General features: G+C 59.7%; 208 protein-coding genes, 8 tRNA genes, 2 pseudogenes and 1 riboswitch (2 of these 219 only partly in view). Of the genes and pseudogenes, 154 read left to right on the top strand and 64 right to left on the bottom strand.

Annotated elements, in window-relative coordinates; genetic code table 11:
* From ACA068_RS21930 to ACA068_RS21910, 5 genes are all read left to right on the top strand, one after another.
* Nucleotides 1-343, top strand: the end of a protein-coding gene (locus ACA068_RS21930) for an ABC transporter permease (protein ID WP_010457254.1). Its footprint begins 347 nt before the window's first position; the window shows 343 of its 690 coding nt (coding positions 348-690); its start codon lies off the left edge, out of view; its stop codon occupies nt 341-343.
* Nucleotides 340-1038: an ABC transporter permease gene (locus ACA068_RS21925; RefSeq protein WP_109634106.1), complete on the top strand. Its 699-nt coding sequence runs from the start codon at nt 340-342 to the stop codon at nt 1036-1038. The genes ACA068_RS21930 and ACA068_RS21925 overlap by 4 nt, the downstream gene beginning before the upstream one ends.
* Before the next feature lies 1 nt (nt 1039).
* The gene (locus ACA068_RS21920; protein ID WP_497304717.1) at nt 1040-2152 is read left to right on the top strand and encodes a M14 family metallopeptidase; all 1113 of its coding nucleotides are present in this window, start codon (nt 1040-1042) and stop codon (nt 2150-2152) included.
* A gap of 27 nt (nt 2153-2179) precedes the next feature.
* Complete coding sequence (locus ACA068_RS21915) at nt 2180-2944, top strand: ABC transporter ATP-binding protein (protein WP_008154324.1); 765 nt, start codon at nt 2180-2182, stop codon at nt 2942-2944.
* 248 nt (nt 2945-3192) lie between these two features.
* Entirely contained in the window at nt 3193-4173 is a 981-nt protein-coding gene (locus tag ACA068_RS21910) for a GlxA family transcriptional regulator (protein WP_010457247.1), read from the top strand.
* Between the two features lies 1 nt (nt 4174).
* On the opposite strand, the gene ACA068_RS21905 is transcribed toward ACA068_RS21910, so the two are convergent.
* On the bottom strand, nt 4175-9040 hold the full coding sequence (locus ACA068_RS21905; RefSeq protein WP_497304716.1) for a dermonecrotic toxin domain-containing protein: 4866 nt from the start codon (nt 9038-9040) through the stop codon (nt 4175-4177).
* A 286-nt stretch (nt 9041-9326) separates the two neighbouring features.
* Between ACA068_RS21905 and ACA068_RS21900 the strand changes: the two genes are divergently transcribed.
* From ACA068_RS21900 to astE, 7 genes are all read left to right on the top strand, one after another.
* Nucleotides 9327-10547: an aspartate aminotransferase family protein gene (locus ACA068_RS21900; protein WP_497304714.1), complete on the top strand. Its 1221-nt coding sequence runs from the start codon at nt 9327-9329 to the stop codon at nt 10545-10547.
* Nucleotides 10548-10751: 204 nt separating this feature from the next.
* Nucleotides 10752-11771, top strand: a complete 1020-nt coding sequence (gene aruF, locus ACA068_RS21895; protein WP_497304712.1) for an arginine/ornithine succinyltransferase subunit alpha — start codon at nt 10752-10754, stop codon at nt 11769-11771.
* 70 nt (nt 11772-11841) lie between these two features.
* Nucleotides 11842-12867, top strand: a complete 1026-nt coding sequence (gene astA / locus ACA068_RS21890; protein ID WP_497304710.1) for an arginine N-succinyltransferase — start codon at nt 11842-11844, stop codon at nt 12865-12867.
* A complete protein-coding gene (gene astD, locus ACA068_RS21885) occupies nt 12864-14333 on the top strand; it encodes a succinylglutamate-semialdehyde dehydrogenase (RefSeq protein WP_497310645.1) in 1470 nt (489 codons plus the stop codon). Before astA ends, astD begins: the two co-directional genes overlap by 4 nt.
* A 142-nt stretch (nt 14334-14475) precedes the next feature.
* Nucleotides 14476-15822: an N-succinylarginine dihydrolase gene (astB, locus tag ACA068_RS21880; protein ID WP_497304708.1), complete on the top strand. Its 1347-nt coding sequence runs from the start codon at nt 14476-14478 to the stop codon at nt 15820-15822.
* 20 nt (nt 15823-15842) lie between these two features.
* Complete coding sequence (locus tag ACA068_RS21875) at nt 15843-16130, top strand: hypothetical protein (protein ID WP_010457234.1); 288 nt, start codon at nt 15843-15845, stop codon at nt 16128-16130.
* A gap of 12 nt (nt 16131-16142) precedes the next feature.
* Nucleotides 16143-17153: a succinylglutamate desuccinylase gene (gene astE, locus ACA068_RS21870; RefSeq protein WP_497304706.1), complete on the top strand. Its 1011-nt coding sequence runs from the start codon at nt 16143-16145 to the stop codon at nt 17151-17153.
* Nucleotides 17154-17278: 125 nt separating this feature from the next.
* On the opposite strand, the gene ACA068_RS21865 is transcribed toward astE, so the two are convergent.
* The gene (locus ACA068_RS21865) at nt 17279-17788 is read right to left on the bottom strand and encodes a 6,7-dimethyl-8-ribityllumazine synthase (RefSeq protein WP_007943897.1); all 510 of its coding nucleotides are present in this window, start codon (nt 17786-17788) and stop codon (nt 17279-17281) included.
* A 102-nt stretch (nt 17789-17890) separates the two neighbouring features.
* A riboswitch (FMN riboswitch) is annotated at nt 17891-18062 on the bottom strand.
* Between the two features lie 196 nt (nt 18063-18258).
* Here ACA068_RS21865 and ltaE point away from each other — a divergent pair.
* The 7 genes from ltaE to ACA068_RS21830 all read left to right on the top strand — a co-directional run bounded on the left by ltaE (nt 18259) and on the right by ACA068_RS21830 (nt 24224).
* Entirely contained in the window at nt 18259-19263 is a 1005-nt protein-coding gene (gene ltaE / locus ACA068_RS21860) for a low-specificity L-threonine aldolase (protein WP_497304704.1), read from the top strand.
* Between the two features lie 146 nt (nt 19264-19409).
* Nucleotides 19410-22028 (top strand): alanine--tRNA ligase, encoded by a 2619-nt coding sequence (alaS, locus tag ACA068_RS21855; protein WP_497304703.1) that lies wholly within the window; start codon nt 19410-19412, stop codon nt 22026-22028.
* A 91-nt stretch (nt 22029-22119) separates the two neighbouring features.
* Nucleotides 22120-23361 carry an aspartate kinase gene (locus ACA068_RS21850; RefSeq protein WP_031319071.1) on the top strand — a complete coding sequence of 414 codons (1242 nt, stop codon included), beginning with the start codon at nt 22120-22122 and terminating at the stop codon, nt 23359-23361.
* A gap of 189 nt (nt 23362-23550) precedes the next feature.
* The gene (gene csrA, locus ACA068_RS21845; protein ID WP_003178872.1) at nt 23551-23739 is read left to right on the top strand and encodes a carbon storage regulator CsrA; all 189 of its coding nucleotides are present in this window, start codon (nt 23551-23553) and stop codon (nt 23737-23739) included.
* Between the two features lie 62 nt (nt 23740-23801).
* Nucleotides 23802-23892: transfer RNA gene (locus ACA068_RS21840), tRNA-Ser, on the top strand.
* A gap of 107 nt (nt 23893-23999) precedes the next feature.
* A tRNA-Arg gene (locus tag ACA068_RS21835) sits at nt 24000-24076 on the top strand.
* Between the two features lie 71 nt (nt 24077-24147).
* Nucleotides 24148-24224: transfer RNA gene (locus ACA068_RS21830), tRNA-Arg, on the top strand.
* Nucleotides 24225-24243: 19 nt separating this feature from the next.
* Here ACA068_RS21830 and ACA068_RS21825 read toward each other — a convergent pair.
* On the bottom strand, nt 24244-24762 hold the full coding sequence (locus ACA068_RS21825; protein ID WP_497304701.1) for a cell envelope protein SmpA: 519 nt from the start codon (nt 24760-24762) through the stop codon (nt 24244-24246).
* 319 nt (nt 24763-25081) lie between these two features.
* On the opposite strand from ACA068_RS21825, the gene mgtE reads away from it, so the two are divergent.
* Complete coding sequence (gene mgtE / locus ACA068_RS21820; RefSeq protein ID WP_010457218.1) at nt 25082-26524, top strand: magnesium transporter; 1443 nt, start codon at nt 25082-25084, stop codon at nt 26522-26524.
* Between the two features lie 102 nt (nt 26525-26626).
* Here mgtE and ACA068_RS21815 read toward each other — a convergent pair whose 3' ends face one another.
* Entirely contained in the window at nt 26627-26953 is a 327-nt protein-coding gene (locus ACA068_RS21815) for an Arc family DNA-binding protein (RefSeq protein WP_003178899.1), read from the bottom strand.
* 386 nt (nt 26954-27339) lie between these two features.
* Here ACA068_RS21815 and phnN point away from each other — a divergent pair, with 386 nt between their 5' ends.
* Nucleotides 27340-27912 (top strand): phosphonate metabolism protein/1,5-bisphosphokinase (PRPP-forming) PhnN, encoded by a 573-nt coding sequence (gene phnN, locus ACA068_RS21810; RefSeq protein ID WP_497304699.1) that lies wholly within the window; start codon nt 27340-27342, stop codon nt 27910-27912.
* Here the strand turns inward: phnN and ACA068_RS21805 are convergent.
* Both ACA068_RS21805 and ACA068_RS21800 read right to left on the bottom strand, forming a co-directional pair.
* Complete coding sequence (locus ACA068_RS21805) at nt 27887-28066, bottom strand: PA3371 family protein (RefSeq protein WP_497304697.1); 180 nt, start codon at nt 28064-28066, stop codon at nt 27887-27889. The genes phnN and ACA068_RS21805 overlap by 26 nt on opposite strands.
* Before the next feature lie 22 nt (nt 28067-28088).
* Nucleotides 28089-28322, bottom strand: a complete 234-nt coding sequence (locus ACA068_RS21800; protein ID WP_497304695.1) for a hypothetical protein — start codon at nt 28320-28322, stop codon at nt 28089-28091.
* Nucleotides 28323-28610: 288 nt separating this feature from the next.
* On the opposite strand from ACA068_RS21800, the gene ACA068_RS21795 reads away from it, so the two are divergent.
* Nucleotides 28611-28687, top strand: a tRNA-Arg gene (locus tag ACA068_RS21795).
* A gap of 144 nt (nt 28688-28831) precedes the next feature.
* A complete protein-coding gene (locus tag ACA068_RS21790) occupies nt 28832-29371 on the top strand; it encodes a hypothetical protein (protein WP_497304693.1) in 540 nt (179 codons plus the stop codon).
* A gap of 1 nt (nt 29372) precedes the next feature.
* Here ACA068_RS21790 and ACA068_RS21785 read toward each other — a convergent pair whose 3' ends face one another.
* Entirely contained in the window at nt 29373-33521 is a 4149-nt protein-coding gene (locus ACA068_RS21785; protein ID WP_497304691.1) for a CheR family methyltransferase, read from the bottom strand.
* Nucleotides 33522-33725: 204 nt separating this feature from the next.
* Between ACA068_RS21785 and ACA068_RS21780 the strand changes: the two genes are divergently transcribed.
* The 4 genes from ACA068_RS21780 to ACA068_RS21765 all read left to right on the top strand — a co-directional run bounded on the left by ACA068_RS21780 (nt 33726) and on the right by ACA068_RS21765 (nt 38915).
* On the top strand, nt 33726-35330 hold the full coding sequence (locus ACA068_RS21780; protein ID WP_497304689.1) for a response regulator: 1605 nt from the start codon (nt 33726-33728) through the stop codon (nt 35328-35330).
* Nucleotides 35327-36019: a sensor histidine kinase gene (locus ACA068_RS21775; protein ID WP_497304687.1), complete on the top strand. Its 693-nt coding sequence runs from the start codon at nt 35327-35329 to the stop codon at nt 36017-36019. The genes ACA068_RS21780 and ACA068_RS21775 overlap by 4 nt, the downstream gene beginning before the upstream one ends.
* Nucleotides 36020-36220: 201 nt before the next feature.
* Nucleotides 36221-37462, top strand: a complete 1242-nt coding sequence (locus tag ACA068_RS21770; protein ID WP_497310644.1) for a glutamine synthetase family protein — start codon at nt 36221-36223, stop codon at nt 37460-37462.
* 70 nt (nt 37463-37532) lie between these two features.
* Nucleotides 37533-38915, top strand: coding sequence for an MFS transporter (locus ACA068_RS21765; protein ID WP_497304686.1), 1383 nt, complete (start codon nt 37533-37535; stop codon nt 38913-38915).
* A 66-nt stretch (nt 38916-38981) separates the two neighbouring features.
* Here the strand turns inward: ACA068_RS21765 and ACA068_RS21760 are convergent, their stop codons facing one another.
* The 4 genes from ACA068_RS21760 to flgA form a co-directional block, all read right to left on the bottom strand.
* Nucleotides 38982-39728, bottom strand: coding sequence for a flagellar brake protein (locus ACA068_RS21760; protein WP_497304684.1), 747 nt, complete (start codon nt 39726-39728; stop codon nt 38982-38984).
* 92 nt (nt 39729-39820) lie between these two features.
* Nucleotides 39821-40288: a flagella synthesis protein FlgN gene (locus ACA068_RS21755; protein ID WP_497304682.1), complete on the bottom strand. Its 468-nt coding sequence runs from the start codon at nt 40286-40288 to the stop codon at nt 39821-39823.
* 48 nt (nt 40289-40336) lie between these two features.
* Nucleotides 40337-40663 (bottom strand): flagellar biosynthesis anti-sigma factor FlgM, encoded by a 327-nt coding sequence (gene flgM, locus ACA068_RS21750; protein ID WP_109633993.1) that lies wholly within the window; start codon nt 40661-40663, stop codon nt 40337-40339.
* Nucleotides 40664-40828: 165 nt separating this feature from the next.
* Entirely contained in the window at nt 40829-41590 is a 762-nt protein-coding gene (gene flgA / locus ACA068_RS21745) for a flagellar basal body P-ring formation chaperone FlgA (RefSeq protein WP_497304680.1), read from the bottom strand.
* Nucleotides 41591-41672: 82 nt separating this feature from the next.
* On the opposite strand from flgA, the gene ACA068_RS21740 reads away from it, so the two are divergent.
* The 6 genes from ACA068_RS21740 (at nt 41673) to flgE (ending at nt 46775) form a co-directional block, all read left to right on the top strand.
* Complete coding sequence (locus ACA068_RS21740) at nt 41673-42605, top strand: chemotaxis protein CheV (protein WP_497304679.1); 933 nt, start codon at nt 41673-41675, stop codon at nt 42603-42605.
* 46 nt (nt 42606-42651) lie between these two features.
* Complete coding sequence (cheR, locus tag ACA068_RS21735) at nt 42652-43479, top strand: protein-glutamate O-methyltransferase CheR (RefSeq protein ID WP_010457158.1); 828 nt, start codon at nt 42652-42654, stop codon at nt 43477-43479.
* 358 nt (nt 43480-43837) lie between these two features.
* The gene (gene flgB, locus ACA068_RS21730) at nt 43838-44245 is read left to right on the top strand and encodes a flagellar basal body rod protein FlgB (RefSeq protein ID WP_010457156.1); all 408 of its coding nucleotides are present in this window, start codon (nt 43838-43840) and stop codon (nt 44243-44245) included.
* A 3-nt stretch (nt 44246-44248) separates the two neighbouring features.
* Complete coding sequence (flgC, locus tag ACA068_RS21725; protein ID WP_010457154.1) at nt 44249-44692, top strand: flagellar basal body rod protein FlgC; 444 nt, start codon at nt 44249-44251, stop codon at nt 44690-44692.
* Between the two features lie 15 nt (nt 44693-44707).
* Entirely contained in the window at nt 44708-45430 is a 723-nt protein-coding gene (gene flgD / locus ACA068_RS21720; protein ID WP_497304677.1) for a flagellar hook assembly protein FlgD, read from the top strand.
* Between the two features lie 31 nt (nt 45431-45461).
* Nucleotides 45462-46775, top strand: a complete 1314-nt coding sequence (gene flgE, locus ACA068_RS21715) for a flagellar hook protein FlgE (protein ID WP_497304675.1) — start codon at nt 45462-45464, stop codon at nt 46773-46775.
* A gap of 319 nt (nt 46776-47094) precedes the next feature.
* Here the strand turns inward: flgE and ACA068_RS21710 are convergent, their stop codons facing one another.
* A complete protein-coding gene (locus tag ACA068_RS21710) occupies nt 47095-49989 on the bottom strand; it encodes a ribonucleoside-diphosphate reductase subunit alpha (protein ID WP_497304674.1) in 2895 nt (964 codons plus the stop codon).
* A 732-nt stretch (nt 49990-50721) separates the two neighbouring features.
* On the opposite strand from ACA068_RS21710, the gene ACA068_RS21705 reads away from it, so the two are divergent.
* Nucleotides 50722-51435, top strand: a complete 714-nt coding sequence (locus ACA068_RS21705; RefSeq protein ID WP_497304673.1) for a response regulator — start codon at nt 50722-50724, stop codon at nt 51433-51435.
* Nucleotides 51432-53042, top strand: coding sequence for an ATP-binding protein (locus ACA068_RS21700; RefSeq protein WP_497304671.1), 1611 nt, complete (start codon nt 51432-51434; stop codon nt 53040-53042). The genes ACA068_RS21705 and ACA068_RS21700 overlap by 4 nt, the downstream gene beginning before the upstream one ends.
* A 117-nt stretch (nt 53043-53159) precedes the next feature.
* Here ACA068_RS21700 and ACA068_RS21695 read toward each other — a convergent pair whose 3' ends face one another.
* Together ACA068_RS21695 and ACA068_RS21690 are read right to left on the bottom strand one after the other, a co-directional pair.
* On the bottom strand, nt 53160-53885 hold the full coding sequence (locus tag ACA068_RS21695; protein WP_497304669.1) for a 4'-phosphopantetheinyl transferase family protein: 726 nt from the start codon (nt 53883-53885) through the stop codon (nt 53160-53162).
* 177 nt (nt 53886-54062) lie between these two features.
* Nucleotides 54063-54854, bottom strand: coding sequence for a dienelactone hydrolase family protein (locus tag ACA068_RS21690; RefSeq protein WP_497304667.1), 792 nt, complete (start codon nt 54852-54854; stop codon nt 54063-54065).
* Nucleotides 54855-55001: 147 nt separating this feature from the next.
* On the opposite strand from ACA068_RS21690, the gene ACA068_RS21685 reads away from it, so the two are divergent.
* The 5 genes and pseudogenes from ACA068_RS21685 to ACA068_RS21665 all read left to right on the top strand — a co-directional run bounded on the left by ACA068_RS21685 (nt 55002) and on the right by ACA068_RS21665 (nt 61031).
* Nucleotides 55002-55604: a hypothetical protein gene (locus tag ACA068_RS21685; protein WP_497304665.1), complete on the top strand. Its 603-nt coding sequence runs from the start codon at nt 55002-55004 to the stop codon at nt 55602-55604.
* 182 nt (nt 55605-55786) lie between these two features.
* On the top strand, nt 55787-56464 hold the full coding sequence (locus ACA068_RS21680) for a response regulator (RefSeq protein ID WP_497304664.1): 678 nt from the start codon (nt 55787-55789) through the stop codon (nt 56462-56464).
* Complete coding sequence (locus tag ACA068_RS21675) at nt 56461-57807, top strand: ATP-binding protein (RefSeq protein WP_497304663.1); 1347 nt, start codon at nt 56461-56463, stop codon at nt 57805-57807. The genes ACA068_RS21680 and ACA068_RS21675 overlap by 4 nt, the downstream gene beginning before the upstream one ends.
* A 318-nt stretch (nt 57808-58125) precedes the next feature.
* A complete protein-coding gene (locus ACA068_RS21670; RefSeq protein ID WP_497304661.1) occupies nt 58126-60201 on the top strand; it encodes an immunoglobulin-like domain-containing protein in 2076 nt (691 codons plus the stop codon).
* Between the two features lie 474 nt (nt 60202-60675).
* Nucleotides 60676-61031, top strand: a pseudogene (locus ACA068_RS21665) (DUF6124 family protein).
* A 146-nt stretch (nt 61032-61177) separates the two neighbouring features.
* On the opposite strand, the gene ACA068_RS21660 reads toward ACA068_RS21665, so the two are convergent.
* The gene (locus ACA068_RS21660) at nt 61178-62176 is read right to left on the bottom strand and encodes an AraC family transcriptional regulator (protein ID WP_497310643.1); all 999 of its coding nucleotides are present in this window, start codon (nt 62174-62176) and stop codon (nt 61178-61180) included.
* A gap of 338 nt (nt 62177-62514) precedes the next feature.
* Here ACA068_RS21660 and ACA068_RS21655 point away from each other — a divergent pair, with 338 nt between their 5' ends.
* Together ACA068_RS21655 and ACA068_RS21650 are read left to right on the top strand one after the other, a co-directional pair.
* Complete coding sequence (locus ACA068_RS21655; RefSeq protein WP_497304659.1) at nt 62515-63849, top strand: dicarboxylate/amino acid:cation symporter; 1335 nt, start codon at nt 62515-62517, stop codon at nt 63847-63849.
* A gap of 144 nt (nt 63850-63993) precedes the next feature.
* Nucleotides 63994-65175, top strand: a complete 1182-nt coding sequence (locus ACA068_RS21650) for a CaiB/BaiF CoA transferase family protein (RefSeq protein WP_497304657.1) — start codon at nt 63994-63996, stop codon at nt 65173-65175.
* Nucleotides 65176-65309: 134 nt separating this feature from the next.
* On the opposite strand, the gene ACA068_RS21645 is transcribed toward ACA068_RS21650, so the two are convergent.
* A complete protein-coding gene (locus ACA068_RS21645; RefSeq protein WP_497304655.1) occupies nt 65310-65804 on the bottom strand; it encodes a SprT family zinc-dependent metalloprotease in 495 nt (164 codons plus the stop codon).
* 149 nt (nt 65805-65953) lie between these two features.
* The gene (locus ACA068_RS21640; RefSeq protein WP_010457124.1) at nt 65954-66556 is read right to left on the bottom strand and encodes a Yip1 family protein; all 603 of its coding nucleotides are present in this window, start codon (nt 66554-66556) and stop codon (nt 65954-65956) included.
* Nucleotides 66557-66994: 438 nt separating this feature from the next.
* On the opposite strand from ACA068_RS21640, the gene ttcA reads away from it, so the two are divergent.
* Entirely contained in the window at nt 66995-67819 is an 825-nt protein-coding gene (gene ttcA / locus ACA068_RS21635; RefSeq protein ID WP_497304653.1) for a tRNA 2-thiocytidine(32) synthetase TtcA, read from the top strand.
* 131 nt (nt 67820-67950) lie between these two features.
* Entirely contained in the window at nt 67951-68625 is a 675-nt protein-coding gene (locus ACA068_RS21630; protein WP_497304651.1) for a DNA-3-methyladenine glycosylase I, read from the top strand.
* A gap of 90 nt (nt 68626-68715) precedes the next feature.
* On the opposite strand, the gene ACA068_RS21625 is transcribed toward ACA068_RS21630, so the two are convergent.
* From ACA068_RS21625 to arsC, 3 genes are read right to left on the bottom strand one after another with little or no spacing between them, the layout of a single operon-like run.
* Entirely contained in the window at nt 68716-69141 is a 426-nt protein-coding gene (locus ACA068_RS21625; RefSeq protein WP_497304649.1) for a DUF2069 domain-containing protein, read from the bottom strand.
* Nucleotide 69142: 1 nt separating this feature from the next.
* The gene (gene wrbA, locus ACA068_RS21620) at nt 69143-69739 is read right to left on the bottom strand and encodes an NAD(P)H:quinone oxidoreductase (protein ID WP_219097163.1); all 597 of its coding nucleotides are present in this window, start codon (nt 69737-69739) and stop codon (nt 69143-69145) included.
* Nucleotides 69736-70089 carry an arsenate reductase (glutaredoxin) gene (gene arsC / locus ACA068_RS21615; RefSeq protein ID WP_497304647.1) on the bottom strand — a complete coding sequence of 118 codons (354 nt, stop codon included), beginning with the start codon at nt 70087-70089 and terminating at the stop codon, nt 69736-69738. The genes wrbA and arsC overlap by 4 nt, the downstream gene beginning before the upstream one ends.
* Before the next feature lie 114 nt (nt 70090-70203).
* On the opposite strand from arsC, the gene ACA068_RS21610 reads away from it, so the two are divergent.
* Nucleotides 70204-70671, top strand: a complete 468-nt coding sequence (locus ACA068_RS21610; protein WP_497304645.1) for a TlpA disulfide reductase family protein — start codon at nt 70204-70206, stop codon at nt 70669-70671.
* A 176-nt stretch (nt 70672-70847) separates the two neighbouring features.
* Here ACA068_RS21610 and ACA068_RS21605 read toward each other — a convergent pair whose 3' ends face one another.
* Both ACA068_RS21605 and ACA068_RS21600 read right to left on the bottom strand, forming a co-directional pair.
* The gene (locus tag ACA068_RS21605) at nt 70848-71252 is read right to left on the bottom strand and encodes an META domain-containing protein (RefSeq protein WP_010457111.1); all 405 of its coding nucleotides are present in this window, start codon (nt 71250-71252) and stop codon (nt 70848-70850) included.
* Nucleotides 71252-71686, bottom strand: coding sequence for a hypothetical protein (locus ACA068_RS21600; protein ID WP_497304643.1), 435 nt, complete (start codon nt 71684-71686; stop codon nt 71252-71254). Before ACA068_RS21600 ends, ACA068_RS21605 begins: the two co-directional genes overlap by 1 nt.
* Before the next feature lie 134 nt (nt 71687-71820).
* Here ACA068_RS21600 and ACA068_RS21595 point away from each other — a divergent pair, with 134 nt between their 5' ends.
* Nucleotides 71821-72225: a hypothetical protein gene (locus ACA068_RS21595; protein ID WP_497304641.1), complete on the top strand. Its 405-nt coding sequence runs from the start codon at nt 71821-71823 to the stop codon at nt 72223-72225.
* Nucleotides 72226-72230: 5 nt separating this feature from the next.
* On the opposite strand, the gene ACA068_RS21590 is transcribed toward ACA068_RS21595, so the two are convergent.
* Complete coding sequence (locus ACA068_RS21590) at nt 72231-73220, bottom strand: 2-hydroxyacid dehydrogenase (RefSeq protein WP_497304639.1); 990 nt, start codon at nt 73218-73220, stop codon at nt 72231-72233.
* Nucleotides 73221-73432: 212 nt separating this feature from the next.
* Complete coding sequence (locus ACA068_RS21585) at nt 73433-76186, bottom strand: response regulator (RefSeq protein WP_497304637.1); 2754 nt, start codon at nt 76184-76186, stop codon at nt 73433-73435.
* 214 nt (nt 76187-76400) lie between these two features.
* Here ACA068_RS21585 and ACA068_RS21580 point away from each other — a divergent pair, with 214 nt between their 5' ends.
* From ACA068_RS21580 to ACA068_RS21550, 7 genes are all read left to right on the top strand, one after another.
* Nucleotides 76401-77123: a response regulator transcription factor gene (locus ACA068_RS21580; RefSeq protein WP_497304635.1), complete on the top strand. Its 723-nt coding sequence runs from the start codon at nt 76401-76403 to the stop codon at nt 77121-77123.
* The gene (locus tag ACA068_RS21575) at nt 77110-78534 is read left to right on the top strand and encodes a sensor histidine kinase (protein WP_497304633.1); all 1425 of its coding nucleotides are present in this window, start codon (nt 77110-77112) and stop codon (nt 78532-78534) included. Before ACA068_RS21580 ends, ACA068_RS21575 begins: the two co-directional genes overlap by 14 nt.
* Before the next feature lie 469 nt (nt 78535-79003).
* Nucleotides 79004-79906, top strand: a complete 903-nt coding sequence (cysM, locus tag ACA068_RS21570; RefSeq protein WP_497304631.1) for a cysteine synthase CysM — start codon at nt 79004-79006, stop codon at nt 79904-79906.
* Entirely contained in the window at nt 79906-81258 is a 1353-nt protein-coding gene (gene rlmD / locus ACA068_RS21565; protein WP_497304630.1) for a 23S rRNA (uracil(1939)-C(5))-methyltransferase RlmD, read from the top strand. Before cysM ends, rlmD begins: the two co-directional genes overlap by 1 nt.
* Nucleotides 81259-81380: 122 nt before the next feature.
* Entirely contained in the window at nt 81381-83624 is a 2244-nt protein-coding gene (gene relA / locus ACA068_RS21560; protein WP_497304628.1) for a GTP diphosphokinase, read from the top strand.
* A gap of 133 nt (nt 83625-83757) precedes the next feature.
* Nucleotides 83758-84591 carry a nucleoside triphosphate pyrophosphohydrolase gene (gene mazG, locus ACA068_RS21555; protein WP_157711400.1) on the top strand — a complete coding sequence of 278 codons (834 nt, stop codon included), beginning with the start codon at nt 83758-83760 and terminating at the stop codon, nt 84589-84591.
* A gap of 28 nt (nt 84592-84619) precedes the next feature.
* Nucleotides 84620-85162, top strand: a complete 543-nt coding sequence (locus tag ACA068_RS21550; RefSeq protein WP_462004469.1) for a DUF2058 domain-containing protein — start codon at nt 84620-84622, stop codon at nt 85160-85162.
* Nucleotides 85163-85232: 70 nt separating this feature from the next.
* Here ACA068_RS21550 and ACA068_RS21545 read toward each other — a convergent pair whose 3' ends face one another.
* From ACA068_RS21545 to ACA068_RS21520, 6 genes are all read right to left on the bottom strand, one after another.
* Nucleotides 85233-85421, bottom strand: a complete 189-nt coding sequence (locus ACA068_RS21545; protein WP_497304627.1) for a hypothetical protein — start codon at nt 85419-85421, stop codon at nt 85233-85235.
* 379 nt (nt 85422-85800) lie between these two features.
* Nucleotides 85801-87021, bottom strand: coding sequence for a beta-ketoacyl-ACP synthase I (fabB, locus tag ACA068_RS21540; RefSeq protein WP_497304625.1), 1221 nt, complete (start codon nt 87019-87021; stop codon nt 85801-85803).
* 11 nt (nt 87022-87032) lie between these two features.
* Nucleotides 87033-87548 carry a 3-hydroxyacyl-[acyl-carrier-protein] dehydratase FabA gene (gene fabA / locus ACA068_RS21535; protein WP_008148022.1) on the bottom strand — a complete coding sequence of 172 codons (516 nt, stop codon included), beginning with the start codon at nt 87546-87548 and terminating at the stop codon, nt 87033-87035.
* A 248-nt stretch (nt 87549-87796) separates the two neighbouring features.
* Nucleotides 87797-89698, bottom strand: coding sequence for an ATP-binding protein (locus ACA068_RS21530; RefSeq protein WP_497304623.1), 1902 nt, complete (start codon nt 89696-89698; stop codon nt 87797-87799).
* Nucleotides 89695-90627 carry an ABC transporter substrate-binding protein gene (locus tag ACA068_RS21525; RefSeq protein ID WP_497304622.1) on the bottom strand — a complete coding sequence of 311 codons (933 nt, stop codon included), beginning with the start codon at nt 90625-90627 and terminating at the stop codon, nt 89695-89697. Before ACA068_RS21525 ends, ACA068_RS21530 begins: the two co-directional genes overlap by 4 nt.
* Complete coding sequence (locus ACA068_RS21520; protein WP_497304620.1) at nt 90628-92751, bottom strand: TonB-dependent receptor plug domain-containing protein; 2124 nt, start codon at nt 92749-92751, stop codon at nt 90628-90630.
* 196 nt (nt 92752-92947) lie between these two features.
* Between ACA068_RS21520 and ACA068_RS21515 the strand changes: the two genes are divergently transcribed.
* From ACA068_RS21515 to ACA068_RS21470, 10 genes are all read left to right on the top strand, one after another.
* Nucleotides 92948-93973: an NAD(P)H-dependent glycerol-3-phosphate dehydrogenase gene (locus tag ACA068_RS21515; protein WP_497304618.1), complete on the top strand. Its 1026-nt coding sequence runs from the start codon at nt 92948-92950 to the stop codon at nt 93971-93973.
* Between the two features lie 32 nt (nt 93974-94005).
* Complete coding sequence (locus ACA068_RS21510) at nt 94006-94353, top strand: DUF4389 domain-containing protein (RefSeq protein WP_497304616.1); 348 nt, start codon at nt 94006-94008, stop codon at nt 94351-94353.
* Complete coding sequence (gene sixA, locus ACA068_RS21505) at nt 94350-94802, top strand: phosphohistidine phosphatase SixA (protein ID WP_497304615.1); 453 nt, start codon at nt 94350-94352, stop codon at nt 94800-94802. Before ACA068_RS21510 ends, sixA begins: the two co-directional genes overlap by 4 nt.
* Before the next feature lie 193 nt (nt 94803-94995).
* The gene (locus tag ACA068_RS21500; RefSeq protein WP_497304613.1) at nt 94996-96663 is read left to right on the top strand and encodes an AMP-binding protein; all 1668 of its coding nucleotides are present in this window, start codon (nt 94996-94998) and stop codon (nt 96661-96663) included.
* 31 nt (nt 96664-96694) lie between these two features.
* Nucleotides 96695-97138 (top strand): hotdog fold thioesterase, encoded by a 444-nt coding sequence (locus ACA068_RS21495; RefSeq protein WP_497304611.1) that lies wholly within the window; start codon nt 96695-96697, stop codon nt 97136-97138.
* A 199-nt stretch (nt 97139-97337) separates the two neighbouring features.
* Nucleotides 97338-98144, top strand: coding sequence for an alpha/beta fold hydrolase (locus ACA068_RS21490; RefSeq protein ID WP_497304609.1), 807 nt, complete (start codon nt 97338-97340; stop codon nt 98142-98144).
* Nucleotides 98141-98995: an alpha/beta hydrolase gene (locus tag ACA068_RS21485; protein ID WP_497304607.1), complete on the top strand. Its 855-nt coding sequence runs from the start codon at nt 98141-98143 to the stop codon at nt 98993-98995. The genes ACA068_RS21490 and ACA068_RS21485 overlap by 4 nt, the downstream gene beginning before the upstream one ends.
* Before the next feature lie 50 nt (nt 98996-99045).
* Nucleotides 99046-99705 (top strand): glutathione S-transferase family protein, encoded by a 660-nt coding sequence (locus ACA068_RS21480; protein ID WP_497304606.1) that lies wholly within the window; start codon nt 99046-99048, stop codon nt 99703-99705.
* 8 nt (nt 99706-99713) lie between these two features.
* Nucleotides 99714-100520: a DUF4892 domain-containing protein gene (locus ACA068_RS21475; RefSeq protein WP_497304604.1), complete on the top strand. Its 807-nt coding sequence runs from the start codon at nt 99714-99716 to the stop codon at nt 100518-100520.
* Between the two features lie 68 nt (nt 100521-100588).
* Complete coding sequence (locus tag ACA068_RS21470; RefSeq protein WP_497304602.1) at nt 100589-101644, top strand: AI-2E family transporter; 1056 nt, start codon at nt 100589-100591, stop codon at nt 101642-101644.
* A gap of 127 nt (nt 101645-101771) precedes the next feature.
* Here ACA068_RS21470 and xopAW read toward each other — a convergent pair whose 3' ends face one another.
* The 3 genes from xopAW to ACA068_RS21455 form a co-directional block, all read right to left on the bottom strand.
* Complete coding sequence (xopAW, locus tag ACA068_RS21465) at nt 101772-102623, bottom strand: XopAW family type III secretion system calcium-binding effector (protein ID WP_497304600.1); 852 nt, start codon at nt 102621-102623, stop codon at nt 101772-101774.
* Nucleotides 102624-102858: 235 nt separating this feature from the next.
* On the bottom strand, nt 102859-103908 hold the full coding sequence (locus ACA068_RS21460; protein ID WP_497304598.1) for a sensor histidine kinase: 1050 nt from the start codon (nt 103906-103908) through the stop codon (nt 102859-102861).
* The gene (locus ACA068_RS21455) at nt 103908-104666 is read right to left on the bottom strand and encodes a response regulator (RefSeq protein ID WP_497295406.1); all 759 of its coding nucleotides are present in this window, start codon (nt 104664-104666) and stop codon (nt 103908-103910) included. Before ACA068_RS21455 ends, ACA068_RS21460 begins: the two co-directional genes overlap by 1 nt.
* A 293-nt stretch (nt 104667-104959) precedes the next feature.
* Between ACA068_RS21455 and pyrF the strand changes: the two genes are divergently transcribed.
* Nucleotides 104960-105658, top strand: a complete 699-nt coding sequence (gene pyrF, locus ACA068_RS21450) for an orotidine-5'-phosphate decarboxylase (RefSeq protein ID WP_497310642.1) — start codon at nt 104960-104962, stop codon at nt 105656-105658.
* 137 nt (nt 105659-105795) lie between these two features.
* On the opposite strand, the gene ACA068_RS21445 is transcribed toward pyrF, so the two are convergent.
* Nucleotides 105796-106800: an NADP-dependent oxidoreductase gene (locus tag ACA068_RS21445; RefSeq protein ID WP_497304596.1), complete on the bottom strand. Its 1005-nt coding sequence runs from the start codon at nt 106798-106800 to the stop codon at nt 105796-105798.
* 236 nt (nt 106801-107036) lie between these two features.
* On the opposite strand from ACA068_RS21445, the gene ACA068_RS21440 reads away from it, so the two are divergent.
* The 4 genes and pseudogenes from ACA068_RS21440 (at nt 107037) to ACA068_RS21425 (ending at nt 111449) form a co-directional block, all read left to right on the top strand.
* Nucleotides 107037-107798: an SDR family oxidoreductase gene (locus ACA068_RS21440; RefSeq protein WP_461991780.1), complete on the top strand. Its 762-nt coding sequence runs from the start codon at nt 107037-107039 to the stop codon at nt 107796-107798.
* Nucleotides 107799-107984: 186 nt separating this feature from the next.
* Nucleotides 107985-109376, top strand: a complete 1392-nt coding sequence (locus ACA068_RS21435) for an aminotransferase-like domain-containing protein (protein WP_497304594.1) — start codon at nt 107985-107987, stop codon at nt 109374-109376.
* A 108-nt stretch (nt 109377-109484) separates the two neighbouring features.
* Nucleotides 109485-110588, top strand: a pseudogene (locus ACA068_RS21430) (HAMP domain-containing protein); the annotation flags it as partial.
* Nucleotides 110568-111449 carry a methyl-accepting chemotaxis protein gene (locus ACA068_RS21425; RefSeq protein WP_370655173.1) on the top strand — a complete coding sequence of 294 codons (882 nt, stop codon included), beginning with the start codon at nt 110568-110570 and terminating at the stop codon, nt 111447-111449. The pseudogene ACA068_RS21430 and the gene ACA068_RS21425, both read left to right, overlap by 21 nt.
* Before the next feature lie 647 nt (nt 111450-112096).
* Here the strand turns inward: ACA068_RS21425 and ACA068_RS21420 are convergent.
* The gene (locus ACA068_RS21420; protein WP_497304592.1) at nt 112097-112867 is read right to left on the bottom strand and encodes a hypothetical protein; all 771 of its coding nucleotides are present in this window, start codon (nt 112865-112867) and stop codon (nt 112097-112099) included.
* A 378-nt stretch (nt 112868-113245) separates the two neighbouring features.
* Here ACA068_RS21420 and ACA068_RS21415 point away from each other — a divergent pair.
* The 4 genes from ACA068_RS21415 to ACA068_RS21400 all read left to right on the top strand — a co-directional run bounded on the left by ACA068_RS21415 (nt 113246) and on the right by ACA068_RS21400 (nt 113659).
* Nucleotides 113246-113321, top strand: a tRNA-Glu gene (locus ACA068_RS21415).
* A 2-nt stretch (nt 113322-113323) separates the two neighbouring features.
* A tRNA-Gly gene (locus ACA068_RS21410) sits at nt 113324-113399 on the top strand.
* Between the two features lie 105 nt (nt 113400-113504).
* A tRNA-Glu gene (locus ACA068_RS21405) sits at nt 113505-113580 on the top strand.
* A gap of 3 nt (nt 113581-113583) precedes the next feature.
* Nucleotides 113584-113659, top strand: a tRNA-Gly gene (locus ACA068_RS21400).
* Nucleotides 113660-113805: 146 nt separating this feature from the next.
* On the opposite strand, the gene ACA068_RS21395 is transcribed toward ACA068_RS21400, so the two are convergent.
* The 4 genes from ACA068_RS21395 to ACA068_RS21380 all read right to left on the bottom strand — a co-directional run bounded on the left by ACA068_RS21395 (nt 113806) and on the right by ACA068_RS21380 (nt 117854).
* On the bottom strand, nt 113806-115545 hold the full coding sequence (locus ACA068_RS21395; RefSeq protein WP_497304591.1) for a dipeptidase: 1740 nt from the start codon (nt 115543-115545) through the stop codon (nt 113806-113808).
* A gap of 178 nt (nt 115546-115723) precedes the next feature.
* Nucleotides 115724-116362 carry a LysE family translocator gene (locus tag ACA068_RS21390; RefSeq protein ID WP_497304589.1) on the bottom strand — a complete coding sequence of 213 codons (639 nt, stop codon included), beginning with the start codon at nt 116360-116362 and terminating at the stop codon, nt 115724-115726.
* Between the two features lies 1 nt (nt 116363).
* Entirely contained in the window at nt 116364-117134 is a 771-nt protein-coding gene (locus ACA068_RS21385; RefSeq protein ID WP_497304587.1) for a 2OG-Fe(II) oxygenase, read from the bottom strand.
* A 93-nt stretch (nt 117135-117227) separates the two neighbouring features.
* Nucleotides 117228-117854: an alanyl-tRNA editing protein gene (locus tag ACA068_RS21380; RefSeq protein WP_497304585.1), complete on the bottom strand. Its 627-nt coding sequence runs from the start codon at nt 117852-117854 to the stop codon at nt 117228-117230.
* A 90-nt stretch (nt 117855-117944) separates the two neighbouring features.
* Between ACA068_RS21380 and ACA068_RS21375 the strand changes: the two genes are divergently transcribed.
* The gene (locus tag ACA068_RS21375; protein ID WP_497304583.1) at nt 117945-118934 is read left to right on the top strand and encodes a LysR family transcriptional regulator; all 990 of its coding nucleotides are present in this window, start codon (nt 117945-117947) and stop codon (nt 118932-118934) included.
* A 75-nt stretch (nt 118935-119009) separates the two neighbouring features.
* On the opposite strand, the gene ACA068_RS21370 is transcribed toward ACA068_RS21375, so the two are convergent.
* Nucleotides 119010-119417 carry a PA2817 family protein gene (locus ACA068_RS21370; RefSeq protein ID WP_027924016.1) on the bottom strand — a complete coding sequence of 136 codons (408 nt, stop codon included), beginning with the start codon at nt 119415-119417 and terminating at the stop codon, nt 119010-119012.
* A 65-nt stretch (nt 119418-119482) separates the two neighbouring features.
* On the bottom strand, nt 119483-121930 hold the full coding sequence (locus ACA068_RS21365; protein ID WP_497304581.1) for an acyl-CoA dehydrogenase: 2448 nt from the start codon (nt 121928-121930) through the stop codon (nt 119483-119485).
* 248 nt (nt 121931-122178) lie between these two features.
* Here ACA068_RS21365 and ACA068_RS21360 point away from each other — a divergent pair, with 248 nt between their 5' ends.
* The 4 genes from ACA068_RS21360 (at nt 122179) to ACA068_RS21345 (ending at nt 125347) form a co-directional block, all read left to right on the top strand.
* Nucleotides 122179-122838, top strand: a complete 660-nt coding sequence (locus tag ACA068_RS21360; RefSeq protein WP_497304580.1) for a transglutaminase-like domain-containing protein — start codon at nt 122179-122181, stop codon at nt 122836-122838.
* A 43-nt stretch (nt 122839-122881) separates the two neighbouring features.
* A complete protein-coding gene (locus tag ACA068_RS21355) occupies nt 122882-123505 on the top strand; it encodes a glutathione S-transferase family protein (protein WP_497304578.1) in 624 nt (207 codons plus the stop codon).
* A gap of 133 nt (nt 123506-123638) precedes the next feature.
* Nucleotides 123639-124571 (top strand): ABC transporter ATP-binding protein, encoded by a 933-nt coding sequence (locus tag ACA068_RS21350; protein ID WP_162437993.1) that lies wholly within the window; start codon nt 123639-123641, stop codon nt 124569-124571.
* The gene (locus ACA068_RS21345; RefSeq protein ID WP_497304576.1) at nt 124568-125347 is read left to right on the top strand and encodes an ABC transporter permease; all 780 of its coding nucleotides are present in this window, start codon (nt 124568-124570) and stop codon (nt 125345-125347) included. Before ACA068_RS21350 ends, ACA068_RS21345 begins: the two co-directional genes overlap by 4 nt.
* Before the next feature lie 142 nt (nt 125348-125489).
* Here ACA068_RS21345 and ACA068_RS21340 read toward each other — a convergent pair whose 3' ends face one another.
* Nucleotides 125490-126008 carry a DUF2062 domain-containing protein gene (locus tag ACA068_RS21340; RefSeq protein WP_497304574.1) on the bottom strand — a complete coding sequence of 173 codons (519 nt, stop codon included), beginning with the start codon at nt 126006-126008 and terminating at the stop codon, nt 125490-125492.
* A 135-nt stretch (nt 126009-126143) separates the two neighbouring features.
* Here ACA068_RS21340 and ACA068_RS21335 point away from each other — a divergent pair, with 135 nt between their 5' ends.
* From ACA068_RS21335 to ACA068_RS21280, 12 genes are all read left to right on the top strand, one after another.
* Complete coding sequence (locus tag ACA068_RS21335; protein ID WP_497304573.1) at nt 126144-128378, top strand: DNA internalization-related competence protein ComEC/Rec2; 2235 nt, start codon at nt 126144-126146, stop codon at nt 128376-128378.
* Nucleotides 128379-128476: 98 nt separating this feature from the next.
* Nucleotides 128477-129112 (top strand): flagellar polar localization protein PocA, encoded by a 636-nt coding sequence (pocA, locus tag ACA068_RS21330; protein ID WP_162556235.1) that lies wholly within the window; start codon nt 128477-128479, stop codon nt 129110-129112.
* The gene (gene pocB, locus ACA068_RS21325) at nt 129109-129540 is read left to right on the top strand and encodes a flagellar polar localization protein PocB (protein WP_497295381.1); all 432 of its coding nucleotides are present in this window, start codon (nt 129109-129111) and stop codon (nt 129538-129540) included. The genes pocA and pocB overlap by 4 nt, the downstream gene beginning before the upstream one ends.
* Nucleotides 129540-130550, top strand: a complete 1011-nt coding sequence (gene lpxK, locus ACA068_RS21320) for a tetraacyldisaccharide 4'-kinase (RefSeq protein WP_497304571.1) — start codon at nt 129540-129542, stop codon at nt 130548-130550. The genes pocB and lpxK overlap by 1 nt, the downstream gene beginning before the upstream one ends.
* A gap of 25 nt (nt 130551-130575) precedes the next feature.
* The gene (locus ACA068_RS21315) at nt 130576-130761 is read left to right on the top strand and encodes a Trm112 family protein (protein WP_010461887.1); all 186 of its coding nucleotides are present in this window, start codon (nt 130576-130578) and stop codon (nt 130759-130761) included.
* Complete coding sequence (gene kdsB / locus ACA068_RS21310) at nt 130758-131522, top strand: 3-deoxy-manno-octulosonate cytidylyltransferase (RefSeq protein WP_497304569.1); 765 nt, start codon at nt 130758-130760, stop codon at nt 131520-131522. The genes ACA068_RS21315 and kdsB overlap by 4 nt, the downstream gene beginning before the upstream one ends.
* Nucleotides 131522-131986, top strand: a complete 465-nt coding sequence (locus ACA068_RS21305; RefSeq protein ID WP_497304567.1) for a low molecular weight protein-tyrosine-phosphatase — start codon at nt 131522-131524, stop codon at nt 131984-131986. The genes kdsB and ACA068_RS21305 overlap by 1 nt, the downstream gene beginning before the upstream one ends.
* Entirely contained in the window at nt 131983-133002 is a 1020-nt protein-coding gene (murB, locus tag ACA068_RS21300) for a UDP-N-acetylmuramate dehydrogenase (RefSeq protein WP_497304566.1), read from the top strand. Before ACA068_RS21305 ends, murB begins: the two co-directional genes overlap by 4 nt.
* 259 nt (nt 133003-133261) lie before the next feature.
* Nucleotides 133262-133732: a (2Fe-2S)-binding protein gene (locus tag ACA068_RS21295; RefSeq protein WP_497304565.1), complete on the top strand. Its 471-nt coding sequence runs from the start codon at nt 133262-133264 to the stop codon at nt 133730-133732.
* Nucleotides 133729-136050, top strand: coding sequence for a xanthine dehydrogenase family protein molybdopterin-binding subunit (locus tag ACA068_RS21290; RefSeq protein WP_497304563.1), 2322 nt, complete (start codon nt 133729-133731; stop codon nt 136048-136050). The genes ACA068_RS21295 and ACA068_RS21290 overlap by 4 nt, the downstream gene beginning before the upstream one ends.
* On the top strand, nt 136050-137033 hold the full coding sequence (locus tag ACA068_RS21285; RefSeq protein ID WP_497304561.1) for an XdhC family protein: 984 nt from the start codon (nt 136050-136052) through the stop codon (nt 137031-137033). Before ACA068_RS21290 ends, ACA068_RS21285 begins: the two co-directional genes overlap by 1 nt.
* Nucleotides 137030-137620 (top strand): nucleotidyltransferase family protein, encoded by a 591-nt coding sequence (locus ACA068_RS21280; RefSeq protein WP_497304559.1) that lies wholly within the window; start codon nt 137030-137032, stop codon nt 137618-137620. Before ACA068_RS21285 ends, ACA068_RS21280 begins: the two co-directional genes overlap by 4 nt.
* 96 nt (nt 137621-137716) lie before the next feature.
* Here the strand turns inward: ACA068_RS21280 and rne are convergent, their stop codons facing one another.
* Complete coding sequence (gene rne, locus ACA068_RS21275) at nt 137717-140953, bottom strand: ribonuclease E (RefSeq protein WP_497304557.1); 3237 nt, start codon at nt 140951-140953, stop codon at nt 137717-137719.
* A 699-nt stretch (nt 140954-141652) separates the two neighbouring features.
* Between rne and rluC the strand changes: the two genes are divergently transcribed.
* From rluC to ACA068_RS21260, 3 genes are read left to right on the top strand one after another with little or no spacing between them, the layout of a single operon-like run.
* Nucleotides 141653-142615, top strand: coding sequence for a 23S rRNA pseudouridine(955/2504/2580) synthase RluC (gene rluC / locus ACA068_RS21270; protein ID WP_497304555.1), 963 nt, complete (start codon nt 141653-141655; stop codon nt 142613-142615).
* Entirely contained in the window at nt 142602-143264 is a 663-nt protein-coding gene (locus ACA068_RS21265) for an HAD-IA family hydrolase (protein ID WP_497304553.1), read from the top strand. Before rluC ends, ACA068_RS21265 begins: the two co-directional genes overlap by 14 nt.
* 24 nt (nt 143265-143288) lie before the next feature.
* The gene (locus ACA068_RS21260; protein WP_497304551.1) at nt 143289-144278 is read left to right on the top strand and encodes a S49 family peptidase; all 990 of its coding nucleotides are present in this window, start codon (nt 143289-143291) and stop codon (nt 144276-144278) included.
* 102 nt (nt 144279-144380) lie between these two features.
* On the opposite strand, the gene ACA068_RS21255 is transcribed toward ACA068_RS21260, so the two are convergent.
* On the bottom strand, nt 144381-144959 hold the full coding sequence (locus tag ACA068_RS21255; RefSeq protein WP_497304549.1) for a Maf family protein: 579 nt from the start codon (nt 144957-144959) through the stop codon (nt 144381-144383).
* A gap of 105 nt (nt 144960-145064) precedes the next feature.
* Here ACA068_RS21255 and ACA068_RS21250 point away from each other — a divergent pair, with 105 nt between their 5' ends.
* The 17 genes from ACA068_RS21250 to ACA068_RS21170 all read left to right on the top strand — a co-directional run bounded on the left by ACA068_RS21250 (nt 145065) and on the right by ACA068_RS21170 (nt 158690).
* A complete protein-coding gene (locus ACA068_RS21250; RefSeq protein WP_497304547.1) occupies nt 145065-145592 on the top strand; it encodes a YceD family protein in 528 nt (175 codons plus the stop codon).
* 13 nt (nt 145593-145605) lie between these two features.
* Nucleotides 145606-145788 carry a 50S ribosomal protein L32 gene (rpmF, locus tag ACA068_RS21245; protein ID WP_008152339.1) on the top strand — a complete coding sequence of 61 codons (183 nt, stop codon included), beginning with the start codon at nt 145606-145608 and terminating at the stop codon, nt 145786-145788.
* A gap of 4 nt (nt 145789-145792) precedes the next feature.
* Nucleotides 145793-146803, top strand: coding sequence for a phosphate acyltransferase PlsX (gene plsX, locus ACA068_RS21240; protein ID WP_081757410.1), 1011 nt, complete (start codon nt 145793-145795; stop codon nt 146801-146803).
* Nucleotides 146804-146928: 125 nt separating this feature from the next.
* Entirely contained in the window at nt 146929-147867 is a 939-nt protein-coding gene (fabD, locus tag ACA068_RS21235) for an ACP S-malonyltransferase (protein ID WP_497304545.1), read from the top strand.
* A gap of 16 nt (nt 147868-147883) precedes the next feature.
* Nucleotides 147884-148627 carry a 3-oxoacyl-ACP reductase FabG gene (gene fabG / locus ACA068_RS21230; RefSeq protein WP_497304543.1) on the top strand — a complete coding sequence of 248 codons (744 nt, stop codon included), beginning with the start codon at nt 147884-147886 and terminating at the stop codon, nt 148625-148627.
* Between the two features lie 191 nt (nt 148628-148818).
* Nucleotides 148819-149055, top strand: coding sequence for an acyl carrier protein (gene acpP, locus ACA068_RS21225; protein WP_003442511.1), 237 nt, complete (start codon nt 148819-148821; stop codon nt 149053-149055).
* A gap of 108 nt (nt 149056-149163) precedes the next feature.
* The gene (gene fabF, locus ACA068_RS21220) at nt 149164-150408 is read left to right on the top strand and encodes a beta-ketoacyl-ACP synthase II (RefSeq protein ID WP_010461853.1); all 1245 of its coding nucleotides are present in this window, start codon (nt 149164-149166) and stop codon (nt 150406-150408) included.
* Complete coding sequence (gene pabC / locus ACA068_RS21215; RefSeq protein ID WP_497304541.1) at nt 150408-151223, top strand: aminodeoxychorismate lyase; 816 nt, start codon at nt 150408-150410, stop codon at nt 151221-151223. The genes fabF and pabC overlap by 1 nt, the downstream gene beginning before the upstream one ends.
* Nucleotides 151224-151226: 3 nt before the next feature.
* A complete protein-coding gene (gene mltG / locus ACA068_RS21210; RefSeq protein WP_497304539.1) occupies nt 151227-152462 on the top strand; it encodes an endolytic transglycosylase MltG in 1236 nt (411 codons plus the stop codon).
* A 19-nt stretch (nt 152463-152481) separates the two neighbouring features.
* The gene (gene tmk, locus ACA068_RS21205; RefSeq protein ID WP_497304538.1) at nt 152482-153114 is read left to right on the top strand and encodes a dTMP kinase; all 633 of its coding nucleotides are present in this window, start codon (nt 152482-152484) and stop codon (nt 153112-153114) included.
* On the top strand, nt 153107-154093 hold the full coding sequence (locus ACA068_RS21200; RefSeq protein ID WP_497304536.1) for a DNA polymerase III subunit delta': 987 nt from the start codon (nt 153107-153109) through the stop codon (nt 154091-154093). Before tmk ends, ACA068_RS21200 begins: the two co-directional genes overlap by 8 nt.
* A gap of 42 nt (nt 154094-154135) precedes the next feature.
* Nucleotides 154136-154492, top strand: coding sequence for a PilZ domain-containing protein (locus ACA068_RS21195; protein WP_497304534.1), 357 nt, complete (start codon nt 154136-154138; stop codon nt 154490-154492).
* Nucleotides 154493-154505: 13 nt separating this feature from the next.
* Entirely contained in the window at nt 154506-155291 is a 786-nt protein-coding gene (locus ACA068_RS21190) for a TatD family hydrolase (RefSeq protein ID WP_497304532.1), read from the top strand.
* Between the two features lie 342 nt (nt 155292-155633).
* Nucleotides 155634-156272, top strand: a complete 639-nt coding sequence (locus ACA068_RS21185; protein ID WP_008152317.1) for a TetR/AcrR family transcriptional regulator — start codon at nt 155634-155636, stop codon at nt 156270-156272.
* Nucleotides 156273-156410: 138 nt separating this feature from the next.
* Nucleotides 156411-157379: a GTP 3',8-cyclase MoaA gene (locus ACA068_RS21180; protein WP_497304531.1), complete on the top strand. Its 969-nt coding sequence runs from the start codon at nt 156411-156413 to the stop codon at nt 157377-157379.
* Between the two features lie 129 nt (nt 157380-157508).
* Entirely contained in the window at nt 157509-158114 is a 606-nt protein-coding gene (locus ACA068_RS21175) for a DUF4823 domain-containing protein (RefSeq protein WP_403108144.1), read from the top strand.
* Nucleotides 158115-158129: 15 nt separating this feature from the next.
* Nucleotides 158130-158690 carry a DUF1285 domain-containing protein gene (locus ACA068_RS21170; RefSeq protein WP_497304530.1) on the top strand — a complete coding sequence of 187 codons (561 nt, stop codon included), beginning with the start codon at nt 158130-158132 and terminating at the stop codon, nt 158688-158690.
* A gap of 54 nt (nt 158691-158744) precedes the next feature.
* Here ACA068_RS21170 and ACA068_RS21165 read toward each other — a convergent pair whose 3' ends face one another.
* Complete coding sequence (locus ACA068_RS21165; RefSeq protein WP_497304529.1) at nt 158745-159617, bottom strand: esterase/lipase family protein; 873 nt, start codon at nt 159615-159617, stop codon at nt 158745-158747.
* Between the two features lie 202 nt (nt 159618-159819).
* On the opposite strand from ACA068_RS21165, the gene ACA068_RS21160 reads away from it, so the two are divergent.
* The 10 genes from ACA068_RS21160 to ACA068_RS21115 all read left to right on the top strand — a co-directional run bounded on the left by ACA068_RS21160 (nt 159820) and on the right by ACA068_RS21115 (nt 170794).
* Nucleotides 159820-160536: a FadR/GntR family transcriptional regulator gene (locus ACA068_RS21160; RefSeq protein ID WP_497304527.1), complete on the top strand. Its 717-nt coding sequence runs from the start codon at nt 159820-159822 to the stop codon at nt 160534-160536.
* Nucleotides 160537-160662: 126 nt separating this feature from the next.
* Nucleotides 160663-161538 (top strand): SMP-30/gluconolactonase/LRE family protein, encoded by an 876-nt coding sequence (locus tag ACA068_RS21155; RefSeq protein WP_497304525.1) that lies wholly within the window; start codon nt 160663-160665, stop codon nt 161536-161538.
* A gap of 195 nt (nt 161539-161733) precedes the next feature.
* Entirely contained in the window at nt 161734-162552 is an 819-nt protein-coding gene (locus ACA068_RS21150; protein WP_497304523.1) for an SDR family oxidoreductase, read from the top strand.
* A 114-nt stretch (nt 162553-162666) separates the two neighbouring features.
* Nucleotides 162667-163671: a substrate-binding domain-containing protein gene (locus ACA068_RS21145; RefSeq protein WP_109633825.1), complete on the top strand. Its 1005-nt coding sequence runs from the start codon at nt 162667-162669 to the stop codon at nt 163669-163671.
* A 66-nt stretch (nt 163672-163737) separates the two neighbouring features.
* Nucleotides 163738-165282 carry an L-arabinose ABC transporter ATP-binding protein AraG gene (gene araG / locus ACA068_RS21140; RefSeq protein ID WP_497304521.1) on the top strand — a complete coding sequence of 515 codons (1545 nt, stop codon included), beginning with the start codon at nt 163738-163740 and terminating at the stop codon, nt 165280-165282.
* 9 nt (nt 165283-165291) lie between these two features.
* On the top strand, nt 165292-166260 hold the full coding sequence (gene araH, locus ACA068_RS21135) for an L-arabinose ABC transporter permease AraH (protein ID WP_497304519.1): 969 nt from the start codon (nt 165292-165294) through the stop codon (nt 166258-166260).
* A gap of 223 nt (nt 166261-166483) precedes the next feature.
* Nucleotides 166484-167197 (top strand): GntR family transcriptional regulator, encoded by a 714-nt coding sequence (locus ACA068_RS21130; protein ID WP_497304517.1) that lies wholly within the window; start codon nt 166484-166486, stop codon nt 167195-167197.
* Nucleotides 167194-168192 carry an ADP-ribosylglycohydrolase family protein gene (locus tag ACA068_RS21125; protein WP_497304515.1) on the top strand — a complete coding sequence of 333 codons (999 nt, stop codon included), beginning with the start codon at nt 167194-167196 and terminating at the stop codon, nt 168190-168192. The genes ACA068_RS21130 and ACA068_RS21125 overlap by 4 nt, the downstream gene beginning before the upstream one ends.
* Before the next feature lie 213 nt (nt 168193-168405).
* Complete coding sequence (locus ACA068_RS21120; protein ID WP_497304514.1) at nt 168406-169872, top strand: purine-cytosine permease family protein; 1467 nt, start codon at nt 168406-168408, stop codon at nt 169870-169872.
* Nucleotides 169865-170794: a PfkB family carbohydrate kinase gene (locus tag ACA068_RS21115; protein ID WP_497304513.1), complete on the top strand. Its 930-nt coding sequence runs from the start codon at nt 169865-169867 to the stop codon at nt 170792-170794. Before ACA068_RS21120 ends, ACA068_RS21115 begins: the two co-directional genes overlap by 8 nt.
* A gap of 244 nt (nt 170795-171038) precedes the next feature.
* Here ACA068_RS21115 and ACA068_RS21110 read toward each other — a convergent pair whose 3' ends face one another.
* The 4 genes from ACA068_RS21110 to ACA068_RS21095 form a co-directional block, all read right to left on the bottom strand.
* Nucleotides 171039-171293, bottom strand: coding sequence for a hypothetical protein (locus ACA068_RS21110; RefSeq protein WP_497295330.1), 255 nt, complete (start codon nt 171291-171293; stop codon nt 171039-171041).
* Between the two features lie 46 nt (nt 171294-171339).
* The gene (locus ACA068_RS21105; protein ID WP_497304512.1) at nt 171340-171678 is read right to left on the bottom strand and encodes a hypothetical protein; all 339 of its coding nucleotides are present in this window, start codon (nt 171676-171678) and stop codon (nt 171340-171342) included.
* An 84-nt stretch (nt 171679-171762) separates the two neighbouring features.
* Entirely contained in the window at nt 171763-172968 is a 1206-nt protein-coding gene (locus tag ACA068_RS21100; RefSeq protein WP_497304511.1) for an MFS transporter, read from the bottom strand.
* 112 nt (nt 172969-173080) lie between these two features.
* Entirely contained in the window at nt 173081-173734 is a 654-nt protein-coding gene (locus ACA068_RS21095) for an HD domain-containing protein (RefSeq protein ID WP_497304509.1), read from the bottom strand.
* 270 nt (nt 173735-174004) lie between these two features.
* On the opposite strand from ACA068_RS21095, the gene ACA068_RS21090 reads away from it, so the two are divergent.
* From ACA068_RS21090 to ACA068_RS21065, 6 genes are all read left to right on the top strand, one after another.
* Nucleotides 174005-174487, top strand: coding sequence for a GNAT family N-acetyltransferase (locus tag ACA068_RS21090; RefSeq protein ID WP_010461803.1), 483 nt, complete (start codon nt 174005-174007; stop codon nt 174485-174487).
* A gap of 192 nt (nt 174488-174679) precedes the next feature.
* Nucleotides 174680-175672, top strand: a complete 993-nt coding sequence (locus ACA068_RS21085) for a 2-dehydro-3-deoxygalactonokinase (protein ID WP_497304508.1) — start codon at nt 174680-174682, stop codon at nt 175670-175672.
* A 19-nt stretch (nt 175673-175691) separates the two neighbouring features.
* Complete coding sequence (locus ACA068_RS21080) at nt 175692-176312, top strand: 2-dehydro-3-deoxy-6-phosphogalactonate aldolase (protein WP_497304506.1); 621 nt, start codon at nt 175692-175694, stop codon at nt 176310-176312.
* A gap of 62 nt (nt 176313-176374) precedes the next feature.
* On the top strand, nt 176375-177523 hold the full coding sequence (gene dgoD / locus ACA068_RS21075; protein ID WP_008152275.1) for a galactonate dehydratase: 1149 nt from the start codon (nt 176375-176377) through the stop codon (nt 177521-177523).
* A gap of 439 nt (nt 177524-177962) precedes the next feature.
* Nucleotides 177963-179273: an MFS transporter gene (locus ACA068_RS21070; RefSeq protein WP_497304505.1), complete on the top strand. Its 1311-nt coding sequence runs from the start codon at nt 177963-177965 to the stop codon at nt 179271-179273.
* Between the two features lie 60 nt (nt 179274-179333).
* Complete coding sequence (locus ACA068_RS21065) at nt 179334-180137, top strand: IclR family transcriptional regulator (protein ID WP_497304503.1); 804 nt, start codon at nt 179334-179336, stop codon at nt 180135-180137.
* Here the strand turns inward: ACA068_RS21065 and ACA068_RS21060 are convergent.
* A complete protein-coding gene (locus ACA068_RS21060) occupies nt 180134-181186 on the bottom strand; it encodes an NAD(P)-dependent alcohol dehydrogenase (protein ID WP_497304501.1) in 1053 nt (350 codons plus the stop codon). The genes ACA068_RS21065 and ACA068_RS21060 overlap by 4 nt on opposite strands.
* A gap of 190 nt (nt 181187-181376) precedes the next feature.
* Here ACA068_RS21060 and ACA068_RS21055 point away from each other — a divergent pair, with 190 nt between their 5' ends.
* Entirely contained in the window at nt 181377-182267 is an 891-nt protein-coding gene (locus tag ACA068_RS21055) for an AraC family transcriptional regulator (protein WP_497304500.1), read from the top strand.
* A 183-nt stretch (nt 182268-182450) separates the two neighbouring features.
* Here ACA068_RS21055 and ACA068_RS21050 read toward each other — a convergent pair whose 3' ends face one another.
* Entirely contained in the window at nt 182451-184115 is a 1665-nt protein-coding gene (locus ACA068_RS21050; RefSeq protein WP_497304498.1) for an electron transfer flavoprotein-ubiquinone oxidoreductase, read from the bottom strand.
* Between the two features lie 548 nt (nt 184116-184663).
* Here ACA068_RS21050 and ACA068_RS21045 point away from each other — a divergent pair.
* The 10 genes from ACA068_RS21045 to ACA068_RS21000 all read left to right on the top strand — a co-directional run bounded on the left by ACA068_RS21045 (nt 184664) and on the right by ACA068_RS21000 (nt 194082).
* Nucleotides 184664-185413: an electron transfer flavoprotein subunit beta/FixA family protein gene (locus tag ACA068_RS21045; protein ID WP_497304496.1), complete on the top strand. Its 750-nt coding sequence runs from the start codon at nt 184664-184666 to the stop codon at nt 185411-185413.
* On the top strand, nt 185414-186343 hold the full coding sequence (locus ACA068_RS21040) for an electron transfer flavoprotein subunit alpha/FixB family protein (protein WP_497304494.1): 930 nt from the start codon (nt 185414-185416) through the stop codon (nt 186341-186343).
* A gap of 79 nt (nt 186344-186422) precedes the next feature.
* Nucleotides 186423-187259 (top strand): substrate-binding periplasmic protein, encoded by an 837-nt coding sequence (locus tag ACA068_RS21035; protein WP_497304492.1) that lies wholly within the window; start codon nt 186423-186425, stop codon nt 187257-187259.
* 9 nt (nt 187260-187268) lie between these two features.
* The gene (locus ACA068_RS21030) at nt 187269-187625 is read left to right on the top strand and encodes a DUF4398 domain-containing protein (protein ID WP_497304490.1); all 357 of its coding nucleotides are present in this window, start codon (nt 187269-187271) and stop codon (nt 187623-187625) included.
* Entirely contained in the window at nt 187622-188434 is an 813-nt protein-coding gene (locus ACA068_RS21025; protein ID WP_497304489.1) for an OmpA family protein, read from the top strand. The genes ACA068_RS21030 and ACA068_RS21025 overlap by 4 nt, the downstream gene beginning before the upstream one ends.
* Nucleotides 188435-188635: 201 nt before the next feature.
* Nucleotides 188636-190075: an aminotransferase-like domain-containing protein gene (locus ACA068_RS21020; RefSeq protein ID WP_109633782.1), complete on the top strand. Its 1440-nt coding sequence runs from the start codon at nt 188636-188638 to the stop codon at nt 190073-190075.
* Nucleotides 190076-190164: 89 nt separating this feature from the next.
* Nucleotides 190165-190653, top strand: coding sequence for a translation initiation factor 2 (locus tag ACA068_RS21015; protein WP_497304487.1), 489 nt, complete (start codon nt 190165-190167; stop codon nt 190651-190653).
* Nucleotides 190654-190819: 166 nt separating this feature from the next.
* Complete coding sequence (locus tag ACA068_RS21010; RefSeq protein WP_497304486.1) at nt 190820-191074, top strand: YkgJ family cysteine cluster protein; 255 nt, start codon at nt 190820-190822, stop codon at nt 191072-191074.
* A gap of 41 nt (nt 191075-191115) precedes the next feature.
* Entirely contained in the window at nt 191116-191721 is a 606-nt protein-coding gene (locus ACA068_RS21005; RefSeq protein WP_497304484.1) for an START domain-containing protein, read from the top strand.
* A gap of 267 nt (nt 191722-191988) precedes the next feature.
* Nucleotides 191989-194082: an LTA synthase family protein gene (locus ACA068_RS21000; RefSeq protein ID WP_497304482.1), complete on the top strand. Its 2094-nt coding sequence runs from the start codon at nt 191989-191991 to the stop codon at nt 194080-194082.
* Nucleotides 194083-194144: 62 nt separating this feature from the next.
* Here ACA068_RS21000 and ACA068_RS20995 read toward each other — a convergent pair whose 3' ends face one another.
* Nucleotides 194145-194303, bottom strand: a complete 159-nt coding sequence (locus tag ACA068_RS20995; protein WP_169858239.1) for a DUF3309 family protein — start codon at nt 194301-194303, stop codon at nt 194145-194147.
* 280 nt (nt 194304-194583) lie between these two features.
* On the opposite strand from ACA068_RS20995, the gene ACA068_RS20990 reads away from it, so the two are divergent.
* From ACA068_RS20990 to csrA (ACA068_RS20980), 3 genes are all read left to right on the top strand, one after another.
* Nucleotides 194584-195399 carry an SDR family oxidoreductase gene (locus ACA068_RS20990; RefSeq protein WP_497304480.1) on the top strand — a complete coding sequence of 272 codons (816 nt, stop codon included), beginning with the start codon at nt 194584-194586 and terminating at the stop codon, nt 195397-195399.
* A 64-nt stretch (nt 195400-195463) separates the two neighbouring features.
* Nucleotides 195464-195796, top strand: a complete 333-nt coding sequence (locus ACA068_RS20985) for a YnfA family protein (protein WP_497304478.1) — start codon at nt 195464-195466, stop codon at nt 195794-195796.
* Between the two features lie 145 nt (nt 195797-195941).
* Complete coding sequence (gene csrA / locus ACA068_RS20980) at nt 195942-196127, top strand: carbon storage regulator CsrA (protein WP_403107393.1); 186 nt, start codon at nt 195942-195944, stop codon at nt 196125-196127.
* A gap of 5 nt (nt 196128-196132) precedes the next feature.
* On the opposite strand, the gene ACA068_RS20975 is transcribed toward csrA (ACA068_RS20980), so the two are convergent.
* The 5 genes from ACA068_RS20975 to mnmC all read right to left on the bottom strand — a co-directional run bounded on the left by ACA068_RS20975 (nt 196133) and on the right by mnmC (nt 203630).
* Nucleotides 196133-196360 (bottom strand): YheU family protein, encoded by a 228-nt coding sequence (locus tag ACA068_RS20975; RefSeq protein ID WP_010461751.1) that lies wholly within the window; start codon nt 196358-196360, stop codon nt 196133-196135.
* Between the two features lie 194 nt (nt 196361-196554).
* A complete protein-coding gene (locus ACA068_RS20970) occupies nt 196555-197745 on the bottom strand; it encodes an osmoprotectant NAGGN system M42 family peptidase (protein WP_109633769.1) in 1191 nt (396 codons plus the stop codon).
* Between the two features lie 161 nt (nt 197746-197906).
* Nucleotides 197907-199655, bottom strand: coding sequence for an N-acetylglutaminylglutamine synthetase (gene ngg, locus ACA068_RS20965; protein ID WP_497304477.1), 1749 nt, complete (start codon nt 199653-199655; stop codon nt 197907-197909).
* 3 nt (nt 199656-199658) lie between these two features.
* Nucleotides 199659-201431 (bottom strand): N-acetylglutaminylglutamine amidotransferase, encoded by a 1773-nt coding sequence (locus ACA068_RS20960; protein ID WP_497304475.1) that lies wholly within the window; start codon nt 201429-201431, stop codon nt 199659-199661.
* A gap of 219 nt (nt 201432-201650) precedes the next feature.
* A complete protein-coding gene (mnmC, locus tag ACA068_RS20955) occupies nt 201651-203630 on the bottom strand; it encodes a bifunctional tRNA (5-methylaminomethyl-2-thiouridine)(34)-methyltransferase MnmC2/FAD-dependent 5-carboxymethylaminomethyl-2-thiouridine(34) oxidoreductase MnmC1 (RefSeq protein ID WP_497304473.1) in 1980 nt (659 codons plus the stop codon).
* Between the two features lie 169 nt (nt 203631-203799).
* Here mnmC and pap point away from each other — a divergent pair, with 169 nt between their 5' ends.
* Both pap and ACA068_RS20945 read left to right on the top strand, forming a co-directional pair.
* Entirely contained in the window at nt 203800-205323 is a 1524-nt protein-coding gene (pap, locus tag ACA068_RS20950; protein WP_497304471.1) for a polyphosphate:AMP phosphotransferase, read from the top strand.
* 102 nt (nt 205324-205425) lie between these two features.
* The gene (locus tag ACA068_RS20945; protein ID WP_497304469.1) at nt 205426-206610 is read left to right on the top strand and encodes a thiolase family protein; all 1185 of its coding nucleotides are present in this window, start codon (nt 205426-205428) and stop codon (nt 206608-206610) included.
* 122 nt (nt 206611-206732) lie between these two features.
* Here the strand turns inward: ACA068_RS20945 and ACA068_RS20940 are convergent, their stop codons facing one another.
* Nucleotides 206733-206927: a DUF6316 family protein gene (locus tag ACA068_RS20940; protein WP_497304467.1), complete on the bottom strand. Its 195-nt coding sequence runs from the start codon at nt 206925-206927 to the stop codon at nt 206733-206735.
* A 211-nt stretch (nt 206928-207138) separates the two neighbouring features.
* Between ACA068_RS20940 and ACA068_RS20935 the strand changes: the two genes are divergently transcribed.
* On the top strand, nt 207139-208098 hold the full coding sequence (locus ACA068_RS20935) for a DMT family transporter (RefSeq protein WP_497304466.1): 960 nt from the start codon (nt 207139-207141) through the stop codon (nt 208096-208098).
* 131 nt (nt 208099-208229) lie between these two features.
* Here the strand turns inward: ACA068_RS20935 and ACA068_RS20930 are convergent, their stop codons facing one another.
* The gene (locus ACA068_RS20930) at nt 208230-209624 is read right to left on the bottom strand and encodes a class II fumarate hydratase (RefSeq protein WP_102595638.1); all 1395 of its coding nucleotides are present in this window, start codon (nt 209622-209624) and stop codon (nt 208230-208232) included.
* A 193-nt stretch (nt 209625-209817) separates the two neighbouring features.
* On the opposite strand from ACA068_RS20930, the gene ACA068_RS20925 reads away from it, so the two are divergent.
* The 7 genes from ACA068_RS20925 (at nt 209818) to ACA068_RS20895 (ending at nt 217775) form a co-directional block, all read left to right on the top strand.
* Entirely contained in the window at nt 209818-210348 is a 531-nt protein-coding gene (locus ACA068_RS20925) for a DUF2059 domain-containing protein (RefSeq protein ID WP_403107373.1), read from the top strand.
* A gap of 12 nt (nt 210349-210360) precedes the next feature.
* Nucleotides 210361-210660, top strand: coding sequence for a BolA family protein (locus tag ACA068_RS20920; protein ID WP_497304463.1), 300 nt, complete (start codon nt 210361-210363; stop codon nt 210658-210660).
* 286 nt (nt 210661-210946) lie between these two features.
* Nucleotides 210947-211888 carry an oxygen-dependent tRNA uridine(34) hydroxylase TrhO gene (trhO, locus tag ACA068_RS20915; RefSeq protein ID WP_109633750.1) on the top strand — a complete coding sequence of 314 codons (942 nt, stop codon included), beginning with the start codon at nt 210947-210949 and terminating at the stop codon, nt 211886-211888.
* A gap of 39 nt (nt 211889-211927) precedes the next feature.
* Entirely contained in the window at nt 211928-212530 is a 603-nt protein-coding gene (locus ACA068_RS20910) for a DsbA family protein (RefSeq protein WP_497310641.1), read from the top strand.
* Nucleotides 212523-214340: an ABC transporter ATP-binding protein gene (locus ACA068_RS20905; RefSeq protein WP_497304461.1), complete on the top strand. Its 1818-nt coding sequence runs from the start codon at nt 212523-212525 to the stop codon at nt 214338-214340. Before ACA068_RS20910 ends, ACA068_RS20905 begins: the two co-directional genes overlap by 8 nt.
* A gap of 135 nt (nt 214341-214475) precedes the next feature.
* On the top strand, nt 214476-216935 hold the full coding sequence (locus ACA068_RS20900) for an EAL domain-containing protein (protein WP_497304459.1): 2460 nt from the start codon (nt 214476-214478) through the stop codon (nt 216933-216935).
* 78 nt (nt 216936-217013) lie between these two features.
* Nucleotides 217014-217775 carry an iron-containing redox enzyme family protein gene (locus tag ACA068_RS20895; protein WP_497304457.1) on the top strand — a complete coding sequence of 254 codons (762 nt, stop codon included), beginning with the start codon at nt 217014-217016 and terminating at the stop codon, nt 217773-217775.
* Between the two features lie 138 nt (nt 217776-217913).
* Here ACA068_RS20895 and ACA068_RS20890 read toward each other — a convergent pair whose 3' ends face one another.
* The 5 genes from ACA068_RS20890 to ACA068_RS20870 form a co-directional block, all read right to left on the bottom strand.
* Nucleotides 217914-218840, bottom strand: coding sequence for a GGDEF domain-containing protein (locus ACA068_RS20890; RefSeq protein WP_497304455.1), 927 nt, complete (start codon nt 218838-218840; stop codon nt 217914-217916).
* A 375-nt stretch (nt 218841-219215) separates the two neighbouring features.
* Nucleotides 219216-219956, bottom strand: a complete 741-nt coding sequence (locus ACA068_RS20885; RefSeq protein ID WP_497304453.1) for a YciK family oxidoreductase — start codon at nt 219954-219956, stop codon at nt 219216-219218.
* Nucleotides 219957-220144: 188 nt separating this feature from the next.
* Nucleotides 220145-220816: an N-acetylmuramic acid 6-phosphate phosphatase MupP gene (mupP, locus tag ACA068_RS20880; RefSeq protein WP_219095357.1), complete on the bottom strand. Its 672-nt coding sequence runs from the start codon at nt 220814-220816 to the stop codon at nt 220145-220147.
* A gap of 4 nt (nt 220817-220820) precedes the next feature.
* Nucleotides 220821-221519, bottom strand: coding sequence for a bifunctional 2-polyprenyl-6-hydroxyphenol methylase/3-demethylubiquinol 3-O-methyltransferase UbiG (ubiG, locus tag ACA068_RS20875; protein WP_109633737.1), 699 nt, complete (start codon nt 221517-221519; stop codon nt 220821-220823).
* 62 nt (nt 221520-221581) lie between these two features.
* A complete protein-coding gene (locus tag ACA068_RS20870) occupies nt 221582-222913 on the bottom strand; it encodes a TRZ/ATZ family hydrolase (RefSeq protein ID WP_497304451.1) in 1332 nt (443 codons plus the stop codon).
* Nucleotides 222914-223021: 108 nt separating this feature from the next.
* On the opposite strand from ACA068_RS20870, the gene mtnA reads away from it, so the two are divergent.
* The 5 genes from mtnA to hisC all read left to right on the top strand — a co-directional run.
* Nucleotides 223022-224098: an S-methyl-5-thioribose-1-phosphate isomerase gene (gene mtnA / locus ACA068_RS20865; RefSeq protein ID WP_497304449.1), complete on the top strand. Its 1077-nt coding sequence runs from the start codon at nt 223022-223024 to the stop codon at nt 224096-224098.
* Nucleotides 224099-224523: 425 nt separating this feature from the next.
* Nucleotides 224524-227187 (top strand): DNA gyrase subunit A, encoded by a 2664-nt coding sequence (gyrA, locus tag ACA068_RS20860; protein ID WP_219095353.1) that lies wholly within the window; start codon nt 224524-224526, stop codon nt 227185-227187.
* A 228-nt stretch (nt 227188-227415) separates the two neighbouring features.
* Nucleotides 227416-228501: a 3-phosphoserine/phosphohydroxythreonine transaminase gene (gene serC, locus ACA068_RS20855; protein ID WP_497304447.1), complete on the top strand. Its 1086-nt coding sequence runs from the start codon at nt 227416-227418 to the stop codon at nt 228499-228501.
* Nucleotides 228501-229595, top strand: a complete 1095-nt coding sequence (gene pheA / locus ACA068_RS20850) for a prephenate dehydratase (protein ID WP_162436108.1) — start codon at nt 228501-228503, stop codon at nt 229593-229595. Before serC ends, pheA begins: the two co-directional genes overlap by 1 nt.
* Nucleotides 229596-229605: 10 nt before the next feature.
* Nucleotides 229606-230686 carry the 5' portion of a histidinol-phosphate transaminase gene (gene hisC / locus ACA068_RS20845; RefSeq protein WP_497304445.1) on the top strand. The gene runs 32 nt beyond the window's last position, so 1081 of the gene's 1113 nt are visible here — the first part of the coding sequence; it begins with the start codon at nt 229606-229608; its stop codon lies off the right edge, out of view.

Genomic DNA, 230686 nt, shown 5'->3' with positions numbered 1-230686 from the left:
CTTCATGGCGATCCCCAAAGGTCAGGCAGAAGCCGGCATGGCCTACGGCATGAGCAGTTTCCAGGTGTTCTTCCGGGTATTGGTGCCGCAGATGATCCGTCTGGCCATTCCGGGTTTCACCAACAACTGGCTGGTACTGACCAAGGCCACCGCGTTGATTTCGGTGGTGGGTCTGCAAGACATGATGTTCAAGGCCAAGCAGGCGGCAGATGCCACCCGCGAGCCTTTCACCTTCTTCCTCGCAGTGGCGGCGATGTACCTGGTCATTACCAGTGTCTCGTTGCTGGCATTGCGTCACCTTGAGAAGCGCTACTCGGTAGGCGTAAGGGCGGCTGATCTATGATCTTCGACTACAACGTCATTTGGGAGGCCTTGCCGCTGTACTTTGGCGGCCTGGTGACCACCCTCAAATTGCTCGCGCTGTCGCTGTTCTTCGGTCTGCTGGCGGCTTTGCCACTTGGCCTGATGCGTGTCTCGAAGAATGCTGTCGTGAACATGAGCGCCTGGCTTTTCACCTACGTGATCCGCGGCACGCCGATGTTGGTGCAGCTGTTCTTGATCTACTACGGTCTGGCGCAGTTTGAAGCGGTACGTGAAAGCTTCTTGTGGCCGTGGCTGTCCAGCGCGACGTTCTGTGCGTGCCTGGCCTTTGCGATCAACACCAGCGCCTACACCGCTGAAATCATCGCCGGCAGCCTGCGCGCCACGCCGAACGGCGAGATCGAAGCCGCCAAGGCGATGGGCATGTCGCGCTACAAAATGTACAAGCGCATCCTGCTGCCGTCGGCCCTGCGCCGGGCGCTGCCGCAGTACAGCAACGAAGTGATCATGATGCTGCAGACCACCAGTCTGGCGTCCATCGTGACCCTGATCGACATCACCGGTGCCGCGCGCACGGTCAACGCCCAGTACTACTTGCCGTTCGAGGCGTACATCACGGCCGGCGTGTTCTACCTGTGCCTGACCTTCATTCTGGTGAAGCTGTTCAAACTGGCCGAGCGCCGCTGGCTGGGCTATCTGGCCCCGCGGAAGCACTGATATGGAACGCATCGATCATTCATTGCCGTGGAACCACCTGGGCAGCGAACGCCAGATTTCGGTGTTCCGCTTCGGCAAAGGCGAGCGCAAGGCCTACATCCAGGCCAGCCTGCACGCCGATGAATTGCCGGGCATGCGCACGGCTTGGGAGCTGAAAAAGCGCCTGACCGAACTTGAAGCCCAAGGCTTGCTCAACGGTGTGATCGAACTGGTGCCGGTGGCCAATCCACTGGGCCTGGGGCAACTGTTGCAAGGCAGCCATCAAGGTCGTTTCGAGGCGGGCAGTGGCAAGAACTTCAACCGGGATTTCGTCGAGCTGAGCGCGCCAGTGGCCGCTGAGCTTGAAGGGCGCCTGGGCGATGATCCTCACGCCAATATTCGCTTGATCCGTCAGGCCATGAGCGACGCACTGGCGGCATTGCCTCCGGCGGCGAGCCAGTTACAAGGCATGCAGCGCATCTTGCTCAGCCACGCTTGCACCGCTGATGTCGTGCTGGATTTGCATTGCGATGCCGAAGCGGCGCTGCACATGTACGCCTTGCCGCAACACTGGCCGCAATGGCGCTCGCTGGCCGCGCACCTGAATGTGAAAGTGGGGCTGCTGGCGGAAGATTCCGGCGGCAGTTCCTTTGACGAGGCTTGCTCGCTGCCGTGGCTGCGTTTGTCGCGTCAGTTTCCTGATGCACAGATTCCGCTGGCCTGCCTGGCGACTACCATTGAGTTAGGTGGTCAGGCCGATACCGGTCGCGCAGACGCCGAGGCTTACGCCGAAGGCATTCTGGCGTTCCTCGCCGAGCAAGGCTTGATCAGCGGCGAATGGCCGAAGCCTGCGCAAGAAGCGTGCGAAGGCCTGCCGTTCGAAGGCACCGAATTGCTGTTCGCGCCGCACCCGGGCGTGATCAGCTTTTTGCGTAAACCCGGCGAGTGGATCGAAGCCGGCGACGAGATTTTCGAAGTGATCGATCCGTTATCGGATCGGGTCAGCACGGTGTGTGCTGGTACGTCCGGGGTGCTGTTTGCCATTGAACGGCTGCGTTATGCCCAACCCGGTTTCTGGCTGGCCAAGGTGGCGGGGCGCGAAGCGCTGCGTCACGGGCGCTTGCTCAACGACTGACTGACTGTTTTTGTGAGAACCGACCGCATGTACAAACTTGAAGTCCAAGACCTGCATAAACGCTATGGCAGTCACGAAGTGCTCAAGGGCGTGTCCCTGAAAGCGGCGGCTGGCGATGTGATCAGCATCATCGGCTCCAGTGGCTCCGGCAAAAGTACCTTCCTGCGCTGCATCAACCTGCTGGAGCAGCCGCACGCAGGCAAGATTCTGCTCAACAACGAAGAGCTGAAACTGGTCGCCAACAAGGACGGCGCGCTGAAGGCGGCCGACCCGAAACAGCTGCAACGCATGCGTTCGCGCCTGTCGATGGTGTTCCAGCATTTCAACCTGTGGTCGCACATGACCGCACTGGAAAACATCATGGAAGCGCCGGTTCACGTGCTGGGCATGTCCAAGGCCGAAGCCCGCGAGAAAGCCGAGCACTACCTTAACAAGGTGGGCGTGGCCCATCGCAAAGACGCTTACCCGGGCCACATGTCCGGCGGCGAGCAGCAGCGCGTGGCGATTGCCCGTGCGTTGGCGATGGAACCTGAGGTGATGCTGTTCGACGAACCGACGTCGGCCCTCGACCCGGAACTGGTTGGCGACGTACTGAAGGTGATGCAGGCCCTGGCGCTGGAAGGCCGGACCATGGTCGTGGTGACGCACGAAATGGGCTTTGCCCGTGAAGTGTCGAACCAGTTGGTGTTCCTGCACAAAGGCGTCGTCGAAGAAAGCGGCAACCCGCGTGAGGTGCTGGTCAATCCACAGTCTGAACGCTTGCAACAATTTCTCTCGGGCAGCCTGAAGTAAACCGAACTCCCGTTGCGCACCGGGATAGTGCATGCTTCGCAACCTGGAAGCTGACCTAGATCCCTTGTAGGAGCGAGGCTTGCCCGCGAATGCGGTGGTTCAGACAGCCATGATGTTGACTGATGCACCGCATTCGCGGGCAAGCCTCGCTCCTACAGGGGATCGTTGTTGGTTTTGAGATTTGCGTTCATTTACGGGCTAGCATTGGCCCATGCCTTCATCACTGTTTTCGTTTCGGATTGCCCGCCATGACTGCCCATCGAATTGGTTTCCTGATTTGGCCCAGCACTAAAGCACTGACGCTTGCGCTGGCTGAGGAGGCCTTGCGTGTTGCCCAGCGTGTGCATCCGGATGTTGTCTACGAATTGTCGTTTCTGCAGGCCGAACCGCCGACCGAAGGCGCCTGGCAATTGCCGGGTGAGCCGTGGGCCGGCAAGCTCGAAAACTTCCAGAAACTGTTTTTGCTCGCCGATGAGCCGCCGACGACCCTCGCGCCGGCGCTCAGCAGTTCGCTGAAACAACTGGTGCGCGCCGGTTGCGTGATCGGTGGTTTGTCCGCCGGTGTCTACCCGTTGGCGCAATTGGGTTTGCTCGACGGTTACCGCGCTGCCGTGCATTGGCGCTGGCAGGACGATTTCGCCGAGCGTTTCCCCAAAGTCATCGCCACCAGCCACCTGTTCGATTGGGATCGCGATCGACTGACCGCGTGTGGCGGCCTGTCGGTTCTCGATCTGTTGCTGGCCGTGCTGGCCCGTGATCACGGCGCCGAACTGGCCGGTGCCGTCTCCGAAGAACTGGTGGTCGAGCGTATCCGCGAGGGCGGTGAACGCCAGCGCATTCCGCTGCAGAACCGCCTCGGTTCCAGCCATCCGAAGCTCACCCAAGCGGTGTTGCTGATGGAAGCCAACATCGAAGAGCCGCTGACCACCGACGAAATCGCCCAACACGTGTGCGTGTCCCGTCGGCAGTTGGAGCGGATCTTCAAGCAATACCTCAACCGCGTGCCGAGCCAGTACTACCTGGAGCTGCGCCTGAACAAGGCCCGGCAGATGTTGATGCAAACCAGCAAGTCGATTATCCAGATCGGCCTGTCGTGTGGCTTTTCTTCGGGGCCGCACTTCTCCAGCGCCTACCGCAACTTCTTCGGCGCCACGCCGCGGGAAGATCGCAACCAGCGGCGCAGCAGCAGTCCATTCGAGTTGTCGTCGGTGCCGTCCGAGCGCGGCTGATTTACTCGTCGATCTCGGAACCCTCTGAGGTGGACACCTGCATTTCACCTCGGTTGATGACCTCGTCCACGCCAAAATCCGCACGGGTCAGTTCAAAGTAGCGGACCAGTCGCGCAAGGCTTTCCTCCGAAAACGGATTGCCTCTCAAGGTGATGTTTTCAGCCACCTCCACTGGCAATTCCAGCAGGTCGCTCGGCACCTCGGTAATCGCATTCATGCTCAGGTCGGCCCAGTCCAGATCCGTCAGCTGAAGCAGGCCATCGGGTATGTCAGTGATGCCGGCGTCGTTGAGCAGCACGGTCGACAGTTCGGGCATTTGGCTTAGATCCGGCGTGCGCCCCAGCGGGTTGAAGCCCAGGTCGAGGTAATCCAGCTGCACCATTCCCGCCAATGCACTTGCCGTCTCTGCCGACAGGCTGACCCGGCACTCGGGAAGCGACAGCGTGCGCAGTCGCCCCATATTGAAGACCGAATCGGGAATGTCACCAAGGTCACACTCGCGCAGCCTCAGGCTCTTGAGGTTGGAAAAGGATTCGAGGAAACGCCCGAGTCGCGTAGCACCCCGGGCACTGTGCACCTCCAGCGCGGAAACATGACTGAAGTCTGCACTCAGGGTCGGCAGTTCTCCATTGATGACCGGACGAACCCTGAGTTCGAACGTCGGCTCAAGTGTGTCGTTGAAATCATCCAGTTCAGACTCACGCTGCCAGCACTTCTCAAGCGCCTGCTTGAATTCGTCTCGGTTGGCGTGCTCGGCAGCGAGTTGGTCGACGCTGAACGCTTCGCCTGTCACGGGGTGCCGGTCCGGAACATCGGCGGTCCAGGCAGATAAATCATTTTTCAGCTGGGTGAGCTCCTCTTCAAGGCGCGTCAGGTAGGTGCGGCCATCCTCCAGGCTTCCCGGCAATTCGTAGACGAACTCGCTTGCCTGCTCGACTTCCATGCTGGGGTACAGCGCCTTGACCCGATCAACATCGGCCTCGGGGGCAAAGACACCCATGTCGTAGGCGGTCTCGAAGTGGTGTTGTTTGATCAATTCTCGGGCGCTGTTCGAAAGCGGGTTGTGTGTGAGGTGCAGGCCGCGCTTGTCATACAGCGAACTCTCGAATAACCCGGCAGGCAACTCGCTGATGCGGTTGTTCATCAGCAGGAGGGTTTCAAGCTTCGGGTGTTGTAGAAGGCTGGCCGGAATCCCTGTCAGGCCGGTGTCGCTCAGGTCCAGGTGCTCCAGTTCGCTCATCGTGTCGATACGCGGCAGGGTTTCAAACGTATTTTTGTACAGGTCCAGCATGGCCAGTTTGTTCAATGACGTCAGTTTCGACCAAGCGGCGGCGTCGACCGTGATGCCGCAATCGTTTAACACCAAGGCGTGAAGGTCTGGCATTCGACTGATGGGGTCGGGTAGGGTGGCCAGGGAAAAGCGGCGCAACTCCAGGCGGCGCAGCCCGCTGAAACCCTGTAGAAACGCGGGAATGCCCTGCGCGCTGCGGGTACCTTCCAGGGACAGCAGCGACACATGGCTGAAGTCGGCATTCAGTGACGGCAAGTCGCCGAGGATCGGCTCTGCAAACCTGAGCACATATTGGGTCACGCCCTCCGGTGTGTCGAAATCCCGGTTGGACTGTCGGCGCCAGCTACGCTGGACTTCCTGGGCCAGCAAGCGGCGATTGTTTCGCTCGGCTTGTTGCTCCAACTCGCTGAGTGGGTTCCCGGTTTCAGGATGGGCAGTGGGTGAGTCACTGACCCAGGCACGCAGGTCCTGATGCAGTCGGGCCAACTCCCTCCTCAAACGTGAAAGTTCTACGCGAGCACCATCGGGATGAAGTTGCAGTCCCTGAACAATGGACTGCATTTCTTCCGGAGGCAGGTTGGGGTAAACCTCGCGAACCCGGTCGTTGAGCGTCGGTGTCTCGCGGTTGATTCGACTGTAGCCCTCGGCACCACCGGGCAGGCGCATCGTGGTCGGGTCATAGAACGGTTTTCGATGGGGATTTTTTGCGAACAGCCTGCGTAAACCCGGTTGCTCCAGCGCGTGTTCGGCGATGCGCTGTTTAAGTGCCCGGGCGTCTGCGATCGAAGGGTTCAGCTTATTGCGTTGCGCATCCGGCAGCGCCCGGAACAGGGCCTGATAAAAATCCCCCGGCGTCGAACCATCGTCTTGGTGAACCTGGTAAGTCCCGTCTTCAGCGCGAATCAGTATTTTCTGAATCGGAGCATCGGGCTGTCCAATGCTGTCGCGTAACGTCCCCTCGGCCGAGTAGTCCCGCACTTCGATACGCAACTCGGCTGGTAAATCGGGCAGTGAGTTCAGGCTTTGCAAGGCCAGTCGGTGGGTGTCGGTGGTGTCCAGCGCTTCGGAATAAAAGCCTTCACTGGCCCGGGTCGCGCGCACGGCTTCCATGGCTTTGAGCGCAGCATCCTTGAGTCGCTGGGGTGTGCGGCCGGAGTGCAGCTGCTTCAGTTCGGTGCCGGACGCGTTGCTCACCAGTTCCTCGGCGATATCGGTGGGTAATCCCTTTACGTCATCGAGCAGCCGCTGGACTTGCAGGTCATCGGTTTTTTCCAGTTCGCGATAGCGTAGATCGAACAGCGATCTGCGGTAATTGCGGGTGAGTTCGGCGGTCCGCTGTCTGAAGGCTGATGTTTGGGCTTGCGGGGTCGGCATCGGCGTGTCGACAGGCCAGGCGTCGTAGCCGCTCAGCAGCTGATGTTGCAGGGTCACATCGGCCTTTCGATAGTGCTCGGGTTGATCACTGCCGATCTGCTCGATAAAGGTGTCGATGTCCCGGTTGATCTTGAAGCGCTTGATCGTGTCGGTCAGCAGCGAAGGTGGGCGGTAATGTTCGGCATGCATCTCGCGCACGGCGTTGTCGTGAAAACCGCTGACCCGCAGGACCTGCTCGCGCTCGGCGTTGCTGAACGACTCGACATCCTGGCCGAGACGACGCATGACCGTTTCCCGATCCCACTCCAGCGGTTGCTCCAGCTCGGTGTGCCAGGCGCCGTGGTTGTTGTGCAGTAAAGAAGGCTGATAAGCATCGGCGCGGGTTGGGTGCTCGATCTGAAACGCGCCGGATGTGCCGTCGGGTTTCACGGCATACAGTTTTCCTTCCAGGGGCAGCAGCGTCTTGCCCCCGTGGCGATACAGGCCAAGCTGATCGGGTTTTGCGCCTTCGGGCAGGCTCTGTGCGTGTTCGTAAGGGGTTAGATCCTGCTTCCAGTAGCGGACTTTTCCTTTCGGTGTTGCGACGGGTTTGAGCGGGTCGACCAGCGCGACCGCTTCGCGCGAAAGCAAGCGGCTGAAGGCGCCTGCAGCGATCACACCACCCACCGCGAATGTACCCACCTCAACTACTGTTTCAGCGAGTGCGATCAGATGCCCGACGGCCTCTTTTTTCAGTCCTTCGGCCAACTCCACAATGCCTTCGAAGGTTTCATCGAGTAACTGGTAGGCCATGTAACCCAGCATCACTTCGCCGAGAAGCGGGACGAACGGCAATGCCACGAACGTCGCGATTTCAAGGAGTATCGATGCCACTTTGCTGAAGGCGTCCCACGATGCCCATCGTGCGTTTCGGTCGGCAGAGGCGGTGGAGACGGCCAGCGTGCTGGCATCGTTGAGGATCTTGTTCAGTTGTCGCTGATAAAGAAGATTCCACAGGTCCGCGTTGAACGGCGTCATCGAGAACCGCAGGTTGGGCCTGTCGATGGGCGTTTCACGCCAGCTCGGCAGTGGGTCGCCACGCATGTGCTGGTGCCAGGTCACGCGCTGGAGGCGGCGGTTAAGATCCGCGAAAAAATGCCCCCTTTCCTTATGCTCGACGAAGCGGCTGAAAAATGTCTGGTAGGCCGGGGCGCGCAGCTTGCGGGTCAGCTCGTTCATGAACGCCAGGGTGTTCGGGTATTCCTTGAGCGGATGCTCGGGATCGTCGGGAATGTAGGCGATGATCCGCGTTCCCTTGCGTGCGCGCTCCAGGCTCGCTGCGAAAATGACAATCCCGGTCAGGGAGGAGGACATGATGGTCAGGTCATGGCCGTACAGCGGTTGGCCATTGAGGCGCGCCCCCGAACGTCCTTCCACAAGGCGCAGGATCGAGTGATAGGCATCCTCTGGAATATCCTTGCGGATATGGGCCATTTGCAGCGCCGCTTTGAGTGCCGTTTTGTGCGAGCTGATCACCTTCGCTTTCAACACCGCGCCAGCCACCGGGTTGGTCAGCCCCAGGTTGTCTTTGAGGTACGTGTTGTACCGGGCGCCGATGTCCAGTTCCCGGCACAGCCGCACAAAGGCTGCGACGGTCAGTTTCTGTTTGATCGCCGGCAGCGTATCGAACTGCCCTGCGGGCGATGGTTCGGTAATGAACGTCGAGGCGGGCTCGTAAGCATCAGCCGCCATTTCCGATTCCTGGAAGTTATGCAGGGCGGCGTCGAGCAGCGACACGGTCCAGGTGCGTGCGGCGCCCGTCTTGATTGCGAACCAGGGCACTGTTTGCGGGATGTACAGGCGCAGGAAAGTGGTGTTGACGTCCAGTTCCAGATCAAATCGGGTTTTCAAGGCTTCGCTTAGAAGAGGTTCGGCGAAGGCGCGTGCGCTTTGCAGTTTCGACAGCGTTGAGTCCAGGCGATTTCGCTGGGTCCAGTGTTCCTGACTGAGCTTTTTCAGCGACTGGTGTTGCAGGGATGTCGCGGTGCTGTGCCAGTGCGGCGTGGCAAGCGAGGCGGTTTTGAGGGCATCTCGTGTGGTGGCCGATGCTTCCAATACCCAGGTCGGCAGATTGTTGAACAGGTGATGGTAGTGATCGTCCGGCTGCGTGGCGGATTCATTGCCGGTGGCATTAGAGGGGCGATCGTTTTCGTGTCGACTCATGCGCTATTCCCTTAGCGTTTGGATGAGTCGCCAGCAAAACAGACGATGACGGGTCTGGTGCGGTACATATTTACCGCACCACTGGACAAGCCTGCCTATAACCTGTGCCGGCGGTTTAAACTGCGCCTTTGCGACCCTATATGTCGCATTGCCGTAAACCCGGCTGAAACCGGGGTTTGCGCTATAAGAAGTTGTCGCTTGGCGACAAGGCCGGGCTGAAAACTGTCCTTACAATCCCCCCATCGCTCGCCAGTTTCCGGCGAGTGTTCCTCTTCAGGAGACTCCGATGTCCGTTGAGCACGCTGCGGTAGAACGCGCCGATTTCGACCAGGTAATGGTTCCCAACTACGCGCCTGCCGCATTCATTCCTGTGCGTGGCGCCGGTTCCCGTGTCTGGGACCAGTCTGGCCGCGAGCTGATCGACTTCGCCGGCGGGATTGCCGTTAACGTATTGGGCCACGCGCACCCGGCGCTGGTCGGTGCCTTGACCGAGCAGGCGAACAAGCTGTGGCACGTGTCCAACGTGTTCACCAATGAGCCGGCGTTGCGCCTGGCGCATAAGCTGATCGACGCGACCTTTGCCGAACGCGTGTTCTTCTGCAACTCCGGCGCCGAAGCTAACGAGGCCGCCTTCAAGCTGGCCCGTCGCGTCGCGTTCGATCGTTACGGCAGCGAGAAGTACGAAATCATCGCCGCGCTCAACAGCTTCCACGGCCGTACCCTGTTCACCGTGAACGTTGGTGGTCAGTCGAAGTACTCCGACGGCTTCGGTCCTAAAATTACCGGTATCACCCACGTTCCTTATAACGATCTGGCGGCTTTGAAAGCGGCTGTTTCGGATAAGACCTGTGCCGTGGTGCTGGAGCCGATCCAGGGCGAAGGCGGCGTCTTGCCGGCCGAACTGGCTTACCTGCAAGGCGCCCGCGAGCTGTGCTCCGAGCACAACGCGCTGCTGGTGTTCGATGAAGTGCAAACCGGTATGGGCCGCAGCGGCAAATTGTTTGCCTATCAGCATTACGGCGTGACCCCGGACATCCTGACCAGCGCCAAGAGCCTGGGCGGCGGTTTTCCGATCGCGGCGATGCTGACTACCGAAGACCTGGCCAAACACTTGGTCGTTGGCACTCACGGCACCACTTACGGCGGCAACCCGCTGGCGTGCGCTGTCGCTGAAGCCGTCATCGACGTGATCAATACCCCTGAAGTGCTGAGCGGTGTCAACGCCAAGCACGACAAGTTCAAGGCCCGTCTGGAGCAGATCGGCGAGAAATACGGCCTGTTCACTCAGGTGCGTGGCCTGGGCCTGTTGATCGGTTGCGTGCTGAGCGATGCCTGGAAAGGCAAGGCCAAAGACATCTTCAACGCCGCCGAGCGTGAAGGCCTGATGATTCTGCAAGCCGGCCCTGACGTGATTCGTTTCGCGCCAAGCCTGGTGGTTGAAGACGCCGATATCGATGCTGGCCTGGATCGTTTCGAGCGCGCTGCGGCCAAGCTGACGCAAGCCTGATAGACCCTTCGGCGCCGGGCTTTCCGGGCGTCGAACCCAATTTTTATGCCGGACCCGCTCTTCTGTAGGAGCGAGGCTTGCCCGCGAAGGCGGCGTGTCAGCCACCATCATCATCGGCTGACACGCCGCCTTCGCGGGCAAGCCTCGCTCCTACCAGGGGCCGGCTTATTTCCCCCAAAAGAGTTACGAGAAAGGAGTGACACCATGCTGGTGATGCGCCCCGCGCAAATGGCTGATCTGGGCGAGGTACAGCGTCTGGCTGCGGACAGCCCGATTGGTGTCACTTCCTTGCCGGATGACGTTGAACGCCTGAGCGACAAGATCGCGGCAAGCGAAGCCTCGTTTTCCGCTGAAGTCAGCTTCAACGGTGAAGAGAGCTATTTCTTCGTCCTCGAAGATTCGGTCACCGGCAAATTGGTCGGTTGCTCTGCAATCGTTGCCTCCGCCGGTTATTCCGAGCCGTTCTACAGCTTTCGCAATGAAACCTTTGTGCACGCCTCCCGCGAGCTGAAGATTCATAACAAGATTCACGTGCTCTCGCAGTGCCACGATCTGACCGGCAACAGCTTGCTGACCAGTTTCTACGTGCAGCGTGAGCTGGTGGGTTCGCCTTGGGCCGAGCTCAACTCCCGTGGTCGCTTGCTGTTCGTCGCCAGCCATCCGGAGCGTTTTGCCGATTCCGTGGTGACCGAGATCGTCGGTTACAGCGACGAAAATGGCGATTCGCCGTTCTGGGACGCCATCGGTCGCAACTTCTTCGACCTCAACTACGCCGAAGCCGAGCGTCTGTGCGGCCTGAAAAGCCGGACCTTCCTCGCCGAACTGATGCCGCATTATCCGATCTACGTGCCTTTGCTGCCGGACACCGCTCAAGAAGCGATGGGCCAGGTGCATCCGCGCGCGCAGATCACCTTCGACATCCTGATGCGCGAAGGCTTCGAGACCGATCACTACATCGACATTTTCGACGGCGGCCCGACGTTGCATGCCCGCGTCTCCGGGATCCGTTCGATCGCGCAGAGCCGTGTGGTGCCGGTGAAAATCGGCGAGGCGGTCAAAGGCGTCGGTCGTCAGTACCTGGTGGCCAACGCCCAGTTGCAGGATTACCGCGCCGTATTGCTCGAGCTCGATTACGCGCCGGGCAAACCCGTGACCCTGAATCTGGAAGCGGCCGAAGCCCTGGGCGTCGGTGAAGGTGCCAGCGTGCGCCTGGTGGCGGTTTAACGACTGCTTGAGTGTTTAGAAAGCAGCGAAGTTTCGCGGGTGGCGCAAGCGGCCCGTTTGAGGAGATAGCATGATCGTTCGTCCTGTACGCAGCAGCGATTTACCCGCTCTGATCGACCTGGCCCGCAGCACCGGCACCGGCCTGACCACCTTGCCGGCCAACGAAGAACGTCTGGCCCATCGGGTCGGCTGGGCCGAGAAGACCTTTCGCGGTGAAGCCGGGCGGGGCGATGCAGACTACCTGTTCGTGCTCGAAGACGACGACGGCCGCGTGGTGGGCATTTCCGCCATCGCCGGAGCTGTCGGCCTGCGTGAGCCTTGGTACAACTTCCGGGTCGGCCTGACGGTCAGCGCCTCGCAAGAGCTGAACATCTACCGCGAGATCCCGACGCTGTTCCTGGCCAACGACCTGACCGGCAACTCTGAATTGTGCTCGCTGTTCCTCCACGCCGATTACCGCACAGGCCTCAACGGCCGCATGCTGGCCAAGGCGCGGATGCTGTTCATCGCTGAGTTCTCGCAGCTGTTTGGCAACAAGATCATTGCCGAGATGCGCGGCGTGTCCGACGAAGCCGGGCGCTCGCCATTCTGGGAGAGCCTGGGCCGTCACTTTTTCAAGATGGAATTCAGCCAGGCCGATTACCTGACCGGCGTGGGCAACAAGGCGTTCATCGCCGAACTGATGCCGAAATTCCCGCTGTACACCTGCTTTCTCTCGCCAGACGCGCGCAACGTCATCGGTCAGGTTCACCCGGACACCGAGCCGGCGCTGGCCATGCTCAAGAGCGAAGGTTTCAGCTACCAAGGCTACGTCGACATCTTCGACGCCGGCCCTGCGGTCGAGTGCGAAACCAGCAAGATCCGCGCAGTGCGCGACAGCCAGGCACTGGTGTTGGCCATCGGCACACCGGGTGATGACGCTACACCGTTCCTGATTCACAACCGCAAGCGCGAAGACTGCCGGATCACTGCCGCACCAGCACGCTTCGCCGCCGGCACGCTGGTCGTTGATCCGCTGACCGCCAAACGTCTTCAACTCAACGCCGGCGATCAAGTGCGCGCCGTTCCGTTGTCTGCTGCCAGGGAGTCGAAATAATGAATTCGCTATACATCGCAGGTGAATGGCTGGCCGGTCAGGGCGAAGCCTTCCAGTCGCTGAACCCGGTGACCCAGCAAGTGCTGTGGACCGGCGAAGGCGCGACCGCCGCTCAGGTTGAGTCGGCCGTGCAAGCGGCTCGTCAGGCGTTCCCGGGCTGGGCCCGTCGCACCCTGGACGAGCGCATCAGCGTGCTGGAAGCTTTTGCTGCTGCGCTGAAGAACAACGCTGACGAACTGGCCCGCACCATTGGTGAGGAAACCGGCAAGCCGTTGTGGGAAGCAGCGACGGAAGTCACCAGCATGGTCAACAAGATTGCGATCTCGGTGCAGAGCTACCGCGAACGTACCGGCGAGAAGAGCGGCCCGCTGGGCGACGCCACCGCCGTGTTGCGCCACAAGCCGCACGGCGTGGTGGCGGTGTTCGGGCCTTACAACTTCCCGGGTCATTTGCCGAACGGTCACATCGTGCCGGCACTGTTGGCCGGTAACAGCGTGCTGTTCAAGCCCAGCGAATTGACCCCGAAAGTCGCCGAACTGACGGTTAAATGCTGGATCGAAGCGGGTCTGCCAGCGGGCGTGTTGAACCTGCTGCAAGGCGCTCGCGAAACCGGCATCGCCCTGGCGGCGAACCCGGGCATCGACGGTCTGTTCTTCACCGGTTCGAGTCGCACCGGCAATCACCTGCATCAGCAATTCGCCGGTCGTCCGGACAAGATCCTCGCGCTGGAGATGGGCGGTAACAACCCGCTGGTGGTGGATCAGGTCGCAGACCTCGATGCTGCCGTTTACACCATCATCCAGTCGGCATTCATTTCCGCCGGTCAGCGTTGCACCTGTGCCCGCCGCTTGCTGGTGCCGCAGGGCGCCTGGGGCGATACTTTGCTGGCGCGTCTGGTGGCGGTCAGTTCGACGATTGAAGTCGGTGCGTTTGATCAGCAACCGGCACCGTTCATGGGCTCGGTGATTTCTCTCGGTGCTGCGAAAGCGCTGATGGATGCGCAAGAACACCTGCTGGCCAATGGCGCTGTGGCGCTGCTGGAAATGACTCAGCCTCAGGCGCAAGCCGCGTTGCTGACACCGGGCATCCTGGACGTGACGGGCGTCGCCGATCGTCCTGACGAGGAGCTGTTCGGCCCGTTGCTGCAAGTGATCCGCTACGCTGATTTTGAAGCAGCGATTGCTGAAGCCAACGACACTGACTATGGGCTGGCGGCTGGTTTGCTGTCAGATTCCGAAGCGCGCTATCAGCAGTTCTGGCTGGAAAGCCGTGCCGGCATTGTCAACTGGAACAAACAGCTGACCGGTGCTGCGAGCAGCGCGCCATTCGGCGGCGTCGGCGCCTCGGGCAACCACCGCGCCAGCGCCTACTACGCCGCAGATTATTGCGCGTACCCGGTGGCGTCGCTGGAAACCCCGAGCCTGACCTTGCCGACCGCGCTGACCCCAGGCGTGCGCATGTCGTAAGACCGCTTTCGCGGGCAAGCCTCGCTCCTATAAAGGTTACGCAAAACCTGTAGGAGCGAGGCTTGCCCGCGAAGGCCACAACCCGGTCTTACTGAATAGTTACCAGATGCCTATAACAACAGATTCTCGTGGAGCCTCGCTGATGAAATCCTATGAAGTCAATTTTGACGGTCTAGTGGGGCCGACCCATAACTACGGCGGCCTGTCCTACGGCAACGTCGCGTCCCAGAGCAACAGCCAGCAGTCTTCGAACCCGAAGGAAGCTGCGCTGCAAGGCCTGGCGAAAATGAAAGCGCTGATGGAAATGGGCTTTCAGCAAGGCGTTCTGGCACCCCAGGAGCGTCCTGACATCGCCGCCCTGCGCCGACTGGGCTTCAGCGGCACCGACGCGCAAGTGATCGAGAAAGCCGCCAAAGAGGCGATGCCGTTGCTGGTCGCCAGTTGCTCGGCGTCGAGCATGTGGGTGGCCAACGCCGCCACGGTCAGCCCGAGTGCCGACACCGCCGATGGTCGCGTGCATTTCACCGCAGCCAACCTCAATTGCAAGTACCACCGCAGCATCGAACATCCGACCACCAGCCGCGTGCTGGGGGCGATGTTCGCTGACCAGACGCACTTCGCTCACCACGCCGCGTTGCCGGCGGTGGCGCAGTTCGGTGACGAAGGTGCGGCCAACCACACGCGTTTCTGCCGTGAATACGGTGAAGCCGGCGTCGAGTTTTTCGTGTTCGGTCGCAGCGCGTTCGATAACCGCTACCCGGCACCACAGAAGTACCCGGCGCGTCAGACTCTTGAAGCCTCACAAGCGGTTGTTCGCCTGCACGGCTTGAGCGATGACGGCGTGGTCTACGCCCAGCAGAACCCTTCGGTGATCGATCAGGGCGTGTTCCACAACGACGTGATCGCGGTGGGTAACGGCGAGGTGCTGTTCTATCACGAGGACGCATTCCTCGACACCGAGCAAATGCTCGCTGAATTGCAGGGCAAACTCGCAAAAGTCGGTGGGAAATTCCAGTCAATCTGCGTACCGCGTTCTGCCGTCACCGTCGAAGACGCCGTTCGTTCCTACCTGTTCAATAGCCAGCTGCTGACGCGTCCTGACGGTTCGATGCTGTTGATCGTGCCGGAAGAGTGCCGTGGCAACGAACGCGTGTGGCAATACCTGCAAGGTTTGACCAGCTCCGGCGGCCTGATCCGCGAAGTGAAAGTTTTCGACCTGAAACAAAGCATGCAGAACGGCGGTGGCCCGGCTTGCCTGCGGTTGCGTGTCGCCCTGAATGAAACCGAACTGGCGGCGGTCAACCCAGGGGTTATCATGACGGCACCGTTGTACGGCACGCTGACCGAATGGGTCGACAAGCACTACCGCGACCGCATGACCGAAAACGATCTCGCGGACCCGCAATTGCTGCTTGAGTGCCGGACGGCACTGGATGAACTGACGCAAATCCTTAAACTGGGCGCGGTTTATCCTTTCCAGATCAATTGAACGTCGAGAGCGTAAAAAACATGAGCGATACCCTGCAGCTGATCCTTGAAGACACCGACGGCACGCAACTGGAAACTTCCTGCACCCGCGTCGCGGTCCTGTGGCAAGGCAAAGAGCTGTGGATCCAGCAGGACGGCCGTGGCCAGTTGCTGATCGGCGTGGACGTTGAAGAAGGTGATGCTGAATACGCAAACCTGCTGCTGCGCCCATTGGCGACTAATCTGGTAAGTCTGCAACTGGAAATGGAACCGGCTGAAGTCGGCGACGAAGACCATGTGCACGGCCCGGATTGCGCACACGACCACTAAGGAAACCGCTCTATGCTCGCCCTCGGCAAACTGCTTGAACTGACCCTCGCCGGCCGCGAACCGGCGGAGAAGACTCAACTGACTGTCGAAGGCGTGCGCATGCGCTGGTTGAGCGAAGGTGCGCTGGAAGTCCGGCCGCCTGAAGCTCGCGACAATGGCCTGGACTTGCTGCTGTCAGCGGGAATCCACGGCAATGAAACAGCGCCGATCGAGCTGCTCGATCGCCTGTTGCATGACATCGCCCGCGGCGACTTGAAACCGCGCGCACGTATTCTGTTCCTGTTCGGCAACCCGGAAGCGATTCGCAAAGGCGATCGCTTCATCGAGCAGGACGTCAATCGGCTGTTCAACGGCCGTCACGAACAAAGCAGCGGCTCCGAAGCCTTGCGCGCTTGTGAGCTTGAGCGGCTGGCGGCGAGTTTCTTCAGCCTGCCGGACCGTAGCCGTCTGCATTACGACCTGCACACCGCGATTCGTGGCTCGAAAATCGAGCAGTTCGCGTTGTATCCCTGGAAAGAGGGGCGCCAGCATTCGCGCCTGGAGCTGGCCCGCTTGCGTGCTGCCGGCATGGAAGCGGTGCTGTTGCAGAACAAGCCGTCGATCGTGTTCAGCTCCTACACCTACGACAAGCTCGGTGCCGAGTCTTTCACCCTTGAGCTGGGCAAGGCGCGGCCGTTCGGGCAGAACGACGGGGTTAACGTCTCGCTGCTTGAGACCCGCCTCCAGCAGATCATCGAAGGCACCGAGCCTGCGGTGACCGACGAAGCCCTGGACGGTTTGCAGTTGTTCAGCGTGGCGCGGGAAATCATCAAGCACAGCGATAGCTTCCGCCTGCACTTGCCGGCGGACATCGAGAACTTTTCGGAATTGGAAGTGGGTTATGTGCTGGCTGAAGACATTGCCCAGACCCGCTGGATCATCGAAGAGAAGGGCGCCCGGATCATTTTCCCGAACCCCAAGGTCAAAAACGGCCTGCGTGCCGGCATCCTGATCGTGCCCGCCACCGACGAAAACCTGGCATAACAGACGCAGTGGTCCCCTGTAGGAGCGAGGCTTGCCCGCGAAAGCGATTTTAAATTCAACATCAATGTTGATGATGAAATCGCCTTCGCGGGCAAGCCTCGCTCCTACGGGGGCTTGCTCGGTGTTTAGACGGCTACCGCGCGTGGCTCGCTGCGACGCAACGCACGCATCTTGTGCAGCGTATCCGCGCAGGTCTTCGCCGCTTCCTGGCCTTTATGCACAAAATGCTCGAAGAAGAACTTCTGATGTTCTTCGCCGGCATGGAAGTGGTGCGGGGTTAAAACCACCGAGAACACCGGCACTTCGGTTTCCAGCTGAACCTGCATCAGGCCGCTGATCACCGACTGGGCGACGAATTCGTGACGGTAGATGCCGCCGTCGACCACCAGGCCCGCCGCGACGATGCCGGCATATCGGCCGGACTTGGCCAGCAGCTTGGCGTGCAGTGGAATTTCAAAGGCGCCGCCGACTTCGAAGAAATCGATCTCCGATTCCTGATACCCCTGGGCAATCATTTCGGCAACGAAGCCCTTACGGCTCTGGTCGACGATTTCCTTGTGCCAGCAGGCCTGAATGAACGCAACGCGCTCGCCCTGATGGTTTTTGCTTTTGCTATCGATTGCGGTGGGTTGCATGTTCTGACTCCTGTTTATGTAAAAAACAGGGCATATGAATCGAATGGGATTTAAGGGTACGCACGCTCGCACGAATGCCCGCGGACGGCCCTTTGGCGCCAATCCCGTTCTCTCTTCATCCGGACTATGACCGTCGGCCCCGGGATCACACCGGGTCTGCTGACCTTGCCGCCAGACACCGCCGAAGCCGTGTCTGTCACCAAGCGCTCGCGGGCTATGCGCATTGCGCGCAATTACCGCCGGTGGGGAGTTGCACCCCGCCCTGAGAACGTTTTGCCGCCAGATTGTTTGGCGGCGCAGCGTTTTTAACACATATTTCGTGCCTGTGCATTGCGGCTATCTGATGATTGCTATCGACTTTTTCGCTCACTTGACGGGTCTTTTCATTCGCCTGGGGTTGATTAATCGTTGTCATGGCCGCAGTAATTCCTACCTGAAAGGGATTTCCCCTGCTTACCGAGGCCCGATTCATGAGCGTTATCGATCTACGCAGCGACACCGTCACCCAACCGACCGCCGGGATGCTCGACGCGATGGCCAGTGCGGCCACCGGTGACGACGTCTATGGTGAAGATCCGACGGTCAATCGCCTGGAAGCGGAATTGGCAAAACGGTTGGGTTTTGCCGCTGCGTTGTTCGTGCCGACCGGCACCATGAGCAACTTGCTGGGCCTGATGGCTCATTGCGAACGGGGTGACGAATACATCGTCGGCCAGCAAGCGCACACGTATAAGTACGAAGGTGGCGGCGCGGCGGTGCTCGGTTCGATCCAGCCGCAGCCGCTGGAAGTGCAGGCCGACGGCTCGCTGGACCTGGCGCACGTCGCCGCGGCGATCAAGCCGGACGACTTCCATTTCGCCCGCACGCGGTTGTTGGCGCTGGAAAACACCATGCAGGGCAAAGTCCTGCCGCTGGAGTATCTTGCCCGGGCACGCAGCTTTACCCGTGAACATGGCTTGCAGCTGCACCTTGACGGCGCCCGGCTCTACAACGCGGCCGTCAAGTTGGGGGTTGATGCCCGCGAGATTACACAGCACTTCGATTCGGTCTCGGTCTGCCTGTCCAAAGGCCTGGGCGCGCCGATCGGTTCGGTGTTGTGCGGCTCGGCAGAGTTGATCGGCAAGGCTCGCCGCCTGCGCAAGATGGTCGGCGGCGGCATGCGCCAGGCCGGTCTTTTGGCGGCGGCGGGGCTCTATGCGCTGGATAACAACGTTCAGCGTCTGGCCGACGATCACGCCAATGCGCAATTTCTGGCTGACGGACTGCAAAAGGCCGGTTACGACGTCGAGCCGGTGCAGACCAACATGGTTTATGTGCAAATGGGCGACAAGGCCGAGGCGATCAAGGCCTTTGCGGCCGAGCGTGGCATTAAGCTGAGCGCTGCCGGACGCCTTCGGATGGTCACGCACATGGACGTCAGTCGCGCTCAAATCGAGCAAGTTGTGGCGACATTCGTCGACTTTTCTCGCAACTGATCGCCTTGGCGGTCCAATTGACTGTTTCTATCGTATAAACACGCTGTACCCCGCGCGCTGGGCCGATATAATGCGGCCCTTTGCCGTCGCTTCGTCTGTTGACGTTTCGCACAGGCCTTTGGCCGCAGCCTCCGTGGAAGAACCTAATGAAAAGCGCAGAAATCCGTGAAGCCTTCCTTCGCTTCTTCGAAGAGCAAGGCCACACCCGTGTAGCCTCCAGCTCTTTGATTCCGGGCAACGACCCAACCCTGCTGTTCACTAACGCGGGGATGAACCAGTTCAAGGACTGCTTCCTGGGCCAGGAAAAGCGCGCGTACACCCGTGCGACAAGCAGTCAGAAATGCGTGCGCGCCGGTGGCAAGAACAGCGACCTGGAAAACGTCGGTTATACCGCTCGTCACCACACGTTTTTCGAAATGCTGGGTAACTTCAGCTTCGGCGATTATTTCAAGCACGACGCGATCACCTACGCCTGGACCTTCCTGACCGGTGTCCTGGAACTGCCCAAGGAAAAACTCTGGGTAACGGTCTATGCCTCGGATGACGAGGCCTATGACATCTGGACCAAACAAATCGGTGTGCCAGTCGAGCGCATGATTCGCATCGGCGACAACAAAGGCGCGCCGTACGCGTCCGACAACTTCTGGACCATGGGCGATACCGGCCCGTGCGGCCCTTGCACCGAGATTTTCTACGATCACGGCGACCACATCTGGGGCGGCCCGCCGGGTTCGCCGGAAGAAGATGGCGACCGTTACATCGAGATCTGGAACAACGTGTTCATGCAGTTCAACCGTACCGCCGATGGCGTGTTGCATCCGCTGCCAGCGCCGTCGGTAGACACCGGCATGGGCCTGGAGCGGATCAGTGCGGTGATGCAGCATGTTCACTCCAACTATGAAATCGATCTGTTCAAGAACCTGCTGAGCGCTTCGGCCAAGGCGATTGGCTGCAGCAACGACGACCAGTCTTCGCTCAAGGTTGTCTCCGACCACATCCGTTCGTGCGGTTTCCTGATTGCCGACGGCGTATTGCCGTCCAACGAAGGCCGCGGCTATGTACTGCGCCGGATCATTCGTCGGGCATGCCGTCACGGTAACAAGCTGGGCGCGACCGGTAGCTTCTTCTACAAGATCGTCGCGGCGCTGGTGGCCGAGATGGGCGAAGCCTTCCCGGAACTCAAGCAGCAACAGGCCAATATCGAGCGCGTACTCAAGGCCGAAGAAGAGCAGTTCTCCAAGACCCTGGAGCACGGCTTGAAGATTCTCGAGCAGGATCTGCTGGAACTTAAAGGCACCGTGGTGCCGGGCGACGTGGTGTTCAAGCTGTATGACACCTACGGTTTTCCGATGGACTTGACCGCTGACATCGCTCGCGAACGCAACCTGACGGTCGACGAAGTCGGCTTCGAGCGCGAAATGGAAGCCCAGCGTGTGCGGGCGCGTTCGGCCAGCTCGTTCGGCCTGGACTACAACACGTTGGTCAAGGTTGACGTGGCGACCGAGTTCACCGGCTACAAGGCCACCAGCGGTTCGGCCAAAATTGTCGCTATCTATAAGGAAGGCCGGTCGGTCGACGTGTTAAGTGAAGGCGAAGAGGGCGTGATTGTTCTCAATCAGACCCCGTTCTACGCTGAGTCCGGCGGCCAGATTGGCGATTGCGGCTATCTGCAAGTCGGCAGCAGCCGTTTCGACGTGCGCGATACCACCAAGACTGGCGGTGCGTTCTTGCATCACGGCGTGCTGGTGTCGGGCAGCCTGACCATCGGTGCGCCGGTAGAAACTCATGTTGATGCCGAAGTGCGCCACGCGACGTCGCTGAACCACTCGGCCACTCACTTGCTGCACGCCGCGTTGCGTAAAGTGCTGGGCGATCACGTTCAGCAGAAAGGCTCGTTGGTCGACAGTCAGCGCCTGCGCTTTGACTTCAGCCACTTCGAAGCCATCAAGCCTGAGCAACTGAAGGCCCTGGAAGACATCGTCAACGCCGAGATTCGCAAGAACTCCGCCGTTGAAACCGAAGAAACCGACATCGAGACCGCCAAGAAAAAAGGCGCCATGGCGCTGTTTGGCGAGAAGTACGGCGACAACGTGCGCGTGCTGAGCATGGGCGGTGATTTCTCCGTCGAGCTGTGCGGTGGCATCCACGCCAACCGTACCGGCGACATCGGCCTGCTGAAAATCATCAGCGAAGGCGGTGTTGCTTCGGGCGTGCGTCGTATCGAGGCAGTCACCGGTGCTGCGGCACTGGCCTACTTGAACGCTGCAGAAGAACAACTCAAGGAAGCGGCCAGCCTGGTCAAGGGCAGCCGCGACAACCTGATCGACAAGCTGTCGGCTGTGCTGGAGCGCAACCGTCTGTTGGAGAAGCAACTCGAGCAGTTGCAAGCCAAGGCGGCCAGCGCAGCGGGCGACGATCTGTCGGCCTCTGCCCTGGACGTCAAAGGCGTGAAAGTGCTGGCCGTGCGTCTGGACGGTCAGGACGCCAAGGCGCTGCTGGCGCTGGTCGATCAGCTGAAAAACAAACTCGGCCGCGCAGTGATCCTGCTCGGCAGTGTCCATGAGGAAAAGGTCGTTCTGGTTGCAGGCGTAACCAAGGACCTGACTGGCCAACTCAAAGCCGGTGATTTGATGAAGCAAGCCGCTGCGGCAGTGGGCGGGAAGGGCGGCGGTCGTCCGGACATGGCGCAAGGCGGTGGTACTGACGCTGGCGCACTGGACGCGGCACTCGCCCTGACTGTTCCATTTGTAGAGCAGGGTTTATAAGGCAGGGTGTCCGCCCCGTCGTCTAGTGGCGGGCCGGAACGCTGTTTGAGTGATTATTTGGGCGCCCTTCATGGGCAGAGGCGGCTTTGAAATGGCTTTGATCGTACAGAAATTTGGAGGCACCTCAGTCGGCACTGTCGAGAGAATCGAGCAGGTCGCCGACAAGGTTAAGAAATTCCGCGATGCCGGCGATGACCTGGTGGTTGTCCTGTCTGCAATGAGCGGCGAAACCAACCGTCTGATCGATCTGGCCAAGCAAATCAGTGGCGACGGCCAACCGGTTCCGCGTGAGCTGGATGTGATCGTTTCCACGGGCGAGCAGGTGACGATTGCACTGTTGGCCATGGCGCTGATCAAGCGCGGCGTGCCTGCGGTGTCGTACACCGGCAATCAGGTGCGGATTCTGACGGACAGCGCACACAATAAAGCGCGTATCTTGCAGATTGATGACCAGAAGATTCGCGGTGATCTGAAGGCAGGTCGCGTGGTGGTTGTCGCCGGTTTCCAGGGTGTCGACGAGCACGGCAACATCACCACCCTCGGTCGTGGCGGTTCCGACACCACCGGCGTGGCACTGGCGGCGGCCTTGAAGGCTGATGAATGTCAGATCTACACCGATGTCGATGGCGTCTACACCACCGACCCGCGTGTGGTGTCCGTGGCCCAGCGCCTGGACAAGATTACCTTCGAAGAGATGCTGGAAATGGCCAGCCTCGGTTCCAAGGTGTTGCAGATCCGTGCGGTGGAATTCGCCGGCAAGTACAACGTTCCGCTGCGCGTACTGCACAGCTTCAAGGAGGGTCCGGGCACCCTCATTACTATTGATGAAGAGGAAACCATGGAACAGCCGATCATTTCCGGCATCGCTTTCAACCGCGATGAAGCCAAGCTGACCATCCGTGGCGTGCCAGACACCCCGGGCGTGGCGTTCAAAATTCTCGGCCCGATCAGTGCCGCGAACATCGAAGTCGACATGATCGTGCAGAACGTTGCGCACGATAACACCACCGACTTCACCTTCACCGTGCACCGCAATGACTTCCAGGCCGCACAAACCGTGCTGGAAAACACCGCGCGTGAGATCGGTGCCCGTGAAGTGGTGGGGGACATCAAGATCGCCAAGGTCTCGATCGTCGGCGTCGGCATGCGTTCCCACGCAGGCGTGGCCAGCCGCATGTTCGAATCCCTGGCGAAAGAAAGCATCAACATCCAGATGATCTCGACGTCGGAAATCAAAGTCTCCGTTGTGATCGAAGAGAAGTACCTGGAACTGGCTGTGCGCGCCCTGCACACGGCTTTCGAACTGGACGCACCAGCTCGCCAAGGCGAGTAATGCGTTTGCCGAAGGGCGCGGTCTGACCGCGTCCTTTGTCTTTTTTGAATAGCGCGACCCAGGAACTGTTCTTTTGCTCGCGCTGGTCAATACTCAGGCATGTAGGGCTGCGATCGTTTTCGGTTGTAGGTCGAGTGCCTTTTTTTTGCAGACTGTTGTCCCTGAAATGAAATGCGTGAGGAGAAAGGTATGCTGATTCTGACTCGTCGGTGCGCAGAAAGCCTGATTATTGGTGATGGCGAAATCACCGTGACCGTGCTCGGCGTCAAAGGAAATCAAGTGCGTATTGGCGTTAACGCACCTAAAGAGGTTGCGGTTCACCGTGAGGAAATCTACTTGCGGATAAAGAAAGAGAAGGACGACGAACCAAGCCATTAATTTTTATCGTTTTTTATGTTTGCAAACGGGGAAGAAGCTGGTTAATATACGCCCCGTGTTGCGGAGAGCTGGCCGAGTGGCCGAAGGCGCTCCCCTGCTAAGGGAGTACACCTCAAAAGGGTGTCGGGGGTTCGAATCCCCCGTTCTCCGCCATTATTTGCGTAGTACGTTGTAATCTAGCTTTTTCGGTAAGTGTTTGAAATTACTAGAAAAAGTGCTTTACATAGAGATTAGACGGCCTATAATGCGCGGCAACAAATGCACTCGTAGCTCAGCTGGATAGAGTACTCGGCTACGAACCGAGCGGTCACAGGTTCGAATCCTGTCGAGTGCACCATTTAAGAGTTGTTTGCAGCAATGCGAATGACTTGGCTTCAACCAGTTGTGATCTGGTATAAAAACACAAATGCACTCGTAGCTCAGCTGGATAGAGTACTCGGCTACGAACCGAGCGGTCACAGGTTCGAATCCTGTCGAGTGCACCAAACACCAAAAAGCCCGCGTTTAACGCGGGCTTTTTGCCGTCTGGGATTTGGCTTTTCCCTTGGTACATCCTTTCTCATCGAACTCCACGTGTGCGCTGCGACCTCGCTTGAGCTCGTAGCGGTAGCTCGTTGCGGAATTCCTGATACTGATCTTGTCCGGCTTGCCCAGGGCGCTCTCGACGTCCTGTTGTGTCATGCCGGCGACTATCCGTTGATTGATGATTGCTTCGCGCCGTTCCTTGGTGGATATCAGGTTTCCACACTTGTCCTCAGATTGGCCGACAACGGTTGGCTCCTTCCTTCTGGTTTTCGTCGTGGGAGTTTCCCGAGCGTCGGCCTCCGGCATGAGCGCCACCGGGTTGCCGGGCGTGAAGGTGCGCACTTCCTGCAGAGAGAGGCTTTCACCGTCCGTGCAACTCAAAGTCGTGAAGGTGAGGCGACCGTCGGGTGCTTCGCAACGGTGAAGGGTGGTTGCCTGCAACCGGGGCGAAAGGCAGAGCAGGGCAAGCAGTAAAAAATAAAGGGTAATCGATGGCATCAAACGTCCTCCATGACGGTCCATGTCAGGGTAGCCGTTACATTTTTCGACGAGGGTGTGTTTTCTTTTCAGAATGAGTCGTCGCAATTGGAGCGATCAGGGCTGAACTCAGCTTTGTCTTGCAACCGCTTGTTTCAGCCATGATTTTTTAACGTTTAAAACCGTCGGGCGGTGTATCATTGCGCCCGTCAGCCCCGCCGGGGCTTGTGGAATACCTCCATGGACTTACCCAGTAGTTACTCAGTATCCCGTTTTTCCAATCATGAATTGACTGATTGATCCTTCCGGCGTGCCCCGCTGCTGGGAGTGGAGTTCGCCTATGTCTGAAGTTGAAGTAAAGAAAACGCAGGAAAGCTTGCAAGACCGCCTCGCTCAAGTCGTTGAGCTGCTGCAGCGCCAGCGGGTGGTCGAAGACCTGACTCATCGCCAGGAAGGTCCGCATCACGACCGGGTCGAGAACCTGGTTCACCGGCAAAACCTCGTCGAGCTGCAACGCAAGCTTGATGATCTGCACTCCGCCGACGTTGCCTACATCCTTGAAGCCTTGCCGCTGGACGATCGTCTGACGCTCTGGCAATTGGTCAAGGCAGATCGCGACGGCGACATTCTTCTCGAAGTATCCGACTCGGTTCGTGAAACCCTGATCGCCGACATGGACGATCACGAGCTCCTGGCTGCGGCCAAGGACATGGACGCCGACGAACTTGCTGACCTGGCTTCCGAGCTGCCGCGAGACGTTGTCCACGAACTGATGGAAACCCTCGATGGTCAACAACGTGAGCGCGTTCGCTCGGCGTTGTCCTATGACGAGGAGCAAGTCGGTGCGTTGATGGACTTCGAGATGGTGACCATCCGTGAGGATGTCAGTCTCGAAGTTGTTCTGCGTTACCTGCGTCGTCTCAAAGAGCTGCCGGGCCACACCGACAAACTGTTTGTGGTCGACTACGACGGCGTGCTCAAGGGCGTGCTGCCGATCAAGCGTTTGCTGGTCAACGATCCGGAAAAGCAGGTTTCGGAAGTCATGGCCAGCGACCCGGTGAGTTTTCACCCGGACGAAGACGCCTACGACGCCGCTCAGGCGTTCGAACGTTACGACTTGATCTCGGCACCTGTGGTCGACAAGAACGGCAAGCTGATCGGCCGTCTGACCATCGATGAAATGGTCGACCTGATCCGTGAAGAGAGCGAAAACGAAGTGCTCAACATGGCGGGTCTGCGCGAAGAAGAAGATATCTTCGCCTCCGTCTGGAAATCCCTGCGTAACCGTTGGGCCTGGCTGGCGGTCAATCTGATCACCGCGTTTATCGCATCCCGGGTGATCGGCCTGTTCGAAGGCTCCATCGAAAAACTGGTAGCGCTGGCGGCATTAATGCCGATCGTGGCGGGTATCGGTGGTAACTCGGGTAACCAGACCATCACCATGATCGTTCGAGCCATGGCGCTGGACCAGGTGAGCACCGGCAACACTTCGCGATTGATGCGCAAAGAGTTGGCCGTCGGTTTGATCAATGGCCTGGTCTGGGGGGGCGTGATTGGTGTCGTGGCGTATCTGCTTTATGGCAGTTGGTCCCTGGGCGTGGTGATGACTGCGGCCATGACACTCAACCTCTTGCTGGCGGCGTTGATGGGGGTCTTGATCCCGATGACCTTGGCGCGGCTTGGGCGCGACCCTGCGATGGGTGCCAGTGTGATGATTACCGCCATGACCGACAGCGGCGGGTTCTTCATCTTCCTCGGGCTCGCGACGATTTTCCTGCTCTGACTGACCTGCTTTAAAAAACCCGCCGAATCGGCGGGTTTTTTATGGCCGAATTTCAGGCAAAAAAAAGCCAGCGATTAAGCTGGCTTGAGCGTTCGGGTTAAATCAGGAAGCGTCTGCGGCCATTTCGGCGTCATGGGCAATCAGCGAAACAAGAGCATTTTGCTGACGGTGGGAGAGTTGGCGGAAGCGTTGCAGCAGTTCACGTTCGTGCAATGACAGCTCCGGGCTGTCCAGGCGCATGCTTAATTCTTCGCCCAGTGCACCTTCCTGAATAAGACTCTGCTCAAGGCGCGCAATGATTTCGGAGTTCATGCTGCGATGATGATTGCGAGCCACCTCGGCAATGCGTTCACGCATTCCGTCTGGCAGACGTACGACGAACTTGTCAGCCGTACGGCTGGAATAAATTGCCTGTTTCAATGGGCGCATATATTTAACCGGTTAGTTCAGGGGAGCGGTTCTCGGGATTGGCCGCAGGATGTCTGTTAGGACAAGCGCTCTGGCCAAATGTTCAACCTGAATTGATAGAGGCTCGCATCATGCCTCAAAGCAGCCAGATCATTGGCGTCAATTCTGTGACAAATATTGAGCTAGGTAAAGGCGTTATGCCAGCACCCTTATCAGAAATGCGGACTGGTTGGAAAACTTCGCACCAAGTCCGTATCGCTGACCGTGTCGCCTACCCCATCAGGTGATGCCCGAAGACGCCTGAAGGTGCATGCTATGCGGATTCGATCCTTGGTCCTTACCTTATACAGGATAGTGGCAAATGGCCGATTTACTAGTGGAGGACCCGCATAGGGGGATGATTCAGGATGGATGGCAGGTTGATTTACTTGATGGGGCCTTCCGGATCCGGCAAGGACAGCCTCATCGAAGCGGCCCGACAACCTTTACGCTCGATAAACGGCGAAGTGGTACGACGGGTCATTACGCGTTCGGCTGAATCCGTAGGCGAAGATGCCATCGGAGTTTCTCGCGAGGAGTTCGCGCAACGCCGCGCCAAGGGTGACTTCGCGCTGTCGTGGCACGCCAATGGCCTGGATTACGGCATTCCGGTCCAGATCGACCATTGGCTGAGGGACGGCTGTCATGTGTTGGTCAACGGCTCTCGCGGCCACCTGACCCAGGCGCTACGACGCTACCCCACGCTGCTTCCGGTTTTGTTGACGGTCAAGGACGAGGTGTTGCGCGAGCGCCTGATGAGGCGTGGTCGTGAGAGTATTGAGGAAATTGAAGCCAGATTGCGCCGCAACGGGCTGTTTGCGGCGGAGGATTCCCTGGGTGACACGCAGATCTATCGTCTCGACAACTCTGGCGAGCTTGCCGACACCGTCGCCAATCTTCTGAAATTGCTGAACGTCAGCGCAAAACCGGATCGAACTTGATTTTGCGCCCGACAATAAGCGCCAGCACGAACAACGCGCCGAATACGCCGCAGGCAATCAGGGGCAGGGTGGCGACCGCATCCGGGGCCCATGACAAATGTAGAACGCCGCTCAGTAAGGCAAGGATTAAACATCCTGCGGCTGATTTGGACATGCTGTGCTCCTGATAGGGTGATTCAAAATACCAAGCGTTCCGAAGACTGCGACACCAGCGGGTAAGTGTGCTGATTCACGTCCTGGCCAACAAAGCCGCGCTGATCGTTTATGACCGCCAACTGCGGGGCTTTTTGCAGCTGGAGGTAATGGGGCATTTGTTGCGCAACCTGCACAGCGCCATTCTCGGGGGCGAAATGAACACCCAGCAGGGCGGTAAGGGCGATCGCATTCGAGAGTAAAAGGACGCTGTTCATGAGGCTGACCTCGGTTGTTCGTGAGAACAGCTAAAGCAGTCAGCGTGCCAGAGTCTAGCGGCTATTAAATCCTTTAAAAACAAAGAATTAACTTATTGTTCAAAGAAGCCGTCGTTGCAAATTGCAATGATGGCATTTTGAGAGGATGCAATTTGCACGGTAAATTAAGCCACGGTAACGAAGGGCGTCTGCCTACACTTAAAAAGCCTACGGACGACATGACAAAATCAGGCCTGCCCGTTAACATGCACGCCGTCCATCGCATCGCATTGCTTGCGGGCGACTTGTGTCTCAGTAGCTCAATTGGATAGAGCATCCCCCTCCTAAGGGGAAGGTTGGCAGTTCGAACCTGCCCTGGGACACCACTGATTTTCAGCATCGCGCTGTGACAAAGCCCCGCCGGAGAAATCCTCCGGCGGGGCTTTTTTGTGCCCGGTCAACCCGACGATCTACATGGCAAGTCCGTCATTGCTGTGCCTTACTCCTCGTACCACTCCGGGAGCGAAGCAATGCGACACAGAGGCGCACATTTCTGGTTATGGACCAACACCCGGCTACCTCTCCACACCCATGAAGAAGTGCTCAGCGATGGTGTGCAGGTCGAGGTGCAGGCGCGGGTCAGTCATGAGGGTGTCACCCAGGTCTTCATTGGTATTTACGCTGACAGTGGCTGGGCGATTTGCGAGGAGTTTCACGACAGGACGGTGGGCGAGTATTACTTCGCAGCGTTGAAGTGGGGCGCTCAGCGGGCGAGAGCGCTGGTGGCGGACACTCAGGCGTTTGTCGCGCCGCATCGGGTGCAGTTGACCTTGGGGACGGTGATTACCGATGAGCCGACATTGGCGCTGCGGCGGATGGAAATGACTGACCGGGAGCGTTTGAAGATCCGTTCCGCAGACGCCTGGTCGGAATACCTTGCTGCCAAAGCCGCGATGCTTGAGCTGATGCGCGCAACCAAAGTCGATCCCACTGTCTGGGCGGATCACAAGGAGCGACTCCGTCAGGCGATTGATCGGCGCGTCAGCGTGCAACGCGCCTATTTGCGGTGACTCATTTGCCGATCGATAAACTCGAAGAGCGCCGAAGTGCCTCGATGGTTTCGATCAGGTCATCGTAGGACACCGGTTTGCCAATGTGCTGGTCAAAACCCGATTGTCTGGATTTTTGTATATCGCTGTTGGTGCCATAGCCCGTCAGGGCAATAGCCGGTACATCCTTGAGGAGTGGTAGTTGGCGTAATGCACTCATCAGCTCGTGACCGTTCATGACCGGCATGCCCAGGTCCGAAATAATGAGGTCGAAGTGCGTGCCTTTTGCGGCGTCCAGAGCGGCCACCGGACGGTCGAAGGCAATCACTTGCGCGTCTTCCATTTCCAGCAACATCTTCAAGGTTTCCAGCACCTCGGCAGAGTCGTCGACCAGCAGGATCGTCAAACCGCTCAGCCTTCCGGCACTCTCGTCGACTTGGGCGCCCGCTTGAGCTTCACCATCAGTCTTGGCCATCGGCAAGTAGACACTGAACGTACAACCTGCGCCCAACCCGGGTGAGTTCACTTCAACCGAGCCCCGTTGTGCTTCTGTCAATTGGCGGACCAGCGACAGGCCAATCCCCAGCCCTTCACGGTTGTGGGTGGCATGCTGCTTTTCAGCCTGCCCGAACAGGTTGAACACGTGCTCAAGGTTCTCGGCGGCGATGCCGGTGCCGTTGTCTATGACGTCCAGTCGCACCCTGTTCCCATCCTGGCTGGCGACCAGTTGCACCTGCCCGGTGCGTGGGGTGAATTTCAGTGCGTTGTTCACCAGGTTCCAGATGATCTGCTCCAGGCGCGTCGGATCTGCATGAACCATCAATGGCCGCGAAGGCACTTGCAACTTCACCGTGGTTTCGTGTCGCTCGTTGAGGACGACGTTGTGGATGTCACGTAGCACGCTGCCCAGGTCCACGGCCACCGGTTGCAGCTTTAGCTTGCCGGTACGCACGCGTGCAACATCCAGCAGATCATCGATGATCCGGGCCTGGCTGTTGACGGCATCGCAGATCGTGTTGACGGCCTTGGCGGCCGGAGCCACAGACTTGGTCGCCGGCAGGCGGCGCAGCAGTTCCGCGTTGAGCTGGATCAGGTTCAGCGGATGCTTGAGCTCATGGGACATGACCGCGAAGAACTCATCCTTGAGGTAGTTGGTGTTGCGGGTCTCGGCCAGCTCCTGGCTCTGTGCTTCGTGCTGGCGCTGGTGGCCGGTCAGGTCCCGGGCGATTTTCACGTAGCCCTGCAGGTTGTCGCCGCTGAGCAGGGTCACCTCGGCGCTGCAATAGAACTTGCTGCCGTCCTTGCGCTGATGCCAGCGTTCGTCCTCGGTGCGGCCATGGGTGCGCGCGGCCAGCAGTTCGGTTTCGGGCACGCCGGAGGCGCGGTCTTCGGCCGGAAAAATGAAATCGTAATAAGCGCCTTCGGCCTCGGCCTTGCTGTAGCCGAAAATCAACTCGGCGCCTTTGTTCCAGCTGGTGATCACGCCTTGTTCATCGAGGGTGATGATCGCGTAATCACGGGTGCTTTCGGCCACCAGACGCATGCGCTCTTCGCCCAGACGCAGTTCTTCTTCGGCCTCCCGGCGTTTGGTGATGTCGATGAAGGTCAGCACCGTGCCATCGATGTGGTCTTCGCTGGAGCGGTAGGGCAGCAGGCGGGCGATGTACCAGCGGTTGTCGGTGCTGCTGACTTCGCGCTCGATCATGTTCAATGACTCGAACACCAGTGCCGCGTCACGCGTCAGGTCGTCGTAATCCAGGCGATGCGTGATGTCGAGCAACGAGCGCCCGGTATCCACCGGCAACATGCTGAAAATGTCCGTGGCGCGCGGGGTGAACCATTTGATCCGCATGCTGCGGTCGACGAACACCGTGGCGATGTCGGTCGAGGCGATCAGGTTGGTCAGGTAGTCGTTGATCTTGTCGGTTTCTTCAACTTTGGTTTTTAACTCGTAGTTGACCGTCAGCAACTCTTCGTTGATCGACTGCAGTTCTTCCTTACTGGTCTCCAGTTCTTCAGTGGCCGAGCGCAGCTCTTCGTTGATCGCCTGCATTTCTTCGTTGGAAGCCTTGAGCTCTTCGCTGGAGACTTCCGATTGTTCGATGGTGTCCTGCAAGTGCAATTTGGTGCGTTGCAGTTCGCGTTCAAGGTTGGACAGCACCTGGTTTTCGGTTTGCAGCAGGGTGGCGGCTTGCTCGGAAGGATCGACTTCGGCCTCTTCGAAAATCACCAGTACGAATTCGCCGTCCGACTCTTCGTCCTTATAAGGCTGCGCAATCAGGTCGACCTTGTAACGCCGGTTGTCACGGGAGATCGGCACCGCGCGGGATTTCACCACCAAACCGCTCTGCTGGACCTGAAACAGTGTGGTGCGGATTTCCAGGCGCAACTCGGGAAGGATCAGCGTCAGCAGGTTGCGTGACAACTCACCGCCCACATAGCGCAGGAAACGTCCGGCGCTTTCGCTCATGTGCAGGATGTCGGCGTTGGCATCGACAATCATGCTCGGCGGCGCCGCGCGTTCGAGGGCGCGCTGATGAATGTCGGCAAAGGACAGTTTGCGCTGCACTGCGTTTTGCGGCGTCTCACGGGAAACATCGGTGCGCACGTAACCGCCACGCGGCATGGTCGGGGTGCGTCGGCTACTGGTGGTGCCGGTCTTGGCGCGGAAGATCCGGTTGCGTTTGTCCACCGGGGCGAACAGCTCGTGGCAAGCGTCCGCGCTCTCGGAAGAGCCCAGGAACAGGAAGCCGCCCGGACGCAGTGCGAAGTGGAACATCTGCAGGATTTCACGCTGCACTTCGCGATCCAGATAGATCAACAGGTTGCGACAGACGATCAGGTCGATTTGCGAGAAGGGCGGGTCGGACAACAGGCTGTGTTTGGCAAACAGGACCTTTTCGCGAATCTCCTTGCGAATCCGGTAGTGGTCGTCTTCCTTAAGGAAGTAATGCCGCAGGCGCGTCGGTGGCACATCGGTCACGATCGCTTGCGGGTACAGACCGGCTCGACCGACGCTGATGGCGCGCTCGTCGATGTCGGTGGCGAACAGTTGCATCGAGGCTTTGCTAGCGTCCAGTTGCAGTTGATCGTTGAGCAGCATCGCCAGGCTGTAGGCTTCTTCGCCCGTGGAACAACCAGCGGACCAGACGCGGATTTCTTCCTTCTCGGGCTGCGCCGACACGGCGGCACTGACCAGTTGCGGCAGCACGTCCCGTTCCAGGGCTTCGAAAGCCTCGCGGTCACGGAAGAAGTTGGTCACGCCAATCAACATGTCGCCCAGCAAGGCTTTGGTTTCTTCGGGATTGCTTTGCAGGTAGCGCAAATAAGCCCCCAGGTCTGGCTGGGTCGTGACCTGCATCCGGCGCTCGATCCGCCGCAACACGGTCGCGCGTTTGTAGTGCTTGAAGTCATGACCGGTGCCGGTGCGCAACTGGATCAGTATGTCGTGCAACATCTGTTCGGCGAGCACCGCGTCCCGCTCGGACACGGAGGCGAAGGTCTGCAGTTCCGGGTCGTTGGCGGTGGGCAGGTTGATTTCCTGCGAGTTGTGCCACAGCTCCAGCAGTTTTTGCGGCATTTCCACCGCCGGCAACACCAGATCGACATTGCCGGTTTCGATGGCAGCGCGAGGCATGCCGTCAAACTCGGCATCTTCCGGCGCCTGGGCCACGGTGATGCCGCCGTGTTCCTTGATGCGCGACAGCCCGACCGCGCCATCGGAGCCACTGCCTGACAGCACCAGGCAGAAGGCACGCTCGCGGTGGACTTCAGCCAGGTCGCGGAAGAACAGATCAATCGAGGCGTGTCGAGTCTCGCGCGGGTCGTTGCTGCTGACTTCAAGCACACCGTCGTTCATGGTCAGCCGCTGAGCCGGTGAAATGACATAAACGTGGTTTTTTTCGATCGGCACCGTTTCGGTGACTTGCAGGACTGGCATCCGGGTCGATTCCTGGATGATCTTGTCCGCAATGCTCTGGTGATCGGGCGACAGGTGAAGAATGATCACGAACGCCATGCCGTTGTCATGCGGCATGTTCTCGAAAAACAGTTTGATGGCTTGCAGCCCACCCGCCGACGCGCCAATGCCAACCACTGGAAATTCCAGGGTGCTGGGCTTCAGGGCCGTTCGCTCAGGAGCTGGGGCCGAGTGCTGGGGGGTGCGGGTCATTTCTTCTGCCTTTGCCGGCGACTTCGGTCTATTGAGAGCTGCGGTTATAAAAAACGCGTCAATAAAGCAGGATAATCCCGTTTTTCAATAACACCTTCAAATATTTAGAGACACTTGATTAGCCGGAGTTCTCAAGGGAACGGCACTCCTGGCCGATAACCCGAACGGTCATGGTCTTCTACTCAAATTGCCTGGAAATCTTCGATGCTGTCGTATCACCAAAAGAGTTTTCTGATCGTCGATGATTTCTCGGATTTCCGCAGTTCCGTCAGGTCCATGCTGCGTGAACTGGGGGTCAAGGACGTCGACACTGCGGACACCGGGGAGCAGGCGCTGCGTATGTGTTCGCAGAAGGCCTACGATTTCATCCTGCAGGATTTCCACCTCGGCGACGGCAAGAAGAACGGTCAGCAAGTCCTCGAAGACTTGATGATCGAGAAGCTGATCAGCCATGAAAGTGTGTTTGTCATGGTGACCGCCGAAACCAGCCAGGCCATGGTGCTCAGCGCGCTGGAACACGAACCTGACGCTTATCTGACCAAGCCATTCAACCGTTCCGGCCTGGCCCAGCGCCTGGAGCGCCTGGAACAACGCAAGAACCTGCTCAAGCCGATCCTGCAAGCGCTCGATCGTGGCAAACCGCTCGAAGTGCTCAACGCCTGCATCGAGCTGTGCAAGAAGGACATCCGTTATTCGCCGCTGTGCCTGCGTTACCGCGCGGACGCCTTGCGCGACCTGAATCAGAACGAAGCGCTGGAGCGCCTCTACGACAGCATCATTGCCGATCGCCCGTTGCCGTGGGCGTTTGCCGGGCTCGGTAAGTTGCTGTTCAAGCGCGGCCAGGTCAGCCAGGCCAAAGGCATCTACGAAAAAGCCCTGAAAGTGTTTCCGATGATGCCGGCGCTTTATGACGGCATGGCCGACGTGCTGGTGGTCGAAGGGGATACCAAGGGCGCGCAGAAAGTATTGGAAGAAGCCATTCGCCTGTCGCCGCTGGCGGTGCGCCGGCAAGCGCTGTTGGGCAAACTGGCGATGACCAACGAAGATTTCGACACGGCCTCCAAGGCTTATCGCCAGGCCGTGTCCCAAGGCGCTCAATCGCGCTTCAAGGATGCCGAAAGCAACCTGGGCCTGGCCCATGCCTTGATCAGCAAAGGCAGCGAGAAAGGCCTGGATACCCGCACCCGACTGGAAATCAACACGACCCTCAGTCTGGTGGCCAAGGAAAATCCCAGCGATCCCGGCCTGCAGATTCGTGCACGCCTGATGAAAGCCACCAGCCTGTTGCTCAACGACGCCGAAACCGCCGAGAAGCTAACCGAGCAGGCGATGATGCGCCTTGATGGCATGGAGCAGTTCATGAGCGCCGAAGCGGCGCTGCTGGTGGCCAAGCAGCTGCAAATGCTCGGCCAGGCGAGCGCCGGCGCGTCGATGTTGAAAAACTGTGCGGAAATCTACGGTGACGATCCGATGGTGATGCAAGGGATCGCCAAACTGACCGATGACCCGACGATTCTCAGTCAGAGCAACGCGGCTTCCGAACTCAACCGTCAAGGCGTGCAGGTGTACAAGACCGGCAACCTGGCCGAAGCCCGGGCGGTGTTTCGCAAGGCCCTGCACATGCAACCGAAGAACATCAGTATCGCGCTGAACATGGCGCAGTCGCTGCTGCACGGCACGGACACCAGCGTACCGTCGGCCGAACTCGATGAATGCCGGGCCTGCCTGAAACTGGTCGGCATGATGCCCGACACCGACGCGCGTTATCCGCGCTACCAGAAACTGAAAATCAAGGCGTTCAGCGGATGAGCCAAGACAACACGACACTGGATTTCTCGACGGTGATTGCCTCCACCGTGCACGACATGAAGAACTCGCTGGCCATGCTCATGCAGGCCCACAGCCAATGGCTGGCCCGCCTGCCCGATCCAGAGCGGCACAGCCCGGAGCAGGGCGTCATCGAGTACGAATTCGCTCACCTCAACGGCATGCTCGTGCAGTTGCTGGGGCTGTACAAGCTGGGCGTCAATCAACTGCCATTGCAGCCGGCCTACCATGAGCTGGATGATTTCCTCGAGGCGCAACTGGCTTGCCATCAAGAGGTGTTTGCCAGTCGGGGCATCGTCGCGACCTATGAAGTCGACCCGTTGAGCCCCCTGGGTTTCTTCGACCGGGAGCTGGTGGCCTCGGTGCTGGCCAACTGCATCAACAACGCCATTCGTTACGCCCGCCAGTCGTTGCTGATCAGCGTCGGCGACGAGGCCGGCGAATTGGTGCTGACCGTCAACGACGATGGCGACGGTTATCCAGCGGAGATGATCGAGCTTCAGGCGGACTATGTGCAGGGCATCAACTACAGCAGTAGCAGCACCGGCCTGGGCCTGTACTTCGCCGGGCGGATTGCCGCGTTGCACCAGCGCAATGGCGTGGGTGGGCGCACCCGGATCAGCAACGGCGGCCCGTTGGGCGGCGGGGTATTCAGCCTCTATTTGCCGTGACGTTTCTTTTTGTGTGGCGCTGCTTGATATTCCGAACAGGCGGAGCCTATTTTGTACGGGTCGCCGTTCGCGGCTCGCACAATTACAAAGGATTGCGTCATGACAACCGATGGCCAGCGTTCACTCGCGCAGCGATTGACGGGCATTGATGAGATTGAATGTGTTACGCCGGATTTGAACGGCGTGCCCCGTGGCAAGGTAATGACCGCCGAGGGGTTTCTCGAAGGACGGCGTTTGCAGATGGCGCGGGGTGTGCTGCTGCAATGCATCATGGGCGGATATCCGCCAGCACGTTTTTACGGCAGCGATGATGGCGACCTGGCGCTGGTGCCTGACCCGGCGCACATCCACCGCCTGCCCTGGAGCCAGCAACCGCGGGCACTGGCCATTTGCGACGCCGATGAACTGACCGGCGAAAGCTCGAAGTTGTCGACCCGTGGCCAACTCAAGGCGGTCATTGCCCGTTACGCGGCGCTGGGCCTGGCGCCGGTGGTGGCGACCGAGCTGGAATTCTTCGTGTTCGCGCCCAATCCCGACCCGACGCAACCGTTCCAGCCGCCGCTGGGCCTGGACGGTCGTCGCGAGGAGGGGCATTCGGCGTTCAGTGTCAGTTCCAATAACGGTTTGCGGCCGTTCTTCAATGAAGTCTATGCCGGCATGGCGGCCCTGGGCTTGCCGCGTGACACTTTCATGCACGAGATGGGCGTCAGCCAGTTCGAGATCAACTTGCTGCACGGTGATCCGTTGCTGCTAGCCGACCAGACGTTCCTGTTCAAGCATCTGCTCAAAGAAGTCGCGCTCAAGCACGGCCTGACCGTGGTGTGCATGGCCAAGCCGCTGGCGCACACGCCGGGCAGTTCGATGCACATTCACCAGAGCATCGTCGAGATCGGCAGCGGACGGAATGTGTTCAGCGACAAGGCCGGTCAGCCGACGGCGACCTTCCGGCATTTCATTGGTGGCCAGCAGGCCGGTATGGCGGATTTCACCGCGCTGTTTGCGCCGAACGTCAATTCCTATCAGCGCTTGTGCCATCCGTTTGCTTCGCCGAACAATGCCTGCTGGTCCCACGACAACCGTGCCGCCGGATTGCGCATTCCGGCCAGTTCGCCGGCCGCTCGTCGGGTGGAAAACCGCTTGCCGGGGGCCGACGCGAATCCGTATCTGGCGATCGCCGCCAGTCTTGCCGCCGGTTTGTATGGCATTGAAAACGAACTGGAGCCGAGTGAGGCGATCCAGGGTGAGTTCGAGGTGCCAGATAATCTTTCATTGCCGTGTACCTTGCATGCCGCTCTTGAGCGTCTGAAACGTAGCCAATTGGCGAGGGAACTGTTCGGCAAGGAGTTCATCGAAGGCTACGTCGCTTCGAAGACCATGGAGTTGACCAGCTTCTTTGATGAAATTACGCCCTGGGAGCGCCGTGTCCTGGCCGCCCAGGCCTGACGACCTTTCGTCTTCGGGCTATCTTTTCGGATAGCCCGTTTCTTACCGCAAGGAGCCGCTCGGAACGCCGATGCGCCAAATCTGGAAACCTTTTCGAGCGCTTTATTTTGCCTCGCTGATGATGTTGATCGGCTCAGGCTTGCTGAGTACGTACCTGGGCTTGCGCCTGGCGGCGGATAACGTCGACAGCTTGTGGGTCGGTGCGTTGATGGCGGCCAACTATTTCGGCCTGGTGCTGGGCGGCAAGATCGGTCACCGACTGATCGCCCGGGTCGGGCATATTCGGGCCTATTCAGCCTGCGCGGGGATTGTTGGTGCGGCGGTGCTCGGCCACGGCCTGATCGACTGGCTGCCTGCCTGGATTTTTCTGCGGGTGATCGTCGGTCTGGGCATGATGTGCCAGTACATGGTTATCGAGAGCTGGCTCAATGAGCAGGCTGAAGCCTCACAGCGTGGGGCGGTGTTCAGCGGCTACATGATCGCCTCGTATCTGGGGCTGGTGCTGGGTCAGCTGATTCTGGTCATGCACCCGGCGCTGGGCCTGGAATTGCTGATGCTGGTCGCCTTGTGCTTCGCGCTGTGCCTGGTGCCGGTGGCACTGACCCGGCGGATTCACCCGGCACCGCTGCATCCCGCGCCAATGGAGCCGCGCTTCTTCATCAAGCGGGTGCCGCAGTCATTGAGCACGGTGCTGGGGGCGGGGCTGATCATTGGCTCCTTCTACGGTCTGGCGCCGTTGTATGCCTCGCAGCAAGGGCTGTCCACCGAGCAGGTCGGTCTGTTCATGGGTAGCTGCATTTTTGCCGGGCTGCTGGTGCAGTGGCCGCTGGGCTGGCTCTCCGACCGTTATGACCGGGCGTTGTTGATCCGCTGTTTTGCAGTGGTCCTGGCCCTGACCGCGTTGCCGCTGGCAATCATGCAGCAGGTGCCGCTGGAGGTTCTGTTTGTTGCCGGGTTCTTCTGTTCGCTGGTGATGTTCTGCCTGTATCCGCTGGCGGTGGCGTTCTCCAATGACCACGTCGAAGGTGATCGTCGCGTGTCCCTGACCGCGATGTTGCTGGTGACCTACGGCGTTGGCGCCAGTATCGGGCCGTTGGTGGCCGGGGTCCTGATGAAGCTGTTTGGCAGCCACATGCTGTATGCCTTCTTCAGTTTCTTCGCGTTGGTGCTGGTGTGGCGGATTCGCCCGAAAGCCGTCACCAACCTGCACCAGGTCGAAGATGCGCCGCTGCATCACGTGGCCATGCCGGACAGCATGTCGAGTTCGCCGCTGGTGGCGTGCCTTGATCCGCGGGTCGATGAGCAAGTGGTGCAGGATCAGATGCAAAACCCGATCAACCCAGAACCTGCGCCTGAACCAGAGCCAGAGCCAGAGCCAGATCCCGAAACCGATCCGCCACCAGAAGACCCGGACACGGGGCGCGAGCAAAGCTTTACCGAGGCCAGGCCTTAAGCCTGCGCATAAAAAAAACGGGCAGTCACCGCGAGGGACTGCCCGTTTTTTGTTGAAAGTGCCGTATTACATGTCGTCTTTGTCGAAGCGGCGCGCTTCACGCTGAAGCTGATAGACGAATCGTTCGACCTGGCGCTGCACCAGTCCGCTCATGTTGTGAAAGCGGATGCCGGCGAAGGTGGTGGAGATCCTTTCTTCGAAGTGCAGATAACGCAGTTCCACTGGCGCGGTCATGCTGCCAAAGGGCAGGTCGGCAATAAAGCGGTCGTAGACCTGACCCAATTGCAGCCTGGCGGTGATGTCACCTTCAAAGCGCAGCTTGCAGCCAGTGGCGGAAATGTCGAGCAGCTTGCCTCTGATCGGGAACTTGAGCTTTTCACCGCCCAGTTCGACATCCACCAGTTGCGCCAGCTTCAACGCAGCCCGGAAGGCATTGCGGCGCTGGTGGTAGACCACTTCATCGGGGAGAGTGCCACGGTAGCAGCGACCGCCACCGGACTCATCGATGGTCAGCGTGCCATTGCTTTCCCACGCAATGCGCACGCCCTCGTGGAATCCTTCAACCCGAAATGATTCGCCGGCCAGCAGATAGCGTTCGCCATCGCGAGGGACCATCTCATCCAGGGCAATCATGTTGCCGTCACGGTCGACGTCCACCAGATAGCTCTGGAAGCGCTGGTTACGTTCGTGGAACGTGATGATCAGCGGGTCATGGCTCTCTTGCAGCTGCCGCAGGTTACCGGCGATCTCCATCGGCGTGGATAGCACCTTGGGTGGCTGCGGAGAATCTTCCGCGTTTAAGGCATTGAACACGGTTCATCATTCTCCAGACAAAATATGACTGCGACTTGCCAGCATACTGCCAGCATGTGAGGCGTCTTGATAGAGCGTGCTCATTAACAGGCTCAAGCCTGACTAAGCGGGCGCGGCTTCGCTAGCTTGGAGGTTGATCCGCGGGCATCGTAAAGCGCTGGCGGTTCGCCGCCGGTGAGGATTTTCAGCTGATTGGCCGTGGCGGCCTGCTGGACCAGGATCGACTGGCCATTATTGACGTTGGCCGCTTGGCATTGAGCCAGCAGATCGGTCAGTTTCTCGCTCTGTTCCAGCAATTGATCGCCGATGCTCGACTGGCTGGCAAGTTGCTCCAGGCCACTACGATCGGTCGGCAGATTCAGGCTGGCGAGGATTTCACTGCGCTTGCGGCCATGCTGTTCAAGCAGAATGATCATTGCCTGTTTCTGCGCCAGAATATCTTCGAGCAGCGGCATGTCGCGACCGTGCAAGGCGAGGGACTCGGTTTGCAGTAACTCCAGCAAGTATTGCGCTGGAGCAAAGTCGTCGGTGATCAGTTGCAGTAAATTAGTGTCGTGCATGGCTGGCCTTGGGGTTTAAGCGTCCAAAAGCCTGGCGCAGGCCGTGGCCTAGCGCTGGGCTTCGAAGTTGAGCAGTTTGCTGGCTACACGGTTGCTGTCGACTTTATAGCTGCCATCGGCAATCGCTGCTTTCAACTCGGCCACGCGGGCGTTGTCGACGGCAGGCTGATCGCGCAGCTTGTCAGTGACCTTCTGCAACTGTTGAGCCTCATTGCTGAGGTGTACCGATTCCCCGCTTTTGGCTGTACTGGCCTGTTCGGCCGGGGTATTCAGCGGCGCGGATTTGCCGGTTTCGGCGGTTTCCTTCGCGGTGCTGGTACGCGTACTACCGGTAAGTGACGAGGAGCTGTTCAAACGGCTGAAATCGATGACCATGATAAAAAACCTCTGGGTATTTGGACGCTTGCCATGTTTTCGGCTCTCCCTGCGAAAACTTTAGGCCCATTTATCAATGAGCTTGCATGCGCCAGCGCTTGTCCTGCCTGCGGCACAGTTTAGGGAACAGCCGGGCGGCGCGCCATCTTTCACCAGCAGATCGTACTACATGGCCACTTCCACCTGGCCCGGCGCGGTGACTTGCGCCTTGATGACCCGTTGGGAGTTGAGGTTTTTCACACGAATCTGTTCACGCAGGCCGCCATTGGACAGCGCCTCGCCTGGCATACGCACGCTGAGCGTACCACTGCGGGCGGTAATCACCACTTGATCGCCCTTGCTGATGACTTCCGCCTGTTCGAGATGGACCAGCGTCAGGACCTGATTAGCGACCGTTGGTCGGGTAAGTTTCTGCCCGACAGCCTGTTCCAGGGAGGTGAAATAACCCTGGTTGATCAGGCTGATATCCCGCTCGCGCAACATGACATCGCCGGGCTCGATGACCCCGGCGCGTTTGAGCGGCCGAGTGGTGGTGACAACGTCCCGAAACAGGCGGACTTGAGCGGGTACGAAGACTGTCCAGGGTGATGTGCTGTCGCAGCGGACCTTGACTGTGACCCGCCCGATCGGGGTCGCCGGGCTCTCCAGGGTGGCTGTCAATTCCTTGTCGCACATGGGCATGCGCAGTCGCGGATCGAGCTGGTTGACCTCGATTTCGTAGCGTCCTTCCGTTTGACTGGTGGCCAAATAGTCTTCTACGGTGAACTCAAGAAAGCCCTGAGTGACGCCGATAAGCATGTCAGGCAAGGTAACCGCGTCAGCAAGGGCAGGGCTGCCAGCGTTGAACAGGCAGACGGCCGACATCGCGCAAAGCAATTTGCGGGTCATTGATGTCAGGCGTCGGAAAAATGTCGTTTCTGTGTTCATAAGAGTTAAAAAGCAAGCGCCGTGCCGTTTAGCAATGAACGTGCGTCGCAACACACTTAAGCGTTGGTGTAGGAGTCTGTGCATGGCTGGTGTAATGGATGCAGTAAACCAGCGCACGCAACTGGTTGGGCAGAATCGCCTTGAGCTGTTGTTGTTCCGTCTCGACGGTCAGCAGCTGTATGGGATCAACGTGTTCAAGGTTCGGGAAGTGCTGCAATGCCCCAAACTGACCCTGATGCCCAAGTCCAGTCCTGTCGTGTGCGGTGTGGCAAATATCCGGGGGGCGACCATTCCGATTCTTGATCTGGCAATGGCGACCGGCTCCGGGGCACTTAAAGATCAAAGCAAACCGTTCGTGATCATCACGGAGTACAACACCAAGACCCAGGGTTTCCTGGTGCGATCGGTGGAGCGCATCGTCAACATGAACTGGGAGGAGATTCATCCGCCACCCAAGGGCACGGGACGCGATCATTACCTGACGGCTGTGACTCGGGTCGACAATCAGTTAGTCGAAATCATCGACGTCGAGAAAGTGCTGGCGGAAGTGGCGCCGACACCGGAAGCGATTTCGGTCGGCGTGGTGGATGTCGAAACCCAGCACAAGGCGCTGTCCTTGCGGGTATTGACGGTCGATGACTCGTCGGTGGCGCGCAAGCAGGTGACTCGTTGCCTGCAAACGGTCGGCGTCGAAGTGGTGGCATTGAACGACGGCAGGCAAGCGCTGGATTACTTGCGCAAGCTGGTCGATGAGGGCAAGAAGCCGGAAGAAGAGTTCCTGATGATGATTTCCGACATCGAGATGCCGGAGATGGACGGGTACACCCTGACGGCCGAGATCCGCAACGACCCGCGCATGCAAAAGCTTCATATCATCCTGCATACTTCGTTGTCGGGTGTATTCAATCAGGCAATGGTCAAGAAGGTCGGCGCGGATGACTTCCTTGCCAAATTCCGTCCTGATGACCTGGCATCCCGGGTAGTTGACCGGATCAAAGCAGCAGATATCAGCTAGGGGCCTTCTGCCCCTGGTGGTTAACACGATTTAAGAGGCGGCATCTTTGTCTACGGGTAATTTGGATTTCGAACAGTTCCGGGTATTCCTGGAAAAAGCCTGTGGCATTTTGCTCGGTGAAAACAAGCAGTACCTGGTCTCGAGCCGTCTCAACAAACTGATGGAGCAGCAGGGCATCAAGTCCTTGGGTGAGCTGGTTCAGCGCATCCAGACCCAGCCGCGCAGCGGTTTGCGCGAGATGGTGGTGGATGCGATGACCACCAACGAAACCCTGTGGTTTCGTGACACCTATCCGTTTGAAGTCTTGAAGAACAAGGTGTTGCCCGAAGCGATCAAGGCGGCCCCCGGCCAGCGTCTGCGGATCTGGTCGGCGGCGTGCTCGTCGGGTCAGGAACCGTATTCGCTGTCGATGTCCATCGATGAGTTTGAGCGGGTCAACATGGGCCAGTTGAAGATGGGTGCGCAGATTGTCGCGACTGATCTGTCCGGCACCATGCTGACCAACTGCAAGACCGGCGAGTACGACAGCCTGGCCATCGGCCGTGGTCTGTCGCCCGAGCGCCTTCAGCGTTACTTCGACCCCAAAGGGCCGGGGCGCTGGGCCATCAAGGCGCCGATCAAGAGCCGCGTGGAGTTTCGCTCGTTCAACCTGCTGGACAGCTACGCGGCCTTGGGCAAGTTCGACATCGTGTTCTGCCGCAACGTGCTGATCTACTTTTCCGCCGAGGTGAAGAAAGACATCCTGTTGCGCATTCACAGCACGCTCAAGCCGGGCGGTTATCTGTTCCTGGGCGCCTCCGAAGCGCTGAACGGTTTGCCGGATCATTACCAGATGGTCCAGTGCAGCCCGGGGATCATTTACCAGGCGAAGTGATGGGTTGGCAGCATCAAAAAACGGGAGTCCTCAGGGGCTCCCGTTTTTTTTGCCCGATGATTTCCCACGAGCGCCGCACCCCCTGTAGGAGCGAAGCTTGCCCGCGAAGGCGGTGGGTCAGTCAATGATGATGCTGTCTGACACACCGCCTTCGCGGGCAAGCCTCGCTCCTACAGTTGTCGGTGTTGCCAGAGATAAGCGGCAGAAAAGCGGCAGGCGGCGGACATCGGTTGCCGCTTTTCTGGCATTGCCGCCTTGCCACTGCCCGCAAAGCCCCGGTTTCCGGGCTTTTTTGAATTGGCACGCCGCTTGCTATGTCTCTGTTACGAAAAATCAGGTCACCCGAAGGTTTCCCGACATGAGCATCAGCTTCGATAAAGCGCTCGGTATCCACGAACAAGCCCTTGGCTTCCGCGCACAGCGTGCCGAAGTCCTGGCCAACAACATCGCCAACGCCGACACCCCGAACTACAAGGCTCGGGACCTGGAGTTCTCCAAAGTGCTCGCCGCACAGAACGAGAAAACCAAGGGTGGCACGTTTGCGTTGAACATGACCAATAACCGTCATATCGAGGCCGAAGGCCTGGGCAATGGCGACGAGTCGCTGATGTATCGCACGCCGATGCAGCCGTCGATCGACCAGAACACCGTGGACGCCCAACTGGAACAGTCGAACTACGCGGAAAACGCCGTCGGCTTCCAGGCCAGCTTCACCCTGCTCAACAGCAAATTCAAAGGGCTGATGTCAGCCCTGCGCGGAGAGTAATTCATGTCTCTATCCAGTGTTTTCAACATTGCCGGTAGCGGCATGAGTGCCCAGACCACGCGCTTGAACACCGTGGCCTCGAACATCGCCAACGCCGAAACCGTCTCGTCGAGCATCGACCAGACCTATCGCGCCCGTCACCCAGTGTTCGCCACCATGTTCCAGGGCGGACAGAGCGGCGGCAGCGATTCGCTGTTCCAGAACCAGGACGCCGCCGGTCAAGGCGTGCAAGTGCTGGGCGTGGTCGAAGACCAGAGCAACCTTGACGCGCGTTACGAGCCGAACCATCCGGCCGCCGATGCCAAGGGCTACGTCTACTACCCGAACGTCAACGTCGTCGAAGAAATGGCCGACATGATTTCCGCCAGTCGCTCGTTCCAGACCAACGCCGAAATGATGAACACCGCCAAAACCATGATGCAGAAGGTCCTGACCCTCGGTCAGTGATAAGGGGCGACTCAGATGAGTGTTACCGATACCACCAGCGGCTTGAACATCAAGGACGTCCTGGCCAATTCGTCGGTCAAGACCAATACCGGTGCTGACGGTTTGACCGCAGCGACCAACAGCGCCACTGGCAAGAAGGCGTTGGGCAAGGATGCGTTCCTGCAATTGCTGGTCACCCAGCTGAAAAACCAGAACCCGCTGGAACCGCAAGACAACGGCGAGTTCGTGGCCCAGTTGGCGCAGTTCAGTAGCCTGGAAGGCATCACCACGCTGAACGAAACGGTCAGCGGCATTGCCGGCAACTACAACTCGTCGCAAGCGCTGCAAGCGTCTTCGCTGGTGGGCCGCTCGGTGGTCGCGCAGACCGACACAGCGGTCGTCGATACCTCCAAGAGCTTCAACGGCACGGCCGTGGTTCCGGCATCGGTGGATCCGGTGACGATCAAGATCACCGGCGCCGATGGCAAAGTGGTCCGCACCATCGACCTGGGCAGTCAGAAGGCCGGCAACGCCAGTTTCATCTGGGACGGCAAGAACGATGCGGGCGAAGTGGCCAAGGCTGGCACATACAAATTTGCCGCCACCGCAACCTACGACAGCAAGGCGACCTCGCTGGTGACTTACCTGCCGGCAACCGTCAATAGCGTGACCATCAGCCAGACCGGCGGTGAGTTGATGCTGAACCTGGCAGGCCTGGGCAGCGTTGCCCTGTCCAAAGTACAGACCATTGGTATATAGAGCCGACTAACACGGCACAAAGGAGTGGAATATGTCTTTCAATATCGGCCTTAGCGGTCTCTATGCAGCCAACAAACAACTGGACGTGACCGGCAACAACATCGCCAACGTCGCGACCACCGGTTTCAAATCGTCCCGTGCAGAATTCGAAGACGTGTACTCGGCCACGCGACTGGGTACCGGCAGCAAGACCATCGGCAACGGCGTGCGTCTGGCCAACGTTTCCCAGCAGTTCGGTCAGGGCGACGTGAACAACACCGGCAACGTGCTGGACATGGGTATCCAGGGCAACGGTTTCTTCATCCTCAGCGACAACGGTTCCCTGAGCTACACCCGTGCCGGTGCGTTCAAGACTGACGCTGAAAACTACGTGATCGACAACAGCGGTAACCGTCTGCAAGGTTACGGCGTTGATGACAACGGCAAGATCATCAATGGCGTGCTGACCGACCTGAAGATCGACACCTCGAGCCTGTCGCCAAAGGCGACCACTCGCGTCGACCAGACCATGAACCTTAACTCCTCGGAAACCCTTCCGACCGTTACGCCGTTCAACCCGGCCGAGCCATTGAGCTATAACAAGCCAATCTCCACCCCGATCTACGACAGCCAGGGTAACCAGCACACTCTGGATCAGTATTACGTAAAAACCGGTACTAACGCTTGGACCATACATTCCTATGTGGACGGTCGTTCGCCTTCCAACCCGGCCACCGAGCCACCGGTGCCAGTGACTGCCACCGTGACGTTCAACTCTGACGGTACCGTCAACACCATGACCGGCAGTGCGGGTTTTGCCGTGACTGGCAAAACCTTTAAGCTGACCGGCTGGGTGCCAGGCGTGGTGACCAACGCCAACGTGACGCCGAAAGTCTGGGGTCCTAACGGTTCGGTTCCGGCGACCGGTGGCCTGACCTTCGACATGACCAAGACCACCTCTTTCAACTCGGCGACGGCCCGTACCCAGCAATATCAGGACGGCTACGCCACTGGCCAGATCTCCAGCCTGACCATCGACGAAAGCGGTGTCATGACCGCCAACTTCAGCAACCAGCAAACCAAGGCCATCGGCCAGGTAGCGGTCGCCAGCTTCGCCAACGAGCAAGGCCTGCAGCCAATCGGTGGTACCCGCTGGAAAGAAACCTTCGCCTCCGGCGTGGCCGGTGTCGATGCACCGAAAACCGGTACGCTGGGTTCGGTGGTTTCCAACTCCCTGGAAGAGTCCAACGTCAACCTGACCAATGAATTGGTCGAGCTGATCAAGGCGCAGAGCAACTACCAGGCGAACGCCAAGACCATCTCCACCCAGAGCACCATCATGCAGACCATCATTCAGATGACCTGATGCAGGCTGGCGCTGAATAAAGAGCCCCTCGCAAGAGGGGCTTTTTTATGGCCGGGATTTGTCCCTGGCGTAGACATCTTGGTTATCAGTGCTGGCCTCATCGTCGGAACGCCGCCCGGAGCAGGCTCTCTCCTACAGTTGATCGCATTTCTCCGAGCCAACTCGGTCCCCTGTAGGAGCGAGACTGCTCCGGGCGGCGTTCCGACGAAGGCGTCAGCCCGGCCACCACTTTCCTCCAGGCAAAAGAAAACCCCCGACAATCCAGAGGACTGATCGGGGGTTATCCAGGCAAGCGCTTTTCAGCGCTCACCGGCTCAGCTTATTGGCAAGCTTCGCAATCCGGCTCGTCGATGGCGCAAGCCTTTGGCACTGGAGCAGGGCCGGCAGGTGCTGCCAGGACCGAATCTTCACCGTGGTTGCCGCCGCTGGAAACAGCGTTCAGCTTGCCGGTGTTGATGGTCGACTTCTCGGTGCTGGTCGCGGCCAGGGCACGGAGGTAGTAAGTGGTTTTCAGACCACGGTACCAGGCCATGCGGTAGGTCACGTCCAGCTTCTTGCCCGAGGCGCCAGCGATGTACAGGTTCAGCGATTGAGCCTGGTCGATCCACTTCTGACGACGGCTTGCCGCGTCAACGATCCACTTGGTGTCCACTTCGAAAGCCGTCGCGTAGAGCTCTTTGAGTTCTTGCGGGATGCGCTCGATCTGTTGCACCGAACCGTCGTAGTACTTCAGGTCGTTGATCATGACCGAGTCCCACAGACCTCGGGCCTTCAGGTCGCGAACCAGGTACGGGTTGATCACGGTGAATTCGCCCGACAGGTTCGATTTCACGTAGAGGTTCTGGTAGGTCGGTTCGATCGACTGCGAGACGCCAGTGATGTTGGCGATGGTCGCGGTCGGTGCGATGGCCATGATGTTGGAGTTACGAATGCCTTTCTGCACACGGGCACGAACCGGTGCCCAGTCCAGGGATTCGTTCAGGTCAACGTCGATGTACTTCTGGCCACGTTGCTCGATCAGGATCTGTTGCGAATCCAGCGGCAGGATGCCTTTGGACCACAGCGAACCCTGGAACGTCTCGTAGGCGCCGCGCTCGTCGGCCAGGTCGCAGGAAGCCTGGATCGCGTAGTAGCTGACCGCTTCCATCGACTTGTCGGCGAACTCGACGGCCGCGTCGGAACCGTAAGGAATGTGCTGCAGGTACAAAGCGTCCTGGAAACCCATGATGCCCAGGCCGACCGGACGGTGCTTGAAGTTGGAGTTCTTCGCTTGCGGCACCGAGTAGTAGTTGATGTCGATCACGTTATCGAGCATGCGAACGGCGGTGTTCACGGTGCGTTCCAGCTTGGCGGTGTCCAGCTTGCCGTTGACGATGTGGTTCGGCAGGTTGATCGAGCCCAGGTTGCAAACGGCGATCTCGTCCTTGTTGGTGTTCAAGGTGATCTCGGTGCACAGGTTCGAGCTGTGAACCACGCCGACGTGCTGCTGCGGGCTGCGCAGGTTGCACGGGTCTTTGAAGGTCAGCCATGGGTGGCCGGTTTCAAACAGCATGGACAGCATTTTGCGCCACAGGTCTTTGGCCTGGATGGTCTTGAACAGCTTGATCTTGCCTGGGTACTGGGACAGGGCTTCGTAGTACTCGTAACGCTCTTCGAAGGCCTTGCCGGTCAGGTCGTGCAGGTCCGGAACTTCGGATGGCGAGAACAGGGTCCACGGGCCGTCATCGAAGACGCGCTTCATGAACAGGTCAGGGATCCAGTTGGCGGTGTTCATGTCGTGGGTACGACGGCGATCATCACCGGTGTTCTTGCGCAGCTCGATGAACTCTTCGATGTCCATGTGCCAGGTTTCCAGGTAGGCACACACAGCGCCTTTGCGCTTGCCACCCTGGTTGACGGCAACGGCGGTGTCGTTCACCACTTTCAGGAACGGTACGACGCCCTGGGATTTGCCGTTGGTGCCCTTGATGTACGAGCCCAATGCACGAACAGGGGTCCAGTCGTTGCCCAGGCCGCCGGCGAATTTCGACAACATGGCGTTGTCGTGGATCGCGTGGTAGATGCCCGACAGGTCATCCGGCACGGTGGTCAGGTAGCAGCTCGACAGCTGTGGACGCAGGGTACCGGCGTTGAACAGGGTCGGAGTCGACGACATGTAGTCGAAGGACGACAACAGGTTGTAGAACTCGATCGCACGGTCTTCTTTTTGCTTCTCTTCAATCGCAAGGCCCATGGCCACGCGCATGAAGAAGATTTGCGGCAGTTCGAAGCGGATACCGTCCTTGTGGATGAAGTAACGGTCGTACAGGGTTTGCAGGCCCAGGTAGGTGAACTGCTGATCGCGCTCGTGGTTGATCGCCTTGCCGAGTTTTTCCAGGTCAAAGGTGGCCAGGACCGGGTTCAGCAATTCGAATTCGATACCCTTGGCGATGTACGCAGGCAAGGCCTTGGCGTACAGGTCGACCATCTCGTGGTGAGTCGCGCTTTCAGCGACTTCCAGGAAGCTCAGGCCTTCGGCACGCAGGGTGTCCATCAGCAGGCGGGCGGTCACGAACGAGTAGTTCGGCTCACGCTCGACCAGGGTACGGGCGGTCATCACCAGGGCGGTGTTGACGTCGGTCAGGGCCACACCGTCGTACAGGTTTTTCAGGGTTTCGCGCTGGATCAGGTCGCCGTCGACTTCTTCCAGGCCTTCGCACGCTTCAGTGACGATGGTGTTCAGGCGGCCCATGTCCAAAGGAGCAAAGGTGCCATCGGCGCGGGTGATGCGGATCGACGGGTGAGCGTTGACTGCTTCTTCCGCCGGTGCGTGGGCAGCCCGTTCTTTCGAACGACCGTCACGGTAGATCACGTAGTCGCGGGCCACTTTCTGCTCGCCGGCACGCATCAGGGCCAGTTCGACCTGGTCCTGGATTTCTTCGATGTGGATGGTGCCGCCCGAAGGCATGCGACGCTTGAAGGTCGCGGTGACTTGTTCGGTCAGGCGGGCAACGGTGTCATGGATTCGCGACGAGGCGGCAGCGGTGCCGCCCTCAACTGCGAGAAACGCTTTGGTGATCGCGACGGTGATCTTGTCATCGGTATAAGGAACGACAGTGCCGTTACGCTTGATCACGCGCAGTTGGCCAGGCGCGGTGGCGGACAGATCCGAAGTCGAATCAGCGGCCTGCGGCAAGGTGCCCTGCGGGTTCTCGCGAGTTGTGTCGGTTTGCATGGGGGAGTGTCTCCACATTCTCTATGTTTGTTTGAGCACCTTCATGGTGCCCACCGTTCTGTCCTGAAGCACTACAACCGACGGGCGTCGGGCATAACAACTTCGGGACAGTAGGAAAAGGCTAATGATGCCGCTTCCTTGCCGAAGTCTTTGGTCGCGAGCCGGGGCCCGAAACCGGATTCCATTCAGGGTGACAGTAATGACTGCAACACCCGTACCGTTCCGGCTGTTCTGGCCTCAAAAAACGGTGCCATCCGCAGGTGCGGTTTGGGCTTTCAAAATCACGCTTGGTTCAACCGGAAACAGCAATAAAGCGCTTGAGTTTCTGGTCTGAAATGTGGTTGGGCTTTTTCAGTCAAAACCCTACATGTAGGGTTTTTTTCGCGCCGAGGTACAAGATAATGCGTTTTGGAGGGTGTTGCAACGTACTACCTGTGGATAAACCTGTGCGTAAATTGTGTGTGAAACGTGGAACGGGCGTGTAGGCCGCGACCTAGCTGGAGCGGACCGTTTTTCACTGATTTTCAGCGACTGAAAACAGTCATTCGGATTTTTAAGGGCGCGAACCCTATCACAAAAAATCGCGTTGTCCGAACGCATTTGCCGGCTTGTGTTCTCGGCGCTCGGCGTTTATACAATCGGCCAGTGTGTACGCATTCTTATCCTCCCCAATCATTACAAAAAGACGGGCGGATCCTTCCTTATAAGTGTTGTTGGCAAGCAGAGGTCACCGTGGAGCAAGAAGCCTGGCAGGTATTGATTGTGGAGGACGACCAGCGTCTGGCCGAACTGACCCGCGAATACCTGGAAGCCAATGGCCTGCGCGTATCGATCGAGGGTAATGGCGCCCTGGCCGCGGCCCGCATCATCAATGAAAAGCCGGACCTGGTGATCCTCGACCTGATGCTGCCGGGCGAAGACGGCCTGAGCATTTGCCGCAAAGTCCGCGACAAGTATGACGGCCCGATCCTGATGCTCACCGCCCGTACCGACGACACTGACCAGATTCTCGGCCTCGATTTGGGCGCCGACGACTACGTGTGCAAACCGGTGCGCCCGCGTCTGCTGCTGGCGCGCATCCAGGCGCTGTTGCGCCGCAGTGAAGCCCCTGAAGTGGCCCCGGTGAAACAACGGCGGCTGCAGTTCGGCCCGCTGGTGGTGGACAACGCATTGCGCGAAGCCTGGCTGAATGACAGCGGCATCGAACTCACCAGCGCCGAATTTGATCTGCTGTGGCTGCTGGTCGCCAACGCCGGGCGCATCCTGTCCCGGGAAGAAATCTTCACCGCCCTGCGCGGCATCGGCTATGACGGCCAGGATCGCTCCATCGACGTGCGCATCTCGCGCATCCGCCCGAAAATCGGCGACGACCCGGAGCACCCGCGACTGATCAAAACCATCCGCAGTAAAGGGTATCTGTTCGTTCCGGAAGCCTGCACCCTGTGAACTCGATCTTCCTGCGCATCTACGGCGGCATGTGCGCGGCGCTGATTCTGGTCGCGGTGCTTGGCGTACTGGCCTTGCACCTGCTCAACCAGGTGCGCAGCGAGCAATACCGCGAACGCCTGGCTCACGGCACCTTTTCGCTGATGGCCGACAACCTGAACCCCATGAACGAAACCGAGCGCCACCGGGCCTTGCTGGTGTGGGAGCGTTTGCTCGGGATTCCGTTGGCGCTGAAGACCTTTGCCCAGACCGATCTCGACCTGACGCAGCGCACCCGCGTCCTGCGCGGCCAGGCGCTGGTGGAACAGACCGGCCCGCATGCGGCGAAGGTGTATCGACTGGTCAGCGACAAGGAACAGCTTGTTCTCACCGGTGAAGTCCAGCAGATCAGCGAGCAACTGGCGCGAGCGACTATCTACCTGCTGGCCGACGAACTGGTGCGTGTGCCGGTGGCCGAACAGCCCAAGCGTCTGGCGCAATTGAAACAAGACAAGGGCTTTGGTTTCGACTTGCGCCTGGTCACCGTCGACCAGGCGGACATGGACGAAGACCAGAGTCGCCGTATCTCCGAAGGCGACACCGTGATGGCGCTGGGCAAGGGCGGTGATTCGATCCGGGTGTTCGCCGGCATGGTCGGCACGCCGTGGGTCCTGGAAATTGGCCCGCTGTACCAGATGAATCCTTATCCGCCCGAATGGCTGGTGCTGATCGCGGCCCTTGGTTTGAGCCTGATCGGTTTGATTGTCTATCTATTGGTGCGACAACTTGAGCGCCGCTTGCGTGGCCTCGAAGCCGCCGCCACGCGCATTGCCAAGGGCAGCCTGGAAACCCGGGTGCCGGCGCGCGGCGCGGATTCGGTGGGGCGATTGGCCTCGGCGTTCAACGGCATGGCCGAGCACTTGCAACAACTGTTAGCGATCCAGCGTGAACTGGTGCGCGCGGTGTCCCACGAATTGCGCACCCCGGTGGCGCGCCTGCGTTTTGGCCTGGAGATGATCGGCTCGGCCACCACGCCGCAGGCCCTGGAGAAATACCGCGAAGGCATGGACCACGACATCGAGGACCTCGACAAGCTGGTGGACGAAATGCTGACCTACGCGCGTTTGGAGCAGGGCTCGCCAGCGCTGAATTTCCAGCGGATCGATCTGGATGCGTTGATCAATCAAGTGATCGAGGAATTGGCGCCGTTACGCGCCGACGTCACCGTGCAGCGCGGGTTGTGTTTGTCCGCCGCCGATTGCGACGATGCCTGGGTCGAGGCCGAGCCGCGCTATTTACACCGGGCGATCCAGAACCTGGTGAGCAACGCCATGCGCCATGCTTCGTCGCGGGTGACCGTCAGCTATCAGGTGGGGCAGCAGCGTTGCCGGGTAGACATCGAAGACGACGGGCCGGGTGTGCCGGAGTCGGCGTGGGAGAAAATCTTCACGCCGTTCCTGCGCCTTGATGACAGCCGCACCCGGGCCTCGGGTGGGCATGGCTTGGGACTTTCCATCGTGCGACGGATCATCCATTGGCATGACGGGCGGGCGTTGATCAGCAAGAGCAAGAGTCTGGGCGGGGCGTGCTTCAGCCTGAGTTGGCCGCGGAATCAGGAGAAGCGCTGAGAGGTGTGGTGAATGTTCCATCGCCTTCGCGGGCAAGCCTTGCTCCTACAGCGTTCGCGTAGGCCCCCGTAGGAGCGAGGCTTGCCCGCGAAGAGGCCCGACCCGACACTAAAGATCTCAAGCCTTGATACTGACCAGACTCAACAACTGCCCATCCACCACCCCAAACTGCGCCTCCAGCTCGGTGCCATTGCGCCATTCGCTGGACAGGTCCGTGAGCAATCGCAGCCGCACTTCACCCGCCTCGGTCCACTCCAGCACCTCAGCATGCTCAAAATAAAACCGCTGCCGAACAATCGGATAAAGCGCCTTGAACAGACTCTCCTTCACCGAAAACGTCAGCGTGACCAGCATCGCCAACTGATCACTGTGGCCTGCGGCCATGCGCTGCAATTCCGGCGGGGTGAGGATTTCCCCGGCCAGGCGTTCGGCCCGTTCAGGGTTGAGCAGGTTTTCCAGGTCCATTCCCAAACCACGCCAATCAGCTTTTTTCGCCACAATCGCCGCAGCCCGGCCGGTGCTGTGGGTGATTGAGCCGCTGATATGGGCAGGCCAGACCGGCGCCCGGTCTTCACCGATGGCCGGGCTGAAACTCAGCCCTTCCAGCTGCTGCAACGCCCCCCGGGCGCAGACCCGGCCGGCCAGAAACTCGGCCTGACGCTTGGCGACCGAGCGCTGGATGCTCGCTGGCGGCTCGATGGCACTGCGTTGGAAATCATCGCTGGCCAGTAGGGAGGTATCGAAATGCGTGCTCAACAGCACCGTATCAGGCAGCACAAACGGCAGCGGCCAATGGGCATCGAGCGGGGTGCAGCAGGCGGGTAGGGCGGGGGTGGAATTCATGTCGGGCATTTTGCCGGGTTGCCTTGTGGCTGGGTAGTCCTGACGTTAGACCGCGTTATCGTTCTTCGCGGGCAAGCCTCGCTCCAACAGGTTTTGTGTTGTTCCGCCATTTCGTGATCGGCTCAAAACCTGTAGGAGCGAGGCTTGCCCGCGAAGGCCACGCCTCGGTCTTTCTGCTCAACCAAAAATCTTCTTGAAAAACGCCTGCATATCCGCCCAGGACTTTTCATCCGCCGCTTTGCTGTAGCCGATATCCGGCCCACCATGGTCGCCATGGCCCAGCCGATCCGCGTCCGGATTACTGAACCCGTGCTTGGCGCCCTCAAGGCTGACGAACTGGTAATCAGCCCCGGCCTTGTCCATCTCAGCCTTGAACGCCGCGACGTTATCCGCCGTCACCATGCTGTCCAGCGCGCCATGCTCCACCAGGATTTTCGCTTTCACGCTGCCCGGCGTTGCGGGCGTTTTGGTCGCCAGCGCGCCGTGGAAACTCACCACGCCCGCCAGCGGCACGCCTTGACGCGCTGCATTCAGCACCACGGCACCACCGAAGCAGTAACCGATGGCAGCGACTTTATCCGGATTGGTCTGTGGCTGTTTCTTCAGCAAATCGAGCCCGGCCTGGAAACGGGCGCTGGACGCGGCACTGTCTTTCAACGCCGCTTGCATGAAGGCCATGGCGTCCTTGGGATGCTCGGTGTTCTTGCCATCGCCATACATATCAATGGCCAGTGCGCTGTAACCCAGACTGGCCAGATCGCGGGCGCGGCGCTTGGTGTAGTCGTTGAGGCCCCACCATTCGTGCACCACCACCACGCCCGGACGTTGGCCTTTAATAGCATCGTCGTAAGCGTAATAGCCGATCAGCTTCGTGCCGTCGGGGCTCTGATAGGGGATTTCCTCAGTCTTGATTGCGGCGTGGCTGAGCCCGCTCAAGGCCAGTAATAAAAGGGCGAGAAAAACGCGCATGGTCAGATCTCCTGCATAAAAGTCATCAAAACAGCCGGGTGGAGTTGATTCAGCTTAGGTTCAGAGTGCGTTCAGGGGGAGTTCAGGGGTGGGTGCGTAACCTTGCCCCGTACCCAAAAAGCAAATAGCGCATGAGGAAACTCCCCAATGACTCACTTCAAAAAACTGCTTCTGGCTTTCACCGTCCTGGGCGCGAGCACCGCGGCTTACGCCTCCAACGACAATTTCGCCAGCCTTACTCTTGGACAGACCAGCGACAAGGTCAGAAAGTCCCACGCCCTGAATGACAACCTCAACAGCCCGAACGCCGACGGCGTGATCGGCAAGGACACCACTTGGGGTGTGCGTCTGGGCCAGCAAAACAGCCAGGGCCGCTACTACGCCACTTACGACAACGTGTCGGGTTCGCACAATGGCATTAAACTGCGTCAGGAAAACCTGTTGGGCAGCTACGATCTGTTCTACCCGGTGGGCAGCAGCACCAAATTGTTCGGCGGTGCCACGGCCGGCCTGACCAAAATGACCCAGGAATCCCCAGGTTTCAGCCGCGATAGCAACATCGGTTACGCCATCGGCGGCCAGGTTGGCGTGTTGCAGCAAGTGTCGCAAAACACCTCGGTCGAGCTGGGTTACCGTTACCTGCGCAGCAACGCCAGCACCGAGATGAGCGAGCGCGGTGGCAGCAAACAGGGTTCGCTGGACCTGACCAGCAGCGCCCAGACCTACCTGTCCGCCAACTACGCTTTCTGATAAGTAATGTCTGTCAGATAAGCACAATCTGTGTAGGAGCGAGCCTGCTCGCGATGGGGCCAGCACATTCGACATTGATGTCGACTGACGCACCGCTATCGCGAGCAGGCTCACTCCCACAGGTTCCACGAGCTGACTGAAAACTGTGCTGCTGGAGATAACGATTTGCCTAGGAGAGCGTTATGAAACTGCTGGTCGTCGAAGATGAAGCGCTGTTGCGCCATCACCTGCAAACCCGCCTGACGGACAGCGGCCACGTGGTCGAGTCCGTGGCCAACGCCGAGGAGGCGCTGTACCAGACCGAGCAGTTCAACCACGACCTGGCGGTGATCGACCTCGGCTTGCCGGGCATAAGCGGGCTCGACCTGATCCGTCACCTGCGCTCGCGCGGCAAGACCTTCCCGATCCTGATCCTCACCGCGCGTGGCAACTGGCAGGACAAGGTCGAAGGCCTCGCCGCCGGCGCCGACGATTACGTGGTCAAGCCGTTCCAGTTCGAAGAGCTCGATGCGCGCCTGAATGCCTTGCTGCGCCGCTCCAGCGGTTTCACCCAGTCGACCATCGTCGCCGGGCCGCTGCTGCTCGACCTCAATCGCAAACAAGCGTCCCTCGATGAACAACCGCTGGCGCTGACCGCCTACGAGTATCGAATCCTCGAGTACCTGATGCGGCATCACCAGCAAGTGGTGGCCAAGGACCGCTTGATGGAGCAGCTCTATCCGGATGACGACGAGCGCGATCCGAACGTCATCGAAGTGCTGGTCGGCCGTCTGCGCCGCAAACTCGAAGGCCCGGCCGGTTTCAAACCGATCGACACCGTGCGTGGTCTCGGCTACCTGTTCAATGAGCGCTGCACTTGATTCGCTCCCTTCGTGTCCGATTGATGCTTGCCGCCGCCACCCTGGCGGTGCTGTTCATGCTGGCGTTACTGCCAGCGATGCAGGGCGCGTTCAGCCTGGCGTTACAGGATTCCATCGAGCAACGCCTGGCGTCGGACGTAAACACGTTGATTTCCGCCGCGCGGGTGGAAAACAACTCCCTGCAGATGCCGGCGCAGTTGCCCGATGAGCGCTTTAACCTGACCGACAGCCGCTTGCTCGGCTACATCTATGACCGCGAAGGTCATTTGGTCTGGCGCTCGAAGGCCACCGGCGAAGAGAAGATCAACTACAAACCGCGTTACGACGGACGCGGCAATGAGTTCGCGCGCATTAGCGAGGCCGACGGTCAGGAATTTTTCGTCTACGACGTCGAGGTCAAACTGCTCGGCGGCAAAAGCGCGGCGTTCAGCATCGTCGCCCTGCAACCGGTGCGTGAATACGAAGTCACCCTCGAAGGCCTGCGCGAAAACCTCTACCTCGGTTTCGGCGCCGCGTTGCTGGTGCTGCTCGCGTTGCTGTGGATCGGCCTGACCTGGGGCTTGCAGGCCTTGCGCCGACTCAGTCAGGAACTCGACGAAATCGAAAGCGGCGCCCGCGAAAGCCTCAGCGAACAACACCCGCGCGAACTGCTGCGCCTGACCGGCTCCCTTAACCGCTTGCTCCACAGCGAACGCGAGCAGCGCAGCCGCTACCGCGACTCCCTCGACGACCTGGCCCACAGCCTGAAAACCCCGCTGACCGTGCTGCAAGGCGTCAGCGAAGACATGGCCCAGCGCCCGGAAAACCGCGATCAGGCGTGGGTGCTGCAAACCCAGATCGAACGCATGAGCCAGCAGATCGGCTATCAACTGCAACGCGCCAGCCTGCGCAAAAGCGGCCTGGTACGCCACCAGGTGCGCCTGCAACCGGTGCTGCAAAGCCTCTGCGACACGCTGGACAAGGTCTACCGCGACAAACGCGTGCGCGTCGCTTTTGATTTGCCGGATCAGTGCTACGTGCCGATCGAACAGGGCGCCTTGCTGGAAATGATGGGTAACCTGCTGGAAAACGCCTATCGGCTGTGCCTGAGCGAAGTACGCATCAGCGTGCGCGAAACCCTCGCCGGGGTTGAGTTGTGCGTTGAAGATGACGGGCCGGGCGTACCGTCGGATCAGCGTGCGCGGATTCTGCAAAGGGGTGAACGGCTGGATCGCCAGCATCCGGGGCAGGGGATCGGGTTGGCGGTGGTCAAGGACATTATCGAGAGCTACAACGCGAAGCTGACGCTGGGGGATTCGCCGATGGGCGGGGCGGCGTTCCGGATTCATTTTCCGGTGGTTTGATCGCAGGGTTTGATGGTGTTCCGACGGGCCTCATCGCGAGCAAGCCCGCTCCCACAGTAGGCTATGTCGTTCACAACGTTTGTGTTCTGACTCGAAACCTATGGGAGCGAGCCTGCTCGCGATGAGGCCCGCCAACTCAACCCAATAATCACTTCTGTCAAACATGAAAAGCCCCGCATCAACCCGACTTATGAGCTGACCATTCGTCGCAAAACGCCGCTGACCTGTTATTTCTGACAGTAGCCGGTTTCTCCCTACCAGTGTGTGATGGCCTTGGGGCCCGAGAGGGCTAAAAACCTCACACTCAGGGAGAAAATAATGGACATCCAGTCAGCGGCGTTGAACGCAATATTTGTACTGTTTCCGGTGCACATCCCAGGTTGGGTGTCGCCGGTGAAACCTGCCGATCTCGCTCACGGCGGTATTCCAAAATCCCTCTACGATGGGCAGGTGCAAGGTCTTGAGTGCCTGGTTGATCCATGGCAGGAGCTTCAACTTCTCTCCAGGACCATGGCCGTTGATGATCGCGTTGACTTGTATGTCAATGACGACCCCACGCCCGTTACCGGTAAAACCGTCGCTCCGGGAGAGGAACAACAGCGCATCCGGCTGTATGTGCCGCACGGCCGCTTGCGCAACGGCGTCAACCGATTGCATTACAAGGTCACCCGTGTCAGTGGGAACAGCAGCGAAGACTCTCGGGATTTGAATGTGCTGTATTACCTGCGAACTCCCGGTGAGCCAGCGCCGCAGGGGCTGGATCTGGTGATCCCGCCCGATGTGATCAAGGATGGGGTCAGCGCCGCACGGGCGGCGCAAGGCGTGGCGTTCGGGTTCACCTATTCCAACCGGCGAGCCTATGACCGCATTCGCTTTCAGTTAGGCGATGAGTCGGTTGATTGGGAGATCACCGACGCTTCGGTGCCGGTGACCAAAACACTGTTCACCGACGCGTTCCAGCAGGTGGGTGACAACCCGTACCTGCAGGTTGATTTTCGCGTTTTTGACCAGCTGGGCAACTCCAACCAGTCGTCCACCAAAGAGATAGATGTTCACCTTGGCCGTCTCAATCTCTCGGCGGCAATCCTGCGAGAAATCCCGTCCGAGAACAATGACGATCCCAATACTGTGGACCTCGCAAAATTGAACGGTAATCCCTTATCGGCGTTGATCCACCTTATTGAAACGATCTGGAAAGTGGGCGATTCGATCAAGCTGGTTTTTACCGCCGAGTTGAATGGCGGTGTCGTTGCGACTCACGAAGAAACCTCGCCTATCACGCAAGTGCCAAGTCAGTTTGTGTGGAGTATTCCAAACAACAAGATCATCGCCAGGAGCACGTTGACGGTGGTGTATCAGTTGGTCCGAAACGGTACGGTTATCGCTACCTCGACGCCCGCCAGGGCGCAGGTGATTGGTGAGCCTGTAGTGGATGAAAGGCCAACCATCACCTCGGTAAGAAAATCCGGGGGGAGCGCAATTCTTCCGGGTGACACGATCACTGATGTGAACGTGACCTTGGAAGGCAAGGCAAGCAAAGGCCAGTTGGTCCAGATCCTCAATATGAACGCCGCTGCAGGGCCGCCTGTTCAAACCAGTCAAACTGACGGCAGATGGACCGTTTCTGTCACCGTGGCGGTAGGTTCTCAAAGCTTCACGGCCAAAGCGCTATACGGAAGTAAGTTGGTATCTACTCCGCCGTGGCATTTTAATGTTGTTCGCCCCTTGATTATCGACACATCGACAATGGAACTGAACGGTTTAGCGGTCTATGTGAGTGGGTGGAATGAAACGGATGACCCCATCAACAATAACAACGCAACGCGCCGGCCGACTACGGGGCAACTACCGATAACGTATAAGTCGGGCAACTCGAGTATTGCGTTTGTCTCCCAGGAAGGAAAGGTTACGGGGCGCATGAATGGGAGTACCTATATTGAAGTTGAAGACGCTAACGGCAGCGCCGGCAAGTATCCGGTAACAGTCTCTAATGTATATCAAGTGGTGTTCAGCCCCACAATGCTGACGCCCCAGCAGGCAGTGGTTTGGGCTCGAGAACAAGGGCAGACGGGGGATGCAATTTTGCTTAACAGGTTTATTTCCCCTATGAGTATCAGGTATGACAAATATAAGGTGGATAACCTTCCACAATATCCGTCGATGACTCAAATGGGTAATGATGGGTATGTTAGAAGAGGTTGGGTGTCGACAATCAGGGTCGATAATTTGAATCGAAACTGGATTACTTGTATTACAGAATGGTTCCGTCCGGACGGGTCAACACAGCGATCTATTCCCATAATAGGTACACTGCCCGTCAACGCACCTGCAAACGGGGTGCCGTATGTTACCAGCGCCAAAGCATTTGCGATCATTCCGTTGAATTACTCATAGAGAAAGACTCGAGGGGAAAAGGAAGGCAAGGGAAAAGAGGGAAAAGGGGACGCATTTATTTGTTGTTTTTTGTTCGTCCCTGCCTTCCTTCCTACTGGTATCTGATCAAGCAATAAACGGAGATGTTTAAAAGACATCTCCAGACACTCACTCAGGCTACACATCCTTGCGCCGCTGCCTACGACTACGCCAGAATCCGCCGGCTTGTGCGCCTTGGGCGTGGGCTCTATCTTTTGCGGGTCGCTGACGAATCAGCGATCGGGTTTAGCGATCCGATCCCATCACAGACGTAAAAGCGCCCAAGAGTTGATTGCAGTTTTTAGTGCCTGCAATTCGCGTAATGGTGGCTGTGCGCGGGAGACCTTCGAGGTCTACCCGGGGTTTCTGTGTCCCGGATCGCTAACCTGCGTACAGCCGCCACCTTTACTTGTTTAGCGATAGGTCGTGGTGGCTCAACCAATCACGGAGCTTCATATGTTCAAGATCACACCCAACCCGCCAGAAGCCGACGACGTTTCCCCCTACGAAACCGCCGACTCCAAAAAACTCAACGAAGCCGCCGACCGCGCCCTCGATTACTACCTCAAACCGGTCATTCCTCAAGACACGCCACGCAAACCCAGCACGATTTACTTCGTGGCCGCTGATACCGATGCGAGACCCTGCTGGTCAACGCCTGTGAATCCATGGCGTCGGCAAGTGTGATGCTGAGTAATTTTGCAGGGTTGATGGAGGGGCCGCATCGCAACACGGTGCTGGGGATTCAACAGGTGGTGATGCTGGGGGAGTTGGCGGTGAATCGGATGCTGGACAGGCTTGATCCGGCGTAGGCGTTCGGTCAGGTAGACCGCGTTATCGTTCTTCGCGAGCAAGCCCGCTCCCACAGGGGGCTTCGGTGATCACAAAATTTGTGGATCCCCGAGATCAATGTGGGAGCGGGCTTGCTCGCGAAGGGGCCAGTCAATTCAACGCAGATTCAGTTCTCTTGCGCGCGATAGGCCCCCGGCGTCAACCCGGTCCATTTCTTGAAAGCCCGGTGAAACGCCGAAGGCTCTGAAAACCCCAACTGCTCGGCAATCTGCTGCAACGACAGATCCGCCCGCCCCAGGTGATAAATCGCAATGTCCCGCCGCAACTGATCCTTCAATTCCTGAAAACTCGACCCTTCTTCACGCAAATGCCGGCGCAAGGTCTGGGGGCTGATGTGCAGGTGCGCGGCCACCGCTTCCAGGTCCGGCCAGCGTGCACTGTCGCGGCTGAGCAAGCGGCGCAGCTGACTGCTCAGACTGTCGCCGTCATCCGGACGCGACAGCAGGTCGGCGGGGGAGTGTTGGAGGAAATGCTTGAGGGTGCGTTCGTCCTGCAACAACGGCATGTTCAAGTAGCGGCTATGAAACAGCAGGCTGCTTTGCGCCGAGGAAAACACCATGGGGCAGGGGAACAGCAAGTCATATTCGGCCCCGTGCTCGGGCCGTGGATAACTGAACGTCGCCTGCTCCAGCCGAATGCGTTGGCCGATCAGCCAGCTGCCGAGGCGATGCCACACCATCAATTGGCTTTCGGTGAGGAAATGGTCGGGGTCCTGGAACTTCGAATCATCGAGGCTCAGGCGGACCATTTCGTCTTCGCGGGTCAGGGTCAGGCGCGGGCCCTCGGGGAAAAGGCTATAAAACAATAAGCCGCGATGCAGAGCCTTATCGAGGTTGCGGCAGTGGATCACGGCGTGGCACATCATCGCGAAAGTCCCGGTTTTACTGGGTGTCGGCCCGAAACCGAGGTACTCGTCGTCGAGGGCCAGCCACAACCCCTGGATCAATCGCGTGAACTGTTCCGGCGCAATCCGCGCACGCGGCTCCTCCAGCAACTCGGGGCTGATGCCGAGTTGTTGCAGCAGGTTTGAATAGTCATAACCCAAGCGGCGCGCGCCACCGAGGACGGCACGGGCGAAATGACTGGCGATGGTGCGTTCACGCATAGCAGGCAGGTCCGACGCATTGAACGACGGATGGTAGTCGCCAGTCCTGACGATGAACAGGCGGATATCCGCCAAATTGTAGGACGAGGTCTGGTCGATGGGCGGAAATCCGCCACATTGTTGTAACCGGTCGGTGACAAGGTTGAACCTGTAACCCTTGATGTCAAAAGGCGCGCAGGTTTTTTGACGAAGGTGGCACGGGCCTTGCGATGCAACGAGCAGATGCCTGCCGTGCGCAGCTCGACAAAACAAATCCCTCCAGTGCAGGAGGGTTCGCAATTGAAGTGTCTTGGGCAACAGATGGATGTTGTCACGGGGCACTCTTGAGGAACTTTGCAATGACGACTCGTCAGCCACTGTACAAATCCCTGTATTTCCAGGTGATCGTTGCTATTGCCATCGGCATTTTGCTCGGTCACTTCTACCCGCAGACCGGTGTGGCCCTCAAGCCGCTGGGTGACGGGTTCATCAAACTGATCAAAATGGTCATTGCACCGATCATCTTCTGCACCGTCGTCAGCGGTATCGCGGGCATGCAGAACATGAAATCGGTGGGCAAGACCGGCGGCTATGCGCTGCTGTACTTCGAAATTGTTTCCACCATCGCGCTGTTGATCGGCCTGGTCGTGGTTAACGTCGTGCAACCGGGTGCCGGCATGCACATCGACGTGACCACCCTGGATACCAGCAAAATTGCTGGCTTCATCTCGGCCGGTAAAGACCAGAGCATCATCGCCTTTATCCTCAACGTCATCCCGAACACCATCGTCGGGGCCTTCGCCAACGGCGACATCCTGCAAGTGCTGATGTTCTCGGTGATCTTCGGTTTCGCGCTGCATCGCCTGGGTGCTTACGGCAAGCCGGTGCTGGACTTCATCGATCGCTTTGCCCACGTGATGTTCAACATCATCAACATGATCATGAAGCTCGCTCCAGTCGGTGCCTTCGGCGCCATGGCGTTCACCATCGGTGCCTACGGTGTCGGCTCGCTGGTGCAGCTGGGCCAGTTGATGATTTGCTTCTACATCACTTGCATCCTGTTTGTGGTGCTGGTGCTGGGCGCCATCTGCCGCGCGCACGGTTTCAGTGTGCTGAAGCTGATTCGCTACATCCGTGAAGAGCTGCTGATCGTGCTGGGTACTTCCTCCTCGGAATCCGCTCTGCCGCGCATGCTGATCAAAATGGAACGCCTGGGTGCACAGAAATCCGTTGTCGGCCTCGTGATCCCGACCGGCTACTCGTTCAACCTCGACGGTACTTCGATCTACCTGACCATGGCCGCTGTGTTCATCGCTCAGGCGACTGATACCCCAATGGACCTCACTCACCAGATCACATTGCTGCTGGTGCTGCTGTTGTCCTCCAAAGGTGCGGCCGGTGTGACCGGCAGTGGCTTCATCGTGCTGGCGGCCACCTTATCGGCTGTGGGTACTCTGCCGGTTGCCGGCCTGGCGCTGATCCTCGGTATCGACCGCTTCATGTCCGAAGCCCGTGCACTGACCAACCTCGTTGGTAACGCTGTTGCGACCCTGGTCGTGGCCAAGTGGGTGAAAGAGCTGGATGAAGACAAGCTGCAAGTCGAGCTGGCTTCCGGTGGTCGCGGTATCTCCGACACTCGTGAAGAAGACGATCTGGGTGTGGCCGAAGGTCCAACCCCGACTAACGTCAAGTAAGACTGCCTGAAATGAAAAACCCGCTTCGGCGGGTTTTTTCTTGCCCGGGATTTGAGCGTAACGGTCACCGCTGCTGACACTTCAGGTGATTGCTGCAATGCGTTTGCCTGCCTAGGCTGGAGGCATCGTTCACGGAGGTCGCTCATGCCCGGTCCACTGGCATCACTCAAGGTTCTGGATTTCTCGACACTGCTGCCGGGGCCGTTTGCCTCGTTGTTGCTGGCGGACATGGGCGCTGAAGTCTTGCGCATCGAATCGCCGACCCGCATGGATTTGCTGCGGGTGTTGCCGCCGCACGATCACGGGGTATCGGCCAGCCACGCCTACCTCAATCGCAACAAGCGCAGCCTGGCGCTGGACCTCAAACAGCCCGAGGCGCTGGAGGTGATCAAGCAGTTGCTGGCGGACCACGATATTGTGCTGGAGCAGTTCCGCCCCGGTGTGATGGAACGCCTGGGCCTGGGTTATGACGCGTTGAAGGCGATCAATCCACGGCTGATCTACGTGTCGATTACCGGTTATGGCCAGACCGGCCCCTACAAGGACCGCGCCGGCCACGACATCAACTACCTGGCGCTGGCGGGGCTGGCGAGCTACACCGGCCGCACCGAGAGCGGGCCGCTGCCGTTGGGCATGCAGGTGGCGGATGTCGCCGGCGGCTCGTTACATGGAGTGATCGGGTTGCTGGCGGCGGTGATCGCCCGGCATCAGACCGGGGTGGGGCAGCATCTGGATGTGAGCATGACCGACTGCGCCTTCAGCCTGAACGCTATGGCCGGCGCCGGGTACCTGGCCTGTGGCGTGGAGCCGGGCAGGGAGGATCAGATGCTCAATGGCGGCAGTTTCTACGACTATTACCGCTCGCGAGACGGGCGCTGGTTATCGGTGGGCAGTCTGGAACCGGCCTTCATGCAGCAACTGTGCAGCGCGCTGGGACGGCCGGAGCTGGCGGCAAAGGGCCTGTCGCCCAAACCCGCCGAGCAACAGGCGCTGAAGAATGAGTTGAAAGCCGAATTCGAGAAGCATGACTTTGCGCAGTTGTGCGAGTTGTTTGCCGGGGTCGATGCCTGTGTCGAGCCGGTGCTGAGTGTGGGCGAGGCAGTGCAGCATCCGCAGTTGCAGGCGCGGAAGTTGGTGACGCGGGTGCCACGGGGGGATGGTTCTGCGCAGTTGCAAATGGCCTGCCCGTTGAAGTTCTCAGAGGGGTTGCCGGAGCCACGGCATATCGGCGCGGTGTTGGGGCAGCATACGGATCAGGTGTTGGAGGAGTTGGGGTTGAGTGCTGAGCGTATTGCAGAATTGCGCCGTGCCAAGGTGATTCTCTAGCGACTGTACCGGCCTCTTCGCGGGCAAGCCTCGCTCCTACAGATATTGAATTGAGCACAAGATTTATGAACGACGCAGATCCTGTGGGAGCGAGGCTTGCCCGCGAAGAGGCCGGCCGAAACACCACAACCTGACTATTCGACCCGCATCTCCCCACTGAACACCAACGTGCTCCGGCAGCGCCGACACAAATACCGCCGCCCCTGTCTCACCAGACCATGGCGCTGGGCCGAAAACGGGAAATCGCTGTCAACGCACGGGCATTTGTAGATGTAGCGCGTCACGCTGCGGCGTTTGACGTCGTAGGTGTGGCAGCGATTGGGCGGCAGTTCGTACACGCCACGCATGATCAGTTGCCACTCTTCGCCGTGCGGCTGAATGCGGTCGCCAAACAGTTGGTGGGCGATCAGGTGCGCCACTTCGTGGGCCACAGTCTGCTTGAGGAAGTCTTCGGTGTTTTCCCGGTACAGTTGCGGATTGAAGCGCAGCAGGTTCTCGTGCAAATGCGCGACACCGGCTTTTTGACCGCGCAGCTTGAGGCTCACCACGGGACGGTTGAAGGTTCGTTTGAAAAAGGATTCGGCCAGTTGGTAACAGTCTTCGACGCGGGTATTGAGTTGCTCGGGCATGCTTGATGGATCTCCAGAGACGTCGAGTATGCCGCAACCCTGGGGCCTTGCGAATCGCCGAGGCGCCGAATGGTCGTTACCTCTCACACATTAGAAGGCCGCCTTGCGGCGGCCTGTGTTGGCAGATCTTGTTTTTGGGTGGTGAGTTGCTAATTGGTGTAGACCGGCCCCACGCCGAGTCCCCAGACAATCACTGTAAACGCCATGATGGCGACCAGCACCACCAGGCCTACGGCAAGTACCGAACTGGAAAACAGGAAGCCCTCGTCTGATGGAATGTTCATGAAAGTGGGTAGCCCCACATACAGCAAGTACACCGTGTAGCAGATGGCCGCCGTCCCGACGATCATCCCCAGCCACATATGTGGGTACAACGCCGCCAGACCGCCGATGAACAGCGGGGTCGCGGTGTAGGTCGCAAATGCAACGCAGCGGGCCAGGCTTGGATTGGCGTCATAGGTACGGGCCATCCAGTGGATGAATGCGCCCATGACCGCGACGCCGCCGAGCATCGCCAGGTATGACATGATCGTCATCCATAGCGCGCTTTCCTGCGTCAGCATGACCGGCGCTCGATTGCCGATAACCCAACCGACCTGAGTGGTGCCGATAAACGCCGACACAGCGGGAATTGCCGCCAGAATCAGCGTGTGAGTCAGGTACATGTGGCTGATGCTTTCCTCTTGGTCGCCACGGATTTCTTTCCATTCCTGGTCGGGGTGGGTGAAGAGCCCCACTACGTGATGGATCATGCCAGTCACTCCTCTTGTTTTTACCGTCGCCCCCCAGTGGAGCGCCTACAGGCCAAAGTGGCCAAGTAAGTCAAAGGTCTGGATATGTGTGCGACCTTATGTCGCAGTATAGAAAGGTCTTAACGGCGCAGGTTGCAGGGCGTTAGAGCAAATTGCGCTGTAAACCTCCCTGCTAATCGCCGCAGGGTCTTGCGCGACCTATGTGGCGAGGGAGCTTGCTCCCGTTCGGCTGCGCAGCAGTCGCAAAAACGGTCGACGGGGTTTGTCTGACACAATGGGACAGGATGGTTTCGGGGACGCTGCGCGACCCAACGGGAGCAAGCTCCCTCGCCACAGGGGGATGCTCAGCTCAGATAAAGTGCAGTCGCCAGGCACTTCGCTGACGATGGGTTTTTGCGTAAAATGCCGGCTTTTCGTCACCCTCACGGATTTCGCGTCATGGGCACTCTTACGGTCAACCAGAACAAACTGCAAAAGCGCCTTCGCCGTCAGGCGGGGGAGGCTGTTGCCGATTTCAACATGATTGAAGACGGCGACAAGGTCATGGTCTGCCTGTCCGGTGGCAAGGACAGCTACACCCTGCTCGACGTGCTCTTGCACTTGCAGAAGGTCGCTCCGATCAAGTTCGAGATCGTGGCCGTGAACATGGACCAGAAACAGCCAGGCTTCCCTGAGCACGTGCTGCCGGCCTATCTGAAAGCGCAGGGCATCGAATATCACATCGTCGAGAAAGACACCTACTCGGTGGTCAAGGAGCTGATCCCGGAAGGCAAGACCACGTGCTCGCTTTGCTCGCGTCTGCGTCGCGGCACGCTCTACACCTTTGCCGACGAAATCGGCGCGACCAAAATGGCCCTCGGTCACCACCGCGACGACATCGTCGAGACGTTCTTCCTCAACATGTTCTTCAACGGTTCGCTCAAGGCCATGCCGCCAAAGCTGCGCGCCGACGACGGCCGCAACGTGGTGATCCGGCCGCTGGCCTACTGCAACGAGAAAGACATTCAGGCCTACTCGGATTTCAAGCAATTCCCGATCATCCCGTGCAACCTCTGCGGTTCCCAGGAAAACCTGCAACGTCAGGTGGTCAAGGACATGCTGCAAGAGTGGGAACGCAATACCCCGGGCCGCACCGAAAGCATTTTCCGCAGCTTGCAGAACGTGCAGCCGTCGCAGCTGGCGGACCGTAACCTGTTCGACTTCACCAGCCTCAAGATTGATGAAACCGCCGCTTCGCGGTTCGTCAACGTCGTCAACCTCTAAACACAATCACTGTGGGAGCCAGCCTGCTGGCGATCGCGGTGGGTCAGACACCTCATTGTTGACTGACCCGCCGCCATCGCCAGCAGGCTGGCTCCCACAGTGGTCTATTCACTTATTCATCAGGAGAGGGCATGCGCGATTACAAGTGGCTGCACGAATACTGTCTGAACCGCTTCGGCTCAGCAGCTGAACTGGAAGCCCATCTGCCCGTTCCCAAGACCCCGGCGCAATTGCGCAAGATCAGCGACGACCGCTACCTCTCGACCATGGCCCTGCGCGTGTTTCGCGCCGGGCTCAAGCACAGCCTGGTGGATGCCAAGTGGCCGTCGTTCGAAGAAGTGTTCTTTAAGTTCGACCCGGAAAAGGTCGTGCTGATGAGCGCCGAACACCTTGAGCGCCTGATGCAGGACGCGCGGATCATCCGTCACCTGGGCAAGCTCAAGAGCGTGCCGCGCAATGCGCAGTTCGTGCTGGACGTGGCGCATGAGCAGGGCAGCTTTGGCGCATTGATCGCCGATTGGCCGGTGACGGATATCGTCGGTCTGTGGACCTACCTGAAAAAGCGCGGCCATCAATTGGGTGGGCTGTCGGCACCGCGTTTCTTGCGCATGGTCGGCAAGGACACGTTTGTGCCGAGCTATGACGTGGTAGCGGGGCTGAACGCGCAGAAGATCGTCGACAAGGTGCCGACCAGCCAGCGGGACCTGGCGTTGGTGCAGGATGTGTTCAACCAGTGGCATGAGCAGAGTGGCGGGCGGGCGATGAGCCAGATTTCGATGATGCTGGCGTATACCGTCAATCATTAACACCGAGTTGCGCCTTTCGCGAGCAAGCTTCGCTCCTACAGGTACGGTGGCGCCCTTGTAGGAGCGAGGCTTGCCCGCGAAGGCGTCAGATCAGGCGACGGAGATCTCGCCTTCACCCGCCAACTTGCGATTCAACTGAAACCGCCACCGCACATACAGCAGCGCCGAGCAGAACACCGCCAGGCTCGCGCCCATCTCCAGTAGACCAAACAGCTGCCGGTTCGGGTCATACGCGGCCAGTGCGCCCTTGATGAAATACAGATTCACCACAAAACACATCCACGAATGCCCCCGTGCGCTGCCGATGATCATCCCCGGCGCCAGCAATAGCAGGGGCACCAGTTCGATCAGCAAAATCACCCACGGCCTGGCACCGTGCAGGTCGGCAAATACCAGGTAATAGACGCACAGCAGCCCTACCAGCCCGAAAAAGCACAGCAGGCTGATCGCGCGCATCGCCCGGACCCGCGGTTCGAGCCATTCGATCGAGGGCAGAATCTTCGGCTTTTTCGCCACGTCAGTTCCCCAGTTTTTGCGCAGTCTTCGCCAGACGCAGGCCCAGGGCCCGGCACAGCGCGACTTCGTGTTCATTCAAACCCTGTTTGCCATCCGCCCCGGCGTGATGACTGGCGCCATACGGCGTGCCGCCGCCACGGGTTTCCAGCAGGGCCGATTCGCTATACGGCAGGCCGGTGATCAACATGCCGTGGTGCAGCAACGGCAACATCATCGACAGCAGCGTGGTTTCCTGGCCACCGTGCAGGCTCGCGGTAGAGGTGAACACCCCGGCCGGCTTGCCCACCAGCGCGCCCGTCAGCCAAAGATTGCTGGTGCCGTCGAGGAAGTACTTGAGCGGCGCGGCCATATTGCCGAACCGGGTCGGGCTGCCCATGGCCAGGCCCGCGCAGTGCTTCAGGTCGTCGAGGCTGGCGTACAGCGCGCCTTCATCGGGGATGTCCGGCGACACGGCTTCGCATTCGGTCGAGATCGGCGGGACCGTGCGCAGGCGCGCTTCCATCCCGGCCTGCTCGACGCCACGGGCAATCTGCCGGGCCATTTCATTGGTCGAGCCGCTGCGGCTGTAATACAGAACCAGAATGTACGGCGCGCTCACGGCAGCAACTCCAGCACATTCTCCGGCGGACGGCCGATGATGGCTTTGTCGCCGACTTCGAGAATCGGTCGTTCCATGAGTTTGGGGTGGGCGGCGATGGCGGCAATCAATTGCGCCTCGCTCAGGCTGCTGTCGGCCAGGTTGAGGGTTTTGTACTCGTCCTCACCGGTGCGCAGCAGTTGCCGGGCGCCGATGCCGAGTTTGGTCAGCAGGCTCTGGATTCGCGCGGCGTCCAGCGGGGTTTCCAGGTAGCGGACCACGGTCGGCGTCAGGCCTCGGGCTTCCAGCAGTTCGAGCGCACCGCGGGATTTCGAGCAGCGCGGATTGTGATAAAGCGTCAGATCGGTCATGTGCGGGTCGCATCTTGCGTAAGGTGGCGGCTATTCTAACTGTGCAGCGCGTAATCCAGAACCTCGGGAGGCGATGGGTCGCAGGCGCATTCAATTTTGAACAAGGATTACGACATGACAAGACGACTGGCAGCAGCATTGGCGATCATCGGTGCGTTGATGCTGGGGGGCTGTGGCAACGACTATGGCATCGACCAGAACGGCCAGAAAGTCGCCGCCGAACGTCTGGACAAACAATGGGTGGTGCTCAACTACTGGGCCGAATGGTGTGGCCCGTGCCGTACCGAGATCCCGGAGTTGAACGCTCTGGCCGATCAACTGAAGGACAAGAAGATCGGTGTGTTCGGGGTCAATTTCGACAATGTGCAGGGAGAAGAGCTGAAAAGCGCCAGTGAAAAGCTGGGGATCAAGTTCACCGTGCTGGCGTCGGACCCTGCGGAGCTTTTTGACTTGCCGCGCAGTGAAGCGTTGCCGGTGACGTACATCATCGATAACAAGGGCAAGGTGCGCGAGCAGTTGATGGGCGAGCAGACCGCAGAGGGGGTGATGGCCAAGCTGGAGGCGTTGCAGGCGCTCAAGTGATTGCGCATGGATCTTGTGGCGAGGGAGCTTGCTCCCGCTCGACTGCGCAGCAGTCGCAAAACCGGTACAAACGGTGTTCCTGATGAACCGAGGTGACGGGTTTTAGGGCTGCTGCGCAGCCCAGCGGGAGCAAGCTCCCTCGCCACAGGTATTCACTTGGCTACAGGCCAGGGTTATCAACCCTCTTCAAGCCACCAACGCAACGGCTTGCCTTCAGCCGGCCAGAAGCGCATCTGCTCGATCGGCGAAACATCCCAGCGCTGCACATTTTCCAGAGCTTGCATGAAGCGCTTTTCCTGCTCCATCACGGCTGGCGCGCACATTTTGCGGGTGCTGCCGATCTTGCCGAAGCTCAGCTTGTCGCCTTCCAGCGTGTACGGCGCAAACCAGTGGTTGCAGCCGCCATTGCCGTAGGCCCGGCCGTCTTCACCGAGGGTGATGGTCAGGTGGCTGTAATCCATCAGCGGACGTTCGCCGATCCATTCCAGAATGTAGCTGCGGTTTTGTTGCAATTTCACCGGCTCGGCGGCGCAGCCCAGCAGGCTGGCACCGACCAGGGCGGTCAGGGCGAGGCGTTTCATCACGCGGGCTCCTGGCATTTCGGGCACAGGTGCTTCTCGCCAACGGTGGTCCAGCCCAGCTCGGCAATCCGCGCGGTGGCGGCAGGCTTTTCAGCCTTGTTGCCCAGTTTGGCGTCGGCCGCAAACTCGAAGCTCAGCTCTTTGGCACAGCTGTCGCAGTTGACTTTCCAGGTGTGGATCGCCAATTCGCCGAACACCGGACCACTGGCCACCGCGACCCATTGGCCGGGCGGGTTGATCAAGTGGCGAACCGTTTCCACGGTCAGGCGCATGGACAAGTCCTTGGCACCTTTGAGGGTCACGACCAGCACGTCATTATTACGAATCGAGCCGCCGTTGCCGGTGACTTGATAGCGCCCCGGCACAAGGGCGCGGCATTCGGTGAGGGTGTGTTGCGGGTTCATCAGGCTGTAGCGGAAATCGTGTTCGACCATGGGTCCTCCAAATATGCGCGGTATGCTATCACGGGCCTGCTCGCAGCATGGCGCGGGCAGATGACCTTCGATCTGGTTCAAATCACCGGCCGACTCATGGCACACTGCCGCTTTTGCATTTCTAAGGAACGGACATGGCGTTAATCGAATGTTATGAGTGCAAGCAAAGCATCAGCTCCACGGCGCCTGCTTGCATCCATTGCGGTGCACCGGCCGGAACGGTGCAAACGGCCACTTCGACGGCAGCGCCTGTGCAGGGACGCGTTTCTTTCGGTCGATTGCCGGCCGATGAGAAAGTCGCCAGGGTGACCCCGGCCGCGTTCGGACGTAAGCGAAAAACCGCAGTTGAAGCCGAGGTGGCGCCGCCGATACCTGCATCCACCACGGGCGTGCGTCCGGTGGAACTGTGGCTGAAACTGATGATTTTCTTTCTGCCGCCGTTTTTTGTCTGGTTCTTGCTGCGTCGCGGGCATTCGCTTGGGCAACGCTTGCTGGGGTTCGGCTGGCTGGGCCTGATGATCGTTTTGTCCAAAGCCTGATCGAGTCAGCCCTCGACCCGATTCTGCGGCGCGCCAGCGGCCCAGGCCGCGATGTTCTGCAGGGTGGTCGTGGCAATCGCGTCCAGGGCTTCGCGGGTCAGGAAGGCCTGGTGCGCGGTGATGATCACGTTCGGAAAGGTCAGCAGCCGGGCCAGCACATCGTCCTGCAGCGGCAGGTCGGAACGGTCCTCAAAGAACAGCTGCGCTTCCTCTTCATAGACATCCAGCCCCAGATACCCCAATTGGCCGTCCTTCAGCGCGTCGATCAGCGCTGGTGTGTCCACCAGACCGCCACGCCCGGTGTTGATCAACATCGCGCCGGGCTGCAGGTGCGCCAGTGATTCGCGGTTGATCAAATGTTTGCTCTGCTCATTGAGCGGGCAGTGCAGGCTGATGATCTGCGATTCTGCCAGCAGCTCCGGCAAGCTCAGGTAGCGGGCGCCGAGGGCTTCGACGAACGGGTTGGGGTAGGGGTCGTAGGCCAGCAACCGGCAACCGAAACCGTTCATGATTTTCGCGAAGGTCGCGCCAATCTGCCCGGTGCCGACCACGCCGACCGTCTTGCCCACCAAGTCGAAACCGGTCAGGCCGTGCAGGCTGAAATCCCCTTCGCGGGTGCGGTTATAGGCGCGGTGCAGGCGGCGGTTGAGCGCGAGGATCAGCGCCACCGCGTGCTCGGCCACCGCGTGCGGCGAATAGGCCGGAACCCGCACAATCGATAGCCCCAACAGCTTCGCCGCCGCCAGATCGACATGGTTGTAACCGGCCGAGCGCAGGGCGATCAAGCGTGTGCCGCCCGCTGCCAGACGTTCCAGCACCGGAGCGCTCAAGTCATCATTGATGAACGCGCAGACCACCTCGTGATGCTCCGCCAGCGCCACCGTATCGACGCTCAGCCGTGCCGATTGAAAGTGCAACTCGAGACCGGCGGGCAGCTCGGTGCCGAGAAAACTGTCGCGGTCGTAGGTCTGGCTGCTGAAAAGAATCGTGCGCATACGGTCCTCCTGGAGATTTTTCGAGTCATGTGTGGCGGTGCACCGTTCCATTGTGGGAGCGAGCCTGCTCGCGATGACGGTTTTACATTCAACATCTGCGTTGTCTGTAAGTCCGCTAACGCGAGCAGGCTCGTCCCACAGTTGGAATGGTGCCGAGACGGACGGAACCCGGTGAGCTTAGCGCCGATGCTGGTCGGCGCCATTGCGCTGCATCAAGCGTTTATCCGGGCGTGGGCGGCCAGGCGATTGATTGCCCGGTCGAGTTCTTCCAGTGCACCGGGGGCTTTCGGGTCCTGTTGCTTGAGCAGGGTTTCGCTGCGCTGGCAGGCGGCGCGCAATTGCGGGACTCCGCAGTAACGAGTCGCGCCGTGCAGACGGTGGACGCGTTCGATCAAGGCGTTGTTGTCATTGGTTTCCCGGGCCAGGCGAATGGCCTCGCGGTCGGCTTCAAGAGATGCCAGCAGCATCGCCAGCATGTCCGCCGCCAGATCAGCCTTGCCGGCGGCCAGGCGCAGGCCTTCTTCGTGATCGAGCACCAGCAATTCGTGGCTGCTGCCATGGCTGTCGCTGGAACGCTCCGGCCCGTGATTGCGCAACGCCAGGCCGGTCCACTTCAACACCACCTGCGCCAGTTGCCGCTCGCTGATGGGTTTGGTCAGGTAGTCATCCATGCCGCTTTGCAGCAGCGCGCGTTTTTCGTTGGCCATGGCGTGGGCGGTGAGGGCGACAATCGGCAGCGGCGTGCAATGCCGCTCGCTTTCCCACTGACGAATCGCCTCGGTGCTTTGACGCCCGTCCATGCCGGGCATTTGCACGTCCATCAACACCAGGTCAAAAGTCTCGTTTTGCACTGCTTTGACTGCCGCATAACCGCTTTCCACCGCGAGCACCTTGGCGCCCATGTCTTCGAGCAGGGTTTGCACCAGCAGCAAGTTGGCCGGGTTGTCGTCGACGCACAGCACCTTCGGCGCGCGGCTCGATACCGGTTCGCCGGGTTCGCTGCGCTGCTGGCGCGGGTTGACCAGATCGGACAATGCCCGCCGCAACTTGCGGGTGCAGGCCGGCTTGGCCTGAAGCTGGCTATGCGGGTTGGGCACCGAAAGGTGGAACAGCGTCTGTTCAGTGGTCGGGCACAGCACCAACACTTTGCAGCCCAGGTGCTCAAGGTCCCAGATGTGCTGGTTGAGGCGCTCCGGTGGCATGTCGTTGCTGGTGATGCCGAGCACCGCCAGATCGATCGCCTGATCGGTCTGATGCGCGCCGGTCACGCCATTGGCCAGGCTTTCCAGGGTATTGAACGGCGTGACAGCCAGGCCGCAATCTTCCAGCTGATGCTGCAAGGCCTGACGGGCCAGTTCATGGTTTTCCAGGACCGCCACGCGGCGTCCGAGCAGCGGCGGGCCGGGCAGGTCTTCGGCGTCGTCGCGGGTCTTGGGCAGGCTGAGGCTGATCCAGAATTCAGAACCTTCGCCCGGCGTGCTGTCGACGCCGATCTCGCCGCCCATCTGTTCGATCAGGCGCTTGGAAATCACCAGACCCAGGCCAGTGCCACCTGGCTGGCGGGACAGCGAGTTATCAGCCTGGCTGAACGCCTGGAACAGGGCGCGCACGTCCTGGTTCGACAGTCCGATACCGGTGTCCTGAATGCTGATGCGCAGTTGCACGCTGTCTTCGTGTTCTTCTTCGAGCATGGCCCGGGCGACGATGGTGCCTTCGCGGGTGAACTTGATCGCGTTGCTCACCAGGTTGGTGAGGATCTGCTTGAGCCGCAGCGGATCGCCTACCAGCGACAACGGTGTGTCGCGATAAACCAGACTCACCAACTCAAGCTGTTTGGCATGGGCGGCCGGGGCGAGGATGGTCAGGGTGTCCTGCAGCAGGTCGCGCAGGTTGAACGGAATATTGTCGAGCACCAGTTTGCCGGCCTCGATTTTCGAGAAGTCGAGGATCTCGTTGATGATCCCCAGCAGACTGTCGGCGGACTTTTCGATGGTGCCCAGATAGTCGAGCTGACGCGGTGTCAGTTCGCTTTTTTGCAGCAGATGCGTGAAGCCGAGAATGCCATTGAGCGGGGTGCGGATTTCATGGCTCATGTTGGCCAGGAATTCCGATTTGATCCGGCTCGCTTCCAGGGCTTCCTTGCGCGCCAGGTCCAGCTCGATGTTCTGGATCTCGATGGTTTCCAGGTTCTGGCGCACGTCTTCGGTGGCCTGGTCGACGCTGTTCTGCAATTCTTCCTGAGCGTTTTGCAACGTGCCGGCCATGCGGTTGATGCCGGACGCGAGCTCATCCAGTTCCTGACTGCCGAGGGGCGGCAGGCGGGTTTCCAGGTGACCATCCTTGAGTTGCGCCACCGCCAGTTTGATCTGGCTGATCGGCCGATTGATGGTCCGGCCCATGCGCAAGGCGAGCAGCGCCGCACCCGCCAGGCCCGCGCCGATCAGCAGCAGGCTGGCGAACAGACTGCGGTAACCGCGCAGCAGCATACCGCTATGGGACAGTTCGAGTTCGACCCAGCCCAGCAGTCGGTCGGATTCATCAGGTATCAAGTCGCCGGCGAGGTTGCGGTGCTTGCCGAATACCGGCAGCAGATAACGCGTCGCATCGTTGCCACTGCGGCGCAGCATCTGCGAGCCACTGCCCATCGGCGCCGGGTTGAGCATGGTCGGGCCGGCATGGGCCACGGGCGTGCGGTCGGCGGCGAGGAAGGTCACGGCGCGCACGTCCGGTGTTTCCAGCGACTGGGTGGCGATACGCTCCAGCAACTCGTTGTCTTTGTGACCCATGGCCGGGGCCACCAAGGGCGCGAGCTGTTCGGCGATCATCTCACCGCGCTGCATCAGTTGGGTTTGCAGGTCGGATTGCTGCGTCCAGGTGAAATAGCCGCCCAGGACCAGCGCCATCAGGCTGGTCGGCAACAGGGTCAGCAACAGCACGCGGCCTTTAATTCCCAGTTTCTTGAGCACGCATCTCTCCTGCATCCAGCTATTGATTGACCTGCGCGTGCATCCGGCACGCGCCACCGGGCCAGTGTAGCGATTTGCAGGCAGGCAATCTTCGTAAAATTGATGTCGTCATTCGTCGGCCGGATCGCCGCTTTTGCGCCAAGGGCAAACCTTGGGTTGCCCATCGTCAGGCAATCTTGAATAATCGCCAACTGAGAATTATTTGCAGATAATCATGACTCCCATCTGTGTTGACCATCCCCGCATTCTGTCCATTGAAGACGACCTCGTGCTCGGCGCTTATGTGCACGAACATTTGGGCCGTTGTGGTTTTCAGGTGACCTGGTGCCAGAACGGGCAAGAAGGCCTGGACATTGCCCGCCAGCAGCCCTTCGAGTTGGTGCTGATGGACATTTTGCTGCCAGGGCTGAACGGGTTGAACGTGCTGACGCAACTGCGCCAGAGCCATTCGACCCCGGTGGTGCTGATGTCAGCCCTGGGCGCCGAGGCGGATCGCATCAGCGGTTTTCGCCTGGGGGCCGATGATTACCTGCCCAAACCCTTCAGCATGGCCGAGTTGCGCGTGCGCATCGAAGCGATCCTGCGCCGGGTGGCACTCGACCGTCGGCCGGAGCCGGCGGTGGCAGCGTCCTCGGTCGACAGCCTGCGTTTCAACGACGAGCTCAGTGAGGTTTTCTATGGCGAACACGCCGCCGGCCTGACCCGCAGCGAGTATCGATTGCTGGACACGCTGAATCGCAATGGCGATGAAGTGCTGAGCAAGGCTTTCCTTTATCAGCACGTGCTGCAACGCGGTTTTGCCGCCCATGACCGCAGCCTCGACATGCACATCAGTCAGATCCGCCGCAAACTCAAAGGCATCGGCTACACCGAGCGGGAAGTGCGTACTGTCTGGGGCAAGGGTTACGTGTTGAGTGCCAGCGATGAAATGGTCTGACCTGCCGGGCCGGCACTCGCTGTTCTGGAAACTGGCGTGTCTGTTGGTGGCGTTCTGTCTGCTGATGATCTGGCTGAGCTGGTCCTGGGGTCGCTACATGGAGCAGCGAAACCAGTTTTTGTCGGATCAGGCCCGAGGCACGCTGACGGGGTATGCCGCCGAGGCCGAACAGGCGTGGCGTCAAGGGCAGCGTGCGGGCGTCGATCGCTGGCTGCAAACCATGCGACAGCGCGAAACGGGCTGGGCAGGTGTCATTGGCGGTGATTTACAGTCGTTAAGCAACCAGCCGCTTACAGACACGGAAATCGAGCGTCTGACCTTTCTCCGTGGCCTGGATTGGCCCATTCACAAGAAACGCATGCCGTGGCTGCGCGTGCCGTTTCCCGGCGATCCGAGCGCTGGCAATCTGGTCATTGAGTTGCCGCAGCGCTTCATGCCCGGCCAGTACCGGGTGTTCTGGCGCGTGATCACCAACGGCGTGATCCCCGGCCTGTTCACCCTTTTATTGTGTGTCGGTCTTTATCGATTGCTGGTGGTGCCGTTGAACCAATTGCGCGAACAGGCCAATGCCTGGCGTGTCGACCAGTTGAACGTGCGCGTGTCGAGCACCACCACCAATCGTTCGGATGAACTCGGCGAACTGGGCAGGGCGTTCGATCACATGTCCGAGCGCTTGCAAAGCACCGTCGCCTTGCAACAGCAATTGCTGCGCGACTTGTCCCACGAACTGCGCACGCCGCTGAGCCGTCTGCGGGTCGCCAGCGAAAGCGAGCAGGGGCTGGCGCAATTGCGCGAGCGCATCGGGCGGGAAGTCGACGGCATGCAGCGCCTGGTGGAAGACACGCTGCAACTGGCCTGGCTCGACACCGAGCGCGCACCGTTGCCCGACGAAGCGATCCAGGTCCAGGCGCTGTGGGAAATGCTCACGGAAAATGCCTGCTATGAAAGCGGCTGGCCAGCGAGTCAGTTGCAGTGTCTGGTGAATTCGTCGTGTTGGGTTCGGGGCAATCTCAACACCTTGTCCCAAGCGCTGGAAAACATTCTGCGCAATGCCATTCGTCATTCTCCGAGTGGCGGCATTGTTCGTTTCGGCGGGCAACGTGAGGGCGACTTCTGGCATTTGTGGCTGGAGGATGAGGGCGGCGGCGTGGCTGAGGCGGATCTGGAGCGGATCTTCTGCCCGTTCATTCGACTCGACGGCTCGCGGCCGGGGGATGGCGGATTCGGGTTGGGATTGAGCATTGCGAGGAATGCGGTGAAGCGTCAGGGGGGGAGTATTTGGGCTGAGAACACTGGGTGTGGGTTGCGGCTGAATATTCGGTTGGTGGCTGATGATGGCAGTGTCAGTGAAGATCCCATCGCGAGCAGGCTCGCTCCCACAGTGGATGGGTGTCGGCCACAAACAGTGTGATCAAACCCAATCCTTGTGGGAGCGAGCTTGCTCGCGATGAGGTCCGTCGGGTCACTATCACGGAAAAGTCTCACCGCTGGTGAGACTGTTTTCCTGGACCCAACAACTGTCGGATCTATAAGAGCTGTCGCGCTGAAGTGAAAGTCGTACCCCCAGTGCGACAATTCCTGATCGAGCAACCTGATCATTTTCTCCCAGTGCAAAAACCTTGTTTAACGCTGCACTGTTCAGACGCAGCGGTGTCCAGTCGGCAAAAGTGTCAGCACTGCTGACACAAACCCGCCACTCGGCGCGAGCGATGTTCAATCAAAGTTTTCGTGCTGCTGCCCAGATCTATATCGCGCAGATAGCTTAGCGTTGAAACAGCCGCTTATTCCCATAAGCCATAAGCACCGCACTTTGCGTGATATGGCCTCGGTCGGTTTGCCGGTATGATAGGCGCCCCCGCAGTCTGGATTGCGAATACGCCATGACCTTGCAGTACCCAACCATCGCCGATTGCGTCGGCAACACCCCGCTGGTCCGTTTGCAGCGCCTGCCTGGCGTTACCAGCAATACCCTTTTGCTCAAGCTCGAAGGGAATAACCCGGCGGGTTCGGTCAAGGACCGGCCGGCGCTGTCGATGATTACCCGCGCTGAATTGCGCGGGCAGATCCACGCCGGCGATACGCTGATCGAAGCGACTTCGGGTAACACCGGTATCGCGCTGGCCATGGCTGCCGCGATCAAGGGTTACAAGATGATCCTGATCATGCCGGACAACTCCAGCGCCGAACGTAAGGCCGCGATGACGGCTTATGGCGCCGAGCTGATTCTGGTGACCCAGGAAGAAGGCATGGAAGGCGCGCGCGACCTCGCTCAGCGAATGGAAGCCGAAGGCCGTGGCAAGGTGCTGGATCAGTTCGCCAACGGCGACAATCCTGAAGCGCACTACACCACCACAGGCCCGGAAATCTGGCGCCAGACCGAGGGCACCATCACTCATTTCGTCAGTTCGATGGGCACCACCGGCACCATCATGGGCGTGTCGCGCTACTTGAAAGAGCAGAACGACAACGTGCAGATCGTCGGCCTGCAACCGATGGAAGGCTCGGCAATTCCGGGCATCCGTCGCTGGCCGCAGGAATACCTGCCGAAGATTTATCAAGCCGAGCGCGTGGATCGGATCGTCGACATGGCGCAAAGCGAAGCCGAAGACGTAACCCGTCGTCTGGCTCGCGAAGAAGGCATCTTCTGCGGCGTGTCCTCAGGCGGTGCGGTGGCAGCGATGCTGCGCCTGTCCAAAGAAGTTGAAAACGCGGTGATCGTCGCGATCATCTGCGACCGTGGCGACCGTTACTTGTCGACCGGCATTTTCGACGCGCCCAACTGATGGCCAAGCAAGAGAGAGGCCTGCGCTTCCAACCCACCGGTGGCAGCAAGGCCCCGCAAATTCCCACCGGCAAAAAGCAGCGCTTGAGCATCGAGCGCCTGGCCAATGACGGTCGCGGAATCGCGTTTTTCGAAGGTCGCACCTGGTTCGTCATCGGCGCATTGGCCGGTGAAGAAATCGAGGCGCGCGTGTTGGGCGCCCACGGCAAAGTGGTCGAGGCGCGCACCGAGCGGGTGTTCCAGGCCAGCGAATTGCGTCGTCCGGCACCGTGTCCGCATGCCGGTCGTTGCGGCGGTTGCAGCGTGCAACATCTGCCGCACACCGAACAACTCGCCCTCAAACAGCGCATGCTCGCCGAGCAACTGTCCAAGGTCGCCGGTGTCGAACCCCAAGAATGGGCAGCGCCGTTGAGCGGTCCGGAATTCGGTTACCGCCGTCGTGCCCGAGTGGCGGTGCGTTGGGACATGAAGGCGAAAAAACTCGAAGTGGGTTTCCGTGCGGCGGGCAGTCAGGACATCGTGGCGATCAACGAATGCCCGGTGCTGGTCCAGCCCTTGCAGCCGATCATGACCCGCTTGCCGGAAATGCTTCGACGCTTGAGCAAACCTCAGGCGCTGGGGCATGTGGAATTGTTCGCCGGATCGTCATTGGCGGTTTTGCTGCGACACATGGCGCCGTTGTCCGACGCCGACATGACGATCCTCAAGGATTTCTGCGCGTTCCATGAGGCCCAGTTGTGGCTGCACGGAGAAGGTGAACCGCAACCGGTCGAGGCTGATCAGTCGCTGGGGTATCGCCTTGAGCAGTGGGATCTGAACCTGGCGTATCGGCCGGGTGATTTCATCCAGGTCAATGCCGGGGTCAACGAAGCGATGATTGCCCAAGCGCTGGACTGGTTGAAGCCGACGTCGGAAGAGCGGGTTCTCGATCTATTCTGTGGGTTAGGCAACTTTGCATTACCGCTGGCCAAAGCCGTTCGTGAAGTGGTCGCAATCGAAGGCGTACAAGCGATGGTCGAGCGGGCCGCTGAAAACGCGGCTAGCAATAATCTGCATAACGCCCATTTTTTTCAGGCCGATTTATCCCAGCCTTTGACCGATGCCGAATGGGCGCGCGAAGGCTTTTGTGCGGTACTCTTGGACCCACCGCGTGACGGTGCTTTCGAGGTCGTGCGCAAGCTGGCGTCCCTGGGCGCCAAGCGGTTGGTGTACGTGTCGTGCAACCCGGCAACGCTGGCGCGCGATACGGTCGAATTGATCAAGCAGGGCTACCGGTTAAAACGTGCCGGGATTCTCGATATGTTTCCTCAGACGGCACATGTCGAGGCCATGGCGTTATTTGAAGCGAGCTAGGACGGCTCGTCTGGTCCGACTGGCCGCCCGTGCAGCTCTTGCAGTAGCCCCGTGAGGGCAATCGGGCAATGAAGGTCAGCGATTTGACGCATTGAATCTGCGTCGTAGGGAAGGTAAGCAAGATGGTACAGGTGAGAGCACACCAGCCGATCAACACCGACGGCAGTATCAATCTCGAGGCTTGGCTCGATCATGCGGTCAGTGTCGATCTGGCACTGGATCGCGAAGCCTTGAAGGATGCGTGCGAGTTCGCTCGCACGTCTGAACAACAAGCCAATGCGGCGAAGAATCTATGGTCCGAAGGGACCTCGAGTTTCCGCACCGGCCTTGAGATCGCCGAGATTCTCGCCGACCTCAAACTGGATCAGGATTCGTTGGTCGCGGCGGTCCTGTACCGCGGCGTGCGCGAAGGCCAGATCGAACTGCCGGCGGTCAGCCAGCGCTTCGGTCCGGTGGTCGCCAAACTGATCGACGGCGTGTTGCGCATGGCGGCGATCAGCGCCAGCCTGAGCCCCCGTCAATCGCTGGTGCTGGGAACCCAGGGCCAGGTCGAGAACCTGCGCAAGATGCTCGTGGCGATGGTCGACGACGTTCGCGTCGCGCTGATCAAATTGGCCGAACGCACCTGCGCGATCCGTGCGGTGAAAACCGCGGACGACGAAAAGCGTAATCGCGTTGCCCGTGAAGTCTTCGACATTTACGCGCCGCTGGCTCACCGTCTCGGTATCGGTCATATCAAATGGGAACTGGAGGATTTGTCCTTCCGTTACCTCGAGCCCGATCAGTACAAGCAGATCGCCAAGTTGCTCCATGAGCGGCGTCTGGATCGCGAGCGCTTCATCGCCGACGTGATGACCCAGCTCAAAGACGAACTGCAGGCCACCGGTGTCGATGCCGACATCAGCGGCCGGGCCAAACACATCTATTCGATCTGGCGCAAAATGCAGCGCAAGGGGCTGGAGTTCAGCCAGATCTACGACGTGCGCGCCGTGCGTGTGCTGGTGCCGGAAATGCGCGACTGCTACACCGCGCTGGGTATCGTCCACACGTTGTGGCGGCACATCCCGAAGGAATTCGACGACTACATCGCCAACCCGAAAGAGAACGGCTACCGCTCGCTGCACACTGCGGTGATCGGCCCCGAGGGCAAGGTGCTGGAAGTGCAGATCCGCACCCACGCCATGCACGAAGAAGCCGAACTGGGCGTGTGCGCGCACTGGAAGTACAAGGGCACCGACGTCAAGTCTGGCTCCAATCACTACGAAGAGAAAATCTCCTGGCTGCGTCAGGTGCTCGAGTGGCATGAAGAGCTGGGCGATATCGGTGGTCTGGCCGAACAACTGCGGGTCGATATCGAGCCGGACCGGGTCTACATCTTCACCCCGGACGGTCACGCCATCGACTTGCCGAAGGGCGCGACGCCGCTGGACTTCGCCTACCGCGTGCACACCGAAATCGGTCACAACTGCCGTGGCGCGAAGATCAACGGGCGCATCGTACCGCTCAACTACAGCCTGCAAACCGGTGAGCAGGTCGAGATCATCACCAGCAAGCACGGCACGCCGAGCCGCGACTGGCTGAACCCGAACCTGGGTTACATCACCACCTCGCGGGCACGGGCGAAGATCGTCCATTGGTTCAAATTGCAGGCTCGCGATCAGAACGTCGCGGCAGGTAAAACCTTGCTCGAACGTGAACTCAGTCGTCTTGGCTTGCCAGCGGTGGACTTCGACAAGCTGGCCGACAAGGCCAACATGAAGACCGCCGAGGACATGTACGCCGCGTTGGGCGCCGGCGATTTGCGCCTGGCGCAACTGGTGAACCTGGCGCAACAACTGGTCGAGCCGGAACGCGGCAACGAGCAGCTGGAACTGATCCCGCGCAAAGCCACCGGCTACAAACCGGGCAAGCGCGGGGACATCCAGATCCAGGGCGTCGGCAACCTGATGACGCAAATGGCCGGCTGCTGCCAGCCGTTGCCGGGGGATGCCATCGTCGGATACATCACCCAGGGCCGTGGCGTGAGCATTCACCGTCAGGATTGCGCCTCGGTGCTGCAACTGGGCGGACGCGAGCCAGAGCGGATCATCCAGGTCAGCTGGGGCCCGGTGCCGGTGCTCACCTACCCGGTGGACATCATCATCCGCGCCTACGACCGTTCCGGGTTGCTGCGCGACGTCTCGCAAGTGCTGCTCAATGAACGGATCAACGTGCTGGCGGTCAACACCCGCTCGAACAAAGAGGACAACACTGCGCTGATGTCCCTGACCATCGAGATTCCGGGGCTGGATGCACTGGGGCGGTTGCTGGGACGGATTTCCCAACTGCCGAACATCATCGAAACCCGGCGTAACCGCACGCCGTGATGATGATCCCTGTAGGAGCGAGGCTTGCCCGCGAAGGCACCATACCTGACACACCGCCTTCGCGGGCAAGCCTCGCTCCTACAGGGTTACGGTTGCGCCCGACATACCGCATTGCAGATGTAGAGATTGATTGATGTATTCACTTGAAGACTTGCTGCACCTGATGAGCCGTCTGCGTGACCCGCAGTTCGGCTGTCCGTGGGATATCAAGCAAACCTACGCCACCATCGTCCCGCACACCCTTGAGGAAGCCTACGAAGTCGCTGACGCGATCGAGCGTGGTGACTTCGATCATTTGCAGGGTGAGTTGGGCGATTTGCTGTTCCAGGTGGTTTATTACAGCCAACTGGCCCGGGAAGAAGGGCGCTTCGAATTCGCCGGCGTGATCGATAGCATCACCCGCAAGCTGATCCGTCGTCATCCTCATGTGTTCCCGACCGGCGATCTGTACGCGCCGCTGGATGTTCCGCGTCTGAGTGAAGAACAGGTCAAGCAGCGCTGGGAAGAGATCAAGGCTGAAGAACGCGCCGAGAAATCATCCGCGCCCGAACAGCTGTCCTTGCTCGACGATGTACCCGCCGCGCTGCCAGCATTGTCCCGCTCAGCGAAGTTGCAAAAGCGCGCGGGGCAGGTCGGTTTCGACTGGCCGGACGCCTTGCCGGTGCTGGACAAGGTCCGCGAGGAACTTGATGAGGTGCTCGAAGCCATGGCCGACAATGACTCGGCAGCGATTGCCGATGAAGTCGGTGACCTGCTGTTTTCCGTGGTCAATCTGGCGCGTCATTTGAAGGTCGATCCGGAAACTGCACTGCGTGGCGCCAACAGCAAGTTCGAAAGACGCTTCCGTTTTATCGAACAGGCATTGCGCGACACCCACCGTCCCATGGAAGATTGCACCCTCGAAGAGTTGGACGCCTTGTGGGGCGAAGCCAAACGTCAGGAAAAGAATTTGCCCAGCTGCGGTTGAGCAGTGGCCTAAGTGAGAAATAAGCACCATGAGCATTTCCCTTCGCGACCAGTTGCTCAAAGCAGGGCTGGTCAACCAAAAGCAGGCCAAACAGGTCGGCAAAGAGAAGCAGAAGCAGCAACGCCTGGCCCATAAAGGCCAGATTGAACTCGATGACTCACAGCAGCGAGCGGCTCAGGAAGCCATGGCCGAGAAGGTCAAGCGCGATCAGGAACTGAACCGCCAGCAACAGGAGAAAGCCGAGGCAAAGGCCCGTGCGGCCCAGGTCAAACAATTGATCGAAGTCTCGCGCCTGCCGAAGTTGACCACCGAGGACTACTACAACTTCGTTGACGACAAGAAGGTCAAGCGCATCTCCGTCAACACCCTGATGCGCAACCAGCTGAGCAATGGCTTCCTGGCGATCGTGCACCATGCCGGCGGGTACGAAGTGATCCCGCGTGAGGCGGCCCTGAAGATCCAGGAGCGCGACCCGCAGCGGATCGTGCAGCTGAACGTCAAGACTGAAGAAGTCGCTGCCGAAGATGATCCATACGCGGCCTATCAGATCCCTGATGATCTGATGTGGTAAGCCTTTAAAGGCTTCTACAACGACAAACCCCGCTCATGGCGGGGTTTGTCGTTTTCAATGCTGTCATTGCTTATGCGGATCGGAGCGCTCGTTGCTGCTCCAGTTTTTCCAGTTCGGCCTTGTAGCTGTGGGCGTCGGTTTCGGAATGAAACATCCCCACCAGCATGTCTTGTTGATGTACATCCCAGATACGGATACCGGCGGCTATGCCTTCATGGGATTTATGTGAATCGTCGCGTTCAGTTACTTTTACAGTCATCTGCTAGCTCCAATCTCTGTTATCTGCAGCAAGGCGTGTGCAGGACTCTGTTATATGTTTGGTTAGCCTGCTAAGTAAACGACTGGGTTCGGTAACGAATTTTTGCGAAATCGGCAAAAGTCCTGCAGCCCGCCAAACACGCGGCATTCGGTCACAGGGCATTGAGTTTCATGACAAAAGCTTCATGTTCGCCGTGAATATATCGCGGGTAGAACACGCTACCTGTAGGAGCCAGGCTTGCCGGCGAAGGCGTCCTTGAATGCGCCTTCGCCGGCAAGCCTGGCTCCTACAAAAAGCATTGCAGTGCACATTTTTCAGGCACAAAAAAAACGCCCCGAACCAGTCGGGGCGTTTTTGTTTGCTGCGAGACGGCGGGGTATTACTTACCGGTCCAGCGCTTCAGTACCAGGGTGGCGTTGGTGCCACCGAAGCCGAAGCTGTTGCTCATCACGGTGTTGATGGTGGCGTCTTCGCGCGTCTTGGTCAGGATCGGCATGTCTGCCACTTCCGGGTCCAATTCTTCGATGTTGGCGGAACCCGCCATGAAGTTGCCTTCCATCATCAGCATGCAGTAGATCGCTTCGTGAACGCCGGCGGCGCCCAGGGAGTGACCCGACAGGCTCTTGGTGGAGCTGATGGCCGGGGCCTTGTCGCCGAACACTTCACGCACACCTTTCATTTCCGCGACGTCGCCGACCGGAGTCGAAGTGCCGTGGGTGTTCAGGTAGTCGATTGGAGTATCAACGGTGGACATGGCCATCTGCATGCAGCGGATGGCGCCTTCGCCGCTTGGGGCGACCATGTCGTAGCCGTCGGAGGTCGCGCCGTAGCCAACGATTTCCGCGTAGATCTTCGCGCCGCGTGCCAGAGCGTGTTCCAGCTCTTCGACCACGACCATGCCGCCACCACCGGCGATGACGAAACCGTCACGCTTGGCGTCGTAGGCACGGGAAGCTTTTTCCGGGGTTTCGTTGTACTGGCTGGACAGTGCGCCCATGGCGTCGAACAGGAACGACTGGCTCCAATGCTCTTCTTCACCGCCGCCGGCGAACACGACGTCCTGCTTGCCCATCTGGATCTGCTCCATGGCGTTGCCGATGCAGTGAGCACTGGTGGCGCAGGCAGAAGCGATGGAGTAATTCAGGCCCTTGATCTTGAACGGCGTGGCCAGGCAAGCGGAAACGGTGCTGCTCATGGTCCGCGTGACGCGGTATGGGCCAACGCGCTTCACGCCTTTCTCGCGCAGGATGTCCAGCGCTTCCATCTGATTCAGCGTGGAGGCGCCACCGGAACCGGCGATCAGGCCGGTACGCGGGTTGGAGACTTGCTCATCGCTCAGGCCGGAGTCTGCGATGGCGTCTTTCATGGCCAGGTAGGCGTAAGCCGCCGCGTGGCCGACGAAGCGATAGATCTTGCGATCGATCAGCTCTTCGAGGGGAAGGTCAATGGAGCCGGAAACCTGGCTACGCAGACCCATTTCGGCATATTCCGGGTTGAACCGGATGCCAGGGCGGCTTGCACGCAGGTTAGCGGAGACGGTCTCTTTGTCATTGCCCAGGCACGATACGATGCCCAGACCAGTGATAACGACGCGGCGCATGCGGATAACCCTTAGAAGTTGTCAGTGGAGGTGAAAACGCCGACCCGAAGGCCTTCGGCGGTGTAGATCTCGCGGCCGTCGACACTGACCGAACCATCGGCGATGGCCAGGTTCAGCTTGCCTTTCAACACGCGCTTGATCTGAATGTTATAGGTGACTTTCTTGGCGGTCGGCAGGACCTGACCAAAGAATTTTACTTCGCCCGAACCCAGCGCACGGCCACGGCCCGGCAGACCTTGCCAGCCGAGGAAGAAACCGACCAGTTGCCACATGGCGTCGAGGCCCAGGCAGCCTGGCATCACCGGATCACCTTCGAAGTGGCAGGCGAAAAACCACAGGTCCGGAGTGATATCCAGCTCGGCGACCAATTCACCTTTGCCGTACTTGCCACCCTCGGCACTGATATGGGTGATGCGATCCACCATCAGCATGTTCGGGGCGGGCAGTTGTGCGTTACCTGGGCCGAACAGCTCACCGCGACTGCAGCGCAGCAGGTCTTCCCGAGTAAAGGCGTTTTGTTGGGTCATGCGAGCTCCTCAATAGTCCCATGCGGCAGGGTGGGGCAAATCTTCCCGGCCGACCGAGGCGTTCATGCCTCGAGTCAGCAGCCTACTCATAGACTATTGCGTTGTGGTGAAAGTCACAGCACCAAGGACATGAATGTACACTTGTGCACTGAAATTATTATTCAAGCCCCTTTTCGGGCCTGTTCGGGTGCCTAAGACTGCCGCACTTTCGCCTTTCACGCCAGTCGCAGATGGTCGAAAGGCCTGCACTACTGCACCCAGCGCTGCAGAATTTGCTGCAGATCAGCGCGTTTGAAGGGCTTGGCCAGGTAATCGTTCATTCCAGCCGATAAACAGGCTTCACGGTCGCCCTGCAACGCATTGGCGGTCAGGGCGATGATCGGCAAGTCCACGCAGCCGGGCAGCAGACGAATGTGGCGGGTTGCTTCATAGCCGTCGATGATCGGCAGTCGGCAATCCATCAGAATCGCTTCGAACATCAGGCTCTCGGCACTGCGTATCGCCTGCGCGCCATCGGTCGCGACGCTGACAGTAAAGCCCAGACTGCGCAACATTGCTTCGATGACCGTCTGGTTGACCGGGTTGTCCTCCACCAGCAGCACATTGCGCCCTTCGCCATGGCCGTCGCCGGCCTGTGTGCGTGGCTTCAATTGCGGCAGTGACTGCTTATGAAGGGCCAGAGGAATTTCCAGGGTGAACACCGAGCCCAGGCCTTCTTCGCTCTGGGCGCGCAAGGTGCCGCCCATGCGTTCGGCCAGGGTGCGGGCAATCGGCAATCCCAGCCCGGTGCCGCCGTAACGCCTTGAAATAGAACTGTCGGCCTGCTGGAACGCATTGAACATCAATTCCAGGCTTTCGGCCGAAATGCCAATCCCGCTGTCGCGCACGGTGCAAGTGAACCACAGCAGTTCGTGATCCAGGGACTGCCATTGCGGTTCGATACTGACGCGGCCTTGCTCGGTGAACTTCAGTGCATTGCCGATCAGGTTGACCAGAATCTGCCGGATCCGCGTCGGGTCGCCCTGAACCTGCAAGGCGCGCATGTCCTCGGGAATCGCCAAGGCCAGATCGAGCCCACGTTGCGCCGCGCTGTGCTGGAACGACTGGGCGCAGCTGCTGATCAGATCCGCGAGGTTGAACGGAATGTGTTCAAGCTCCAGTTCCGAACGCTCGATGCGCGAGAAGTCGAGAATGTCGTTGATGACTTTGAGCAGGTGTTCGGTCGACTCCGAAGCCAGCGCCGCATACTCGATCTGCTCCTCGGTCATGTCGGTGGTTTCCAGCAGTTGCAGCATGCCCAGCACGCCATTCATCGGTGTGCGCAGTTCGTGGCTCATCATTGCCAGGAAGTCGGACTTGGCATTGTTGGCCTTCTCCGCTTCTTCGCGGGTCTGGATCAATTGCGCCATGGCCTGATGCTGCTCACGGCTGGCCTGCTCGAGACCCTGCGCGAGGTTGTTGATGTGCTGCGACAACGCGCCCAACTCAGTGTCATCGACGATCGGCAGCGGCGTTTTGTAGTCGCCGTCCTGGATCGCCTTCACGGCGTGGCCGATGTCGCGGATCGGCTGCGACAGGCTGCCGGCAAGGCGCCGGGCCACCAGAAAGGTAAACAGCAGCGCGAACAAAGCGAGAATCCCTGCCTTGAACAGGATTTCCTGCTGGCGCTGGCTGAAGGCGTCGTTGGACAAGCCGACGATCACCCGGCCCAGATAGTCCTCGGGCGGGGCCGAGTTGGCGGCTTTGCTGCCCTGGAAGAAATCATTGTTCAGCGCGATCCGTTGCAGCCGCACTGGCGCCTGGAATACTTCGACCTGGTGCGAGCGGGCATGGGTTTCCGACGGTTGCTCGACGTACACCAGAATACGGTTGGCGCTGTCCTGGACTTCGAGAAAACGCACGTTGGGCGTGGCCAGCGTGGCCTTCAGCAAACTTTCGAGGACCTCGTTGTTGCCCGAGATCACCCCGTATTCCGTGGCGGGGGCCAGTTGGTTGGCGATCAGCTGGCCGGTGTGGTTGAGCTCCTGGCGCAGGTCCTGGATCCGCACGAAGGTGAAGAAACTGATCAGCAGCAACGTCAGCAACAGGGCGGGGCCGAGGCTGATGATCTGTGTGCGGGTGTTGATGTCCCAACCGCGACGGAAGGTCATGGGCGGCTTTCTCCTTCGGCCAACTGTGTTGCGACAGATGCATCATTCATCTGTTCAATCCCTAATGAACGAGCCACTTGCGGGTTACTCAAGACTTTAAAGTGTTGCGGATAGAGCATCCGCGGCCAATTCGTCGTAGGTCGGTCGAGCAATTCGTCGAGCACCGCCAGCCAATCACTCTGATCGCTGTAGGTGCTGGCCAGGCTGCCGGCCTTGACGAAGGCTGCGTTGGGACCGACCAGCGCCAGTTGCCGCGCGTAGCTGCTCAGTAAAAGGTTTTTCGCGGTTTTCGGGTTGTACAAATCGGGATCGTCCAGGCCCAGCAGCACGTCGCTGTTTTTCAGCAACGTCTGCAAGGGACGGCTGTCATTGGTGTTGTCCCAGCGTTCCGTGACCAGTTCAAACCCTAGGGGGTGGGCGGCCCGATGCAGTTCTTCCAGGAGGAATTCGCTGTGACTGTCGTACAGCACGCCAACCCGGCGTGCCTGGGGCAGGACAAGTCGGGTCAGGCGCAGTTGCCGATCCAGTGGCGGATCACTCCATAGCAGGCTGAGCTGCGGCGGCAGGTTCGTGCCAAAGCGTTGCCGGGCTTGCAGGCGGCTGATGCGCAGCACCAGCGTCGCCGGGCCTTTGGCCTCTTGCAGGCGCCAGTCGAGGCTCGGCAGATCGAGCAGAATCAAGCGAGTGGCGGCCGGCAGTTTGCCGGGCGCCGGAAGGCTCGCCAGTGGCTGGAAGCGCACGTTATCCGTGGGGCGCAGTTCGCTCAGTGCCTGCGCGAAGGATTGCACGCCGGGACTGTCTTCGGCGCCGGTCAGCAGAATGTCGGCGGCCTGAATCGGCAGGCTGCCGAGCAAGCTGGCAAACACCAGGCACAACCCTGCCAGCAGGCGGCCAAGGGTTGGCGACTTCCGCGACAGGCGATGCAGCATTTAAAACGTCAGCTCCGCGCTGAAGTAGAGCACCCGGCGCTCGTCGTAGTTGTTGTCGACGAAGGTGGTGGGTTGATTGTCGAGGCGCTGCTGGAGCACGCCGGCCAGTTCCAGATTGGCCTTGCCCAGGCCGATGCGTTTGGCGATGCGCGTGTCGACGCGTTCGAAGCGGTAACCGTTGAGGGCGTCGTCCCCGTAATAGAAGAGGGCGCTGTTCCAGCCGTGGCCCCAGTTGCGCAGCCAACCGGCGGAACCGCTGTTGCGCGCCGTCAGTCGCTCATCCTGTGGATTGCTCGCCTCGGCATCGACGTAGGCGTAAGTCAGGCGCAGGCGGTCGGCGCTGCTCAGGCGCCAGTCCAGCTGGGTTTCCGCGCCCTTGAAACGCGAGCTGTTGGAATTGCTGGCGATGTACTGATTGTTGCGCAGGGGTTCGCTGATCATGCCGCTGATTTCGTCGTAGAACAGCTTTACATCGACCGTCAGCCCAAGCTCCGCGAAGTAGCCGTTGTAGCCCAGCTCGCGCGAACGCATGCGTTCTTGTTCGAGGTCGCCGGGGCCGCGGGTCTTGACGAAATACCGGGCGCTGGTCTGGCCGTAGGCACTGGGCCGCAGGTTGGTCACCTGGTAACTCCAGTTGACGTTGTTCTCGAACATGTCCGGTGAGCGGATGGCTTCCGAATACACGGCGCGCAGGCCATGACGCGGGTTGATCAGGTAATTGACCGCCACCCGCGGGGTCAGCGAGCTGCCGGTCAATTGCGTGTCTTCGAACATCGCGCCGCCCTGCAGCAACCAGTGCTCGGTGGCGCGCCACTCGAGTTGGCCGAATGCCCGCCAGGTGGTGTCGTCGAGCGTGCCATTGAAGTAGGTCTCGGAATCTGCCCGGTCGTAACGATAGTTCATGCCGCTGACCAGGCGCAGACTGTCGGACAGGCTGAGGGTGTCTTGCAGTTCAAGGTCGTAGCGCGTTTCCCGGGCGCTCTGGTCGATATCGCCACAGAGGGTTTGCCGGGCGCCGTTGCGCCATTGCGCCAGCACTTGATTACCCAGTGCACGTTCCGCCACCGTGCCGGCGGGTGCACCAGGGCCGGTAAATCGCTCGATGTTGCGCGCCAGGCGTTCGGTGTAGTTCGGGTTGAGCTGCCAGAGTTCGGTCAGTTCAGGGCTGAACGAAACTTCGGCATCACAGGCACGCCAGGTCTGCTGGCGGTCCCAATGCTGCGCCGACCCCTGGATATAAAGGCTGTGATCAGGATTGATGTCCAGGTTCCAGCGCAACGAACCGGCGTAGTCCTTGGCAACGACGTCGGAATTGTTCCCGGCAGCGGTAATCCCGGAGAACACCGGGCGGTAGGTATAAGGCCGCTGGTTGCTTCCGTCCTTGGCGTTCAACTGCCAGTCGATGCTTTGGTTTTCACTCAGCGTCTGGCTGACGGCAAGGTTGAAGCGGTTCAAACGGCGACTGTCGCGATAATCGGCACCGTTGCGGTGGGTATCGAAGCCATCATCTTCTTGGCCGGACAGCGACAAGCGCAGGTCGCCGCCGTCCCAACCCAGGCCCTGGCTGGCATAAAAGTCATTGATGCCGCGCTGACCACGGGTGACTTTCATCCGCGTGCCGTGGCTGTCGGCCGGGTTGCGCGTGATGATGTTGACCACCGCCATCAGCGCGTTGGCGCCATAGCTGACCGTGTTGGGGCCGCGGAAAACCTCGATGCGCTCGATGTCTTCCATGGCCACCGGAATATCACTCCAGTCCACCGTGGCCAGGCCGGCGCGGTACACCGAACGGCCGTCGATCAGCACCTGCATGCGCCGCGCTTCCGTAGCGTTGGTGCCGTGGTAGTTCACCGCCGCCTGGTTGCCGCTGATACTGCCGACCATCATGCCTGGCACCAGGCGCAGCAATTCGCTGATATCCCGCGCGCCACTGGCGTTGATCAGTTCGCTGTCGATCACCGTCATGCTTCCCGGGACGGCGGCCGGCGACTGCTTCAGGCGGGTGGCCGTGAGCACTTGCGGCAGCGGTTCGTTGTCGAGAAACAAGTCGTCGGCCAGCAATGGCGAGCTGAAAAGCAGGGCCAGAACCAGCGGCGAGCGGGGTGAAGGAGAGCCAAACGACACGAAACGTCCTTGATAGTGATGAGATGGCGCGCATGTTAACCGAGCTGATCGACTTTTCCATTCACGATGCCGGCATTTTCCTAGGATTTATTGGTCTTCTTCCTACAAGTGCCGGTAATTGATACGGGGGCTGGCCGCCACTGGGACGCTCCGTATAATGCCGACATCGCCACTGGTATGGATTAACGGATTGCATATGACTGAACAGCGCCCAATTGCGGTCCTGGGAGGCGGAAGTTTTGGTACCTCCGTGGCTAATCTGTTGGCCGAGAACGGGCATCAGGTCCGGCAGTGGATGCGTGACCCCGAACAGGCCGAGTCCATCCGGGTCAATCGCGAGAACCCGCGTTACCTCAAAGGCATCAAGATTCTTCCGGCGGTGGAACCGGTGACCGATTTGCAAGCGACCCTGGACGCTTGCGACTTGTGCTTTGTCGCGCTGCCGTCCAGCGCGCTGCGCTCGGTATTGGTCCCGCACGCCGAACGGTTGAGTGGCAAATTGCTGGTCAGCCTGACCAAAGGCATTGAAGCCCACACGTTCAAGCTGATGAGCGAGATCCTCGAAGAAATCGCCCCGCAAGCGCGCATCGGTGTGCTGTCCGGGCCGAACCTGGCCCGCGAAATCGCCGAACACGCGCTGACCGCCACGGTGGTGGCCAGCGAAGACGAAGAACTCTGCCAACGGGTTCAGGAAGCGCTGCATGGCCGCACCTTCCGGGTGTACGCCAGCGCCGACCGTTTCGGCGTGGAGCTGGGCGGTGCGCTGAAAAATGTGTACGCGATCATCGCCGGCATGGCGGTGGCGCTGGGCATGGGTGAAAACACCAAGAGCATGCTGATCACCCGGGCGTTGGCGGAAATGACCCGCTTCGCGGTGAATCAGGGCGCGAACCCGATGACGTTCCTGGGGTTGGCGGGCGTTGGCGACTTGATCGTCACGTGCTCATCGCCGAAAAGCCGCAACTATCAGGTCGGGTTCGCCCTTGGCCAGGGGTTGAGCCTGGAAGACGCGGTGACCCGTCTGGGCGAGGTCGCCGAAGGCGTGAACACGCTCAAAGTGCTCAAGGCCAAGGCCCAGGAAGTGGGCGTCTATATGCCGCTGGTCGCCGGGTTGCACGCGATCCTGTTCGAAGGGCGCACGCTCAATCAAGTGATTGAACTGTTGATGCGCGGCGAACCCAAAACTGATGTCGACTTCATTTCCACCAGCGGTTTCAACTGATCACGCTTTCGAGATAAAGCAGGGAGTTGCACATGAACGATCCGAAAACAGAGGCCACCTACGAGTCCATTCTGCTGCGGGTGTTATGGATGATCGTCTTCTTGCTGGTCTGGCAAGTGGCGCAGTTCATCCTGGGCGCGGTGGTGCTGGTGCAACTGATCTATCGTTTGATTTATGGCGCCCCGAGCGCCAGCCTGATGAACTTCGGCGACAGCCTGAGCCAGTTCCTGTCGCAGATTGGTCGTTTCGGCACCTTCCACAGCGACCAGAAACCCTGGCCGTTCGCCGACTGGCCGACGCCGCGTACCCCGGAAGGCGAAGCGCCGCACGCTGTGCCGCCCGCGCCACATCCGGCCCGAGATGAGGAGCCGAAACTATGAAACTCTGGGTATTGCGTCATGGTGAAGCCGAGCCATACGGCAGTCGTCCTGATTCCGAGCGGGCATTGACCGCCCACGGTCGTGAAGAAGTGCTGCGCACCGCTGCCGAGTTGATCGGCAAGCCGATTTCCGCGATCTATGCCAGTCCTTTTCTGCGAGCGCAGGAGACCGCGATGCTGGTACGTGAGGCGCTGGGGTTCGCGCCGGAGATCCGCACCGTTGAATGGCTGACCCCCGACAATCGCCCGCAAGCGGTGGCCGAGCAATTGGTGTCTGTCGATCACGCGTTGCTGGTCAGCCATAACCCGTTGGTGGGTAACCTGTTGGGCTACCTTCAGCACGGCCATGTACAGGAACCGGAAGCGGTAAAAACCGCCGGCCTCGCCGAACTTGAGGGCGACGGCCCGCTGGCCGGCGCAATGAAGCTCAAAGGCATCAAACACCCGTAACTGCGTTGGCTTCTGGCTCTTTTAGGAGCGAGGCTTGCCCGGGAAGCTGTTGGCGTCTTTAAAGGCCCCTTCGCGGGCAAGCCTCGCTCCTACAGGGGTTGGCGGCGTTGCGGGATTTTGTATGAAATAGTCAACCAAGCAACCGCTTGGTTGACTACGCTTGCTCCAGACCAAAAATAAAGGAGCGAGTCGCATGTCTGCTGCTTTTCGTTTGCCGCTGGACGTCTTTTACGAGCGTGAAGCCCGTCATCCCCGCCAGCGGTTTCTGGTCCAGCCTACCGGCGGCGGACAAGTCGAGACCCTGAGCTGGGCCGACGTCGGCCACCAGGCTCGCTGCGCCGCGCACTGGCTGCGGGCCCGCGAATTGCCCCAAGGCAGTCACATCGCCCTGATCTCGAAAAACTGCGCCCACTGGATCATCGCCGACCTGGCGATCTGGATGGCCGGCCATGTGTCGGTGCCGTTGTACCCGAATCTCACCGCTGAGTCCGTTGCGCAAGTGCTCGAACACTCCGAGGCGGCGCTGGCGTTCATCGGCAAGCTCGATGACTGGCCGGGCATGTCACGCGGGGTCAGCGCCAATCTGCCGACCATCAGCCTGCCACTCCATCCGCCCGGCACCTTCGATTTCAGTTGGGCCGACTTGCAACGCACCTCGCCGATCCAGGACGATCCCAAACCCGCCGCAGACCAGCTGGCGACCATCATTTACACCTCCGGCACCACCGGGGTGCCCAAAGGCGTGATGCACAGCTTCGGCAATCTGGGCTTTGCCACCACGCGCGGCACTCAGCTGTTTGGCCTCAACGAGTCGGACCGATTGTTGTCCTACCTGCCGCTATGCCATGTCGCCGAGCGAATGTTCGTCGAGCTGGCGTCGATTTACACCGGGCAAACCGTATTCTTTGCCGAAAGCCTCGACACCTTCCTCACGGATCTGCAGCGTGCGCGGCCGACCGCATTGTTTGGCGTGCCGCGGATCTGGACCAAATTCCAGATGGGCGTGTACAGCAAAATCCCGGCAAAACGTCTCGATTTTCTGCTGGGCCTGCCCTTTATTGGCAAGCGGGTAGGGCACAAAGTGCTCGCCGGGCTGGGGCTGGATGCGTTGCGCGTGGCGTTGTCCGGTGCGGCGCCCGTGCCGCAGACCCTGTTGCTGTGGTACCGCAAGCTGGGGCTGGATGTGCTGGAGGTCTACGGCATGACCGAAAGCTGCGGTTACTCCCACATCGGCCGGCCCGGCGATAACAAACCCGGCTGGATCGGCAAGCCTTGCCCGGAGGTTGAAGTGCGGATCGCCGATAACGGCGAAGTCATGGTGCGCAGCGGTGCAACCATGCTCGGCTATTTCAAGGAGCCCGAGAAAACCGCAGAAACCATCACCGAGGACGGCTTCCTGCGCACCGGCGACAAGGGCGAGGAAGATGCCGAAGGCAACCTGCGCCTGACCGGGCGGCTGAAGGAAATCTTCAAGACCAGCAAAGGCAAATACGTCGCCCCAGCGCCGATCGAAAATCGGCTGGCGGTGCATTCGCGCATCGAACAGGTGTGCGTGGTCGGCGATGGCTTGAGTGCGCCTCTGGGTTTGTGCGTACTGTCGGCGGTGGGCCAACAGGATGCTGGGGGAGCGGCGAGGGCGGGGTTGCATTCAAGCCTGGAAAAGTTGCTGGAGGAGGTCAATGGCGTGCTCGACAAACACGAACGCTTGCACCGGTTGGTGGTGGTCAAAGACAGTTGGGCCGTGGAAAACGGCTTCCTGACGCCGACCCTGAAGATCAAGCGCAACGTGATCGAAGCGGCTTACGGCGCTCGCTTCGAAGAATGGAGCGAGCGCAGCGAGACGGTGCTGTGGCAGGATTGAGCCACGAATAAAACCAACAAAGGAAAGCAAGATGAGTCTGTGGCGTACCACTCCCAACGTCGAGCAGTTGAACGCAATCCAGAAAAATACCATCGGCGAAGTGCTGGATATTCGCTTCGAAGCCTTTGATGACGAGTCCCTGACCGCGAGCATGGTCATTGACCACCGCACCCACCAGCCTTACGGCTTGCTGCACGGCGGCGCGTCGGTGGTGCTGGCCGAGACAGTCGGTTCCATGGCCAGTTACCTGTGCATCGATGCCAGCAAGTTCTATTGCGTTGGCCTGGAAATCAACGCCAACCACTTGCGCGGACTGCGCAGTGGGCGGGTGACGGCGGTGGCCAAGCCGATTCACATCGGTCGCACGACACATGTCTGGGATATCCGCTTGAGCAGTGATGAGGGTAAGGCCAGTTGTGTGTCGCGGTTGACCATGGCGGTCGTGCCGTTGGGCGAGAATCCACCGACCCGCTGAAACGCACCCCTGTAGCAGCTGTCGAGCCCCGGACGCAGCCTCGCCGGGGCTCGACAGCTGCTACACAGATCTTCATCAGGTTTAACTTTTGAGCCATGCCCCTGACGGGACTGTCATCATTCCTGGCACTTACAGTCATTGCCGCGGCCTCGCGTCTTACGGACAATCAACCTTTGTTCTCGCTCATGGATTTGCCGGTATGTCGCAACAGATTTTTTTCGCCCACGCCAATGGCTTTCCTTCGGGCACCTACGGCAAGTTGTTCGCGGCGCTGGCGCCCGAGTATCAGGTGACGCATCTGGAACAGCACGCCCACGACCCGCGTTTCCCGGCGGACGACAATTGGCACAACCTGGTGGATGAGCTGATCCATCACCTCAAACAGCAACCGGAACCGGTCTGGGGCGTCGGCCACTCCTTCGGTGGCGTGTTGCACCTGCACGCGGCGTTGCGTTGCCCTGAACTGTATCGAGGCGTGGTGATGCTCGATTCGCCGGTGCTGACCCGCGCCGATCAATGGGTGATCCGTGCGGCCAAGCGTTTCGGATTCATCGACCGCCTGACCCCTGCCGGCCGCACATTGGGGCGCCGGGAAGAGTTCGCCGATCTGGAAGCGGCGCGGCGCTATTTCGCCGGTAAAACCCTGTTCCGCAGCTTCGACCCGGAATGCTTCGACGCTTACCTGCAACACGGTTTGCAAAAAGTCGGCGACAAGCTGCGCCTGCGTTTTGACCCGGCCACGGAAATCAGCATCTACCGCGGTGTCCCGCACACCAGCCCCGGTCGCGCACGGCAGTTGAAAGTGCCGCTGGCGGTGGTTCGCGGGCACAAGAGCCGGGTGGTGATGCGTCACCATGCAAGCTCCGTCGGGCGCATGCCACTGGGTGAGTCACTGACCATGCCCGGTGGCCACATGTTCCCCCTCGAACGTCCGCAAGACACCGCCACGCTGCTGAAAAACCTGTTCAGCCGCTGGGAAGGTCGTCGCCAGCAGGATTGCGCATGAGCCACGTCGTCGAAGAAGTTCGCCTGAGCCTGCCGCACATCGAACTGGCCGCGCACCTGTTCGGTCCCGAAGACGGCCTGCCAGTGATCGCCTTGCACGGCTGGCTGGACAACGCCAACAGCTTCGCCCGGCTGGCACCGAAGCTCAAAGGCTTGCGCATCATCGCCCTGGACATGGCCGGTCACGGTCACTCCGGGCATCGCCCGACCGGTGCCGGTTACGCGATGTGGGACTACGCCCACGACGTTCTGCAAGTGGCCGAACAGCTGGGGCTGGAGCGTTTTGCACTGCTGGGGCACTCCATGGGTGCGATCGCTTCGTTGATCATCGCCGGGTCGATGCCGGAACGCGTCACGCATCTGGCGTTGATCGACGGCATCATTCCTCCTACAGACAAAGGCGAAAATGCCGCCGAACGCATGGGCATGGCCCTGCAAGCGCAACTGGATCTGCGGGAAAAACGCAAACCGGTCTACAGCACCCTGGACCGTGCCATCGAGGCGCGCATGAAAGGCCTGGTGGCGGTCAGTCGCGAAGCCGCCGAGCTATTGGCCCAGCGCGGACTCATGCCAGTGCCGGGCGGTTACACGTGGCGCACCGACAACCGCCTCACGCTGCCGTCGCCGCTGCGTCTGACCACCGAGCAGGCCATGGCCTTCGTCCAGAGGGTCAGTTGCCCTGCGTTGCTGGTGGTTGCAGCCGACGGCATGCTCGCCAAACATCCCGAGTTGCTGGAGCGTCTACCCTTTAGCCGTGAACAGCTGCCTGGCGGCCATCATTTACACCTGAATGACGAACCCGGCGCCGACCTTGTCGCAGACTGTTTCAATCGGTTCTTCGCCGTTCCTTGACTTGCGCCGGGCAACTGTCGAGGCTGGGCGGGTTGAAATGGGAGACAACCATGATAGATCTCTACACCGCTGCGACCCCGAATGGCCACAAGGTCTCTATCGTGCTCGAGGAACTCGGCCTGCCCTACACGGTGCACGCCTTGAGTTTCGACAAAAAGGAACAGAAGTCACCGGACTTCCTCAAGATCAATCCCAATGGCCGGATTCCGGCGATTGTCGACCGCGCCAACGGCGATTTCGCCGTGTTCGAATCCGGTGCCATCCTGATTTACCTCGCTGAATTGAGCGGCAAACTGCTGCCCAAGGACCCGAAAGGGCGCTCGGTCGTCCTGCAATGGCTGATGTTCCAGATGGGTGGAGTCGGGCCGATGCAGGGCCAGGCCAACGTGTTTTTCCGCTACTTTCCGGAAAAACTCCAGGGCGCCATCGACCGCTATCAACATGAAACCCGTCGCCTCTATGAGGTGCTCGATACGCGCCTGCAAGCCGTGGAGTTTCTGGCCGGTGAATACAGCATTGCCGACATCGCCACTTATCCGTGGGTCCGTGGCCATGAGTGGTCGGGTGTCGAGGTCGACGGTTTGCCGGCCTTGCAGCGCTGGATGGCAACCATGGAAGCGCGTCCGGCGGTCCAGCGTGGTTTGCTGGTGCCTGAGCGCATCGATGATGCCAGTGTCGTCAAGGGTGCCCAGGCCATGCTGATCCGATGAGTCTATCCATGCGTTCATTCAGTGTGCTGGCGCTGTGTTGTTTCAGTCCCTTGTTATTTGCCGCCGATGTCCCGGGCAGTCAGGACTTGCCGATCGTGCCGCGTATGGCCGATGCGCAGATCGTTGACTATCGCCCCGGCGTTGAGCTTGAGCGGATTTATCCGCTGGGCTCGATCCGTAAGATCAGCGGCCAGTTGCGCTTCGATGGTCAGGTCAGCGCCCGGGGAACGGCGACATCGGTGACCTATGAGTTGCCGCCGGAGCATTCGTCAACCGACGCTTTCACCGCCGCGCGTGAAGCGTTGCAGAAGCAGGGCGCCGGCTTGCTGTTCTGGTGTCAGGCGCGTGATTGCGGTGAAAGCAGCCTCTGGGCCAATGATGTCTTTGGCAACGCCAAGTTGTACGGTGCCGACGATCAACAGGCGTACTTGTTGTTGCGTCTGGCGGCACCCCGGGACAATACGTTGGTGGCGCTTTACAGCATCACTCGCGGCAATCGCAAAGCCTATCTGCACGTCGAGCAGTTCGACGCTGCGGCGCCGCTGGGTGATTTGCTGCCGACGTCGGCGACCTTGCTGCGAGAGCTGAAAAGTACGGGTGAGCTCGATTTCCCCAAATTGAGCGCCGATCCTGATGCCACCTGGCTGCGCCTGATTTCTCGCGGCTTGAACCTCGACACAACCTTGCGGGTCAGTGTTTCCGGGTCGAATGCCGAAGCCTGGCGCCAGGCGCTGATCGGGCAGGGCGTGCGGGCGGCGCGAATGGAAGCCGGCAGCGCCGAAAGCCCAGGCCTGCACATCGAACTGTTGCGATAAGCTTCATCAGGCAAACGCGGCTGGCGCGTTTGCCTGCTCTTTGTTGACTGATTTTTTCGAGAACCTACATGCTCAATAACGATCGGCTGTTGGTGCAGATCCTGCTCCTGGTGCTGTTTGGCGCGAGCCTCTGGGTGATGGCGCCGTTCTGGTCGGCCTTGTTCTGGGGCGCGGTGCTGGCATTCGCCAGTTGGCCGCTGATGCGGTTGTTGACCCGCTGGCTCAATGGCCGGGAATCCCTGGCCGCGCTGGTGTTGACACTGGGCTGGATGTTGCTGGTGGCGGTGCCACTGGTCTGGCTCGGGTTCAACCTGGCGGATCACGTGCGTGATGCCACGGCGTTCATCAAGGATGTGCAGATGGATGGTTTGCCGGAAGCCCCGACCTGGCTGGGCGGCGTTCCTTTGGTGGGTGAGCGGTTGGTGGTGATCTGGAACAGCATCGACCAGCAAGGCGCGGCGATGATGGTGGCGGTCAAACCGTATCTGGGCCAGGTCGGTAACTGGTTGCTGGCACGCAGCGCGCAGATTGGCGGCGGGATTCTCGAACTGACATTGAGCATTGTGTTCGTGTTCTTTTTCTACCGTGACGGGCCGCGGCTGGCGGCGTTTGTCCATGGGCTGCTGGAGCGCCTGATCGGTGATCGCGCCGGGTACTACATCGAACTCGTGGCCGGGACGGTGCAGCGGGTGGTGAACGGGGTGATCGGCACGGCGGCGGCGCAGGCAGTCCTTGCGTTGATCGGGTTCTTGATTGCCGGGGTGCCCGGGGCGCTGGTGCTGGGCATCGTGACGTTCATGCTCAGCCTGATTCCGATGGGGCCACCGCTGGTGTGGATTCCGGCCACCGCGTGGCTGGCCTGGAAGGGTGAGTACGGGATGGCGGTGTTTCTCGGGATCTGGGGCATGTTCATTATCAGCGGCGTCGACAACGTGCTTAAGCCGTACCTGATCAGCCGGGGCGGGAATTTGCCTTTGGTGATCGTGTTGTTGGGCGTGTTTGGCGGGTTGATTGCGTTTGGGTTTATCGGGCTGTTTATCGGGCCGACGTTGCTGGCGGTTGCGTACAGTCTGTTGACGGACTGGAGCAAGAGTCATGCGCGGGTAGAAGATCGCCGGCCTTGAGATTTTCGGTGGGACTGAGGGCCTAAAATTCGCGGGCAAGCCTCGCTCCTACAGGTCAGATGCCGGCCACTATTCCGTGTGCAACATCAAACCTGTAAGAGCGAGGCTTGCCCGCGAAGCTTTTGACTCAGGTCGATACGTTCAGGTACTTGCCCACGCTCGCCACGTTATCGAGCGAATACTGCTTGCTCAGATTGGCGATCATTTTGTTCAGCGCTTCATTGACGTTGAATTGGGCAGTGGAGTTGTCGCTGGTTTTCTCGCGATCCGTTTGCAACGCAGCTTTCAGTTCATCACTGCTGACCCCGCCGCTGCTGTCACTGTCCAGCACTTTGAGCAACGCGGCGCTGGTGTCGGTGCTGGTCGATGAGGTGCTGTTGCTGGCCTGCAGCGCGCTGCTCAGTTCGGTGGCGGTCACGCTGCCATCGCTGTCCGTATCCAGCTGGCTGAACAATTCTTCGCTGGACACCAGCTGCGGTGGCGGTGGCGGCGGGGTCAGGCTGGCGGCGAGTTCGTCCTTGCTGACGGTGCCGTCCTGGTTCTTGTCCAGGGCCGAGAAGATTTCTTCACTGTCGGCACTGCTGCCAGCGTTGTTCAGACCGTTGCTCAATTCGTCGCTGCTGATGGCGCCGTCACCGTCGGCGTCCAGGGCGCTGATGAGCGCGTCGGCCAGTTCGGTGTTGGGTGCCTGGTCATGCGGCGGTTGCGGCGGCGGTGCCATTGCCGCCATTTCCTCGCTGCTCAAGCTGCCGCTCTCGTCGCTGTCCAGATTGCCGAAATGCTTGCTCAAACTGACCAGCAGGCCGTCGTCGGTTTTCTGCGACAGGGCGCTTTCAAGTTCGCCCTGATCCACCGCGCCGTCGCTGTTGCTGTCGAGCTTGGCGAACAGTTCTTTCTGGAATTGCTGGCTGCGGGCGTTGTTGGTCGAGGTGCTGCTGGTGCTGGTATAGCTCGTGTAGTTGCTGACACTACCAATCATTGGACTCGCTCCATGGAATGGAAAACCGGCGGTGCACCGGCTTATGCAGCGTCAAGGGGCAAGGTGTCGTGGGTGTGTGGAGTTTGTACCGTTCGGTACACACAGGTTTCGCGTCAGATCCCAACCCTGTGGGAGCGGGCTTGCTCGCGAATGCGGTGTGTCAGGCAATATCAATGTCGACTGACACTCCCTCATTCGCGAGCAAGCCCGCTCCCACAAGGCATTTTAGAGTGGCTCAGGTGCGGGGCAGGCGAATGACGGCGGTGAGACCGCCGCCGGGTGTTTCTTCCAGGCTCAGCTGCCCACCCAGCCGTTCCGCTGCCTCGCGCGCGATGGTCATACCGAGCCCGACGCCGCCCGAATTGCGATTACGCGAACCTTCCAGACGAAAGAACGGCTCGAACACTGCTTCTCGTTTGTCCGCCGCAATGCCGGGGCCGCGGTCGATGACGCGGATCACCAATTGCTCACGGTTGTCTTCGAGGGTGATCCGCGCGTGCCCGGCATAGCGCAGGGCGTTGTCCAGCAGATTATTGATGCACGAGCGCAAAGCCATCGGCTGCACTAGCAGTGGCGCGCAGTGGCCGCGGGCCTGGACGTCGGCTCCCTGGTCCTGGGCGTTTTCGCTCAAGGATTCCACCAGCGCCTGCACGTCCATCCATTGCCCGGCTTCGCTGGTGCGCTGTTCGTGCAAATAGGTGAGGGTGGCATCGAGCATGCTGATCATGTCGTCCAAGTCCTGGCGCATTTGACCTTGCAGCTTGTCGTCCTCGATCTGCTCCAGCCGCAGCTTGAGGCGAGAGAGTGACGTGCGTAGGTCGTGGGACACCGCGCCGAGCATCCGCGAGCGCTGCTGCAGCTGTTCGATAATGCGTTTCTGCATCAAATTGAAGGTGTAGGCCGCTTGCCGGGCTTCCCGTGGGCCGGATTCATCCAGCGGCGGGCTGTCGAGGTTTTCGCTCAAGCGTTCGGCGGCGTCGCTCAGCCGCTGGATTGGCCGGCTGAGCAGTTTGGCGCCGTACCAGGCGGCGATGATCAGCGAGACAAACTGGAACGTCAGCGGCACCAACGGGCCGCCAAACCATGGCCGCGGTGGCCGTCTTTCGAAGCGCGGGTCCATCGGTGGGCGCTGTCCGTCCATGCCTTCGGCAAACGCCGGCGGCGGAGGAGGCGGTGGTGGGCCGTAATGGTGAAACCAGGCAAATGCCAACAGGTGCGCCAGGATGATCGCCAGCAGCAGCACGCCAAACAGGCGGCCGAACAGCGTATCGAAGCGCGCCCGCATCAGCCAATGTCTCTTGCGTCGAATAGATAACCTTCACCGCGAACGGTTTTGATCAACTGCGGGGCTTTCGGGTCATCGCCGAGCTTCTGGCGCAGGCGCGAGACCAGCAGGTCGATGCTGCGATCAAACGCTTCGATCGAACGACCGCGGGCGGCGTCCAGCAGTTGTTCACGGCTGAGCACCCGGCGCGGACGCTCGATGAACACCCACAGTAGGCGGAATTCGGCGTTGGACAGCGGCACCACCAAACCATCGGCGGCGATCAATTGGCGTAGCACGCTGTTCAGGCGCCAGTTGTCGAAGCGAATATTCGCACGTTGTTCGGTGCGATCGTCGCGCACTCGACGCAGAATAGTCTGAATCCGTGCCACCAATTCTCGCGGTTCGAAGGGCTTGGCCATGTAGTCGTCGGCGCCCAGTTCCAGGCCGATGATCCGGTCGGTGGGTTCACATCGAGCGGTGAGCATCAGGATCGGAATGTCCGATTCGGCGCGCAGCCAGCGGCACAGGGACAAGCCATCTTCGCCGGGCAGCATCAGGTCGAGCACCACCACGTCGAAATGCTCCGCTTGCAACGCCAGGCGCATGGCGGCGCCATCGGTGACGCCGCTGGCGTGAATATTGAACCGGGCCAGGTAGTCGATCATCAGTTCGCGGATCGGGATGTCATCGTCGACGATCAGGGCGCGAATGCTCCAGCGTTTGTCGTCAGCGGGTGCTTTTTGATCGTCATTCAGAGGTGCTGGGGTGCTGTGCATGCGTGCGTTCATCTGCCAGGTAGGCTGCCAACCACAAAGATGGGCTGCGAGGTTGTGGTTCCAGCATAGGCGTCCGGCCCGGAGGCGGGAAGTGCTGTAAGGACGTGTTGCGGCTGCCGAGGGTAGCGAGGAAGGGTGTTGTGGGCGTGTCGTGTGTGTATCGAACTCGACACAATCGGCGCAGGGGCTAGTCTTGCTGGAGTCTTCGGGACGATTTACCGATCATCGGGTCCCGCAGTGGCGCTGGTTCCGCTACAATGCGCGCCGATTTCGTCCTGCCTGAGAGCCCGCACATGTCCGTCTGCCAGACTCCTATCATCGTCGCCCTGGATTTCCCCACCCGTGACGCCGCACTGAAGCTGGCCGACCAGTTGGACCCTAAGCTGTGCCGGGTCAAAGTCGGTAAGGAACTGTTCACCAGCTGCGCCTCGGAGATCGTCGGCACCTTGCGTGACAAGGGTTTCGAAGTGTTTCTGGACCTCAAGTTCCACGACATCCCGAACACCACCGCCATGGCGGTAAAAGCCGCGGCGGAAATGGGCGTGTGGATGGTCAACGTGCATTGCTCCGGCGGTCTGCGCATGATGGCCGCCTGCCGTGAAGTGCTCGATCAGCGTACCGGCCCCAAACCGCTGTTGATCGGCGTGACCGTGCTGACCAGCATGGAACGTGAAGATCTGGCGGGTATCGGCCTGGACATCGAGCCACAAGAGCAAGTTCTGCGTCTGGCCGCACTGGCGGAAAAAGCCGGGATGGACGGTCTGGTGTGCTCGGCCCTGGAAGCCCAGGCCCTGAAATCGGCGCACCCGTCGCTGCAACTGGTGACCCCGGGGATTCGCCCGGCGGGCAGCGCCCAGGACGATCAGCGCCGTATCCTGACCCCGCGTCAGGCGCTGGATGCCGGTTCTGATTATCTGGTCATTGGTCGTCCAATCAGCCTGGCGGCGGATCCGGCCAAGGCGTTGGCTGCCGTAGTCGCCGAACTCGCCTGACCAAACGCTGAAGATCCAAATGTGGGAGCGGGCTTACTCGCGAAGGCGGTGTATCAGTCAATATCAATGTCGACTGACACTCCTCTTCGCGAGCAAGCCCGCTCCCACATTGGTTTGTTGCGCATTGAAATGTCGGGTTAAACCTTCAGAACCAACTTCCCGAAATTCTCGCCGCTGAACAGTTTCATCAGCGTCTCCGGGAAGGTCTCCAGCCCTTCAACAATATCTTCCTTGCTCTTGAGTTGCCCCTTGGCCATCCACCCAGCCATTTCCTGTCCGGCGGCGGCGAACTGCGCGGCATAGTCCATCACCACGAAGCCTTCCATCCGTGCACGGTTGACCAGCAACGACAGGTAGTTAGCCGGGCCCTTGACTGCTTCCTTGTTGTTGTACTGGCTGATGGCACCACAAATTACCACCCGCGCTTTCATGGCGAGGCGACCCAGCACAGCGTCGAGGATATCGCCGCCGACGTTATCGAAATACACGTCCACACCTTTCGGACATTCACGCTTAAGGCCCGCATGCACGTCTTCGTTCTTGTAGTCGATGACGCCGTCAAACCCCAGTTCGTCGATCAGGAACTTGCACTTGTCCGCGCCGCCCGCGATGCCGATCACGCGGCAGCCTTTGATCTTGGCGATCTGCCCGGCAATGCTGCCCACCGCACCGGCCGCGCCGGACAGCACCACGGTGTCACCTTCCTTCGGTGCGCCTACATCGAGCAGTGCGAAGTAGGCGGTCATCCCGGTCATGCCCAGCGCGGACAGGTAACGGGGCAACGGTGCGAGTTTCGGATCGACCTTGTAGAAACCGCGTGGCTCGCCGAGGAAATAATCCTGCACGCCCAAGGCTCCGTTGACGTAGTCCCCGACCGCAAATCCAGGATTGTTCGAGGCAACGACTTTGCCTACACCCAATGCGCGCATGACTTCGCCGATACCGACCGGCGGAATGTAGGACTTGCCCTCGTTCATCCAGCCACGCATGGCCGGGTCCAGGGACAGGTATTCGTTTTTGACCAGGATCTGACCCGCAGCCGGTTCACCGACTGGCACTTCCTGATAGGTAAAAGTCTCGCGGGTAGCCGCGCCCACCGGACGTTTGGCGAGCAGGAACTGGCGATTGGTCTGGGAAGTCATGACAGGCACTCAAGATGAATGAAGCTTTGTTGATAGCCCTTCATGATCGATGCCGCAAGTTTGGCTGATGCGGCGAATGCACGTCGATCCAGTACAGTGATAGTCAGGGCCGCAGTTCTATCACTGCAACTCATGGCCGCCCAACCGGGCTTCTGATAGTGCTGCCGTGCCACACGCCCCTGTGGCTAGACTGAGAACACGCGATCCCCCGCATTCTTCTCTTTGAGGGCATAACAATGAGCATGACGTTTTCCGGCCAGGTTGCTGTGGTGACCGGCGCTGCCAACGGTATTGGCCGCGCGACCGCCCAGGCATTCGCCGCTGAAGGGTTGAAAGTGGTGGTGGCCGACATGGACACGGCCGGGGGCGAGGGCACTGTGGCACTGATTCGTACAGCGGGCGGCGAAGCGACCTTCGTGCGTTGCAACGTCACGCTGGAAAGCGATGTAAAAAATCTGATGGACGAGGTGGTGAATACCTACGGCCGTCTGGATTACGCCTTCAACAACGCCGGCATCGAGATCGAGAAAGGCAAGCTGGCGGAAGGCACGATCGACGAGTTCGACGCGATCATGGGCGTCAACGTCAAAGGCGTCTGGCTGTGCATGAAGTATCAGTTGCCATTGCTGCTGGCCCAGGGCGGCGGCGCGATCGTCAACACCGCTTCGGTGGCGGGTCTGGGCGCTGCGCCCAAGATGAGCATTTACGCGGCATCGAAACATGCGGTCATCGGCCTGACCAAGTCGGCGGCGATCGAATACGCCAAGAAAAAGATTCGCGTGAACGCGGTGTGCCCGGCAGTGATCGACACCGACATGTTCCGTCGTGCCTATGAAGCGGACCCGAAGAAGGGCGAGTTCGCTAACGCTATGCACCCGGTCGGCCGCATCGGCAAGGTCGAGGAAATCGCCAGCGCCGTGCTGTATCTGTGCAGCGATGGCGCGGCGTTCACCACCGGTCACTCGCTGGCAGTGGACGGTGGTGTCACGGCGTTCTGACCCATCAAGACCTGCCCCGTAGGAAAAAGCCCGCATACGTGCGGGTTTTTTCATGGTGCCGTGGAAGAGGACGGACAATGTGTTTCAAATGGTTAGAACCGAGGGTTTTGGCGGCGTTGTCGCACATCCGATCCAGCGCAGCTGTGATTAACTGCTCCCCGCAAATGGACAGGAGTTTGCTTGCTCATGGAATTGAGAATCGATCGACAGGCATTGGTGCCGGTCGTACAGCAAATCGTCGATGCATTGGCCGTCTGGCTCCGTCAGAGTGAGGTGCTGCCAGGCACGCGTTTACCTTCTGCGCGGCACATCGCGCGGGTCAATCTGCTCAGTCAGTTCAGCGTTGTCGAAGCGTGTGAACGGCTGGTGACTCAAGGTGTGCTGGCGTCGCGTCATGGGGCCGGTTTCATTGTCGCCACGCCAACGCTGGTCGCCCAAGGGCAACAGGATTGCCTCTGGTTCGAAGGGGCGGAACTGAAACAGGGCGGCTTCTCGGGCGAACTTAAACTGGGCTGTGGCGGGTTGCCGGAGAGCTGGCGCGAAACTGACGACCTGAGCTACGCGATTCGTCAGGTCAGTCGTACCGACATGGCGGGGTTGTTCAACTACAGCACCTCCCGAGGCCTGCCTGCCTTGCGTCTGCAAATTCTCAAACGCCTTGGACAGCTCGGTATCGAGGTAGACGAAAATCGTATTCTGACCACAGCAGGTGCCAGTCAGGGGCTCGACCTGATCGTGCGCACCTTGCTCAAGCCGGGTGATTGCGTGGTGGTGGAAAGTCCGGGGTATCCACTGTTGTTTGACCTGCTCAGGCTGCACGGCGTGACGATGGTCGAGGTGCCGCGTACCCCGCGCGGGCCCGACACGGCGCAACTGGAAGCACTCTTGGTAAAGCACGGACCCCGCGCGCTATTCATCAACAGTTTCTACCACAACCCGACGGGCAGCTGCCTGACACCCGCGGTGGCGCAGCAGGTTTTGCAATTGACCAAGACCCATGGCGTGTTGGTGATTGAAGATGACGTCTATGCGGATTTGCACTACGGCCCCGGCACGCGCCTTGCTGCGTTGGGGGTCGATGACAACGTGATCTATGTTGGCAGCTACTCGAAAACCCTCAGCAGTTCATTGCGGGTCGGCTTTGTCGTGGCCAGTGAAGGGGTCATATCACGATTGGCCGAGGTCAAGATGATCAGCAGCATGGGCGCCTCAAGGTTCTGCGAGTCGGTGCTGACTTGCCTGTTGGCCAGCGGCGCGTACCGCAAACTGGTGCAGCGTCAGCGCCAGCGTTTGAACGTGGACAGGGAGGCGGCCTTGCAAGTGCTCGAAGACGCCGAGTGGGAGGTTTTCGGCAAGCCGGCTGGTGGCCTGTTCATCTGGGCGCGATCGGGGATCTCCGACTACGCTCAGGTGCGCAAGCAGGCCCGGCGTTTCGGTGTGCTGCTGTCTTCTGCCACGGCCTTCAGTCCTGACGGCCAGGCGAATGATTGGCTGCGCATCAACGTCGCTTATGCCTGCGATCCTCGTGCCCGGGCATTTTTTCAGGCAACCGCTGCGAATCGACCTAAAGCGTTCTGAAAACGACGTGGGCGTAGCTTTTTGCCAATATTCCGACGCCAGAGACTTGTGCTGGCGTATGCCCATTGCGAATCTGCGTCAACAGACTATGTCAGGGGACTAAGTGCAATGATTTCGGCCGTGCAAGGACGTTTTGCCAACCTCGGTATGGCAAAAAAAATGGGTGTCGGGTTTGTCTTGGTGCTGCTGCTGACGGCCCTGGTGGCAGCCATCGGCGTTTGGTCCCTGCAAACCATCAGTCATCGCTTCGACGGGCTCAAGCAAATGTCGTTGCTCAACAGCGGTTTGCTCAAGGTGCGGTTGCTTGAACAGGAATACGCCTTGCGCGGCAACCCGAAAACCGCCGATGCCCTGCGCGAGGGTGTTGATGGCCTGATCGCTTTGGCGACGCAGCTCAAGGCTGCTTCAGCGGCCAACGTGCCAGTGATGAATGACGTCGAGCAGTCCCTGGGGGCTTATCGCAAGGCCTTCGACGAGTTTGTCTCGCTGAGTCAGGCCAAGGACCTGGCCCTGGAAATGGCCAGTTGGTCGGTGTCCAGCGTGGCCAATAACCTGGATGTCCTGCAAGCAGGGCTTGCCGACGATGGCGCCTATACCTTGAAGGAGTCCGAAGGCAAGGACGGCGGGCAGTTCATCGAGCAAGCCAATCAGGTCAGCCAGGTGTCGCGGTTGATGCTGCAGGCTATGAACGAAGCACGTGTGCGTCTGGACCAGAGCCGCAAGGGTGATGACAGCGCAAGCCAGGGCAAGATCGAGCAGGCCGATCAGGCGCAGGTTCAGGCCGAGCAGTTGAAAACCACGGTCAAGGATGAGGGCTATCAGACTGTCCTCAACGAAGTGGCAGGTCACATCACCAGTTTTAGCGAGAAATTGACGGAGTACACCGGTCTGTTGGCCCAGGAAAAAACCGTCTATCAGCAACTGCACCAGCGTGCTGCACAAGTGGTGGAACGGGTTGATCAGGCTTATGTCGCCGAAGACCAGTCGATGCAGGCAGAACTGAAAAAGAACTCGATGCTGATCATCGGCTCCTCGGCCTTGGCGTTGCTGGTCGGGTTGATCGCGGCGTGGGTCATTACCCGATTGATCGTGGCGCCGCTGCGCAGTGTGATTCGTGTCGCACAACAGATCGCTGCGGGTGATTTGAGCGCGACCGTTGAAGTGACGCGCCGTGACGAGATCGGCCAGTTGATGCAGGCCATGCAACAGATGGGGGCGGGGCTGAGCACCATCGTCAGTGGTTTGCAGGCCGGTATCGAGCAGTTGGCGAGTTCGGCGCAATCGCTGTCGGCGGTCACTGAGCAGACCAACCTGGAGGTCAGTAGCCAGAAGGAAGAAACCGAGCAGGTCGCCACGGCGATGAATCAGATGACGGCGACGGTGCACGATGTGGCGCGTAACGCGGAGGAAGCCGCTCAGGCTGCTCAAACGGCGGACGGTAAGGTGGAAAGTGGCCAGCAGGTGGTGCGTCAGAGCATGGCGCGGATCGAGCAGCTGGCAGACTCGGCGACGTCGGCCAGTTCGAGCATCGAAAGCCTGAGTGCGGAAATCCAGAACATCGGCACGGTGCTCAGTGTGATCAAGAGTGTCGCCGAGCAAACCAACCTGTTGGCGCTCAATGCGGCGATCGAGGCGGCACGGGCCGGCGAGCAGGGCAGGGGGTTCGCGGTCGTGGCGGATGAGGTTCGGGCATTGGCCAAGCGCACTCAGCAATCGACCGAGGAGATTGAGCGCCTGGTGAGCGCCTTGCGTTCGGCGGCGCAGTCGTCGGTGCAGCAGATTCAAAACAGTGGTGAGCTGGTGAAGCTGGCGGTGAGTGACGCGTTGCAGACTGAGAGTGCGCTGGGAAGTATTGCGGCGGCGGTGTCGTTGATTCAGCAGATGAACCAGCAGATTGCGGCGGCAGCCGAGGAGCAGAGTTCGGTGGCCGAGGAGATTAATCGCAGTGTGACGAGTATTCGGGCGAGTGCGGATCAGTCTTCGTTGGCGATGCGGGGGAATGCGGCTTCTAGTATTGAGCTGGCGCAATTGGGGGTTGAGTTGAAGGGGATGGTCGGGCACTTTCGGCTCTGATCTGGTTCCCGCATATGTACACAGATCTAGTGTAGGAGCGAGGCTTGCCCGCGAAGGCGGCCTGATAGCCGACCTGTCTCTCTCAGGTGTACATATCCATTCCTGCGGTAACGGCGGCTGGCGGTTTCGCCCTTACGGCGACTCACTTTTTTTACAAACGCCTAAAAAAAGTAAGCAAAAAAAGCGCTCGCCCCAAGCGTCCGGCCCCTCGCCTAGGCTCGGCGTTCCTTCGCTCCGGTATCCATCCGGGGACACTGCCCTCCGGTCTGCTTCGCGACGACCTACATGCAGCGTGTTCGACTGCGTCGAACGGCGCTACGCGCCACTCCCCGGATGAACACCTCCACTCAGCCTCACGAAAGGGGCGGGCAGATCAAGATCAAGATCAAGAGCTGCAGGCGAGCTAACGCTCGGCCTGATGAGTGGTGAGAAGCGGGTGTACGCTGGGCCCTTGTAGGAGCGAGGCTTGCCCGCGATGGCGGCCTGACAGCCGACCAGCATTTTGCTGATACACCCACTCCAATTGTGGGAGCTGGCCTGCCAGCGAAGGCGGCCTGACAGCTAACCAATCCTCCCCGGCAGTACTCACTCACCAAACCCGACCCAAAAAAAAAGCCACCTCGCGGTGGCTTCCTTGATTCTTCCGATCAGTCGTAGATCACTTTCTTCTTCCAGTCCGCATCCGCCTCGACGTCTTTGAGGCCTACGTTCAGTTGGTTCGCTTCGCTTTCAACCGCTGCGATTTTGTCCATCACCATGGCGTTGGCGCGAGCCAGGAGTTTTTCCAGGTATTCGAGCTGTTCGGCGTAGACCTGCGGTTCCTGTTGTTTGCGCAGGTATTGCACGCCGCGTTCGAAGGCGAGGCGGGCCTGGCCTGGCTGGTTTTGTTGCAGGCACTGCTGGCCGAGGTTGTTGAAAAACTCGATGTGCAGCAGGACCAGAATGTGGCGCACTTCGCGGATCCAGCGCTTGGCTTCGTTGGTCGGCAGGAAGCCGTCCTGTGCGGCGCGAGTGATTTGGCCGTGCAGGGCTTCGAGCAGGAAGCGCACGTCCTTGGCCTTGGCTTCGGTCTGGATCGGTGCCGGCGGGTTGTTGACCGGGATCGATTCGCCTTGCGCGGCCAAGGCTTCGAGTTCGGTAATCCGGGCCCTGAGGTTGGAACTGGTTTTTTCCAGGTTGAGCAAACGCCTGCAGACATTGAGTTCCAGGCGGGTCAGCAGCAGCTTGAGCCCGGGAGTCATCAGCTGGCCGGGGAAAGTCTCGGTGATTTCGCCGCAGCGACGCAGGCGGTCGTTGAGTTCAACCTTGGTACGGGCCTTTTCCAGCTTGTTGTTTTCCACCACATGGTTCATGTAGCCAATGGCGATCAATAGTGCGATCCCGGCTACGACTAGCAGGGTGATCATGAGTGGTGTCACCGGTAAGACCTCTTTATAGGGTTTGCGATCGAGTGTAGTGGCTTGGCATTTGGGCGCATAGGACCGCTCGACGAGTTGAATCGGTTGTGGCTATCTTTATATCGGCCGTGGTTCGACTTATATAAATGCTGGCAACCGTGGTTCAGATTGCCATCATCCTCAGCGGCGGACTATAACGTCTTGGTCGTTGCCAGAATATAGTCGCTAAAGGTCAGGAGGCGCAAAAGCCTGAATCGCTCCTGAAAGCGGGGCGAAGTCATTGATTTAAATAAATTTATATCTGGGGGTTGACGACCCCTCAATCCATCCATAGAATGCGCGCCACTTACAGCGTAAAGCACACAGCGAAACGCGGTAGGGAGTGAATGTTGTACGTGTGTCCCCTTCGTCTAGTGGCCTAGGACACCGCCCTTTCACGGCGGTAACAGGGGTTCGAGTCCCCTAGGGGACGCCAATGCGGGAATAGCTCAGTTGGTAGAGCACGACCTTGCCAAGGTCGGGGTCGCGAGTTCGAGTCTCGTTTCCCGCTCCAATTTTAAGCAGCGTTGCTTTCGGGCAGGGCTGAGTGAAACCAGAGCCGACATCTTCGGATGCGGATTTGGGCACTGAAATACACACCATGTGTTTCAGTTAGCGTGTCCCCTTCGTCTAGTGGCCTAGGACACCGCCCTTTCACGGCGGTAACAGGGGTTCGAGTCCCCTAGGGGACGCCATTTGCGGGAATAGCTCAGTTGGTAGAGCACGACCTTGCCAAGGTCGGGGTCGCGAGTTCGAGTCTCGTTTCCCGCTCCATATTCAACGAAAACGCCGCTCAGCAATGAGCGGCGTTTTTGTTTGTGTGTCATTTATAAAAAGGACCCGAAGGTCCTTTTTTTGTTGGTGCTGGCATCAAGACGATCAATGCGTCGGACCCGCCAGAACAGCGGGTCCGAAAGTGATCATAGTTTCGGCAACTGCCCGATCCGCCCCATCATTTCCGTCACGATCTGCAGGTCCAACAGGAACTGGTCGACCGTCTTGAACTCATTGTCGGTGTGGCCGGTGTACTTGATCTCGGGCCTGGCCAGGCCGAATTGCACGCCGTTGGGCAGTTCATGGACCGAGGTAGCGCCCGCAGAGGTGCCGTACTTGTGCTCCATGCCCAGGTTTTCGCTGGCCACGGCGAGCAAGGCCTTGACCCATTCACCTTCAGGGTTGCGGTACATCGGCTCGGCGATCGAGTAGTCGAAGGTCACCGCAACGTGGGTTTTCTTGCTCCAGGCGCCAAGCTTGTCGGCGATTTCGGACTTGAGCGTTTCCGGTGACTTGCCTTTTGGTACCCGCAGGTTGACCGCGAGCTTGAAGGTTTTATCGTCCATCCCGACATAGGTCAGGGAAGCGGTCAGCGGTCCCATGAAGGCGTCGGAAAAACCAACCCCCAATTTGCCGCCGAGGTAATCCAGGCCCCAGTTGTCGGCAGCGTAACGGGCCGCGTCGGTGATGTGGTTGTGCTTGAACGCAACCTTGCCGTCGAGGCTATTGATGAGCCCCAGCATTCTCGACACCGGGTTGATGCCGGACTCGGGCTCGGAAGAGTGGGCGGAAACGCCAGTGACCGTCAATTTGACGTCCTTGCCATCAACCTTGGCGGTGACGTCGAAATTGCCACCATTGCTTTTGGCATAATCGGCGCCGGCCTTCTGCAGGCTGGCGGCCAACTCGGCAGGCTTCTCACTCAAAAGGGTGACGACCGATGTCGACGGGATCTGGTTGGTGGCCATGCCGCCAGTCATCGAGATGATCTCGGCGCCCTTGCCCTCAGCCTTGCGTTTGGCAAAGTTCGCCATCACGGTGCCGTATCCTTTCTCCGCAATCACTACCGGGTAGCCGCCATCCAGCGCCAGGTTGTAGTTAGGTGTCGGGTTGTGTTCGAAGTAATAAGGGATGGCGTCGCCGGTGGTTTCCTCGGTGGTGTCGACCAGCAGCTTGAAATTGCGCGCCAGCGGCAGTTTCTCCTCCTTGATGATCTTCATCGCATAAAGCGCTACCACGATACCGTTTTTGTCGTCCTCGGTCCCCCGGCCATACATGCGGTCGCCGATCAGGGTGACCTTGAACGGATCAAGTTTGGTGCCGTCTTTCAGGACCCAATTCTCCGGTGTTACGGGCACCACATCGGCGTGCGCATGAATGCCCACGACTTCATCGCTGCTGCCCTCAAGGGAGATTTCATAGACGCGGTTGTCGATGTTGCGAAAATTCAGGTTGAACGCTTGGGCCAGGCCCTTGATCTTCTCGGCGATCTTGATGAATTCGGGATTGTCATGCTGGTCAACGCCCTCGACGCGGAAGGTCGGGATGGCCACCAGCTCGCGCAGGGTCTCGGTGGCAGCGGCACCATATTTCACTCGCGCGTAGAGGCCAAGCAGGCGATGGATTTCGTTCTGCTGTTCTGCAGAAAGAGTCTTGTTATCGAGGAAGGCAGCGATGGCCGGGCCGAGATTGTCGGTTTTGCCGAGATCGCTCTTGGCCAGACCTCCCAGGAATTGCCTGAAATCCGTTACCGATGCATCGCTGAAGGTCTTGAGGATCGCCGCACTCTGTTGCGGGCTGATATTGGCCTGCGCTGTCAGGGTGAACGACGAAAGGCTGGCCAGTATCAGGGTTGACGCAGCCAGGTGCTTGAGTGAGAAATTCATTGCTGAGGGCATTCCTTTGCAGGCAGTTTGTGAGAAGTTTCTGATCGATGAGACTGAAACGTTTCCAAATTAACACCACGAGTGAGCGATAGGGGCATCCCTTATGTGGGATTTGTCGCACAGAAACGCGAAAGGCCCGCCAGTCAGACGGCGCGGGCCTTTTTCGTTTCAGACGCTATTACATCGAGAGAATCAAACGCCCGGCGAACAGGATCAGAATCACCCCCATGGTGCGTTCAAACCAATGCCCCATGCGGATAAACAGCAATCGTACCCGGGCGCTGGAGAAGAACAGTGCGACGATCACGAACCACAGCGCGTTCACAAAACACATCCATACCCCATACAGCGCCTGGACCTTCAAGGGCGTCGTGGCGCTGATGAGCGTGGTGAAAGTTGCCAGAAAAAACAGCGTCGCCTTGGGGTTGGTCGCGTTGGTGAGAAAACCGGTGGTGAACGCCTTCAGCAGCGTTTGCTCGACCACCGGCTCTTCGGCGACTTTGTCACCCTCAAGCGCGGACTTGGGTTTACTGCGCAGCAGACTGACACCGAGGTACAAAATGTAAGCGCCGCCCACCACCTTGGCCACCGTCAATAACCAGGGTGTCGTGTGCATCAATGCGCCGACCCCGAGCAGGGTGTAAAGCACGTGCACGGAAATCCCCGCACCGATGCCCAGTGCCGTGCAGATCCCGACCAACCGGCCGAAACGCACACTTTGACGGATGGTGACAGCGAAGTCCGGTCCAGGTGCGACCACCGCCAGAAAGTGAATGGTCGCCAGCGCCAGGAACTCGCCCAGGTAATTCGAAAGCATTTCAACTCCAGAAAGTAAGGGGTGAAGCATTGCCGCGATAGCCGACAAAGAACGAAAGGCTCAATCGCGGATCCGCCACACCCGGTGTCACCGAGTGCATGCAGCGCGAATTGAACATAATGAAATCACCCGGCTCAGGACGAATCTCCAGGGTCGGCGTGCCGAGCAGGGCCGGGTCGATGCCGTAGTTGTCGCCACGCATCTCGTCGAATTGATCCGGAGAAATATCGTGGTCCCACATCTGCAAGGCGCCACCCTCGGTGGGCATGTTCAGGTAAACGTTGCAGGCGAACTGCGCTTCCAGGCTTCTGGCTTGGTAACTGTCCGGGGCATCCTTGGCGAAAATGTCGTGATGGGCCAGGAAGCACACCCCTGGTTTCACCACGCGGGACAGCCCGACATACATCTTGCGGCCGTAGAGATTTTCCAGATGCGCACCCGCCGGCCAGGACTCATCGAGCATGCAGCGCAGGGTGTCGACCGGGGACGAGTAGGGCGCGCAACGTTTGCGCAGTTCCGCGATGTTGCGCGAGGCATGCTCGAAATAATCTTCGATCAGCAGCGGCTGGTTTTCCGCCTCATAAAACGCCATGCCGATGCGACCGATGCTCGGCGCATTGATATAGCCTTCGAAACCCGGGGCGAGGATCTTGTCGCCAATCTGAATCGCCAGCGGCTCGGGCAACAGGCCTTTGACGCGGATGGCGAGGACTTCTTCGTTGGCCAGTTTCTTTATGCACGTCTCATCGAGACGCTCGACGTCAAGCATCATGTCTTAGGTCCATCTATCAGATAGTCAACAGAACCCGCGAAAGCGGGCTCCCCCGGGCGTCAGGCGATGCCGGGGACGGCATCGCCCGAAAGCTCAATCCACGCTGTAGTGGACTGACAGCATTCCCTTTTTCAGTGATAGGGAAGCGATCGTGACCGTGCCCAAATCCTTCAGGCTACGTACATGGGTGCCGCCGCAGCCGTAGGCGGGCAGCTCACCGAAACCAATTTCCCGGGCGCCTTCGCGCATCGACGTCAGGCGTGGCAGGTCATGGGCGACCCATTGCTCGATGCCGTGCTGAATCATCTCGGCATCTACCTCTTTTGCCGACTCTGTCGGTTTGAATTGCACGCGTCCTTCGCCTGGCCAGTGATGAGCCTTGATCGGCATCCAGCCCAGCGCCTGGACAAAGTGGCCGATGAGGTGGCCGGCCGAATGCATGCGCGAATTGAACTGGCGACGTTGCTCGTCAATCCGGATCTGGGTCATACCGAGTTTTACCGGCTGGTCGACAAAATGAATGATCCGGTCCGGTTCCTGGACCACGCGCAGAACCTGGCTTTCGCCGATCCAGCCGGTATCGAAAGGCTGACCGCCACCTTGGGGGTGAAACAAGGTGGCGCGCAGTACCACTGCAAATTCGTTCTCCTGGGGCGTGCATTCCAGGACTTCCACGTTGGCCTTGAGGTCATCACTATGGAAAAAGAGGCGAAGCGTCATATTCCATGTCCTCATTAAAGTTTCTATTTTTATTATATGAATCGTGGAATTGCGTGATAATCCGTTCAAACATCAAAGGACTGTTGCGCTGTGAGCATAAATCTTCCGCTGCCACTGCTGGGCGAAATGGCGATTTTCGTCAAGGTTGTCGAGACCGGCAGCTTTTCCGAGGCGGCTCGTCAATTGGGTTCTTCACCCTCGGCGGTGAGCCGCAGCATCTCGCGTCTGGAAAAAGCGTTGGCCACGCGTCTGCTGCAGCGAACCACGCGCAAGCTGCGCTTGAGCGACGGTGGCGAAGAGGTGTTCAAGCGGTGCCAGGAAATGGTCAGTGCGGCCAAGTCCGTGATGGAAATCAGCGGGCAGTTCACCCATGAAGCGGAAGGGCTGGTGCGGGTCAGCGTGCCCAAGGCGGTCGGTCGATTTGTCATTCACCCGCATATGCCGGAATTTTTGCGACGTTATCCAAAAGTGGATGTGGAGCTGTTGCTCGAAGATCGGCAGGTGGATCTGATCGACGACAACGTTGATCTGGCGATTCGGATTACCGACCGACCACCGGCGGGTTTGGTCGGACGGCAGTTGCTGACCATCGACCATTTGCTCTGCGCAACCCCGCAGTACTTGGCCGAACATGGCACGCCGACGCATCCCCATGACTTGCTCAACCACAGTTGCATCTACCTGGGTGAAACGCCGAGCGATGCGCGCTGGAAATTCAAGAAAGGCACCAAGGCTGTGACGGTCGGTGTGCGTGGCCGGTATGCGGCGAATCACACGGGCGTTCGACTGGGTGCGGTGTTGCAGCACATCGGGATTGGCAGTCTGCCGTATTTCACCGCGCGTTATGCACTGGAGCAGGGGTTGATCGTGCAAGTGCTGCCGGACTGGACCTTCCTCGCGTCTTACCATGGCGGGGCCTGGTTGCTGCATTCGCCGACGCGCTATTTGCCACCGAAATTGCGGGTGTTTATTGATTATCTGGTGGAGTGTCTGGAGAAGGAGCCGACCCTGAGCAAGCCGGGGAAGGCGGGGAAGGTCGCGGCGGAGTATGAGTTGCCCGAGAGTGATGGGTTGCTTTGACGAACGCTGCATCTCCCGGCAACAAAAAGGCCCGCATGTTCAACCATGCGGGCCTTTTGCATTTCTGATCGGAGATCAGTGCTTGCTGTCGTCGTTCGACATCGCCAGCAGCTGTTTTTCCTGATTCCAGTCGAACGGTTCGTCGTTCTGTTCGGCTTCGAAACGACGCTCTTCCAGTGCCTGGTACAAATCGATTTCATCATCGGGCATGTAATGCAGGCAGTCACCGGCGAAGTACCACAGCAGGTCGCGTGGGACCAAGTGGGCGATTTGCGGGTAGCGGGTGATCACCTGGCACAGAATGTCCTGGCCCAGGTATTGGCTTTCGATCGGGTCGACCGGCAGCAACGCACGCAGTTCGTCGAAGCGCTCCAGGAACAAGGCATGGCTTTCTTCGGGAACCTGTTCGGCCTCACCTACGGCGACCAGGATGCTGCGCAGGTGGTCGAGCAAGACAAGATGATCGGCAACGACATTGGACACGAGATAAGTCCTCAAGAGCAAAACGGGCGCAGGAGTATAAAGCCCCCACGCCCCTTTTTACAGGATCAGCGGACCTTTCCGTCGGCCAGCGCCAACTCTTCTTTGTCGAAATCATCGACGTCGATCACCTTGCGCCGCGCCGTTTCGGCTTCACGCAAGGTCTGCGCTTCCACCGGCTGCAGCACCCCGGCCTCCAGCGCGGCGTCGATGACGTGTTCGCCGGCAGCCGGTTTGACCTGACCGCTTTTGAGCGCCACGTGCAGCTTTTTCTGCAACGGCTGCGCTGCGTTCAACAGGTTGCAGGCATGTTGCAGGGCCCCGACCGCGTCGTCCGCCGATTGCGGACGGTAGCAACCGCCAAGCAATTCTTCGAGGGTCGGATCGCCCTTGGCGCGGCCAATCACCGCGGCGACTTCGGCGCCGAGTTTGTCCGATGGGCCTTTGTGACGACGGCCGAACGGGAACACGATCACCCGCAACAGGCAACCCAGCACCTTGTTCGGGAAGTTGCTGAGCAACTCATCCAGCGCACGTTCCGACTGGCCAAGGCTTTCTTCCATGGCCCAGGTAAACAGTGGCGCCATGTGTTCCGGCGAATCGAGGTCGTGGTAACGCTTGAGCGCGGCGGAGGCGAGGTACATGTTGCTCAGCACATCCCCAAGACGCGCCGACAGGCGTTCGCGACGTTTCAGTTCACCGCCCAGCAGCATCATGCTGAGGTCGGCGAGCATGGCGAACGCTGCCGCCTGTCGATTGAGCGCGCGGAAGTAACCCTGACTGAGCTTGTCACCCGGCGAATGTTCCAGGTGCCCGAAACCGAGGTTCAACACCAGCGTGCTGGCGGCGTTGCTCACGGCGAAACCGATGTGCTTGAGCAGCAGGCCATCGAATTCGGTGAGTGCCTGATCCTTGTCTTCACGGCCGGCGAGAGCCATTTCTTTCAGTACGAACGGATGGCAGCGAATGGCGCCCTGCCCGAAGATCATCAGGTTGCGCGAGAGGATGTTCGCGCCTTCCACGGTGATGAAGATGGGCGCGCCATTCCAGCTGCGACCGAGGTAGTTGTTCGGCCCCATGATGATCGCCTTGCCGCCGTGAACATCCATGGCGTGGCTGATGCACTCGCGGCCGCGTTCGGTGAGGTGGTACTTGAGAATCGCCGACAGCACCGACGGTTTCTCGCCCAGGTCCACCGCGTTGGCGGTCAGCATTCGGGCAGCGTCCATCATCCAGGCGTTGCCGCCGATGCGGGCCATGGCTTCCTGAATACCTTCGAACGCCGACAGTGGAACGTTGAATTGCTCGCGAACCTGCGCGTACTGACCGGTAACCAGGCTGGTGAACTTGGCCGCGCCGGTGCCGACTGCCGGCAGGGAAATCGAACGCCCGACCGACAGGCAGTTCATCAGCATCATCCAGCCTTTGCCGAGCATTTCCTGGCCGCCGATGAGGAAGTCCAGCGGCACGAAGACGTCCTTGCCGGAGTTCGGGCCATTCATGAAGGCGGCACCCAGCGGCAGGTGACGGCGGCCGATTTCAACACCGGCCGTATCGGTCGGGATCAGCGCCAGGCTGATGCCCAGGTCTTCCTTGTCACCCAGCAAATGGTCCGGGTCATAGGCCTTGAAGGCCAGGCCGAGGAGGGTGGCCACCGGGCCCAGTGTGATGTAACGCTTTTCCCAGTTGAGGCGCAGGCCGAGGGTTTCCTTGCCTTCCCACTCACCTTTGCAGATGACCCCGGTGTCGGGCATGGCACCGGCGTCGGAGCCTGCCAGTGGGCCGGTCAGTGCGAAGCACGGGATGTCGTCACCCCGGGCCAGCCGTGGCAAGTAATGGTTGCGTTGTTCGTCGGTGCCGTAATGCAGCAGCAGTTCGGCCGGGCCCAGCGAGTTGGGGACCATCACGGTGGACGCGAGGTCGCCACTGCGGGTCGCCAGTTTCATCGCCACCTGCGAATGGGCATAGGCCGAGAAACCCTTGCCGCCAAATTCCTTGGGAATGATCAGCGCGAAGAAGCCGTTTTCCTTGATGTGGGTCCAGGCTTCGGGAGGCAGGTCCATGTCTTGCCCGATCTGCCAGTCGGTGACCATGGCGCAGAGTTCTTCGGTCGGACCGTCGATAAAGGCCTGTTCCTCTTCACTCAGATGCGCTTTTGGATAGGAAAGCAGCTTGTTCCAGTCCGGGCGGCCGCTGAACAGTTCGCCGTCCCACCACACGGTCCCGGCGTCGATCGCATCGCGTTCGGTTTGCGACATCGGCGGGAGGGTTTTCTGGAACCAGCTGAACAGCGGCGCGCTGAAGAATTTACGACGCAGGTCGGGCAGCAATAACGGCGCCGCTACTGCGGCGATCAACACCCAGAAAATCAGCAGCAGCCAGCCTGGTGCGCGGCTGAAGGCACCCATCGCGACAATATAGACGGCGACGATGCACAGGGCAGGCAGGGGGGCGACGCGACGGTGGGCTAAATAAGCTATCCCGACAACCAGAACCAGTATCCACAACAGCAGCATATTTAATCCTCCGTGAACCAGGGCAAAACCAACCTTCAGAGCTTAGACGGCATCCGCAAAACAGGGTGGTCGGAGCGAGGTGATTGAATTCGTGGGAAACCATCGATGAGTTTTGTAGGTTGGGTTGGCAACAGGCCCGAGAAATCGTTCGTTTCCTGCGCAGCTATGCGCCCATGTTTGGCCGATACGTCGTTATCTCTGTGCTGAAGGTGTCGCTAGACTCGTGACTTCCCCAGGAGATTGTTCTCATGCATGAGTATCTGAGTCCCGGCCGCTTCATCGATAGTGACCATCCCTCGGTGGTGGAGTTCGCCGAAAAACATCGTGGTGCCAGTCGCGATCCGCTCGAGCAGGCGATCAACCTCTATTACGCGGTGCGCGAAGCCGTGCGCTACAACCCCTACACCTTCAGTCGCGACCCGGACACCCTGCGCGGCAGTTATGCGTTGGCCACCGGAGAAAGTTATTGCGTGCCCAAGGCCACGCTTCTGGCCGGAGCAGCCCGACATTGCGGGATCCCTGCGCGCATCGGTCTGGCGGACGTGCGCAATCACCTGTCGACCCCGCGTTTACTTGAATTGCTCAAGAGCGATGTGTTTGCCATGCACGGCTATACGGAGCTGTTTCTGAACGGTCGCTGGGTCAAGGCGACGCCGGCCTTCAACCAAAAACTCTGCGAACTGTTCAAGGTGGCACCGCTGGAGTTCGACGGCATCCATGACAGTGTTTTTCATCCCTTCAACCGCGACGGCGAGCAGCTGATGGAGTACCTGGTGGACCACGGCCAGTTCACCGACGTGCCTGAAACGTTCTTTTTCGAGCACCTGGAAAAGTGCTACCCACATCTGTTCAGCGACACATTGCCAGCATTGCTGGGTGACATGCAGAGTGATTTGAGCCGCGCCTGATCCGTCGTATGCTGCCTGCGCATTTATCCATAAAGAGGCGGTCATGCTGAAGATCTGGGGTCGGAAAAATTCGTCGAATGTCAGAAAGCCATTGTGGGCCGCGGAGGAACTGGGCCTGGCCTATGAAGCCATCGATGCGGGCGGTGCCTTTGGTGTAGTCGATACGCCGCAGTACCGTGCGATGAACCCTAACGGCCGTGTGCCGGTGATCGAAGACGACGGCTTCGTGCTCTGGGAATCGAACGCCATCGTGCGTTACCTGATGGCCAGCCACGCCAATGGCACGGCCTGGTACCCGACGGATCTGAAGGCCCGCGCCGCTGCCGATAAGTGGATGGACTGGACCACCTCCAGTTTTGCCGGCCCGTTCCGCACGGTGTTCTGGGGCGTGTTGCGCACACCTGAAGATAAGCAGGACTGGCCCGCCATCAACGCCGCGATCAAGGAATGCGATGATCTGCTGGCGGCGGCGAACCAGGCGTTGGCGGCCATGCCGTATCTGTCCGGCGACGAAATCGGCATGGGCGATATTCCGCTCGGCAGTTTCATTTATGCCTGGTTCGAGATGCCGATCGAGCGCGCACCGCAGCCGCATCTCGAAGCCTGGTACGCGCGGCTGAAACAACGCCCGGCGTATAAAAAAGCCGTTATGACCGCGTTGACTTAATACTCACTATCGACACACTTGACTGTACTTGTGTGGCAGCGACAAGCACCATTGCGCTCGTGCGCCGCGGTTGCATTGCTCGCCGCCCGCCCATAGTTATCCCTTTCTTCCCTTCTTGGTGCGTAAATCCGATATGAGTTCCGCTCTGTCCATCCGGCAGCTAACCAAAACCTACGGCAACGGTTTCCAGGCCCTGAGTGGTATCGATCTGGACGTCGCCGAAGGTGACTTTTTCGCCTTGCTCGGCCCTAACGGTGCCGGCAAATCCACGACCATCGGCATTCTCTCGACCCTGGTGAACAAGACCAGCGGCACCGTGAATATCTTCGGTCACGACCTGGACAAGAATCCTGCGCAGCTCAAGCGCTCCATCGGCGTGGTGCCCCAGGAATTCAACTTCAACCAGTTCGAAAAAACCTTCGACATCGTAGTGACCCAGGCCGGTTACTACGGCATCCCGCCGAAGATCGCCAAGGAACGCGCCGAGCAGTATCTGACCCAGCTCGGGCTGTGGGACAAACGCGATGTGCCGTCGCGTTCGCTGTCCGGCGGCATGAAGCGTCGCCTGATGATCGCCCGCGCACTGGTTCACGAACCTCGCCTGCTGATCCTCGATGAACCGACCGCGGGTGTGGACATCGAGTTGCGTCGCTCGATGTGGACCTTCCTCACCGAGCTGAACCAGAAAGGCATCACCATCATCCTCACCACCCACTACCTGGAAGAGGCTGAGCAGTTGTGCCGCAACATCGGCATCATCGACCACGGCACGATTGTCGAGAACACCAGCATGAAACAGCTGCTCGGGCAGTTGCATGTGGAAACGTTCCTGCTCGACCTCAAGAACACGCTGAACGTCGCGCCGCAGTTGCTCGGTTACCCGACCAAGCTGCTCGACAGCCACACCCTAGAAGTCCAGGTCGACAAGGCCATGGGCATCACCGCACTGTTCACCCAGTTGGCGCAGCAGAACATCGAAGTGCTGAGCCTGCGTAACAAAACCAATCGCCTCGAGGAGTTGTTCGTGTCCCTGGTGGAGAAAAATCTGTCGAAGGTGGCGGTATGAGTTCCGAGCTGCAACCCAACCTCGTTGCCCTCAACACCATCATTTACCGAGAGGTCAAACGCTTTACCCGGATCTGGCCGCAGACGCTGCTGCCGCCGGCCATCACCATGGTTCTGTACTTCGTGATCTTCGGTAACCTGATCGGTCGGCAGATCGGTGATATGGGTGGCTTCACCTATATGGAATACATCGTACCGGGCCTGATCATGATGTCGGTGATCACCAACTCCTACGGCAACGTGGTGTCGAGTTTCTTCGGCAGCAAGTTCCAGCGCTCCATCGAAGAATTGATGGTGTCGCCGGTGTCGCCGCATACGATTCTGATCGGCTACACCCTGGGCGGCGTGCTGCGCGGCTTGATGGTCGGGTTTATCGTGACCCTGCTGTCGCTGTTCTTCACCGAGTTGCAGGTGCATCACCTGGGCGTGACCATTCTGGTGGTGGTGCTGACGGCGACGATCTTCTCGCTGCTGGGCTTCATCAACGCCGTGTTTGCGCGCAACTTCGATGACATCTCAATCATCCCGACATTCGTGCTGACACCGCTGACCTACCTGGGCGGGGTGTTCTACTCGATCTCCTTGCTGCCACCGTTCTGGCAGACCGTGTCCCTGGCGAACCCGGTGCTGCACATGGTCAACGCCTTCCGTTACGGCATTCTCGGCGTTTCGGACATCAAGATCAGCGTGGCGATTACTTTCATGCTGGTGGCGACGGTGGTGTTGTACATCGGTTGTGCGCGGTTGCTGGTCAGTGGGCGCGGGATGCGTACCTGAGAAAGACCGCGTCGCCTGCTTCGCGGGCAAGCCTCGCTCCTACGGGGCACCATCAGACCTGTAGGAGCGAGGCTTGCCAGCGAAGGCGTCAGCTCAAACACCACAAAACGAACGGCCTCCAAAAATGGAGGCCGTTTTGCATCTACTTCATCCGGCGTTGCTTACGCCGCTTCCACTGCCGCCCAACCCACCAGCGCCAATACATCATCACCATGCAATAGGCGAGGGCGCCGAGCACCAGCCCCGTTACCACTGATCCCAGCAAAAACGGCTGCCACAAAGTAGACAGCTCGCCGCTGATCCATTCCCAGGTCAGCTCGTCCGGCAAATGCCTGGCCGGTACATTCATCAACCACGCCCCCGTCTGATAGGTGCAGAAGAACACCGCAGGCATGGTGATCGGGTTGGTCAGCCAGACCAGGCTGACGGCAATGGGCATGTTGCCCCGCACCACGATCGCCAGAATGGCAGCGACCAGCATCTGCAACGGAATGGGCAGGAATGCCGCGAACAGACCCACTGCCATGGCCCGTGCGACGGAATGACGATTGAGGTGCCAGAGGTTCGGGTCATGCAGCAGGGTGCCGAGAAAGCGTAAGGATTTGTGTTCCCTGATGCTGGTCGGGTCTGGCATGTAACGTTTGAATAAGCGCCGGGGCATAAGGCTTCTCGGTCGGTTAAGGCGGCAAGTATGTCTGGATTCTATGAACCGCCCATTCAGACTTTGTGACAATTAATAACCGTGCGGGTGCGATCAGCCAGCTATGCCTAGTGTGGGACTCTCAAGGACGGGCGTATGCGCACAGGGATGATGGCGCTGGCGTTGGGTTTGCTGGCCCTGCGTTTTTTACCGGTTTTACCGCCGGTCTGGTTATGGATGTTGCTGCCGGTGCTGGGTTTGATGCTGGTGCCGTTTCGGACTTACCCGTTGGCGTTCTTCCTGTTCGGCTTCAGTTGGGCGTGCGCGAGTGCGCAGTGGGCGCTGGATGATCGCCTGCCGCTGAAGCTCGATGGCGAGACTCGTTGGGTCGAAGGTCGGGTGACGGGCCTGCCACAGAATGCCGAAGGTGTCGTGCGCTTCGAGTTGACCGACAGTCAGTCCCGAAGCACCCGGCTCCCCCGGCATCTGCGCCTCGCCTGGTATGACGGACCGCCCGTCAACAGCGGCGAACGGTGGCGGCTAGCGGTCAAATTGAAGCGCCCTGCCGGGCTGCTCAACCCGCATGCCTTCGATTACGACGCCTGGCTGCTGGCTCAACGCATCGGTGCTACCGGGACGGTCAAGGACGGCCAGAGGCTGGCCGCCGCCCAATCGGCCTGGCGCGACAGCATTCGCCAGCGGTTGCAGGCCGTCGATGCCCAAGGCCGGACGGGGGCGCTGATCGCACTGGTGCTGGGCGACGGCGGCGGGCTGAATCGCGAGGACTGGCAAGTGCTGCAAGACACCGGCACCGTGCATCTGCTGGTGATTTCCGGGCAGCACATCGGGCTGCTGGCGGGGCTGGTGTATCTGCTGATCGCCGGGCTGGCGCGCTATGGTCTGTGGCCCAGCCGTTTGCCTTGGCTGCCATGGGCCTGCGGACTGGCGTTTGCCGCTGCGCTGGGTTACGGGTTGCTGGCCGGTTTCGAGGTGCCGGTGCGCCGGGCCTGCGTGATGATCGGTCTGGTGTTGTTGTGGCGGCTGCGGTTTCGACACCTTGGTGCCTGGTGGCCACTGTTGTTGGCGCTCAATGGCGTTTTACTGCTCGACCCGTTGGCGAGCCTGCAACCGGGATTCTGGTTGTCCTTCGCGGCAGTGGCGGTGTTGATCTTCACCTTCGGTGGGCGGCTGGGGCCCTGGCGTTGGTGGCAAACCTGGACCCGTGCGCAATGGCTGATCGCGATCGGACTGTGCCCATTGCTGTTGATACTTGGCTTGCCGATCAGCGTCAGCGGGCCAGTGGCCAATTTGCTGGCGGTGCCCTGGGTCAGTCTGGTGGTACTGCCGCCAGCCTTGCTCGGGACGTTGTTGTTGCCCGTCCCCTATGTGGGCGAGGGATTGTTGTGGTTGGCGGGCGGTCTGGTCGACCTGCTGTTCAAGGGACTGGCATTGATGGCCGGGCAATTGCCCGCTTGGGTGCCGGTCGCGGTGCCGCTGTGGATTTGGGCGCTCGGTACGCTTGGGGCCTTTCTTCTATTGCTGCCTAAAGGTGTGCCGTTGCGCCCGCTGGGTTGGCCGCTGCTGCTCTTGCTGGCTTTTCCTCCCCGTCCAATGCTTTCAGAAGGCGTCGCCGAAATCTGGCAGCTGGATGTCGGCCAAGGTCTGGCAATCCTCGTGCGGACCCGCCATCACACGTTGCTGTATGACACCGGGCCGCGTTTTGGCGATTTCGATCTGGGCGAGCGGGTGGTGCTGCCGTCATTGCGCAAACTGGGCGTAGCCGGGATCGACCTGATGCTCATCAGCCACGCCGACGCCGATCACGCCGGCGGTGCACGCGCGGTTGCCAACGGATTGCCGGTGACGCAGGTCCTGAGCGGTGATCCCGAAGCGCTGCCAGCCGAATTGCGCGCCGAAGGCTGTGAAAGCGGCCGGCAATGGACCTGGGACGGTGTGGTCTTCCGGCTCTGGCAATGGACATCGGCGCGAGACAGCAATCAAAAATCCTGTGTGCTGCAGATCGAAGCCAATGGCGAGCGATTGCTGTTGACCGGTGACATCGATACCGCTGCCGAGCGGGTGCTGCTCGACAGTCCGCTCGCCGTGCCGACCGATTGGCTGCAATCGCCGCACCACGGCAGCCGCAGTTCCTCTTCGATGGCGCTGCTCGCCGCGTTACAACCCAGGGCTGTGCTGATATCCCGTGGCCAGGGCAATTCCTTTGGCCACCCGCATCCCACGGTCATGGCGCGCTACCAAAAGCGCGGGATGGCAATCTACGACAGCGCCACCCACGGTGCCATTCGTCTGCAGCTGGGGCGCTTCAAGCCGCCGTGGGCGATGCGTCTGGAACGGCGTTTCTGGCGCGATCCGCCACCGTCCGACCCATAACCACAAGTTATGAAAGCCCGACCGGATGCGACATCACGGTCTTCGGTGAATCCGGACCCTATGTTAGAGTGGCGCACTTTTTCGAGGGGACTGTCACTGTGTGGGAATTGGTCAAATCCGGCGGCTGGATGATGCTGCCGATCATTCTGAGTTCCATCGCGGCCATGGCGATCGTCGCCGAGCGTCTCTGGACCCTGCGAGCCAGCCGTGTGACCCCGGAGCATTTGCTCGGGCAGGTCTGGGTGTGGATCAAGGACAAGCAGCTCAATAAGGAAAAACTCAAGGAACTGCGCGCCAACTCACCGTTGGGCGAGATCCTGGCGGCGGGCCTTGCCAACTCCAAACATGGTCGCGAGATCATGAAAGAGTGCATTGAAGAAGCCGCTGCGCGGGTGATTCACGAACTCGAGCGCTATATCAATGCACTGGGCACCATCGCCGCCATGGCTCCATTGCTGGGTCTTTTGGGTACGGTACTGGGCATGATCGATATTTTCAGCGCGTTCATGGGCACGGGCATGGGCACCAATGCCGCGGTGCTCGCGGGTGGTATCTCCAAGGCGCTGATCACCACGGCCGCCGGCCTGATGGTTGGTATCCCGGCAGTATTCTTTCACCGATTCCTGCAACGTCGGATCGATGAGTTGGTGGTGGGCATGGAGCAGGAAGCGATCAAACTGGTCGAAGTGGTACAGGGCGACCGTGATGTGGACCTGGCCGAGGGCAAAGCGTGAAATTCCGCCGCAAACCGCGGGAAACGGTCGACATCAACCTCGCGTCGCTGATCGACGTGGTGTTCATCCTGCTGCTGTTTTTTGTGGTCACCACCACGTTTACCCGTGAAACCCAGTTGCGCGTCGATCTGCCGGAAGCGGTCAGCGGTTCGCCTGCCGAAGACCAGCAAGTCAAACACCTGGACGTTGCCATCAGTGCCGAAGGCGCGTTCTCGGTGAACAATCAGGTATTGCCGAAGAACGACCTCGCGACGCTGATGGAGGCGCTGCAAAAAGAATCCAATGGCGACACCAACCTGCCGCTGTCCATCAGCGCGGATGGCAAGACTCAGCATCAGTCGGTCATCACCGCCATGGACGCCGCCGGCAAGCTGGGTTTCAGCCACTTGCGCATGACCACGGTCGAAGCGGCACCGCCCGCGCCCTGATGGCCATGTCTGATCGCTTGCTCGCCGCGTGGTACCAAGGTCATCCGGCCCTGAAGCTGTTGCAGCCACTGGAGTGGCTGTATCGGCGCGTGGTCATGAACAAGCGCAAGCGCTTTCTGGCGGGCGAGGGTGATATCTATCAGCCGCCCGTGCCGCTGATCGTGGTCGGCAACATCACCGTTGGCGGCACTGGCAAGACACCGCTGATTCTGTGGATGATCCAGCATTGCCAGCGCAGCGGCCTGCGGGTCGGCGTGGTCAGTCGGGGATACGGCGCCAAACCGTCGCAATTGCCGTGGCGCGTCGAGGCCGATCAGAGCGCGGACATTGCCGGCGACGAACCGCTGTTGATCGTCCAGCGCACTGGCGTGCCATTGATGATCGACCCGGATCGCAGCAGCGCCGTCAAAGCGCTGCTGGCGAGTGAGACGCTGGATCTGATCCTCTCTGATGACGGCATGCAGCATTACCGGCTGGCCCGGGACCTGGAACTGGTGTTGATCGATGCCGCTCGCGGCCTGGGCAACAAACGCTGCGTGCCTGCCGGTCCCTTGCGTGAACCGGTCGAACGCCTGCAAAGCGTCGACGCCGTGCTGTATAACGGCGCCGCCAATGATCGCGAAGACGGTTTTGCCTTCCAGCTGCAACCTACCGAACTGGTCAACCTGCACAGCGGTGAGCGTCGTCCCCTCGACCACTTCCCCGCAGGCCAGGCGCTGCACGCCGTGGCCGGGATTGGCAATCCGCAGCGTTTCTTCACGACCCTCGAAACGCTACACTGGCAGCCTGTGCCGCATGCGTTTGCCGACCACGCCGAGTACAGCGTGCAGGCCTTGAATTTCACACCGTCATTGCCGCTGGTGATGACTGAAAAGGACGCGGTGAAGTGCCGTGCCTTCGCCGCCGCCGATTGGTGGTACCTGGCGGTCGATGCTGCACCATCGCCGGCCTTCGTGGCCTGGTTCGATACGCAGCTGATGCGCCTGTTGCCGGCTCGTCTTTTGCCTTAACTCCGTTCTAATCCAGGGAATGCTCATGGACACCAAATTGCTCGACATCCTCGCTTGCCCGGTCACCAAAGGCCCGCTCAAGCTCAGCGCTGACAAGACCGAGCTGATCAGCAAGGGCGCCGGCCTGGCTTACCCGATTCGCGACGGCATCCCGGTGATGCTCGAAACCGAAGCCCGCACCCTGACCACCGACGAGCGTCTGGATAAATGACCACAGCCTTTACCGTTGTCATTCCATCGCGTTATGCCTCCACCCGTCTGCCGGGCAAGCCGCTGCTGTTGATCGCCGGCAAACCGATGATCCAGCACGTCTGGGAGCAGGCCAGCAAAAGCAGTGCCGAGCGTGTCGTGGTCGCCACTGATGACGTGCGCATCGTCGAGGCGTGCAACGCGTTTGGTGCCGAAGTGGTGCTGACTCGCGAAGATCACAATTCCGGTACCGATCGCCTGGCCGAAGTCGCCGCGAAACTGGGCTTGGCCGCCAACGCCATCGTGGTCAACGTCCAGGGTGACGAACCGTTGATCCCGCCGAGCGTGATCGATCAGGTCGCCGCCAACCTGGCCGCCCATACCGAAGCGCGCATGGCCACCCTGGCCGAGCCGATCGAAGACGTTGAAACCCTGTTCAATCCCAATGTGGTCAAGGTCGTCAGCGACCTCAACGGCCTGGCGCTGACGTTCAGTCGCGCGACATTGCCGTGGGCTCGTGACGCCTTCGCCAGAAGCCGCGAGCATTTGCCGGAAGGCGTGCCGTACCGCCGCCACATCGGCATTTATGCCTACCGCGCCGGTTTCCTGCATGACTTCGTCAGCTGGGGCCCGTGCTGGCTGGAAAACACCGAATCCCTGGAACAGCTGCGTGCCTTGTGGCACGGCGTGCGGATTCACGTCGCCGACGCACTGATCGCGCCGCCCACCGGCGTCGACACCGTCGAAGACCTCGAGCGCGTCCGTCGCCTGCTGGAGGCCTGATGCGCGTTTTGTTCGTGTGCCTGGGCAACATCTGTCGCTCGCCGACGGCCGAAGGTGTACTGCGGCATAAATTGCGCGAGGCGGGGCTGGCCGATCACATCGAAGTCGCCTCCGCCGGCACCGGTGACTGGCATGTCGGCAAGGCGCCGGACAAACGCAGCCAGGCCGCGGCCAAACTGCGCGGTTACGACCTGTCCGCCCAACGCGCCCAGCAAGTGACCCGCGCCGATTTCTCCGCCTACGACCTGATTCTGGCGATGGACAACAGCAATCTGCGCCACCTCAAGGCCCTGCAACCGGCCAAGGGCAAGGCCGAGCTGGACCTGTTCCTGCGTCGCTACCAGTCGGAACTCGATGAAGTGCCGGATCCGTATTACGACGGCGACCAAGGCTTCGAGCAGGTGCTGGACCTGATCGAGCGCGCCAGTGATCGACTGGTGATCGAATTGAAGGGACGGTTATGAGTTTGCAGGTTCAACCCCAGGTTTCGCTCAAGCCGTTCAATACGTTTGGTGTCGACGTTCAGGCCCGGTTGTTCGCCGAAGCCCACAGCGACGCCGATGTGCGAGAAGCCCTGGCGTATTCGTCGGCCCATGACGTGCCGTTGCTGGTGATCGGTGGCGGCAGCAACTTGCTGCTGACGGCTGATGTCCAGGCGCTGGTACTGCGCATGGCTACGCGCGGGATTCGTATCCTGAGCGATGACGGCAGCAAGGTCGTGATCGAAGCCGAAGCGGGCGAGCCTTGGCATCCGTTCGTGCAGCACACCCTGGCGCAGGGTTTGTCGGGCCTGGAGAACCTCAGCCTGATCCCCGGCACGGTCGGTGCGGCGCCGATGCAGAACATCGGCGCCTATGGCGTCGAGATCAAGGACGTGTTCGCCGGCCTGACCGCGCTGGATCGCCAGACCGGCGAGCTGCGGGACTTCACGCTGGCGCAATGCAATTTCGCTTACCGCGACAGCCTGTTCAAGCAGGAGCCGGGACGCTGGTTGATCCTGCGCGTGCGTTTCACCCTCAGCCGCGCCGCGCACTTGCACCTGGAATACGGTCCGGTTCGCCAGCGCCTGACCGAGCAAGGCATCGATCAGCCGACCGCCACCGACGTCAGTCAGGCGATCTGCAGCATTCGTAACGAAAAACTCCCGGACCCGGCAGTACTCGGCAATGCCGGCAGCTTCTTCAAGAACCCTCTGGTACCGGCCGCGCTGGTCGCACAGCTGAAAAGCCAATACCCGGACCTGGTGGCCTACGCGCAACCCAATGGGCAGATGAAACTGGCGGCCGGCTGGTTGATCGAGCGGGCCGGCTGGAAAGGCTTTCGAGACGGCGATGCCGGTGTGCATAAGTTGCAGGCGCTGGTGCTGGTCAACTACGGCAGCGCCACCGGCCAACAATTGCTGAACCTGGCGCAGCAGATTCAGAAGGACATTTCTCAACGTTTCAAAGTCGACTTGGAAATGGAGCCGAATCAGTATTGAAGCTACGCTTTAATGACTGATTTCAAAGCCCTGCACACCTTCAACTGTGCAGGGCTTTTTTGTTAATGCTGGGTTAACTTAGCCGCCTAACGATGCAAAGCATTTGCTCCACCAAAGGCCCGATGCAGACGTTGCCGTCCGCGTAAGAGAGCCTCTTAGCCTGAGACGATCTGCGTGATGCAAACCGTGAATCCCAAGCGGCAGATTGCTCGACCCCATAACCCAATCTATTAATTAGAAAAAAATGGCGGGCGTGCCCATGATTACCCTGAAACTCAATGGTCAAGACCATCAACTCGACGTCACCGAGGATATGCCGCTGCTCTGGGCAATTCGCGACGTGGCCGGTTACAACGGCACCAAGTTCGGCTGTGGCATGGGCCTGTGTGGTGCCTGCACCATTCATATCGAAGGCGCTCCGGCGCGCAGTTGCATCACGCCGATCGGCGCGGTGGTCGGCCAGAACGTCACCACCATCGATAACCTGCACGCCGACCCGGTCGGGCAAGTCGTGCAACAAGCGTGGCTCGATACCGCCGTGGCCCAGTGCGGTTTCTGCCAGGGCGGGCAGATCATGTCGGCGACGGCACTGCTCAAGACTAATCCGAACCCCAGCGACGCACAGATCGAAGAGGCGATGGTCGGCAATATTTGCCGTTGCGGCACTTACAACCGCATCAAGACCGCCATCCGTCAGGCATCCACTCACCTGAAGGAGGCCAAGGCATGAGCCAGTTACCGAATGATTTTGCGCTGAGCAACCTCAGCCGCCGTGGCTTCCTTAAAGGCGTCGGTGCCACCAGTGCGCTGGTGCTGGTGGCCAGTTGGGGCTGGCAAGACGCTTTCGCCGAAGAAAAAGAGAAAAAATTCGGCGCCGACGGCATGCCCAATGGCTGGATCGATGATCCCAAGGTTTACATCAGCATTGCCGCTGACGGCAGGGTGACCGTGGTTTGCAACCGTTCAGAAATGGGCCAGGGTGTACGCACCAGTCTGACCATGGTGGTCGCCGATAAGCTGGATGCCGACTGGGCCATGATGAAAGTGCAGCAGGCGCCGGGCGACGAAGTTCGCTTCGGTAACCAGGACACCGACGGCTCGCGCAGCATGCGTCACTGGTACGAGCCGATGCGCCGTTGCGGTGCTGCCGCGCGGACCATGCTTGAACAAGCGGCTGCCGCGCAGTGGAAAGTGGCGGTCAGCGAATGCCATGCGCAACTGCATAAAGTGGTGCACCAACCGACCGGTCGTGAACTGGGCTATGGCGCCTTGGCCGCCGCAGCGGGTGCGCTGGCAGTGCCGGCCCGTGACAGCCTGCGGCTCAAACAGCCGTCGGAATTCCGCTACATCGGCAAGGAAGGCACCAAGGCGATCGACGGCGCCGACATCGTCAATGGCCGCGCCATCTACGGAGCCGACGTGCATTTTGACGGCATGCTTTACGTCGTGATTGCGCGTCCGGCGGTCTATGGCGGCACGGTCAGATCCGTCGACTCCAGCGCCGCGCTGAAAGTCCCGGGCGTGATCAAGGTGATCCAGATCGAAGGCCGTCCGCTGCCATCCGAGTTCCAGCCGCTAGGTGGCGTAGCCGTAGTGGCCAGCAATACCTGGGCCGCGATCAAAGGCCGCGAAGCGCTGAAAATCGAGTGGGATGACGGCCCCAACGCCAGTTATGACTCGATCGCCTACCGCAAAGAGCTGGAAGCCGCGTCCCTCAAGCCCGGCAAGGTGGTGCGCAACACCGGCAACATCGACGACGCCATGAAAGGCGCCAACAGCACCCTCGAAGCCTCTTATTACCTGCCGCACCTGGCGCAGGCGCCGATGGAACCAATGGTCGCCATTGCCCGGTTCAAGGACGGTGTGTGCGAGGCCTGGGGCCCTAGCCAGGCGCCGCAAGTCACCCGTGAACGGATCGGCGAACGCCTTGGTATTCCGTTTGATAACGTTACGTTCAATGTCACCTTGCTGGGCGGCGGTTTCGGTCGAAAATCCAAGCCGGACTTCATCATCGAAGCGGCGATCCTCGCCAAGGAATTCCCCGGCAAGGCCGTGCGGGTGCAATGGACCCGTGAGGACGACATCCACTGCTCCTACTTCCACACCGTGTCGGCCGAATACCTGAAGGCCAGCCTGGACAAGGACGGCCTGCCCTCCGGCTGGCTGCACCGCACCGTGGCCCCGAGCATCACCGCGCTGTTCGCCCCGGGCATGAACCACGAGGCAGCTTTCGAGCTGGGCATGGGCTTCACCAACATGGCCTACGCGATCCCCAACGTGCGCCTGGAAAACCCGGAAGCGGCGATTCATACGCGGGTCGGCTGGTATCGCTCGGTGTCGAACATCCCCCATGGGTTTGCGATTCAGAGCTTTGTCGATGAGCTGGCGCACAAGGCCAAACAGGATCCACTCAAGTACCAGATCAAACTGCTCGGCCCGGATCGTCAGATCGATCCGCGTACCTTGAGTGAAGAGTGGAACTACGGCGAATCTCCCGAGCGTTATCCGATCGACACCGGGCGGATGCGCACAGTACTGGAAACTGCCGCCAAGGCCGCCGGTTGGGGGCGCGAGTTACCCAAGGGCCGAGGCCTGGGCCTGGCGGTGCATTACAGCTTCGTCACCTATGTGGCGGCGGTGATCGAGGTCGAAGTCAAAGAAGACGGCACGCTGATCGTGCACAAGGCCGACATCGCGGTGGATTGTGGTCCGCAGATCAACCCCGAACGGATTCGCGCTCAGTTCGAAGGCGCTTGCGTCATGGGCCTGGGCAATGCCGTGGTGGGGGAAATCAGCTTCAAGGACGGCAAGGTTCAGCAAGACAACTTCCACATGTACGAGGTGGCACGCATGTCACTGGCACCGAAGGAAGTGGCCGTGCATCTGGTCACGCCTCCGGGCAATGTGCCGTTGGGCGGGGTTGGTGAGCCAGGCGTACCGCCGATTGCGCCTGCGCTGTGCAACGCCATCTTCGCTGCCACCGGTCAGCGCATCCGCAACTTGCCGGTTCGCTATCAGCTGCAAGGTTGGCAGAAGGCGCAGGCCTGATGGACAGCGCGGATCTGAACGTCCTGCGCAACGTGCTGGAATGGCGCCGCGCCGGTCAGCGGGTGGTGTTGTACAGCGTGGTCCAGACCTGGGGCACTGCGCCCCGGGCACCTGGCGCGATGCTGGCGTTGCGTGAAGATGGCGTGGTGATCGGCTCGGTGTCCGGTGGGTGTGTCGAGGATGATTTGATTGCCCGGCTGCACGATGGGCGGATTCCACCTGACGGACCGCCGGTGCAGTTGATCACCTACGGTGTCACCCGAGAGGAGGCCGCACGGTTTGGTTTGCCGTGCGGCGGTACGTTGCGCCTGACCGAAGAACGGGTCGGCGATCCAGGTTGGGTCGCCGAGTTGCTGGCGCGCTGCGAAGCCCATGAAATCGTGGCGCGTTCGCTGGATGTTGCGACGGGCGAAGTGGTTGTGCAGGCGGCGAACAAAAGCGATGTGCTGAGCTTTGACGGCCATACCCTGCGTGCCATCTACGGTCCGCGTTGGCGTCTGTTGCTGATCGGTGCGGGGCAACTGTCCCGGTATGTCGCCGAGATGGCGCGGCTGCTGGATTTTGAAGTGCTGATCTGCGATCCGCGCAGCGAGTTTGTCTACGGTTGGGAAGAGCAGCACGGCCGTTTCGTCTCGGGCATGCCGGATGAAGCGGTGCTGAACATCCAGACCGACGAACGCACGGCCATTGTCGCTCTGACCCATGATCCGCGCCTGGATGATATGGCACTGCTGACCGCTCTGGATTCCAGGGCGTTTTATGTCGGTGCCCTCGGCTCGCGGGTCAACAGCCTGAAGCGTCGGGGAAACCTCGCTCAGCTAGGCTTGTCATCACAGGCCATCGAGCGGTTGCACGGCCCGATCGGTTTGCATATCGGCAGCCACAGTCCCGCGGAAATCGCCTTGTCGCTGCTGGCCGAGATTGTGGCGATCAAGAACGGCGTCGAACTCAAGCAGAAAAAGCCGTTGCAGGAGGTTGTATGAGTGAGTCCATCGGCGTCATCGTGCTGGCGGCGGGGCTGGGCAGTCGTTTCAGGCAGGTCGTGGGGGGCGACAAGGACAAGTTGCTGGCGGATTGTGTCGGTCGCGATGGCGCTGTTCGTTCGGTGATCGAACAGGTGCTGGTGAATTTGCCGATCGGTCTGGCGAAGCGCGTGCTGGTGACCACCGAAGATCGTCCGCAAGTGATGCGCATGGCTCAGGCGTATGGCTTCGACATTGTGCTGATCGAGTCTACCGGGATGGGTGACAGCATTGCGGCCGGGGTGGCGGCGTGTCCAGACCTCAGTGGCTGGTTGATTGTACTGGGGGATATGCCGTTTATCTTGCCGTCGAGTATTGAGCGGGTGGTGGCGGGGATGGCGGACGATTGCGTCAGCGTGCCGGTGCATGCAGGTGTCTATGGGCATCCGGTCGGGTTCGGGCGCAGCTTTGGGGCTGGGTTGATGGCGTTATCCGGCGATCATGGGGCCAAGCCGTTGTTTGCGCAGGGCAGGGTTGTTGAAGTGGTGGTGGATGATGCCGGGGTGTTGTGGGATGTGGATACACCAGAGGCATTGACCTATAAGTAGGCGTGCCGCGGATCCCACATGGGTTGTGGTGATGCCAACAGATACAAAAAAGCCCCGCTTGGATCACCAGGCGGGGCTTTTTAGTGGCCGATGGAATCAGACGAGGGGTTTAGGCTCGTGTTCTTTCTCCAGGGCTTGTTCGTGTTGCTCGACCGCGTCCTGAACGGAGCGCGGCACTTCTTCGATGACCGACTCGGCAGCAGGTGCCGCTTCGACCACATCGGCAACAACCGGTGCAGGCTCGGCAGCAACAGGCGCTTCAACCGGAGCAGCAGCGGCAGCCAGTTCGGCTTCCTTCTGCAGACGCTCTTCTTCACGCTTGCGACGACGCACTTCACGTGGATCGTTCGGCGCACGGCCATTTTCGGTCAGGGCGCTGACTGGAGTCGCTTCAACGACCGGTGTAGCCACTTCGGCAACAACCGGCGTCGGCGCTTCAACCACTGGAGCAGGCTCGGCGGCAGCAACCACTGGCTCGGAGACCATGGCTTCAGCCACATGCTCTTGTGCAACAGGTGCTGGAGCTTCGACAGCTACCGGCTCGGCAACCCAGTTGAACGCGGTTTGTTCTTCACGAACTTCACGCACAGCTTCGGTCACGGTTTCGGTGACTGTTTCGACAGCCGGTTCTGCGGCAACCACTGGCTCGACAACAGCTTCAACTTCAGGCTGTACTTCGCGAACCGGCGCCACTTCGATTTCCGGCGCTGCATTGGCTTCGACCGGAGTCGTCGCTTCTACCGCTGGCGCTTCGACCGGAGCCGTTTCCAGAGTGGCGGCAGTCGCGCGTTCGGCTTGCTCGTTGGCTTGTGCTTCAGCAGGCGCGCTGATTACGGTGCTGGCAACGGCTGCGGTAACAGCCAGGCCGGCGGCCAGATCAGCGGTGCTTGGCGCTTCGTTGCTTTCGCCCGTTTCGCTGCCTTCGGCGGTCTCGGATTCTTCCGAACCTTCGATCACGTTGCCGTTGGCATCGCGTTGACGCTCGCGACGGTTGCTGCGACGACGCTGGCCACGGGAGCGGCGGCGTGGACGATCGCCTTCGGCGCCTTCCTGACCGTCTTCCTGCAGTTGCTCTTCGTTGGTTACCAGCTCTTCGTCGGCAACGGCAGCAGCGGCTTGCTCGGCACGTGGCTGACGTTCTTCACGCGGTGGGCGTGGAGCGCGTTCTTCGCGTGGCTGGCGAGCCGGACGCTCTTCAGCGGTCGCAGCGGTCGCAGCAGCAACAGGGGCCGCAGCAACGGTATCCAGAGGTTCGCGCAGTTCACGTACGCGTTCTTCACGCTCGCCACGCGGCTTGCGGTCTTCGCGAGGCGCGCGCGGTGCACGTTCTTCACGAGGGGCGCGTGGTGCGCGCTCTTCACGTGGAGCACGTTCTTCGCGGGCGACTACCGGGGTTTCTTCGCGTGCTTCGCGTGGTTGACGCTCTTCGCGTGGCTCACGTGGTGCGCGTTCTTCACGCGGTGCACGTTCCTCACGAGGCTTGCGCTCTTCATCGCGGCGACCGTTACGGTTGCGGCTCTGCTGACGACCGTTGCGACGCTCTTCGTTACGGGCCGGGCGCTCGGTGGTTGCTGGTTTTTCAACCACAACCGGAGCAGCAGGCTCTTCCTTGGTAGCAAACAGGCTGACCAGCGACTTCACCAGGCCTTTGAACAGGCTAGGCTCTGGCGCGGCGGCCGGTGCAGCAACAGGTGCGGCAGTGGCGACGACTTCGGTCGGAACCGGAGCGTTGGCGCGGGCCGGAGCCGTCTTGACCGCAGCTTCCTGACGAACCAGGGTGCGGGTCGCGGCGGCTGGCTGGACTTCTTCGACTTCGGCGGCGGCTGCTGCGATTTCGTAGCTGGACTGGCCGACCGCGGCTTCCGGGCTGTCATCGCGCAGACGCTGCACTTCGAAGTGCGGCGTTTCGAGGTGATCGTTCGGCAGAATGACAATGCGGGCACGGGTGCGCAGTTCGATCTTGGTAATCGAGTTGCGTTTTTCGTTGAGCAGGAAGGCTGCTACCGGAATCGGCACTTGGGCGCGAACTTCGGCGGTGCGGTCTTTCAGGGCTTCTTCTTCGATCAGGCGCAGAATTGCCAGCGACAGCGATTCAACGTCACGGATGATGCCGGTGCCGTTGCAACGTGGGCAAACGATGCCGCTGCTTTCGCCCAGGGATGGACGCAGGCGCTGACGGGACATTTCCAGCAGGCCGAAGCGCGAGATGCGACCGACTTGCACACGAGCGCGGTCGGCTTCCAGGCATTCGCGGACTTTTTCTTCCACGGCGCGCTGGTTCTTGGCAGGGGTCATATCGATGAAGTCGATGACGATCAGGCCGCCGATGTCGCGCAAGCGCAACTGACGGGCGATTTCTTCGGCGGCTTCAAGGTTGGTCTGCAGGGCGGTTTCTTCGATGTCGCTGCCTTTGGTGGCACGCGCCGAGTTGATGTCGATGGACACCAGGGCTTCGGTCGGATCGATAACGATGGAGCCGCCGGAAGGCAGTTCAACGACACGCTGGAAGGCGGTCTCGATCTGGCTTTCGATCTGGAAACGGTTGAACAGCGGAACGCTGTCTTCGTACAGCTTGATCTTGCTGGCGTACTGCGGCATCACCTGGCGAATGAAGGTCAGGGCTTCGTCCTGGGCTTCAACGCTGTCGATCAGCACTTCGCCGATGTCCTGACGCAGGTAATCGCGGATGGCGCGGATGATCACGTTGCTTTCCTGGTAGATCAGGAATGGCGCGGAGCGATCCAGCGAGGCTTCTTTGATGGCGGTCCAGAGTTGCAGCAGGTAGTCGAGGTCCCACTGCATTTCTTCGCTGCTGCGGCCCAGGCCGGCAGTGCGAACGATCAGGCCCATGTCGGCCGGGGCAACCAGGCCGTTCAGGGCTTCACGCAGTTCGTTGCGTTCTTCGCCTTCGATGCGACGGGAGATACCGCCGGCACGCGGGTTGTTCGGCATCAGCACCAGGTAACGACCGGCCAGGCTGATGAAGGTGGTCAGGGCGGCGCCCTTGTTGCCACGTTCTTCTTTTTCGACCTGAACGATGACTTCCTGGCCTTCGCTCAGGACGTCCTTGATGTTGACGCGGCCTTCGGGGGCTTTCTTGAAGTATTCGCGGGAGATTTCTTTGAGGGGCAGGAAGCCGTGGCGCTCGGAGCCGAAATCGACAAAGGCAGCCTCAAGGCTTGGTTCGATGCGAGTAATCCGGCCTTTATAGATGTTGGCCTTCTTCTGCTCGCGTGCACCGGATTCGATGTCCAGGTCGTAGAGGCGTTGGCCATCTACCAGTGCAACACGCAACTCTTCGGGTTGAGTTGCGTTAATCAGCATTCTTTTCATGTAGTACCGTCGGTTTCCGGGCTGCCGGAAACGGCGTTCGGCACACACGACTTCTCACGGTCGGTGTCAGGTGCGTCGGGAGTGGTTGGCCATTCCCGTGTCCAGCGATGTCCGGCCAATTGGGCCGTTATCGCGACGTACGCGTCCTGCTTGCTGTGGCTACTTAAGCACTCAGTCAGGAGGAGGAATCAACCAGCGGCTGTGGACGAGATGAAGCGTCTTGATAAAGCCTAATGCTACACAGTCCAGCGGTTGTGCATCTCCACCCTACACGTATCCCTGATAATTCGGGTGCTGCCGCGCGCAGAATCCGCAGCGGGTTGGCATTTACCGTGAGCTCCGAAGGGGGAGGTCACGCATCATGGCTAATTTAGGCGTTGTTTCCGAAGCGTTCGCTCGGGGTCGTCCGTCGCTGACTGCACTTTGTGAACTGGCCATGAATATGGCTCGCAAGGCGAGTGAAAACTCTGCTTTACGGCTTGATTCAGGCCTCATGTCACCTGCGCTTGTTACAGCTGCAAACTCCACCGTTACGTAGCGAAAGCCCCGTAGGACGGCCTCGCGTCCTGGTGAATTGCGTTGGTCAGGGCCGGTTTTTGACCGTTAGTCCGCTGTCCAGGCCGCTTTTGGCGGCGTTCGCGACTATAGCAGCAATGATTAAGTGCTTCAATTCCATAAAAAATTGTTATCATCCGCGGCATGACGACTACTGCCCCTTCGACCCCAGCCGTACAACTGCTGGAGGTCTCGCCGGAATATGCCGGCCAACGTATTGATAACTTCCTTCTCGCTCGGCTCAAAGGCGTGCCCAAGACCTTGATTTACCGCATTTTGCGTAAGGGCGAAGTGCGTGTGAACAAAGGTCGGATCAAGCCCGAATACAAGCTGCAGGCGGGCGATATCGTGCGCGTGCCGCCGGTTCGCGTGCCCGAGCGCGATGAGCCGGTGCCGCTGGCCCAAGGCCTGCTGCAACGCCTCGAAGCCTCGATTGTGTTCGAGGACAAAGCGCTGATCGTGATCAACAAGCCTTGCGGCATCGCGGTTCACGGTGGCAGCGGCCTGACTTACGGGGTGATCGAGGCCTTTCGTCAGTTGCGTCCCGATTGCAAGGAGCTCGAACTGGTTCACCGTCTCGACCGTGATACCTCCGGCCTGTTGATGATCGCCAAGAAGCGCAGCATGTTGCGCCACTTGCACGCGGCCTTGCGCGGCGATGGCGTCGATAAGCGCTATATGGCGCTGGTCCGTGGTAACTGGGCGGCCTCGATCAAGCAAGTCCGGGCGTCGCTCGGCAAGAGCAATCTGCGCTCCGGCGAGCGCATGGTCGAAGTCGACGAGGAGGAGGGCAAGGAGTCTGTGACCGTGTTCAAGGTCCTGCGCCGCTTCGGCGACTTTGCCACCCTGATCGAGGCCAAGCCGATTACCGGCCGGACTCACCAGATTCGCGTCCATACCCTGCACGCCGGGCATTGCATCGCTGGCGACACCAAGTATGGCGACGAAGGTTTCAGCAAGGAAATCCGCGATTTGGGCGGCAAACGCCTGTTCCTGCACGCCTACCTGCTGACTGTGCCGCTGCCGGATGGTGGCGAGCTGAAATTGCAGGCGCCGGTGGATGAGATGTGGGCCAAGACCGTGGAGCGCCTGAGTGCACCCTTCTGATTACAAGCTGCTGATTTTCGATTGGGACGGCACGCTCGCTGACTCCATTGGTCGGATTGTTGAGGCGATGCATGTCGCGTCCGAACGGTCCGGGTTTCAGTTGCGCGATGATTTTGCGGTCAAAGGCATTATCGGACTGGGTCTGCCTGAAGCCATTCGCACGTTGTACCCGGACATTGGCGATCCCGAGCTGGTAGCGTTCCGCCAACACTATGCGGATCACTACATCGCCGCAGAGGCCGTGCCTTCACCGCTGTTCGAGGGTGTGCTCGAGTCGATGGAGGCGTTTCGCGCCGAGGGTTATCATCTGGCTGTGGCCACGGGCAAGGCTCGTCGAGGACTGGATCGGGTGCTGAAAGCTCACGGCTGGGAAGATTATTTCGATATCACCCGTGCCGCCGACGAAACCGCCAGCAAGCCCCATCCGCTGATGCTTGAGCAGATTCTCGCGCATTGCGAGGTGCGCCCGGAGCAAGCGCTGATGGTGGGCGATTCGTCCTTTGACTTGCAGATGGCGCGCAATGCCGGCATGGATTCGGTGGCAGTCAGCTATGGCGCGCAATCGATCGAAGCGTTGAAATTGTTCGAGCCGGCACTGGCCATTGATCGTTTTTCAGAATTGCATGCCTGGCTGAGTCAGCAGGCTTAATTGGTTTTTGCTGGGGTAAATGTCATGACCGACGAATGGAAAGCGCCCGCCAAGGCGAGCGCAGAGAGCGGTGACGAAAAAAGCTGGAAGCTGCTGGAAAAGACCCTGCTGGCCAGTGTCCAGGAGCAGCGCCGGTCTCGTCGCTGGGGAATTTTCTTCAAGCTGCTGACCTTTGTGTACCTGTTTGGCGCGTTGATTCTGTTCACGCCGCTGATGGACATGGAAAAGAGCGCGACCCGCGGTTCCCACTACACCGCGTTGATCGACGTGACCGGCATGATCGCCGACAAGGAGCCGGCCAGCGCCGACAACATCGTTGGTAGCCTGCGTGCAGCCTTCGAGGACGAGAAGGTCAAGGGCGTGATTCTGCGAATCAACAGCCCGGGCGGCAGTCCGGTGCAGTCGGGTTACGTGTATGACGAAATCGTCCGGCTGCGCGGCTTGCACCCGGATACCAAGGTGTACGCGGTGATTTCCGATCTGGGCGCTTCTGGTGCTTATTACATCGCCAGTGCGGCGGATCAGATTTACGCCGACAAGGCGAGCCTGGTGGGTTCCATTGGTGTGACGGCGGCCGGTTATGGCTTTGTCGGCACCATGGAGAAGCTCGGCGTCGAGCGTCGGACCTACACGTCCGGCGAGCACAAGTCGTTCCTCGACCCGTTCCAGCCGCAGAAGCCAGAGGAGACTCAGTTCTGGCAGGGCGTTCTTGATACCACGCACCAGCAGTTCATCAGCAGCGTGAAAAAGGGTCGTGGCGACCGTCTCAAGGACAAAGAGCATCCAGAACTGTTCTCCGGGCTGGTCTGGAACGGTGAGCAAGCGTTGCCGCTGGGTTTGATCGATGGCCTGGGGAATGCCAGTTCGGTGGCGCGTGATGTGATTGGTGAGAAGGAGTTGGTGGATTTCACCGTTCAGGAGTCGCCGTTCGATCGCTTCTCGAAAAAGCTCGGCGCCAGCGTGGCTGAGCAACTGGCAATGTGGATGGGTTTCCAGGGGCCCTCGTTGCGCTGATTCTTCGATGGCGCAAAAAAAGCCGGCCCAAGTGGCCGGTTTTTCGCGTCTGCACGGTCCCTGTAACAGCTGGCGAAGCCTGCTGCTACATGGTTGCGGTGTTCAGGGGATCTGCACGCCCTCGACCAGTAGCATGTCGATGAGGCGGATCAGCGGTAGGCCGATCAGGCTGGTGGCGTCAGGGCCTTCGGTGCTTTTAAACAGGCTCACCCCCAAACCTTCGGCCTTGAAGCTGCCAGCGCAGTCGTAGGGCTGTTCGGCGTGCAGGTAGCGCTCGATGCGTGCAGGGTCGAGAATGCGCATGTGTACGGTGAAGGGCACGCAATCGACCTGGCAGTCGCCGGTCTGGCTGTTGAGCAGCGCCAGGCCCGTCAGGAAGGTCACGCTGGCACCGCTCGATGCCAGCAGTTGTTCGCGAGCCTTCTCGAAAGTGTGGGGTTTGCCGATGATCCGCTCGCCGAGGACCGCGACCTGATCGGAGCCGATGATCAGGTGGGCGCAGTGGCTGTCGGCAAGTGCCCGGGCTTTTTCTCTGGCGAGGCGCTTCACCAGATCAATGGCTGACTCGCCCGGACGATGGCTTTCATCGATATCCGGTGAACTGCAGGTGAATGGCAGCTGCAAGCGGGCCAGTAATTCCCGGCGATAAACCGAGCTTGAAGCGAGTAATAAAGGCAGCATGCGCATCTCCGGAAGACAGGCGCGAATTCTACCGAGGCTTCCAAGTGACGGACAGGGCTGAATTTCCTTTGACATGGCTGGGTGCATCCCTATAATGCTGCGCCTATGTTGAATGACCCGATTCCACCTCACGTTGACCCGCGCAAATTGGCTGACCGTGGCACCACCCTTCAAGGTGAACTGCTGCTGGCCGATTTGAAGAGACTCTGCGACCCGCTTTCCGATAATGTCGGTACGGTGCAGGCTAAATTCGTTTTTGAACGAGATGAACGTAAGTCTGTGGTAATCCACAGCTTTATCGACACCGAAGTCAAAATGGTTTGCCAGCGTTGTCTTGAGCTGGTCACCCTGCCGATCCATAGCGAATGCAGTTATGCTGTGGTGAAGGAGGGTGCGAATACCCAGTCGTTGCCGAAAGGTTATGACGTGCTGGAACTGGGCGAAGATCCATTGGATCTGCAGTCACTGATCGAGGAGGAGCTTCTGCTCGCCTTGCCCATTGTGCCTGCTCATCATCCGGAAGAATGCCAGCAGCCGGCGGGTCTCGATGAGCCCGAACCGAGCGAGGACGAGGTAACGCGGTCCAACCCGTTCAGTGTATTGGCGCAGTTAAAGCGTGACCCAAACGTTTAGGAGTTAATCAATTATGGCTGTTCAGCAGAACAAAAAATCCCGCTCTGCCCGTGACATGCGTCGTTCGCACGACGCCCTGACGGCAAGCACTCTGTCTGTAGAAAAAACCACCGGTGAAATTCACCTGCGTCACCACGTATCGCCAGAAGGCGTATACCGTGGCCGTAAAGTGATCGACAAGGGCGCTGACGAGTAATCACTTGTCTGCTCAAGTCATCGCGATTGACGCAATGGGCGGGGACTTCGGTCCCCGCAGCATTGTTCAGGCCAGCCTCGCTTGCCTGTCTGCTACACCCTCGCTGCACCTGACCCTCGTCGGTCAACCCTCCCTTCTTGAAGAATTGCTCTCTGGCCAATCGGCTGTGGATCGCTCGCGCCTGTCGATTGCCCCGGCGTCCGAAGTCATCACCATGGACGAAAAGCCTGCCCAGGCCTTGCGTGGCAAGCCCGACTCGTCGATGCGTGTGGCGCTCGAGTTGTTGCGTGATGGCAAGGTCCAGGCATGTGTCAGTGCCGGCAATACCGGCGCGCTGATGGCGCTGTCGCGGTTTGTGCTCAAGACGTTACCAGGCATCGATCGGCCGGCGATGGTGGCGGCGATTCCGACGCAGAAGGGTTATTGCCAGTTGCTCGACCTGGGCGCCAATGTCGATTGCAGCGCCGAGCATCTATTGCAGTTCGCTGTGATGGGGTCGGTGGCGGCGGAAACCCTGGGCATCGTGCGTCCGCGAGTGGCGCTGCTGAACATCGGTACCGAAGACATCAAGGGCAATCAGCAGGTCAAGCTCGCTGCAACATTGTTGCAAAGTGCCCGTGGTATCAACTACATCGGTTTTGTCGAAGGTGACGGTGTGTACCGTGGCGAGGCGGATGTGGTGGTATGTGACGGATTTGTCGGCAATATCCTGCTCAAATCCAGCGAAGGCCTGGCGACCATGATTGCCGCGCGCATCGAAGCCTTGTTCAAGAAAAACCTTGCGTCGAAAGTGGTCGGTGCTCTGGCATTGCCGCTGATGAAGCGCTTACAAGCTGATCTGGCGCCTGCGCGGCACAACGGCGCAAGCTTCCTCGGGTTGCAGGGGATTGTGGTCAAAAGCCATGGTTCGGCGGGGGTTCAGGGCTTCCAGAGTGCGATTCAGCGTGCCTTGATCGAGATCCAGGAAAACCTGCCGGAGCGTATCCATGGTCGCCTGGAGGATTTGTTGCTTTAGGCGTTTTCGTCGGACAATGCTTAAATGTGACCGCTCAGTTCAATTTGCCATCCAACTGTCAGTTTCTTGCGTCCCCCAAGCGGGACGTCAATTCTCCGACGACAAGATCATTAGGGGCTTGTTACATGTCTGCTTCCCTCGCATTCGTCTTTCCGGGACAGGGTTCGCAGTCCCTCGGCATGCTGGCCGAGTTGGGCGCGCAACATCCGGTTGTCCTCGAAACATTCAAAGAAGCTTCCGACGCTCTGGGTTACGACCTGTGGGCACTGACCCAGCAAGGGCCGGAAGAACAACTCAATCAAACCGATAAAACCCAGCCGGCCATTCTGACCGCCTCGATCGCCTTGTGGCGTCTGTGGCTGGCGGAAGGTGGTGCGCGTCCGGCTTACGTTGCCGGTCACAGCCTGGGCGAGTACAGCGCGCTGGTCGCGGCAGGCAGTTTGAGCTTGGGCGACGCCGTCAAGCTGGTGGAACGCCGTGGTCAGTTGATGCAGGAAGCCGTTCCAGCCGGGCAAGGCGGCATGGCCGCAATCCTCGGTCTGGAAGATGCTGACGTGTTGGCCGCCTGTGCCGAAGCGGCGCAAGGCGAAGTGGTCAGCGCGGTCAACTTCAACTCCCCGGGCCAGGTGGTTATTGCCGGTGCCAAGGCTGCGGTTGAACGTGCCATCGAAGGCTGCAAGGCTCGTGGTGCCAAGCGCGCCATGCCACTGCCGGTCAGTGTGCCTTCTCATTGCGAACTGATGCGTCCGGCAGCCGAGCGTTTCGCTGAGTCGATCGCTGCAATCGACTGGCAAACGCCGCAAATCCCGGTCGTACAGAACGTCAGCGCTGCCGTGCCGGCCGATCTGGACACTCTCAAGCGCGATCTGCTTGAGCAGCTCTACAAGCCTGTACGCTGGGTCGAATCGGTCCAGGCGCTGGCCGCCAAGGGCGCGACCCAGTTGGTCGAATGCGGCCCTGGCAAAGTACTCGCAGGCCTGAACAAACGTTGCGCCGAAGGCGTATCGACATCCAACCTCAATACCCCAGACGCTTTCGCTGCCGCCCGTGCAGCGCTGGCCTGAATCAGGAGAAACTTGCATGAGTCTGCAAGGTAAAGTTGCACTGGTCACCGGTGCGAGCCGCGGTATTGGCCAGGCTATCGCCCTGGAGCTGGGTCGTCAGGGCGCTATCGTTGTAGGTACCGCGACGTCCGCTTCCGGCGCCGAGCGTATTGCCGCTACCCTGAAGGAAAACGGTATTCAAGGCACTGGCCTGGAACTCAATGTCACCAGCGACGAATCCGTTGCTGCCGTGTTGGCGAGCATTTCTGCACAGTTCGGAGCGCCGGCGATCCTGGTCAACAATGCCGGTATCACCCGCGATAATCTGATGATGCGCATGAAAGATGACGAATGGCATGATGTCGTCGATACCAACTTGAACAGTCTGTTCCGCCTGTCCAAGGGCGTTTTGCGCGGTATGACCAAAGCCCGTTGGGGACGAATTATCAGTATTGGCTCGGTTGTGGGTGCCATGGGCAACGCAGGCCAAGTAAACTACGCAGCCGCCAAGGCCGGTCTGGAAGGTTTCAGTCGTGCACTGGCGCGTGAAGTCGGTTCGCGTTCGATTACGGTAAACTCGGTGGCCCCAGGGTTCATCGACACCGATATGACCCGCGAACTGCCCGAGGCGCAGCGTGAAGCCTTGCAGACGCAGATTCCGCTGGGCCGTCTGGGGCAAGCTCAAGAGATCGCGTCTGTGGTCGCTTTTCTTGCATCCGACGGTGCGGCTTACGTTACTGGGGCTACAATCCCGGTGAACGGCGGGATGTACATGAGTTAAATGTGACGGATTGCTTCAAAAAAATGTCATACGAGCTGTCTAAAATCCGTTATAAAGCTGCAATCTATTTATAGGCAGAGGGTCGTCGGGTTTGAGGAGTGAAGCTTTCAGTTGAAAAACTGAAAAGTCTTTCTATACACTTACCCACTGGCCAGCTGCCTGAATTTGTCCATTAGGAGTGAAAACAAGGTATGAGCACCATCGAAGAGCGCGTCAAGAAAATCGTTGCTGAGCAACTGGGCGTTAAAGAAGAAGAAGTGGTCAACACTGCTTCCTTCGTTGAAGACCTGGGTGCCGACTCCCTTGACACCGTTGAGCTGGTGATGGCTCTGGAAGAGGAATTCGAGACCGAAATCCCTGACGAAGAAGCTGAGAAGATCACTACTGTACAAGCCGCAATCGATTACGTTACTAACCACCAGGCTTAATAGCTTGTAATCGTTGCTTGCTGTCATGGAAAAACCGCACTGCCATCACGGCGTGCGGTTTTTTCTTTAGGCCTGATGCAAAGTCGTCATTTGAAAAAGGAGAGTGCTGTGTCGCGTAGACGCGTCGTAGTCACCGGTATGGGTATGTTGTCGCCACTGGGCACGGATGTGCCAAGCAGTTGGCAGGGCATTCTGGCTGGCCGTAGTGGCATTGGTCTGATCGAACACACCGACCTTTCTGCCTATTCCACCCGTTTTGGCGGCTCGGTAAAGGGCTTCAATGTCGAGGAATACCTGTCGGTGAAGGAAGCACGCAAGCTCGATCTGTTCATTCAGTACGGTCTGGCTGCCGGTTTTCAGGCTGTACGTAATGCAGGCCTCGAAGTCACCGACGCCAACCGTGAGCGCATCGGCGTGGCCATGGGTTCGGGCATCGGCGGTCTGACCAACATCGAAGAAACCAGCCGCACCCTGCATGATTCTGGCCCACGACGGATTTCTCCGTTTTTCGTGCCTGGCTCGATCATCAATATGATTTCCGGTTTCCTGTCCATCCACTTGGGTGCACAGGGACCTAACTACGCCATCGCCACCGCCTGTACTACCGGTACGCACTGCATTGGCATGGCAGCCCGCAACATCATGTACGACGAAGCCGACGTGATGATTGCCGGCGGCGCCGAGATGGCAGCTTGCGGTCTGGGCATGGGTGGCTTCGGTGCTTCCCGTGCGCTGTCGACCCGCAACGACGAGCCAACCCGTGCCAGCCGTCCATGGGACAAGGGCCGTGATGGCTTCGTCTTGTCCGACGGTGCCGGCGCTCTGGTGCTCGAAGAACTGGAGCACGCCAAGGCACGCGGCGCGACCATTTACGCCGAGCTGATCGGTTTCGGCACCAGTGGCGATGCCTATCACATGACTTCGCCTCCGGCCGATGGCGCCGGTGCTGCCCGTTGCATCACCAATGCCTTGCGCGATGCCAAGATCAATGGCGATCAGGTCCAGTACATCAACGCCCACGGCACCTCGACCTCGGCCGGCGACCTCGCTGAAGCCTGTGCGATCAAGTCGGTGTTCGGCGATCACGCCTACAAGCTGGCCGTCAGTTCGACCAAGTCCATGACCGGTCACTTGCTGGGTGCGGCCGGCGCTGTCGAGGCGATCTTCAGCGTGCTGGCGATCAACAGCCAGGTGGCACCACCGACCATCAACCTCGATGAGCCGGATGAAGGCTGCGACCTCGATTTCGTGCCGCACACCGCGCGCAACATGGATATCGATGTGGTGCTGTCCAATTCCTTCGGATTTGGCGGTACCAACGGCTCGCTGGTGTTCCGCCGGTTCGCTGACTGATGGACAGCTGGGTCGACGGTCAGCCGGCTGACGCTTTGTCGCTGAAAGATCGCGGCCTGGCTTACGGTGATGGTCTGTTCGAGACCATTGCCGTGCGTGGCGGGCAGGCGTTGCTGCTGGATCGACATCTGGCGCGGCTGGTCGATGGCTGTTCGCGCCTGGCGATCGCTGCGGACCATGAGCTGATCCGCAGTGAGCTGCTGGCCTATGCCCGCGCACTGGATGAGGGCGTGCTCAAACTCATCATCACTCGCGGTGACAGCCTGCGCGGGTACGCCCCCGATCCTTTGGCTCAAGCCCGACGTATTCTGCAAGGCAATCCTGCCGCTGCTTATCCTGCTGTTCATGGTGAGCAGGGCGTTCGCCTGTTTCCCTGCGCGACACGACTGTCCAGGCAGCCGCTGCTAGCCGGCCTCAAGCACCTCAACCGTTTGGAACAGGTTATTGCGCGCGCTGAATGGCAAGATACGGAACACGCCGAAGGCTTGATGCTCGATCAGGCAGGTCGGGTAATCGAAGGCGTATTCAGTAATCTGTTCCTGGTGCGCGATGGCGTGTTGATCACGGCTGACTTGAAGCGCTGCGGCGTGGCTGGCGTGATGCGTGCCGAATTATTGTTTCAAGCCGAGTCATTGGGGGTTCCCACGCAAATCACCGACATCAGCCTCGATCAGTTGCAATGGGCCGATGAAGTCTTTGTCTGCAACAGCGTGTATGGCGTTTGGCCGGTGCGCGCCTATGCTGCGCTGAGCTGGTCGGTTGGGCCGCTCACCCGTAAACTCCAAACCATTGCCCGTGCGCTACTGGATGCTTGATACGTGAGACGTAAATTCTTGCTGCTGCTGGAAACCGGATTGGTTCTGGCAGGGCTGTGTCTGGGCGCCTCCGCCTGGAAAATACATTCGGCGCTGGAACAGCCGCTGAACATCACCCAGGAAGAACTGCTGGAAGTGCCCAAAGGCACGACACCCACCCGCACCTTCTATCGACTCGAAGCCGATGGCGTCATCAAGGACGCATTCTGGTTGCGCGTGTATTGGCGTTTCAATCTGGCCGGACAACCCCTGCACAAGGGCGAATACCGCATGCAGCCAGGCATGACCGTCGAAGGGCTGATCGACCTGTGGAAGCGTGGGGACATCGTTCAGTACAGCCTGACCCTGGTCGAAGGCTGGAACTTTCATCAGGTCCGGGCGGCATTGGTCAAGGATGAAAAACTCGAGCAGACCCTGAACGGCTTGAGCGATAGCGAAGTGATGACCAGGCTCGGCCACGCCGGGATCTTTCCCGAGGGCCGATTCTTTCCCGACACTTACCGCTTCGTGCGGGGTATGACCGATGTCGATCTGCTGAAAAAAGCCTACGATCGCCTCGACGAGGTCCTTGCCAGGGAATGGGAGCAGCGCTCCGCTGATGTGCCTTATACCGAACCCTATCAGGCGCTGATCATGGCCTCGCTAGTGGAAAAGGAAACCGGTGTGCCCCAGGAACGCGGGCAGATCGCTGGCGTGTTTGTGCGGCGTATGGCGATGGGTATGATGCTGCAGACCGATCCGACGGTGATCTACGGCCTCGGTGACCGCTACAGCGGTAAATTGACCCGTGCGCATCTCAGGGAAGCCAATCCGTACAACACCTACATGATTACGGGCCTGCCGCCGACGCCGATTGCCATGGTCGGTCGCGAAGCGATCCATGCCGCGTTGAATCCGGTGGCGGGCAACAGCCTTTACTTCGTTGCGCGTGGTGATGGCAGCCACGTGTTTTCTGATGATCTGGATGCTCACAATAGTGCGGTGCGCGAGTTCCAGCTCAAGCGTCGTGCCGATTACCGGTCCAGCCCGGCACCGGTCTCGGCGCCAGAAGCGCGCAATGGTGAAACGCCAGACGCCGAGGCTCCGATTCCGGCCGCGTCACCCAACCCCGATCCCGAGGCTGTGCCGCCGGTAATGCCGCAAGAACCTGCTGCTGCACCCGTTGCGGCGCCTGAAACCGAACCCGAACCCAAGCCCGTGCCCGAGCCGGACGCACCGGTTCCGCAAAGCCCGCAATGACTCTGATTAAGGACTGCCCGTGACTGGCTTGTTTATTACCCTGGAAGGCCCGGAAGGCGCCGGCAAGAGCACCAACCGCGAATACCTGGCCGAGCGCCTGCGCGCCGCCGGTATCGAGGTGGTGTTGACCCGCGAGCCGGGTGGTACGCCCTTGGCCGAGCGGATCCGCGAAGTGCTGTTGGCGCCGGTTGATGAAGTCATGAACCCCGACACCGAGCTGTTGCTGGTGTTCGCCGCGCGCGCCCAGCATCTGGCCGAGGTGATTCGCCCGGCGCTGGCCCGTGGCGCGGTTGTCTTGTGTGATCGTTTTACCGATTCGACTTACGCGTATCAGGGTGGCGGTCGCGGATTGTCGCTGGAGCGTATCGCGGCGCTGGAAACCTTTGTGCAGGGCGATTTGCGCCCAGACCTGACGCTGATCTTTGATCTGCCGGTGGAAGTGGGTCTGGCCCGCGCCAGCGCTCGCGGTCGCCTGGATCGTTTCGAACTCGAAGGCCGAACCTTTTTCGATGCCGTGCGCGGTGCGTTCCTCAAGCGCGCTGAAGCTGATCCGGCGCGTTATGTGCGGGTCGATGCCGCTCAGCCGCTGGCGCAGGTCCAGCAGTCGCTGGACGCCTTGCTGCCACGCCTGCTGGAGTTGGCCCGTGGCTGAAGCCTATCCGTGGCAGGACAGCCTCTGGCAGCAGTTGGCCGGTCGCAAGCAGCATGCGCACGCCTATTTGCTGCATGGCCCGGCCGGGATCGGCAAGCGGGCGTTGGCGGAACGGTTGATGGCCAGTTTGCTGTGCCAGCGTCCGACCGCGCAGGATGCCTGCGGTGAGTGCAAATCCTGCCTGCTGCTCAAGGCTGGCAGTCATCCCGACAACTACATCCTGGAACCCGAAGAGGCCGACAAGGCGATCAAGGTCGATCAGGTGCGCGATCTGGTCAGCTTCGTGGTCCAGACCGCCCAAATGGGCGGGCGCAAGGTGGTGTTGATCGAGCCGGTCGAGTCGATGAACATCAACGCCGCGAACGCCTTGCTCAAAAGTCTTGAAGAGCCGTCCGGCGACACCGTTTTGCTGTTGGTCAGCCATCAGACCAGCCGTTTGTTGCCGACCATCAAGAGCCGCTGCGTGCAGCAGGCCTGCCCACTGCCGAGCGAAGCGATGAGTCTTGCATGGCTGGCCAAGGCCCTGCCGGACAGCTCGGAAGAAGAGCGTATCGAACTGCTGACCCTGGCGGCCGGTTCTCCGCTGGCGGCGGTCAAGTTGCAGGCCCAGGGCGTGCGCGAACAGCGAGCGCTGGTGGTCGAAGGCGTGAAGAAGCTGCTCAAACAGCAGCAATCGCCGACGCAGTTGGCCGAAGAATGGAAAACCGTCCCGCAGTTGCTGTTGTTCGACTGGTTCTGCGACTGGTCGAGTCTGATCCTGCGCTATCAATTGACCCAGGATGAAGCAGGGTTGGGGTTGGCGGACATGCGCAAGGTCATTCAATACCTGGCGCAGAAAACCGCTCAGGACAAGGTCTTGAATATCCAGGACTGGATTCTCGCCCAGCGTCAGAAGGTCATGAGCAAAGCCAACCTCAATCCGGCGTTGTTGCTGGAGGCGCTGCTGGTGCAATGGGCATCCTTGCCTACCCAGAAGTGATCGTCTGTGCCTAGACTCTGATCATCAGCCATGGAGGTCAGCATGAATGAAGCCGTCAACCCGGGGCCGCGCAACGGCATTTTGTCCCTGAGCATCAAGGACAAGTCGGTGCTTTATGCGGCCTATATGCCGTTCATCAAGAACGGTGGCCTGTTTATCCCGACCAACAAAAGCTACAAGTTGGGCGATGAGGTGTTCATGCTGCTGAACCTGATGGATGAAGCCGAGAAGATTCCGGTCGCTGGAAAGGTTACCTGGATTACCCCCAAAGGTGCGCAGGGCAATCGGGCTGCCGGGGTCGGCGTACAATTCAACGACGGCGACAACACTGCGCGCAGTCGAATCGAAACCCATCTGGCCGGAGCCCTGAAGTCCGACCGTCCCACTCATACGATGTAGTTGCAGCCCTTTTATGCTCGTAGATTCCCATTGTCACCTCGATCGTCTTGACCTCGCCGCCCACGACGGCTCCCTGGATGCCGCGCTTGATGCGGCCCGGCAGCGCGGGGTAGGGCACTTTTTATGTATCGGCGTCAGCGTCGAAAATGCCGCGGATGTCAAAGCCCTGGCCGAACGTTATGACGACGTCGACTGTTCAGTGGGCGTGCATCCGTTGGATGTACAGCCGGGGGCCGCGCCGGCGCTGGATTGGTTGTTGCGTGAGCTCAATCACCCCCGTGTCGTGGCCATCGGTGAAACCGGTCTGGATTATCACTACGAGCCGGAAGCGGCAGAGTTGCAGCAGGCGTCGTTTCGTTTGCACCTGCAGGCCGCTCAGCAAACAGGCAAACCGGTGATCATCCACACCCGTGGCGCCCGTGCTGATACGTTGAATTTGCTGCGCGAGGCTGCGTTGCCTCAGGCGGGCGTGTTGCATTGCTTCACGGAAGACTGGGACATGGCCAAGGCTGCGTTGGATATGGGCTATTACATTTCCCTGTCCGGCATTGTCACTTTTCGCAATGCCGATGCGCTGCGTGATGTCGCCAGCAAAGTGCCGGCTGATCGATTGCTGGTGGAAACCGACTCGCCGTACCTGGCTCCGATCCCTTATCGCGGCAAACCCAACCTGCCGCAGTACGTGCGCGAGGTTGCGGAGTTTCTGGCAATGTTGCGTGGTGAGTCTTATGAGCGATTTGCCGAGCAGACCACTGAAAACTTCAAGCGCCTGTTTCCGCTGGCGCATGTGAAAGGCTGAATTGCAGGCAAAAAAAACCCGGGTTCTGGGGGGTGAATCCGGGTTAAGACCATTAGGAGTAAAACAAAGGCACGCGGTCCGTTGGTACCTATATCGACGCGACACTTGGGGGAGATGCCCCGCCGACATTTCAAGTATTGATCAGTATTGCGCCGAGTCCAGTTTACCGGCCCCGGTTTTTAAACAATTTTGGAATACGGCCGCTTCGGAAGAGTTCTCATCAGCAGGCGACCCAGCGTCAAATCATCAAGAAACACAGATATGGTCGGATGATCCGTGCATTTTGGCGCAAGTTAGGCATAATACGCGGCTTCGAATTTTGACCCCTACAGACCTTTTCTTATGCATAAAGAACCTCGTAAGGTCCGTGAGTTTCGTCGCCGCGAGCAAGAAATTCTCGATACCGCGCTCAAGCTGTTCCTCGACCAAGGTGAAGACAGTGTCACCGTCGAGATGATTGCTGATGCCGTCGGTATCGGCAAAGGCACGATCTACAAGCATTTCAAATCCAAGGCGGAGATCTATCTGCGCCTGATGCTCGACTACGAGCGTGATCTGAACGAGCTGTTGCATTCGGCTGATGTCGACAAGGACAAGGAAGCCCTGTCCCGGGCCTACTTCGAATTCCGCATGCGCGACCCGCAACGCTATCGCTTGTTCGATCGCCTGGAAGAGAAGGTGGTCAAGGGCAACCAGGTGCCGGAGATGGTCGAGGAACTGCACAAGATCCGCGCCTCGAACTTCGAGCGCCTGACCTTGCTGATCAAGGGCCGGATCAGCGAAGGCAAGCTGGAAGACGTACCCCCTTACTTCCATTACTGCGCGTCCTGGGCGTTGGTGCATGGTGCCGTGGCGCTGTATCACTCGCCGTTCTGGAGCAATGTGCTGGAAGATCAGGAAGGTTTCTTCCAGTTCCTGATGGATATCGGCGTGCGCATGGGCAACAAGCGCAAGCGCGATACCGACACCCCGAGCAGCTGAACCATTCAGTTGCCTTATTGCGCCATGATTTCGCTATATGGCGCAGTACCTCAGGAATATACTCAGGCATGGGACTTGCTAAAACTTGATTTGTGAGTCAAGTTTTACGCGTTCAAATTCCTTTCGCCGGAGTGCTCCATGATCGTTGACCGTCAAGGCAGGCGTTTCCGCAATTTGCGGATCAGCCTGACCTCAGCCTGCAATTACGCGTGTACCTACTGCGTGCCCAACGGCAAGCGGCTGGTGGCTGCGCAGGATGAATTGTCGGCCGAGGCCATGGCGCGCGGCGTGGCGTATCTGATCGAAGCGGCGGGCATAGAGCGCTTGCGCATCACCGGTGGCGAGCCGCTGGTCAGCCCTAAGCTCGAAGCCTTCATGACCGCTGTCGGCAAGATGGGCCTGGAAGACATAAGCCTGACCACCAATGGTCAACTGCTGGCGAAAAAGCTGCCGTTGCTGGTGGACGCCGGCATCCGTCGCATCAACGTTTCCCTCGATACCCTGGATGCCAGCGCGTTCCGCAGCATTGCCCGTGGCGGCGATCTGGCGACCGTGCTCGACGGTATGGATCAGTCCAAGGCCGCCGGCCTTAAAATCAAGGTCAATATGGTGCCCTTGCGCGGCCAGAACCTCGACCAGGTGATGCCGCTGCTCGATTACTGCCTGGAACGTGGTTATGAATTGCGCTTCATCGAGCTGATGCGCATGGGTCACCTGGCTAGCGACAACAACGCCTTCCTGCAGCAGTTCGTCAGCCTTCAGCAGTTGTTGAGCCTGATCGGCGAGCGTTATGAGTATCTGCAGGCCGATGCGCCGGTCGATGCCACTGCGGTGCGCTACGAAATACCGGGGCTGGGGCACTTCGGCGTGATCGCCAATGAAAGCGTTCCATTCTGCCGCACTTGCTCGCGTCTTCGATTGTCATCTACCGGTTGGCTGCATGGCTGTTTGTCGTCGAGCAATCGACACTATGTGGGTGACCTCTTGGACAAGCCTCGTCATCAGGCCTTGCCGGCGTTGCAGCGTCTTCTGGTGAAAGCCTTGGGGGACAAGCAGGAAGTGGCGTTCTCGGGTGGTGCGACCATCATGAAGATTATTGGCGGCTGATCCGGCCTCTTCGCGGGCAAGTCGGGTCGCGAATGCAATCTGTCAGGCGCAGATGTTTGCCGAGCTGGCGCGGAAGCTGCATCCAATGGCCATTCGCCGGTTTTCCGTCACCGGCCTCTGGAGGGTAGGATGCGTAGCCTGGTTTTGCTGCTGGCCGTTTTGGTGCTTGGTGGCTGCATGAATGTCAGCGATATGGCTGAAGGGACTCGCTACCACATGAGCGATGCAGGGCTGCTGGATCACAGCGACAGTCGTCGGGTGAATAACCTGCGCATCCAGCCGGACTCGTTTATCTACATCGCCCAAGGTGCCTTCGCGCCGCCGGGCAGTGCTTATCCACGACCTAACGTGGTCGCTGAAGAAGCCTACAACGGTTTTATCGAATACTTCCCGATGGTCCGCCGCGCGCGCACCCCCGAAGGCCTCGATCAGGCCATGGGGGAAGCTCGCGCCGCCGGAGCCCACTACCTGCTTTACACTCGGTTCGCCAAGGCGGATGACCGTATCGGTAACTCGGACGAATGGCTCGATCAGGAATACGTGGATCGCCTCGGCATCGACAGCGGCGTGATTCAGATCATGTTGATCGAGACCAGCACCCAGTATTTGATTGATACTGCACGTATCAAGAGTCGTGGCGGTTTACTGACGTTCCACGATAACAAGCCACAAGACCTGATTGGCCCGCCGCTTGAGCAATACGCGCGCAGCCTGATTGGTCTCAGCGACCAGTAATCCAAGGAGAACGCCATGAGTGGCCCGCAAAAAGCCAACGACTTGTTGGGGCAAATCCCCAAAACCAAAGGCTTGCCGCCGGTCCACCTGTGGAACCCTGACTTCTGTGGCGACATCGACATGCGCATCGCCCGCGACGGCACCTGGTACTACCTGGGGACGCCGATCGGGCGTAAGCCGATGGTCAAGCTGTTCTCCACCATCATTCGCCGAGATGGCGATGATTATTTCCTGATCACGCCGGTCGAGAAGGTGGGCATCAAGGTCGATGATGCGCCGTTCGTGGCGATTGCCGTGGACGTGGAAGGCGAGGGCGAAGCACAAGTCTTGCGCTTCACCACCAATGTCGACGAGACCACGGACGCCGGCACCGAACACCCGATCCGCGTGGTGATCGACCCGGTTACGCAAGAGCCAGCACCCTACGTGCATGTGCGCACCAACCTAGAAGCCCTGATCCATCGCAATGTGTTCTACCAACTGGTGGAGCTGGCGGTGACCCGTGAGATCGAAGGGCAGCGTTGGCTGGGCGTGTGGAGCGGCGGAGAATTCTTCCCCATCGGCCTGGAGCCGTAACGCGCAGTGCTCTGGAAAACGGCCCGCTATCAAGCGGGCCGTTGTCATTGGGGGTTACAAGCCTTTGCTCTTGAGCCGAGCCGCATGGTCAAGGTAGTGCTTGACCGGGTTCACATTCCAGCTGTCGATCCCTGCAATCTGATTGACTGCATCAAAGTGGTCCATCGGGTAATCCGAGCGAATCACTTTCCCCAAGTGCGAGCTGTATTGACCGACCAGCCCGTCGTTGGCGTTTTTCTCTTTGTAAAATAACTTCGACAGCACGATACAGTTCAAGTGGGACGGATCGAGAGGTTGCAGGCTTTGGAAGTTTTGTACGATCCCGCTCCAGGAGTAGTAGTACACGCCGTTTTCAATTTCATTGCCTTCCCCGCCCCATTGTTTCGGCACCCCTTGCGGGTACTTGCGATTGAAGGCGGCCAATCCCGCGCTGGTCAGGGATTCGAAAGCTGCTTGAGCGTCCTGAGGGTTTTCCGGGTGGCCGCTGATCAACGAAATGAAAGTGCCGACTGCCTTGAACAGGGCAAGTACGACCGCTTCGGGCAGCTCTCCAGGCGTCAGCGCCTTATGCAATTGGTCGGCAATCTCGGAGCCATGATTGGGGCAACTGACCGACGTGACTGACGCGACCTTTTCCGGGTGTAGCGCCGCAATGTAGCGTGCGGCCAGTGGGCCTTGGCTATGGCCGATCAGATTGACCTTGGCGGCTCCCGTTTCCTGCAAAATGCGGTTGACGTGGACGAGCAGTTTTTCACCTCGCTCCTCGTTGCCGTTAACTGCTGGAATGTTAACGGCAAACACCTTCGCGCCTGCGTGTTCCAACGCTTCCTTGATCTCGAAGAAGTAGGGGTAACCGGCGATTTTATCGAAACCGAAAAGGCCGTGGACCAAAACAATCGGGTATTGCGTAGACGCATCCATGTTCATGCTTATACCTGTCGATAGCGGATTCTAGTGGAACAGATGCTATTGACTGCTTGATCTGTCGCGTCTAACCGTAGGTCACAAAGTAGATTCGTTCAAATCTCGTCAGGCACGCTTGCAAAATTCAAATTGACAGTCAATCGTATGATGATTAGCGTGAGGCCCATCGCGAACGGCTTTGTGCCGTTCCTGCATCGAGGTGCCCATGTCCAGCAGTTTTCATGCGTCGACCGTCGATTGGCTGGGTTGCTGGATAGCCGCAGGCCAGGTCAAACCCGGTGAAACCATCAAGGTCGAAGCCGATCTGGGTGAGCAGCTCGGTGTCAGTCGCACGGTCATCCGCGAAGCCATCAAGACTCTGGTCGCCAAAGGCATGCTCGAAGTCGGGCCGAAAGTCGGTACGCGGGTGTTGCCGGTGCGACGCTGGAACCTCTTCGATCCGCAAGTCGTGGGCTGGCTGTCTCGCAGCGGCTTGCCGGAAAACTTCGTCGACGACCTGCTCGACCTGCGCCGCACCATCGAACCGATGGCCGTGCGCTGGGCGTGCGAGCGCGCTACGGTCGAACAGGTGCAAGCGATTCTCCAGGCTTACAACGCGTTGGAACGGGCGGTGGACAGCGGCGTCGATTACAACCGCGCCGACCAGATCTTCCACGAGTGCATTCTCGCCGCCAGCCACAATCAGTTCATCGAACAAATGGTCCCGGCCCTCGGTGCGCTGTTGGCTGTTTCTTTTGAAGTGTCCGCCGCCGACCCGGACGAATTGCGCCGCACGCTGCCTATTCACAAAGACATGGCCGACGCCATCGCCGCCCGGGATGCCGCGCGCGGTGTCTGGGCCTGCATGACCCTGATCGATAACGCTGACCTGGCGATCAAACGCTTCTACCCGAAAGTCATGGCCGACAAAAAAGCCAGCTGACAATAAAGAACCCTGTGGGAGCGAGGCTGCTCGCGAAAGCGGTTTAGCATTCAGCGACTGAGTTGCCTGACACACCGCCATCGCGAGCAGGCTCACTCCCACATAAAGCAAAAAGCAGGAGGTTTCATGACGTGGAATGCGGTTACCGGACACCGTGCACAACTCGGCGAAGGGCCGTTCTGGGATGTGCCGACCCAAGCGCTGTACTGGGTGGACATCGCCGGCAAGCAAGCCCTGCGGCTGATCGGCGCCAACGTGCAGATCTGGGAAATGCCGGAACACGTCTCCGCGTTCATCCCCTGCGAAAGCGGCGATGCGCTGGTGACGTTGAGCAGCGGCGTCTATCGGCTGGACCTTGATTCACCAGGGCTCGAACCGCGCCTGACCTTGCTCTGCGTCGCCGACCCGCAACCCGGTAATCGCGCCAACGAAGCCCGCTGCGATGCGCAGGGGCGGCTCTGGCTTGGCACCATGCAAAACAACATCGGCGAAAATGGTGAAGACATGCCCGTCGTGCGTCGTTCCGGCGGCCTGTTTCGCATCGACAGCGACGCCCGTGTCACGCCGCTGCTTCGCGGGCTGGGCATTCCCAACACATTGCTGTGGAGCGAGGACGAGACCACGCTGTTTTTCGCCGACAGCATGGACAAAACCTTGTACCGATATTTCGTCCACACCGATGGCAACCTGGACACCGCGTATGTCTGGTTCGGTCCCCATGATCGGGGCGGACCGGATGGCTCGGCGATGGATGCCGAGGGTTTCATCTGGAACGCCCGCTGGGACGGAAGCTGCCTGATCAGGCTGACCCCGGATGGCTATGTCGACCGCGTGATCGAACTGCCGGTCAGCCGCCCCACCAGTTGCGTGTTTGGCGGCGAAGACTTGAAAACCCTGTACATCACCAGCGCCGCGAGCCCGCTTAACCATCCGCTGGACGGTGCCCTGCTGTCGATTCGCGTTGATGCGCCTGGAAAACCGTGTACTCGTTTCGCTGGTTAAATCCCAAAATATGGGATGTAAAATTATATATTGAGATTATTTGCTGGTCGGGTTTATAGTCGGCCATCAGTTACACGCACTCACACTTAAAAAAACAAAACAGGTGAAGTGATGCAGCGATTTTTCAAAATGACTTTTGACCGGACATCGACAGATGCCCGTCTTTTGTCGTGCCTGCAAAAGGGGGCTTGATCCATGGCTGAGCCTCTTTCCTTGCCAGCCGTGTCCGAACCGCCTAAAGGCGAGCGCCTGAAAAACAAGGTAGTTCTGCTGACCGGTGCTGCTCAGGGCATCGGCGAGGCCATTGTCGGCACCTTCGCGTCGCAGCAGGCCAAGCTGATCATCAGCGATGTCCAGGCCGAAAAAGTCGAGAAAGTTGCGGCGCACTGGCGGGACAAAGGCTTTGATGTTCAGGCGATCAAGGCCGACGTCTCTCGGCAACAAGACCTGCACGCGATGGCCAGGTTGGCAGTCGAACGTCACGGCCGGATCGACGTATTGGTCAACTGCGCCGGGGTCAACGTGTTCCGTGATCCACTGGAAATGACCGAAGAAGACTGGCATCGCTGCTTCGCCATCGACCTCGACGGCGCGTGGTACGGCTGCAAAGCGGTGCTGCCGCAAATGATCGAGCAGGGCATCGGCAGCATCATCAACATCGCCTCGACCCATTCCACCCACATCATCCCGGGCTGCTTCCCGTACCCGGTGGCCAAGCACGGCTTGCTCGGGCTGACCCGCGCGCTGGGCATCGAATATGCGGCCAAGGGCATTCGCGTGAATGCGATCGCGCCGGGCTACATCGAAACCCAATTGAACGTCGATTACTGGAACGGTTTTGCCGACCCCCATGCTGAACGTCAACGGGCTTTCGACCTGCATCCGCCGCGCCGTATCGGGCAACCGATGGAAGTGGCAATGACTGCCGTCTTCCTGGCCAGCGATGAAGCGCCGTTCATCAATGCCTCGTGCATCACCATCGATGGTGGTCGCTCGGTCATGTATCACGACTGAGCCAAACGACTTTCAGACGCGGAACTCCGTTTGAAATCCAATCATCATACGATATGACTATTTGCAGTATCGGCTTTCAAATAACGCTCAAAAAAAATAACAAGGAGTCAGCTTATGAATCGTCGTCGTGGGATCCGTTCCCTGTGCTGTGCCGCTTTGGCGGTCACTGCGGTCAGCCTGAGCAGTACGCTGCTGGCGGCTGAGGAAGTGAAAATCGGCTTTCTGGTCAAGCAGGCGGAAGAGCCCTGGTTCCAGACTGAATGGGCATTCGCCGAAAAGGCCGGGAAAGAGAAAGGCTTCACCGTCATCAAGATCGCCGTGCCGGACGGCGAGAAAACCCTCTCGGCCATCGACAGCCTCGCCGCCAACGGCGCCAAGGGCTTCGTGATCTGCCCGCCGGACGTCTCCCTCGGCCCGGCCATCATGGCCAAGGCCAAGCTCAATGGTTTGAAAGTCATCGCCGTCGATGACCGTTTCGTCGATGCCAATGGCAAGTTCATGGAAGACGTTCCGTACCTCGGCATGGCCGCGTTCGAAGTCGGCCAGAAGCAGGGCGCAGCGATGGCCACCGAAGCGAAAAAACGCGGTTGGGACTGGAAAGACACCTACGCGGTGATCAACACCTTCAATGAACTCGACACCGGCAAAAAGCGCACCGACGGTTCGGTCAAAGCGCTGGAAGACGCCGGGATGCCAAAAGACCACATCCTGTTCTCGGCCCTGAAAACCCTCGACGTGCCAGGCAGCATGGACGCCACCAACTCGGCCCTGGTGAAACTGCCGGGCGCGGCGAAAAACCTGATCATTGGCGGCATGAACGACAACACCGTGCTGGGCGGCGTGCGCGCCACCGAGAGCGCCGGTTTTGCCGCAGCCAACGTGATCGGCATCGGCATCAACGGCACCGACGCCATCGGCGAATTGAAAAAAGCCAACAGCGGTTTCTTCGGTTCGATGCTTCCAAGCCCGCACATCGAGGGTTACAACACTGCGAGCATGATGTTCGAGTGGGTCACCACCGGCAAAGAACCACCGAAGTACACCGCGATGGACGACGTGACGCTGATCACTCGCGAGAACTTCAAGCAGGAACTGGAAAAGATCGGCCTGTGGAACTGAGGGCCGGTTGATTTCATCGGCGGCCCTGGCGACGGGGCCGTCTGATCTGTGTGATGAGGTGGTTTTATGCACGCGCAAGTACAGACACATGAGCACAGCGTCGGCGGCAGCCTGCGCTTTAACGGGATCGGCAAGACTTTTCCCGGGGTGAAGGCGCTGGATGGCATCAGCTTCGTCGCGCGTCCCGGGCAGGTTCACGCCTTGATGGGCGAGAACGGCGCCGGCAAGTCGACTCTATTGAAAATCCTCGGCGGCGCCTACACGCCGAGCAGCGGCGACCTGCAGATCGGCGAGCAGACGATGGTCTTCAAGTCCACCGCCGACAGCATCGCCAGCCGGGTGGCGGTGATCCACCAAGAGCTGCACCTGGTCCCGGAAATGACCGTGGCGGAGAACCTGTTCCTCGGTCATCTGCCGGCCAGTTTCGGCCTGATCAATCGTGGCGCGTTGCGGCAGCAAGCGCTCGCCTGCCTCAAAGGCCTGGCCGATGAAATCGATCCGCAAGAGAAAGTAGGGCGCCTGTCCCTCGGTCAGCGACAGTTGGTGGAGATTGCCAAGGCGTTGTCCCGTGGCGCGCATGTGATTGCCTTCGACGAACCCACCAGCAGCCTGTCGGCGCGGGAAATCGATCGCTTGATGGCGATCATCGGGCGCCTGCGCGACGAAGGCAAAGTGGTGCTCTACGTCTCTCACCGCATGGAAGAAGTGTTCCGCATCTGCAATGCGGTGACGGTGTTCAAGGACGGTCGCTACGTGCGCACCTTTGAGGACATGAGCGAGCTGACCCATGACCAGTTAGTGACGTGCATGGTCGGCCGCGACATTCAGGACATCTACGATTACCGCAGCCGTCAGCGTGGCGCGGTGGCGCTCAAGGTTGATGGTCTGATGGGGCCGGGACTGCGTGAGCCGGTGAGTTTCGAGGTGCACAAGGGTGAGATTCTCGGGTTGTTCGGCCTGGTTGGCGCGGGGCGTACCGAGTTGCTCCGGATGCTCAGCGGGCTGACGCGTAACACCGCCGGACGCCTGGAGCTTCGCGGTCATGAGGTGAAACTGCGCTCCCCCCGCGATGCCATCGCGGCCGGCATTCTGCTGTGCCCCGAAGATCGCAAGAAGGAGGGCATCCTGCCGCTGGCCAGCGTCGCCGAGAACATCAACATCAGCGCGCGCGGCGCCCATTCCACGTTCGGTTGCCTGTTGCGCGGCTTGTGGGAGAAGGGCAACGCCGACAAGCAGATCAAGGCGCTGAAAGTGAAGACGCCCAGCGCCGAGCAGAAAATCATGTACCTGTCCGGCGGCAATCAGCAGAAGGCCATTCTCGGCCGCTGGCTGTCGATGCCGATGAAAGTCCTGCTGCTGGATGAGCCGACTCGTGGCATAGACATCGGTGCCAAGGCCGAGATCTACCAGATCATCCATAACCTGGCCGCCAGCGGCATCGCGGTAATCGTGGTGTCCAGCGACCTGATGGAAGTGATGGGTATTTCCGACCGCATCCTGGTGCTCTGCGAAGGCGCGATGCGCGGCGAGTTGTCTCGCGCGCAGGCCAATGAATCCAACTTGCTGCAACTGGCTTTGCCGCGCCAACGCGCTGACGGCGTGGCGAACTGAGAGGTGACTATGACCATCCAAAACAACGCTCTGCCCACTACGCGTAAACCTCTGGACCTGCGGCGCTTTCTCGATGACTGGGTAATGTTGCTGGCGGCGGTCGGGATCTTCGTGCTGTGCACGCTGCTGATCGACAACTTCCTGTCGCCGCTGAACATGCGCGGCCTGGGTCTGGCGATTTCGACGACCGGGATCGCGGCCTGCACCATGCTGTATTGCCTGGCGTCCGGGCACTTTGACTTGTCGGTGGGTTCGGTGATTGCCTGTGCCGGCGTGGTCGCGGCGGTAGTGATGCGCGACACCGACAGCGTGTTTCTCGGCGTGAGTGCCGCGCTGGTGATGGGGCTGATTGTCGGGCTGATCAACGGCATCGTGATCGCCAAGCTTCGGGTCAACGCGTTGATTACCACCTTGGCGACCATGCAGATCGTTCGTGGCCTTGCTTACATTTTTGCCAATGGCAAAGCGGTCGGCGTGTCGCAGGAGTCCTTCTTCGTTTTCGGTAACGGCCAGTTGTTCGGCGTGCCAGTGCCGATCCTGATCACCATCGTGTGCTTCCTGTTTTTCGGCTGGCTGCTGAATTACACCACCTACGGGCGCAACACCATGGCCATCGGCGGCAACCAGGAAGCGGCGTTGCTGGCTGGGGTGAACGTTGACCGGACCAAGATCATTATCTTTGCCGTGCATGGGGTGATTGGGGCGTTGGCCGGGGTGATCCTGGCGTCGCGCATGACCTCGGGTCAGCCAATGATCGGCCAGGGTTTTGAGCTGACGGTGATTTCGGCTTGCGTGTTGGGTGGCGTGTCGTTGAGCGGCGGGATTGGCATGATCCGGCACGTGATTGCCGGGGTGTTGATTCTGGCGATTATCGAGAATGCGATGAACCTGAAGAACATCGACACCTTCTATCAGTACGTGATCCGCGGTTCGATCCTGCTGTTGGCCGTCGTCATCGACCGCCTCAAACAACGCTGAGATTTGCGCTGTTTGGGCTGACGTCTTCGCGGGCAAGCCTCGCTCCTACAGGTTTTATGTCGTACCCGGATTATGCGGCTGACAGGTAACCTGTAGTAGCGAGGCTTGCCCGCGAAAGCAATGCATCTGATTCCCCCCCGCTTTAGCGAACATCCACACCCTCCCGTCACCTCCCTGAAATATCCCTTGCTCGAAATACCCCGTTTCGGTTATCACTTTGTACATGATTAGACAGGTACGATTTGACAAGAAACAACGGGTGGTCGACGAACTCATCCGGCGCATCGAAAGCGGCCTCATGGAGGACGGCTTTCTGTTGCCGGGCGAGCATCAATTGGCTCAAGAATTCAAAGTCAGCCGCGGCACGCTGCGTGAGGCCCTGGCCGAGTTGAAACGACGCAACTACATCGCCACCCAAAGCGGTGTGGGCTCCATCGTCACCTTCGACGGTGTGGTGCTCGATCAACGCAGCGGCTGGGCGCAAGCGCTGGCCGACAGCGGGGCGCTGATCAATACCGAAGTGCTGCGGCTGGAGGCCGTTACGCGGCCTGATCTGCTGCCGCGTTTCGGCACCGACCAGTTCATCACCCTCGACCGGCGCCGGCGCTCCACCGACGGCAAGCTGGTGTCCCTCGAACGCTCATTGATGCCCGCCACCGGAGGCCTGGAAAGCCTGCCGCGGGTCGGCCTGATCGACAACTCCCTGACCATCACCCTGGCCGCTTATGGCTACATCGGCGAACGCGGCGATCAATGGATCGGCGCAGAACCCTTGAACGCCGAAGACGCCGAGTTGCTCGGGCGCCCGGTCGGCACCGTCTTCCTCAAAGCCTTGCGCACTACCTACGACCGACAAAACCGCTTCATGGAACAGGTCGAAAGCTTGCTCGACCCGGTGCACTTTCGCCTGCACCTGCAATTTGGAGAGTCAAAATGACCGCGCTCGAGCGTGCGCTCGGCGCGTTCTACGGACTGGCCTTGGGCGATGCGCTGGGCATGCCGACGCAGTCCCTGAGCCGCGCCGAGGTCAAGACGCGCTTCGGTGCGATCAGCGATCTGCAGGACGCCGGTCCTGATCAACCGATTGCGGCGAATATGCCCAGGGGCTCGATCACCGACGACACCGAGCAGGCGATTCTGGTCGGTCAGTTGTTGGTTGACGGTAAGGGCCGGATCGAACCGGCGGTGCTCGCTCAGCGGCTGATCGAATGGGAAGCCGGGATGCAGGCCAAGGGCTCGCAGGACTTGCTCGGGCCCTCGACCAAACGGGCGATCGAGATGATCCTCGCCGGTCACTCGCCGGAAGAGGCGGGCCGCTACGGCACCACCAACGGCGCGGCGATGCGCATCACGCCAGTGGGCATCGCCGCGGATGTCGCCCACCCTGTACGTTTTATCGGCGCCGTGGTGCAAGCCTGCCAGGTCACCCACAACACCACGCTGGGAATTTCCAGTGCGGCGGCGGTGGCGGCGGTAGTCTCGGCCGGCATCAACGGCATGGACCTGGGCGAGGCGTTGAACCTCGGCCAGCAGATCGCCCAACAAGCTGAAAGCCATGGTCACTGGGTGGCGGGCGGACGGATTGCCTCGCGCATCAGCTGGGCGCGCACCATCAGCGTCGACAGTGACAAAGCGTTGCTGGCGGATTTGCTGTACGACGTGATCGGCACGTCAGTGGCTTCGCAGGAATCGGTGGTGGTCTCATTTGCCTTGGCGCAACAAGTGGCCGTCGGTGAAATGAACGCCTTCGAAGCGCTGTGCATGGCCGCGAGCCTGGGCGGTGACACCGATACCATCGCGGCGATTCTCGGCGCCATGCTCGGGGCCTGCCTGGGGCTTGGGAGTTGGCCGGTGGCGATGATCGAGAAGGTCAAAGCCGTTAATGATCTGGAACTGGAGCCTTTGGTAAAAGGGCTCCTAGCCTTGCGCTGACTGGACTGACCTCTTCGCGAGCAGGCTCGCTCCTACAGGGATAGTGCAAGCCGCACGGTACCTGTGGGAGCGAGCCTGCTCGCGATGGGCGCACCGCCTATTCGAATTGATAACCCCGCAATGGAAAGCACGAATACGGCCAGGATCGCCGGGATGTAGTTTCGTCTTCCGTCATTGCCCACAACCACAACAAAGGCAACAGGAGCATTTTTCATGAGTTCATCGAACGCCGGGCAAAGCGCCGGGCAACTGGAAACCCGCGGTATCGAACCGGTGCCGGAAGCGGAGTGCAACGGTCATCCGCTGCAACTGTTCTGGGTCTGGTTCGCGGCCAATATTTCCATCCTCGGCCTGCCGCTGGGTGCCACGCTGGTGGCGTTTCGCGGGTTGGCGATCTGGCAGGCGATCATCGTAGCGATCCTCGGCGCGGCAGGTTCTTTCGCGGTGGTCGGGATCATCTCCATCGCCGGTCGCCGTGGGCGCGCTCCGAGCCTGACCCTGTCGCGCGCCATCTTCGGGGTGCGCGGCAACATCGGCCCGACCCTGGTCTCGCTGATGTCGCGGCTGGGCTGGGAAACCGTCAACACCACCACCGCCGCGTTCGTGCTGCTGTCGCTGTGCTCGATCCTGTTCGGTTCGCCGGTGGAGGCCAAAAGCGCGCCGGTGTTGACCCTGGTCTTCATTGCGATTTTCGTGCTGCTGACCTTGTCGGTGTCCGGCCTCGGTCACGCTACTTTGCTGGTGATCCAGAAGTGGGCGACTTATGTGTTCGGTGCGCTGAACATTCTGGTCGGCGGTTTCCTTTGCGCCACCATCGACTGGAGCGCGGTGTTCAACGCCACGCCTGCGCCTTTGAGCGCGATGATCATCGGCGTCGGCACCATGGCTGCCGGCACCGGCATCGGCTGGGCCAACGCCGGCGCCGACATGTCGCGCTATCAGCACCGCAGCGTCAAAGCCGTGCGCCTGGTCGCGTCGGCGGCCTTCGGTGCGGGGATTCCGCTGGTGCTGCTGATCACCCTCGGCGGCCTGCTGTCGGTGGGCAACAACGACCTGGCGTCGGCCACTGACCCGATCATTGCGATCCGCGACATGCTGCCGACCTGGATGGCCGTGCCGTACCTGATCACCGCGTTCGGCGGGCTGCTGCTGTCGAACAACCTGTCGGTGTATTCCGCCGGTTTGACCACGTTGACCCTCGGCTTGAAGGTCAAGCGCGTCTACGCCGTGGTCGTCGACATCGTCGCGATCTTCGCTGGTTCGATCTACTTCATGCTGATCGCCGACAGCTTCTACGGGCCGTTCATTACGTTTATTTCGCTGCTGGCGGTGCCTATCACGGCGTGGGTCGGGATCTTCGTCGTCGACCTGATTCATCGTCATTACTACAGCCCCAAAGACTTGCTGGACGTCAGTCCGAGCAGTGCCTATTGGTACAACGGCGGTATCGAATGGCGCGCGTTTGGCGCGTGGGCGCTGGCGATCGTGCTGGGCTTTAGCTTCACCACCATTGGCACCACCGAACAAACCGTGTGGTTCCGCGGTTTCCTGTCTGATTCGTGGCTGGGCCACAACGGTCTGGGCTGGATCGTGACGTTCCTGGTGGCCGGCGGAATGTATTGGGTACTCGGTGGGGCGAAGGATCGTCGCGCCGCGCAAGTCGAGAATGCTCATGCCTAGGTTGCTGCATACCGGCCAGGTCATCATCGACCTGGTCATGGCCGTGGACAAACTGCCTCAGCCGGGCGGCGACGTGCTGGCGAAATCCGCCAGTTTCGAAGCTGGCGGCGGCTTCAATGTGATGGCCGCGGCCCAGCGTAATGGCTTGCCGGTGGTTTACCTGGGCCGGCACGGCACGGGTCGTTTCGGCGACCTGGCCCGTGAGGCAATGAAGACCGAGGGCATCCGGATAGGCATCGCACACAAGGCCGAACGGGATACGGGGTTGTGCGTTGCGGTGACCGATGCGTCGGCCGAGCGCAGTTTCATTTCCTACATCGGCGCCGAGGGCGAATTGACTGCCGAGGACCTGGCGAGCGTGCCGGCCGAGGTGGGCGACTACGTTTATGTCAGCGGCTACAGCCTGCTGCATGTCGGCAAGGCTCAGGCGCTGGTGGACTGGGTGCTGGGTTTGCCGAAAGCGATCAACGTGGTATTCGATCCCGGTCCGTTGGTGGACTCGCCGGACGCGCCATTGATGCAGGCAATGTTGCCGCGCATTGATTTGTGGACCAGTAACAGTGTCGAGGCGCTACGGTTTACCGGGGCGTCGGACATTGCCGAGGCGCTGGACAGGCTGACCGATCACCTGCCGGCCGAGGTGCTGATGGTGGTTCGCGATGGGCCGCAAGGGTGCTGGATAAGTCAGTGCGGCGACCGAGAACATGTGCCCGGTTTCAAGGTTGAGGCCATAGACAGCAATGGTGCCGGCGATGCCCATGCCGGGGTGTTTCTGGCCGGGTTGGCGCGAGGGTTGTCGGCGAGTGAAGCGGCACGGCGGGCGAATGCGGCTGCGGCGCTGGCGGTCACTCGGTGGGGGCCGGCGACTTCGCCTGGGGTTGCTGAGGTGGATGTGTTAATCCGCGAGACTTTCGGCGCCTGACATTCCGCCATCGCGAGCAGGCTCGCTCCCACAGGGGATTTGTATCGTTCGCAAGTCCAGTGTGGGAGCGGGCTTGCCCGCAAAGGGCCCTTAAAAACACCAGAGATCCTGGATTTACCCAGCCTTGCGCTTCTGCTCGGCGGTGTATTTGTCTTTGCTTCCACGAGGCATGGGATTTCTCCTGCTGCTTGTAGAGTCGGTCAAACGGTCGCAGCCACGCACGACTGCGACCTGATTCATCTGGCTAAACGTCCAGCTTTCGCGCCGCCTCAACCCCAGCCGCGCTGAGTTTGATCGGCAGTTGCAGCGAGTGTTCGCCGGCCTCGTTGCAGGTCACATGCCCGTGCTGAATCAGCCCGCGATCCTGCAGCGTGGCGAGGGTACTGGCCACGACTTTCTCCCCCCGGTAATTGTCCAGGACCTCCTTGCCCAAGCCATTTGGATGGGCGTGCAGAAGACGGGTCAGGACTTCTTTCTCAAGGTTGTTATCGACGTTCATGGTTACCTCTTCATGGATGTGGATAGGTGCAACTCGCGTGGGCGAACTATTGGCTGGCGCCGCCTTCGGAACCCGAGCCACCGGTGGTGGTTTTCGAGCCCGTGCCGGCGCCGGCGTTGTCCGGTGACTGGGTGTCCGGCGTGTTCATTCCACCTTGACGGCCCGCATCGTTGCCCTGAATCCGTGGGTCGGTGCCCGTGGACGGAGGCAGGCTGCTGTCGACGCCCGTACCGTTGGTGTTCATGCCGGGCGAACCTTGGGTGGTCGGATTTTTTTGACCTTCGACCGGGTTGGTCGGGCCGGTGCCGGTGGCGGTGGTCGCCGCGAAAGCGGCAGAGGACAGCAGCGTGGCGAGAGCGAGGGCAGTCAAGCGGGACGTGATCATGGTGTCGTCTCCATTCAATTAGAGTCCTTACCTGATGTTGGTCCGCCCTCGATTTGGTTTGGTGCCTGATGAACGACGAACGGTTCAGGCCTGTTGCAACGATTTGCTGCTGTCGACCCGACGCCAGATCAAGCGGCCCACGGTGATCAGCCAGTTCAACAGCCCTACGGCGAGAACTGTGAGTAGAAGTGTCGTCATTCCGTGTTCGACGATGATCTTCCCGGCCAGCAACGGAAAGCCGAATACACCGATGAAGTACGACAGGCTGAACAGCAACAACGATTGCGAAGTGGTGCCGTGCGGTGCTTCGTTCGCTGCCAGGCCATTGATCACCGAGTACGTCAGCCCGTAACCGACCCCGAGCATCATCGCCGCCAGCACGTAGCTGACCCCGCTGTCGACCACGAAGCCGAACAGCACAATCGAGCCCATCATCACGGCCGACAGCAGGCACGAAGCGCGCAACGGATCGCGCTTGACCACGACCCCGGCGATCAACATCCGGCTGCTGATCGCCGCACCCATGAAGCCGAAAAAGAACAGCGAGTAATCCAGTGAACGAGACGCTGCGTAACTGGTTTGAAAGCTGGACAGGCCGCCGAATACGCACCCGCCGAGGCCGACCATGATGATCGGGAACACTGCCCTGGACGACAGCACCTGAGTCGTCGCACGCCAGGAAATGCGCGCGACAGCGGCGGTAGGCGAGGGTGTTTTTTTCAGTTGCGAATGCAGCCGCCAAAACAGCAACACACCCATCAGGCTGGCCAACGCGGCGAGGTAAAAGGCGGCGGTGACGGGGTAACCGAGGGCACTGGCCGCGCGGCCCAACAGCGGCCCGCTGCCGATCCCGGTCATCATGCTGCCCGACAGCAGCGCAAAGTATTTCGCGCGTTGCGCGGGCGTCACCAGGCTCGCCACGATTATCGGCCCCAAGGTGTAAAACACCCCCCAGCCCAGCCCCAGCAGCAGTCCGAAAAACAGCAACAGATTGCCGAACCCCGGCGTCAGCGCGAAGCCCAGGCTGGCCGCCACCAACAACACGCCGAACAGCGCAATCGAACGCGCCGCGCCGAGCAAATCCGACAGGTGCCCGGAGACAATTACCGCCGCAAACGTACTGAGCATCGCCGCTGAAATCACACTGCCGGCATCGTGTTCGTTACCGCCCCGTGAACCGATCAACAGCGACAACAGAAACGTCGAGCCGTAGGACAGCGACAGCAAATAACTGGCGAGGCAAAACAGGCCGAACAATCTGCTTGAGACGTGGGGCGTAGCGGTAGACATGACGCGGTTCCTTGACCCGATAAAGACGCTGACCCTCTATCTACCATGCACCTCGATATTGTTAGGTCCGAGGTTATCGATGCCAGGGTTAGCGCGGGCCGGAGTAATGCGGTCAGGGGAGGCCGATTTCTTCCTTGAACAGCGTCATAAAATCCTTCAAGCGTTCATGCCTGACGCGTGCCAGCTGCTGACCGGTAATCGTCTGGAAACCGTCCGCCAGGTGCAGCAACTTGGTCTGGAAGTGATCGAGGCAAAAGCGCTTGTCATCGTAGTTCCGCGCTTTCGCTTCCGGGTCTTGCGGGTCGTACAACGCGCTGCCCATGCGCCCGGCGATATAGAACGTGCGCGCTACGCCGAGCATGCCGAGGGAGTCGATGCGGTCGGCGTCCTGCATGATTTTCGCTTCGAGCGAGGTCGGGGCGATGTTGGCGGAAAAGCTGTGGGCTTCAATGGCGTGGGCGACTGCGCCGATTTTTGCACTTGGCCAATCCATGTCGGTCAGCACGACAGATGCTTTCTCGGCGGCCAGGCGTGAAGCCTGTGAACGCAACGGCGAATTCTTCTCCACGGCCACGCAATCATGCAGAAGCACCGCTGCCAGCAACACTTCAAGATCGCCACCTTCTTCAGCATGAAGCGTGCGCGCGTTGTGCCACACCCGTTGCAGATGGGACAGATCGTGCGCGCCATCTTCCGAGGGTTCCAGGGCGTGGGGTAGCAGCTCAGTGGCGAGCGTATGCAGCGGTGCAAAAGCATCAGTGGTCATAAACATCCTGTTAAGTGAAAAACGTTCTCGTCAGCAACGCAACCCTGTAGCAGCTGGCGAAGCCTGCGTTCGGCTGCGAAGCAGTCGTGAAACTTGAACACGCGGTTTGCCTGTAACACCGCGCCGTCTGATTTCACGACTGCTGCGCAGCCGAACGCAGGCTTCGCCAGCTGCTACACATGCTCCATGGATCAGCTTTGCATTTCCAGTGTGACGAGCGTGGCGCGCCGACTTAGTATGGCGTTTTCAATTTTCGACAAAGGCCCGTCCATGACGATCGAGATCCGCCCGGCGACCCCCAGCGATGCACCGCAAATCCTCGGGTTCATCACTGAACTGGCCGACTACGAACGTGCCCGTCACGAAGTCATCGCCAGCGTTGCCGACATCGAGCGCAGCCTGTTCAGCGAAGGCGCCACCGCCCACGGCCTGATCTGCCTGCGCGACGGCTTGCCGATCGGCTTCGCGGTGTTCTTCTTCAGCTATTCCACCTGGCTCGGCAGCAATTGCCTGTACCTCGAAGACCTCTACATCACCCCCCAGCAACGCGGTGGCGGCGCCGGTAAAACCTTACTGCGCCACCTCGCCAAAATTGCCTGCGCCAATGACTGCGGACGCTTCGAGTGGAGCGTGCTGGACTGGAACAAACCGGCGATCGAATTTTACAAGTCGTTGGGGGCGCAGCCACAGGAAGAGTGGGTGCGGTATCGGATGGATGGGAAGGTGTTGCGGGAGTTTGCCGAGGGGAGTTGATCTCCAGCAAGGCCTGCTAAATATCGCAGCCCTTCGGCGACTCCCGCCTCGATAGGAAGGAGTGGTCAGAGGCTGCGATATTTTTTTTTAATCGTCCCAATATATGGGAGTGATATTTATATATTGAGATATTCATGCATCCGGGTTTATAGTCCAGCTCACTCACTGCCAATAAAACAAACAGGTGAAGCGATGCTGGCGCAATTGATCGCGCTCGATTGGGGGACGACCTCATTACGTGCTTACAAACTCGCCGCGGGTGGCAAGGTGCTGGAACAGCGTTCGCTGTCGTCCGGGATCATGCAACTGCCCCGGACGCCGCGAGTCATCAGCGGCCAGTCATGCGCCGACGGTTTTGAACTGGCCTTCGATGAGGCGTGCGGTGACTGGCTCGACGCGCAGCCGGATTTGCCGGTGATTGCCTGTGGCATGGTCGGCAGCGCCCAGGGCTGGTGCGAAGCGGCCTACTGCGACACACCGGCAAACGTCGCCAATCTCGGAACATCCCTACAAGCCATTCGCAGTCTTCGCGGTGTCGATGTGCACATCGTGCCGGGGGTGATTCAGCGTTCGCGCTTGCCGAACGTAATGCGCGGCGAAGAAACCCAGGTGCTCGGTGTTTTGCAGAATCTACCGATCGAGCAAGGCCGTGATCTGTTGATCGGCTTGCCGGGCAGTCATTCGAAATGGGTGGAAGTGGCCGGCGGTTGCATCGTGCATTTCGATACCTTCATGACCGGTGAGATCTTCGCCGTGCTCAGTAAACACAGCATTCTGGGGCGTACCCAGCAAAAGGGCGCGTCCTTCGATGGCCAGGCGTTTGATCGCGGTGTGCAAGTGGCGCTGTCGGCGGAGGGTGAAATCGGTCCGTTGTCGACGTTGTTCAGCGCCCGCAGCCTCGGGTTGACCGGTGAGCTCAGCGCCACTGCCCAACCGGATTACTTGTCCGGCCTGCTGATCGGCCATGAGCTGTCTGCGCTGGCGAATGTCCAGCGACGCCGACGCAACAGCGTTCACCTGCCTTCAATCATCCTTATTGGTAATTCCCAACTCTGTGCCCGCTACAGCCGGGCCCTCGACGCCTGCGGTTTTACCCATGTGACCCTGGCCGAACAAGCCACCGAACGCGGGTTGTGGCAATTGGCGGTCGCCGCCGGACTGATCGCCGCACACCCATCCCGTTAAACCTGACTGGAGGTCTGACATGCTCAAGCAAGCACTGGCGCAAAACGGTCTGATCGCGATCCTGCGTGGCCTGCGCCCGCAAGAAGCGGCCGCCATTGGCGAAGTCCTTTATGCCGCCGGATTTCGCGTCATCGAAGTGCCGCTCAACTCCCCTGAGCCCTACGACAGTATCCGCATCCTGCGCAGTACTTTGCCCGCCGATTGCCTGATCGGCGCGGGTACGGTGCTGACACCGGAACAGGTCGAGCAAGTGAAGGCGGCGGGTGGTCAGGTGATCGTCATGCCGCACAGTGATGCCAAGGTGTTGCGGGCAGCAAAAGCGGCGGGGTTGTACCTGTCGCCGGGCGTTGCCACACCGACCGAAGCCTTTGCCGCACTGGCGGAAGGGGCGGACGTGCTGAAGATGTTCCCCGCCGAGCAGATGGGGCCGGCAGTCGTCAAAGCCTGGCTCGCGGTGCTGCCGGCCGGAACCATTCTGGCGCCAGTCGGTGGAATCACGCCGGACAACATGCAGGTGTTTATCGACGCGGGCGTCAAAGGCTTCGGTCTCGGTTCCGGGTTGTTCAAGCCGGGCATGACGCCTGAAGACGTGGCGCTAAACGCCAAGGCCTACGTGGCTGCCTGGAAAGCCCTTCGCTAAGACTTTTTGGCGCTGCGAGCGCTGCATCTATAAGAGCTGCACTTATAAAAAGAGAGCACAAGATGAAAATCACCAAACTCACCACCTTCATCGTTCCGCCGCGCTGGTGCTTCCTCAAGGTCGAAACCGACGAAGGCGTGACCGGTTGGGGCGAGCCCGTGGTCGAAGGCCGCGCGCACACCGTAGCGGCTGCCGTTGAAGAATTGTCCGACTACCTGATCGGCAAAGACCCCCGCAACATCGAAGACATCTGGACCGTGCTCTACCGTGGCGGCTTCTACCGCGGTGGTGCGATTCACATGAGTGCACTGGCCGGTATCGATCAGGCGTTGTGGGACATCAAGGGCAAGGCCCTGGGGGTGTCGGTCAGCGATTTGCTGGGCGGTCAGGTGCGCGACAAGATTCGTGTGTACTCGTGGATCGGTGGCGACCGCCCGGCGGACACCGCTCGCGCGGCGAAAGAAGCAGTCGAGCGTGGTTTCACCGCGGTGAAAATGAACGGTACCGAGGAGCTGCAATTTCTCGACTCCTTCGAGAAAGTCGACCTCGCCCTGGCCAACGTCGCCGCCGTGCGTGATGCGGTGGGCCCGAACGTCGGCATCGGTGTGGACTTCCATGGCCGGGTGCACAAGCCCATGGCCAAAGTGCTGATGAAAGAACTCGACCCTTACAAACTCATGTTCATCGAAGAGCCGGTCCTCAGCGAAAACTACGAAGCGCTGAAGGAACTGGCGCCGCTGACCAGCACCCCGATTGCCCTGGGCGAGCGCTTGTTTTCGCGCTGGGATTTCAAGCGTGTGCTCAGCGAAGGTTACGTCGACATCATCCAGCCGGACGCGTCCCACGCCGGTGGCATCACCGAAACCCGCAAGATCGCCAACATGGCTGAAGCCTACGACGTGGCGCTGGCGCTGCATTGTCCATTGGGTCCGATTGCCCTGGCGGCGTGCCTGCAACTGGACGCGGTTTGCTACAACGCGTTCATCCAGGAACAGAGCCTGGGTATCCATTACAACGAGAGCAACGACCTGCTCGACTACGTGAAAGATCCGCGGGTGTTCGACTACGACAAAGGCTTCGTGAAAATCCCGAACGGCCCGGGCCTTGGGATCGAGATCAACGAGGAATACGTGATCGAACGCGCGGCCGTCGGCCACCGCTGGCGCAACCCGATCTGGCGCCATGCCGATGGCAGTTTTGCCGAGTGGTGAGTCCTCCCTGACCCACTGCAAATCCCTGTGGGAGCCAGCCTGCTGGCGATGGGTCGGCACATCCAGCATTTGTGGTGACTGACACACCGCTATCGCCAGCAGGCTGGCTCCCACAGTTTGATCTCCATGGACTGGGAGATTTGCGGCAACCCCCGATTTCACATCGACCTCAATAAACATAAGAAGAGGCAATCCCCATGCAACCGCAAACCCGTACCGATGGCAGTTTTGCCGAGTGGTGATTTCTCCCTGACCCACTGCAAATCCCTGTCGGAGCCAGCCTGCTGGCGATGGGTCGGCACATCCAGCATTTGTGGTGGCTGACACACCGCTATCGCCAGCAGGCTGGCTCCCACAGTTTGATCTCCATGGACAGGGAGATTTGCGGCAACCCCCGATTTCACATCGACCTCAATAAACATAAGAAGAGGCAATCCCCATGCAACCGCAAACCCTCGCAGGGCAGGCGTCGTTGGTGACGCCCAGTCGCAAGCGGTTTTTCATCATGGTGCTGCTGTTCATCACCGTGGTCATCAACTACCTCGACCGCAGCAACCTGTCCATCGCCGCCCCGGCGCTGACCAGCGAACTGGGCATCGACCCGATCCACGTCGGGCTGATTTTCTCGGCCTTCGGCTGGACCTACGCCGCCATGCAGATCCCCGGCGGCTGGCTGGTGGATCGGGTTCCGCCGCGCATTCTCTACAGCGTTGCCTTGTTGCTGTGGTCGATCGCCACGGTGATGCTCGGCTTCGCGGGCAGCTTCATCGCGCTGTTCGTTTTGCGCATGGCCGTTGGCGCCCTGGAAGCGCCGGCGTATCCGATCAACAGCCGGGTGGTGACGACTTGGTTCCCGGAGCGCGAACGCGCAACGGCCATCGGTTTCTATACCTCTGGGCAATTCGTCGGCCTGGCGTTTCTGACGCCGGTACTCGCCTGGCTGCAGCATGAATTTGGCTGGCACATGGTGTTCGTCAGCACCGGGGCGGTGGGCATTCTCTGGGCGGTGATCTGGTACGCGGTGTATCGCGAGCCTCGGGATTTCAAAGGCGCCAATGACGCCGAAATCGAGCTGATCCGCGAAGGTGGAGGGCTGGTGGATATCCAGGCCGAGCAAGCCAAGGTCAAGGCGAAATTCAGCTGGACCGACCTCGGCATCGTTCTGACCAAGCGCAAGTTGTGGGGCATCTACCTCGGTCAGTTCTGCCTCAACTCGACGCTATGGTTTTTCCTGACGTGGTTCCCGACCTACCTGGTGAAATACCGCGGCATGGACTTCATCAAGTCCGGCCTGTTGGCGTCGCTGCCGTTTCTCGCCGCCTTCGTCGGTGTGCTGTGTTCCGGGTTCTTTTCCGACTGGCTGATCCGCCGCGGTTACACAGTGGGGTTCGCCCGCAAGTTGCCAATCATCGGTGGCCTGCTGATTTCCACCTTGATCATCGGCGCCAATTTCGTTGAATCGACACCGCTGGTGATTGCCTTCCTCGCGTTGGCGTTCTTCGGTAACGGGCTGGCTTCGATTACCTGGTCGCTGGTTTCCACGCTGGCCCCGGCACGGTTGCTCGGATTGACCGGTGGGGTGTTCAACTTCATCGGCAACCTGTCGGCGATTACCACGCCGATTGTCATCGGTTTCCTCGCGACCGGTGATTCGTTTGCCCCGGCGATCACCTACATCTCGGTTCTGGCGTTGATTGGCGCGCTTTCCTACATCTTGCTGGTCGGCAAGGTCGAGCGTATCAAGTTGTAGTGGCAGCCATCGGGCGACCATAATGCCGCCCGTTCACTCGCTCAACGGTAAAGGCTGGATATGCAGGAAGACGCCCCAAAAATCGCCAAGGACGCCGCACCGACCGGCACCCAGACACTGCTTCGTGGTCTGGGTGTGGTTCAGGCCGTCGCCAGTGGCGCCCGCGATCTCAAGGAAATCGCCCGGCTGATCGGCACCACGCGCAGCACGACTCATCGCCTGGCCAGTTGCCTGGTGGACGAGCGTTATCTGCGTGTGGTGCCGCAAGTCGGTTATCTGTTGGGGCCGAAGCTGATCGAGCTGGGTTTCCAGGCGCGTGAAGAGTTGCCGTTGGTGACCCTGGCCGGGCCGTATCTGGATGAGTTGTCGGCGTTGACCGGCGACACTATTCACCTGGCGATTCGTGAAGGCGACGAGGTGCTGTACCTGCACAAGAATCCGGGGCGTAATGGCCCGGAAATGCGCTCGCGGGTCGGCCATCGTATGCCGTTGGCGCGCACCGGGATTGGCAAGGCCTTGATGCTGGATGACACGCAGGAAGAATGGCAGCGGCTGTACGACGTCAGCCTGCCGGCGGGTGGGAAAAATCAATTCTGGCCGCTGCACCCCGAGCAATCCTGGGAGCAGTTTCAGCAGCGCATGATCGAGTACGTGGCCGGCGGTTATGCCTTCGATCTGGAAGACAACGAACCGTCCATCCGCTGTGTGGCTGCGCCGATCCGCGATGCCAGCAAACGCATCGTCGCCGCCATCAGCATCGCCAGCACCGTGCCGTACATGCCGCTGGAAAAAATGGCCGAGCTGATTCCCCTGATCAAAGGGGTCACGGCCCGGCTGTCGGCAGAACTTGGCGCGAAGATTTAGACCTTCAACGTCGCCATGTCGATGACGAAGCGATACTTCACGTCACCGGCGATCATGCGGGCGTAAGCCTCGTTGATTTGGCGGATGTCGAGCATTTCAATGTCGCAGGTGATGTTGTGCTCAGCGCAAAAATCCAGCACTTCCTGGGTTTCGGCGATGCCGCCGATCAAAGAACCCGCCAGCATGCGACGGCCCAACACCAGTTTTGCTGCGTGGACCGGTGGGTCAATCGGTTCGATCAAGCCCACCAGAATGTGCACGCCGTCGAATCGCAGGGTGTCGAGGTACGGATTGAGGTCATGCTGCACTGGAATGGTGTCGAGCAGGAAGTCGAAATAGCCGGCAGCGGCTTTCATCTGTTCGGCATCGGTGGACACGATCACGTGGTCCGCCCCTTGACGACGTCCTTCTTCGGCCTTGCTCGCCGAGCGGGTGAACAGCGTCACTTCCGCGCCCATCGCCTTGGCGAACTTGATGCCCATGTGGCCGAGGCCGCCCATGCCGAGAATCCCGACCTTGTCGCCGGCCTTTACGCCGTAGTGTTTTAGCGGCGAGTAAGTGGTGATGCCGGCACAGAGGATCGGCGCGGCGCTGGCCAGGTCGAGCTTCTCCGGGATGCGCACGACGAAGTGCTCGCTGACCACGATGCTGTCGGAGTAGCCGCCCATGGTATTGCTGCCATCGACCCGGTCCGGGGTGGCGTAAGTCATGGTCGGACCTTCGAGGCAGTATTGCTCGAGGTTCGATTGGCAGGCTTCGCAGCTGCGGCACGAATCGACCATGCAGCCCACACCAACCAGATCGCCGATTTTATGTTGGGTGACGTTCGCACCAATCGCGGTAACTTTGCCTACGATCTCGTGGCCGGGCATCAACGGGTAAACGGCAATGCCCCACTCGTTGCGGGCCTGATGGATGTCGGAATGGCAGACGCCGCAGTAGAGAATATCGATCGCCACGTCGTCGGCCCTTGGGCTACGGCGTTCGAATTTCACGGGGGCGAGGGGAGTGGTGGCCGACTGGGCGGCGTATCCGATGGCGGTGTACATGGTGAACCTCGCAGAAGCAATGACAAGTGATGCGGCGCATTTTGGGCGCCGTGCCTGCCACCGGCCATGGCGATTCCTCCGGGTGTCATGCCTATTCCTCCGGCATCAGCGTTCGTTAGATCAAATGGGCGATCAGACCTGCGATGATGCTTTCATCCCTCTTTCCGCGACTTTTTTGTGAAGATCTCCCATGGTGTTAACCCGTTATCTTGATGCGAATGCCACGCTGGTTTCGCTGATCGAGCCCCTGACCACTCGCGATGGTTTCGCCCCTACGGCGTTGCCGGGCGTCCAGGTTTTACGGGCCAGTTGCGATGTGGCCCGTGGTCCGCAGATTTACGAGCCGAGCCTGGTCATCATCGCCCAAGGCAGCAAACTGGCGTATCTGGGGCCGCGTACATTGGAGTACGGCGCCGGGCACTATCTGATTCAGGCCTTGCCGGTGCCGTTTGAGTGCGAAACGTTTTCGGCGCCGGATGGGCCGATGCTCGGGGTGTCCATCGCCATCGACCGAGTGGTGCTCGGTGAACTGGTGTTGGCCATGGGGCGGGTGCCGGGGCGCACGGTTCCTGCGCAAACACTGGGATCCATGACGTCGGCGGTGCTCGACGACGGGATGCGCGGTTGCGTGGAACGGCTGTTGCGTTGCCTGCACGATCCGCTGGAATGCCAGATCATGGGGCCGGCGCGGCTGCGGGAATTGTTGTTCGTCGCGTTGCGCGGTCCGCAAGCCGATGTGCTGCGTGCGCTTGTCGAACAGCAGGGGCAGTTCGCCCGGATTGCAGCCTCGCTCAACCATTTGCACGGGCATTTCACTGAGCCGTTGAATGTGGAAACCTTGGCCAGTTGCGCGAACATGAGCGCGTCGACCTTTCATGAGCATTTCAAGCGCAGCACGTTGTTGTCGCCGGTGCAGTATTTGAAGCGTCTGCGCTTGCTCAAGGCGCAAACGTTGCTGATCGCCGAGGGTTTGGGCGTGGCGCAGGTGGCGCATCGGGTCGGGTATCAAAGCACGTCGCAGTTCAGCCGCGAGTACAAGCGCTACTTCGAGCGTAATCCCGGGGATGAACGCGCGGCCTGATCCACCAAAAATCCCATGTGGGATCGGGCTTGCTCGCGAACGCGGTGTGTCAGTCAACATCAATGGTTGCTGATAGAAAGCCTCGCGAGCAAGCCCGCTCCCACAAGGGGCTTGTGGTGTGGCTTGAATTGCGGGCAACAAAAAGGCCCCCATTCCGGGAGCCTTGATGTTCAGGCGTTCGGCTTACATGTTCGGGTAAGTCGGGCCGCCAGCACCTTCCGGCGCCACCCACGTGATGTTCTGTGCAGGGTCCTTGATGTCGCAGGTCTTGCAGTGAACGCAGTTCTGGGCGTTGATCTGGAAGCGCTTCTCGCCGTCTTCCTTGGTCACCACTTCGTACACGCCGGCCGGGCAGTAACGCTGGGCAGGCTCATCGTACAGCGGCAGGTTCTTGGCGATCGGAATGCTTGGATCGGTCAGCTTCAGGTGGCACGGCTGTTCTTCTTCGTGGTTGGTACCGGAGATGAACACCGAGCTGAGCTTGTCGAAGCTGATCTTGCCGTCGGGTTTCGGGTAGTCGATCTTCTTGCAGTCGGCCGCGAGCTTGAGGCAAGCGTAATCCGGCTTGGTGTCGTGCAAGGTGAACGGCAGTTTGCCACCGAAGATGTTCTGGTCGAGCCAGTTGAAACCGCCGCCGACGATGGCGCCGAACTTGTGGATCGCCGGGCCGAAGTTGCGGCTGGCGAACAGTTCGTCGTAGAGCCAGCTCTTCTTGAACGCGTCAACGTAAGTGGTCAGCTCTTCGGTGCCGTCCTTTTCGGCGAACAACGCTTCGGCCACGGATTCAGCGGCGAGCATGCCGGACTTCATCGCGGTGTGGCTGCCTTTGATCTTGGCAAAGTTCAGGGTGCCGAGGTCGCAACCGATCAGTGCGCCGCCCTTGAAGACCATTTTCGGCAGCGAGTTCAAGCCGCCTTTGCTGATGGCGCGAGCGCCGTAGCTGATGCGCTTGCCGCCTTCCAGGTACTGCTTGAGCACCGGGTGATGCTTGAGGCGCTGGAACTCGTCGAACGGCGACAGGTAGGTGTTGCTGTAGGACAGATCGACGATCAGACCGACTACGACCTGGTTGTTTTCCAGGTGATAGAGGAACGAGCCACCGGTGTTCTCGGTGCCCATGATGTCCAGCGGCCAACCGGCGGTGTGGACCACCAGGCCTGGCTGATGCTTGGTCGGGTCGATTTCCCAGATTTCTTTCAGGCCGATGCCGTAGTGCTGGGCGTCGGCATCGCTGTCGAGATTGAAGCGCTTGATCAGCTGCTTGCCGATGTGGCCACGGCAACCTTCGGCGAACAGCGTGTACTTGCCACGCAGTTCCATGCCCGGGGTGTATAGGCCTTCTTTCGGCTGACCTTCGCGGTCAACGCCCAGATCGCCGGTGATAATCCCGCGAACCACGCCGTTCTCGTCGAACAGCGCTTCTTGAGCTGCAAAGCCTGGGTAGATTTCTACGCCCAGGTTCTCTGCCTGCTGGGCCAGCCAGCGGCACAGGTTGCCTAGGGAGATGATGTAGTTGCCGTCGTTGTGCATGGTCTTGGGCACAAAGAAGTCGGGAATTTTCTGCGCGCTGTCGGCGTTTTTGAGGACGAAAATGTCATCGCGGGTCACCGGAGTGTTCAGCGGGGCGCCGAGTTCTTTCCAGTCCGGGAACAATTCGTTCAGGGCGCGGGGTTCGAAGATCGCGCCGGACAGGATGTGTGCGCCGACTTCGGAGCCTTTTTCGACCACGCAGACGCTGATTTCCTTACCGGCTTCAGCGGCCTTCTGCTTCAAGCGGCAGGCGGCGGAAAGACCCGCGGGGCCGGCACCGACGATGACCACGTCGAATTCCATGTATTCGCGTTCCACAGGTTATCTCCTACTCAAGGCTCAACAGTTTTTTTTCTAATTGGAGGTTTGGTGTCGCATCCATGAATTCCTGCGCAATGCGCGGAACAGGACAATCGATAGACCACCTTTCTCTCTGGGTGGCGCATTATATCTACACGACTCCTAGCGTCCAATACAAACGTTTGTTTGAATTGGCTCAAAGCCAGAGAAATCAAAGTCACGCGGCTTATGAACGGCTATTTTGCCGTATTGACCGGAATAGGCGTTCCGGTCAATATACGGTCGGTTTTGCGCTCGCCGTAGGCTGACTGTTGGGTTCAAGAGCACCTCTAAAGACAGGGCGATGGCAGTACAGGGTGATGCGCAGCGCAGGTTTGGCGCGCAGTTTACACGCCGCGATAACGAATGACCTGTTGGTCACCACTGACGAACGGTCATCTGCTTCGTGAGCAAGGTTCACCCGATACACCTGCCAGCGTTTTTAGAGGTGCCCTTGCGCCGATGAGCATCAAACCGCCAGGTTCGCCTAGGCGACTTTCTTTTCACCGGAGAGTAACGAGGAATCCATGAAGGTTCTTGTAGCTGTCAAACGCGTTGTGGACTACAACGTCAAGGTTCGCGTCAAGGCGGACAATTCCGGCGTCGACCTCGCCAACGTCAAGATGTCGATGAACCCGTTCTGCGAAATCGCAGTGGAAGAAGCCGTACGCCTGAAAGAGAAAGGTGTTGCGACTGAAATCGTCGTCGTCTCCATCGGCCCGTCCACCGCTCAAGAGCAATTGCGCACCGCGCTGGCTTTGGGTGCTGACCGCGCCATCCTCGTCGAATCCGCCGAAGACCTGACGTCGCTGGCCGTTGCCAAACTGTTGAAAGCCGTTGTCGACAAGGAACAGCCTCAGCTGGTGATCCTTGGCAAACAAGCCATCGACAGCGACAACAACCAGACTGGCCAGATGCTCGCTGCATTGAGCGGCTACGGTCAGGGCACCTTCGCTTCGAAAGTCGAAGTGTCCGGCGACAACGTTGCCGTGACCCGCGAAATCGACGGCGGCGCGCAGACGGTTTCCCTGAAACTGCCGGCCATCGTCACCACCGACCTGCGTTTGAACGAGCCGCGCTACGCGTCCCTGCCAAACATCATGAAAGCCAAGAAGAAGCCTCTCGAAGTGCTGACTCCGGACGCTTTGGGCGTTTCCACCGCCTCCACCAACAAGACCGTGAAAGTCGAAGCGCCGGCTGCACGCAGCGCGGGTATCAAGGTCAAGTCGGTGGCTGAACTGGTCGAGAAACTGAAAAACGAAGCGAAGGTAATCTAAATGACTATCTTGGTTATTGCTGAACACGACAACAAAGTAGTGGCCCCGGCCACGCTGAATACCTTGGCTGCTGCCGCCAAAATCGGCGGTGACATCCACGTTCTGGTTGCCGGCCAGGGCGTTGGCGCCGTGGCTGAAGCCGCTGCGAAAATCGCTGGCGTGGCTAAAGTGCTGGTGGCCGACAACGCCGCCTACGCTCACCAGTTGCCGGAAAACGTAGCGCCTCTGGTTGCTGAGTTGGGCAAGGGCTACAGCCACATCCTGGCTGCCGCCACTTCCAACGGCAAAAATATCCTGCCGCGCGTTGCCGCTCAGCTGGACGTTGACCAGATCTCCGAGATCATCTCGGTCGAAAGCGCTGACACGTTCAAGCGCCCGATCTACGCCGGTAACGCCATCGCCACCGTTCAATCGAACGCTGCGGTCAAAGTGATCACTGTGCGTGCTACCGGTTTCGACCCGGTGGCTGCTGAAGGTGGTTCGGCGTCGGTTGAAGCCGTTGCGGCTGCCCACGACGCTGGCACTTCCAGCTTCGTTGGCGAAGAACTGGCCAAGTCCGATCGTCCGGAACTGACCGCTGCCAAGATCGTCGTTTCCGGCGGCCGCGGCATGCAGAACGGCGACAACTTCAAACACCTGTACGCCCTGGCCGACAAGCTGGGCGCTGCCGTTGGTGCTTCCCGCGCCGCGGTCGACGCAGGTTTTGTACCCAACGACATGCAGGTCGGTCAAACCGGCAAGATCGTTGCTCCACAGCTGTACATCGCGGTCGGTATCTCCGGCGCGATCCAGCACCTGGCCGGCATGAAAGACTCCAAAGTGATCGTTGCGATCAACAAGGACGAAGAAGCGCCTATCTTCCAGGTGGCCGATTACGGCCTGGTGGCTGACCTGTTCGAAGCCATCCCCGAGTTCGAGAAGCTGGTCTAATCCAGTCGCTTGACTTATAAAGAGCCCGACCTTTTGGTCGGGCTTTTTTTTGTTCCGGATTTGAGTGGAGAGTGTCGCCATGGATTTGCGCCGCGTGGGTGGCTGGTCATTACTGCTGGGGCTGATGGTGCTGCCGGCGTTGGCCGTGGCCGCAGGCAAGTGCGAACGGCTGGTGGTGACCGGCAGCCCGGACGCGCCGCCGTATTTGTGGCAAGACCCGCAAAACCCCAAGCATCTGATCGGCGCCAGTGCTGACCTGTTGCAACACGTGGCAGGGGAGATGGGCATCAAGGTCGAGCTGCTTTACGCCGGCAAGCGCGCCCAGGCCCTGGACGAAGTGCGCAGCGGACGCATGGACATGCTGGCCGACGCGCCGTTGACAGTCGGAGAGCTGGACACCCTGGATTACATCCATCCGCCGTTGCTGGAAAACGACTATCTGGTCTGGACCCGAAAAGACTCGGCATTGGTCTACAACCAGGCGCAAGACCTTCACGGTCATCCAGGTGCCGTGTCGGAAAAGTCTCGAATGACCCAGGCATTTGGCACTTTCGCCGAGCAGCAATTGACCCTCGTGCGTACTCCAAACTTGACCCAGGCCTTTCAGAAATTGCTGCTGGGCGAGGTGGAATTTGTCCTTGCGGGACGCTACTCGGGCATGGCCGCCGCGCAAACCCTGAGCATGGCCAACGACCTGATCGCTCGTCCCCAACCGGTCGACAAACCCGGTCTGTTCCTCGCGGTTTCCCATAACTCCGCCTGCAACGATCCGTGGTTGCGCGGACAGCTGGCCAAAAAGATGACAGAATTGCCCGCGTCCGGACTGACGGAGATCGCGCTACAACGCAATATCGAGCGTTGGAAAGCGCAGCAGCAACAACCGCAGCAACAGCCCGTCAGTGCCCCAAAACAGTAGGGATTTTTAGTGAGTATTCGACCTCTTTTCGCTGCCCTGGCCGTTCTGGCTCTGGCGGGTTGTGCAGCCGATCCGGCGCCGAATGAACAAATACGCCTGACCGAGCAGGCGCTCGAACAAGCCAAAGCCGTAGGCGCCACCGCCGCCGACGTGCCGGAACTCAAACTGGCCGAAGACAAGTTTTCCCGTGCCCAGGGCGACATGACCGATCAGTCCTATAAGCATGCGCGCATGCGGGCCGAGCAGGCCGAACTGGACGCGCGTCTGGCCGAAGCCAAGGTGCTGACCCTCAAGAGCGAGGAGCAGCTGAATGTGCTCAATACCCGCATCACTCGCCTGCGCAAGCAACTGGGAGATGCCCAATGAGCCTCAAGTCCAAGGCACTCGGCGGATTGATCCTCGCAGGTTGCGCAAGCCTTTACGGCTGCGCAGGCCAACACAGCGAGACTGCATTGCAGCAGGCCGGTTCTGATTTCCAGAAGGTCAAGGAAGACTCCAACGTACTGCGAATCGCGCCCAAGGACGTGATTCGTGCCGGTGAATCCCTGGCCCGTGCTGATCGTCTTTCCAGCTACTGGGGCAGCGGCTCGGATGTGGTGCATTACGCCTACCTGAGCCAGCGCTACAGCGAAATCGCCCGTGAGCACACCAATCAGGTGCTCAACGAAGAGCGCGCGGCGAAGCTCGAACTGGAACGTCAGCGTCTGCAACTGGCTCTGCGCGAGTCCAAATTGCTCAGCGTGCAGCAGCAGGGCAAGTGGCTCGAAGAACAGATTGTCGCTCTGGCAACCACCCAGACCGACCGTGGTCTGGTGATGACGCTGGGTGATGTGCTGTTCGACACCGGCGAAGCGGAGCTGAAGACTTCGGCGAACCGCGTGGTGCTTAAGATTGTGCAATTCCTGCAGCTTAATCCCAAGCGCGTGGTCCGCATCGAGGGCTATACCGACAGCACGGGTGGCAAGCACGACAACCTCAAGCTGTCCCGCGACCGTGCGCAATCGGTGGCGGACGTGCTGATGGACCTGGGGATCGACGACAAACGTATAAAAGTCGAAGGCTACGGCGATGAATACCCGGTGGACGTGAACGCTTCCGAGCGTGGTCGCGCGCAGAACCGTCGGGTGGAAATTGTGTTCTCCGACGAAAAAGGCCAGCTCGGCGCCACCCGCTAAGGGCTGCGTTACTGGAAAACCCGGCCTGCCTGTCAGCGCCGGGTTTTTTTGCGCCTGCCAATTGCCTCTCAAAACAGTACAGTTTTTGCTGACACTGCACTGTACGGTCGACTATTGTGGCAACTGTCCCAGTACACTTCTAAACTGTTCCGGTATTGTTTCACACAAGAATAAAATGCCCGTGAAATCGAGTGCTGCGTCATGACCAATCTTTTGCTCTACCAACGTATTGCTCAGCAACTGGCCGAAGACATCCGCCGTGGTGTCTATCAACCGGGGGAACGCGTGCCTTCGGTACGCAAGATGAGCTCGCAGCTCAACGTCAGCCATGCGACTGTTTTGCAGGCTTATGCCAATCTCGAGGATCAAGGGCTGATCCGCGCACGACCGCAGTCGGGTTACTACGTGCACCAGACCCCGGCCCTGACGGCGCCAACGCCGGACATCGCCCGGGTCGAGCGGCCCGGTCTGGTCACCCGCAGCAGCATCATTCAGCAAGTGTTGGTGGAATCCCGCCGCGAGGGCGTTTTCCCCTTGGGCGCGGCCGTGCCCAGCGTCGATTATCTGCCGGTCCGCGCCTTGCATCAGCAATTGGCCAAGGTCACCCGTTTCCATAGCCCGCGTGCCTTCAGTTACATGTTCAGCCCCGGTTTTGAACCGTTGCGCCGACAGGTGGCGATCCGCATGCGTGATGCCGGCGTGGTGGTTGATCCGTCCGAAGTGGTGATCACCCACGGCTGTGTCGATGCATTGCAGATGTCTCTTCGTGTGCTGACCCGTCCGGGCGACCTGATCGCCGCCGAATCGCCGACTTATTATGGTTTGCTGCAACTGGCCGACCTGCTGGGCCTCAAAGTCATCGAGATCCCCAGCGACCCGGCGACCGGGATGAGCCTCGAAGCCCTGCAATTGGCAGCCAATCAGTGGTCGATAAAGGCGCTGGTACTGACCACGCGTCTGAGTAATCCACTGGGCGGCACCATGCCCGAAGAGCGGCAGAAACAACTGCTGCGCCTGGCCTCGGATTTCGATATCCAGATCGTTGAAGACGATATCTACGGCGAGTTGATGTTCGAACAAGGCCGGACCAAATCGCTAAAGGCCTACGACCGGCTGGATCGGGTTATTTATTGCTCGAGCTTCTCCAAGACCCTGTCGCCGGGTGTGCGGATTGGCTGGATGATTGCCGGCAAATACCAGCAAGAGATTCAGCGTTTGCAGACGTTCAGCACGCATTCGGCGTGCAGCGTCACCCAGATGGGTATCGCGGCCTATCTGGAAAACGGTGGATACGATCGTCACTTGCGCTACATCCGGCAGGAGTACCGTAAAAACCTCAGCGCCTTCCAGCTGGCCGTGCAGCAATATTTCCCGGAAGGCACGCAAATGACCCGGCCGACCGGCGGCTTCATTCTGTGGGTCAGCCTGCCGGGGCGGGTCAACACTCAGGAACTGCATGTGCGTGCGTTGCAGCAGGGCATCAGTATCGCGCCGGGGCTGATTTTCAGTAACACCGAGCAGTTCAATCACTGCATTCGCCTGAACTGTGGAACGCCCTGGAACCGTGAAGCCGAGCGGGCATTGATGACGTTGGGAATGTTGGCGACTCAGCTGTGTCAGGAGACGGCCAGCGGTTTCTGACAAGCACGTCGGTCGTTTCGTACACGTGCTTGTCATGTTGCGTACAACAGGCGAGCATATGGCCCTCTGTCGTTAGCGTCGTTGGGTCCATGAAACCGTTTTTTCCTGCCGCCTGCCTATCGATCTGCCTCTTCTTGACCGTTAATGCCCAAGGCGTCATGGCGGCTTCGACTCCGGAAAAACCGGCAGCCAGCGTCACCTCGAAAAAAACAGCACCCGTCAAGAAAGCCGAGGCGGTCAAAAAGAATGCCGCGCCGGCCAAAAAGAAACCGGCGGTGCTGAAAAAACGTCCGCCGATTGCTTCCAAGTCGAAACCGGCCAGCGAAGTCGTGAAAACCCAGTTGCCTTCCGCCGATCTGGACCTGAGCCTGCCTAAAGACATGGTCGAAGAGCTGAAACCGGTCGGAACGGTCCCTTTGCCACGGCGCGACGCCGTATTGCCGCAGATGTTCGGTGACAAGAACAGTCAGTTTCAGCTCAACGGACGGCTGCTCAGCAACGAAATGCAGTTGCAACTGCGCAATGAGGAACGTCGGGACGTCGAAGGCGCAGCGCTGGATTTCGAGTTCAAACAGTAAATCTTCGCTGATTGGTGACCCGCGACCCAGACGCTTTGTCGGAGACTGGTCAGTCACATCGGTTTGAGCGCAAAAACCCCGGTCCAGGTAATTTTAAACAGCTGTTTTAGCGGTTACTCTGTGCCCCGTCCATTAACACATCGCCCGTCGAGAGGAGCTTGTCGTCATGAAATGCCGTGAAGGCTGTGGCGCCTGTTGCATTGCCCCTTCCATCAGTTCACCGATTCCCGGCATGCCCAATGGCAAAGTCGCTGGCGAACGTTGCGTTCAACTGTCTGTCGATAACCTGTGCAGTATTTTCGGCGATCCACAGCGTCCTGCCGTGTGTTCGGCGTTTGAAGCCGACGTCGAAGTCTGCGGAAGCAGCGGTGACGAAGCGATCAAGTTGCTGGGATGGTGGGAGCAAATGACGGCCGCGTGATGTGTTCTACGAACGGAACTTCAACAATAAGGAATAAGACTATGGGTTCACTGCATCGTATGGCTGTGCTGTGTGGTTTGACGGTTGTGCTGGCAACCACCGCCGCACAGGCCGAAGACTGGAAAGTCGCCAAGAATGAAGACGGCATCAAGGTGTCCCTGAGTGAAGTGGCCGGTTCCGATTACAAGGCCTACCAGGGTGTTACCCTGATGAAAACCACCATGGCCAAATTGCGCGCACTGCAGGAAGACGTAGCAGGCGCCTGCGCCTGGATTCACGAGTGCAAAATGCAGAAGCTGCTCAAGCACGAAGGCGATCAGAGCTGGACCTACACCCAGTTCAATACCCCGTGGCCGGTGACCCCGCGTGATTCGGTGCTGCATATCACCACCACCGAAGGCGCCGACGGCAGCCTGACCCGCAAGCTCGAAGGCGTGCCGAAGTACATTCCTGAGGAAAAAGGTTTCGTGCGAGTCACCAAGATCGACGGTTTCTGGAAGTTCGTGCCCAAGGGTGACCAGATCGAAGTGACCTACCAGGTGCACACTGAGCCAGGCGGCAGCATCCCATCGATGGTCGCCAACAAGTTCGTGGTCGATGCGCCGTTCAACACCCTGAAAGCCCTGAAGGAACGCGCAGAGAAATAAGCGCGCTGTTTCATAGAACGCCCCGACTGTTCGGGGCGTTTGTTTTTGCGATTATTTTGTTTCCAGATATACGTTGCACGAAATTTTCACAATGCCTCCAAGACAATTCGCCCGCGTCAGCATGCCGGGCACTAATCAATGGCAATGCTGCGGGTGATCGTGCAACATTTGCGCACCGCGCAAGCCCCGGGGCCGAGAACTGGCCAACAGAGGGCAGGGCGCCGCTTTATTTTTGAAACTTCAACTTCCAATGGGTCCTAAAACGACATGGCAAACCCGGACGCCCTGAGTCAGCAGCGAGCTTCTAGTCGCCTGCTGCAACCGACCGTCAAATCGCACCTGGCCTACACGCTGCTGTGCGCCTTGGTCATGATGGTCATGTTCAGCCTGCTGCGCGTTGCGCTGCTGGTCTACAACCGCGAAATGATCCAGGATTCACCAGCCTCGACCTTTATCGAGGCGTTCGCCAATGGTCTGCGTTTCGACCTGCGCCTGGTGGTCTACCTCTGCATTCCGCTGATACTGGCACTGTTCAGCGCCCGGGCCATGGCCGCTCGCGGGTTCTTCCGCTTCTGGCTGACCATCGCCTCGAGCATCGCGCTGTTCCTCGGCCTGATGGAGATGGATTTCTACCGTGAGTTCCACCAGCGCCTCAATGGCCTGGTCTTCCAGTACGTGAAGGAAGATCCGAAAACCGTGATGAGCATGCTCTGGTACGGTTTTCCTGTGGTTCGCTACCTGCTGGCCTGGGCTTTCGGCACGTTGATCCTGACCCTCGCGTTCAAGGGCGCCGACCGCGCGACCCGTCCTCGCGGTCCGTTCAGTGGCGGCAGCATCGGTACGCGCCAGATCGCCCCGTGGTATACGCGAAGCGTCGTGTTCGTGGTTTGCCTGCTGGTCTGCGTGGTCGCCGCTCGTGGCACCCTGCGTCAGGGCTCGCCGATGCGTTGGGGTGACGTCTACACCACCGACTCGAACTTCGCCAACCAGTTGGGCCTCAACGGCACCTTGTCGCTGATCGCGGCGGCCAAGAGCCGGATGTCCGAAGATCGCGACAACATCTGGAAAGCCACGGTGGAACAGCCAGTGGCTCAGCAGACCGTCCGCGATATGTTGCTGACCCCAAGCGACAAACTGGTGGATGGGGAAACCGCCGCCGTGCGTCGTAACTACTCTCCGGCCGCTGACAAAACCCTGCCGATCAAGAACGTCGTTGTGATCCTGATGGAAAGCTTCGCCGGTCACTCGGTGGGCGCGCTGGGTCGTCCGGGTAACGTCACGCCGTACTTTGACAAGCTGTCGAAAGAAGGCCTGTTGTTCGACCGCTTCTTCTCCAACGGCACCCACACCCACCAGGGCATGTTCGCCACCATGGCCTGCTTCCCGAACCTGCCGGGTTTCGAATACCTGATGCAGACCCCGGAAGGCAGCCACAAACTGTCCGGCCTGCCACAGTTGCTCAGCGCCCGTGAATACGACGATGTGTACGTCTACAACGGCGACTTCGCCTGGGACAACCAGTCGGGTTTCTTCAGCAACCAGGGCATGACCAACTTCATCGGGCGTAACGACTTCGTCAACCCGGTGTTCTCCGACCCGACCTGGGGCGTGTCCGACCAGGACATGTTCAACCGTGGTCTGGAAGAGTTGAAAGCCCGCGACGGCAAGGACAAAAAACCGTTCTATGCCTTGCTGCAAACCCTGTCCAACCACACGCCTTACGCCTTGCCGACGCCTTTGCCGGTCGAGCGCGTGACCGATCGTGGCAGCCTCAACGAACATTTGACCGCCATGCGCTACTCCGACTGGGCGCTGGGTCAATTCTTCGAGCAGGCGCGTAAAGAGCCGTACTTCAAGGAAACCCTGTTCGTGGTGGTCGGCGACCACGGTTTCGGCAACGAGCAGCAGATCACCGAAATGGACCTGGGTCGTTTCAATGTACCGATGCTGTTGATCGGGCCGGGCGTGCAGGACAAATTTGGTCAGGTTGACCACACCGTGGGCACCCAGATCGATATCGTGCCGACCATCATGGGGCGTATCGGTGGCGACGTGATTCACCAGTGCTGGGGTCGTGACTTGCTGAACTTGCCCGAAGGCGACAAGGGCTTCGGCGTGATCAAGCCATCGGGCAGCGATCAGACCGTAGCGTTGCTGACCGCGGATCGCGTGTTGGTACTGCCTAAGGAAATGCCGCCCAAGTTGTATCAGTACGAACTGGGTGCCAACCCGAGGGGCGAACTGATTCCGGCGTCGGCTGACGAAGCGGCCCTCAAGCAAAAACTCGAGTCGTTCATCCAGACTGCCACCAAGAGCCTGATCGACAACACCGCCGGTGTGGTTGACGGCACGCCGGACTAAGTTTTCGGCGCAATAAAAAAGAGGCCCTTTTTCAAGGGCCTCTTTTTTTGCCTGTTAGATCTTTATATTTTGCCGAGTAACAGCAGGATCAACAGCACTACCAACACCACGCCGATGATACCGGACGGGCCATAACCCCAACTTCTGGAGTGTGGGAAGACCGGCAAACCACCTACCAGCAACAGGATCAGAATAACGATAAGAATTGTGCCCATGTCTATTTCCTTGTTGGAAGTGTTCTGGAATTACCCGGCGTTTAACTGTCAGCTGGAATGCAATAAACCCGAGCTGCTTACAAAATCCGACTGTCGCGTGGGCAAGAAAATTCCAAAGTTTTTTAATGTTTTTCGAAGAAAGGCTTATTTCGTTTTTTGCAGCGTTAGTTGATTCAGGCACGGTCACGGTTTGAGCGGGCCATTCAGCAATCTGATGGAGCGTGGGTCGTGCAATGTCCTTCGCTACACTCAGCGCATCTTCCCCGGAACAACAAGGCTGTTTGCTATGCAAAATCGCATGATGATCACTGGCGCGGGCTCAGGCTTAGGTCGCGAAATCGCGCTGCGCTGGGCGCGTGAAGGCTGGCAGCTGGCCTTGTCGGATGTCAGCGAGCCCGGTCTGCAGGAAACCCTGAAACTGGTTCGCGAAGCGGGTGGCGACGGTTTTATCCAGCGTTGCGATGTGCGCGATTACAGCCAGCTGACGGCCTTCGCCCAAGCGTGCGAAGAGAAGCTTGGCGGCATCGATGTCATCGTCAACAACGCCGGCGTGGCGTCGGGCGGGTTCTTCAGTGAACTGTCCCTGGAGGATTGGGACTGGCAGATCGCGATCAACCTGATGGGCGTGGTCAAGGGCTGCAAGGCCTTCCTGCCGCTGCTGGAAAAAAGCAAAGGCAAGATCATCAACATCGCGTCCATGGCTGCCCTGATGCAAGGTCCGGCCATGAGCAACTACAACGTGGCCAAGGCCGGCGTAGTGGCCCTGTCCGAAAGCCTGCTGGTCGAACTGGCGCAGCAGGAAGTGGGCGTGCATGTAGTTTGTCCGTCGTTCTTCCAGACCAACCTGCTGGATTCCTTTCGTGGCCCGACTCCGGCCATGAAAGCCCAGGTCGGCAAATTGCTGGAAAGTTCGCCGATCACCGCAACCGACATCGCCGATTACATCTACAAGCATGTCGCCGCCGGTGAATTCATGATTCTGCCCCACGAGCAGGGACGCATGGCCTGGGCGCTGAAGCAGAAAAACCCGCAACTGCTCTACAACGAAATGACCGTCATGGCCGACAAAATGCGCGCCAAAGCCAAACAAAACGCAGGCTGAACTTGCCCGTGCGCAACACCGTCGTTAGGGTGGCCGCAACCGGCCATCCTTACGAGACGTGTGCATGCTCAATTACCTGTGGTTTTTTCTCGCGGCGCTGTTCGAAATCGCCGGCTGTTTCGCCTTCTGGATGTGGCTGCGCCAAGGTAAGAGCATTTGGTGGGTGGTGCCGGCGCTGCTCAGCCTGACGATGTTCGCGCTGTTGCTGACCCGTGTCGAGGCGACTTACGCCGGTCGGGCCTATGCCGCCTATGGGGGCATTTACATCGTCGCGTCGATCGGTTGGCTGGCGGTGGTCGAGCGGATTCGTCCCCTGGGCTCGGACTGGCTGGGTGTGGCGCTGTGCGTGATTGGCGCCAGTGTGATTCTGTTCGGCCCGCGTTTCTCTGCTTCCTGAAGGGGCAGTCAAACGATTTGTCAGACGTTTCCGTAAGGCGGGATCGTCCTGCGTTGTAGGGCGGGACTGATTTGTTGTCGTTGCATTGAAGAGCGGCTGTGCCACGGGCATCTTCAAGGGCCGGTAACCCTGAAGGATGAATGCCATGCTTGTACTCAGTCGCGTTGTGGGCGAGATGATTTCCATCGGTGACAACATTTCAGTGCGCATCATCGCCGTCAACGGAGGCAGCGTGCGCTTCGGTGTCGAAGCGCCACAAAACGTCAATGTGCATCGGGCCGAGGTCTACGATCGCATCCAGGTCAAACTGGCGAAAACCAAAGGACGCTGAACGCCTCAGTCGAACAGGTGCTTGGGCACATCGTGCTTGAGCATCAACTGGCATTGCTCGCTGTCCGGATCAAAAACGATCAGCGCCTGCCCCTTGGTCAATGCCTGGCGAACACGCAATACGCGGGTTTCAAGCGGTGTGTCGTCACCATTGTCCGTACCGTCGCGGGTCACGAAATCCTCGATCAGGCGGGTCAGGGTGTCGACTTCAAGTTGGTCGTAGGGAATCAGCATAGGCACCTCGGCTAAACAATGGCGCGATGCTACGGCGAATGATCGGTTGCGGCTAGCCCGGGACATGATGTGGCGCCTGATACACCGCCTTCGCGGGCAAGCCTCGCTCCTACAGGTTTCGCGCATCGACACATAACCTGTAGGAGTGAGGCTTGCCCGCGAAGGCGGTGTATCAGGCGATGAAAAAGCCAGGGTCAGCTATCTGTTCGCTGCCCCACCAGACTGTCCACCGACGGCACCCGCGTATCGCTTTCCATCTGCGTATCGTGCTCGATCTGATGACTGAACCGGTCCAGCGAGCCCTTCGCCGGCTGCGCATCACTGGCAAATACCGGCGGGCTCAGAATGTAGGCGCCGAGTAGACGACTCAGCGCCGCCAGGCTATCGATGTGCGTGCGCTCGTAACCGTGAGTAGCATCGCAGCCGAAGGCGAGCAGGGCGGTGCGGATGTCGTGCCCGGCGGTGACCGCCGAATGCGCATCGCTGAAGTAATAGCGAAACAGGTCGCGGCGCACCGGCAACTCGTTTTCACTGGCCAATCTGAGCAAGTGCCGCGACAGGTGATAGTCGTAAGGTCCGCCGGAATCCTGCATCGCCACGCTCACCGCGTGTTCACTGGAGTGCTGGCCGGGCGCAACCGGCGCGATGTCGATGCCGACGAATTCGCTGACGTCCCAGGGCAAGGCGGCCGCCGCACCGCTGCCGGTTTCCTCGGTGATGGTGAACAGCGGATGACAATCGATCATCAACTCCTCGCCGCTGTCGATGATCGCCTTCATTGCCGCCAGCAGCGCCGCAACACCGGCCTTGTCGTCGAGGTGACGGGCGCTGATATGGCCGCTTTCAGTGAACTCCGGCAGCGGGTCGAAGGCGACGAAATCGCCCACGCTGATCCCCAGGGAATCGCAGTCGGCGCGTGTGGCGCAGTAAGCGTCCAGACGTAATTCGACGTGATCCCAACTGATCGGCATTTCATCCACCGCAGTGTTGAATGCGTGCCCGGAAGCCATCAGCGGTAACACGCTGCCGCGAATCACCCCGTTGTCGGTGAACAGGCTGACGCGGCTGCCCTCGGCAAAACGACTGGACCAGCAACCGACCGGGGCGAGCGTCAGGCGACCATTGTCTTTCACCGCGCGAACCGCGGCGCCGATGGTGTCGAGGTGAGCGGAGACCGCACGGTCCGGGCTGTTTTTCTTGCCCTTGAGGGTCGCGCGGATCGTGCCGCGCCGAGTCATTTCGAAGGGAATACCCAGCTCTTCGAGGCGTTCGGCAACGTACCGCACGATGGTGTCGGTGAAGCCGGTCGGGCTGGGAATGGCGAGCATTTCCAGCAGGACTTTTTGCAAGTAGTTGAGATCCGGTTCCGGGATTTTGCTGGTCATGGAAACTCCTGATGAGTAAAGAACATCGATGGTTTCGATGAAGGAAAAGTTGGGTGCCTGACCTGACGCCTTCGCGAGCAAGCTTCGCTCCTACAGGTAATACGCGTTCCTTTGTAGGAGCGAGGCTTGCCCGCGAAGGCGTCAGTCCAGACGACACATGATTAGGAAACAGCCGGCTGGCTATGCGGAAACAACAAATCCACAAACCGCTCGGCCGTCGGCTGCGGTTCATGGTTGGCCAGCCCGGCGCGTTCGTTGGCTTCGATAAACACATACGCCGGTTGGTCGGCAGCAGGCACCATCAGGTCGAGCCCGACCATGGGAATATCCAGCGCCCGCGCCGCGCGCACCGCCGCATCCACCAGGGTCGGATGCAAAATCGCTGTGACATCCTCAAGGACACCGCCGGTATGAAGATTCGCGGTACGCCTGACGAACAGATGCTCACCGGCCGGCAGAATACTGTTGTAGTCATAACCCGCCGCCTGCAGCGTGCGCTCGGTCTCATGGTCCAGCGGGATTTTGCTTTCACCGCTGGTGGCCGCCTGCCGACGCCGACTCTGCGCTTCGATCAGCGCACCGATGGAATGTTGACCATCGCCCACCACCTCGGCGGGCCGGCGAATCGCCGCGGCGACCACCTCGAAACCGATCACCACAATCCGCAAATCGAGACCTTCGTGGAAACTTTCCAGCAGCACGCGGCTGTCGAACTGTCGGGCGGCTTCGATCGCGTGCTGGACCTCTTCGATGGTCCGCAAATCCACCGCGACGCCTTGACCTTGCTCGCCATCCAGAGGCTTCACGACCACTCGCTCGTGCTCATCGAGAAACGCCAGGTTGTCGTCGGCGTTGCCGGCCAGTTGCTGCGAGGGCAGGTTCAAACCGGCGGCCTTGAGCACTTTGTGCGTCAGGCTTTTGTCCTGGCACAGGGTCATGCTGATGGCGCTGGTCAGGTCGCTCAGGGATTCGTGGCAACGCACCCGGCGCCCGCCATGACTGAGGGTGAACATCCCGGCGTCGGCGTCATCGACGTGCACATCGATGCCACGTCGATGGGCTTCCTCGACAATGATCCGCGCATACGGGTTGAACTCGGCTTCAGGCCCGGGGCCAAGAAACAGCGGCTGATTGATGCCGTTCTTGCGCTTGATGGCGAAGGTCGACAGGTTGCGAAAACCCAGTTTGGTGTAAAGATTTTTCGCCTGCCGGTTGTCGTGCAACACCGAGAGGTCGAGGTAACTCAGGCCACGGCTCATGAAGTGTTCGATCAAATGCCGCACCAGCACTTCACCGACGCCGGGCCGCGAGCAGTGCGGATCGACCGCCAGGCACCACAGGCTGCTGCCGTTCTCTGGGTCGTTGAACGCCTTGTGATGGTTGAGGCCCATGACGCTGCCGATGATCGCGCCACTGTCCTCATCTTCGGCCAGCCAATACACCGGTCCGCCCTGATGTCGCGGCGTCAGCAAATTCGCGTCAATCGGCAACATGCCGCGCGCCTGGTACAGCTGATTGATCGCCTGCCAGTCTGTCTCGCTTTGGGCCCGGCGAATGCGAAAACCGCGAAACACCCGGCTTGACTGACGGTAATCGCTGAACCAAAGGCGCAAGGTGTCGGAGGGGTCAAGGAACAGTTGCGCCGGTTCCAGCCCCAATACTTGCTGGGGTGCGGCAACGTACAAGGCGATGTCGCGCTCGCCGGTCTGCTCGTTGAGCAGCTCCTGGGCCAGGCTCGCCGCATCAGGAAAGGTATGGCCGATCAGCAACCGGCCCCAACCGCAATGCACAGCAATCGGCGCGGCGCTGAGTTCACTGCCGTCTTCGGCCAGGCGTGCCTGCAAACGTTCATAGGAGGGCGACTGACCGCGCAACAAGCGTTGGCTATAAGCCGTGGCGTGGGGTTTCATCGATCAGATTCCTTGTTCACTGAGCCACAGGTTCAGGGCCGCCAATTGCCACAGCTTGGAGCCGCGCAACGGGGTCAACTGTCCTTGCGGATCGGTCAGCAGACGGTCAAGCATGGCCGGGTTGAACAGGCCGCGATCCTGGCTTGGATCGAGCAGCAGGTCGCGCACCCAGTTCAACGTATCGCCCTGCAAATGCTTGAGGCCCGGCACCGGAAAGTAACCTTTCTTGCGGTCAATCACTTCACTCGGAATCACCAGCCGCGCGGCTTCTTTCAAGACTTGCTTGCCGCCGTCCGGCAGTTTGAATTTGCCCGGCACCCGGGCCGACAATTCCACCAGGCGATAGTCGAGAAACGGGGTGCGCGCTTCCAGGCCCCAGGCCATGGTCATGTTGTCGACACGTTTGACTGGGTCGTCTACCAACATGATCGTGCTGTCCAGACGCAGGGCTTTATCCACCGCCGCATCGGCGCCGGGCTGTGCGAAATGCTCCTTCACGAAGTCACCGGCAGCGTCATTGGCCGTCAGCCATTTCGGTTGCACGGTGGCGGCGTAATCCTCGTAGCTGCGGTCGAAGAACGCATCGCGATAGGCTGCGTAAGGATCGGCGGCGCCATCAACTTGTGGATACCAGTGATAACCGGCGAACAACTCGTCCGCGCCCTGGCCGCTCTGCACCACTTTGCAATGCTTGGCCACTTCCCGAGACAGCAAGTAGAAGGCGATGCAGTCATGGCTGACCATCGGCTCGCTCATGGCGCGGAACGCCGCGGGCAATTGCTCGATGATCTCTTTCTCGTCGATGCGCAGTTGATGGTGCTGCGTGTTGTAGTGTTTGGCGATCAAGTCCGAATACTGGAACTCATCGCCGCGTTCACCGCCGGCATCCTGGAAACCGATGGAGAAGGTCGACAGGTTTTCCACGCCGACTTCACGCAACAGACCCACCAGCATGCTCGAATCGACACCGCCCGACAGCAGTACGCCGACATCCACGGCCGCCCGTTGACGAATCGCCACCGCGTCGCGGGTGCTGTCGAGTACGCGGTCACGCCAGTCTTCGAGTGTCAGATTCATCTCGTCGGCGTGGGGGCCGTAGGGCAGGGTCCACCAGGTTTTCTGCTCGGTGGTGCCGTCTGCTTCGATGCGCATCCAGGTCGCGGGTGGCAGTTTTTCGATGCCGGCCAGCAAGGTGCGCGGGGCGGGAACCACCGCGTGGAAATTCAAGTAGTGATTAAGCGCCACCGGGTCGAGGATCGGGTTGATATCACCGCCCTTTAGCAGCGCCGGCAACGCCGAGGCAAAACGCAGGCGCTGGCCGGTGCGCGACAGGTACAGCGGTTTCACGCCGAGACGGTCACGCGCGATAAACAGGCGCTTGGCGTCTCGCTCCCAGATGGCGAAGGCAAACATGCCATTGAGTTTGGGCAGTAGCGCTTCGCCCCAGGCGTGATAACCCTTGAGCAGCACTTCGGTGTCGCCACCGGAATAGAAGGCATAACCGAGGCTTTCCAGTTCGGTGCGCAGTTCCGGGAAGTTGTAGATCGCGCCATTGAAGGCCAGGGACAAACCCAGTTGGTTGTCGACCATCGGCTGCGCCGAGCCGTCCGACAGGTCCATGATTTTCAGGCGACGGTGGCCCAGGGCAATCGGCCCCTGGCTGTGAAAGCCCCACGCGTCAGGGCCGCGAGGGGCCAGGTGATGGGTGATTCGTTCAACGGCTGCAAGGTCCGCAGGTTGATGATCAAAGCGTAACTCGCCAGCTAATCCGCACATAAAGTCCTTACCGGTTTTTCCGTTGGGGAGGGTCAATCGATACCCGGCCAAAATGACGGGTACTCAGAAACTGACCCGGAGGGATCGTGGGAGTTTTAGATCGATAAGTAATAAGAGGGAATACGCAGGCGTGCGCCATTAACCCAAAACGGCAGGCCATGTGCGGTACATGAATAGGTTAAACAGGGTGTCTGCGCACTTACGCACAGTTGAGTCGATTCATTTACCTCGAATCAAACGGCGCAAGGCAAAGCGGTTCGGATGACACGCCTCGGCCACGGCTCTGGGCAATGGCAGCGGTTCGTTGTCGAGCCAGGCAGCCAGCAACTCGCCTGACAACGGCGCGGTGATCAGCCCTCGCGAACCGTGGCCGCTGTTGACGTACAAGCCGTCCAGCCATGGGCAAGGGATGTCCGGCGTTTGTCGGGCATCCTTGCTCAGGGCGATGTAGGCGTCGGCGAAGGCCAGACTGTCTGACAAAGGGCCGACAATTGGCAGGTAATCGGGGCTGGTGCAGCGGAACGCCGCGCGACCTCCAAGTGTCTCGGGTCGCAAGGCCTCTGCGCCGAGTCGGGCGACCAGGTCCACGGAGATTTCCTCGAGCATCTGCAGGTTGCCGGCATGCTCGGCCGTGGTCGGCGTCAGGTCGTCGTTGTGGAAGTCGAAACTTGCACCCAGGGTGTGTTCGCCCAGACGGGCCGGTGCGACATAACCTTCGGCGCACACTACGGTGCTCAGGCTTTGGCTTGCAGGCGTTTGCGGCAAGCGAGTGATCTGTCCGCGAATACGTTTGAGTGGCAAGTCGCTGCTGAAGCCGAAACGCTTGATCTCGGCAGCACCGGCCAGCACCACCACCGGTGCGTTGGCCAGCAACCTGTGACTCTCCCACGCTTGCCATTGCCCTTCCACACGACGCAGTTCAAGTACATCGTGATGGGTCAGGAGCCGGATATTCGGATGCGCCGCTTGCCATGCGCACAGGGCGGGCGGATGCACCCAACCGCCCTCGGGGTAAAACAGGCCGCCCGATTGCAACGCGATGCCCGCGCGGATCTGCGCGTGTTCCTGATCGAGTGTGTGCAGCAAATCCTCGGGAAACGCCGCCGCCAGTTGTGCCTGACGTTCGGCTTCCTTGGCGTTGAAGGCCAGTTGCAGCACACCGCAATCGTCCCAGTCGACGCCTAGGTGCAAGTGCTCAAGTAAACGCCGGGTGTGACCGAAACCACTGACAATCAACTGTGACAATGCCGTGCCATGGGCCGAAAGCTTGAGGTACAACACGCCCTGTGGATTGCCCGACGCTTCCTGTGCCAACGCATCGTGCCGCTCCAGCAAACTGACTTGCCAGCCCCGCGCCGCCAGGCTGGCGGCGGTGGCGCAACCGGCCAGGCCTGCGCCAATCACCAGGGCGTGACGTTCGCCGGTCAACGGCGTTGGACGGGCAAACCAGGGTTTCGCCACGACAGGCGCGGGGGCGTCTTCAGGCCAGCCCAGAAACACGCCGCGCAGGATTTCCCATTTGTGGCCGATACCGGGCGTGCGCTTCATCTTGAAGCCCGCCGCGTTCAATAGTCGGCGAACCCAACCGGTGCTGGTGAAGGTGCTGAGGGTCGAGCTGGGCGCGGCCAGGCGCGCCAGTTCGGCGAACAGTTCGGCGGTCCACATGTCGGGGTTTTTCGCCGGGGCAAAGCCGTCGAGAAACCATGCATCAATCTGTGCGTCCAGTTGCGGCAATTGCTCCAGCGCGTCGCCGATCAGCAGCGTCAGGGTCACGCGACCGTTGTCCAGAACCAGGCGCTGGAAGCCTTGATGGATCGCCACGTATTGCTTCAGTAATTGATCGGCAAACGACTTGAGCTCCGGCCACAAGGCCAGGGCACGCTCTAAGTCTGGCTGGCTCAGCGGGTACTTTTCGACGCTGACAAAGTGCAGGCGCGCACCGGCCGCTGCGTGCTGTTCGAACAACTGCCAGGCGCACAAAAAATTCAAACCAGTGCCGAAACCGGTTTCGCCAATGACCAATCGACCACCGTCCGGCAACGCGGCGAAACGTTCACGCAAACCGTTCTGTTCGAGAAATACGTAGCGGGTCTCTTCAAGGCCTGACTTGTCCGAAAAATAGACATCGTCGAACACCCGCGAATACGGGCGACCCTGGTCGTCCCAGTCGAGTTGGGCGTGAGGCAATACAGGTTTCATGGCAGGCTCGGCAACGGCAAGGCGGCCATTCTAGCTGATCGAGGTGGCGATGCTTGATCCGTGGCACGTGTCAGTGACAATTGCCACAAAAGCCCAGCTGCAGGGAATTTTCTGTGATGACTATGGGCCCAATCCGCTAGTCTTGCTCAATCTGGAAAGGGAGTCGTCCATGTTCGAATCTGCTGAAATCGGTCACGCCATCGACAAAGAAACCTACGAAGCTGAAGAACCGGCACTGCGCGAAGCGTTACTCGAAGCGCAGTTCGAACTTCAACAGCAAAAGCGCTTTCCGGTGATCGTCCTGATCAACGGCATTGAAGGCGCGGGCAAGGGCGAGACGGTCAAGTTGCTCAACGAGTGGATGGACCCGCGGCTGATCGAAGTCCGCACCTTCGACCAGCAGACCGATGAAGAGCTGGCGCGACCACCGGCCTGGCGGTACTGGCGGATGCTCCCGGCCAAGGGGCGCATGGGGATTTTCTTCGGCAACTGGTACAGCCAGATGCTCCAGGGCCGGGTCCATGGGGAGTTCAAGGACGCGGTGCTGGATCAGGCGATCAACCAGTCCGAGCGCTTTGAAAAAATGCTCTGCGACGAAGGCGCGCTGATTTTCAAATTCTGGTTTCACCTCTCCAAGAAGCAGATGAAGGCGCGTCTCAAGGCACTTGCTGACGACCCCTTGCACAGCTGGCGCATCAGTCCGCTGGACTGGCAACAGTCCCAGACCTACGACAAGTTCGTGAAGTACGGCGAGCGTGTGTTGCGCCGCACTAGCCGCGACTACGCGCCTTGGCATGTGATTGAAGGCGTGGATGCGCATTACCGCAGTCTGGCGGTGGGTAAGATCCTGCTCGAAGGCCTGCAAAGTGCCTTGAAGCGGTCCAGAATCCATCCCGCCAAGGTCAACGCTGCGCCGCTGCCAATCCATGTCGATCAGCTCAACCTGCTCGACAGCCTCGACTTGAGCCAACGCCTGGACAAGGACAATTACGAAGAGCAACTGATTACCGAGCAGGCGCGATTCTCGGGTCTGATGCGTGACAAACGCATGCGTCAACATGCATTGATCGCGGTGTTCGAAGGTAATGACGCGGCGGGCAAGGGCGGGGCGATTCGGCGAGTTGCCGCGGCGCTCGATCCACGCCAGTACAGCATCGTGCCGATTGCCGCGCCCACCGAGGAAGAACGGGCGCAACCGTATTTGTGGCGCTTCTGGCGGCACCTTCCGGCCAAGGGCAAGTTCACCGTATTCGATCGCTCGTGGTATGGCCGGGTATTGGTCGAGCGCGTTGAGGGCTTCTGTCCGCCCGCGGACTGGCTGCGGGCCTACAGCGAGATCAACGATTTCGAAGAGCAGATTTCCGAGTCTGGCCTCATCGTGGTCAAGTTCTGGCTGGCCATCGACAAGGAGACGCAACTGGAGCGATTCCAGGCGCGGGAAGAAATCCCCTTCAAGCGTTTCAAGATCACTGAAGACGACTGGCGCAACCGGGACAAGTGGGACGCCTACCGCGCGGCCGTCGGCGACATGGTTGACCGCACCAGCACGGAAATCTCGCCGTGGACCCTGGTGGAGGCCAACGACAAACGCTGGGCCCGGGTCAAGGTCCTGCGCACGATCAACCTGGCGCTGGAAGAAGCGTTCGAGAAATCAGACAAACACGACAAGAAGACCAAAAAACGCAAGTCGTGAGCCGATGGTTACGCATACGCGGGGTGAATGATTGTCGCGGTCGGTTATGGGGTGGACTTATGCTCGGTCCACTCTCAACCGACAACAACAATGAGGTATGCCATGCGTGAAGTGGTGATCGTCGACAGCGTGCGGACCGGCCTGGCCAAATCCTTTCGCGGCAAATTCAACCAGACCCGTCCGGATGACATGGCGGCGCATTGTGTCGATGCGTTGTTGGCGCGCACTGGCATCGACCCGGCCAGCGTCGAGGATTGCATCGTCGGTGCGGGCTCCAACGAAGGCGCTCAGGGTTACAACATCGGTCGCAACGTCGCGGTGTTGTCGCGTTTGGGCATCGGCACCGCGGGCATGACCCTCAACCGTTTCTGCTCGTCGGGCTTGCAGGCCATCGCCATTGCCGCTAACCAGATCGCGTCGGGCTGCAGCGACATCATCGTGGCCGGTGGCGTCGAGTCCATCAGCCTGACCATGAAAAGCGTCAACACCGACAACCTGATCAACCCACTCCTGAAAGAGCAGGTGCCTGGCATCTATTTCCCGATGGGCCAGACCGCCGAAATCGTCGCGCGCCGTTACAGCGTCAGTCGCCAGGAGCAGGATCTGTACGCATTGCAAAGTCAGCAGCGCACGGCTCAGGCTCAGGCCGCTGGATTGTTCGATGACGAAATCGTGCCGATGGCGGTGAAGTATCGGGTTGAAGACAAGGCCACCGGTCAGATCCAGATCCTCGACGGGATCGTCGACCGCGACGACTGCAACCGCCCGGACACCACGCTGGAAAGCCTGGCCGGGTTGAAACCGGTGTTTACCGAGGATGGTTCGGTGACGGCGGGTAACTCGTCGCAACTGTCCGATGGGGCTTCGATGACGCTGGTCATGAGCCTGGAAAAAGCCCTGGCGCTGGGACTCAAACCCAAGGCGTTCTTCCGTGGTTTCACGGTGGCCGGGTGTGCTCCGGACGAGATGGGCATCGGTCCGGTGTTTTCGGTGCCGAAATTGCTCAAGGCCAAGGGGTTGCAGGTGGCCGACATTGATCTGTGGGAGCTCAACGAAGCATTCGCTTCGCAGTGCCTGTACAGCCGCAATCGCCTGGAGATCGATAACGACAAGTACAACGTCAATGGCGGCTCGATTTCCATCGGCCATCCGTTCGGCATGACGGGTTCGCGTCAGGTCGGGCATCTTGTGCGTGAGTTGCAGCGGCGCAATTTGCGATACGGCGTAGTCACCATGTGCGTAGGTGGCGGGATGGGTGCGACGGGGTTGTTTGAAGCGGTGCGTTAAGGCTAGAAGACGCCTGCTGTCTGATTAACCGCCATCGCGAGCAGGCTCGCTCCCACAGTGATCTGATGCGCTACGCAGATCCAGTGTGGGAGCGAGCCTGCTCACGATGGCAGCGCCTCGGTCTAACCCCTGGCACCCGAAATCTGCATCCGCTCTATGTACGCCTGAATCTCCCGCTCGGCCGCCAGCGGATTATCAAACGGCCCCTCCAGCGTGTTTTCCCGGGTGCTGAAAAATAGTTCCCCATTCACACGACACACCCGGTCGCAGCGAAAGTGCGTGGAGGGGGCGGTGTCCTGGGCGCGCATGCCGTACATGGCGGGTCTCCTCAAGGATGTTCTTGTGGGTGGATCCGATGAGCTTATGCATGAACCACTTGCAGCGCCTGGCCAACTGATCGACGGCACATCGCCAATTTAATGGTGCGACCTGCACAGTTTCATTCGCGGCCCGTCGCCAACTGTCCCTGTGTCGGGCCGGGGTCTGCGCCTAGAATGGTGTTTCTTGCCATCTGGCTTTGAGGTTCGCATGCACATTTCTTCCGGTCGCTGGGTTTACGGCTTGTTCCTGGCCTTGTTGACCGCGCTGCTGTGGGGAATCCTGCCGATCAAACTCAAACAAGTCCTGCTGGTGATGGACCCGGTGACGGTGACCTGGTTTCGCCTGACGGTGTCTGGTGGCTGCCTGTTCATCTATCTGGCGGCGACCAGACGCCTGCCTAGTCGCAAGGTTCTCGGTCCCCGTGGCGGCTGGCTGGTGTTGATGGCGGTGCTTGGCCTGGTCGGCAACTACGTGCTGTACCTGATGGGCCTGAACCTGCTCAGCCCCGGCACCGCGCAGTTGGTGGTGCAGATGGGCCCGATCATGTTGCTGATCGCCAGTCTGTTTGTGTTCAAGGAACGCTTCAGTGTGGGGCAGGGGATTGGTCTGCTGGTGCTGCTGATCGGTTTCGCGCTGTTCTTTAATCAACGCCTGGCCGAGTTGTTGACCTCGCTGACCGATTACACCGCCGGCGTGTTGCTGGTGCTTCTGGCCTCGACGGTCTGGACGTTTTACGCACTGGGGCAGAAGCAATTGCTTACGGTATGGAACTCGTTGCAGGTGATGATGGTGATCTACCTGTTCTGCGCGCTGTTGCTGACGCCTTGGGTGCATCCGCTGGAGGCGATGCAGTTGAGCCCGTTGCAAGGCTGGTTGCTGCTGGCGTGCTGCATGAACACCTTGATCGCCTACGGCGCCTTTGCCGAAGCGCTGGCCCATTGGGAAGCTTCGCGAGTCAGTGCGACGCTGGCGATTACGCCGTTGGTGACGTTTGGCGCGGTGGCCGTGGCGGCGTGGGCATGGCCGGAATATGTGCATGCCGAGACGATCAATGGCCTGGGGTATGGCGGGGCGGTGTTGGTGGTGGTGGGGTCGGCGTTGGTGGCCCTTGGGCCGTCGTTGATTGCCGGGCTCAGGGCCCGAAAGGTACGGATGGCGGCCAGTTAGACCGAGTTATCGTTCTTCGCGGGCAAGCCTCGCTCCTACAGGTTTTGTGTCGATCACAATATTCAGGATTGACACAAAACCTGTAGGAGCGAGGCTTGCCCGCGAAGACTGACTGTCAGGCGCTACAAAATTCAGCCCTTGGCACCGGCTTCCAACATATTCTCCGGCCTTACCCACGCATCAAACTCTTCATCCGTCAGATACCCCAGCTGCAACGCCGCCTCTCGCAAGGTCAGCCCCTCGCTGTAAGCCTTCTTGGCAATCTCCGCCGATTTGTCGTAGCCGATGTGCGGGTTCAGGGCGGTCACCAGCATCAACCCACGCTCCAGGTGCTCAGCCATTTTCGCCGCGTCCGGTTCAAGCCCGGCGATGCAATGCTGCTGGAAGTTGCTGCAGCCATCGCCGAGCAGGCGGATCGATTGCAGCAGGTTGTGGATGATCACCGGTTTGAACACGTTCAGTTGCAAGTGCCCCTGACTCGCCGCAAAACCAATGGCGACGTCGTTGCCCAGGACCTGGCACGCCAGCATCGACAGCGCTTCACACTGGGTTGGATTGACCTTGCCCGGCATGATCGAGCTGCCCGGTTCGTTGGCCGGCAGTTTCACTTCGGCAAAACCGGCGCGCGGCCCGGAACCCAGCAGACGCAGGTCGTTGGCGATTTTCATCAGGGTCACGGCGAGGGTTTTCAACGCGCCCGACAGGGTGGTCAGCGGCTCATGGCCGGCCAGCGCGGCGAACTTGTTCGGTGCGGTGACGAACGGCAGGCCGGAGAGGGCGGCCAACTCTGCGGCGATCGCTTCACCAAAACCGTGGGGCGAGTTCAGCCCGGTGCCGACCGCGGTGCCGCCCTGCGCCAGTTCACAGACCGCCGGCAGTGCGCTGCGGATGGCCCGTTCGGCGTAATCCAGTTGCGCGATGAACGCCGAGAGTTCCTGGCCGAAGGTGATCGGCGTGGCGTCCATCATGTGGGTGCGGCCGGTCTTGACCAATTTCATGTGCCGCGCCGCCAACTCGGCCAAGCCGCCGGAGAGTTCACTGATCGCCGGCAGCAAATGCTGCTGCACCGCCTGGGCGGCGGCAATGTGCATGGCGGTCGGGAAGCAGTCATTGGAGCTTTGGGAGCGGTTGACGTGATCGTTGGGGTGAACCGGGGTTTTGCCTCCACGGGGGTTGCCGGCCAGTTCGTTGGCGCGGCCGGCGATCACTTCGTTGACGTTCATGTTGCTCTGGGTGCCGCTGCCGGTCTGCCAGACCACCAGCGGGAACTGGTCGTCGTGGCTGCCGTCGAGCACTTCGTCGGCGGCCTGTTCGATCAGGCGGGCGATGTCGGCGGGCAGGTCGCCGTTGCGGTCATTGACCCGCGCCGCGGCTTTCTTGATCAGGGCCAGTGCGTGCAGCACGGCCAGGGGCATGCGTTCGTTGCCAATGGCGAAGTTAATCAGCGAGCGTTGCGTCTGAGCGCCCCAATAGGCCTCATCCGGGACTTCCACCTGGCCAAGGCTGTCGGTTTCGATACGGCTCATCATGCACACTCCTGTAGGTCTGATAGCGCAGTTTAGGCCGTGATCGCCGGCCGTGGTTCCATCAGTCTGGATTTTGACCGTTCAACCCCTCTAATTCAGGCCTGACAAGGCTTGGGGTTGAGTGACACACTTTTTTAGGTGCAGAATGGTCGCCCTTGGGGTAATGACCTCGCCTGCTAGAAAAGGAAACTCGATGACTCGTCTTCGTGCCATCTGTACCGCGGTTGCACTGGTTTGCGCCAGCGGCCCTGTTTTTGCCGATACCGCCAGCCACAACGCCAGTGCCGAAGCTTTCCTGACCCTGGCGCACGCTGACAAATTGGGCACTCCGGTGTACATGCAAGTGCAGCAAATGTTTGCTCAGCGCTTTGAACAGACCAAAGCCCCTGAATCGAAAAAAGCCTTGCTGGAAACCTACCAGGCCAAAGCCAACGCCGCGCTGGACCAAGCCATTGGCTGGAACAAGCTCAAGCCGGACATGGTCAAGCTCTACACCACCAACTTCAGCGAATCCGAGCTGAAAGACTTGGTTGCGTTCTACAAGTCGCCACTGGGCAAGAAAGTCCTGGAAAAAATGCCGCAGCTGACTCAGCAATCGGCCCAGATGACTCAAGCCAAGCTGGAAAGCGCGGTGCCTGTGGTCAACAAACTGCTGGCTGACATGACTAACGAGCTGGATCCTAAAGCCGGCGCTGCTGCTCCTGCTGCCAAGAAAAAGCCTTAAGCGGAGCCCGGTATGACCATGCAACAACGCATCGAATCGACGCTGGGCTTGTTACAGCCCGAGCATCTGCAAGTGCTGGATGAAAGCCACATGCACAGCCGTGGGTTGCAGACCCACTTCAAGGCGGTGGTGGTCAGCCAGCAGTTTGAAGGGCTCAACCGCGTCAAGCGTCACCAGAAAGTCTACGGCACGCTCGGCGAGCTGATGGGCGAGTTCCATGCGTTGGCGCTGCATACCTACACGCCTGAAGAATGGGCACAGATCGGCACGGCCCCGGCCTCGCCGACCTGTGCTGGCGGCAGCAAACATTGATGTGACGGGCTGAAGGACTGATGGGCTGTTGTGGCGAGGGAGCTTGCTCCCGCTGGACTGCGAAGCAGTCCCAAAACCTGCAACAGCGCTCTGTTTGAAAGAGTGCAGTCGCCTGCATTACGACTGCTTCGCAGCCGAGCGGGAGCAAGCTCCCTCGCCACCAAGGCATCTCGCAGTCCTAAACCCACACCATTTTTGCTAGAATCCGCAACGCGCCGCTTACCCTGCGCGTTTTTTTTCGCATCCGGTTCACCCTTTGCGAGGGTAGCCACCTGGAGAAACACCCATGACACAACAGATTGTCGTGGCGGCACTGTATAAGTTCGTCACTCTGGAAGATTACGTTGCCCTGCGCGAGCCACTGCTGCAAGCCATGGTCGACAACGGCATCAAAGGCACGCTGCTGATCGCCGAAGAAGGCATCAACGGCACCGTGTCCGGCAGCCGCGAAGGCATTGACGGGCTGATGGCCTGGCTCAAGAACGACCCGCGCATGGACGACATCGACCACAAAGAGTCGTACTGCGACGACCAGCCGTTCTACCGCACCAAGGTCAAGCTCAAGAAAGAAATCGTCACCCTCGGCGTCGAAGGCGTGGACCCGAACAAAAAGGTCGGCACCTACGTCGATCCACAGAACTGGAATGCGCTGATCAGCGACCCTGAAGTGCTGTTGATCGACACCCGCAACGATTACGAAGTCTCGATCGGCACCTTCGAAGGCGCCATCGACCCGAAAACCACCAGTTTTCGCGAATTCCCCGACTACATCAAAGCCCATTTCGACCCGGCCGTGCACAAGAAAGTCGCGATGTTCTGCACCGGCGGCATTCGTTGCGAGAAGGCCTCGAGCTACATGCTCAGCCAGGGTTTCGACGAGGTCTATCACCTCAAGGGCGGCATTCTGAAGTACCTCGAAGAGGTGCCGCAGGAAGAAACCAAATGGCAGGGCGACTGCTTTGTGTTCGACAACCGCGTGACCGTGCGCCATGACCTCAGCGAAGGCGACTACGATCAGTGTCATGCCTGTCGTACCCCGGTGAGCGTGGAAGACCGTGCGTCCGAGCATTACGTGGCCGGCATCAGTTGCCCGCATTGCTGGGATACGCTGAGCGAGAAAACCCGTCGCAGCGCCATTGATCGGCAGAAGCAGATCGAGCTGGCCAAGGCACGCAACCTGCCTCACCCGATCGGCTACAACTACAAGCAAACTCCGTCAGAGGCTTGAACCATGTCTGCCCAACGCCTGCTCTATGTGATGGACCCGATGTGTTCCTGGTGCTGGGGCTTTGCGCCCGTCGCCAAGGCGCTGGTCGAGCAGGCGCAGGCCGCAGGGGTGGACGTGCATCTGGTCGTAGGCGGCTTGCGTACCGGTAGTGGCGCGGCGCTGGAGCCGACCACCCGGCGCTACATTCTTGAGCACTGGCAAGCCGTCACCGAGGCCACCGGTCAACCGTTCAAGACTGAAGGCGCGTTGCCTGACGGTTTTGTCTACGACACCGAGCCTGCCTGTCGGGCGTTGGTGACTGCACGATACCTGGCGCCGGATTGCGCGTGGAAACTGCTCGGGCTGATTCAACACGCGTTCTACGCCGAAGGCCGAGACGTCACCCACGCCAGTGTCCTGGTCGAGTTGGCCGAGCAGGCCGGCCTGCCGCGCATCGAGTTTGCTGCCGCGTTCGACCGTGCCGATCAGCACGCCGCGACCGCTGCCGATTTCACTTGGGTCCAGGACCTCGGCATCGCCGGATTCCCAACGCTATTGGCCGAACGTAATGGTCAACTGGCGTTGTTGACCAATGGCTATCAACCCTTGAGTGAGTTGTCGCCATTGCTCGGCCGTTGGCTGGAGCGCGCTGCCTGTGCATGACCTGCCCGATGACACGCCAGCTCCCAAGCGTGTCGATCGGCTGAGTTGGGCTGAAATCCGTCGCTTGGCCCTTCACCATAAAAAATCCCTGTGGATCGCCAATGGCGTGGCGGTGTTGGCCACCCTGTGCAGCGTGCCGATTCCTCTGCTGCTGCCATTGCTGGTGGACGAAGTCCTGCTGGGGCAGGGCGATTCCGCGCTGAAAATCATGAACCACGCGTTGCCGGAAGGCTGGCAGAAAGCAGCGGGCTACATCGGCCTGATGCTGCTGGTGACCTTGTTGCTGCGCTGCGGTGCCTTGCTGTTCAACGTGGTGCAGGCGAAGTTGTTCGCGGCGCTGGCCAAAGACATCGTGTATCGCATCCGCATACGGCTGATCGAACGGCTCAAGCGTATTTCCCTGGGCGAATACGAAAGCCTGGGCAGCGGCACGGTGACCACGCACCTGGTCACGGACCTGGACACGCTGGATAAATTCGTCGGCGAGACACTCAGTCGATTCCTCGTGGCGATGCTGACGCTGGTTGGCACCGCGAGCATTCTGATCTGGATGCACTGGAAGCTGGCGCTGCTGATCATGCTGTTCAATCCGCTGGTGATCTACGCCACGGTGCAACTGGGCAAGCGGGTCAAGCACCTGAAGAAGCTCGAGAACGACAGCACTTCGCGTTTCACCCAGGCCCTGACCGAAACCCTCGACTCGATTCAGGAAGTGCGTGCCGGCAACCGTCAGGGGTTTTTCCTCGGACGTCTGGGACAGCGGGCCCGGGAAGTGCGCGATTACGCGGTGAACTCGCAGTGGAAGACCGATGCGTCGAACCGCGCCAGTGGCTTGCTGTTCCAGTTCGGCATCGATATTTTCCGCGCCGCGGCGATGCTCACCGTGTTGTTCTCCGACCTGTCCATCGGCCAGATGCTGGCGGTGTTCAGCTACCTGTGGTTCATGATCGGTCCGGTGGAGCAGCTGCTCAATTTGCAATACGCCTATTACGCCGCCGGCGGTGCGCTGTCGCGGATCAACGAGCTATTGGCCCGCGCCGATGAGCCGCAATACCCCGGCGGTGTCGATCCGTTTCAGGGTCGGGACACCGTGGGCATCGAAGTTCAAGGCTTGAGTTTCGGATACGGCGACGAGTTGGTGTTGAACCAGATGGACCTGTCCATCGCCCCCGGTGAAAAAGTGGCGATCGTCGGTGCCAGCGGTGGCGGCAAGAGCACTTTGGTGCAGTTGCTGCTGGGGTTGTACACGCCCCTTGCCGGGACCATCCGTTTCGGTGGCTCGACCCAGCAGGAGATCGGCCTGGAAACCGTGCGCGAAAACGTCGCTGTGGTCCTGCAACACCCCGCGCTGTTCAACGATACCGTGCGCGCTAACCTTACGATGGGCCGCATACGCAGCGACGAGGCCTGCTGGCAGGCGCTGGAAATTGCCCAGCTGAACCAGACTGTTCGAGAATTGCCTGATGGACTGGACAGCATTCTCGGACGTTCCGGCGTGCGCTTGTCCGGTGGCCAGCGGCAACGGCTGGCGATTGCGCGGATGGTGCTGGCTGAACCCAAGGTGGTGATTCTCGACGAGGCCACCTCGGCGCTGGACGCTGCCACCGAATACAACCTGCACCAGGCGCTGGCGCGGTTCTTGAGCCACCGTACCACGCTGATCATTGCGCATCGGTTGTCGGCGGTGAAACAGGCCGATCGGGTGCTGGTGTTCGACGGCGGGCAAATTGCCGAGGATGGTGACCATCAGCAGCTGATTGCCGAAGGTGGGTTGTACGCCAAGCTTTATGGCCATTTACAGCAGCATTAGTGACAGTTCGCGCCAGGTTGACGGCAAGTGCACGCAAAATACGGGCGCTGGCTTGCCGGGATCGAATACGCACCCTAGTCTAGCTGTAGCGATCACTTCGGATGATGATCAGGCAGTGCTAATGCAAGGGACCTCATGAAGCAAAAGCGGACTCTCGGAACCCCCAGGTTATTGGGCATCGTCTGGCCATTTATTGCCGTAGTGCTATTTCAAGCGCTGTTGGGCGGGGTCAGCCTCTATGTGCTTTCGGCAGTTCGCGGCTATGTGGCCGGGGAGAGCCTGTGGTCCAAGGGCCAGAAGGACGCCATCTATTACCTTAATCTCTACGCGGACAGTCGCGACGGAGTCATTTTCCTCAAGTATCAGAACGCCATTGCCGTACCCCAGGGTGGCCACGAGTTGCGTGTGGCGCTGGATCACCAACCACCGAACATTGAGGCCGCGCGAGTGGCGATCCTCAAGGGTGGCAACCACCCCGACGACGTCTCCAGCCTGATCTGGCTGTACCTCAATTTCCGGCATTTCAGTTACCTGGAAAAAGCCATCGACCGCTGGACGGTGGGTGATGCGTACCTGGTGCAACTCGATAACGTCGCGCAGGAGATGCATCAACGCATTGCCGAGAATCAGGCGTCGGACGCCGATATCAAGCGCTGGAAGGAGCAGATTTTTGCAATCAACGATGGTGTGACGCCTGCCGCCAAAGCATTTAGCGATGCTTTGGGCGAGGGCTCGCGCTTGATTCTGCGGCTGCTGCTGGTGACTAACCTCGCCACAGCGCTGGGCTTGATTGCATTGGCCCTGATGCGTACCCACAAACTGCTCAAGCAGCGCCATGCCTTTGCCGAGGCCTTGCAGTTGGAGAAAGACCGGGCGCAGATCACCTTGCAATCCATTGGCGACGGGGTGATCACCACGGATGTCGACGGTGCGATCGCCTACATGAACCCGGCGGCCGAAGCGTTGACTCACTGGAAAGGCGAGCAGGCCATCGGCTTGCCGCTGGCGGCCTTGTTCAATCTGCTGGATGACAACGCTCAGGCTGACGGTTTTACCTTGATCGAGCATATTTTAAGCGGTCAGCTCAGTGGCGGCAGCGAGCATTCCAAACTGATCCAGCGCCTCGATGGCAGCACCGTCTCGGTCACCCTGGTCGGGGCGCCGATCCGCAATGCCGACAAGGTCAGTGGCGCCGTGCTGGTGTTGCATGACATGACTCAGGAGCGCCAGTACATTGCCAATCTGTCCTGGCAGGCGACCCACGACGCCCTGACCGGGCTGGCCAATCGTCGCGAGTTCGAGTATCGCCTGGAACAGGCGCTGCACAACCTGACCCGATACTCCGGGCGCCACGCCTTGATGTTCCTCGATCTGGACCAGTTCAAACTGGTTAACGATACCTGCGGCCATGCAGCGGGTGACGAACTGCTACGGCATATCTGCGCGCTGTTGCAATCAGGTTTGCGCGAAGGTGACACCCTGGCCCGGCTGGGCGGCGACGAGTTCGGGATTTTGCTGGAAAACTGTCCGCCGGAAGCGGCCGAGAAAATTGCCGAGAGCCTACGCCATACCGTGCAGAACCTGCACTTTGTGTGGAAAGGCCGGCCATTCGTCACAACGGTGAGCATCGGGATGGTTCATATCGCGCAAACCCCGACCACCCTCGAAGCTTCTCTGCGTGCTGCTGATATGGCCTGTTACATGGCCAAGGAAAAAGGGCGTAACCGTGTTCAGGTGTATAACGCCGATGATTCGGAACTGTCCCTGCGTTTCGGTGAGATGGCGTGGGTACAGCGCCTGCACATGGCCCTGGAAGAGGATCGCTTTTGCCTCTACTCCCAGGAAATCGCGCCCCTTGGACATACCGAACACGGCGGCGGGCATATAGAAATCCTGTTGCGTCTACATGATGAAGCCGGGCGCATGATATTGCCGGACAGTTTTATTCCGGCTGCCGAACGTTATGGCCTGATGACCGCACTGGATCGCTGGGTGGTGCAGAACGTCTTCAAGATCATTGCCCAATGTATTGCCGAAGAGCGCAAAGGTCCTTTGGCCATGTGTGCGATTAATCTGTCAGGCACTACTATCGGAGATGACGCGTTTCTGGACTTCCTGAGGGAACAGTTTGTTGTATGGTCCATTCCACCTGAAATGATTTGTTTTGAAATTACAGAAACCAGTGCAATTTCAAATCTGGGAAGTGCAATTAGATTTATCAATGAACTCAAAGGTTTAGGTTGCCACTTTTCGTTGGATGACTTCTGCGCCGGGATGTCCTCATTCGCCTACTTGAAACATTTACCTGTAGACTTCTTGAAGATCGATGGAAGTTTCGTAAAGGATATGCTGGACGACCCGATTAATCGCGCCATGGTAGAAGTGATCAACCACATCGGCCATGTCATGGGTAAACGCACGATTGCCGAGTTTGTAGAAACACCCCAGATCGAGCAGGCATTGCTGGAGATCGGGGTCGACTTCGCTCAAGGGTATGTCATTGAACGCCCGCATCTGTTTACCTGCGATAGTTTGCAAAGTCGTCCTGCCAGGCCTCAACCTTTGTTGTTCAAGGCGCCCGGCACGTTCCGTTGAAATCTCTTGCTGATCCTAACAATCACAATCAAAAGGAGCCCGACAGTGATCGACACATTCAACCGAACCGGACCACTCATGGAAGCTGCAAGTTATCCCGTATGGGCGCAACAGCTCATCAAGGACTGCAGCGAGAGTAAGCGCCGGGTTGTCGAACACGAACTGTATCAGCGCATGCGAGACAATAAACTCAGCGCAAAAACAATGCGTCAGTACCTTATTGGTGGCTGGCCGGTCGTTGAACAGTTCGCGTTATACATGGCACAAAACCTGACCAAGACTCGTTTTGCCCGCCACCCAGGTGAAGACATGGCGCGTCGTTGGTTGATGCGTAACATTCGTGTCGAACTTAACCATGCCGATTATTGGGTTAACTGGAGCCAGGCCCATGGTGTCAGCCTGGAAGACTTGCAGGCGCAACATGTTGCCCCTGAACTTCATGCCCTGAGCCACTGGTGCTGGCACACCAGTTCGGCGGATTCGCTAATTGTCGCCATCGCCGCGACCAACTACGCCATCGAAGGTGCGACCGGAGAGTGGTCGGCACTGGTCTGTTCCAATGGTGTCTACGCGGCAGCGTTCCCGGAGGAAGATCGCAAGCGGGCCATGAAGTGGTTGAAGATGCACGCCCAGTACGACGATGCCCATCCTTGGGAAGCGCTGGAAATCATCTGCACACTGGCGGGCATGAACCCGAGCAAATCCTTGCAAGTGGAATTGCGCCAGGCTGTCTGCAAGAGCTACGACTACATGCACCTGTTCCTGGAGCGCTGCATGCAGCTGGAACACTCGGAAAAGGCTCCGGTCGGGCGTGAGCGCATGGCATTGGCCGAAAGCTGATCCATAGGTAATACAGGCAAAAAATGTGGGAGCGGGCTTGGTCGCGAAAGCGGATTGGCAGTCAACATCATCGTTGAATGTCAGTCTGTATTCGCGAGCAAGCCCGCTCCCACATTAGTTATATGGCTTCGCTGAAGTTTAACCCGCCATGGCCAACCGGTTACGCCCTTCGCGCTTGGCGACATACAGCGCGCTGTCGGCCCGACGCAACAAACTATCGGCAGACTCTCCGGGTAGCAGCGTCGAACAACCCAGGCTGACCGTCAGTTCGACCTGATTGCCATCCGCCTTGTAGTTCTGCGCCTGCACCGCAAACCGCAGTCGTTCGCCGACCATCGCGGCGGCTTCCCGGCTGGTGTTGGACAGTAAGATCAGGAACTCTTCGCCACCAAACCGGAACACCATGTCCACATTGCGCAGCTGATTCTTGATCGAGGCTGCGACAGCCTTGAGCACGTCATCGCCAGCGCGGTGGCCGTAATTGTCGTTAACGTTTTTGAAGTGATCGATGTCCAGCATCAGCAGCGACAACGGCATCAAGTGGCGTCGCGACATCTCGATTTCACGCTGTAAGGTCTGATCCATGGCGATGCGGTTGCCGGTATCGGTCAACGGATCGCGCAATGCGCTTTGCGTCGCCGCGCGGTAGAGCAGGGCGTTACGCATCGGGAACAGTAGAGCGGACAGCAACGATTCCAGATTGCCTTGTTCGTGTTCGCTGAATCGCTGATTGCGGCGGAACACCAGTTCACCCAGGTTCTCGCCTTCATGACTGAGGCTGTAGGACACTGAATGATGGCCGCGCTGACCGAACTCCAAGCGCAAGTCGCTGGCCGGGTGCTGATAATTCAGCGCATCCAGCGGCACGAGGCGCTGAATCTCGCGGAAGAAAAGTCCGAGAATGCGCTGTGGCTCAAGACTGGTTTGCAGCTGCTGGCCGAGTTGCTGGCGCAATTGTGCGAGGCTGAGTGGCCGCTCCAGTAGGCCAGGTTGCTGACCAAAGCCCAGGCGTTGCAATTTGGCGCTGTCGAAGTCAATTGCGTTGGTCTGGGATGGTGATTTCATATGGCGTGAGCCCCTAAGCAGTAAGGCTGTCTTACAGGCTGGGTGAGAGCGGCTTTGGGCTGCGCGTCATACTGGTCCATCAGTCCCGTAGGACATTTGGCGCAAGTTTAGTCCGCTTTGCCGAAGATTAGTAACCTATCGACTGAGGCGTTTGCCCGATTGCTTTCACACGGCGTGTCTGAGCAAATTTAGAGCGAAAGTCATGCCAATGAGTTCATTTTGATTAAAAGCTTTCAAAATCAACATTTTGAGAAGTTTTTCGAGAGTTGCTGCCGGATAGAGCGACGGTGATTTGACTGAAACGGCTGCGTTTACGAGACACTTTGAGCGCCGCGCCGGGAACCCGGCGCAGTACAAAAAAGCGACGTGCGGTTGTTATTGAGCGTTGAAAGCCTGGCCGTTGATGCCCGCACTGTCGGGGCCCATCAGGTACAGGTAGACCGGCATGATTTCCTCGGGCGTGGGGTTGTTCAGCGGATTTTCACCCGGGTAAGCCTGGGCGCGCATGCTGGTGCGGGTGGCGCCCGGGTTGATGCTGTTGGAGCGCACCGGCGCCACGGTCTCGACTTCGTCGGCCAGGGTTTGCATCAGGCCTTCGGTGGCAAACTTGGACACGCCATAAGCGCCCCAGTACGCACGACCCTTGCGACCGACGCTGCTGGAGGTGAACACCACCGAAGCGTCCTGGGACAGCTTGAGCAGGGGCAGCAAGGTGCTGGTGAGCATGAACATGGCGTTGACGTTGACGTGCATGACGCGCATGAAGTTTTCGCCGGACAGCTGCTCGATCGGCGTGCGCGGACCAATGATCGACGCGTTGTGCAGCAAGCCGTCGAGGTGGCCGAACTCGGTTTCGATCATCGCGGCCAACTCGTCGTATTGATGAGGCAGCGCAGTTTCCAGGTTGAACGGTATCACCGCGGGTTGTGGATGCCCGGCGGCTTCGATTTCGTCATAGACCTGCGTCAGGTTGGCTTCGGTCTTGCCCAGCAGCAGTACGGTTGCGCCATGGGCGGCGTAGGTTTTCGCCGCCGCAGCGCCAATGCCGCGACCTGCGCCGGTGACCAGGATGACCCGGCCCTTGAGCAATTCAGGACGGGCGGAATAATCAAACATAAAAAACCTCACAACAATTCAACACAAAGGCGGGCACCGAACCTGTGGCGAGGGAGCTTGCTCCCGCTCGACTGCGAAGCAGTCGTAAATCAACAGATACGGTGTGCCTGACAGAATGCGTTTGTAGATAGAGGAGGCGCTTCGCGCCCCAGCGGGAGCAAGCTCCCTCGCCACAAAATCTGCGGTACTCAGCAGCTGCAAAGAGCGCTATCGAGCACCTTGCGCAACTCCAGCGGATGATCGACCACCACATCCGCCCCCCAATGCCGCGGGTTGTCGTCCGGGTGAATGTAGCCGTAGGTCACGGCAGCCGTTTTGGTACCGGCATCGCGACCGGACTCGATATCGCGCAAATCATCGCCCACAAACAGCACGCTGGCCGGGTCCAGGTCGAGCATCTTGCACGCCAGGATCAACGGCTCCGGGTCCGGCTTGCTGTTCTTCACATGGTCCGGGCAGATCAGCAGCGCCGAGCGCTCGGCCAGCCCAAGTTGTTGCATGATCGGCTCGGCGAAGCGCACAGGCTTGTTAGTCACCACACCCCAGATCAGGTTGGCTTTCTCGATGTCGGCCAGCAGTTCGCCCATGCCGTCGAAGAGTTTGCTGTGAACCGCGCAATCCTTGAGGTAACGCTCGAGGAACTCCAGGCGCAGCTCTTCAAATCCCGGGGATTCCGGGTCCATGGAGAAGGTCACGGCGACCATCGCCTTGGCTCCGCCGGAAATCTCGTCGCGGATGTGCTTGTCGTTCACCGGCGGCAAGCCGCGATCGGCGCGCATCGCCTGGCAGATGGCGATGAAGTCCGGCGCGGTGTCGAGCAGCGTGCCGTCCATGTCGAAAAGGACTGCTCTGATACGCATCGGCTTACTCCTCGCGCAGGGTCTGGATCATGTAGTTGACGTCCACATCGGCCGCCAGTTTGTAGTGCTTGGTCAGCGGGTTGTACGTCAGCCCGATGATGTCCTTGACGGTCAGGCCGGCCATGCGGCTCCAGGCACCCAGTTCGGAAGGGCGGATGAACTTCTTGAAGTCGTGAGTGCCACGTGGCAGCAACTTCATGATGTATTCGGCGCCGACGATGGCGAACAGATACGCCTTCGGATTGCGGTTGATGGTGGAGAAGAACACCTGGCCGCCCGGTTTGACCATTTTGAAGCAGGCGCGGATTACCGAGGATGGATCCGGCACGTGCTCCAGCATTTCCAGGCAGGTGACCACGTCGAACTGCTCGGGCATTTCTTCGGCCAGCGCTTCGGCGGTGATCTGGCGGTATTCGACGCTCACGCCGGATTCCAGCTGATGCAACTGCGCGACCGCCAAGGGTGCTTCGCCCATGTCGATGCCCATGACGGTGGCGCCGCGCTGAGCCATGGCTTCGCTGAGGATGCCGCCACCGCAGCCCACATCGAGGACTTTCTTGCCGGCCAGATTGACCCGCTCGTCAATCCAGTTGACCCGTAGCGGGTTGATGTCGTGCAGCGGTTTGAACTCGCTTTCGCGGTCCCACCAGCGATGGGCCAGGGCTTCGAATTTGGCGATTTCGGCGTAGTCGACGTTGCTCATGGTTTAAATCCTCTAAAACTTGAAAAATCCTGTTGCCCCGGTGTTCAGTCCCGGGGGGCTTACTATTTGGTGTGGCCGCTGATGCGTTGACCCCAGGCCTTGGCGGTGGCGCAAAGCTGCTCCTCGTCCAGGCGGGTCAGGCAACGGTCGTCGAGCAATTGTTTGCCGGCGACCCATAGGTGTTTCACGCAATCCCGGCCGGTGGCATATATAAGCTGCGAAACCGGATCGTAGACCGGTTGCTGCGCCAGGCCCGACAGGTCGAACGCCACGATGTCCGCAGCTTTGCCGACTTCCAGCGAGCCGGTTTCAGCCTCGATCCCCAGCGCACGGGCGCCATTGAGCGTGGCCATGCGCAGCGCACGGTGGGCGTCCAGCGCAGTTGCCGAGCCAGCGACAGCCTTGGCCAACAGCGCGGCAGTGCGGGTTTCGCCGAGCAAATTGAGGTCATTGTTGCTGGCCGCGCCATCGGTACCGACGGCGACATTGACGCCGGCCTGCCACAGGCGCTCGACCGGGCAGAAGCCGCTGGCCAGCTTGAGGTTGGACTCCGGGCAATGAATCACATTGGTGTTGCTTTCTACCAGCAGCACCAGGTCTTCATCGCTGATCTGGGTCATGTGAACGGCCTGGAAGCGTGGGCCGAGCAAGCCCAGGCGGCCGAGTCGGGCCAAGGGGCGCTCGCCGCGCTGCTCGACCGATTGCTGCACTTCGAACGCGGTTTCATGGACGTGCATGTGAATCGAGGCGTCCAGTTCTTCGGCGATCACCCGGATTTTCTCCAGGTTTTCGTCGCCCACGGTGTAGGGCGCATGGGGGCCGAAGGTGACTTTGATCCGCTCATGGTGCTTGAGATCGCCGAACAATTCGACGCCCTGACGAATGGCCTCGTCCGCCGTGCTGGCGCCTGGAATCGGGAAATCGAGGATCGGAATCGCGATCTGTGCGCGAATGCCACTGTTATGGACGCGCTCGCTGGCAACCTTCGGGAAGAAATACATGTCAGAGAAGCAAGTGATGCCACCTTTGATCTGCTCGGCGATGGCCAGATCAGTGCCGTCGCGGACGAAGGCTTCATCGACCCACTTGGCCTCCGCGGGCCAGATGTGGTTTTCCAGCCAGGTCATCAGCGGCAGATCGTCGGCCAGGCCCCGGAACAGTGTCATCGCCGCATGCCCGTGGGCATTGATCAGGCCGGGGCTGAGCAACATGTCCGGCAACTCACGCACTTCGGTTGCGTTAAGCTTCAGCGCAGCCGACCGAGGGCCGATAAACACGATACGCCCATCGCGAATGCCCAGGCCGTGCTCTTTGAGGACAACACCAGCAGGTTCGACGGGTACCAGCCAGGTCGGCAGCAATAACAGGTCGAGCGCAGCGGCAGTGTTCGGCATCGAGGGTCGGTTCCAGTGCTTTTGTAAAGGATGGCGAAGTATACCCGAGCGTCTTCGCGGGGGGATCGCTATAATCGGCGGCTTTTGTTCATGAGTGCGGGGTGTGGGATGCGCGATCGACTGTTGGCTGCGGAGAAGGTGAAGGCCATCGATTGGCGTGATGGTGTCCTGTACCTGCTGGATCAGCGTGTTTTGCCGTTCGAGGAAACGTGGATCGCCTACACCAGCGCCGCTGGCGTGGCCGAGGCCATTCGTTCGATGGTAGTGCGTGGCGCGCCGGCCATCGGCATCAGTGCGGGTTATGCGATGGTGCTGGCGGCCCGCGCTCGAATAGCCGAGGGTGATGACTGGCAGGCCGCGTGGGAAGAAGATTACGCATTGCTGGCTGATTCCCGTCCAACGGCGGTGAATCTGTTCTGGGCCTTGAGTCGCATGCGTGACCGCCTGGATCGTCTCAAGGAGGATGCGGACCCTCTGGCGGCGCTGGAAGCTGAAGCCATCGCCATTCATGAAAGTGATCGCGAAGCCAACCTGACCATGGCGCAACTCGGTGTGGACCTGATCCGCAAGCACCAGGGCAACGCGCAGGCGATCCTGACCCACTGCAACACCGGGGCACTGGCCACCGGCGGGTTCGGCACCGCGTTGGGGGTGATTCGCGGGGCTTTTATCGAAGGCATGGTCGAGCGCGTCTACGCCGACGAAACCCGCCCATGGCTGCAGGGTTCGCGATTGACCGCATGGGAATTGGCCAATGAAGGCATTCCCGTGACCGTCAACGCCGACTCCGCCGCCGCGCACATCATGAAAACCAAGGGCGTGACCTGGGTGATCGTCGGCGCTGACCGGATCACCGCCAATGGCGATGTGGCGAACAAGATCGGCACTTATCAGTTGGCGGTCAACGCCATGCACCACGGCGTGCGCTTCATGGTGGTGGCACCGAGTTCGACCATCGACATGAACCTGGCCAGCGGTGACGAGATTCCTATTGAAGAACGCGATGGCCGCGAGTTGCTGGAAGTCGGCGGCAAGCGGGTCGGGGCGGAGGTTGATGCGTTCAATCCGGTGTTCGACGTGACCCCGGCGGACCTGATCGATGCGATCGTCACCGAAAAAGGCATCGTCGAGCGCCCGGACACGGCGAAAATGGCGCAGTTGATGTGCCGCAAGCGTCTTCATTGAGAGCGTCTGGCGCCTTGTAAATCGACATCGCCAGCAGGCTGGCTCCCACAGGTTTTATGATCGACACCGATCCTGTGGGAGCCAGCCTGCTGGCGATGAGGCCCTAAAAGTCAACAAACATCCGTAAATCAACTGCCAATTCTGCATTCGGAGCGGCTCTAAGCCTCTCTCGTCCGCTTTCAGCCTGCCACCAGTCAACTAACTACACTCCATGCGCGTCTGGGGGATAGGTGCGTGGCGGCTCTTGTGATAACATCCGGCGTTTTCCGAGGCAGTCCCACGGGGTTGTCTTTACTGCGCAAATCCATGGTTCAACTTGCTGATTTGTCGTAAGTCGGTGCATGGCACTCAGCCTGCAGCGGCGAGCTTCGTTCGTCCCATATGGATGTGACGAGGTTTCACCAGAAAAAGGAATCGAGCTTCTCATGGGCGAACTGGCCAAAGAAATCCTCCCGGTCAATATCGAAGACGAGCTGAAGCAGTCCTACCTCGACTACGCGATGAGCGTAATCGTCGGGCGGGCCCTGCCGGATGCGCGCGATGGCTTGAAGCCCGTGCACCGGCGTGTGCTGTTCGCGATGAGCGAGCTGGGCAACGACTTCAACAAGCCGTACAAGAAATCTGCCCGTGTTGTCGGTGACGTGATCGGTAAGTATCACCCGCACGGTGATACCGCGGTGTACGACACCATCGTCCGCATGGCGCAGCCATTCTCGCTGCGTTACCTGCTGGTAGACGGTCAGGGCAACTTCGGTTCGGTGGACGGCGACAACGCCGCCGCCATGCGATACACCGAAGTGCGCATGACCAAGCTGGCGCACGAGCTGCTGGCTGACCTGCATAAAGAAACCGTGGACTGGGTGCCGAACTACGACGGCACCGAAATGATCCCGGCGGTCATGCCAACCCGTATTCCCAACCTGCTGGTCAACGGTTCCAGCGGTATCGCCGTCGGCATGGCGACCAACATCCCGCCGCACAACCTCGGTGAAGTCATCGATGGTTGCCTGGCACTCATCGACAACCCTGAGTTGACCATCGATGAGCTGATGCAATACATCCCCGGTCCGGACTTCCCGACTGCGGCGATCATCAACGGTCGCGCCGGCATCATCGAAGCCTACCGCACCGGTCGCGGACGCATTTACATGCGCGCCCGCTCGATGATCGAAGACATCGACAAGGTCGGTGGCCGTCAGCAGATCGTCATCACCGAACTGCCTTACCAATTGAACAAGGCCCGTCTGATCGAGAAGATCGCCGAGCTGGTAAAAGAGAAGAAACTCGAAGGCATCACCGAACTGCGCGACGAGTCCGACAAGGACGGTATGCGCGTTGTGATCGAGCTGCGTCGTGGCGAAGTGCCTGAGGTGATCCTCAACAACCTCTACGCCCAGACCCAGCTGCAAGCGGTCTTCGGTATCAACATCGTCGCGCTGATCGACGGCCGTCCACGCATCCTGAACCTCAAGGACCTGCTGGAAGCCTTCGTTCGTCACCGTCGCGAAGTCGTTACCCGCCGTACCGTGTTCGAACTGCGTAAAGCCCGCGAACGTGGTCACATTCTGGAAGGTCAAGCGGTTGCCCTTTCGAACATCGACCCGGTCATCGCCCTGATCAAGGCTTCGCCGACCCCATCGGAAGCCAAGGAAGCGCTGATCAAGACGGCGTGGGAATCTTCCGCCGTGGTCGCGATGGTTGAGCGTGCCGGTGCTGACTCTTGCCGTCCAGAAACCTTGGACCCGCAATACGGTCTGCGCGAAGGCAAGTACTTCCTGTCGCCGGAACAGGCACAAGCCATTCTGGAACTGCGTCTGCACCGTCTGACCGGTCTGGAGCACGAAAAGCTGTTGGCCGAGTATCAAGAGATCCTCAACCAGATCGGCGAGCTGATCCGTATCCTCAGCAGCGCCACGCGCCTGATGGAAGTGATCCGCGAAGAGCTGGAAGTGATCCGCGCCGAATACGGCGACGTGCGCCGCACCGAGATTCTCGATGCCCGCCTCGACCTGACCCTGGGAGACATGATCCCGGAAGAAGAGCGCGTCGTGACCATCTCCCACGGTGGCTACGCCAAGACCCAGCCATTGGCTGCGTACCAGGCCCAGCGTCGTGGCGGTAAAGGCAAATCGGCTACTGGCGTCAAGGACGAGGACTACATTGCTCACCTGCTGGTCGCCAACAGCCACACCACGCTGCTGCTGTTCTCCAGCAAAGGCAAAGTGTACTGGCTGAAAACCTACGAAATTCCGGAAGCGTCCCGCGCTGCCCGTGGTCGTCCGCTGGTTAACCTGCTGCCGCTGGACAGTGATGAATACATCACCACCATGCTGCCGGTCGACGAGTACACCGAAGGTCACTTTATCTTCATGGCCACTGCCAAAGGCACCGTGAAGAAGACCCCGCTGGAATCCTTCAGCCGTCAACGCAGCGTCGGCCTGATCGCGCTGGAGCTGGACGAAGGCGACGTACTGATTTCAGCTTCCATTACAGATGGCAGCCGCGAGGTCATGCTGTTCTCCGACGGCGGCAAGGTGACTCGCTTCAAGGAAACCGACGTTCGCGCCATGGGCCGTACCGCTCGCGGTGTCCGCGGCATGCGTCTGCCGGAAGGCCAGAAGCTGATTTCCATGTTGATCCCGGAAGAAGGCAGCCAGATCCTCACCGCTTCGGCCCGTGGTTTCGGCAAGCGCACGGCGATCACCGAGTTCCCTGAGTACAAGCGTGGCGGTCAGGGCGTTATCGCCATGGTCAGCAACGACCGTAACGGCCGTCTGGTCGGTGCAGTCCAGGTACTCGACGGCGAGGAAATCATGTTGATTTCCGATCAGGGCACTTTGGTTCGTACTCGTGTCGACGAAGTCTCCAGTCTGGGTCGTAACACCCAGGGCGTGACCCTCATCAAACTCGCCAGCGATGAAACGCTGGTAGGTCTGGAGCGGGTTCAGGAGCCTTCGGAAGTCGAAGGCGAAGAGCTCGAAGGCGAAGAGGGTGAAGAAGGGGTAGTGTTCGACGGTGAAGTCGTGATCGACGACGTTGTCGAAGACCAGCAACTCGACGCCGCAGCCGACGAAGAGCCGCAGGAATAAGCGGACAAACAGGGGGCGGATGAAAATTCGCCCCCTTGTTGTTTGTCCCATTTGAAATATCGACACCCACGAAGATCCCTTGTGGGAGCGGGCTTGCTCGCGAAGACGGACTGACATTCAGCACAGATGTCGCCTGTTACATCGCTTTCGCGAGCAAGCCCGCTCCCACATTGGATCTGTGTCGACTGATATGTTTGTACGATCCACCAAATCAGAGCGAGATTGGATGTGAGCAAGAGAGCCTATAACTTCTGTGCCGGTCCTGCGGCACTTCCCGAAGCTGTCCTGCAGCGCGCCCAGGGTGAACTCCTTGATTGGCACGGCAAGGGCCTGTCGGTCATGGAAATGAGCCATCGCAGTGATGAGTTCGTGTCCATCGCCACCAAGGCCGAGCAGGATCTGCGTGATCTGCTGAATATCCCCTCGAACTATAAAGTGCTGTTTCTGCAAGGTGGCGCCAGCCAGCAATTTGCTCAGATTCCTCTGAACCTGTTGCCGGAAAGCGGCACCGCCGACTATATCGATACCGGTATCTGGTCGCAGAAAGCCATCGAAGAGGCCTCCCGATACGGCCACGTCAACGTTGCCGCTACCGCCAAGCCCTACGACTATTTCGCAATTCCCGGTCAGAACGAATGGAGCCTGTCGAAAGATGCGGCCTACGTTCACTACGCACCGAACGAAACCATCGGCGGTCTGGAATTCAATTGGGTCCCGGAAACCGGTGACGTTCCGCTGGTTGCCGACATGTCCTCGGACATCCTGTCGCGCCCAATCGATGTTTCGCGCTTCGGCATGATCTACGCCGGCGCACAGAAAAACATCGGCCCGAGCGGCATCGTGGTGAATATCATCCGCGAAGACCTGTTGGGGCATGCCCGTTCCCTGTGCCCGACCATGCTCAACTACAAGGTCGCGGCCGATAACGGCTCGATGTACAACACCCCGCCAACCCTCGCCTGGTACCTGTCCGGTCTGGTATTCGAGTGGCTGAAAGAGCAGGGTGGTGTTGAAGCCATCGGCAAGCTCAACGACGTGAAGCAGCGCACGCTGTACGACTTCATTGACGCCAGCGGTTTGTACAGCAACCCGATCAACAAGTCGGATCGCTCGTGGATGAACGTGCCGTTCCGCCTGGCTGACGATCGTCTCGACAAGCCATTCCTGGTCGGTGCCGACGAGCGTGGCCTGTTGAACCTCAAGGGTCACCGTTCCGTGGGCGGCATGCGTGCCTCCATCTATAACGCCGTCGACATCGTTGCGGTCAACGCACTGGTTTCTTACATGGCAGAGTTCGAGAAGGAGCACGGCTAATGTCTGAGCAAGAACTCAAGGCACTGCGCGTTCGCATTGATGCCCTGGACACCAAAGTCCTGGAGCTGATCAGTGAGCGCGCACGCTGCGCCCAGGAAGTTGCGCGAGTAAAGATGGCCTCGCTGGCCGAAGGCGAAGTGCCGGTGTTCTATCGTCCTGAGCGTGAGGCTCAGGTGCTCAAGCGCGTGATGGAGCGCAACCAGGGGCCGCTGGGCAACGAAGAGATGGCGCGTTTGTTCCGCGAAATCATGTCGTCGTGCCTGGCTCTCGAACAGCCGCTGAAAGTGGCGTACCTCGGCCCTGAAGGCACCTTCACCCAAGCCGCAGCCATGAAGCATTTTGGCCACGCGGTGATCAGCAAGCCGATGGCGGCGATCGACGAAGTGTTCCGTGAAGTGGCGGCCGGTGCGGTGAATTTTGGCGTGGTCCCGGTGGAAAACTCCACCGAAGGCGCGGTCAACCACACCCTCGACAGCTTCCTCGAACACGACATGGTCATCTGTGGCGAAGTAGAGCTGCGGATCCACCATCACCTGTTGGTGGGTGAAAACACCAAGACCGACAGCATCAGCCGCATCTATTCCCACGCCCAGTCGCTGGCCCAGTGCCGCAAGTGGCTGGACGCGCACTACCCGAATGTCGAGCGCGTGGCGGTGTCGAGTAATGCCGAAGCGGCCAAGCGGGTCAAGGGTGAGTGGAACTCGGCGGCGATTGCCGGCGACATGGCCGCCAGCTTGTACGGGCTGACCCGTCTGGCCGAGAAAATCGAGGATCGCCCGGACAACTCCACGCGCTTCCTGATGATCGGCAGCCAGGAAGTACCGCCGACCGGCGACGACAAGACGTCGATCATCGTCTCCATGAGCAACAAGCCCGGTGCGCTTCATGAGTTGCTGGTGCCGTTCCACGACAACGGTATCGACCTGACGCGAATCGAGACCCGTCCGTCGCGCAGCGGTAAATGGACCTACGTGTTCTTCATCGACTTCGTCGGCCACCACCGTGATCCGTTGATCAAAGGCGTATTGGAAAAGATCAGTCAGGAAGCAGTAGCACTCAAAGTGCTGGGTTCCTACCCGAAAGCAGTTCTCTAAGGGGTAGCAAATGAGTGGCAACTTCCTCGCTCTGGCACAGCCGGGCGTGCAACAACTTTCGCCTTACGTTCCGGGAAAACCCGTGGACGAACTGGCGCGCGAGCTGAACATCGATCCAGCGAAGATCATCAAGCTGGCCAGCAATGAAAACCCGTTGGGCGCCAGTCCAAAGGCGCTGGCGGCCATTCGCGACGAACTGGCCGAGCTGACCCGCTATCCGGACGGCAACGGTTTTGCGCTCAAGACCCTGCTGGCCGAGCAGTGCCGCGTAGAGCTGAATCAGGTGACGCTGGGCAACGGTTCCAACGACATTCTGGAGCTGGTGGCGCGCGCTTACCTGGCGCCCGGCCTGAATGCGGTGTTCAGTGAGCATGCGTTTGCGGTCTATCCGATCGCCACTCAAGCCGTCGGCGCTACGGCCAAAGTGATCCCGGCCAAAGACTGGGGTCATGATCTGCCGGCCATGCTGGCTGCGATTGATGCAGATACTCGTGTGGTGTTCATCGCCAACCCGAACAACCCGACCGGAACCTGGTTCGGTGCCGAGGCGCTGGACGAGTTCCTGCAGGACGTGCCGGAGCACGTTCTGGTGGTGTTGGACGAGGCCTACATTGAATACGCCGAGGGCAGCGACTTGCCGGATGGTCTGGATTTCCTGGCGGCGTACCCGAATCTGCTGGTCTCGCGCACGTTCTCCAAGGCCTATGGTCTGGCGGCGCTGCGGGTCGGTTATGGCTTGTCCACCGCGGTGGTCGCCGATGTGCTGAACCGTGTGCGTCAGCCGTTCAACGTCAACAGCCTGGCCTTGGCCGCTGCGTGCGCTGCGCTGCAAGACACCGACTACCTGGCTGAAAGCCGTCGCCTGAACGAAGCCGGCATGCAGCAACTGGAAGCGGGTTTCCGTGAGCTGGGGCTAAGCTGGATTCCATCCAGGGGCAACTTCATCTGCGTCGATATGGGGCAGGTGGCGGCGCCGATCTTCCAGGGATTGCTGCGCGAAGGCGTGATCGTGCGTCCGGTGGCCAACTACGGCATGCCGAACCACCTGCGCATCACCATCGGTTTGCCGGCTGAAAACAGCCGCTTCCTCG

This window comes from Pseudomonas sp. LBUM1660, from assembly GCF_059695935.1.
This window is presented reverse-complemented; position numbering and strand designations above follow the sequence as displayed.

Bases quoted from the DNA above. Each gene is read 5' to 3' on its own strand.
- mnmC (WP_497304473.1), bottom strand. From the start codon at position 203,630: ATGAAACCTGTATTGCCTCACGCCCAACTCGACTGGGACGACCAGGGT.
- astE (WP_497304706.1), top strand. From the start codon at position 16,143: ATGCTCGCCCTCGGCAAACTGCTTGAACTGACCCTCGCCGGCCGCGAA.
- alaS (WP_497304703.1), top strand. From the start codon at position 19,410: ATGAAAAGCGCAGAAATCCGTGAAGCCTTCCTTCGCTTCTTCGAAGAG.
- ACA068_RS21120 (WP_497304514.1), top strand. From the start codon at position 168,406: ATGAGTTCATCGAACGCCGGGCAAAGCGCCGGGCAACTGGAAACCCGC.
- ACA068_RS20960 (WP_497304475.1), bottom strand. From the start codon at position 201,431: ATGTGCGGATTAGCTGGCGAGTTACGCTTTGATCATCAACCTGCGGAC.
- ttcA (WP_497304653.1), top strand. From the start codon at position 66,995: ATGGGCACTCTTACGGTCAACCAGAACAAACTGCAAAAGCGCCTTCGC.
- ACA068_RS21305 (WP_497304567.1), top strand. From the start codon at position 131,522: ATGCGCGTTTTGTTCGTGTGCCTGGGCAACATCTGTCGCTCGCCGACG.
- ACA068_RS21865 (WP_007943897.1), bottom strand. From the start codon at position 17,788: ATGCAACCCACCGCAATCGATAGCAAAAGCAAAAACCATCAGGGCGAG.
- ACA068_RS21055 (WP_497304500.1), top strand. From the start codon at position 181,377: ATGGTGTTAACCCGTTATCTTGATGCGAATGCCACGCTGGTTTCGCTG.
- ACA068_RS21390 (WP_497304589.1), bottom strand. From the start codon at position 116,362: ATGCTTTCGAATTACCTGGGCGAGTTCCTGGCGCTGGCGACCATTCAC.
- ACA068_RS21280 (WP_497304559.1), top strand. From the start codon at position 137,030: ATGAGTGAGTCCATCGGCGTCATCGTGCTGGCGGCGGGGCTGGGCAGT.
- ACA068_RS21770 (WP_497310644.1), top strand. From the start codon at position 36,221: ATGACCGCCGAGGGGTTTCTCGAAGGACGGCGTTTGCAGATGGCGCGG.
- ACA068_RS20945 (WP_497304469.1), top strand. From the start codon at position 205,426: ATGCGTGAAGTGGTGATCGTCGACAGCGTGCGGACCGGCCTGGCCAAA.
- ACA068_RS21190 (WP_497304532.1), top strand. From the start codon at position 154,506: ATGCTCGTAGATTCCCATTGTCACCTCGATCGTCTTGACCTCGCCGCC.
- relA (WP_497304628.1), top strand. From the start codon at position 81,381: ATGGTACAGGTGAGAGCACACCAGCCGATCAACACCGACGGCAGTATC.
- ACA068_RS21130 (WP_497304517.1), top strand. From the start codon at position 166,484: ATGATTAGACAGGTACGATTTGACAAGAAACAACGGGTGGTCGACGAA.
- ACA068_RS21080 (WP_497304506.1), top strand. From the start codon at position 175,692: ATGCTCAAGCAAGCACTGGCGCAAAACGGTCTGATCGCGATCCTGCGT.
- flgE (WP_497304675.1), top strand. From the start codon at position 45,462: ATGTCTTTCAATATCGGCCTTAGCGGTCTCTATGCAGCCAACAAACAA.
- murB (WP_497304566.1), top strand. From the start codon at position 131,983: ATGAGTTTGCAGGTTCAACCCCAGGTTTCGCTCAAGCCGTTCAATACG.
- ACA068_RS21590 (WP_497304639.1), bottom strand. From the start codon at position 73,220: ATGCGCACGATTCTTTTCAGCAGCCAGACCTACGACCGCGACAGTTTT.
- ACA068_RS21595 (WP_497304641.1), top strand. From the start codon at position 71,821: ATGGCGTTAATCGAATGTTATGAGTGCAAGCAAAGCATCAGCTCCACG.
- ACA068_RS21515 (WP_497304618.1), top strand. From the start codon at position 92,948: ATGACTGAACAGCGCCCAATTGCGGTCCTGGGAGGCGGAAGTTTTGGT.
- ACA068_RS21350 (WP_162437993.1), top strand. From the start codon at position 123,639: ATGAGTTCCGCTCTGTCCATCCGGCAGCTAACCAAAACCTACGGCAAC.
- ACA068_RS21395 (WP_497304591.1), bottom strand. From the start codon at position 115,545: ATGAATTTCTCACTCAAGCACCTGGCTGCGTCAACCCTGATACTGGCC.
- ACA068_RS21480 (WP_497304606.1), top strand. From the start codon at position 99,046: ATGATAGATCTCTACACCGCTGCGACCCCGAATGGCCACAAGGTCTCT.
- ACA068_RS21125 (WP_497304515.1), top strand. From the start codon at position 167,194: ATGACCGCGCTCGAGCGTGCGCTCGGCGCGTTCTACGGACTGGCCTTG.
- ACA068_RS21435 (WP_497304594.1), top strand. From the start codon at position 107,985: ATGGAATTGAGAATCGATCGACAGGCATTGGTGCCGGTCGTACAGCAA.
- ACA068_RS21785 (WP_497304691.1), bottom strand. From the start codon at position 33,521: ATGACCCGCACCCCCCAGCACTCGGCCCCAGCTCCTGAGCGAACGGCC.
- csrA (WP_403107393.1), top strand. From the start codon at position 195,942: ATGCTTGTACTCAGTCGCGTTGTGGGCGAGATGATTTCCATCGGTGAC.
- ACA068_RS21655 (WP_497304659.1), top strand. From the start codon at position 62,515: ATGACGACTCGTCAGCCACTGTACAAATCCCTGTATTTCCAGGTGATC.
- ACA068_RS21825 (WP_497304701.1), bottom strand. From the start codon at position 24,762: ATGCCATCGATTACCCTTTATTTTTTACTGCTTGCCCTGCTCTGCCTT.
- rne (WP_497304557.1), bottom strand. From the start codon at position 140,953: ATGAAAAGAATGCTGATTAACGCAACTCAACCCGAAGAGTTGCGTGTT.
- ACA068_RS21910 (WP_010457247.1), top strand. From the start codon at position 3,193: ATGACTGCCCATCGAATTGGTTTCCTGATTTGGCCCAGCACTAAAGCA.
- ACA068_RS21455 (WP_497295406.1), bottom strand. From the start codon at position 104,666: ATGCACAGCACCCCAGCACCTCTGAATGACGATCAAAAAGCACCCGCT.
- ACA068_RS21695 (WP_497304669.1), bottom strand. From the start codon at position 53,885: ATGAATTCCACCCCCGCCCTACCCGCCTGCTGCACCCCGCTCGATGCC.
- ACA068_RS21145 (WP_109633825.1), top strand. From the start codon at position 162,667: ATGAATCGTCGTCGTGGGATCCGTTCCCTGTGCTGTGCCGCTTTGGCG.
- ACA068_RS21920 (WP_497304717.1), top strand. From the start codon at position 1,040: ATGGAACGCATCGATCATTCATTGCCGTGGAACCACCTGGGCAGCGAA.
- ACA068_RS20990 (WP_497304480.1), top strand. From the start codon at position 194,584: ATGCAAAATCGCATGATGATCACTGGCGCGGGCTCAGGCTTAGGTCGC.
- ACA068_RS20900 (WP_497304459.1), top strand. From the start codon at position 214,476: ATGAAGCAAAAGCGGACTCTCGGAACCCCCAGGTTATTGGGCATCGTC.
- ACA068_RS21925 (WP_109634106.1), top strand. From the start codon at position 340: ATGATCTTCGACTACAACGTCATTTGGGAGGCCTTGCCGCTGTACTTT.
- ACA068_RS21070 (WP_497304505.1), top strand. From the start codon at position 177,963: ATGCAACCGCAAACCCTCGCAGGGCAGGCGTCGTTGGTGACGCCCAGT.
- ACA068_RS21680 (WP_497304664.1), top strand. From the start codon at position 55,787: ATGAAACTGCTGGTCGTCGAAGATGAAGCGCTGTTGCGCCATCACCTG.
- ACA068_RS21800 (WP_497304695.1), bottom strand. From the start codon at position 28,322: ATGAACAGCGTCCTTTTACTCTCGAATGCGATCGCCCTTACCGCCCTG.
- ACA068_RS21100 (WP_497304511.1), bottom strand. From the start codon at position 172,968: ATGTCTACCGCTACGCCCCACGTCTCAAGCAGATTGTTCGGCCTGTTT.
- ACA068_RS21690 (WP_497304667.1), bottom strand. From the start codon at position 54,854: ATGCGCGTTTTTCTCGCCCTTTTATTACTGGCCTTGAGCGGGCTCAGC.
- ACA068_RS21035 (WP_497304492.1), top strand. From the start codon at position 186,423: ATGGATTTGCGCCGCGTGGGTGGCTGGTCATTACTGCTGGGGCTGATG.
- ACA068_RS21090 (WP_010461803.1), top strand. From the start codon at position 174,005: ATGACGATCGAGATCCGCCCGGCGACCCCCAGCGATGCACCGCAAATC.
- rluC (WP_497304555.1), top strand. From the start codon at position 141,653: ATGACGACTACTGCCCCTTCGACCCCAGCCGTACAACTGCTGGAGGTC.
- ACA068_RS21065 (WP_497304503.1), top strand. From the start codon at position 179,334: ATGCAGGAAGACGCCCCAAAAATCGCCAAGGACGCCGCACCGACCGGC.
- pheA (WP_162436108.1), top strand. From the start codon at position 228,501: ATGTCTGAGCAAGAACTCAAGGCACTGCGCGTTCGCATTGATGCCCTG.
- ACA068_RS20970 (WP_109633769.1), bottom strand. From the start codon at position 197,745: ATGACCAGCAAAATCCCGGAACCGGATCTCAACTACTTGCAAAAAGTC.
- arsC (WP_497304647.1), bottom strand. From the start codon at position 70,089: ATGACCGATCTGACGCTTTATCACAATCCGCGCTGCTCGAAATCCCGC.
- ACA068_RS21670 (WP_497304661.1), top strand. From the start codon at position 58,126: ATGGACATCCAGTCAGCGGCGTTGAACGCAATATTTGTACTGTTTCCG.
- rlmD (WP_497304630.1), top strand. From the start codon at position 79,906: ATGGCCAAGCAAGAGAGAGGCCTGCGCTTCCAACCCACCGGTGGCAGC.
- ACA068_RS21645 (WP_497304655.1), bottom strand. From the start codon at position 65,804: ATGCCCGAGCAACTCAATACCCGCGTCGAAGACTGTTACCAACTGGCC.
- aruF (WP_497304712.1), top strand. From the start codon at position 10,752: ATGCTGGTGATGCGCCCCGCGCAAATGGCTGATCTGGGCGAGGTACAG.
- ACA068_RS21530 (WP_497304623.1), bottom strand. From the start codon at position 89,698: ATGACCTTCCGTCGCGGTTGGGACATCAACACCCGCACACAGATCATC.
- ACA068_RS21355 (WP_497304578.1), top strand. From the start codon at position 122,882: ATGCTGAAGATCTGGGGTCGGAAAAATTCGTCGAATGTCAGAAAGCCA.
- ACA068_RS21340 (WP_497304574.1), bottom strand. From the start codon at position 126,008: ATGCCCCGGCGCTTATTCAAACGTTACATGCCAGACCCGACCAGCATC.
- ACA068_RS20920 (WP_497304463.1), top strand. From the start codon at position 210,361: ATGACCATGCAACAACGCATCGAATCGACGCTGGGCTTGTTACAGCCC.
- ACA068_RS21115 (WP_497304513.1), top strand. From the start codon at position 169,865: ATGCCTAGGTTGCTGCATACCGGCCAGGTCATCATCGACCTGGTCATG.
- ACA068_RS21475 (WP_497304604.1), top strand. From the start codon at position 99,714: ATGCGTTCATTCAGTGTGCTGGCGCTGTGTTGTTTCAGTCCCTTGTTA.
- ACA068_RS21105 (WP_497304512.1), bottom strand. From the start codon at position 171,678: ATGATCACGTCCCGCTTGACTGCCCTCGCTCTCGCCACGCTGCTGTCC.
- ngg (WP_497304477.1), bottom strand. From the start codon at position 199,655: ATGAAACCCCACGCCACGGCTTATAGCCAACGCTTGTTGCGCGGTCAG.
- ACA068_RS21875 (WP_010457234.1), top strand. From the start codon at position 15,843: ATGAGCGATACCCTGCAGCTGATCCTTGAAGACACCGACGGCACGCAA.
- ACA068_RS20935 (WP_497304466.1), top strand. From the start codon at position 207,139: ATGCACATTTCTTCCGGTCGCTGGGTTTACGGCTTGTTCCTGGCCTTG.
- ACA068_RS21295 (WP_497304565.1), top strand. From the start codon at position 133,262: ATGATTACCCTGAAACTCAATGGTCAAGACCATCAACTCGACGTCACC.
- acpP (WP_003442511.1), top strand. From the start codon at position 148,819: ATGAGCACCATCGAAGAGCGCGTCAAGAAAATCGTTGCTGAGCAACTG.
- ACA068_RS21660 (WP_497310643.1), bottom strand. From the start codon at position 62,176: ATGCGTGAACGCACCATCGCCAGTCATTTCGCCCGTGCCGTCCTCGGT.
- ACA068_RS21255 (WP_497304549.1), bottom strand. From the start codon at position 144,959: ATGCTGCCTTTATTACTCGCTTCAAGCTCGGTTTATCGCCGGGAATTA.
- ACA068_RS21005 (WP_497304484.1), top strand. From the start codon at position 191,116: ATGGGTTCACTGCATCGTATGGCTGTGCTGTGTGGTTTGACGGTTGTG.
- ACA068_RS21550 (WP_462004469.1), top strand. From the start codon at position 84,620: ATGAGCATTTCCCTTCGCGACCAGTTGCTCAAAGCAGGGCTGGTCAAC.
- ACA068_RS21015 (WP_497304487.1), top strand. From the start codon at position 190,165: ATGAAACCGTTTTTTCCTGCCGCCTGCCTATCGATCTGCCTCTTCTTG.
- flgC (WP_010457154.1), top strand. From the start codon at position 44,249: ATGTCTCTATCCAGTGTTTTCAACATTGCCGGTAGCGGCATGAGTGCC.
- kdsB (WP_497304569.1), top strand. From the start codon at position 130,758: ATGACCACAGCCTTTACCGTTGTCATTCCATCGCGTTATGCCTCCACC.
- ACA068_RS21500 (WP_497304613.1), top strand. From the start codon at position 94,996: ATGTCTGCTGCTTTTCGTTTGCCGCTGGACGTCTTTTACGAGCGTGAA.
- ltaE (WP_497304704.1), top strand. From the start codon at position 18,259: ATGAGCGTTATCGATCTACGCAGCGACACCGTCACCCAACCGACCGCC.
- ACA068_RS21790 (WP_497304693.1), top strand. From the start codon at position 28,832: ATGCGACACAGAGGCGCACATTTCTGGTTATGGACCAACACCCGGCTA.
- araH (WP_497304519.1), top strand. From the start codon at position 165,292: ATGACCATCCAAAACAACGCTCTGCCCACTACGCGTAAACCTCTGGAC.
- ACA068_RS21650 (WP_497304657.1), top strand. From the start codon at position 63,994: ATGCCCGGTCCACTGGCATCACTCAAGGTTCTGGATTTCTCGACACTG.
- ACA068_RS21815 (WP_003178899.1), bottom strand. From the start codon at position 26,953: ATGCGCCCATTGAAACAGGCAATTTATTCCAGCCGTACGGCTGACAAG.
- fabD (WP_497304545.1), top strand. From the start codon at position 146,929: ATGTCTGCTTCCCTCGCATTCGTCTTTCCGGGACAGGGTTCGCAGTCC.
- fabB (WP_497304625.1), bottom strand. From the start codon at position 87,021: ATGCGCCGCGTCGTTATCACTGGTCTGGGCATCGTATCGTGCCTGGGC.
- ACA068_RS21600 (WP_497304643.1), bottom strand. From the start codon at position 71,686: ATGGTCGAACACGATTTCCGCTACAGCCTGATGAACCCGCAACACACC.
- flgA (WP_497304680.1), bottom strand. From the start codon at position 41,590: ATGAACACAGAAACGACATTTTTCCGACGCCTGACATCAATGACCCGC.
- ACA068_RS21610 (WP_497304645.1), top strand. From the start codon at position 70,204: ATGACAAGACGACTGGCAGCAGCATTGGCGATCATCGGTGCGTTGATG.
- csrA (WP_003178872.1), top strand. From the start codon at position 23,551: ATGCTGATTCTGACTCGTCGGTGCGCAGAAAGCCTGATTATTGGTGAT.
- ACA068_RS20910 (WP_497310641.1), top strand. From the start codon at position 211,928: ATGTGTTCCTGGTGCTGGGGCTTTGCGCCCGTCGCCAAGGCGCTGGTC.
- dgoD (WP_008152275.1), top strand. From the start codon at position 176,375: ATGAAAATCACCAAACTCACCACCTTCATCGTTCCGCCGCGCTGGTGC.
- ACA068_RS21765 (WP_497304686.1), top strand. From the start codon at position 37,533: ATGCGCCAAATCTGGAAACCTTTTCGAGCGCTTTATTTTGCCTCGCTG.
- fabA (WP_008148022.1), bottom strand. From the start codon at position 87,548: ATGACCCAACAAAACGCCTTTACTCGGGAAGACCTGCTGCGCTGCAGT.
- ACA068_RS21040 (WP_497304494.1), top strand. From the start codon at position 185,414: ATGACTATCTTGGTTATTGCTGAACACGACAACAAAGTAGTGGCCCCG.
- ACA068_RS21085 (WP_497304508.1), top strand. From the start codon at position 174,680: ATGCTGGCGCAATTGATCGCGCTCGATTGGGGGACGACCTCATTACGT.
- ACA068_RS21900 (WP_497304714.1), top strand. From the start codon at position 9,327: ATGTCCGTTGAGCACGCTGCGGTAGAACGCGCCGATTTCGACCAGGTA.
- ACA068_RS21335 (WP_497304573.1), top strand. From the start codon at position 126,144: ATGCGCACAGGGATGATGGCGCTGGCGTTGGGTTTGCTGGCCCTGCGT.
- ACA068_RS21425 (WP_370655173.1), top strand. From the start codon at position 110,568: ATGCAGGCCATGCAACAGATGGGGGCGGGGCTGAGCACCATCGTCAGT.
- ACA068_RS21445 (WP_497304596.1), bottom strand. From the start codon at position 106,800: ATGACTTCCCAGACCAATCGCCAGTTCCTGCTCGCCAAACGTCCGGTG.
- ACA068_RS21345 (WP_497304576.1), top strand. From the start codon at position 124,568: ATGAGTTCCGAGCTGCAACCCAACCTCGTTGCCCTCAACACCATCATT.
- rpmF (WP_008152339.1), top strand. From the start codon at position 145,606: ATGGCTGTTCAGCAGAACAAAAAATCCCGCTCTGCCCGTGACATGCGT.
- ACA068_RS21525 (WP_497304622.1), bottom strand. From the start codon at position 90,627: ATGCTGCATCGCCTGTCGCGGAAGTCGCCAACCCTTGGCCGCCTGCTG.
- fabG (WP_497304543.1), top strand. From the start codon at position 147,884: ATGAGTCTGCAAGGTAAAGTTGCACTGGTCACCGGTGCGAGCCGCGGT.
- ACA068_RS21740 (WP_497304679.1), top strand. From the start codon at position 41,673: ATGGCTGGTGTAATGGATGCAGTAAACCAGCGCACGCAACTGGTTGGG.
- ACA068_RS21710 (WP_497304674.1), bottom strand. From the start codon at position 49,989: ATGCAAACCGACACAACTCGCGAGAACCCGCAGGGCACCTTGCCGCAG.
- ACA068_RS21685 (WP_497304665.1), top strand. From the start codon at position 55,002: ATGACTCACTTCAAAAAACTGCTTCTGGCTTTCACCGTCCTGGGCGCG.
- ACA068_RS21575 (WP_497304633.1), top strand. From the start codon at position 77,110: ATGAAATGGTCTGACCTGCCGGGCCGGCACTCGCTGTTCTGGAAACTG.
- pabC (WP_497304541.1), top strand. From the start codon at position 150,408: ATGGACAGCTGGGTCGACGGTCAGCCGGCTGACGCTTTGTCGCTGAAA.
- ACA068_RS21605 (WP_010457111.1), bottom strand. From the start codon at position 71,252: ATGAAACGCCTCGCCCTGACCGCCCTGGTCGGTGCCAGCCTGCTGGGC.
- ACA068_RS21180 (WP_497304531.1), top strand. From the start codon at position 156,411: ATGATCGTTGACCGTCAAGGCAGGCGTTTCCGCAATTTGCGGATCAGC.
- flgM (WP_109633993.1), bottom strand. From the start codon at position 40,663: ATGGTCATCGATTTCAGCCGTTTGAACAGCTCCTCGTCACTTACCGGT.
- ACA068_RS21545 (WP_497304627.1), bottom strand. From the start codon at position 85,421: ATGACTGTAAAAGTAACTGAACGCGACGATTCACATAAATCCCATGAA.
- xopAW (WP_497304600.1), bottom strand. From the start codon at position 102,623: ATGATTGGTAGTGTCAGCAACTACACGAGCTATACCAGCACCAGCAGC.
- araG (WP_497304521.1), top strand. From the start codon at position 163,738: ATGCACGCGCAAGTACAGACACATGAGCACAGCGTCGGCGGCAGCCTG.
- ACA068_RS21250 (WP_497304547.1), top strand. From the start codon at position 145,065: ATGTTGAATGACCCGATTCCACCTCACGTTGACCCGCGCAAATTGGCT.
- astA (WP_497304710.1), top strand. From the start codon at position 11,842: ATGATCGTTCGTCCTGTACGCAGCAGCGATTTACCCGCTCTGATCGAC.
- flgD (WP_497304677.1), top strand. From the start codon at position 44,708: ATGAGTGTTACCGATACCACCAGCGGCTTGAACATCAAGGACGTCCTG.
- ACA068_RS21045 (WP_497304496.1), top strand. From the start codon at position 184,664: ATGAAGGTTCTTGTAGCTGTCAAACGCGTTGTGGACTACAACGTCAAG.
- gyrA (WP_219095353.1), top strand. From the start codon at position 224,524: ATGGGCGAACTGGCCAAAGAAATCCTCCCGGTCAATATCGAAGACGAG.
- ACA068_RS21495 (WP_497304611.1), top strand. From the start codon at position 96,695: ATGAGTCTGTGGCGTACCACTCCCAACGTCGAGCAGTTGAACGCAATC.
- ACA068_RS21460 (WP_497304598.1), bottom strand. From the start codon at position 103,908: ATGCGGGCGCGCTTCGATACGCTGTTCGGCCGCCTGTTTGGCGTGCTG.
- ACA068_RS20930 (WP_102595638.1), bottom strand. From the start codon at position 209,624: ATGAGCCGTATCGAAACCGACAGCCTTGGCCAGGTGGAAGTCCCGGAT.
- ACA068_RS21150 (WP_497304523.1), top strand. From the start codon at position 161,734: ATGGCTGAGCCTCTTTCCTTGCCAGCCGTGTCCGAACCGCCTAAAGGC.
- ACA068_RS21755 (WP_497304682.1), bottom strand. From the start codon at position 40,288: ATGCACGACACTAATTTACTGCAACTGATCACCGACGACTTTGCTCCA.
- ACA068_RS21780 (WP_497304689.1), top strand. From the start codon at position 33,726: ATGCTGTCGTATCACCAAAAGAGTTTTCTGATCGTCGATGATTTCTCG.
- ACA068_RS21850 (WP_031319071.1), top strand. From the start codon at position 22,120: ATGGCTTTGATCGTACAGAAATTTGGAGGCACCTCAGTCGGCACTGTC.
- lpxK (WP_497304571.1), top strand. From the start codon at position 129,540: ATGGCCATGTCTGATCGCTTGCTCGCCGCGTGGTACCAAGGTCATCCG.
- ACA068_RS21905 (WP_497304716.1), bottom strand. From the start codon at position 9,040: ATGAGTCGACACGAAAACGATCGCCCCTCTAATGCCACCGGCAATGAA.
- mtnA (WP_497304449.1), top strand. From the start codon at position 223,022: ATGCGCGATCGACTGTTGGCTGCGGAGAAGGTGAAGGCCATCGATTGG.
- ACA068_RS21360 (WP_497304580.1), top strand. From the start codon at position 122,179: ATGCATGAGTATCTGAGTCCCGGCCGCTTCATCGATAGTGACCATCCC.
- ACA068_RS21490 (WP_497304609.1), top strand. From the start codon at position 97,338: ATGTCGCAACAGATTTTTTTCGCCCACGCCAATGGCTTTCCTTCGGGC.
- ACA068_RS20985 (WP_497304478.1), top strand. From the start codon at position 195,464: ATGCTCAATTACCTGTGGTTTTTTCTCGCGGCGCTGTTCGAAATCGCC.
- cysM (WP_497304631.1), top strand. From the start codon at position 79,004: ATGACCTTGCAGTACCCAACCATCGCCGATTGCGTCGGCAACACCCCG.
- ACA068_RS21380 (WP_497304585.1), bottom strand. From the start codon at position 117,854: ATGACGCTTCGCCTCTTTTTCCATAGTGATGACCTCAAGGCCAACGTG.
- ACA068_RS21000 (WP_497304482.1), top strand. From the start codon at position 191,989: ATGGCAAACCCGGACGCCCTGAGTCAGCAGCGAGCTTCTAGTCGCCTG.
- ACA068_RS21195 (WP_497304534.1), top strand. From the start codon at position 154,136: ATGAATGAAGCCGTCAACCCGGGGCCGCGCAACGGCATTTTGTCCCTG.
- ACA068_RS21580 (WP_497304635.1), top strand. From the start codon at position 76,401: ATGACTCCCATCTGTGTTGACCATCCCCGCATTCTGTCCATTGAAGAC.
- ACA068_RS21095 (WP_497304509.1), bottom strand. From the start codon at position 173,734: ATGACCACTGATGCTTTTGCACCGCTGCATACGCTCGCCACTGAGCTG.
- ACA068_RS21485 (WP_497304607.1), top strand. From the start codon at position 98,141: ATGAGCCACGTCGTCGAAGAAGTTCGCCTGAGCCTGCCGCACATCGAA.
- mupP (WP_219095357.1), bottom strand. From the start codon at position 220,816: ATGCGTATCAGAGCAGTCCTTTTCGACATGGACGGCACGCTGCTCGAC.
- ACA068_RS21290 (WP_497304563.1), top strand. From the start codon at position 133,729: ATGAGCCAGTTACCGAATGATTTTGCGCTGAGCAACCTCAGCCGCCGT.
- ACA068_RS21385 (WP_497304587.1), bottom strand. From the start codon at position 117,134: ATGATGCTTGACGTCGAGCGTCTCGATGAGACGTGCATAAAGAAACTG.
- ACA068_RS20940 (WP_497304467.1), bottom strand. From the start codon at position 206,927: ATGTACGGCATGCGCGCCCAGGACACCGCCCCCTCCACGCACTTTCGC.
- ACA068_RS21165 (WP_497304529.1), bottom strand. From the start codon at position 159,617: ATGAACATGGATGCGTCTACGCAATACCCGATTGTTTTGGTCCACGGC.
- ACA068_RS21025 (WP_497304489.1), top strand. From the start codon at position 187,622: ATGAGCCTCAAGTCCAAGGCACTCGGCGGATTGATCCTCGCAGGTTGC.
- ACA068_RS21915 (WP_008154324.1), top strand. From the start codon at position 2,180: ATGTACAAACTTGAAGTCCAAGACCTGCATAAACGCTATGGCAGTCAC.
- ACA068_RS21175 (WP_403108144.1), top strand. From the start codon at position 157,509: ATGCGTAGCCTGGTTTTGCTGCTGGCCGTTTTGGTGCTTGGTGGCTGC.
- ACA068_RS21510 (WP_497304616.1), top strand. From the start codon at position 94,006: ATGAACGATCCGAAAACAGAGGCCACCTACGAGTCCATTCTGCTGCGG.
- ACA068_RS21365 (WP_497304581.1), bottom strand. From the start codon at position 121,930: ATGCTGCTGTTGTGGATACTGGTTCTGGTTGTCGGGATAGCTTATTTA.
- ACA068_RS21285 (WP_497304561.1), top strand. From the start codon at position 136,050: ATGGACAGCGCGGATCTGAACGTCCTGCGCAACGTGCTGGAATGGCGC.
- ACA068_RS21470 (WP_497304602.1), top strand. From the start codon at position 100,589: ATGCTCAATAACGATCGGCTGTTGGTGCAGATCCTGCTCCTGGTGCTG.
- ACA068_RS20885 (WP_497304453.1), bottom strand. From the start codon at position 219,956: ATGTTTGATTATTCCGCCCGTCCTGAATTGCTCAAGGGCCGGGTCATC.
- astB (WP_497304708.1), top strand. From the start codon at position 14,476: ATGAAATCCTATGAAGTCAATTTTGACGGTCTAGTGGGGCCGACCCAT.
- ACA068_RS20975 (WP_010461751.1), bottom strand. From the start codon at position 196,360: ATGCTGATTCCCTACGACCAACTTGAAGTCGACACCCTGACCCGCCTG.
- ACA068_RS21260 (WP_497304551.1), top strand. From the start codon at position 143,289: ATGACCGACGAATGGAAAGCGCCCGCCAAGGCGAGCGCAGAGAGCGGT.
- ACA068_RS21640 (WP_010457124.1), bottom strand. From the start codon at position 66,556: ATGATCCATCACGTAGTGGGGCTCTTCACCCACCCCGACCAGGAATGG.
- ACA068_RS20890 (WP_497304455.1), bottom strand. From the start codon at position 218,840: ATGAAATCACCATCCCAGACCAACGCAATTGACTTCGACAGCGCCAAA.
- ACA068_RS21805 (WP_497304697.1), bottom strand. From the start codon at position 28,066: ATGTCCAAATCAGCCGCAGGATGTTTAATCCTTGCCTTACTGAGCGGC.
- ACA068_RS21160 (WP_497304527.1), top strand. From the start codon at position 159,820: ATGTCCAGCAGTTTTCATGCGTCGACCGTCGATTGGCTGGGTTGCTGG.
- ACA068_RS21775 (WP_497304687.1), top strand. From the start codon at position 35,327: ATGAGCCAAGACAACACGACACTGGATTTCTCGACGGTGATTGCCTCC.
- ACA068_RS21155 (WP_497304525.1), top strand. From the start codon at position 160,663: ATGACGTGGAATGCGGTTACCGGACACCGTGCACAACTCGGCGAAGGG.
- mgtE (WP_010457218.1), top strand. From the start codon at position 25,082: ATGTCTGAAGTTGAAGTAAAGAAAACGCAGGAAAGCTTGCAAGACCGC.
- phnN (WP_497304699.1), top strand. From the start codon at position 27,340: ATGGATGGCAGGTTGATTTACTTGATGGGGCCTTCCGGATCCGGCAAG.
- trhO (WP_109633750.1), top strand. From the start codon at position 210,947: ATGACACAACAGATTGTCGTGGCGGCACTGTATAAGTTCGTCACTCTG.
- ACA068_RS21185 (WP_008152317.1), top strand. From the start codon at position 155,634: ATGCATAAAGAACCTCGTAAGGTCCGTGAGTTTCGTCGCCGCGAGCAA.
- pap (WP_497304471.1), top strand. From the start codon at position 203,800: ATGTTCGAATCTGCTGAAATCGGTCACGCCATCGACAAAGAAACCTAC.
- pyrF (WP_497310642.1), top strand. From the start codon at position 104,960: ATGTCCGTCTGCCAGACTCCTATCATCGTCGCCCTGGATTTCCCCACC.
- ACA068_RS21170 (WP_497304530.1), top strand. From the start codon at position 158,130: ATGAGTGGCCCGCAAAAAGCCAACGACTTGTTGGGGCAAATCCCCAAA.
- ACA068_RS20925 (WP_403107373.1), top strand. From the start codon at position 209,818: ATGACTCGTCTTCGTGCCATCTGTACCGCGGTTGCACTGGTTTGCGCC.
- ACA068_RS21630 (WP_497304651.1), top strand. From the start codon at position 67,951: ATGCGCGATTACAAGTGGCTGCACGAATACTGTCTGAACCGCTTCGGC.
- ACA068_RS21020 (WP_109633782.1), top strand. From the start codon at position 188,636: ATGACCAATCTTTTGCTCTACCAACGTATTGCTCAGCAACTGGCCGAA.
- flgB (WP_010457156.1), top strand. From the start codon at position 43,838: ATGAGCATCAGCTTCGATAAAGCGCTCGGTATCCACGAACAAGCCCTT.
- ACA068_RS21110 (WP_497295330.1), bottom strand. From the start codon at position 171,293: ATGAACGTCGATAACAACCTTGAGAAAGAAGTCCTGACCCGTCTTCTG.
- mazG (WP_157711400.1), top strand. From the start codon at position 83,758: ATGTATTCACTTGAAGACTTGCTGCACCTGATGAGCCGTCTGCGTGAC.
- ACA068_RS21010 (WP_497304486.1), top strand. From the start codon at position 190,820: ATGAAATGCCGTGAAGGCTGTGGCGCCTGTTGCATTGCCCCTTCCATC.
- ubiG (WP_109633737.1), bottom strand. From the start codon at position 221,519: ATGAGCAACGTCGACTACGCCGAAATCGCCAAATTCGAAGCCCTGGCC.
- ACA068_RS21440 (WP_461991780.1), top strand. From the start codon at position 107,037: ATGAGCATGACGTTTTCCGGCCAGGTTGCTGTGGTGACCGGCGCTGCC.
- sixA (WP_497304615.1), top strand. From the start codon at position 94,350: ATGAAACTCTGGGTATTGCGTCATGGTGAAGCCGAGCCATACGGCAGT.
- ACA068_RS21060 (WP_497304501.1), bottom strand. From the start codon at position 181,186: ATGTACACCGCCATCGGATACGCCGCCCAGTCGGCCACCACTCCCCTC.
- ACA068_RS20895 (WP_497304457.1), top strand. From the start codon at position 217,014: ATGGAAGCTGCAAGTTATCCCGTATGGGCGCAACAGCTCATCAAGGAC.
- ACA068_RS21315 (WP_010461887.1), top strand. From the start codon at position 130,576: ATGGACACCAAATTGCTCGACATCCTCGCTTGCCCGGTCACCAAAGGC.
- ACA068_RS20870 (WP_497304451.1), bottom strand. From the start codon at position 222,913: ATGCCGAACACTGCCGCTGCGCTCGACCTGTTATTGCTGCCGACCTGG.